207 protein-coding genes, 1 tRNA gene, 6 pseudogenes and 1 riboswitch (2 of these 215 only partly in view) are annotated in these 224,062 nt (G+C 70.4%); of the genes and pseudogenes, 101 read left to right on the forward strand and 113 right to left on the reverse strand.

Translation table 11 applies throughout. From position 1 onward, the window contains the following. Positions 1-71 carry the 3' end of a DUF2690 domain-containing protein gene (locus ACFVKT_RS20890; protein WP_385733564.1) on the forward strand. It extends 787 nt beyond the left edge of the window, so only the last 71 of its 858 coding nucleotides appear in the window; its start codon lies beyond the left edge, outside the window; it ends in the stop codon at positions 69-71. Positions 72-138: 67 nt separating this feature from the next. On the opposite strand, the gene ACFVKT_RS20895 is transcribed toward ACFVKT_RS20890, so the two are convergent. From ACFVKT_RS20895 to ACFVKT_RS20905, 3 genes are all read right to left on the reverse strand, one after another. Beyond that, complete coding sequence (locus ACFVKT_RS20895; protein WP_385733566.1) at positions 139-288, reverse strand: hypothetical protein; 150 nt, start codon at positions 286-288, stop codon at positions 139-141. A 133-nt stretch (positions 289-421) separates the two neighbouring features. Then, on the reverse strand, positions 422-727 hold the full coding sequence (locus ACFVKT_RS20900) for a hypothetical protein (protein WP_385733568.1): 306 nt from the start codon (positions 725-727) through the stop codon (positions 422-424). A 68-nt stretch (positions 728-795) separates the two neighbouring features. Then, positions 796-1,233, reverse strand: coding sequence for an ATP-binding protein (locus tag ACFVKT_RS20905; RefSeq protein WP_385733570.1), 438 nt, complete (start codon positions 1,231-1,233; stop codon positions 796-798). 210 nt (positions 1,234-1,443) lie between these two features. On the opposite strand from ACFVKT_RS20905, the gene ACFVKT_RS20910 reads away from it, so the two are divergent. From ACFVKT_RS20910 to ACFVKT_RS20935, 6 genes are all read left to right on the forward strand, one after another. Next, positions 1,444-2,295, forward strand: a complete 852-nt coding sequence (locus ACFVKT_RS20910; protein ID WP_384381879.1) for a helix-turn-helix transcriptional regulator — start codon at positions 1,444-1,446, stop codon at positions 2,293-2,295. Positions 2,296-2,304: 9 nt separating this feature from the next. Beyond that, positions 2,305-2,484, forward strand: a complete 180-nt coding sequence (locus tag ACFVKT_RS20915) for a DUF397 domain-containing protein (RefSeq protein WP_385733572.1) — start codon at positions 2,305-2,307, stop codon at positions 2,482-2,484. 43 nt (positions 2,485-2,527) lie between these two features. Beyond that, on the forward strand, positions 2,528-2,926 hold the full coding sequence (locus ACFVKT_RS20920; RefSeq protein ID WP_385733574.1) for a nitroreductase/quinone reductase family protein: 399 nt from the start codon (positions 2,528-2,530) through the stop codon (positions 2,924-2,926). A gap of 195 nt (positions 2,927-3,121) precedes the next feature. Beyond that, positions 3,122-4,081 (forward strand): alpha/beta hydrolase family protein, encoded by a 960-nt coding sequence (locus tag ACFVKT_RS20925; protein ID WP_385733576.1) that lies wholly within the window; start codon positions 3,122-3,124, stop codon positions 4,079-4,081. A 416-nt stretch (positions 4,082-4,497) separates the two neighbouring features. Then, the gene (locus ACFVKT_RS20930) at positions 4,498-5,112 is read left to right on the forward strand and encodes a TetR/AcrR family transcriptional regulator (protein WP_385733578.1); all 615 of its coding nucleotides are present in this window, start codon (positions 4,498-4,500) and stop codon (positions 5,110-5,112) included. 486 nt (positions 5,113-5,598) lie between these two features. Further along, positions 5,599-6,168, forward strand: coding sequence for a DUF3291 domain-containing protein (locus ACFVKT_RS20935; RefSeq protein ID WP_385733580.1), 570 nt, complete (start codon positions 5,599-5,601; stop codon positions 6,166-6,168). Between the two features lie 210 nt (positions 6,169-6,378). Here the strand turns inward: ACFVKT_RS20935 and ACFVKT_RS20940 are convergent, their stop codons facing one another. From ACFVKT_RS20940 to ACFVKT_RS20980, 9 genes are all read right to left on the reverse strand, one after another. Further along, positions 6,379-7,122, reverse strand: coding sequence for a TetR/AcrR family transcriptional regulator (locus ACFVKT_RS20940; RefSeq protein WP_385733582.1), 744 nt, complete (start codon positions 7,120-7,122; stop codon positions 6,379-6,381). A gap of 24 nt (positions 7,123-7,146) precedes the next feature. Next, a complete protein-coding gene (locus ACFVKT_RS20945) occupies positions 7,147-8,043 on the reverse strand; it encodes an SDR family NAD(P)-dependent oxidoreductase (protein WP_385733584.1) in 897 nt (298 codons plus the stop codon). Positions 8,044-8,089: 46 nt separating this feature from the next. Beyond that, a complete protein-coding gene (locus ACFVKT_RS20950; RefSeq protein WP_385733586.1) occupies positions 8,090-8,845 on the reverse strand; it encodes an SDR family oxidoreductase in 756 nt (251 codons plus the stop codon). A gap of 137 nt (positions 8,846-8,982) precedes the next feature. Beyond that, on the reverse strand, positions 8,983-10,467 hold the full coding sequence (locus tag ACFVKT_RS20955; RefSeq protein ID WP_385733588.1) for an aldehyde dehydrogenase family protein: 1,485 nt from the start codon (positions 10,465-10,467) through the stop codon (positions 8,983-8,985). Continuing rightward, the gene (locus ACFVKT_RS20960; RefSeq protein ID WP_385733590.1) at positions 10,464-12,197 is read right to left on the reverse strand and encodes an amidohydrolase family protein; all 1,734 of its coding nucleotides are present in this window, start codon (positions 12,195-12,197) and stop codon (positions 10,464-10,466) included. The genes ACFVKT_RS20955 and ACFVKT_RS20960 overlap by 4 nt, the downstream gene beginning before the upstream one ends. A gap of 14 nt (positions 12,198-12,211) precedes the next feature. Continuing rightward, a complete protein-coding gene (locus ACFVKT_RS20965) occupies positions 12,212-13,330 on the reverse strand; it encodes an LLM class flavin-dependent oxidoreductase (RefSeq protein ID WP_385733592.1) in 1,119 nt (372 codons plus the stop codon). 129 nt (positions 13,331-13,459) lie between these two features. Beyond that, complete coding sequence (locus tag ACFVKT_RS20970; protein WP_385733594.1) at positions 13,460-14,245, reverse strand: SDR family NAD(P)-dependent oxidoreductase; 786 nt, start codon at positions 14,243-14,245, stop codon at positions 13,460-13,462. A 112-nt stretch (positions 14,246-14,357) separates the two neighbouring features. Beyond that, on the reverse strand, positions 14,358-15,299 hold the full coding sequence (locus tag ACFVKT_RS20975) for an LLM class F420-dependent oxidoreductase (protein WP_385733596.1): 942 nt from the start codon (positions 15,297-15,299) through the stop codon (positions 14,358-14,360). 81 nt (positions 15,300-15,380) lie between these two features. Then, a complete protein-coding gene (locus ACFVKT_RS20980; RefSeq protein WP_385733597.1) occupies positions 15,381-16,598 on the reverse strand; it encodes an amidohydrolase family protein in 1,218 nt (405 codons plus the stop codon). A 202-nt stretch (positions 16,599-16,800) separates the two neighbouring features. Here ACFVKT_RS20980 and ACFVKT_RS20985 point away from each other — a divergent pair, with 202 nt between their 5' ends. Both ACFVKT_RS20985 and ACFVKT_RS20990 read left to right on the forward strand, forming a co-directional pair. Continuing rightward, positions 16,801-19,758 carry a BTAD domain-containing putative transcriptional regulator gene (locus ACFVKT_RS20985; RefSeq protein WP_385733599.1) on the forward strand — a complete coding sequence of 986 codons (2,958 nt, stop codon included), beginning with the start codon at positions 16,801-16,803 and terminating at the stop codon, positions 19,756-19,758. Positions 19,759-19,966: 208 nt separating this feature from the next. After that, positions 19,967-20,149 carry a sigma-like protein gene (locus ACFVKT_RS20990; RefSeq protein ID WP_385733600.1) on the forward strand — a complete coding sequence of 61 codons (183 nt, stop codon included), beginning with the start codon at positions 19,967-19,969 and terminating at the stop codon, positions 20,147-20,149. A gap of 948 nt (positions 20,150-21,097) precedes the next feature. On the opposite strand, the gene ACFVKT_RS20995 is transcribed toward ACFVKT_RS20990, so the two are convergent. Together ACFVKT_RS20995 and ACFVKT_RS21000 are read right to left on the reverse strand one after the other, a co-directional pair. Next, a complete protein-coding gene (locus ACFVKT_RS20995) occupies positions 21,098-21,367 on the reverse strand; it encodes a hypothetical protein (RefSeq protein ID WP_385733602.1) in 270 nt (89 codons plus the stop codon). A 171-nt stretch (positions 21,368-21,538) separates the two neighbouring features. Then, positions 21,539-23,137, reverse strand: a complete 1,599-nt coding sequence (locus ACFVKT_RS21000) for a FadD3 family acyl-CoA ligase (RefSeq protein WP_385733603.1) — start codon at positions 23,135-23,137, stop codon at positions 21,539-21,541. A 155-nt stretch (positions 23,138-23,292) separates the two neighbouring features. Between ACFVKT_RS21000 and ACFVKT_RS21005 the strand changes: the two genes are divergently transcribed. Genes ACFVKT_RS21005 through ACFVKT_RS21015 form a run of 3 tightly spaced genes read left to right on the forward strand, consistent with a single transcriptional unit; the run spans position 23,293 to position 25,689 of the window. Further along, positions 23,293-24,444 (forward strand): lipid-transfer protein, encoded by a 1,152-nt coding sequence (locus ACFVKT_RS21005; RefSeq protein ID WP_385733605.1) that lies wholly within the window; start codon positions 23,293-23,295, stop codon positions 24,442-24,444. A 7-nt stretch (positions 24,445-24,451) separates the two neighbouring features. Next, positions 24,452-24,913 (forward strand): Zn-ribbon domain-containing OB-fold protein, encoded by a 462-nt coding sequence (locus ACFVKT_RS21010; protein ID WP_385733607.1) that lies wholly within the window; start codon positions 24,452-24,454, stop codon positions 24,911-24,913. Continuing rightward, on the forward strand, positions 24,910-25,689 hold the full coding sequence (locus ACFVKT_RS21015) for an enoyl-CoA hydratase/isomerase family protein (protein ID WP_385733608.1): 780 nt from the start codon (positions 24,910-24,912) through the stop codon (positions 25,687-25,689). The genes ACFVKT_RS21010 and ACFVKT_RS21015 overlap by 4 nt, the downstream gene beginning before the upstream one ends. 283 nt (positions 25,690-25,972) lie before the next feature. On the opposite strand, the gene ACFVKT_RS21020 is transcribed toward ACFVKT_RS21015, so the two are convergent. Together ACFVKT_RS21020 and ACFVKT_RS21025 are read right to left on the reverse strand one after the other, a co-directional pair. Next, complete coding sequence (locus ACFVKT_RS21020; RefSeq protein WP_385733610.1) at positions 25,973-28,288, reverse strand: PQQ-binding-like beta-propeller repeat protein; 2,316 nt, start codon at positions 28,286-28,288, stop codon at positions 25,973-25,975. A 307-nt stretch (positions 28,289-28,595) separates the two neighbouring features. After that, positions 28,596-29,363 (reverse strand): VOC family protein, encoded by a 768-nt coding sequence (locus tag ACFVKT_RS21025; RefSeq protein ID WP_385733612.1) that lies wholly within the window; start codon positions 29,361-29,363, stop codon positions 28,596-28,598. A gap of 204 nt (positions 29,364-29,567) precedes the next feature. Here ACFVKT_RS21025 and ACFVKT_RS21030 point away from each other — a divergent pair, with 204 nt between their 5' ends. Further along, complete coding sequence (locus ACFVKT_RS21030) at positions 29,568-30,203, forward strand: TetR family transcriptional regulator (RefSeq protein WP_384382019.1); 636 nt, start codon at positions 29,568-29,570, stop codon at positions 30,201-30,203. Positions 30,204-30,371: 168 nt separating this feature from the next. Here the strand turns inward: ACFVKT_RS21030 and ACFVKT_RS21035 are convergent, their stop codons facing one another. Together ACFVKT_RS21035 and ACFVKT_RS21040 are read right to left on the reverse strand one after the other, a co-directional pair. Beyond that, the gene (locus tag ACFVKT_RS21035) at positions 30,372-30,896 is read right to left on the reverse strand and encodes a nitroreductase family deazaflavin-dependent oxidoreductase (protein ID WP_385733613.1); all 525 of its coding nucleotides are present in this window, start codon (positions 30,894-30,896) and stop codon (positions 30,372-30,374) included. Further along, positions 30,896-32,140 (reverse strand): acyl-CoA dehydrogenase family protein, encoded by a 1,245-nt coding sequence (locus ACFVKT_RS21040; RefSeq protein WP_385733615.1) that lies wholly within the window; start codon positions 32,138-32,140, stop codon positions 30,896-30,898. Before ACFVKT_RS21040 ends, ACFVKT_RS21035 begins: the two co-directional genes overlap by 1 nt. Positions 32,141-32,249: 109 nt before the next feature. Between ACFVKT_RS21040 and ACFVKT_RS21045 the strand changes: the two genes are divergently transcribed. After that, positions 32,250-33,452: an acetyl-CoA acetyltransferase gene (locus ACFVKT_RS21045; RefSeq protein ID WP_385733617.1), complete on the forward strand. Its 1,203-nt coding sequence runs from the start codon at positions 32,250-32,252 to the stop codon at positions 33,450-33,452. A gap of 25 nt (positions 33,453-33,477) precedes the next feature. Here the strand turns inward: ACFVKT_RS21045 and ACFVKT_RS21050 are convergent, their stop codons facing one another. Then, the gene (locus ACFVKT_RS21050) at positions 33,478-34,131 is read right to left on the reverse strand and encodes a GtrA family protein (protein WP_385734212.1); all 654 of its coding nucleotides are present in this window, start codon (positions 34,129-34,131) and stop codon (positions 33,478-33,480) included. A gap of 370 nt (positions 34,132-34,501) precedes the next feature. Between ACFVKT_RS21050 and ACFVKT_RS21055 the strand changes: the two genes are divergently transcribed. Then, a complete protein-coding gene (locus tag ACFVKT_RS21055; protein ID WP_385733619.1) occupies positions 34,502-34,927 on the forward strand; it encodes a pyridoxamine 5'-phosphate oxidase family protein in 426 nt (141 codons plus the stop codon). 33 nt (positions 34,928-34,960) lie between these two features. Beyond that, a complete protein-coding gene (locus ACFVKT_RS21060) occupies positions 34,961-35,638 on the forward strand; it encodes a pyridoxal 5'-phosphate synthase (RefSeq protein WP_385733622.1) in 678 nt (225 codons plus the stop codon). 12 nt (positions 35,639-35,650) lie between these two features. On the opposite strand, the gene ACFVKT_RS21065 is transcribed toward ACFVKT_RS21060, so the two are convergent. From ACFVKT_RS21065 to ACFVKT_RS21075, 3 genes are all read right to left on the reverse strand, one after another. Continuing rightward, entirely contained in the window at positions 35,651-36,253 is a 603-nt protein-coding gene (locus tag ACFVKT_RS21065) for a GNAT family N-acetyltransferase (RefSeq protein WP_385733624.1), read from the reverse strand. 122 nt (positions 36,254-36,375) lie between these two features. Then, complete coding sequence (locus ACFVKT_RS21070; protein WP_385733626.1) at positions 36,376-36,825, reverse strand: Zn-ribbon domain-containing OB-fold protein; 450 nt, start codon at positions 36,823-36,825, stop codon at positions 36,376-36,378. After that, a complete protein-coding gene (locus tag ACFVKT_RS21075; protein ID WP_385733628.1) occupies positions 36,822-37,274 on the reverse strand; it encodes a DoxX family membrane protein in 453 nt (150 codons plus the stop codon). Before ACFVKT_RS21075 ends, ACFVKT_RS21070 begins: the two co-directional genes overlap by 4 nt. 321 nt (positions 37,275-37,595) lie before the next feature. Here ACFVKT_RS21075 and ACFVKT_RS21080 point away from each other — a divergent pair, with 321 nt between their 5' ends. Next, positions 37,596-38,804: a flavin-containing monooxygenase gene (locus tag ACFVKT_RS21080; RefSeq protein ID WP_385733630.1), complete on the forward strand. Its 1,209-nt coding sequence runs from the start codon at positions 37,596-37,598 to the stop codon at positions 38,802-38,804. Between the two features lie 40 nt (positions 38,805-38,844). Here ACFVKT_RS21080 and ACFVKT_RS21085 read toward each other — a convergent pair whose 3' ends face one another. Together ACFVKT_RS21085 and ACFVKT_RS21090 are read right to left on the reverse strand one after the other, a co-directional pair. Continuing rightward, on the reverse strand, positions 38,845-39,909 hold the full coding sequence (locus ACFVKT_RS21085; RefSeq protein ID WP_385733632.1) for an LLM class flavin-dependent oxidoreductase: 1,065 nt from the start codon (positions 39,907-39,909) through the stop codon (positions 38,845-38,847). 46 nt (positions 39,910-39,955) lie between these two features. Beyond that, entirely contained in the window at positions 39,956-40,381 is a 426-nt protein-coding gene (locus ACFVKT_RS21090) for a MarR family winged helix-turn-helix transcriptional regulator (RefSeq protein WP_385733633.1), read from the reverse strand. Positions 40,382-40,515: 134 nt separating this feature from the next. Between ACFVKT_RS21090 and ACFVKT_RS21095 the strand changes: the two genes are divergently transcribed. Then, complete coding sequence (locus ACFVKT_RS21095) at positions 40,516-41,076, forward strand: NADPH-dependent FMN reductase (RefSeq protein ID WP_385733635.1); 561 nt, start codon at positions 40,516-40,518, stop codon at positions 41,074-41,076. Between the two features lie 66 nt (positions 41,077-41,142). On the opposite strand, the gene ACFVKT_RS21100 is transcribed toward ACFVKT_RS21095, so the two are convergent. Both ACFVKT_RS21100 and ACFVKT_RS21105 read right to left on the reverse strand, forming a co-directional pair. Continuing rightward, complete coding sequence (locus tag ACFVKT_RS21100; protein ID WP_385733637.1) at positions 41,143-41,718, reverse strand: ester cyclase; 576 nt, start codon at positions 41,716-41,718, stop codon at positions 41,143-41,145. A gap of 125 nt (positions 41,719-41,843) precedes the next feature. Further along, positions 41,844-42,362: a cupin domain-containing protein gene (locus ACFVKT_RS21105; RefSeq protein WP_385733639.1), complete on the reverse strand. Its 519-nt coding sequence runs from the start codon at positions 42,360-42,362 to the stop codon at positions 41,844-41,846. A 585-nt stretch (positions 42,363-42,947) separates the two neighbouring features. On the opposite strand from ACFVKT_RS21105, the gene ACFVKT_RS21110 reads away from it, so the two are divergent. The 3 genes from ACFVKT_RS21110 to ACFVKT_RS21120 all read left to right on the forward strand — a co-directional run bounded on the left by ACFVKT_RS21110 (position 42,948) and on the right by ACFVKT_RS21120 (position 47,010). Beyond that, complete coding sequence (locus ACFVKT_RS21110) at positions 42,948-45,173, forward strand: acetate--CoA ligase family protein (RefSeq protein ID WP_385733641.1); 2,226 nt, start codon at positions 42,948-42,950, stop codon at positions 45,171-45,173. A gap of 223 nt (positions 45,174-45,396) precedes the next feature. After that, positions 45,397-46,221 (forward strand): enoyl-CoA hydratase/isomerase family protein, encoded by an 825-nt coding sequence (locus ACFVKT_RS21115; protein WP_385733643.1) that lies wholly within the window; start codon positions 45,397-45,399, stop codon positions 46,219-46,221. A 165-nt stretch (positions 46,222-46,386) separates the two neighbouring features. Beyond that, positions 46,387-47,010, forward strand: a complete 624-nt coding sequence (locus tag ACFVKT_RS21120) for a flavin reductase family protein (RefSeq protein ID WP_385734214.1) — start codon at positions 46,387-46,389, stop codon at positions 47,008-47,010. A gap of 80 nt (positions 47,011-47,090) precedes the next feature. On the opposite strand, the gene ACFVKT_RS21125 is transcribed toward ACFVKT_RS21120, so the two are convergent. Beyond that, positions 47,091-48,338 carry an MFS transporter gene (locus ACFVKT_RS21125; RefSeq protein ID WP_385734216.1) on the reverse strand — a complete coding sequence of 416 codons (1,248 nt, stop codon included), beginning with the start codon at positions 48,336-48,338 and terminating at the stop codon, positions 47,091-47,093. 281 nt (positions 48,339-48,619) lie between these two features. Between ACFVKT_RS21125 and ACFVKT_RS21130 the strand changes: the two genes are divergently transcribed. Then, positions 48,620-49,687, forward strand: a complete 1,068-nt coding sequence (locus ACFVKT_RS21130; RefSeq protein WP_385733645.1) for a GlxA family transcriptional regulator — start codon at positions 48,620-48,622, stop codon at positions 49,685-49,687. Here ACFVKT_RS21130 and ACFVKT_RS21135 read toward each other — a convergent pair. The 4 genes from ACFVKT_RS21135 to ACFVKT_RS21150 form a co-directional block, all read right to left on the reverse strand. Continuing rightward, on the reverse strand, positions 49,577-50,869 hold the full coding sequence (locus tag ACFVKT_RS21135) for an MFS transporter (RefSeq protein WP_385733647.1): 1,293 nt from the start codon (positions 50,867-50,869) through the stop codon (positions 49,577-49,579). The two genes, ACFVKT_RS21130 and ACFVKT_RS21135, sit on opposite strands and share 111 nt — an antisense overlap. 267 nt (positions 50,870-51,136) lie before the next feature. Continuing rightward, positions 51,137-52,186 (reverse strand): Zn-dependent alcohol dehydrogenase, encoded by a 1,050-nt coding sequence (locus tag ACFVKT_RS21140; protein ID WP_385733649.1) that lies wholly within the window; start codon positions 52,184-52,186, stop codon positions 51,137-51,139. Between the two features lie 41 nt (positions 52,187-52,227). Next, positions 52,228-53,454, reverse strand: a complete 1,227-nt coding sequence (locus ACFVKT_RS21145) for an acyl-CoA dehydrogenase family protein (protein WP_385733651.1) — start codon at positions 53,452-53,454, stop codon at positions 52,228-52,230. A gap of 57 nt (positions 53,455-53,511) precedes the next feature. Further along, the gene (locus ACFVKT_RS21150) at positions 53,512-54,423 is read right to left on the reverse strand and encodes an SDR family NAD(P)-dependent oxidoreductase (protein ID WP_385733653.1); all 912 of its coding nucleotides are present in this window, start codon (positions 54,421-54,423) and stop codon (positions 53,512-53,514) included. A 94-nt stretch (positions 54,424-54,517) separates the two neighbouring features. Here ACFVKT_RS21150 and ACFVKT_RS21155 point away from each other — a divergent pair, with 94 nt between their 5' ends. Further along, positions 54,518-55,453, forward strand: coding sequence for a cyclase family protein (locus ACFVKT_RS21155; protein WP_385733655.1), 936 nt, complete (start codon positions 54,518-54,520; stop codon positions 55,451-55,453). A 524-nt stretch (positions 55,454-55,977) separates the two neighbouring features. Here the strand turns inward: ACFVKT_RS21155 and ACFVKT_RS21160 are convergent. The 3 genes from ACFVKT_RS21160 to ACFVKT_RS21170 form a co-directional block, all read right to left on the reverse strand. Beyond that, positions 55,978-56,439 carry an ATP-binding protein gene (locus ACFVKT_RS21160; RefSeq protein ID WP_385733657.1) on the reverse strand — a complete coding sequence of 154 codons (462 nt, stop codon included), beginning with the start codon at positions 56,437-56,439 and terminating at the stop codon, positions 55,978-55,980. A gap of 477 nt (positions 56,440-56,916) precedes the next feature. Next, positions 56,917-57,843, reverse strand: coding sequence for an acyl-CoA dehydrogenase family protein (locus ACFVKT_RS21165; RefSeq protein WP_385733658.1), 927 nt, complete (start codon positions 57,841-57,843; stop codon positions 56,917-56,919). 8 nt (positions 57,844-57,851) lie between these two features. Beyond that, the gene (locus ACFVKT_RS21170; protein ID WP_385733660.1) at positions 57,852-59,006 is read right to left on the reverse strand and encodes an acyl-CoA dehydrogenase family protein; all 1,155 of its coding nucleotides are present in this window, start codon (positions 59,004-59,006) and stop codon (positions 57,852-57,854) included. 153 nt (positions 59,007-59,159) lie between these two features. On the opposite strand from ACFVKT_RS21170, the gene ACFVKT_RS21175 reads away from it, so the two are divergent. After that, entirely contained in the window at positions 59,160-60,692 is a 1,533-nt protein-coding gene (locus ACFVKT_RS21175) for a class I adenylate-forming enzyme family protein (protein WP_385733661.1), read from the forward strand. On the opposite strand, the gene ACFVKT_RS21180 is transcribed toward ACFVKT_RS21175, so the two are convergent. After that, positions 60,676-61,188: an EF-hand domain-containing protein gene (locus tag ACFVKT_RS21180; RefSeq protein WP_385733663.1), complete on the reverse strand. Its 513-nt coding sequence runs from the start codon at positions 61,186-61,188 to the stop codon at positions 60,676-60,678. The two genes, ACFVKT_RS21175 and ACFVKT_RS21180, sit on opposite strands and share 17 nt — an antisense overlap. Before the next feature lie 259 nt (positions 61,189-61,447). Continuing rightward, on the reverse strand, positions 61,448-61,828 hold the full coding sequence (locus ACFVKT_RS21185; protein WP_385733665.1) for an STAS domain-containing protein: 381 nt from the start codon (positions 61,826-61,828) through the stop codon (positions 61,448-61,450). Positions 61,829-62,216: 388 nt separating this feature from the next. Here ACFVKT_RS21185 and ACFVKT_RS21190 point away from each other — a divergent pair, with 388 nt between their 5' ends. Together ACFVKT_RS21190 and ACFVKT_RS21195 are read left to right on the forward strand one after the other, a co-directional pair. Next, a complete protein-coding gene (locus ACFVKT_RS21190) occupies positions 62,217-62,801 on the forward strand; it encodes a sigma-70 family RNA polymerase sigma factor (protein ID WP_385733667.1) in 585 nt (194 codons plus the stop codon). After that, positions 62,798-64,240 (forward strand): MDMPI N domain containing protein, encoded by a 1,443-nt coding sequence (locus ACFVKT_RS21195; protein WP_385733669.1) that lies wholly within the window; start codon positions 62,798-62,800, stop codon positions 64,238-64,240. Before ACFVKT_RS21190 ends, ACFVKT_RS21195 begins: the two co-directional genes overlap by 4 nt. A gap of 157 nt (positions 64,241-64,397) precedes the next feature. On the opposite strand, the gene purU is transcribed toward ACFVKT_RS21195, so the two are convergent. Continuing rightward, complete coding sequence (purU, locus tag ACFVKT_RS21200; RefSeq protein ID WP_385733671.1) at positions 64,398-65,282, reverse strand: formyltetrahydrofolate deformylase; 885 nt, start codon at positions 65,280-65,282, stop codon at positions 64,398-64,400. Positions 65,283-65,362: 80 nt separating this feature from the next. Next, entirely contained in the window at positions 65,363-65,863 is a 501-nt protein-coding gene (locus ACFVKT_RS21205; RefSeq protein ID WP_385733673.1) for a hypothetical protein, read from the reverse strand. Positions 65,864-65,980: 117 nt separating this feature from the next. On the opposite strand from ACFVKT_RS21205, the gene ACFVKT_RS21210 reads away from it, so the two are divergent. Continuing rightward, on the forward strand, positions 65,981-67,279 hold the full coding sequence (locus tag ACFVKT_RS21210; protein WP_385733675.1) for an ABC transporter substrate-binding protein: 1,299 nt from the start codon (positions 65,981-65,983) through the stop codon (positions 67,277-67,279). A gap of 112 nt (positions 67,280-67,391) precedes the next feature. Here ACFVKT_RS21210 and ACFVKT_RS21215 read toward each other — a convergent pair whose 3' ends face one another. Further along, positions 67,392-69,497, reverse strand: coding sequence for a hypothetical protein (locus ACFVKT_RS21215; RefSeq protein WP_385733676.1), 2,106 nt, complete (start codon positions 69,495-69,497; stop codon positions 67,392-67,394). A 223-nt stretch (positions 69,498-69,720) separates the two neighbouring features. Further along, positions 69,721-71,106 carry a transcriptional regulator gene (locus tag ACFVKT_RS21220; RefSeq protein ID WP_385733678.1) on the reverse strand — a complete coding sequence of 462 codons (1,386 nt, stop codon included), beginning with the start codon at positions 71,104-71,106 and terminating at the stop codon, positions 69,721-69,723. A gap of 346 nt (positions 71,107-71,452) precedes the next feature. Between ACFVKT_RS21220 and ACFVKT_RS21225 the strand changes: the two genes are divergently transcribed. From ACFVKT_RS21225 to ACFVKT_RS21235, 3 genes are all read left to right on the forward strand, one after another. Further along, positions 71,453-72,121 (forward strand): bifunctional DNA primase/polymerase, encoded by a 669-nt coding sequence (locus tag ACFVKT_RS21225; RefSeq protein WP_385733680.1) that lies wholly within the window; start codon positions 71,453-71,455, stop codon positions 72,119-72,121. 98 nt (positions 72,122-72,219) lie between these two features. Next, positions 72,220-73,017 (forward strand): ABC transporter ATP-binding protein, encoded by a 798-nt coding sequence (locus ACFVKT_RS21230; protein ID WP_385733682.1) that lies wholly within the window; start codon positions 72,220-72,222, stop codon positions 73,015-73,017. Continuing rightward, on the forward strand, positions 73,014-74,627 hold the full coding sequence (locus tag ACFVKT_RS21235) for a transporter (protein WP_385733683.1): 1,614 nt from the start codon (positions 73,014-73,016) through the stop codon (positions 74,625-74,627). The genes ACFVKT_RS21230 and ACFVKT_RS21235 overlap by 4 nt, the downstream gene beginning before the upstream one ends. A 31-nt stretch (positions 74,628-74,658) precedes the next feature. Here the strand turns inward: ACFVKT_RS21235 and ACFVKT_RS21240 are convergent, their stop codons facing one another. Together ACFVKT_RS21240 and ACFVKT_RS21245 are read right to left on the reverse strand one after the other, a co-directional pair. Further along, positions 74,659-75,630, reverse strand: coding sequence for an alpha/beta fold hydrolase (locus ACFVKT_RS21240; RefSeq protein ID WP_385733685.1), 972 nt, complete (start codon positions 75,628-75,630; stop codon positions 74,659-74,661). Positions 75,631-76,604: 974 nt separating this feature from the next. Beyond that, a complete protein-coding gene (locus ACFVKT_RS21245; protein ID WP_385733687.1) occupies positions 76,605-77,297 on the reverse strand; it encodes a metal-dependent transcriptional regulator in 693 nt (230 codons plus the stop codon). 340 nt (positions 77,298-77,637) lie between these two features. Here ACFVKT_RS21245 and ACFVKT_RS21250 point away from each other — a divergent pair, with 340 nt between their 5' ends. Beyond that, positions 77,638-78,393, forward strand: coding sequence for an SIS domain-containing protein (locus tag ACFVKT_RS21250; RefSeq protein WP_385733689.1), 756 nt, complete (start codon positions 77,638-77,640; stop codon positions 78,391-78,393). Between the two features lie 75 nt (positions 78,394-78,468). Here the strand turns inward: ACFVKT_RS21250 and ACFVKT_RS21255 are convergent, their stop codons facing one another. Then, entirely contained in the window at positions 78,469-79,863 is a 1,395-nt protein-coding gene (locus tag ACFVKT_RS21255; protein ID WP_385733691.1) for a PAS domain-containing protein, read from the reverse strand. A 290-nt stretch (positions 79,864-80,153) separates the two neighbouring features. On the opposite strand from ACFVKT_RS21255, the gene ACFVKT_RS21260 reads away from it, so the two are divergent. From ACFVKT_RS21260 to ACFVKT_RS21270, 3 genes are all read left to right on the forward strand, one after another. Further along, positions 80,154-80,264, forward strand: a complete 111-nt coding sequence (locus ACFVKT_RS21260) for a nucleotidyltransferase family protein (protein WP_385733693.1) — start codon at positions 80,154-80,156, stop codon at positions 80,262-80,264. Positions 80,265-80,802: 538 nt separating this feature from the next. Further along, a complete protein-coding gene (gene iscB, locus ACFVKT_RS21265) occupies positions 80,803-82,155 on the forward strand; it encodes an RNA-guided endonuclease IscB (RefSeq protein WP_385734218.1) in 1,353 nt (450 codons plus the stop codon). Positions 82,156-82,672: 517 nt separating this feature from the next. Then, the gene (locus ACFVKT_RS21270; RefSeq protein ID WP_385733695.1) at positions 82,673-83,707 is read left to right on the forward strand and encodes an isopenicillin N synthase family dioxygenase; all 1,035 of its coding nucleotides are present in this window, start codon (positions 82,673-82,675) and stop codon (positions 83,705-83,707) included. A gap of 25 nt (positions 83,708-83,732) precedes the next feature. On the opposite strand, the gene ACFVKT_RS21275 is transcribed toward ACFVKT_RS21270, so the two are convergent. After that, entirely contained in the window at positions 83,733-84,833 is a 1,101-nt protein-coding gene (locus ACFVKT_RS21275; RefSeq protein ID WP_385733697.1) for a citrate synthase 2, read from the reverse strand. 304 nt (positions 84,834-85,137) lie between these two features. Here ACFVKT_RS21275 and pdxH point away from each other — a divergent pair, with 304 nt between their 5' ends. Next, positions 85,138-85,848, forward strand: a complete 711-nt coding sequence (pdxH, locus tag ACFVKT_RS21280) for a pyridoxamine 5'-phosphate oxidase (protein ID WP_385733699.1) — start codon at positions 85,138-85,140, stop codon at positions 85,846-85,848. A 23-nt stretch (positions 85,849-85,871) separates the two neighbouring features. On the opposite strand, the gene ACFVKT_RS21285 is transcribed toward pdxH, so the two are convergent. The 8 genes from ACFVKT_RS21285 to ACFVKT_RS21320 are packed head-to-tail and all read right to left on the reverse strand — an operon-like array spanning position 85,872 to position 96,305. After that, positions 85,872-86,552, reverse strand: coding sequence for a TetR/AcrR family transcriptional regulator (locus ACFVKT_RS21285; protein ID WP_385733701.1), 681 nt, complete (start codon positions 86,550-86,552; stop codon positions 85,872-85,874). Continuing rightward, positions 86,540-87,274: an enoyl-CoA hydratase family protein gene (locus ACFVKT_RS21290; RefSeq protein WP_385733703.1), complete on the reverse strand. Its 735-nt coding sequence runs from the start codon at positions 87,272-87,274 to the stop codon at positions 86,540-86,542. The genes ACFVKT_RS21285 and ACFVKT_RS21290 overlap by 13 nt, the downstream gene beginning before the upstream one ends. Next, complete coding sequence (locus ACFVKT_RS21295) at positions 87,271-88,836, reverse strand: 4-coumarate--CoA ligase family protein (protein ID WP_385733705.1); 1,566 nt, start codon at positions 88,834-88,836, stop codon at positions 87,271-87,273. Before ACFVKT_RS21295 ends, ACFVKT_RS21290 begins: the two co-directional genes overlap by 4 nt. 51 nt (positions 88,837-88,887) lie before the next feature. Continuing rightward, positions 88,888-90,048 (reverse strand): acyl-CoA dehydrogenase family protein, encoded by a 1,161-nt coding sequence (locus tag ACFVKT_RS21300; RefSeq protein WP_385733707.1) that lies wholly within the window; start codon positions 90,046-90,048, stop codon positions 88,888-88,890. A gap of 56 nt (positions 90,049-90,104) precedes the next feature. Next, positions 90,105-91,949, reverse strand: coding sequence for an acetyl/propionyl/methylcrotonyl-CoA carboxylase subunit alpha (locus ACFVKT_RS21305; RefSeq protein ID WP_385734220.1), 1,845 nt, complete (start codon positions 91,947-91,949; stop codon positions 90,105-90,107). A 44-nt stretch (positions 91,950-91,993) separates the two neighbouring features. Beyond that, complete coding sequence (locus ACFVKT_RS21310) at positions 91,994-93,592, reverse strand: acyl-CoA carboxylase subunit beta (protein ID WP_385733709.1); 1,599 nt, start codon at positions 93,590-93,592, stop codon at positions 91,994-91,996. Further along, positions 93,589-95,346 (reverse strand): acyclic terpene utilization AtuA family protein, encoded by a 1,758-nt coding sequence (locus tag ACFVKT_RS21315; protein ID WP_385733711.1) that lies wholly within the window; start codon positions 95,344-95,346, stop codon positions 93,589-93,591. The genes ACFVKT_RS21310 and ACFVKT_RS21315 overlap by 4 nt, the downstream gene beginning before the upstream one ends. Continuing rightward, positions 95,343-96,305, reverse strand: a complete 963-nt coding sequence (locus ACFVKT_RS21320) for a TIGR03084 family metal-binding protein (protein WP_385734222.1) — start codon at positions 96,303-96,305, stop codon at positions 95,343-95,345. Before ACFVKT_RS21320 ends, ACFVKT_RS21315 begins: the two co-directional genes overlap by 4 nt. A 210-nt stretch (positions 96,306-96,515) precedes the next feature. Between ACFVKT_RS21320 and ACFVKT_RS21325 the strand changes: the two genes are divergently transcribed. Continuing rightward, positions 96,516-96,824 carry a helix-turn-helix domain-containing protein gene (locus ACFVKT_RS21325; protein WP_385733713.1) on the forward strand — a complete coding sequence of 103 codons (309 nt, stop codon included), beginning with the start codon at positions 96,516-96,518 and terminating at the stop codon, positions 96,822-96,824. A gap of 220 nt (positions 96,825-97,044) precedes the next feature. Here the strand turns inward: ACFVKT_RS21325 and ACFVKT_RS21330 are convergent, their stop codons facing one another. Beyond that, positions 97,045-97,713, reverse strand: a complete 669-nt coding sequence (locus tag ACFVKT_RS21330) for an HSP18 transcriptional regulator (RefSeq protein ID WP_385733715.1) — start codon at positions 97,711-97,713, stop codon at positions 97,045-97,047. Positions 97,714-97,842: 129 nt separating this feature from the next. On the opposite strand from ACFVKT_RS21330, the gene ACFVKT_RS21335 reads away from it, so the two are divergent. The 4 genes from ACFVKT_RS21335 (at position 97,843) to ACFVKT_RS21350 (ending at position 100,789) form a co-directional block, all read left to right on the forward strand. After that, positions 97,843-98,277 (forward strand): Hsp20/alpha crystallin family protein, encoded by a 435-nt coding sequence (locus ACFVKT_RS21335; protein WP_385733717.1) that lies wholly within the window; start codon positions 97,843-97,845, stop codon positions 98,275-98,277. A 108-nt stretch (positions 98,278-98,385) separates the two neighbouring features. Then, positions 98,386-98,781 carry a DUF2267 domain-containing protein gene (locus tag ACFVKT_RS21340; protein ID WP_385733718.1) on the forward strand — a complete coding sequence of 132 codons (396 nt, stop codon included), beginning with the start codon at positions 98,386-98,388 and terminating at the stop codon, positions 98,779-98,781. Positions 98,782-98,831: 50 nt separating this feature from the next. Next, positions 98,832-99,278: a DUF2267 domain-containing protein gene (locus ACFVKT_RS21345; RefSeq protein WP_385733720.1), complete on the forward strand. Its 447-nt coding sequence runs from the start codon at positions 98,832-98,834 to the stop codon at positions 99,276-99,278. 1,178 nt (positions 99,279-100,456) lie between these two features. Further along, on the forward strand, positions 100,457-100,789 hold the full coding sequence (locus ACFVKT_RS21350) for a MerR family transcriptional regulator (protein ID WP_385733722.1): 333 nt from the start codon (positions 100,457-100,459) through the stop codon (positions 100,787-100,789). Positions 100,790-101,036: 247 nt separating this feature from the next. Here ACFVKT_RS21350 and ACFVKT_RS21355 read toward each other — a convergent pair whose 3' ends face one another. From ACFVKT_RS21355 to ACFVKT_RS21380, 6 genes are all read right to left on the reverse strand, one after another. Further along, entirely contained in the window at positions 101,037-102,095 is a 1,059-nt protein-coding gene (locus ACFVKT_RS21355) for a DMT family transporter (RefSeq protein WP_385733724.1), read from the reverse strand. Positions 102,096-102,298: 203 nt separating this feature from the next. Further along, complete coding sequence (locus ACFVKT_RS21360; RefSeq protein WP_385733725.1) at positions 102,299-103,447, reverse strand: lipid II:glycine glycyltransferase FemX; 1,149 nt, start codon at positions 103,445-103,447, stop codon at positions 102,299-102,301. Then, positions 103,444-104,004, reverse strand: coding sequence for a GNAT family N-acetyltransferase (locus ACFVKT_RS21365; protein WP_385733727.1), 561 nt, complete (start codon positions 104,002-104,004; stop codon positions 103,444-103,446). The genes ACFVKT_RS21360 and ACFVKT_RS21365 overlap by 4 nt, the downstream gene beginning before the upstream one ends. A 67-nt stretch (positions 104,005-104,071) precedes the next feature. Beyond that, positions 104,072-104,839 carry a metallophosphoesterase family protein gene (locus ACFVKT_RS21370; protein ID WP_385733729.1) on the reverse strand — a complete coding sequence of 256 codons (768 nt, stop codon included), beginning with the start codon at positions 104,837-104,839 and terminating at the stop codon, positions 104,072-104,074. Beyond that, positions 104,814-105,104 carry a hypothetical protein gene (locus ACFVKT_RS21375; RefSeq protein WP_385733731.1) on the reverse strand — a complete coding sequence of 97 codons (291 nt, stop codon included), beginning with the start codon at positions 105,102-105,104 and terminating at the stop codon, positions 104,814-104,816. Before ACFVKT_RS21375 ends, ACFVKT_RS21370 begins: the two co-directional genes overlap by 26 nt. Before the next feature lie 21 nt (positions 105,105-105,125). Beyond that, entirely contained in the window at positions 105,126-105,731 is a 606-nt protein-coding gene (locus ACFVKT_RS21380; protein WP_385733733.1) for a TetR/AcrR family transcriptional regulator, read from the reverse strand. Positions 105,732-105,898: 167 nt separating this feature from the next. On the opposite strand from ACFVKT_RS21380, the gene ACFVKT_RS21385 reads away from it, so the two are divergent. Beyond that, positions 105,899-107,044, forward strand: coding sequence for an FAD-dependent oxidoreductase (locus ACFVKT_RS21385; RefSeq protein WP_385733735.1), 1,146 nt, complete (start codon positions 105,899-105,901; stop codon positions 107,042-107,044). A 16-nt stretch (positions 107,045-107,060) separates the two neighbouring features. On the opposite strand, the gene ACFVKT_RS21390 is transcribed toward ACFVKT_RS21385, so the two are convergent. The 3 genes from ACFVKT_RS21390 to ACFVKT_RS21400 form a co-directional block, all read right to left on the reverse strand. Further along, entirely contained in the window at positions 107,061-108,254 is a 1,194-nt protein-coding gene (locus tag ACFVKT_RS21390) for a GDSL-type esterase/lipase family protein (RefSeq protein WP_385733737.1), read from the reverse strand. 47 nt (positions 108,255-108,301) lie between these two features. Then, a complete protein-coding gene (locus tag ACFVKT_RS21395; protein WP_385734223.1) occupies positions 108,302-108,871 on the reverse strand; it encodes a TetR/AcrR family transcriptional regulator in 570 nt (189 codons plus the stop codon). A gap of 62 nt (positions 108,872-108,933) precedes the next feature. Next, complete coding sequence (locus ACFVKT_RS21400) at positions 108,934-112,032, reverse strand: FAD-linked oxidase C-terminal domain-containing protein (RefSeq protein ID WP_385733738.1); 3,099 nt, start codon at positions 112,030-112,032, stop codon at positions 108,934-108,936. 228 nt (positions 112,033-112,260) lie between these two features. On the opposite strand from ACFVKT_RS21400, the gene ACFVKT_RS21405 reads away from it, so the two are divergent. The 6 genes and pseudogenes from ACFVKT_RS21405 to serC all read left to right on the forward strand — a co-directional run bounded on the left by ACFVKT_RS21405 (position 112,261) and on the right by serC (position 118,243). Continuing rightward, on the forward strand, positions 112,261-114,027 hold the full coding sequence (locus tag ACFVKT_RS21405; RefSeq protein WP_385733740.1) for a sensor histidine kinase: 1,767 nt from the start codon (positions 112,261-112,263) through the stop codon (positions 114,025-114,027). Continuing rightward, positions 114,024-114,431 carry a roadblock/LC7 domain-containing protein gene (locus tag ACFVKT_RS21410; protein ID WP_385733742.1) on the forward strand — a complete coding sequence of 136 codons (408 nt, stop codon included), beginning with the start codon at positions 114,024-114,026 and terminating at the stop codon, positions 114,429-114,431. Before ACFVKT_RS21405 ends, ACFVKT_RS21410 begins: the two co-directional genes overlap by 4 nt. Next, positions 114,428-114,775: a DUF742 domain-containing protein gene (locus ACFVKT_RS21415; RefSeq protein ID WP_385733744.1), complete on the forward strand. Its 348-nt coding sequence runs from the start codon at positions 114,428-114,430 to the stop codon at positions 114,773-114,775. Before ACFVKT_RS21410 ends, ACFVKT_RS21415 begins: the two co-directional genes overlap by 4 nt. Positions 114,776-114,878: 103 nt before the next feature. Then, positions 114,879-115,427 (forward strand): annotated as a pseudogene (locus ACFVKT_RS21420) (ATP/GTP-binding protein); the annotation flags it as partial. Positions 115,428-115,633: 206 nt separating this feature from the next. Beyond that, positions 115,634-116,920: a cytochrome P450 gene (locus ACFVKT_RS21425; protein WP_385733746.1), complete on the forward strand. Its 1,287-nt coding sequence runs from the start codon at positions 115,634-115,636 to the stop codon at positions 116,918-116,920. A 204-nt stretch (positions 116,921-117,124) separates the two neighbouring features. Then, on the forward strand, positions 117,125-118,243 hold the full coding sequence (gene serC, locus ACFVKT_RS21430) for a phosphoserine transaminase (RefSeq protein WP_385733748.1): 1,119 nt from the start codon (positions 117,125-117,127) through the stop codon (positions 118,241-118,243). Positions 118,244-118,316: 73 nt separating this feature from the next. Here the strand turns inward: serC and ACFVKT_RS21435 are convergent, their stop codons facing one another. Further along, a complete protein-coding gene (locus ACFVKT_RS21435) occupies positions 118,317-119,138 on the reverse strand; it encodes an ABC transporter permease (protein ID WP_385733750.1) in 822 nt (273 codons plus the stop codon). Further along, on the reverse strand, positions 119,135-120,112 hold the full coding sequence (locus ACFVKT_RS21440) for an ATP-binding cassette domain-containing protein (protein WP_385733752.1): 978 nt from the start codon (positions 120,110-120,112) through the stop codon (positions 119,135-119,137). Before ACFVKT_RS21440 ends, ACFVKT_RS21435 begins: the two co-directional genes overlap by 4 nt. 86 nt (positions 120,113-120,198) lie before the next feature. Here ACFVKT_RS21440 and ACFVKT_RS21445 point away from each other — a divergent pair, with 86 nt between their 5' ends. Next, on the forward strand, positions 120,199-120,957 hold the full coding sequence (locus ACFVKT_RS21445; RefSeq protein WP_385733754.1) for a TetR/AcrR family transcriptional regulator: 759 nt from the start codon (positions 120,199-120,201) through the stop codon (positions 120,955-120,957). A gap of 51 nt (positions 120,958-121,008) precedes the next feature. Here the strand turns inward: ACFVKT_RS21445 and ACFVKT_RS21450 are convergent, their stop codons facing one another. Next, positions 121,009-121,971 carry a WD40 repeat domain-containing protein gene (locus tag ACFVKT_RS21450; protein ID WP_385733756.1) on the reverse strand — a complete coding sequence of 321 codons (963 nt, stop codon included), beginning with the start codon at positions 121,969-121,971 and terminating at the stop codon, positions 121,009-121,011. Positions 121,972-122,103: 132 nt separating this feature from the next. Here ACFVKT_RS21450 and ACFVKT_RS21455 point away from each other — a divergent pair, with 132 nt between their 5' ends. Continuing rightward, positions 122,104-122,778, forward strand: coding sequence for an SGNH/GDSL hydrolase family protein (locus ACFVKT_RS21455; protein ID WP_385733758.1), 675 nt, complete (start codon positions 122,104-122,106; stop codon positions 122,776-122,778). Positions 122,779-123,231: 453 nt separating this feature from the next. Here ACFVKT_RS21455 and ACFVKT_RS21460 read toward each other — a convergent pair whose 3' ends face one another. Then, positions 123,232-123,651 carry a hypothetical protein gene (locus ACFVKT_RS21460; RefSeq protein WP_385733760.1) on the reverse strand — a complete coding sequence of 140 codons (420 nt, stop codon included), beginning with the start codon at positions 123,649-123,651 and terminating at the stop codon, positions 123,232-123,234. Between the two features lie 119 nt (positions 123,652-123,770). Between ACFVKT_RS21460 and ACFVKT_RS21465 the strand changes: the two genes are divergently transcribed. The 4 genes from ACFVKT_RS21465 (at position 123,771) to ACFVKT_RS21480 (ending at position 126,510) form a co-directional block, all read left to right on the forward strand. Continuing rightward, on the forward strand, positions 123,771-124,547 hold the full coding sequence (locus ACFVKT_RS21465) for a helix-turn-helix domain-containing protein (protein ID WP_385733762.1): 777 nt from the start codon (positions 123,771-123,773) through the stop codon (positions 124,545-124,547). Beyond that, positions 124,544-124,780, forward strand: a complete 237-nt coding sequence (locus ACFVKT_RS21470) for a DUF397 domain-containing protein (protein ID WP_385733764.1) — start codon at positions 124,544-124,546, stop codon at positions 124,778-124,780. Before ACFVKT_RS21465 ends, ACFVKT_RS21470 begins: the two co-directional genes overlap by 4 nt. 83 nt (positions 124,781-124,863) lie before the next feature. Further along, positions 124,864-125,454, forward strand: coding sequence for a Uma2 family endonuclease (locus tag ACFVKT_RS21475; protein ID WP_385733765.1), 591 nt, complete (start codon positions 124,864-124,866; stop codon positions 125,452-125,454). Between the two features lie 63 nt (positions 125,455-125,517). After that, positions 125,518-126,510 carry an aldo/keto reductase gene (locus tag ACFVKT_RS21480; RefSeq protein WP_385733767.1) on the forward strand — a complete coding sequence of 331 codons (993 nt, stop codon included), beginning with the start codon at positions 125,518-125,520 and terminating at the stop codon, positions 126,508-126,510. 165 nt (positions 126,511-126,675) lie between these two features. Here the strand turns inward: ACFVKT_RS21480 and thpR are convergent, their stop codons facing one another. The 3 genes from thpR to ACFVKT_RS21495 all read right to left on the reverse strand — a co-directional run bounded on the left by thpR (position 126,676) and on the right by ACFVKT_RS21495 (position 129,241). Continuing rightward, entirely contained in the window at positions 126,676-127,272 is a 597-nt protein-coding gene (gene thpR / locus ACFVKT_RS21485) for an RNA 2',3'-cyclic phosphodiesterase (RefSeq protein WP_385733768.1), read from the reverse strand. Between the two features lie 61 nt (positions 127,273-127,333). After that, entirely contained in the window at positions 127,334-128,626 is a 1,293-nt protein-coding gene (locus tag ACFVKT_RS21490; protein ID WP_385733770.1) for an MFS transporter, read from the reverse strand. A gap of 177 nt (positions 128,627-128,803) precedes the next feature. After that, positions 128,804-129,241, reverse strand: a complete 438-nt coding sequence (locus tag ACFVKT_RS21495; RefSeq protein ID WP_385733772.1) for a MarR family winged helix-turn-helix transcriptional regulator — start codon at positions 129,239-129,241, stop codon at positions 128,804-128,806. Between the two features lie 144 nt (positions 129,242-129,385). Between ACFVKT_RS21495 and ACFVKT_RS21500 the strand changes: the two genes are divergently transcribed. Further along, entirely contained in the window at positions 129,386-129,571 is a 186-nt protein-coding gene (locus tag ACFVKT_RS21500) for a ribbon-helix-helix protein, CopG family (protein ID WP_385733774.1), read from the forward strand. 17 nt (positions 129,572-129,588) lie between these two features. On the opposite strand, the gene ACFVKT_RS21505 is transcribed toward ACFVKT_RS21500, so the two are convergent. After that, positions 129,589-131,040, reverse strand: coding sequence for an NCS2 family permease (locus ACFVKT_RS21505; RefSeq protein WP_385733776.1), 1,452 nt, complete (start codon positions 131,038-131,040; stop codon positions 129,589-129,591). Positions 131,041-131,330: 290 nt separating this feature from the next. On the opposite strand from ACFVKT_RS21505, the gene ACFVKT_RS21510 reads away from it, so the two are divergent. Further along, entirely contained in the window at positions 131,331-131,606 is a 276-nt protein-coding gene (locus ACFVKT_RS21510; RefSeq protein ID WP_385733778.1) for a DUF2530 domain-containing protein, read from the forward strand. A 113-nt stretch (positions 131,607-131,719) separates the two neighbouring features. Continuing rightward, entirely contained in the window at positions 131,720-134,125 is a 2,406-nt protein-coding gene (locus ACFVKT_RS21515) for an HAD-IC family P-type ATPase (RefSeq protein WP_385733780.1), read from the forward strand. Positions 134,126-134,137: 12 nt separating this feature from the next. Here the strand turns inward: ACFVKT_RS21515 and ACFVKT_RS21520 are convergent, their stop codons facing one another. From ACFVKT_RS21520 to ACFVKT_RS21545, 6 genes and pseudogenes are all read right to left on the reverse strand, one after another. Continuing rightward, positions 134,138-135,079, reverse strand: a complete 942-nt coding sequence (locus ACFVKT_RS21520; protein ID WP_385733782.1) for a hypothetical protein — start codon at positions 135,077-135,079, stop codon at positions 134,138-134,140. 222 nt (positions 135,080-135,301) lie between these two features. Continuing rightward, complete coding sequence (locus ACFVKT_RS21525) at positions 135,302-136,141, reverse strand: DUF5707 domain-containing protein (RefSeq protein ID WP_385733784.1); 840 nt, start codon at positions 136,139-136,141, stop codon at positions 135,302-135,304. 171 nt (positions 136,142-136,312) lie between these two features. After that, entirely contained in the window at positions 136,313-139,483 is a 3,171-nt protein-coding gene (locus ACFVKT_RS21530; RefSeq protein ID WP_385733785.1) for a sacsin N-terminal ATP-binding-like domain-containing protein, read from the reverse strand. A gap of 181 nt (positions 139,484-139,664) precedes the next feature. Beyond that, positions 139,665-140,384 carry a PH domain-containing protein gene (locus ACFVKT_RS21535; RefSeq protein ID WP_385733787.1) on the reverse strand — a complete coding sequence of 240 codons (720 nt, stop codon included), beginning with the start codon at positions 140,382-140,384 and terminating at the stop codon, positions 139,665-139,667. Positions 140,385-140,485: 101 nt separating this feature from the next. After that, on the reverse strand, positions 140,486-140,770 hold the full coding sequence (locus ACFVKT_RS21540) for a DUF397 domain-containing protein (RefSeq protein ID WP_385733789.1): 285 nt from the start codon (positions 140,768-140,770) through the stop codon (positions 140,486-140,488). Further along, positions 140,767-140,904: pseudogene (locus ACFVKT_RS21545) on the reverse strand (transcriptional regulator); the annotation flags it as partial. The gene ACFVKT_RS21540 and the pseudogene ACFVKT_RS21545, both read right to left, overlap by 4 nt. Between ACFVKT_RS21545 and ACFVKT_RS21550 the strand changes: the two are divergent. From ACFVKT_RS21550 to ACFVKT_RS21560, 3 genes and pseudogenes are all read left to right on the forward strand, one after another. Continuing rightward, positions 140,895-141,278 (forward strand): annotated as a pseudogene (locus tag ACFVKT_RS21550) (helix-turn-helix domain-containing protein); the annotation flags it as partial. The pseudogenes ACFVKT_RS21545 and ACFVKT_RS21550 overlap by 10 nt on opposite strands. Positions 141,279-141,369: 91 nt before the next feature. Further along, positions 141,370-141,717: a hypothetical protein gene (locus tag ACFVKT_RS21555; RefSeq protein ID WP_385733791.1), complete on the forward strand. Its 348-nt coding sequence runs from the start codon at positions 141,370-141,372 to the stop codon at positions 141,715-141,717. A gap of 7 nt (positions 141,718-141,724) precedes the next feature. After that, the gene (locus ACFVKT_RS21560; RefSeq protein WP_385733793.1) at positions 141,725-141,970 is read left to right on the forward strand and encodes a hypothetical protein; all 246 of its coding nucleotides are present in this window, start codon (positions 141,725-141,727) and stop codon (positions 141,968-141,970) included. A gap of 21 nt (positions 141,971-141,991) precedes the next feature. Here ACFVKT_RS21560 and ACFVKT_RS21565 read toward each other — a convergent pair whose 3' ends face one another. Further along, entirely contained in the window at positions 141,992-142,918 is a 927-nt protein-coding gene (locus ACFVKT_RS21565; protein WP_385733795.1) for a DUF3027 domain-containing protein, read from the reverse strand. A 456-nt stretch (positions 142,919-143,374) separates the two neighbouring features. Between ACFVKT_RS21565 and ACFVKT_RS21570 the strand changes: the two genes are divergently transcribed. The 4 genes from ACFVKT_RS21570 (at position 143,375) to ACFVKT_RS21585 (ending at position 147,104) form a co-directional block, all read left to right on the forward strand. Continuing rightward, positions 143,375-144,799: an MFS transporter gene (locus ACFVKT_RS21570; protein WP_385733797.1), complete on the forward strand. Its 1,425-nt coding sequence runs from the start codon at positions 143,375-143,377 to the stop codon at positions 144,797-144,799. Between the two features lie 250 nt (positions 144,800-145,049). Next, positions 145,050-145,523, forward strand: a complete 474-nt coding sequence (locus ACFVKT_RS21575) for a DUF2771 domain-containing protein (RefSeq protein ID WP_385733799.1) — start codon at positions 145,050-145,052, stop codon at positions 145,521-145,523. Then, positions 145,493-146,254: a futalosine hydrolase gene (locus ACFVKT_RS21580; protein WP_385733801.1), complete on the forward strand. Its 762-nt coding sequence runs from the start codon at positions 145,493-145,495 to the stop codon at positions 146,252-146,254. Before ACFVKT_RS21575 ends, ACFVKT_RS21580 begins: the two co-directional genes overlap by 31 nt. Further along, positions 146,244-147,104, forward strand: a complete 861-nt coding sequence (locus ACFVKT_RS21585) for a 1,4-dihydroxy-6-naphthoate synthase (protein ID WP_385733803.1) — start codon at positions 146,244-146,246, stop codon at positions 147,102-147,104. Before ACFVKT_RS21580 ends, ACFVKT_RS21585 begins: the two co-directional genes overlap by 11 nt. Positions 147,105-147,138: 34 nt before the next feature. Here ACFVKT_RS21585 and ACFVKT_RS21590 read toward each other — a convergent pair whose 3' ends face one another. Continuing rightward, positions 147,139-147,522, reverse strand: coding sequence for a cold-shock protein (locus ACFVKT_RS21590; protein ID WP_365432565.1), 384 nt, complete (start codon positions 147,520-147,522; stop codon positions 147,139-147,141). A 577-nt stretch (positions 147,523-148,099) separates the two neighbouring features. Here ACFVKT_RS21590 and ACFVKT_RS21595 point away from each other — a divergent pair. Together ACFVKT_RS21595 and ACFVKT_RS21600 are read left to right on the forward strand one after the other, a co-directional pair. Beyond that, positions 148,100-150,070: a zinc ribbon domain-containing protein gene (locus ACFVKT_RS21595; protein ID WP_385733805.1), complete on the forward strand. Its 1,971-nt coding sequence runs from the start codon at positions 148,100-148,102 to the stop codon at positions 150,068-150,070. Positions 150,071-150,149: 79 nt separating this feature from the next. After that, a complete protein-coding gene (locus tag ACFVKT_RS21600; protein WP_385733807.1) occupies positions 150,150-150,404 on the forward strand; it encodes a hypothetical protein in 255 nt (84 codons plus the stop codon). A gap of 37 nt (positions 150,405-150,441) precedes the next feature. Here ACFVKT_RS21600 and ACFVKT_RS21605 read toward each other — a convergent pair whose 3' ends face one another. After that, positions 150,442-151,089 (reverse strand): HAD family hydrolase, encoded by a 648-nt coding sequence (locus tag ACFVKT_RS21605; RefSeq protein ID WP_385733809.1) that lies wholly within the window; start codon positions 151,087-151,089, stop codon positions 150,442-150,444. 171 nt (positions 151,090-151,260) lie between these two features. Further along, positions 151,261-152,256 (reverse strand): hypothetical protein, encoded by a 996-nt coding sequence (locus ACFVKT_RS21610; RefSeq protein WP_385733810.1) that lies wholly within the window; start codon positions 152,254-152,256, stop codon positions 151,261-151,263. A 179-nt stretch (positions 152,257-152,435) separates the two neighbouring features. Between ACFVKT_RS21610 and ACFVKT_RS21615 the strand changes: the two genes are divergently transcribed. Both ACFVKT_RS21615 and ACFVKT_RS21620 read left to right on the forward strand, forming a co-directional pair. Further along, positions 152,436-155,183, forward strand: a complete 2,748-nt coding sequence (locus ACFVKT_RS21615; RefSeq protein WP_385733812.1) for a helicase-associated domain-containing protein — start codon at positions 152,436-152,438, stop codon at positions 155,181-155,183. A gap of 115 nt (positions 155,184-155,298) precedes the next feature. Then, positions 155,299-156,951, forward strand: a complete 1,653-nt coding sequence (locus tag ACFVKT_RS21620; protein ID WP_385733814.1) for a DNA repair helicase XPB — start codon at positions 155,299-155,301, stop codon at positions 156,949-156,951. Here ACFVKT_RS21620 and ACFVKT_RS21625 read toward each other — a convergent pair. Together ACFVKT_RS21625 and ACFVKT_RS21630 are read right to left on the reverse strand one after the other, a co-directional pair. Beyond that, complete coding sequence (locus ACFVKT_RS21625) at positions 156,900-157,970, reverse strand: glycosyltransferase 87 family protein (RefSeq protein ID WP_385734224.1); 1,071 nt, start codon at positions 157,968-157,970, stop codon at positions 156,900-156,902. The genes ACFVKT_RS21620 and ACFVKT_RS21625 overlap by 52 nt on opposite strands. Before the next feature lie 226 nt (positions 157,971-158,196). Next, complete coding sequence (locus ACFVKT_RS21630) at positions 158,197-158,379, reverse strand: hypothetical protein (RefSeq protein ID WP_385733816.1); 183 nt, start codon at positions 158,377-158,379, stop codon at positions 158,197-158,199. Between the two features lie 371 nt (positions 158,380-158,750). Here ACFVKT_RS21630 and ACFVKT_RS21635 point away from each other — a divergent pair, with 371 nt between their 5' ends. Further along, complete coding sequence (locus tag ACFVKT_RS21635) at positions 158,751-160,808, forward strand: HelD family protein (protein ID WP_385733818.1); 2,058 nt, start codon at positions 158,751-158,753, stop codon at positions 160,806-160,808. A gap of 13 nt (positions 160,809-160,821) precedes the next feature. Here the strand turns inward: ACFVKT_RS21635 and ACFVKT_RS21640 are convergent, their stop codons facing one another. Further along, positions 160,822-161,145, reverse strand: a complete 324-nt coding sequence (locus tag ACFVKT_RS21640) for an ArsR/SmtB family transcription factor (protein WP_385733820.1) — start codon at positions 161,143-161,145, stop codon at positions 160,822-160,824. 106 nt (positions 161,146-161,251) lie between these two features. On the opposite strand from ACFVKT_RS21640, the gene ACFVKT_RS21645 reads away from it, so the two are divergent. Continuing rightward, complete coding sequence (locus ACFVKT_RS21645) at positions 161,252-162,448, forward strand: MFS transporter (protein WP_385733822.1); 1,197 nt, start codon at positions 161,252-161,254, stop codon at positions 162,446-162,448. Between the two features lie 36 nt (positions 162,449-162,484). Here the strand turns inward: ACFVKT_RS21645 and ACFVKT_RS21650 are convergent, their stop codons facing one another. Further along, the gene (locus ACFVKT_RS21650; RefSeq protein ID WP_385733824.1) at positions 162,485-163,183 is read right to left on the reverse strand and encodes a copper homeostasis protein CutC; all 699 of its coding nucleotides are present in this window, start codon (positions 163,181-163,183) and stop codon (positions 162,485-162,487) included. Positions 163,184-163,740: 557 nt separating this feature from the next. Here ACFVKT_RS21650 and ACFVKT_RS21655 point away from each other — a divergent pair. Continuing rightward, entirely contained in the window at positions 163,741-164,409 is a 669-nt protein-coding gene (locus tag ACFVKT_RS21655) for a hypothetical protein (protein WP_385733826.1), read from the forward strand. 76 nt (positions 164,410-164,485) lie between these two features. After that, the gene (locus tag ACFVKT_RS21660; RefSeq protein WP_385733827.1) at positions 164,486-165,550 is read left to right on the forward strand and encodes a GNAT family N-acetyltransferase; all 1,065 of its coding nucleotides are present in this window, start codon (positions 164,486-164,488) and stop codon (positions 165,548-165,550) included. Between the two features lie 104 nt (positions 165,551-165,654). Here ACFVKT_RS21660 and ACFVKT_RS21665 read toward each other — a convergent pair whose 3' ends face one another. Then, the gene (locus ACFVKT_RS21665) at positions 165,655-165,933 is read right to left on the reverse strand and encodes a DUF4031 domain-containing protein (RefSeq protein ID WP_385733829.1); all 279 of its coding nucleotides are present in this window, start codon (positions 165,931-165,933) and stop codon (positions 165,655-165,657) included. Continuing rightward, positions 165,930-166,421, reverse strand: a complete 492-nt coding sequence (locus tag ACFVKT_RS21670; protein WP_385733831.1) for a hypothetical protein — start codon at positions 166,419-166,421, stop codon at positions 165,930-165,932. The genes ACFVKT_RS21665 and ACFVKT_RS21670 overlap by 4 nt, the downstream gene beginning before the upstream one ends. A 55-nt stretch (positions 166,422-166,476) precedes the next feature. Here ACFVKT_RS21670 and ACFVKT_RS21675 point away from each other — a divergent pair, with 55 nt between their 5' ends. From ACFVKT_RS21675 to ACFVKT_RS21690, 4 genes are all read left to right on the forward strand, one after another. Beyond that, positions 166,477-167,400: a MurR/RpiR family transcriptional regulator gene (locus ACFVKT_RS21675; protein WP_385733833.1), complete on the forward strand. Its 924-nt coding sequence runs from the start codon at positions 166,477-166,479 to the stop codon at positions 167,398-167,400. 114 nt (positions 167,401-167,514) lie between these two features. Beyond that, positions 167,515-168,468 (forward strand): N-acetylmuramic acid 6-phosphate etherase, encoded by a 954-nt coding sequence (gene murQ / locus ACFVKT_RS21680; protein WP_385733835.1) that lies wholly within the window; start codon positions 167,515-167,517, stop codon positions 168,466-168,468. A 16-nt stretch (positions 168,469-168,484) separates the two neighbouring features. Further along, a complete protein-coding gene (locus ACFVKT_RS21685) occupies positions 168,485-169,969 on the forward strand; it encodes a PTS transporter subunit EIIC (RefSeq protein WP_385733837.1) in 1,485 nt (494 codons plus the stop codon). Next, positions 169,966-170,553, forward strand: a complete 588-nt coding sequence (locus ACFVKT_RS21690) for a hypothetical protein (RefSeq protein WP_385733839.1) — start codon at positions 169,966-169,968, stop codon at positions 170,551-170,553. Before ACFVKT_RS21685 ends, ACFVKT_RS21690 begins: the two co-directional genes overlap by 4 nt. A 23-nt stretch (positions 170,554-170,576) precedes the next feature. Here ACFVKT_RS21690 and ACFVKT_RS21695 read toward each other — a convergent pair whose 3' ends face one another. Then, positions 170,577-171,329: a helix-turn-helix domain-containing protein gene (locus tag ACFVKT_RS21695; RefSeq protein ID WP_385733841.1), complete on the reverse strand. Its 753-nt coding sequence runs from the start codon at positions 171,327-171,329 to the stop codon at positions 170,577-170,579. A 222-nt stretch (positions 171,330-171,551) separates the two neighbouring features. Between ACFVKT_RS21695 and ACFVKT_RS21700 the strand changes: the two genes are divergently transcribed. The 3 genes from ACFVKT_RS21700 to ACFVKT_RS21710 are packed head-to-tail and all read left to right on the forward strand — an operon-like array spanning position 171,552 to position 174,050. Next, entirely contained in the window at positions 171,552-172,217 is a 666-nt protein-coding gene (locus ACFVKT_RS21700) for a DUF4097 family beta strand repeat-containing protein (protein ID WP_385734225.1), read from the forward strand. 43 nt (positions 172,218-172,260) lie between these two features. Then, complete coding sequence (locus tag ACFVKT_RS21705; RefSeq protein WP_385733843.1) at positions 172,261-173,262, forward strand: ATP-binding cassette domain-containing protein; 1,002 nt, start codon at positions 172,261-172,263, stop codon at positions 173,260-173,262. Further along, positions 173,259-174,050 (forward strand): ABC transporter permease, encoded by a 792-nt coding sequence (locus tag ACFVKT_RS21710; RefSeq protein ID WP_385733845.1) that lies wholly within the window; start codon positions 173,259-173,261, stop codon positions 174,048-174,050. The genes ACFVKT_RS21705 and ACFVKT_RS21710 overlap by 4 nt, the downstream gene beginning before the upstream one ends. Here ACFVKT_RS21710 and ACFVKT_RS21715 read toward each other — a convergent pair. Continuing rightward, on the reverse strand, positions 174,008-174,223 hold the full coding sequence (locus tag ACFVKT_RS21715; RefSeq protein ID WP_385733846.1) for a hypothetical protein: 216 nt from the start codon (positions 174,221-174,223) through the stop codon (positions 174,008-174,010). The genes ACFVKT_RS21710 and ACFVKT_RS21715 overlap by 43 nt on opposite strands. A 112-nt stretch (positions 174,224-174,335) precedes the next feature. Between ACFVKT_RS21715 and ACFVKT_RS21720 the strand changes: the two are divergent. Both ACFVKT_RS21720 and ACFVKT_RS21725 read left to right on the forward strand, forming a co-directional pair. Next, positions 174,336-174,833, forward strand: a pseudogene (locus tag ACFVKT_RS21720) (Scr1 family TA system antitoxin-like transcriptional regulator); the annotation flags it as partial. Between the two features lie 145 nt (positions 174,834-174,978). Then, positions 174,979-175,587, forward strand: coding sequence for a TetR/AcrR family transcriptional regulator (locus ACFVKT_RS21725; protein ID WP_385733848.1), 609 nt, complete (start codon positions 174,979-174,981; stop codon positions 175,585-175,587). A gap of 155 nt (positions 175,588-175,742) precedes the next feature. Here ACFVKT_RS21725 and ACFVKT_RS21730 read toward each other — a convergent pair whose 3' ends face one another. After that, positions 175,743-176,507 carry an SDR family NAD(P)-dependent oxidoreductase gene (locus ACFVKT_RS21730; RefSeq protein ID WP_385733850.1) on the reverse strand — a complete coding sequence of 255 codons (765 nt, stop codon included), beginning with the start codon at positions 176,505-176,507 and terminating at the stop codon, positions 175,743-175,745. 393 nt (positions 176,508-176,900) lie between these two features. Between ACFVKT_RS21730 and ACFVKT_RS21735 the strand changes: the two are divergent. Both ACFVKT_RS21735 and ACFVKT_RS21740 read left to right on the forward strand, forming a co-directional pair. Continuing rightward, a pseudogene (locus ACFVKT_RS21735) lies at positions 176,901-177,704 on the forward strand (hypothetical protein); the annotation flags it as partial. A gap of 103 nt (positions 177,705-177,807) precedes the next feature. Beyond that, positions 177,808-178,125 carry a type II toxin-antitoxin system RelE/ParE family toxin gene (locus ACFVKT_RS21740; RefSeq protein ID WP_385733852.1) on the forward strand — a complete coding sequence of 106 codons (318 nt, stop codon included), beginning with the start codon at positions 177,808-177,810 and terminating at the stop codon, positions 178,123-178,125. An 89-nt stretch (positions 178,126-178,214) separates the two neighbouring features. Here the strand turns inward: ACFVKT_RS21740 and ACFVKT_RS21745 are convergent, their stop codons facing one another. The 5 genes from ACFVKT_RS21745 to thrC all read right to left on the reverse strand — a co-directional run bounded on the left by ACFVKT_RS21745 (position 178,215) and on the right by thrC (position 184,041). Beyond that, entirely contained in the window at positions 178,215-179,333 is a 1,119-nt protein-coding gene (locus ACFVKT_RS21745) for an NADH:flavin oxidoreductase (RefSeq protein WP_385733854.1), read from the reverse strand. Between the two features lie 285 nt (positions 179,334-179,618). Continuing rightward, on the reverse strand, positions 179,619-181,244 hold the full coding sequence (gene groL / locus ACFVKT_RS21750; protein ID WP_385733856.1) for a chaperonin GroEL: 1,626 nt from the start codon (positions 181,242-181,244) through the stop codon (positions 179,619-179,621). Between the two features lie 350 nt (positions 181,245-181,594). Continuing rightward, on the reverse strand, positions 181,595-181,801 hold the full coding sequence (locus ACFVKT_RS21755) for a cold-shock protein (protein WP_164304865.1): 207 nt from the start codon (positions 181,799-181,801) through the stop codon (positions 181,595-181,597). 469 nt (positions 181,802-182,270) lie between these two features. Next, positions 182,271-182,546, reverse strand: a complete 276-nt coding sequence (locus ACFVKT_RS21760; protein ID WP_365432654.1) for a MoaD/ThiS family protein — start codon at positions 182,544-182,546, stop codon at positions 182,271-182,273. A gap of 130 nt (positions 182,547-182,676) precedes the next feature. Continuing rightward, positions 182,677-184,041, reverse strand: a complete 1,365-nt coding sequence (gene thrC / locus ACFVKT_RS21765) for a threonine synthase (RefSeq protein ID WP_385733858.1) — start codon at positions 184,039-184,041, stop codon at positions 182,677-182,679. Positions 184,042-184,058: 17 nt separating this feature from the next. Then, a riboswitch (SAM riboswitch) is annotated at positions 184,059-184,206 on the reverse strand. A gap of 179 nt (positions 184,207-184,385) precedes the next feature. Between thrC and ACFVKT_RS21770 the strand changes: the two genes are divergently transcribed. Continuing rightward, positions 184,386-185,360: a glucosyl-3-phosphoglycerate synthase gene (locus ACFVKT_RS21770; RefSeq protein ID WP_385733860.1), complete on the forward strand. Its 975-nt coding sequence runs from the start codon at positions 184,386-184,388 to the stop codon at positions 185,358-185,360. A gap of 106 nt (positions 185,361-185,466) precedes the next feature. After that, the gene (locus ACFVKT_RS21775) at positions 185,467-186,855 is read left to right on the forward strand and encodes a trehalose-6-phosphate synthase (protein ID WP_385734227.1); all 1,389 of its coding nucleotides are present in this window, start codon (positions 185,467-185,469) and stop codon (positions 186,853-186,855) included. Between the two features lie 251 nt (positions 186,856-187,106). On the opposite strand, the gene otsB is transcribed toward ACFVKT_RS21775, so the two are convergent. The 3 genes from otsB to ACFVKT_RS21790 form a co-directional block, all read right to left on the reverse strand. Further along, the gene (gene otsB / locus ACFVKT_RS21780) at positions 187,107-187,955 is read right to left on the reverse strand and encodes a trehalose-phosphatase (RefSeq protein WP_385733862.1); all 849 of its coding nucleotides are present in this window, start codon (positions 187,953-187,955) and stop codon (positions 187,107-187,109) included. A 261-nt stretch (positions 187,956-188,216) separates the two neighbouring features. Beyond that, complete coding sequence (locus tag ACFVKT_RS21785) at positions 188,217-188,462, reverse strand: DUF3263 domain-containing protein (RefSeq protein WP_385733864.1); 246 nt, start codon at positions 188,460-188,462, stop codon at positions 188,217-188,219. 32 nt (positions 188,463-188,494) lie between these two features. Further along, a complete protein-coding gene (locus ACFVKT_RS21790) occupies positions 188,495-189,739 on the reverse strand; it encodes an ABC transporter substrate-binding protein (protein WP_385733866.1) in 1,245 nt (414 codons plus the stop codon). Positions 189,740-189,869: 130 nt separating this feature from the next. On the opposite strand from ACFVKT_RS21790, the gene ACFVKT_RS21795 reads away from it, so the two are divergent. From ACFVKT_RS21795 to ACFVKT_RS21805, 3 genes are all read left to right on the forward strand, one after another. Further along, complete coding sequence (locus ACFVKT_RS21795; protein WP_385733868.1) at positions 189,870-190,850, forward strand: ROK family protein; 981 nt, start codon at positions 189,870-189,872, stop codon at positions 190,848-190,850. After that, the gene (nagA, locus tag ACFVKT_RS21800) at positions 190,850-191,995 is read left to right on the forward strand and encodes an N-acetylglucosamine-6-phosphate deacetylase (RefSeq protein ID WP_385733870.1); all 1,146 of its coding nucleotides are present in this window, start codon (positions 190,850-190,852) and stop codon (positions 191,993-191,995) included. The genes ACFVKT_RS21795 and nagA overlap by 1 nt, the downstream gene beginning before the upstream one ends. A 394-nt stretch (positions 191,996-192,389) precedes the next feature. Beyond that, positions 192,390-192,629, forward strand: coding sequence for a hypothetical protein (locus ACFVKT_RS21805; RefSeq protein WP_385733872.1), 240 nt, complete (start codon positions 192,390-192,392; stop codon positions 192,627-192,629). 115 nt (positions 192,630-192,744) lie between these two features. Here ACFVKT_RS21805 and ACFVKT_RS21810 read toward each other — a convergent pair whose 3' ends face one another. Together ACFVKT_RS21810 and cdgB are read right to left on the reverse strand one after the other, a co-directional pair. Further along, positions 192,745-193,755, reverse strand: a complete 1,011-nt coding sequence (locus ACFVKT_RS21810; protein ID WP_385733874.1) for a CBM35 domain-containing protein — start codon at positions 193,753-193,755, stop codon at positions 192,745-192,747. Positions 193,756-193,886: 131 nt separating this feature from the next. Next, on the reverse strand, positions 193,887-195,632 hold the full coding sequence (gene cdgB, locus ACFVKT_RS21815; RefSeq protein WP_385733876.1) for a diguanylate cyclase CdgB: 1,746 nt from the start codon (positions 195,630-195,632) through the stop codon (positions 193,887-193,889). 610 nt (positions 195,633-196,242) lie between these two features. On the opposite strand from cdgB, the gene ACFVKT_RS21820 reads away from it, so the two are divergent. Continuing rightward, positions 196,243-196,752, forward strand: coding sequence for a flavin reductase family protein (locus ACFVKT_RS21820; RefSeq protein WP_385733878.1), 510 nt, complete (start codon positions 196,243-196,245; stop codon positions 196,750-196,752). A 16-nt stretch (positions 196,753-196,768) separates the two neighbouring features. Here the strand turns inward: ACFVKT_RS21820 and arfB are convergent, their stop codons facing one another. After that, positions 196,769-197,197, reverse strand: coding sequence for an alternative ribosome rescue aminoacyl-tRNA hydrolase ArfB (arfB, locus tag ACFVKT_RS21825; RefSeq protein ID WP_385733880.1), 429 nt, complete (start codon positions 197,195-197,197; stop codon positions 196,769-196,771). A 215-nt stretch (positions 197,198-197,412) separates the two neighbouring features. On the opposite strand from arfB, the gene ACFVKT_RS21830 reads away from it, so the two are divergent. Both ACFVKT_RS21830 and ACFVKT_RS21835 read left to right on the forward strand, forming a co-directional pair. Continuing rightward, positions 197,413-197,988: a TerD family protein gene (locus ACFVKT_RS21830; protein ID WP_385733881.1), complete on the forward strand. Its 576-nt coding sequence runs from the start codon at positions 197,413-197,415 to the stop codon at positions 197,986-197,988. A gap of 195 nt (positions 197,989-198,183) precedes the next feature. Further along, the gene (locus ACFVKT_RS21835) at positions 198,184-199,146 is read left to right on the forward strand and encodes a GNAT family N-acetyltransferase (protein ID WP_385733882.1); all 963 of its coding nucleotides are present in this window, start codon (positions 198,184-198,186) and stop codon (positions 199,144-199,146) included. An 8-nt stretch (positions 199,147-199,154) separates the two neighbouring features. Here ACFVKT_RS21835 and ACFVKT_RS21840 read toward each other — a convergent pair whose 3' ends face one another. Then, positions 199,155-200,648, reverse strand: a complete 1,494-nt coding sequence (locus tag ACFVKT_RS21840) for a M1 family metallopeptidase (RefSeq protein WP_385734229.1) — start codon at positions 200,646-200,648, stop codon at positions 199,155-199,157. Between the two features lie 7 nt (positions 200,649-200,655). On the opposite strand from ACFVKT_RS21840, the gene ACFVKT_RS21845 reads away from it, so the two are divergent. Continuing rightward, complete coding sequence (locus ACFVKT_RS21845; protein WP_385733883.1) at positions 200,656-201,156, forward strand: hypothetical protein; 501 nt, start codon at positions 200,656-200,658, stop codon at positions 201,154-201,156. Between the two features lie 155 nt (positions 201,157-201,311). On the opposite strand, the gene ACFVKT_RS21850 is transcribed toward ACFVKT_RS21845, so the two are convergent. Next, positions 201,312-201,992, reverse strand: coding sequence for a pentapeptide repeat-containing protein (locus ACFVKT_RS21850; RefSeq protein ID WP_385733885.1), 681 nt, complete (start codon positions 201,990-201,992; stop codon positions 201,312-201,314). Positions 201,993-202,124: 132 nt separating this feature from the next. Between ACFVKT_RS21850 and ACFVKT_RS21855 the strand changes: the two genes are divergently transcribed. Together ACFVKT_RS21855 and ACFVKT_RS21860 are read left to right on the forward strand one after the other, a co-directional pair. Continuing rightward, on the forward strand, positions 202,125-203,288 hold the full coding sequence (locus tag ACFVKT_RS21855) for an FAD-dependent oxidoreductase (RefSeq protein WP_385733887.1): 1,164 nt from the start codon (positions 202,125-202,127) through the stop codon (positions 203,286-203,288). 39 nt (positions 203,289-203,327) lie between these two features. After that, a complete protein-coding gene (locus ACFVKT_RS21860) occupies positions 203,328-204,311 on the forward strand; it encodes a zinc-binding dehydrogenase (protein ID WP_385733889.1) in 984 nt (327 codons plus the stop codon). Positions 204,312-204,396: 85 nt separating this feature from the next. On the opposite strand, the gene ACFVKT_RS21865 is transcribed toward ACFVKT_RS21860, so the two are convergent. The 4 genes from ACFVKT_RS21865 to ACFVKT_RS21880 all read right to left on the reverse strand — a co-directional run bounded on the left by ACFVKT_RS21865 (position 204,397) and on the right by ACFVKT_RS21880 (position 210,431). After that, entirely contained in the window at positions 204,397-204,885 is a 489-nt protein-coding gene (locus ACFVKT_RS21865) for a GNAT family N-acetyltransferase (RefSeq protein WP_385733891.1), read from the reverse strand. 71 nt (positions 204,886-204,956) lie between these two features. Next, a complete protein-coding gene (locus ACFVKT_RS21870; protein WP_385733893.1) occupies positions 204,957-208,175 on the reverse strand; it encodes a Tat pathway signal protein in 3,219 nt (1,072 codons plus the stop codon). Between the two features lie 200 nt (positions 208,176-208,375). Next, the gene (locus tag ACFVKT_RS21875; RefSeq protein ID WP_385733895.1) at positions 208,376-209,773 is read right to left on the reverse strand and encodes an NAD(P)/FAD-dependent oxidoreductase; all 1,398 of its coding nucleotides are present in this window, start codon (positions 209,771-209,773) and stop codon (positions 208,376-208,378) included. A 10-nt stretch (positions 209,774-209,783) separates the two neighbouring features. Beyond that, complete coding sequence (locus tag ACFVKT_RS21880) at positions 209,784-210,431, reverse strand: rhomboid-like protein (RefSeq protein ID WP_385733897.1); 648 nt, start codon at positions 210,429-210,431, stop codon at positions 209,784-209,786. A 12-nt stretch (positions 210,432-210,443) separates the two neighbouring features. Between ACFVKT_RS21880 and ACFVKT_RS21885 the strand changes: the two genes are divergently transcribed. Continuing rightward, positions 210,444-211,271, forward strand: coding sequence for an aminoglycoside phosphotransferase family protein (locus ACFVKT_RS21885; protein WP_385733899.1), 828 nt, complete (start codon positions 210,444-210,446; stop codon positions 211,269-211,271). Positions 211,272-211,415: 144 nt separating this feature from the next. On the opposite strand, the gene ACFVKT_RS21890 is transcribed toward ACFVKT_RS21885, so the two are convergent. Then, on the reverse strand, positions 211,416-212,219 hold the full coding sequence (locus tag ACFVKT_RS21890; protein WP_385733901.1) for an SGNH/GDSL hydrolase family protein: 804 nt from the start codon (positions 212,217-212,219) through the stop codon (positions 211,416-211,418). Between the two features lie 275 nt (positions 212,220-212,494). Between ACFVKT_RS21890 and ACFVKT_RS21895 the strand changes: the two genes are divergently transcribed. From ACFVKT_RS21895 to ACFVKT_RS21910, 4 genes are all read left to right on the forward strand, one after another. Then, complete coding sequence (locus tag ACFVKT_RS21895; protein ID WP_385733903.1) at positions 212,495-213,178, forward strand: TetR/AcrR family transcriptional regulator; 684 nt, start codon at positions 212,495-212,497, stop codon at positions 213,176-213,178. Between the two features lie 107 nt (positions 213,179-213,285). Continuing rightward, positions 213,286-214,488 carry a cytochrome P450 gene (locus ACFVKT_RS21900; protein WP_385733905.1) on the forward strand — a complete coding sequence of 401 codons (1,203 nt, stop codon included), beginning with the start codon at positions 213,286-213,288 and terminating at the stop codon, positions 214,486-214,488. Between the two features lie 55 nt (positions 214,489-214,543). Next, entirely contained in the window at positions 214,544-214,741 is a 198-nt protein-coding gene (locus ACFVKT_RS21905; RefSeq protein ID WP_385733907.1) for a ferredoxin, read from the forward strand. A gap of 1 nt (position 214,742) precedes the next feature. Further along, the gene (locus tag ACFVKT_RS21910; RefSeq protein ID WP_385733909.1) at positions 214,743-215,957 is read left to right on the forward strand and encodes an NAD(P)/FAD-dependent oxidoreductase; all 1,215 of its coding nucleotides are present in this window, start codon (positions 214,743-214,745) and stop codon (positions 215,955-215,957) included. Positions 215,958-216,074: 117 nt separating this feature from the next. Here the strand turns inward: ACFVKT_RS21910 and ACFVKT_RS21915 are convergent, their stop codons facing one another. From ACFVKT_RS21915 to ACFVKT_RS21925, 3 genes are all read right to left on the reverse strand, one after another. Then, positions 216,075-216,935, reverse strand: coding sequence for a helix-turn-helix transcriptional regulator (locus ACFVKT_RS21915; protein WP_385733910.1), 861 nt, complete (start codon positions 216,933-216,935; stop codon positions 216,075-216,077). A gap of 114 nt (positions 216,936-217,049) precedes the next feature. Next, positions 217,050-218,492, reverse strand: coding sequence for an MFS transporter (locus ACFVKT_RS21920; RefSeq protein WP_385733912.1), 1,443 nt, complete (start codon positions 218,490-218,492; stop codon positions 217,050-217,052). 163 nt (positions 218,493-218,655) lie between these two features. Then, positions 218,656-218,732, reverse strand: a tRNA-Thr gene (locus tag ACFVKT_RS21925). A 296-nt stretch (positions 218,733-219,028) separates the two neighbouring features. On the opposite strand from ACFVKT_RS21925, the gene ACFVKT_RS21930 reads away from it, so the two are divergent. The 3 genes from ACFVKT_RS21930 (at position 219,029) to ACFVKT_RS21940 (ending at position 221,776) form a co-directional block, all read left to right on the forward strand. Continuing rightward, positions 219,029-220,165 (forward strand): ABC transporter ATP-binding protein, encoded by a 1,137-nt coding sequence (locus ACFVKT_RS21930; protein WP_385733914.1) that lies wholly within the window; start codon positions 219,029-219,031, stop codon positions 220,163-220,165. Between the two features lie 318 nt (positions 220,166-220,483). Beyond that, positions 220,484-220,942, forward strand: coding sequence for a hypothetical protein (locus ACFVKT_RS21935; protein ID WP_385733916.1), 459 nt, complete (start codon positions 220,484-220,486; stop codon positions 220,940-220,942). 102 nt (positions 220,943-221,044) lie between these two features. Beyond that, positions 221,045-221,776 carry an NDP-sugar synthase gene (locus tag ACFVKT_RS21940; protein ID WP_385733918.1) on the forward strand — a complete coding sequence of 244 codons (732 nt, stop codon included), beginning with the start codon at positions 221,045-221,047 and terminating at the stop codon, positions 221,774-221,776. A gap of 85 nt (positions 221,777-221,861) precedes the next feature. Here ACFVKT_RS21940 and ACFVKT_RS21945 read toward each other — a convergent pair whose 3' ends face one another. The 3 genes and pseudogenes from ACFVKT_RS21945 to rlmB form a co-directional block, all read right to left on the reverse strand. Beyond that, positions 221,862-223,559, reverse strand: a complete 1,698-nt coding sequence (locus ACFVKT_RS21945; protein ID WP_385733920.1) for a DoxX family protein — start codon at positions 223,557-223,559, stop codon at positions 221,862-221,864. 117 nt (positions 223,560-223,676) lie between these two features. Beyond that, positions 223,677-223,781 (reverse strand): annotated as a pseudogene (locus ACFVKT_RS21950) (TrmH family RNA methyltransferase); the annotation flags it as partial. 72 nt (positions 223,782-223,853) lie between these two features. Further along, on the reverse strand, positions 223,854-224,062 hold the 3' end of the coding sequence (gene rlmB / locus ACFVKT_RS21955; RefSeq protein ID WP_385733922.1) for a 23S rRNA (guanosine(2251)-2'-O)-methyltransferase RlmB. It continues 736 nt past the right edge of the window; the window shows 209 of its 945 coding nt (coding positions 737-945); the start codon falls outside the window, past its right edge; it ends in the stop codon at positions 223,854-223,856.

Below are 224,062 nucleotides of genomic sequence, written 5' to 3' on the forward strand. Positions count from 1 at the left end.
GCGAACGGGAGTGCGTCGAGGCCCGCGTGGGCGGAGCCGCCCCCACGACCCGGCCGCCCTCACCTCAGTAGCGTCAGGCCCTCGGACGCGTCGACGCCGAAGTCCTCCGCCGGCACGGGTCTCAACGCCTCCGACTCGCTACTCATCCACGACCTGCGGGTCACGGAAGTAGTACACGACAGTCACGCCCATGCCAGGGGTGTGCGTATAGACGACGGTGATCGCTTCGGCAGAGTCGCGTGCAAGCGGCGTGGTGTACGTGTACTCCACGGAGGGCGGGGGCGCCATCCTGGGATCTCGCGCCCCGCCGTCGGGTCCCGTCCGATGACCGTGAGCGCGTCCCGGACCACTTCCCGCTCCCCCTCCGTGAGGTCTCCGAACGCCTTCTTGGCGGGCTCGGCCTCCTCCAGCGGGATACCGGTCATGTGCCGGAGCCTCCGGCGCGTGCCTCTTCGAGGGCCGCCATGATCTCGGGCGAGTTCCTGATGTGGACGCGGTGCCGATAGGCCCGGACCACGGCTGCGGCGCCCTCGAAATCGTTGGTGGGGGCGGCTCCTATGGCCGCCGCCAACTCGTCCTCGAAGCGCTCCCGGTCACCGGGGAAGCCGTAACGGCTGAGCGCGCCGCGCAGGTCATCCACGGTCCGGATCTCGGGGAGGGGCATCGCTCCCCAGCCGTGCTCGGGCTGTGCGCTCGCGTTCATGGTCTGCTCCTGACGAACGGGCATGGCTCCACCTCCCAGTATGGCGCCGCCAAGGCGGGACGGACATCGCTCGGCAGCCCGCACAGCCCCGCTCACCACGTCGACACCCCGCCCCCGCACTCGGCCCACAGCAGCTTGCCGCCCTTCGACGCGCCCAGTTCGCGCAGCACGGACGCGCCCCACGCGTCGGCGCAGGCCCGTACCAGGTGCAGGCCTCGGCCGTGCTCGGCGGTTTCCGCGGCAGGCGGGGGTACGTCGCCGAAGCCGGGCGGGACCCTTGGGTCGGAGTCCCATACGGCTACCCGTAGCCGGTCCGACTCGGTCGAGAGGACCCGGAGGGCGTATGGGCCACTGGTGTGACAGTGCGAGTTCGTGAGCAGCTCCGCCGCCAACAGCTCTGCCGTGGGGGAGAGTTCGGACATTTCATAGGCTGCCAGAATCAGCCTGAGGGTTCCCCGGGCGATGCCCGGAGCCCGCGGATCGTGCGGAAGTTGCAGGGTGTAGGACCAGGGCGGCGATACGGTTGCCATGGAAGTTTCCGATCACGAGAGGGAGTTGGGGTCGTTGGTCTGCGGAGCCCAGTGACGATGCCGCTCCGTCGAGCGGGGTACTCCCGGGCGGGGCGCCTGGGAACGAAGATAGGGCACGCACAAATAACTTTTGGCGAATCCGGGAAAACTTCGAGAGACTTCGCTCGTGTGAGTGACACACCAACTCGGCGCAGAGCCAGAGGAGTTCACATGCCCCCAAAGCCCTCGGCGTCGGCCCGCCGCATCCGGCTTGCCGTCGAGCTGCGCAAGATGCGCGAACGAGCAGGCATGACGGCAACCGAGGCAGCCCGCACGCTCGGGGTCAGCCAGGGGCAACTCAGTAACATCGAGTCGGCACGGTTCGGCGTCAGCCCCGACCGCCTCAGGGCGATGGCCCGCACGTACACATGCTCGGACCAGGCTTTCGTCGAAGCCCTGGTCGACATCGCGACCGACAAAACGCGTGGCTGGTGGGAGGCGTACCGGGAGGTCCTGCCGTCGGGCCTGCTCGACCTCGCTGAACTGGAGCACAACGCCACCGCCGTGCGCACGGCGTACACCACCCACATCTCGGGGCTGCTCCAAACTCACGACCACGCCCGCGAGATCTTCCGCCACGTGATCCCGGCGCCCACGCCACCGGAGGTCGAGCACCGCGTCTCGCACCGCATCAAGCGGCAGGACGTCATCTACCGGGCAGACCCGATCCCGTACCGGACAGTCATCCACGAAGCGGCCCTGCGCATGCGCGTCGGCGGCCGGGACGTTGCCCGTGCCCAGCTCCAGCACCTGCTCGACATGAGCGAGCGTGAACACATCACCGTACGAGTGGTCCCGTTCGACGTCGGTGCGTTTCCCGGGTCGGGCCAGTCCATCAACTACCTTCACGGTCCCGTCCCCCAGCTCGACACCGCACAACTCGACCAGTTCCACGGCCCCGTACTCCTGGACGCCGAAGCACTCTTGGAGAAGTACCGGAACCTGCTCGACATCGTGGAGGCCACCGCCCTGAGCCCCGAGAAGTCCCGGGACCTGATCCACGCCATCGCCCACGACCTGTGAAGGAGCCCCATGTCCACGCATGACTGGCAGAAGTCGTCCTACTGCCAGGAGGGCGACGCCTGCGTCCACGTCGCCGCCACCGCAGAAACGGTCCGCCTGACCGAAAGCAGCGACCCCGCCGGGGTCATACTCTCGGCCCACGCCGACGCCTTCGCCGCCCTCCTCCGAGCGCTCCAGCAGAACTACTGATCCCACCCGGGCCACCCGGGTCCGCCAACGAAAGAGCCCCCACATGCCCCGCCACCACGAACTCAAATTCCGTGTCGTCACGTCGCTCCAGCGGCGGATCGGGAACCCGGTCATGAGGCTGCTGCCGTTTCAGACGCTGTTGGAGACCACGGGGCGCAAGTCGGGGCTGGCGCGCCGGACGCCGGTCGGTGGGCGGCGCGTCGGGCACGAGTTCTGGATCGTGTCCGAGTACGGCGAGAAGTCGCAGTACGTGCGGAACATCAAGGCCGACCCGAGGGTCCGGGTGCGCTTCAAGGGGCGTTGGCACGAGGGGACGGCCCACCTGCTCGCCGGGGACGACGCCCGCGAACGGCTCAGGTCCTTGCCCCGGCTGAACAGCGCCGCGGTCCGCGCGGTCGGTACGAACCTGCTGACGGTGCGGGTGGATCTGACGGACGACTGATCCACCCGCACCGTCGCCCCACGCCCCCTCTCTGCGACCGTTGACAAAGCGGAGCGCTGTTCCGTATCGTAATCGGAACAACGTTCCGCTTCAGCGTACCCACGTTCCTGAAGCCGGACTCTCCTGACCGCCTGCTCCGTCGACGGCGGCAGGCATCTGCCCTCGCACGGCCGGCCTCTGAATGGACCCAGCAACATGAGCGAATCGACCCACCCCGCCGACCTCCTCAGCTCGCCCACCCCCGTCCTCTCCGTCAGTCCGGTGGTGCTGCCGGCTCCCGACCGTGCCGTGGATCTGGAGGTACGGGTCTCCGCTCCCGTGACCGGGATCGACCTGCCGGTCATCCTCCTCTCGCACGGCCAGGGCTACTCGAACCACCTCTCCTCCCTGAACGGCTACGCCCCCCTCGCCAACTTCTGGGCCGCCCACGGCTTCGTCGTGATCCAGCCCACCCACCTGAGCTCCAGGACGCTGAGCCTGGACCCCGAGACCCCGGGGGCGCCGATGTACTGGCGTTCACGGGCCGAGGACATGAAGCGCGTCCTCGACCAGCTCGACGCGATCGAGGCCGCCGTACCGCAGCTCGCCGGGCGCCTGGACCACAGCAAGGTCGCCGTCGCCGGGCACTCGATGGGCGGGCACACCGCGAGCCTGCTGCTTGGCGCCCGCCTCACCGATCCGGACGACGGAGCGGTGGTGGACCTGGCCGACCCGCGGATCAAGGCGGGCGTACTGCTTGCCGCGCCCGGCAGGGGCGGCGACGCCGTCAGCGAGTTCGTGGCCGAGAACTACTCCTTCTTCCTGACCATGGACTTCGCCGAGATGGCGACGCCCACCCTTGTGGTCGCCGGCGACAAGGACACCTCCGCCCACCTGACGATCGCGGGCCCGGACTGGCACGCCGATCCGTACGTCCTCTCCCCCGGCCCCAAGTCCCTGCTCACCCTGTTCGACGCGGAGCACGGGCTCGGCGGGGTCTCCGGATACGACGTCGCCGAGACCACGGACGAGAACCCGGCGCGCGTGGCCGCGGTCCAGCAGCTCACCTGGGCCTACCTCCGCAGCGAGCTCTACCCAGGGGATTCCGCCTGGCAGGCGGCGCGTGAGGCACTGGCGGCCGACTCCGACCCGCTCGGCCGCATCGAATCCAAGTAGGCCGACAGGCGGGCCTGCCCTGCCCGTAGAGCAGGTCGAAGCGGTCCAGGTGCGCCGGGGTAGGTGGATGTGCGGGGCGGCGAGGTCCTCCTCCAGGTGACCGATGCGGGCGGTGCCAGGGATCGCGAGCGCCACCACGGATCCGGTGGCTCGGTTCGACCACGTCGAAGAATCGATGGCCCCGCTCCCGCCCATGAGCCGTCCGCCCGATCACCAGCCGGACGTCACGGCGGTCGATGCGATCGGTAGCGCCCCGCGCCCGGCGTCCAGCACCCCGAACCCGGCGTCCAGCACCCAGCGTCCAGCACCCCGCACCCGGCGTCCCGGCGCCCCGGCGTCCCGCACCCGGCGTCCCGGAGGGCGTCGGCCGACTCCCCCGGCTCCACGCCACCAACGGTGTCGTACCGTGCATAGCGATGAGGACCTACGACGGCAAGACCGCTGAGGAGCGCCGTGCGGACAGACGCGCACGGTTGATCGAGGCGGCCCTCGATCTGTTCGGCACACAGGGTTTCGCCTCGACGTCAACGCGTGCGGTCCTGCGCAGGGCAGGCCTGATCGACCGGTATTTCGCAGAGAGCTTCCCGGGTATGGAGGAGCTTCTCGCGGCCGTCCACGACCAGATCCACGAGGCCACGTTCTCCGCTGCCATGGCGGCGGTGGACAGAACCGCGGAGCCGACGGAGCAGATGCGCCAGATGGTCGACACGATCGCCCGAGCGTTGGAGCGTGATCCCCGTGCCGGGCGGATCAAGCTCATCGAGGCGGTCGGAGCCGGACCCCTCGTCGAGGCCCACCGACAACGGGGATTGCGACAGTACACGGACGTCACAGCGGCGTTGCTGCCGCCACCACCGCCTGGCGCGTCGCTGAGGCGCGAGACGCTTGCCATGGCGGTGGTGGCGGGAATCAACGGATTGCTCGTGGAGTGGCTGACCAAGGCTTTCGATGTCAGCCGCGAGCAACTCGTCGTCCACGCGGTGGTGCTGTTCCGCGGCGTGGAGCGCGAGTTGAGTCAGCACGCGGAGTGAGTGCCGTGCTCTGGTCACCGGAGCGACGGGCCGGCTTTCCCCAGGTCGCGACAGTGGTCGGCGTCGACCCGCGTGAGCACTGGTTGGACTGAGTCACCGGTCGGCGGCGTCAGGCCTGCGGCCGGAGCGGCGGATGACTCGCGCAACGGACGCCTTCGCAGGCTGGGTCTCTTTGGGCCGCAGCGGCCGGCCGGACCACGTTCGCCCCGGCCACCGGGACCGAGCACCTGTCCGGCTTCCGTTCACCCCCGTCCCCGGGACCGAGCGCCTGTCCGGCTTCCATTCACCCCGTCACCGGGACCGAGCGCCTGCCCGGCTTTTATGGGGCCGTTATAGGCATCTGAGGTAGCGTGACATCTGATGACAGGCGACATCAGATCGTCGTGAGCCGTCCATGATGCCCGCGACGAACAGCACTGCACGTGTCCCGCAGGCGGCGCCCATCCGCCGAGGGCTACCACTGCAGACCCACTCATGGAGAGACCCATGCCTCAGCTGGCCCTGTACACCTTCGGCGTTCTCAAAAGAACCACCCGGTCTCCGGGGAGGTTGACGCAGGAGTTCGATGAGTTCGTTGGCGCCATCTACGGAGGGATGGAGCACATCCCCGGATACGTCACCCACGCCATGCCGACAGATTTCGGTGAAGGGGCCTATTTCGACTGGGACTTTCGGGAGTGGGGGGAGTTCGTCGCCCCGAACTGGTACGAGAAAGGGCGTGGCCCTGAAACGACGGCCTTGGCCGCAACCATGTCGGTTTGGGCCGATGTGCAGTCCGCCTACAAGTTCGTCTACACCGAACTGCACCGCACGGCGCTGAACAGGCGTTACGACTGGTTTGAGAAGACCGGGCATCCGAGCCACGCTCTCTGGTGGGTCACCGACGGCACGATCCCGACCTGGGAGGACGCGGTCCCCAGGCTTGAGCACCTGCAGGACCACGAACCCACGCCATACGCTTTCACCCTTCAAAACGCGTTCACCTCGGACGGGGCATCGACCAGATCCCGGGAAAAGCAGCCCATCGGGAAAGCAGCCGAAGCTCGGCACGGATGACCATTCCTGCCCTCGAAGGCCTGCACAATCGCGCACTGCGGCCCAGCACCAACGCCGTCCACGCTCTGATCCGCTCAGCAGTGGCTTCTTCGGCCGCCAGGTCCCGGATCGGTCGGCAGGCGCATGGCTCCGAAGCCGAGCCGCCTCACGGTCAGATCCCCACCGACAAGGAACGTCGCCTGTGTCATCGGCTCCCCTTCGGGCTCACCGTCACTCGTTCGAGAGGCGGTTCAGCCACTCCGTCAGGAGAGTCGACTCGGCCGGGGTGAGGGTCGGGGGCGTGGCCCGGCGGAGGAGGGCGTTGAGGCGGGCGGCCGTGGCGGGGACGCGGGCATCGTCGGCGTCGGGCCCCGATGCCGCGTCGGGCGCCGATGCCGTACTGGACCCCGATGTCGTACGGGAGTCCAGCACGTCCGGCGTGAAGACCGCCGCGTGCACCGCGTCCCGTACCCGCCGCGACACCGTCTGGTCGGTGAAGGTCGCGGGGCGTGAGACCAGCATCAGGGCGACGCCGACGTTCGCCGACATGATCATCTGGGCGGCGAGTTCCGGAGCGAGGCGCAACTTGCCCTGTTCGGCGGCCCGTTGGAGGTCAGAGGTGAGGATCTGGTGGGACTCCAGGGCCGCGGCCGGGGGTGTGCGCATCGCCGGGGAGTTCATGAGGCGGTAGAGGTTCGGGTTCTGCAGGGCGAAGTCGACGTGCGTCTCCCAGCCGTCGCGCAGGTCCTGGACGGGGTCCGTGCCGGGGGTGCGGTGGCGTTTGGTCGCCAGGTACCTGTCCCAGCCGTGGTCGACGACCGCCGACAGCAGGCCCTCCTTGTCCCCGAAGTGACGGTAGAGGGCCGGGACGCCGACCCCGGCGGCCTCGCAGACCGCCCGGGTCGAGACATCCCCGTCCGGGGACTCGGCGACCAGTTCGGCCGCCACTTCGAGAATGCGCGCCTTCGTACTCACGGTAGCGACGCTAACGGATGCCACTCAGACCGCCTGGTGGGGGGCCAGCAGGTCGTCCAGGCCGATCCGCTTCAGGAACTCGGCGCGTATGCGGTCCGCGACCGCGCTGACCTCCTCGGAACCGTCGTTCGCCGGGTCGATGTGGACCCGGAACGGTCGCTCGCCGTGCGGGGTGTCGACGACCTCGACGATCGCGTCGGCCACCTGGGACACGTCCGCATCGGCGGGCGCGAGGGCGGCCAGGCGCTGGGAGACCTGGTCCATCAGACCCGCGTACCGCTCCTCGTACGCGGGGATCACGGTCTGTTCGGCGGGGTGGCCGCCGGTGGCGAAGTGGTTGGTGCCGGAGGTGAAGGAGCCCGGTACGACGATGGTCGTCTCGATGTCGAAGCGGGCGAGCTCGGCGGCGTACGACATGGCGAGCGCGTCCATCGCGGCCTTCGCGGCGAAGTACGGCGCCAGGTACGGCGGGGTGCCGCCCTTCGTCGACGTGGAACCGACCCACAGCACCAGGCCGTGCCCCTGCGCCCGCAGGTGCGGCAGCGCGGCCCGGTTGACCCGCTGGGTGCCGAGCACGTTCGTGTCGTACACCGCCGCCAGTTCCTCGGAGGTGAAGGCCTCCGTCGGGCCGGTCACCATGTGCCCCGCGTTGTGCACGAGCACGTCCAGGCGACCCGCCTCCGCGAGGATCGTGGCGACGGCCGCGTCCGCCGACTCCTGGGAGAGGACGTCCAGTTCGACCGTACGCAGGTCGACCCGGTGCTCGGCGGCGTACGCCGCGGCCTCCTTGACCCGGTCCGCGTTGCGGCCGGCTGTGTCACGCATCGCGGCGTAGACGGTGTGCCCGGCGCGGGCGAGCGCACGGGCGGAGAGGGCGCCGAAGCCGGAACCGGCGCCGGTGATCACGATCACCTTGCTCATGGCTGAACTCCTTGAATCCAAAGGGGGGTTGGGACCACTCGGATGACTACGCGATGCCGCCGTTGGCGCGGATCACCTGGCCGTTGATCCAGCGGCCCGCCGGACCGGCGAGGAAGGAGACGACCCCGGCGATGTCCTCGGGGGTGCCGAGACGCTCCAGCGGCGGCTGGGCGGCCATCCGCGCGATGGTCTCTTCGTCCTTGCCGTCCAGGAACAGGGCGGTGGCGGTCGGGCCGGGTGCCACCGCGTTCACCGTGATGTCCCGGCCGCGCATCTCGCGGGCGAGGATCAGGGTGACGGCCTCGACGGCGCCCTTCGTGGCGGCGTACGCGGTGTATCCGGGGATCGCGAGCGCCGTGACGGAGCTGGAGAAGTTGATGATCGCCCCGCCCGCGCGCAGTCGCCGCGCGGCCTGCTGGTCGACGACGAACGTGCCGCGGATGTTCGTGCGGTGCATCCGGTCGAGGGCGTCGAGGTCGAGGTCCACGAGCGGCGCCAGCGCCATGACACCGGCCGCGTGGACGACGACGTCGACCCCGCCGTACGCCTTCTCCGCCGCGCCGAAGAGAGCCGCGACCTCGGTCTCGTCGGCCACATCGGCCCGTACGGCGATCGCCTGCCCGCCGGCCCCGGTGATCGCGGCAACGGCCTTGTCCGCCTCGGCCTCATTGCCCGCGTAGTTGACGACGACGGCGAACCCGTCGGCGGCCAGCCGCTCCGCGGTCTCCCGTCCGATCCCACGCGAACCACCGGTGACGACGGCCACACGGGGATCCGTACCGGTGCTGGACTGCTCACTCATGACGCTGCTCCTTGTCGTGACTGGGGTAGCGGTCTCCGCTTCCCGACAGGAACAACGCTAACACTGAAACGGTAGCGACGCTACCCATGGCCGTAGCGCCGCTACGGTCCAGTCATCGCCAAAGGCCAGTGGGCAGGTCACCCCTGCCAGACAATCGCCTGCACCTCGCTGTACGCATGCAGCGCGTACGACCCCACGTCTCGCCCCACCCCGCTCTTCTTGAAGCCGCCGAACGGGGCCTCCATGTTGCGGCCGACGGTGTTGACGCCGACGCCGCCCGCGCGGAGGCGGCGGGCCACGCGGAAGGCGCGGGCTATGTCGCCGGACCAGACGTAGTCGATGAGGCCGTAGTCGCTGTCGTTGGCGAGGGTGATGGCCTCCTCCTCGTCCTCGAAGGGGACGACCACGACGACGGGGCCGAAGATCTCCTCGCGGACCACCCGCATGTCCGGGGTGCAGTCGGCGAGGAGGGTGGGGGCGACGTAGAAGCCACGGTCGAGAGGGGGGCGTACGCCGCCCGCGACCACCCGCGCGCCCTCCTTGCGGCCGAGTTCGACGTACGACTCGACCCGGTCGCGATGCGCCGCGGAGATGACCGGGCCGACGACCGTGCCAGGGTCCCGCGGATCGCCGACCTTCAAGTGGGTGGCGTACACGGCCAGTTGCTCGACCAGTCGGTCATGCACGGCGCGCTGCACCAGCACCCGCGTCGGCGCCGTGCAGATCTGGCCGCTGTAGAACGAGAACGTCGTCCCGATCCCCAGCGCCGCCGACTCCAGGTCCGCGTCGTCGAAGACGACCGCCGCGCCCTTGCCGCCCAGCTCCATCAACTGCCGCTTCATGCCCCGCCCGCACACCTCGGCGATGCGCTGCCCGACGGCGGTCGAGCCGGTGAAGCTGACCATGTCGACGTCCGGGGAGTCGACCGCCGCCTCGCCGACCTCAACTCCTGTGCCGCTGACCACGTTCACGACGCCCGGCGGGACGCCCGCCGCCTCCAGGGCCTCCGCAATCCGGTACACGGAGAGGGGGTCCTGCGGGGCGGGCTTCACGAGCACCGTGTTGCCCATGGCGAGGGCGGGGGCGATCTTGCCGGCCGGGTTGGCCCAGGGGTTGTTGTACGAGGTGATGCAGGTGACGACGCCGACGGGCTGGCGCAGGGCCAGGGCGCCCATGACGGCCGCCCCGCCGAACGGCCCCGCCTCGTTGATCTGCGGCGGCAGCGGCTGCTCGACGGGTTCGACCTTCGCGTACCGGCGGAAGCGGGCCATGCCCACGCCCACCTGCATCGCGCGGGCGGTCCCGGTGGTGGCGCCGCTCTCGGCCTGGGCGAGTTCGGCGTACGGGAGGAGGTTGCGGCGGATGATCCCGGCCGCCCTGTCGAGTACGGCGGCGCGCTCCTCGGCGGGCGTCCGCGACCACGGCCCGAAGGCCTCGCGGGCCGCGGCGGCGGCCGCGTACACCTGCTCCCGCGAGGCCTCCGGCGCCCGCCCGACGACTCCCTCGGTCGCCGGGTCGGTCACCTCGTAGAACCCGTTGTCGGGCGCCACCCACGAGCCGCCGATGAACAACCGCTGCCCGTCGGGCACTCCCCCGGCCAAGGCATCGCTCACATCGCTCACTTGGTACTCACCGTCTGCGTGTCCCGCCCGGACCTGAGCACCTTCCCCGGCACCGCACCGGTCACCTCGTCACCCCGGATCGCCTCAACGCCGTTGACCCACACGGCCGTTATCCCGATCGCCTTGGAGTCGAGGCGCGGACTGTCACCCGGCAGGTCGTGCACCAGGGTGGCCTTGCCGGCGTCGATCCGTTCCGGGTCGAAGAGGACGAGGTCCGCATGCCAGCCCACCTCCAGGCGCCCCCGCTCACGCAGCCCGAAGAGCCGCGCCGGGTCGTCCGTCAGCATCTTCACGGCCTGCTCCAGCGTGACGAGCTTCCGTCCGCGCAGGCAGTCGCCGATGAAACGGGTGGTGTACGGGGCTCCGCACATGCGGTCCAGATGGGCGCCCGCGTCGGAGCCGCCGAGCAGGACGTCCTCGTGCCGCCAGGTCTGCTGGCGCAGCGCCCACGAGTCGGGGTCGTTGTCGGTGGGCATCGGCCAGAGCACCGTGCGCAGTTCGTCGGCCGCGCAGATCTCCACGAGGCATTCGAAGGGTTCCTGGCCGCGCTCGGCGGCGATGTCGTTGACGACCCGCCCCGTCAGGCCCTCGTTCGCGGCGCTGTAGGTGTCCCCGATGACGTACCGCCCGAAGTTGGCGAGCCGCCGGAAGACGCCCGCTTCCTTGCCGGCGGCCCGGCGCAGCATCTCGGCCCGTACGTCGCCGTCGCGCAGGCGGGCGATCCGCTCGGGCACGGGAAGGGCCAGTACCTCGCCCCAGCCGGGGATGAGGTTCAGGGCGCAGAAGGTGCCGAGCGACATGTTCATGGGGGTGAGGATCGGCATGGTGAGCGCGACGATGCGGCCACCGGACTTGCGGGCGCGTTCGCTCGCTTCCAGTTGCCGGGGGACGCGCTCGGGGACGGCGGAGTCGATCGTCAGCACGTTCCAGTTCAGGGGGCGGCCCGCCGCCGCGCTCATCTCCACGAACAGATCGATCTCGTCGTCGCTGAACTGGTCGAGGCAGCCCGCCACGATCGCCTCGATCTGCGTGCCCTCGTGCTCGCCCACCGCCCGTGAGAGAGCCAGCAGTTCGGCGGGTTTCGCGTGCCGCGAGGCGACCGGCTTGCCGTCGCCGTCGGAGTGCGTGGAGGACTGGGTGGTGGACAGTCCCCAGGCTCCTGCGGCCATCGCCTGGTGGAAGAGCCGCAGCATCTCGTGGAGTTGCTCCTCGGTCGGCTGCCCGCCCACCGCATCCGCGCCCATCACATACCGTCGCAACGCGCAATGCCCCACCATGAAGCCCGCGTTGACGGCGATCCGTCCCTCCAGGGCGTCCAGGTACTCCCCGAAGCCGTGCCAGTTCCAGGGCGCGCCCTCCTCCAGAGCGATCAGGGACATGCCCTCGACCCTGGACAGCATGCGGCGCGTGTAGTCGGCGTCTTCGGGCCGGTCGGGGTTCAACGGGGCAAGGGTGAAGCCGCAGTTGCCGCCCGCGACGGTCGTCACCCCGTGGTTCAAGGACGGGGTGGCGTACGGGTCCCAGAAAAGCTGGGCGTCGTAGTGCGTGTGCGGGTCGACGAACCCCGGGGCGAGGACGAGCCCGTGGGCGTCCTCGCTGGTCCTCGCGCCCTCCGTCACCGCCGCCCCGATGACCGCGATACGGCCGTTTCGTATCCCCACATCGGCGGTGTACGCGGGGCCACCCGTCCCGTCCACGACGGTCGCGCCCTTGATCAGATGGTCGAGCATCGCGCGGGAACCCCCTAGACGGCGTTGCGGAACCGGGTCGTCCGGTGCACCGGATCCGTGTCGATCTTCGGAATCACATGCTCGCCGATCAGCCTGATCGACTGGAGGGTGTCCTCCCGGGAGATCCCGATCGGCATCCCGAAGCTGAGCTGGTCGGCGCCCGCCTGCTCCCACCGCTTGCACTGGGTGAGCACCTCGGCCGGGTCACCGCAGATCAACAGCTCCTCGGAGATGAGGAGTTCGATGATCTCCTCGTTGAACTCCGGGAGCGTCTCCGGCCAGACGGGGAAGCCCTCGGGCCGCGGGAAGGTGTCGTGGTAGCGGAAGACGAGTGACTGGAGGTAGTGCAGCCCGCCACCGGCGGCGATCCGTACGGCCTCCGCGTGCGTCGGCGCGCAGATCGCCGTCGAGGTCACCATCACGTTGTCGTTGACGAAGTCCCCGACCGGCTGGGCCTCGACGATCGCCGTCTTGTACTGCTCCAGGACCCACTCCATGTCGGAGACCTTCTGCACGCTGAAGCCGAGAACCCCGAGGCCCTTGCGGGCGGCCATGGCGTACGAGGGTGGGGACCCGGCGGCGTACCACATGGCGGGGTGCGACTTCCCGTACGGCTTGGGGAAGATCTTGCGCGGCGGGAGCTGCCAGTGCTTGCCCTGGAACCCGGCGTACTCGTCCTGGAGCCACATCTTGGGGAACTCGGCGATGGTCTCTTCCCAGATCTCCTTGGTGTAGTTCATGTCGGTGACGCCGGGGATGAAGCCGAGGATCTCGTGCGATCCCGCGCCCCGGCCGCTGCCGAACTCGAAGCGCCCTTCGCTGAGATGGTCGAGCATGGCGACCTTCTCGGCGACCTTCACGGGGTGGTTGACCTGGGCGAGCGGGTTGAAGATCCCGGAGCCGAGGTGGATGCGCTCGGTGGCGTGCGCGAGGTAGCCGAGGAAGACGTCGTTGGCCGAGAGGTGTGAGTACTCCTCCAGGAAGTGGTGCTCGGACGCCCAGGCGTACTTGAAACCGGACTCGTCCGCCTGGATGACGTACTCGGTCTCCTCCATCAGCGCCTTGTGCTCCGCGAGCGGATCGGTCTCGGCCCGCTTGCCCACGTATCCCTGTACAAAGAGCCCGAATTCCAAGGAGGTTCACCGTCCCCACGTCTCTGTCCAATCATCTGACGAACCGTCAGATTCATCTGCCGCCGACTGTTCCACCGCGCCCGTGAGGCGTCAATAGCTGACGTCACGTCAGCCGGGCGGGGGCGGAGGTCAGATGACGCTCACCCCCGCCAGCCACCCCCCGTCGATCACGAACGGCTGCCCGGTGATGTACGAGGAGTCCTCGCCGGTGAGGAAGAGGACGAGCCGGGCGACCTCCTCCGGCTTCCCGATACGGCCGAGCGGCACGAGCTTGCGGTAGAGCGCGTCGACCGCCACCGAGGGCGCCGCGCCGCCGGTGGGTTCGCGGTCCGGGTCGAGCAGCGCCGGGTTGCTCATGGCGGTGTCGATGGCCCCCGGGCAGACGGCGTTGACCCGGATCCCCTTGGCGGCGAGCTCCAGCGCGGCCACCCGGGTCAGCCCCACGATGGCGTGCTTGGTCGCGGAGTAGGCCCCCACCCAGGCCATCCCCGTGAGCCCGGCGTACGAGGCGGTGTTCACGATGGTGCCGCCGCCCGCCGCCGCGATCTCGGGCGCGACGGTCTTGATCCCGAGGAAGACGCCGACCTGGTTGACCTGCACGACCTGCTGGAACTCCTCGAGAGGGGTGTTGACCAGCTCGTTGAAGCGCAGGATGCCGGCGTTGTTGACGAGCCCGTCGATCCGCCCGTACGCGTCCTTGGCAGCGGCGACGGCGGCCTGCCAGTCGGCCTCCTGGCTCACGTCGAGGTGCACGTACCGCGCGCCGATCTCCTTGGCCAGGGTCTCCCCCTGGTCGTCGAGCACATCCGCGAGCAGGACCCGCGCCCCCTCCGCGACGAAGATCCGCGCCTCCTGCTCGCCCTGCCCGCGCGCCGCACCCGTGATCAGAACGACGCGTCCGTCCAGCTTGCCCATGGCTCTCCGTAGGTTGTCGGGCGGCCCGGGAGGGGGCCGGGTGTGGCCTGCGGCTCCTTCAGCCGAGGTGCGGCTCATGGCTCCCTCAGCTGAGGTGCGGCCTGTGGCTCGCTCAGCCGAGGTGCGGAGCGACCTCGGCGCCGAACGCCGTGATCTGGTCAGTGAGTTCGGCGCGGCTCCGGCTGCGGAACCGCACCTGTATCTGGTCCACACCCATCGCGGAGTACGCCCGCAGCGACTCGGCGAGCACCTCGGGCGCCCCGTGCAGGGTGCGCCGCCCGACATCCCAGCCGGGCTCACCGACGTACAGCGGCTCGGTGATGGCGCCGACGGTGACGGGGTCCTCAATACCCGCGTCCTTCCTGATCCCGCGCAGCTTGGCGATCTGCTCCGGGAGCCGGTCGCGCGGATCGCCCTGCGGCAGCCACCCGTCACCGCGCAGCGCGGCCCGGCGTACGGCGGCGGGCGAGGATCCGCCGACCCAGACCGGCACGTGTTCCTGCGCGGGCCTTGGCAGCTGGCCGAGCCCCTCGAAGTCGTACAACTTGCCGTGGTGCACGGGGTATTCGTCCGGCCCGAGCGCGGCCCTGAGCGCCTCGATCGACTCGTCGAGGACCGCCCCGCGCCGCGCGAAGTCCACTCCGAGCACCTCGAACTCCTCTTGTACGTGGCCGGCTCCGACGCCGAGAATCAGCCGCCCGCCGCTCAGGTGGTCCAGGGTCGCGTACTGCTTGGCGGTGACCAGCGGGTGCCGCAGCCCGACGATCGCGACATGACTGAGCAGCCGTACGCGCTCGGTCACGCCCGCGAGGAGGGCGAGGGTGGCGACGGGGTCGTACCAGATGGTGCTCATCGCGCTCGCGAGGCGGCGCGGGATGGCGACGTGGTCGCAGCTCGCGAGATACGCGAAGCCGGAGCGGTCGGCGGCGCGGGCGATCTCGACGAGGTCGGCGGGGCTCGCGTCCGCCTCCCACGGCTCGGCGTAGATGGTGCTCTGCGACTGGATCGGGAGCTGCATCCCGTAGGCGAGTCGCCCTTCCGGCGGTGTGTGCATCGGCACCCCTTGACTGACGGACCGTCATATCAGGGCCCATAGTCTTAGCTGACGGACCGTCAGACAAGGGGCGTGCATCCTCTACGGCACCCAGAGGCCGTCTTCCGCCAGCCCCAACAGCTCGATCGCGTTCCGCCGTACGATCCGGTCGACGACGTCCGCGTCGAGGTGGCCCATTTGGGCCTCGCCGACCTCCCTGGACTTGGGCCAGGTGGAGTCGGAGTGTGGGTAGTCGGTCTCGTAGAGGACGTTGCCGACTCCGATGGCGTCGAGGTTCTTGAGACCGAAGGCGTCGTCGAAGAAGCAGCCATAGACGTGCTCGGTGAAGAGTTCGGACGGCGGCCGGTGGACCTTGTCGGCGACGCCGCCCCACCCGCGGTTCTCCTCCCAGACGACGTCGGCACGTTCGAGGATGTACGGGATCCACCCGATCTGACCCTCCGCGTACATGACTTTGAGATTCGGGAAGCGTTCGAACTTGCCGCTCATCAGCCAGTCCACCATCGAGAAGCAGCAGTTGGCGAAGGTGATGGTGGAGCCGACGGCGGGCGGGGCGTCGGCGGAGGTGGACGGCATCTTGCTGCTGGACCCGATGTGCATGGCGATGACCGTGCCGGTCTCGTCGCAGGCGGCGAGGAAGGGGTCCCACTCGTCGGTGTGGATGGAGGGCAGTCCGAGGTGGGGCGGGATCTCGGAGAAGGCGACGGCGCGTGCTCCACGGGCGGCGTTGCGGCGTACTTCCTCCGCCGCGAGCCGGGCGTCCCAGAGCGGAATGAGGGGAAGCGGTATCAGCCGCCCCCGGGCGTCCGGCCCGCACCACTCCTCAACCATCCAGTCGTTGTAGGCCCGCACGCACAGCAGGCCCAGCTCATGGTCCTTGGCCTCGGTGAACGTCTGGCCGCAGAAGCGGGGGAAGGTCGGGAAACACAGGGCGGACTGGACATGGTTGACGTCCATGTCGGCGAGCCGCTGCGGCACGTCGTACGAACCGGGCCGCATCTGCTCGTACGTGATCACTTCGAGCTTGATCTCGTCCCTGTCGTATCCGACCGCGGTGTCGAGGCGGGTGAGGGGCCGGTGCAGATCCTCGTATATCCACCAGTCCCCTATCGGCCCGTCGTCGCCCGGATTGCCCATGACGGGTGCGAACTTGCCGCCGAGGAAGCTCATTTCCTTCAGCGGCGCACGGAGGATGCGTGGGCCTCGGTCCTGGTACTTCGACGGGAGCCGGTCCCGCCAGACGTTGGGGGGCTCCACCGTGTGGTCGTCCACCGAGATGATCTTCGGGAAGGTCTCCATGCTCTTTACGGTAGCGCCGATCTGACGGTCCGTCAGCTCTCTGGTCGGCGCCCGCTCGATTGCGCGGACCTCGTGTGGACCCTGTGAGAGTCCCGGGGGCTTGGCACGGCGGCCTGTGATCGCTGTCTCCCACTGCTGACGCATCCGCCATGAACAAGGCAAACTGGCGTCCTAGTACCAACGGTTCGGCAGGGGGACAGCGATGGACGGTGTGCCGCGAGTACCGAAGCAGCGGGGTCGCGAGGAATCGGCGGCATTGCGCTTCTGTGTGCTCGGCCCGGTGCGCGCCTGGCGCGGGGAGGAGCTCCTGCCCGCGGGGTCTCCGCAGCAACGCGCCCTGCTGGCGGTGCTGCTGCTCCGCGAAGGCCGTACGGCCACGGCCGCCGAGCTGATCGACGCCCTGTGGGGTGACGATCCCCCTGCCCAGGCCCTGGCCACCGTACGTACCTACGCCTCGCGGCTCAGGAAGACGCTGGGCCCCGAGATCCTGGTCAGCGAGTCCGGCGGCTACGCGATCCGGCTCTCCGGCGGCGGCGGAACACTGGACCTCGCCCTCGCCCAGGAACTCGCCGCCGACGCCGAGAAGGCGCGGGGCACCGGGGACCTCTGCCACGCCCGCGACGTACTGAGGCGCGCGCTGAGCCTGTGGGAGGGCGAGCCCCTGGCGAACATGCCGGGCCCCTCCGCGGACACGCAGCGTGCACGACTGGAGGAGTTCCGCCTCCAACTCCTCGAATCCTGCCTGGACATGGACCTGGAACAGGGCTGCCACGCGGAGGCCGTGTCCGAGCTGACCGCACTCACGGCGGCGCATCCGCTCCGCGAGCGGCTGCGCGAACTGCTGATGCTCGCGCTGTACCGGAGCGGGCGGCAGGCGGAAGCCCTCGCCGTCTACGCGGACACCCGGCGCCTGCTGGCCGACGAGCTGGGCGTGGACCCGCGGGCGGGCCTGAAGGAACTCCAGGCCCGGATCCTCCAGGCGGACCCGGCGCTCGCGGAACCATCGGCTCCGGCCGCGGAGCCCGCGACAGCGCCGGTACGCCCGGCCCAACTCCCCGCCACCGTCACGGACTTCACCGGCCGCGTCTCCTTCGTCCAGGAACTGAGCGACGTCCTTGCCGCCGCCTCGTCCGACGCGGGCGAGGGCCGCGTCATGGCCGTCTCCGCCCTGGCGGGCATCGGGGGCGTGGGCAAGACGACGCTCGCCGTGCACGTGGCCCATCAGTCGCGGGGCGCTTTTCCGGACGGGCAGTTGTACGTGGACCTGCAGGGGGCGGGGGCGCGGGCGGCCGAGCCGGAAACGGTGCTGGGAGCTTTCCTGCGAGCGCTGGGGACGGCCGACTCAGCCATCCCGGACTCGCTGGAGGAACGCTCGGCACTGTACCGGTCGGTGCTGGACGGGCGACGGGTGCTGGTGTTGTTGGACAACGCCCGGGATGCCGCACAGGTACGTCCGCTGCTCCCGGGGACGGAGGGGTGCGCGGCCCTGGTCACCTCGCGCGTGCGCATGGTGGACCTGGCCGGGGCGCACCTCGTCGACCTGGACGTGATGTCCCCCGAGGAGGCCCTCCAGCTCTTCACGAAGATCGTGGGGCGGGAGCGGGTGGAGTCCGAGCGCGAGGCGGCGCTGGATGTGGTGGCGGCGTGCGGCTTCCTCCCGCTGGCGATCCGCATCGCGGCCTCCCGACTGGCCGCGCGCCGTACGTGGACGGTGTCCGTACTGGCGGCCAAGCTCGGCGACGAACGCCGCCGCCTGGACGAGTTGCAGGCCGGCGACCTCGCCGTGAAGGCCACCTTCGAGCTGGGCTACGGCCAGTTGGAGCCGGCGCAGGCCCGCGCATTCCGCCTGCTGGGGCTCGCGGACGGCCCCGACATGTCACTGGCCGCGGCAGCCGCCGTACTCGACCTGCCGATCGAGGACACCGAGGACCTGCTGGAGTCCCTGGTGGATACCTCGCTGCTGGAGTCGGCGGCGCCGGGGCGGTATCGGTACCACGATCTGGTGCGGCTCTATGCGCGTTCTTGTGCGGAGCGGGACGAACAGCCGCCCAGCGAGCGGGATGCGGCTATGTCCCGGTTGCTGGACTTCTATTTGGCTACGGCGGCACGGGTGTACGCGATAGAGCGGCCCGGGGACCGGACCGTGGACCACCTTGAGATGACCCGGCGGAAGGGGCAGGAGTTCAGCGACGACGGAAAGGCACTGGACTGGCTGCACTCGGAGGCGGCTTGCATTCTGGCTTGCGTTCAGCAGTCGTTGGAGCCGGGGACGCTGCGACGTGCGGTTGATCTCCTCCTTGCTTCCAAAGACCTGTCGGAGTCTGGGGCGAGTTCACTCCGATACGAGTCAGCCACATGTGCGGCACGTGACGCTGCGGCCACAATTGGCGACACCCATGCCGAGGGGCGCGCGCGCGTAACTCTCGCTCAAGTACTCAACAATTCTGGGCACTTCGAGAGAGCTGCGGCGGAGGCAGACCGGGCTGCGGAGCTCAGCAGTGAGTCCGGAGACCCTTGGACCAGCGGTAACGCACCGAACGAGCAGGGCATTATCGCAAACTGCGTAAATCAGCATGAAGCTGGCGAAGCCTATCTGCTCACCGCGATTGAGGCATTCCGCAACGACGGCAACCGGCCGGGCGAGGCCAGCGCCCTGTGCAATCTCTCCCGGGGGCTGGACTCAATGAATCGCACGTCCGCGGCAATTGATCTCGCCCGTCAAGGTATGGCCATTTACGATGAACTCGGCTTGACCTTCCGCCTCGCCAACGCGAGGTATGCCCTGGGGATCGTCTTCGGCCACGCGGGCCGCCATGCCGAGGCGCTTGATCAACTCACGCAGGCCCTCCAAGTGTTTGTGGAGAGCCGGCAGCGCCTGTGGGAAGGAACCACTCACTTCCGCATTGCGCAGGTCCACCTCTTGGCACACCGTCCGGGTCAAGCAGCTCAGCACGCCGAGCAGGCACTGGCCACCGGCTGCATTGGGGGCGAATGGATGCGCGCCAACGTGCTGACTCTCCTGGGGCAGTCGCTCGACCGTCTCGGGCAACTCGATCGCGCACGGGCCTGCTGGCACGACGCCCTGGTCATCTACGAAGACTCGGGCGCCCGGGAAGCCGATACGGTGCGCGACCTCCTCAACCCGGTCGCAGCGGCCTGACGAGCCGACTGACACGGCGTTCATCGAACGTTTATGGGTCGCTGCCACTCTCTAGGACATCGACCCGTCGCGTCGGGGGGCAGACGGATCGCATGGGCCCCACGGATAAGGTGGTCGGCCCCAGAACGCCCGCTCGGCAACCCTCGGGGGAGCTGCCGAGCGGGCGTTCGCACCCCGCGGACTGCCAATCCCAGAGGAGTACCTGATCATGAGCGACGCCAAGAAGGACCAGAACCTCACCACGCAGGACAGTCACCAGCCGGCCCCGCCCACCGACGGCGAAATCACCACCCTGGACAGCCACCAGCCCGCCCCGCCCACCGACGGCGAAATCACCACCCTGGACAGCCACCAGCCCGCCCCGCCCGTCCTGGGCCTCGACAACAAGTAGACCTCCATCCCGACGGGGATCGGCCGCGGTGGCGCGGAGGGGGAGCCACCGCGGCCGAGGCATGCCTGCTGCTTCCCCCACCTCACATCGTCGCGGCGATTGGCAGATACGTCCCACCTGCCCCCACGAAAACCCCTGGTCGCGCACCCCACCCCTGGGACACATCTGCCAATCCCTCAGCAAGGCCGGGTGGGGTGAGTTATCCACAAGGGGGGACTCCGGGTGGGGGAGGTGCGGGAGTGTGGGGGTGTGGAGCGTTTGGGGGTGGGTGGGGTTGTTGATGGAGGGGTTCTGGTTGTTGCGCGTGCTCTTGCGGGTGGGTGGGCCAGGCAGAGTCTCTTTCGGAAGCTTGGGGTGGAGGGGTGGACCCGGATTCGGGCCGGGGCCTGGGCCGAGCCCGGGCGGCGCGTGGACCTTTCCACCCGGCTCCGCGCCGTGCAGCTGCTCACACCGCAGCTCGTGATCAGCCATCGTTCGGCGGCCGCACTGTGGCAGATCGAGGTACTGAACCTGCCCCAAGGAGCGGGACAGGGGGCATCCACCCCAGGAGCGGCGACACAGGGGACGGCGACACAGCCGACCGCTCAAGAAACCGCCCTGGAGTTCTGTGACCCGCAGCTGTCCCTCCGGCGGGAGGGCACGGGCGTGCGCGTGTACCGGCTCCCCCTCGCGCCAGGCGATGTGGTGGTGCGCGAGGGCCTGCGGATCACGAGTGTCGCCCGTACGCTCGCGGACCTTCTGCGAGCCGCGTCGAGGGACGACGCGCTCGTGGCCACCGAATCGGCGCTCACCTGGCGCAGGGTCGACGGAATCCGCCGCGCACCGCTCGCGACTCGCGAGGTGATCGCAGCCGCGCTGGAAGCTCCTCTGCGCGGGGCGTCCAGGGCCCGCCGCCGGCTGAAGCTCGCCGACCCGTACTCCGGCTCACCCGCGGAGACAATCACACGTCTACGCATGCACGACGCGGGCCTCTGTCCAGAGTCCCAGGCCGAACTCCTCACGCCCGGCGGCCGCCAGTGCCGCCTGGACTTCCTCTTCCGGGCCGAAGGACTGGCCGTCGAGATCGAGGGATACGCCTACCACGGCACCCGCGCCTCCCACCATCGGGACATCGCCCGCTACAACGAGGTCCTCCAGTGCCCGGAGGTCCGCCTCCTCCTCCGGTACACCGCGGCGGACGTCTTCGGACGCCCCGCCCAGATCATCGAGGAGATCCACAACGCCCTCATCAGACTCGGCCCACTCACCGAGCCCCGCTCCTCCCTGGGCCCAGGAAGCACGGAAGCCCAGCCTCCCCGGGCCCAGGAAGCACGGAAGCCCAGCCTCCCCGGGCCCAGGAAGCGCAGAAGCCCAGCCTCCCCGCCCTCGCCCAGCGCGGCCCGGGCCCCCTCACCGCCCCCGCAACTCCCCCTTAACCACCTTCCCACTCGCGTTCCGAGGCAGCTCCCCCACGAACTCCACCCCCCGCGGCACCTTGTAGTTCGCCATCTCGCGGCGGGACCAGGCGATGAGGTCGTCCCCCGTCACCACGGCCCCAGGACGCCGTACGACATACGCCTTGCCGACCTCCCCCAGCCGCCCGTCCGGGACGCCGATCACCGCCACGTCGGCGACATCCGGATGGAGGCCGAGGAGCTGTTCGATCTCGGCGGGGTAGGCGTTGAAGCCGCCGACGATGAACATGTCCTTGAGGCGGTCGGTGATGCGGAGGTTGCCGGAGACATCAAGGACCCCCACATCTCCCGTCCGCAGCCAGCCGTCCGCTCCCAAAACAGCGGCCGTCGCCTCCGCGTCCTCGAAGTAGCCCTGCATGACGTTGAAGCCGCGGACGAGGACCTCGCCGGGGGTGCCGGGCGCGAGGGGCTCCCCCCTCGGCCCCACCACCCGTACCTCCGTGTCCGGGATCGCCCGCCCGGACGTCGAGGCGATCACGGTCGGGGCGTCTCCACGGCGGCACATCGTGACGATCCCGCTCGCTTCCGAAAGCCCGTACGCCGTAAGGACCGTGTCGATCTTCAGCTCCGTCCGAAGTCGTTCCACGAGCCGCAGGGGGACCACCGCCGCGCCCGTCACGACGAGCCGCAGTGCCGACAGGTCGTGCGTGTCGCGGAACGGGTGGTCCAGCAGCGACTGGTGGAGGGTCGGTGGGCCCGGGAGGACCGATATCCGTTCCGAGGCCACGTTGGCGAGGACCGTGTCGACGTTGAACACCGGTTGCGGGATCATCGTCGCGCCCCGCATGAGGCAGGCCACGATGCCGGCCTTGTAGCCGAAGGTGTGGAAGAAGGGGTTCACGATCAGGTAGCGGTCGCCCTCGCGCAGGCCCGCCAGTTCGCTCCAGATCGCGTAACCGCGCAGCGTCTGCGCGTGGGTGATCACCGCGCCCTTGGGGCGGCCCGTCGTACCGGAGGTGAAGACGATGTCGGAGGGTGAGGATCCGGAGAGGACGGCCTCCCGTTCGCGTACTTCCGCCGCGCCCACGCCCTCCCCGGCGGCCAGGAAGTCCTTCCAGGTACGGAAGTCGGCGGGGGCGTCGTCCGAGAGCACGACCACCTGCTGAAGGTGCGGGAGGCCGGGGAGCGGGCCCGTGCCGTCGCCCTCCCCCGCGGCCCTCCGCAGCGACGCCACATACGAGGTGCCCAGGAACGTGCCGGTCACGAAGAGCAGGCGTGCCCGGCTGCGGGCCAGTACGTACGCCGCCTCCGTCCCCTTGAAGCGGGTGTTCAGCGGGACGAGGACCGCCCCCGCCGACACCGCGCCGAGCGCGGAGACGATCCAGTCGAGGGTGTTCGGGGCCCAGATGGCGACCCGGTCGCCGGGCCGGACCCCGCTCGCGAGACAGGCCGCGGTCGCGCGTTCGACGCGGGCGCCCAGCTCCTCGTACGAGACGCGCGTACGGCCGTCCGCCACCGCCTCCCGGTCCGCGAAGCGTGTCGCCGCCGACCGGACCAGTCCCGGGATGCTGCCCCACTCCAGGTCTCCGCGCATCTCACGCCTCCCTGCACCCGAAACGCAACTGCTGACTGACCGTCAGATTAGCTGTAGCCTGACGCCCTGTCAGCAGTCGGGACTCCGTGCGGAGGTGCGCGCACATGGCAAGGACCGCGACAAGAGCAACGAAAAGGGCCACCACTCCCAGGACCATGCCGCAGGGGATCAAGGACGCCACCGCCATCGTCGGCATCGGGCAGACCGCGTTCGCGAAGCAACTCCCCGAGTCCGAGAAGGCCTTGGCCTGTCGTGCGGTCCTCGCCGCCCTCGACGACGCCGGGATCGAGCCCGCCGAGGTCGACGGGCTCGCCTCCTACACCATGGAGGAGACCGACGAGGTGGAGGTGGCGAAGGCCGTCGGCTTCGGCGACCTCAGCTTCTTCAGCAAAGTGGGGTACGGGGGCGGGGGTTCGTGCGCCACCGTCGCGCATCTCGCCGCAGCCGTCGCCACCGGACAGGCCACGGTCGGTGTCGCCTGGCGGTCACGGAAGCGGGGCAGCGGCCCCCGCCCATGGAAGAACACCACCACCCAACTCCCCACCCCCGCCCAGTGGACACGCCCCTTCGGGCTGCTCAGACCCGCCGACGAGATCGGCATGCTGGCACGCCGCTACATGCACGAGTACGGCGCGACCCGCGACCACCTCTTCAACGTCGCCCTCGCCTGCCGCAACCGCGCCAACCAGAACCCGGCCGCGATCATGTACGAGCGCCCCCTCACCCGCGAGATGTACATGACCTCCCGCTGGATCAGCGAACCCCTCTGCCTCTTCGACAACTGCCTTGAAACTGATGGCGCGTTGGCGTGCGTTGTCGTATCGGCCGAGCGGGCGCGCGACTGCCGACGGCGGCCCGTCTACGTCCACTCCGCCGCGCAGGGCCTGCCCGCCCAGCACCACGGCATGGTCAACTACTGGAACGACGACCCGCTCACCGGACCCGCCTGGACCGCCGCCCGACACCTCTGGAAACACGCCGACTTCACGCCGGACGATGTGGATGTCGCCCAGATCTACGACGCGTTCACCCCTCTCATACCGCTCTCCCTGGAGGGGTACGGCTTCTGCGCGAAGGGCGAGGGCGCCGGGTTCACCGAGGGCGGTGCGCTGGAGATCGGCGGACGGCTGCCCATGAACACGGGGGGAGGCGGTCTCTCCGAGGCCTACGTGCACGGCTTCAACCTCATCAACGAAGGGGTGAAGCAGTTGCGGGGCACCAGCACCGCCCAGGTGCCGGGCGCCGCCACCTGCCTGGTCACAGCCGGCGAAGGCGTCCCGACTTCCGCCCTCCTGCTGAGGAGTTGACCAACCCATGAGAGACGACGAGACCGACGGGACCACCCTCCTCTCCCCCGTCCCCGACGACGACGGCGCCCCCTTCTGGCAGTACGCCGCCCGCGGCGAACTCCGCATCCAGGCCTGCGCCGACTGCGGCGAACTCCGCTTCCCGCCCCGCCCCTGCTGCCCGCACTGCCACTCCTTCGCGAGCGAGTGGCGCAGGATGAGCGGGCGGGGGCGCGTCTGGTCGTACGTCGTCCCGCATCCGCCGCTCCTTCCCGCCTACGCCGCGCAGGCCCCGTACAACGCGATCGTCGTCGAGCTCGCGGAGGCGCCGCGGATCCGGCTGGTGGGGAATCTGGTGAGCGGGGCCGACGCGCCGCTCAACTCCGTTGTGGTGGAACGGATTCGGATCGGGGCGCGGGTGCAGGTGGTCTTCACCGAGGCCGATGCCGACGGCGTGTGTATGCCCCGCTGGATCCTGGACCGGCCGTGAGCGGCGGCGGTCTGCGCGTCACCACCGACAAGGACACCGGGGTCGCCGTCCTGACCCTCGACCGGCCGGAGAAGCTCAACGCCATCGACATCGAGACGGCCGCCCAACTCGCCTCGGCATGGCGGGAGTTCCGGTACGACGACTCCGTACGGGCCCTCGTCGTCACCGGGGCGGGCGAGCGGGCCTTCTGTACGGGGATCGACCGGGGCGTCGATGTTCCGCAGCCCAACTCCCCCTACATGGTGGACGATCCGCTCCTCGCCATCGGGCCGAAGGCGAACGACCTGTGGAAGCCGGTCATCGCGGCCGTGAACGGGATGGCGTGCGGGGGCGCCTTCTACCTGCTGGGGGAATCGGAGTTCGTCGTCGCGGACGAGGCGGCGACGTTCTTCGATCCGCACACCACGTACGGGATGGTCAGCGCGTACGAGTCCATCTACATGGCGCAGCGGATGCCGTTCGGAGAGGTGGCTCGGATGGCGTTGATGGGGAACGCTGAGCGGATTTCCGCGCGGCGGGCGTATGAGGTGGGGCTGGTGTCCGAACTCGCGCCTCCCGGAGGGGCGTTGGCGGCGGCCGTGGCCTGCGCCGCGGTCATCGCCTCCTATCCGGCGGAGGCTGTCCAGGGGACCGTCCGTGCCCTGTGGTCCGCCCAGGAGCCGGCCCGCACCCAGGCGCTCGCCCACGCCCCGCACCTCATCTCCCTCGGCAACCTGCCGAGCGAGCGCCAGGCGGCCCTGTTCACCGCCCGAGGCTCGGAGTTCAGGACCCGCTGAGGCGGGTGCGGCGGGTTGGGGGTGGTTTTCTCGCCCCCTCCGCCCCTACCCGTCCCTTGTCCCTGGGGCTCCGCCCCAGACCCCGCCAAGGGGCTCCGCCCCCTGGACCCCCGCTCCTCAAACGCCGGAGGGGCTGAAGATTTCCCCGGCCGGGATAGATCTTTCAGCCCGTCCGGCGTTTGAGGACGAGCGCGTTCAGCGCGACAGCGGGGGTCTGGGGGCGGCAGCCCCCAGGAACAAGGGACGGGCAGGGGCGGAGGGGGCGAAGAAACCGCCCCAACCCTCACACCGTCCGAGCCGTCCCCGTCCCCTTCTCCGCGTCCAGCGCGTACACACACCGGTCCTTGCTGCAGGCGTACACGACGCCGTCCTTGACCACCGGGGCTCCGGTGATCTCACCGCCGGTGGCGAGTTTCCACCGCAGGCGCCCGTCGTCCGCCTTCAGCGTGTAGAGCAGATGATCGGTGGAACCGAAGTGGATGCGGCCCTCGGCGACGGCGGGGGCGCCGACGAGGTCGCCGCCCGCCTGGAAGCGCCACTTGGGCGTGCCGGTGACGGCGTCGAGGGTGTAGAGGCCCTTGCCGCTGCCGACGTGGACGTGACCGGCGGCGACAAGGACCGGCTCGATCGAGGAACGGGACTCCGTCGCGATGCGCCAGCGGTCGCGGCCGTCGGTGGCGTCGAGGGCGTACACGGTGCCGAGGTAGTCGGCGAGGTAGACGCCACCGCCGGTGACGGCGGGACCCGGCACGAAGGTGGGCGGGCAGAGGAAGACCGCCGGGGCCTCGAAGTGCCAGCGGACGTGGCCGTTCGCCACGTCGACGGCGAGGACGCGGGTGCCGGCGGAGATGTACACGTACCCGTCGGGCGCCGAGGTGATCCGCACCGGCACGCCACCGCAGGAGGCCGCGTCACCGATGGGGTAGGACCAGCGCTCCTCGCCGGTACGGGCCTCCAGGGCACGCAGCCGGGCGTCCTGCCAGACGTACACGGTGCCGTCGTGGACGGCGGGCCCGGCCTCCGGGGACTCGAAGTCGGTCTGGGCGCCGCTGATCTCCCACAGCTTGTGGCCGTTGGCGGCCTCCCAGGCCTGTACGCCGCCGCCGCGCGTGCCGGTGACGACGGTGCCCCGGTCGGCCTTGAGCGAGTACACCCAGGCGTCGGTCGAAAGACGCCACAGGTCGCCGCCCTCCCGGGCGTCAAGGGCGAAGAGGGTGGGGCCGTCGGAGGCGTGGATACGGCCGTCCGCCACCGACATGGACCAGGCCACGTCCCGCGTCTTGAAGCGGCGCCGGCCCGTCGCGACGTCCAGGGCGTGCACCTCGAAGGAGGTGACGTAGACGAGGTCGTCGGCAACCGCGGGCGTACCCCATACGTCGTTCGACATGCGGAAGCGCCACGGCCGCCAGCCGGCCGGGGAGTCCGGCGCGGGGGGCGCGGCGACGGGCGCGGGGTCTGCGCCGTTCACGCCGGCGCGCGGCCGGGACCAGGACGCGGCGAGGCCCGCCTCCGGAGGGGGTGCCTTGACGGCGGCGGCGCGAGCGTCGGCAACGCGCGGACCCGGGCCGATGGGCACCTGACCGCCCGCAAGGCGTACTGGGCCGGTGTCGGGCGCCCCGACGGGCAGGGGCGCGTGCGCGGGCGGAGGCGGTACGCGCCCGCCGCCGCTGCGGCCCGCCGACGGCGAGGGCTTCGCGGGCGGCCGGCCCCCTCGGCGCTGCTCGATCAGGGTCACCGCACGCTCGGGCAGCCACGCGGACGCCGTACCGCTGTCGTCGGATCCGGAGCCGAAGAGGTGGGGTGCGAGCTGGGCCTGGAGGTCGGCGGGGTTGGGGCGGCCCGCGGCCTCCATCTGCATACAGGACTCGATGAGGGGGCGCAGTTCGGCGGGCAGGCCTTCGAGGTCCGGGCCCTCCCTGAGCAGCATGAAGACGGTTTCGACGGGGTTCGCACCGTGGAAGGGGGCGTGGCCGGTGGCGGCGAAGACGAGCATCGAGCCGAGCGAGAAGACGTCACTCGCGCCGGTCACGCTGCGCGAGTCCTTGGCCTGCTCGGGCGACATGTAGGCGGGCGTACCGACGGCGACGTTCGTCATGGTCAGCCGGGTGTTCGAGACGCCGGAGGCGATACCGAAGTCGATCACTCGCGGGCCGTCCTCGACGACAAGGACGTTCGAGGGCTTCAGGTCGCGGTGGACGAGGCCCGCGCCGTGGATGGACTGCAGCGCCTCCGCGACACCGGCGGCCAGCCAGCGCACCGCCTGGGCCGGCATCGGCCCGCACTCATTCACTATTTCTTCCAGCGAGGGAGCGGGCACATAGGCGGTGGCCAGCCACGGCACGGCCGCGCGGGCGTCGGCGTCGACCACGGCCGCCGTGTAGAAGCCGGACACGGCCCGGGCCGCCTCGACCTCGCGCGAGAAACGGACCCGGAACAACTGGTCCTCGGCGAGCTCCGTCCTGACCGTCTTGATCGCCACGCGCCGGCCGGAAGCCGAGCGCGCGAGATAGACCAGCCCCATGCCGCCGGCACCCAGCCGCCCCAGCACCTCGAACGGCCCGATCCGACGCGGATCGTGCTGCGTCAGCTGATCCACCACTTGCCTGCCACCTCCCCGTACGGGCCACGCCATCCACGTATGAACGCGGCCCCGTGCAGCGTCTCACCACCGCACCGCCATGGCGGCACGCACCCCGATTCTTCCTGTCCGAGCCGATGGTTGCGAACCCGGGGGCGGAACGGGGTGTCTTGGGACAAAATGGCCGCACTTCCGAGCGCGGCCGGGACACCACCCCCGTATACGGCCCCCACAAGGTTTTTTACGGCCGCTGCGCCATGTCTATTACAACTCTGCCGTTCTATTACAGCTCTGCGGCCTATTACAGCTCTGCGGCGCCGCCTATCGGCTAAGACCGCTGAAGTACGGCGAACGACGCCCCCTGGTTGTCCGTGACCACCGCCACCCGCCCGTACGACGTGTCGAAGGGCGGCGCCTGGACGCGTCCGCCGAGCCGGTTCACCGTCCCGATGACGGCCTCACAGTCCTCGACGCCGAAGTGGACGAGGAAGTGGGGCGGCATCTCGGCGGGGAAGACGTCGGACACGGGGGCCCTGCCGAAGTCCGGGGAGGCGTCGGGGCCGAAGAGGGCCTCCAGGAAGACGGTGCCGTAGAACTGGTCGACGGTCGCCATGTCCCGGGCGTACAGCTCGGCCCAGCAGAAGGTGCCCGGCTCGTAGCGCCTGCCGAAGCCGGGGTGGGTGCCGGCCTGCCAGAGGCCGAAGACCGCGCCCTCCGGGTCGGCCGCGAGGGCCCTCGTGCCGAAGTCGCCCACCGGCCTCGGCGCGTTGATCAGCTGACCGCCCTCCGCCTCGATCCGGCCGGCGAGCGCGGTGACGTCCGGCGTCGCGAAGTACACCGTCCAGACGGTGGGCATCCGGCCGTCCCGCTTGGGCACGAGGGCGGCGACGGGCTCGCCGTGATGGTGCGCCCGCACGGCCCCTCGCGCCGGGGCCCCGGGTTCGTCCGGGTGGTGCCCCTCCTCGAAGGTCCACCCGAAGAGCTCGCCGTAGAAGCGCTTGCCGGCGGCGACATCGGCGAGCTGCGCGTCGACCCAGCAGGGGACGCCTTCGGAGAAAGCGGCGGGGCTCTCGGGCAAAGGGGCGGATTCGGCCATGCGGCCAAGCTAACGGGCCTTCACGCATCCCGCAGAGCGTGCGCATCCCTTTGTGCACGGGCACCCGGACCCCCGCGTGAGCAGGCACCCGCACCCTGTGTGAACAGGCACACCCGCCCCTGTGATGAGCAGCCGCACCCCATTTGCAGTCGGCCGAATCGCGCTCCGATCACCCCTCGGTAAGCTGACGGCATGACAGGACAAGTGCGTACCGTCGACGGCCGCGTGGCCGGGCGGCGTGGGCAGGCGACCCGGCAGAAGCTGCTCGACTGCCTCAGCGAGATGCTCAGCTCCTCGCCCTACCGGGACGTCAAAGTCATTGATGTCGCCCGGAAGGCGGGTACTTCACCCGCGACCTTCTACCAGTACTTCCCGGACGTCGAAGGTGCCGTCCTGGAGATCGCCGAGCAAATGGCCACGGAGGGCGCCGGGTTGACCCAGTTGCTCGACGGCCGTTCCTGGGTCGGCAAGGCAGGCTGGCAGACCTCGCAGGAACTCGTCGACGGTTTCCTGGAGTTCTGGCGGCGCAACGACGCGATCCTCAGGGTCGTCGATCTGGGTGCCGCCGAGGGCGACAAACGGTTCTACAAGATCCGTATGAAGATCCTCAACTCCGTGAACAACTCCCTTACGGACACGGTCACCGAGCTCCAGTCCAAGGGCAAGGTCGACAAGGACGTGAACCCGGCAGCGATGGCCGGTTCCCTCGTCGCCATGCTCGCGGCGGTGGCCTCGCATCAGAGGGGCTTCCAGTCGTGGGGCGTCAAGCAGGCTGAACTCAAGCCGAATCTGGCGCTGTTGGTGCACCTGGGCGTGACGGGCAAGAAGCCCACGAAGTAACCATCCTTCACGCCCTTCCTGCCCCCACCCCTGCCCCTCCCTCTTGCCCCTCCCCGTCCAGTGGTCCAACTCCTGTCATGCGGGCGGCAGTCCATCCATCCCGGTGGACTGCCGCCCGCTGCGCTGTGTGCGCGGTACGGTCCGGACCTGCTCCACCTTCGGACGAGCTCAGCGCCGTACGATCCGGAACAACCGGATCTCCCGGTCGATCCGCTCCTGATAGGTGACGTACGGCGGCCAGAACGCCACCACCGCCTTCCAGGCCGCGGCCCGCTCGTCCCCCTCCAGGAGATGAGCGGTTACGGCGATGCCCTCGCCCTTCCAGTTGATCGCGGCGTCCGGATGCGCGAGGAGATTGGCGGTCCAGGCGGGGTGATCCGGGCGCCCGAAGTTGGAGCCGATGAGGATCCAGCTCCCCGGAGCGGCGGCAGCCGCCGAACCCTCGGGCATACAGGCCAACGGCGTACGCCGATCCAGCCCGCTCCTGGCGCCACGCACGGTGAGGATGACCCCCGGCAGCATCTGCGCACTGAGCAGCACCTTGCCGCGCGTCAGCCGGTGCACCACACGGTCCAGCGCGGGAACGACATGCGGGGCGACCCGTGCGAACGCCCGGGTCGAGGAGACCTTCTGCACCAGCCGGACTCCCGGAAGCCTGCCGCCGGCCTTAGCCCTGACCCTGCCCTGGGGCATCACACGGCCACCTCTCCACGGCTACTGCTACTGCTACCGCTGTCGAACAAGTGCGCCATATCCGCGGCATACCCCCGCAGCCGATGCACCGGCCCGAAGAGCAGCTCGTCGCCGGCCGCCCGCTTGAAGTACAGATGAGCCTCGTGCTCCCAGGTGAACCCGATCCCGCCGTGCAACTGGATCCCCTCGGACGCGGCGACCCGCAGCGCCTCCAGCGCCTGAGCGAGCGCGAGCCCACCCACCCGCTCAGCGCCGCGGCCAGGGTCGGTACCGGCAGCCCAAGCCGCGTAGTACGCCGCCGACCGGGCCGCCTGCACCCCCACATACACATCCGCCAGCCGGTGCTTCACCGCCTGGAACGACCCGATCGCCCGTCCGAACTGCTCCCGCTGCCGCACGTACTCGACCGTCCGTTCCAGCGCCCGGTCGGCGGCTCCCACGGCCTCGGCGGCGAGTACGGCGGCGGCCACGTCCCCGACCGCGGCGAGCGCTCCGGGGACATCGGCGCCCTCGTCCCCGAGCAACTCGGCTGCTACATCACGGAGTTCGATCCGGGCCTGGGGCCGCGTCTCGTCGAGGGACGTCTGCCGGACCCGCACGAGCCCGTCGGCAGCCCTGTCCCCCGCTCGCGCGCCCCCCACCCGTACGAGGAACAGCAGCGTCCGGGCCCGTACGAAGCCCCCTGTGTGCGCAGCCACCACGAGCAGCCCCGCGCTGTGTCCGTCGAGCACCTGTGCCGCCTGCCCATAGAGCCGCCACACACCGTCGACCTGCCGAGCCTGGATGCCACCGGCGCGGCCGCCGCCCGCCCAGTCCCCGCGGTTGTCACCCACCAGCCCGAGCACGGTCGCAAGCCGCGCGCCCGGCACCGCGAGGGCGGCGGTCAGCTCGCCGGAGGCGAGGCGGGGCAGCAGTTCCGCGCGCTGTGCCTCGGTACCCAGGGCCAGGATCAGCGGGGCCGCGAGGACGGCCGTGGACAGGAGTGGCGAGGGGGCGAGTGCGCGCCCCGACTCCTCACAGGCGAGGGCGAGTTCGGTGACCGAGCAGCCGACGCCGCCGTACGTCTCCGGAAGGGCGAGACCGGGCAGCCCGAGCTGCTGCGCGAGCGCGTCCCAGAGCGCGGGATCGTATCCGTCGGGGCTTCGCACGGCGGCCCGCACCTCCTCCGGCCCGCACCGCTTGACCAGCAACTCCCTCAGCGTGCGCCGGATCTCCTCCTGCTCGGCGGTGAAACGGGTGTCCATGCGGCCTCCTCCCCAGATCTGACGGACCGTCATATTAGGCCTGCGCCAGAGGAATGCACAGGCCTGCGACCCCTCCCCACCCACCATCATCTGATGTACCGTCAGATTCATGTCGCCAGGAACTCCCAGCGAAGCCAGGACTTCCGGTAAGCGCAAGGTCGCCGTCGTCGGCGTATCCCTCTCCGACTGCGGCCGCGTCGACGAGGCAACCCCGTACGCACTGCACGCCCAGGCAGCCCGCCGCGCGCTCGCCGACTCGGGGCTCGGCCGTGAGGTGGTCGACGGTTTCGCTTCGGCGGGCCTCGGCACGCTGGCGCCCATCGAGGTGGCCGAGTACCTGGGGCTGCGGCCGGCCTGGGTCGACTCGACCTCCGTCGGCGGCTCCACCTGGGAGGTCATGGCGGCCCACGCGGCCGACGCGATCGCGGCCGGCCACGCGAACGCCGTCCTGCTGGTCTACGGTTCCACCGCCCGCGCCGACATCAAGGCGGGCCGCCGCACCGGCAACCTCTCCTTCGGCGCCCGGGGCCCCCTCCAGTTCGAGGTCCCGTACGGCCACACACTCATCGCCAAGTACGCGATGGCGGCCCGCCGCCACATGCACGAGTACGGCACGACCCTGGAACAGCTCGCCTCGGTCGCCGTCCAGGCCCGCGCGAACGCGGCGGCGAACCCGGAGGCGATGTTCCGCGATCCGATCACCGTCGACGACGTCCTGTCGGGCCCGATGATCGCGGACCCCTTCACCAAGCTGCACTGCTGCATCCGCTCCGACGGCGGCGCGGCGGTCCTGCTGGCGGCCGAGGATTACGTACGGGACTGCCGTACCGCGCCTGTCTGGGTCCTCGGCACCGGCGAGCACGTCTCGCACACCGCCATGTCCGAGTGGGCGGACTTCACCGTCTCCCCGGCGGCGGTGAGCGGCCGCCTCGCCTTCTCCCGCGCGGGGGTCCGCCCGGACGAGATCGACCTGGCCGAGATCTACGACGCCTTCACCTACATGACGCTCGTGACGCTGGAAGACCTCGGCTTCTGCGAGAAGGGCGAGGGGGGCTCGTTCGTGGACGCGGCGAAGGGCCGGCTGCTGGTGGGAGGGGAACTGCCCGTCAACACGGACGGCGGCGGACTGTCGGCCCAACATCCCGGGATGCGGGGGCTGTTCCTGCTGGTGGAAGCCGTACGGCAGTTGCGCGGCGAGGCCGGGGAGCGCCAGGTGAGAAAGCACGGCGGGCACCTGCCGGAGCTGGCGGTCGCCTCCGGGACGGGCGGCTGGTTCTGTTCTTCGGGGACGGTGGTGCTGGGGCGGGGGTGAGTTCGCGACCGGCCCGGCCCGCGCCTCAACTCACCGAGAGGGCCAGCAGGTTCGGTCCTGGCCGTTGGGAAACGGTCGTCCAGCGCGGGGTCTTCGCCGACACCGATATCCGGTTCCGGCCACCGTTACCGCCCACGCCACCGATACCGCCCTCGTTACCGCCCACGCCACCGATACCGCCCTCGTTACCGCCCACGCCACCGCTGCCGCTACCGCTACGGCTGGCGAAGACGAACAGCCGCAGCACCAGGAACCTTCCGACTCCGGCGAGCCCGGAGGCGCTGAGGTAGACGACCTGCTCCGTCAGCATGCCGGGCGAGGACTGCATCAGGTGCAGTACGAGCATCGCGGCGGAGGTCACCGCGTAGGCACCCACGGCCGATCCCGCCGACTGCCAGTGCTGGCGCCATCCGGCACGCCGCCCGGCCCCGAAGGTGAAGCGTGCGTGCAACTCCGTGCAGAGGAGGGTGGAGGCGACGGTGATCAGCGCGTTCGCCAGGGCCCAGGGCAGCGCACCCGCGAGCAGCGCCACGGCGGCACTGGAGAGGAGCCCGACACCGCCGCCGCAGAGCACGAACCGGGCGAAGGAGGCGAGCGGGCCGGGGGCCGCCGGGGTCGCGGGGACGGTCGGAGGTACCGCGGTCACGGGAACCGCCCGGATCCGGCGTACGCCGTCCATACCGATAGCGATACCGATCTCCGTCGGCTCGGAATCGCAACCCCGCGCCACGAACGCCGTCTCCGGCTTCGACAACAGCAGCGAGTTCATGCGAGGGGTTTCCTTCCGGACGGGGCCGTGAACCTCTGGAATCAGGGGCCTTGAGCCTCTGGAGTCAGGGCCATGAACCCCTGGGATCAACTGGGTTCAACGATGTCGTCGCCCGCGCCTCAGCACGAGGAGGTGCGCTACCCAACCGGGGGTACGGCTAGCCCCACCATGGGCCGGGTGCCCACGGGTGTGTCGGTCGCCAGGAATAGGGAGCGGCACCGGGCACGCTGACGCAGACAGCCACCGTTCGCAGCCCGCCCGCAGCATGGAGGAGACCGACATGGCCCTGACCCGCGAAGAACGCGAAGCCTTTCTCGCCGAGCCGCACGTCGCCGCGATCGCGGTCGACGCGGGGGAGGGAAGGGCCCCGCTCACCGTGCCGATCTGGTACCAGTACGAGCCCGGCGGCATCGTGTGGATCATGACGGGGCAGGACTCCCGCAAGACCAGCCTGATCAGCGCGGCGGGCCGGTTCACGCTGCTGGTCGACCGGCTCGAACCCACCATCCGGTACGTGTCGGTCGAGGGTCCTGTACTCGACACCACTCTCGCCACCCGCGAACAGCTTCATGAGATCTCGGCGCGCTACCTCCCGGCCGAAAAGGTCGACGCCTACGTCGACTTCGCCTGGAAGGAACAAGGCACCAATGTGGTCATCCACATGCAGCCCGAACACTGGGTCTCGTCCGACCTCGGCTCGGTGTGAGCGGGTACGTGAATCTCACGTGACAATCGGGGCATGAGCGCCGACCATGCCGACCCGTCCGCCGAGTTCGTCCGTCTCCTGCGGTCCCAACGGGTCTGGGACACCGAGTTGCCCCCCTTCGATCCGGGGGCGGCGCCCGACGAGCCGCTGCCGCTGTTCGAGCGGTGGTTCGCGGAGGCGGTGGCGGCGGGCCAGACCGAGCCGCACACCGTCTCCCTCGCCACCGCGGACGCGGACGGGCTGCCGGACGTCCGTACGGTGATGCTGCACGGGGCGGACGCGGCGGGCTGGTCCTTCGCGTCGCACGCGACGAGCCGCAAGGGCCGGCAACTGGCCGCCCGCCCGTACGCCGCCCTCGGCTTCTACTGGCCCGCACAGGGCCGCCAGATCCGCCTCCGCGGCCCCGTCACCATCGCCCCTCCCGAGGCGGGCCAGGCCGACCTGCACGCCCGCTCCACCGGTGCGCTGGCCGCCGCCCTCGTCGGCCACCAGAGCGAAGTCCTGCCTTCCCAGAAGGACTTGGAGCAGGCGTCCGACGCGGCCTGGTCCCAGGCCGAGCGTGACCCCACCACCCCGGTCCCCACCTGGACCCTCTACCACCTCCGCCCGACCGAGGCGGAGTTCTTCCAGGGCGACCCCCACAGACGCCACGTACGCCTCAACTACCACCGCACAGAATCCGGTTGGCTCAGGGAACTGCTGTGGCCGTGAGGCCGGAGGTCACTACGGCGCCGCTGGCTCAGGATCCGTGGCCACCCGCCCGTGCAGATGCACGTCCCGGAACGCGTCGTGCCGTCCCGCTTCGAACATCGCGCCCCGCAGCGTCCCCTCGTGCGGGAATCCGCAGCGCTCGGCGACGCGGCAGGAGGCGTCGTGGCCGAGGGCGTGGCCCAGTTCCAGGCGGTGCAGGCCGAGGTCGGTGAAGGCGAAGCGGGTGGCGACGAGCAGGGCGCGGGTGGCGACCCGGCGGCCGCGGGCCTCGGGGAGGACCCAGTAGCCGACGCGGGCGCAGCTCATGACGTGGTCGATCTCGTTGACGCCGATGTGGCCGAGCACTTGGCCGGTGTCCGCCTCCGTGACGCAGAAGGAGACTCCGCTCGCGTCCGTCGCGGCCTCGGCACGCGAGCGGAGCGACTCACGCGCGCCGTCGATGTCCCGGACGATCTTCAGCGGCGTGTTCCAGCGCTGGAACTCCGGGTCGGACAGCCCGCGCAGCCACGCCGACACATCGACGTCGGACTCGGCGTTCCACGGGCGCAGCCGCAGACCGTGACCACGCTTCTCGGGGAAGGGATGGAGGGCGTAATGCTCGTGGATGTCGGCCATCCATCCATTGAAACGCCTCAGCGCGTACGGCCCTCACCCGGGGACGCAACACCGAACACCGAGCACCGACCGTATACGGGGGGGAAAAGGTCTCCCCGTACAGTCCGCACGCCGCGTACGACTCACCCCCACGGCCGGAACACGGGCACCCGCACTTCCTCCACGCCCCCCACGCCCCGGAACGTCACCCCCAGCTCCATCCCGACCCGCAGCGCCCCCTCCGCACACTCCACGACCTCGGTCATCATCCGCGGCCCCTCCGCGAGGTCGACGACGGCGGCGACGTACGGGACTCGCTCGCCGAACGGCGGGAGGTCGTTGCGGTGCACGACTGACCAGGTGTAGAGCGTGGCGCGCCCGCTGGCCGGTTCCCACCGCACGTCCTCGCTCCAGCAGTGCGGGCAGAACTCCCGGGGGTAGTGGTGTGCCCGCCCGCATCCCCCGCAGCGGCGCACCAGCAGCCGGCCCTCCGCCGCCGCGTCCCAGTACGGCCGCGTGAAGGCGTCCACCTCGGGGACGTCGAACCCGTCCACCTCGGGGACGTCGAACCCCCAGGTCGCCGACCCACTCACCGGAACAGCCCGATCGCGTCGTCCAGCGACCACGTCTGCCACGACATCCCGAACAGAGCGACGACCGAGATCAGCGCCATCATCGAGTTCTGGCCCTGTTCGGCCCAGTCGTGGATCATGAGGACGAGGTAGAGAAGGTTGAGGAGCAGCCCTCCGACCAGGGCGATCGGCGTCAGGAAGCCGAGGATCAGCCCGAGTCCCAGCGCGAGTTCCGCGTACGCGACCACGTACGCCATGGTCCGCGGGCGCGGCGCGACGACGGTGTCGAAGCCGCTCCGGACCGCGTTCCACCGGTGCTTCGCCGCGATGTCCGCCGCCCACGCGATCCCGCTCCCCCGCTCGAACCACGCCTTCTTGTCCTTGTGCCGCCAGCTCTCCAGCCACCACAGCCCGAGCCCGATACGGAGCACGGCCAGCCACTCCGCCCCGCTGAGCCAGATCGTGTCCATGGGCGACCCCACTCCCTCGGTTTCTGACGGTACGTCAGTTTCACCGCACGGGACCGCACACGCAAGAGGCGTACGCCCCGGCGCGCACTCCCGACGCTCAAGCCTTCTCTCCCGCCCCCGGTTGACGGCCCCCGAGCCACCCGACGCGAGCCCTCCACCCACCACCGGCACACCCACCCCCTCCCCCCTCCACGCACCCGGCACAACCAAGTGACCTACGCCACGAGCCCCACCCACCCCTCCTACAGCCGTGATCAGTTCGCAACCGATTCCGGGCTTGACCGAGACCTATCAAGTAACTGCGTGATTACGCTCACGAACATGGCCGACTCCTCTGCTTCCTCGACGCCGCATCCGGTGCCGTCCCACGAAGACCGCCCCGTGTACGTGATCGGCGGCGGCCCCGGCGGACTCGCCGCGGCTTACGCGCTGCGCGCGCAGGGTGTACGCGCCGTCGTGCTGGAGAAGTCCGAGCACGTCGGGGCATCCTGGCGGCGCCACTACGACCGGCTGCATCTGCACACCACGCGGCGGCTGTCGTCGCTTCCCGGTCTGTCCATGCCGCGCACGTTCGGACGGTGGGTGTCACGAGACAACGTGGTGCGCTACCTGGAGAAGTACGCCGAACACCACCAGCTGGAGATCGTGACGGGCGTCGAGGTCTCGCGCGTCGAGCCCGCCCCGGGCGGCGACGGCTGGCTGCTGCACGCCACCGGCGGACGGGAGTTGACCGGCAGCGCGGTGGTCATCGCCACCGGCTACAACCACACCCCCCACATCCCCGACTGGCCCGGCCGCGACAGCTACACAGGCGAACTCCTGCACGCCGGCGACTACCGCAACCCCGCCCCCTACACCGGCCGCGACGTCCTCGTCGTCGGCGTCGGCAACACGGGCGCCGAGATCGCCGTGGACCTGATCGAGGGCGGCGCCTCGCGCGTCCGGCTCTCCGTCCGGACCGCCCCGCACATCGTGCGCCGTTCGACGGCCGGGTGGGCCGCCCAGTTCACAGGCATCGTCGTACGACGGCTGCCGGTCGGCCTCGTCGACCGCCTCGCCGGGCCGATGGCCAGGCTGAGCGTCCCCGACCTCTCCGCCCAGGGGCTGCCCCGCCCCGACACCGGCCTCTACTCACGCGTCAACGAAGGCTCCATCCCCGTCCAGGACGTGGGTCTCATCGACGCCGTCCGCAAGGGCCGGGTCGAGATCGTGGCCGCGGTGGACGGTTTCGAGGACGGCAAGGTCGCCCTCGCCGACGGGAACCGGATCGGCCCGGACGTGGTGATCGCCGCGACCGGTTACGTCCGCGCCCTGGAGGGGCTCGTCGGCCACCTCGACGTACTGGACGCGCGCGGCAAGCCGGTCGTGCACGGCGCCCGGACCCCGAGGAACGCCCCCGGCCTCTACTTCAGCGGCTTCACCAACCCCATCTCCGGCATGTTCCGCGAACTCGCCCTCGACGCCGAGAAGATCGCGAAGGCGGTCGCCCGCCACTCGGTGATGCGGAAACCGTCGTCAGCCACACCCTGATCCCGCCGCCCCGCCCCGCAGGACCAACGAACGCCGGGCCTCAGGAGCCCATCATCTCGCGTACCAGGGGTGCCACCTTGGTGCCGTAGAGCTCGATGTTGGTGAGGAGCGCGCTGTGCGGCATGCCGGCCATCGCGTACTTGAGGTCGAAGCGGGTCGCGTCGAGTTCCTTGAGTGTCGCGGTGATCTTGCGGGCCACGGTTTCCGGTGATCCCACGTGCAGCGCGCCGCCGGGGCCAACATCGCGCATGAGGCTCTCGCGGGTGGGGGTGCGGAAACCTCGCTGCTTGGCCACGCCGCGAATCACGGTCTCGAAAGCGGGCAGGAACTCCTCCACCGCCTGCTCATCGGTGGCCGCGACATGGCCGGGAGCATGAACTCCGACAGGCCGCCGGGGCTGTCCGAACTTCTCCAGTGCCTGCTGGAACAGCTGGGAGAACGGTGCGAAGCGGGCCGTGTCGCCGCCGATGATCGCGAGCATCAGCGAGAAGCCGTACTTGGCGGTCCGGACGACCGACTGGGGGCTGCCGCCGACGCCGACCCAGGTCGGGATCGCTCCCGACTCGCTGTGCGGGTAGATGGAGAGGCCGTCGAGCGACGGACGGGTGTTGCCCGACCAGGTGACAGGCTTCTCCCGCAGCAACTCGGCGAAGAGGTCGAGCTTCTCCTCGAACAGTTCCTCGTAGTCGTTCAGGTCATAGCCGAAGATCGGGAAGGACTCGGTGCTCGATCCCCTGCCGAGGATCACCTCGGCGCGACCGCCGGAGACGCCGTCGAGGGTGGCGTAGCGCTGGAAGACCCGGACGGGGTCGTCGGAGCTGATCACCGTGACCGCGGAACCGAGGCGGATGTGCGAGGTGCGCGAGGCGACGGCCGCGAGCACGATGTCGGCGGCGGAGAGCGGCATCGTCTCGGTGTGGTGCTCGCCGATCGCGAAGTGGTCCAGGCCGACGTGGTCGGCGAGGACGCCTTCCTCGACCAGTCCGCGGATGGTCTCGCCGTGCGTCAGCGGTCTGCCCTCGGCGTCATTCGTCACGTCGCCGAAGGTGTCGAGCCCGAGCGTGATGTCACCGGCACCGGTTGGATCGATCGAGTGGTCGGTCATGGTCGTACTCCTCGGGTTCTCGTTCCGGCGCGCGTCACAAGGTGGGTCATGTCGCGAAGTGCCGCAGTGCGTTGATGAGTTGGGCCAGGTCGGTGCCCTCGACGTGATTGAGGATGTGGCGCCGGACGCTGGCCAGGTGGGCGGGCCACGCCTCTTCCAGCCGGGCGAGGCCCGCATCCGTGAGGACGGCGTTCCACCCTCGGGCGTCCTCGGTGCACCTGACCCGTTCGACCAGTCCCTGCTTCTCCAGGCGGGTGACGATGCGGGTCATCCCGCTCAGGGAGAGGGTGCCGGTGGCGGCGAGCTCGCTCATGCGCATCAGCCGGTTCGGGGCCTCGGACAGAAACATCAGCGTCGTGTACTCGGAGAGTTGGATGTGCTGCTCTCGCATCATGTCGGCGTCGACCACGCGAGGCAGGGCGATCATCACCCGGCTGAGCTCGCGCACGAGGGCTTCCTCGTCTGTACTCATGGGTCGCAGTGGCTGCTCAGAGGTCGACATGTCTCTCATCTTACTTGTTTGACGAATCAAGGGCTATGTGATTACTTGACGGAACAAGGATATTCGCGGATGGATCAAATGGATCAATGGGAAGGCGTAGCGCTATGACCAAGATCGGGATCATCCTCGGCAGTACCCGCCCCGGGCGCAACGGGGCGGCCGTCGCCCAGTGGGTACTCGAGGTCGCCGCACAGCGGACCGACGCGGAGTTCGAGCTTGTCGACCTGCTCGACTTCAAGCTCCCGCACCTCGACGAGGCGTACCCGCCGTCGATGGGCCAGTACACGCAGCCGCACACCCTGAGCTGGGCCAGCAAGATCGCCTCGTTCGACGGCTACGTCATGGTGACGCCGGAGTACAACCACTCCACCTCCGGTGCACTGAAGAACGCCATCGACTTCCTCTACGCCGAGTGGAACAACAAGGCCGTCGGATTCGTCAGCTACGGCTCGGCCGGCGGCACTCGCGCCGTTGAACACCTGCGCCTGATAGCCGGCGAACTCCAGATGGCCGACGTACGCGCCCAGGTCGCGCTGTCCCTGTTCACCGACTTCGAGAACTTCAGCGTGTTCAAGCCCACCGACTTCCAGCGCAACGCACTTACCACCACGCTCGACCAGGTCGTGGCCTGGAGCCAGGCATTGGCCCCGCTCCGCGCCGGCTGAGATCACGTCTGGGACCCGGTGACCTTCGGGCTGGGGGGGGATCGACGGTTCAACGGGATCAGCCAGTCAGATCCAGCTCTGGTCTCCCCCCAGCAGCGCGGCCGCTTCGGCCGACTGTGCCGTGACATGAGCGGCCGCGCGAGCGGCTCGTCCGGACACCCGCCAGGCGAGCATGCTCAGCGCGGTGGCCGGTGCCGGAGGAAATACGCCGAGCTGGCCCAGCATGGTGATGTCGTCGCGCACCGCTTCATGGCCGGCCACCCTGCCGTCTCGGATGTCGAGCACGTGAATCTGCTCGAAGTCGATTTCGCGCCGTGTGGGGGGTATGGCCTGGTCGAGGGCGCCAGCGCGGAAGCGGACGAAGGGGCCGGTGTGGCGGCCCTGCATACGCAGCCGCATCCAGACCTGGTCGTCGTTGCCGGTGATACCGAGGACGGGGAAGCGCAGGTCGCTGAAGGCCGACCGCATCCATGCACCCGAGGCGAGAACCCCCGCAGGCCCGGGAAGCGAGCAGGCCGGGGGCGACACGGCCGCTTCGCGGTTGTGGAAGTCGTCGCCCACCACGTCGGCGGCCAGCGCCGGATCACCCGTCACGAGGACCTGGAAAAGTCCCTCTGCGAGACCCTTGGTATCTGTTCTCATTGCGTTCACTTCCTCTCGCGACTGAAGAATCTATTCAGCTCGACAATCACGCGCGGCAAAGCTGCGGACCGAGCGCCGGGACACATCCGTGATCGTCATCATTTTTGAATCGCCCTCGCCGGAGTTCAGTCGGCCTCAGGGAGAATGACAACACCGGATTCCTCGTTGAATTTCAGAATCTCCGGAGTGGCGAAACGCTCCAGCGTCCAGCGGGTCGGTGACTGACCGGGCTGCGCTTCGTCGCCGTACATGAATACGCGCTCCTCGCCGGGCGGAGTGAACATGAACAAAATCCTGGCAGCATGCACGCCGGTATTCTTGAACCGATGCCTCGTTCCTCGCGGGACGAAAACGAAGTCACCTGCGCCGGCCGTAAACGTTCGCTCACCATCCAGGATCTCCACTTCTCCATTGAGGACATAGAACGCCTCATCAGTCCTGGTATGAACGTGAGCGACCGGCCCGTTGCCCGGGGGAACCGTGGCTTCCACCAGTCCGAGTGAGCCATTCGTGGTCTCACTTGAGGCCTTGATCGTGTATGTATCCCCGGAGAACCACTTACTCAGCCCCTCTCCCGCGGGAACGTACAAAGCTCCACTCTTCAGATAATTCGGATCCTGGTCGTCATGAAACGGCAAGCTCATCTCAATAGCCTTTCAATCGTGGAGCGGGTGAGAGCGGATGCCCCGACTCGGACTCGCACCAACAGCAAAAGCCGCGCCGGTCGCCGGGAACGGCGCCGAGAGTGGCGTAACGCTGGAAGACGCGGACGAGAGCGCCGGAGTTCGTCATCGTCACAGCCGAATCGAGGCGAATGCGCGACCTGCGCGATGCGACGGCCGCGAGGTAACGGTGCGGGCATAACCGGTGCGGGGCCCTAACCGGTGCGGGCATAGCTTGCAGCGAGTTGCTCGGCGCTGGACACAAGCATGACCATACTTACTTGACGCGTCAAGCGCTATGTTTGACGCGACAACCATCTCCCCTTGCGCCACCGGAGGGTTCGACGCGCGACGGAGAGGCGGGTCAGGTCATGGCTCGCGCGGGTACACCTGAGACTACGAGTGGGCGCTGGATGCCTCCGCCGAGACCTGGGCGACAGCATTGAGAACCCGCAACCAAGCGTCCTCCACGCGTATTTGCGTGCACAACGGTTCCTGACACGGCGTCAGTTAAGTAATCTGACTGAGCGTCAGTTAATTGGCTGTCACACAGGAGCGGGCGGACCGATGCTTGGATCAACCCACGGCACCCTCACCACCGACTCCCGCCGGGCCAGGGTCATCGCCTGCGGCGAGCAACCCTCACCCGTCGTGCACGGCCGGCCGGCCGAGGTCCACGACCTGGACGTCAGCGGCCGCCCTCTGTACGCGGGCGTACCCGATCTCGACCGCTTCTTCCGTCCCGAGTCCGTGGCCGTGATCGGCGCCTCGGACGCCGAGGGACGGCCGAACACCGGCATCACGCGACAGCTGATCGCCTGGGCCGAGCGGGTCGGCGCGCGGCTGCACCCGGTGCACCCCACCCGTCAGTCCGTCTTCGGCATACCGTGCTTCCCTTCCGTCCCGGACCTGCCCGAACAGGTCGACCTGGCCGTCCTTCTGGTCGGCGACCCCCTTCCCGTGATCGAGAAACTGGCCGAGGCCAAGGTGAAGTTCGCGGTCGCCTTCGCCTCCGGGTTCGCCGAGACCGGAGCCGAGGGAGCCCTCGCACAGGCCCGGCTCGCCACCGCCGTCGCCGGCTCGGGGCTGCGGCTGCTCGGGCCCAACACCAACCTCAACGCCTTCGAGAAGTTCCGCGACGACCTCGGCGGTCCCGCGATCGCGCTGATCACGCAGTCCGGTCACCAGGGACGGCCGGTGTTCGCGATGCAGGAGCTGGGTGTGCGCCTCTCCCACTGGGCACCCACCGGCAACGAAGCCGACCTGGAGACCGCCGACTTCATCTCCTACTTCTCCGAACGTCCCGAGGTCGGTGCCATCGCCTGCTACGTCGAGGGGCTGAAGGACGGCCGCTCCTTTCTGCTCGCCGCCGACCGCGCCGCCCGGCGCGGAGTACCCGTCGTCGCGGTCAAGGTCGGCCGCACCGAGACCGGCGCCCGCACCGCCGCCTCACACACCGGCAAGCTGACCGGCGCCGACACGGTGGTGGACGCGGCGATGCGGCAGTACGGCGTGATCCGCGTCGACGGACTCGACGAACTCCAGGACACCGCAGCCCTGTTGGCCCGCGCCCGCGCCCCGCAGGCCGACGGGGTCGTCGTCTATTCGATCTCGGGCGGCACGGGCGCGCACTTCGCGGACCTGGCGAGCGAGGCGGGCCTGTCCCTGCCTACGCTGCCGCCCGACAAGCAGGCCGAGCTGCACGAGTGGATACCCGACTACCTGAATGTCGCCAACCCCGTCGACAACGGCGGCCACCCGGTGGGCGACTGGCGCGGCCGCAAGATCATCGACGCGATCCTCGCCGACCCCTCCTTCGGCGTGCTGATCTGCCCCATCACCGGCCCCTTCCCGCCGATGAGCGACAAGCTGGCACAGGATCTGGTGGACGCGGCGGAGCAGACGGACAAGCTGGTGTGCGTGGTGTGGGGGTCGCCGGTCGGCACCGAGGCCGCCTACCGCGAGACGCTGCTCGGGTCCTCCCGGGTCGCCACCTTCCGGACCTTCGCCAACTGCATCACCGCCGTACGCGCCTATCTGGACCACCACCGCTTCGCCGCCGCCTACCGCTCTCCCTTCGACGAGGCACCCCGCACCCCCTCGCCCTCCTTCCGCAAGGCGCAGGCCCTGATGCGGCCCGGGCAGCAACTGAGCGAGCACGCGGCGAAGAGTCTGCTGCGCACATACGGAATCCGCGTGCCACGCGAGCAGTTGGTGACCAGCGCGGCTGCGGCCGTCCGCGCGGCCAGCCTGATCGGCTACCCCCTCGTCATGAAGGCCTCCGGCGCGCAGATCGCCCACAAGACCGAACTCGGCCTGGTGAAACTCCCGCTGACCTCCGCCAGCCAGGTCCGCGACGCCTATCGCGAGCTGACCGACATCGCGCGCTACGAGGGGATCTCGCTCGACGGGGTGCTCGTGTGCCAGATGGTCGAACGGGGCGTCGAGATGGTCGTCGGTGTCACACACGACGAGCTCTTCGGGCCGACGGTGACCGTCGGACTCGGCGGCGTCCTCGTGGAAGTACTCCGCGACACGGCCGTCCGCGTGCCGCCCTTCGGCGAGGACCAGGCCCGCACCATGCTCGCCGAACTGCGCGGGCGGGCGCTTCTCGACGGGGTCCGCGGGGCTCCGCCCGTCGACATCGACGCGCTGGTGGAGGTCGTCATCCGAGTCCAGCGCATGGCGCTCGAACTCGGCGACGACATCGCGGAGCTGGACATCAACCCGCTGATGGTGCTGCCCAGGGGACAGGGGGCGGTGGCATTGGACGCGCTGGTGGTGTGCCGCTGATCGGCCGGGCCTCGCGTGGGTCTCGCGCCCCGCGCGCGTGTCGCACTTCGCGTGCGTCTCGCGCCCCGCGCACCTCCCGCGCGTCTCGCGCCCCGCGCGCCTCCCGCGCGTCTTGCGCCGGAGGCCCACTGCCCCCCGTACAGGACCCGCTGCCCCTTTCCACAACCCCACCGCTCCTCGTACGAAAAAGCCCACCACTCCCCGTACGAAACGGAGTACCCCCATGTCCGACTCCCCCCATGAATCTCCCGAAAAGTCCCTCGACTCATTGATACTTCACGCCACTGACAATGCCGTCGCGTGGATCACCCTCAACCGGCCCGAGGCGATGAACGCTCTCACCTGGGACCAGCGGGAACGGGTGATCGGACTGCTCGCCGGAGCCTCCGCCGACCCGGACGTGCGGGCCGTCGTCATCATGGGGACGGGCCGCGGATTCTGCGCGGGCGCGGACCTGCGCGGGGGCGCGCCGACCGGGGAACGGGTGCCCGGCGACGTCGCCCGTACGATCCGCCTCGGCGCCCAACGCCTCATCGCCGCCGTCCTCGACTGCGAGAAGCCGGTGATCGCGGCGGTGAACGGTACGGCGGCCGGGATCGGCGCGCACCTCGCGTTCGCGTGTGATCTCGTACTCGCCGCGGATTCCGCCCGGTTCATCGAGGTGTTCGTACGCCGCGGCCTCGTCCCGGACGGCGGCGGCGCGTATCTGCTGCCCCGGCTGATCGGTCCGCAGCGCGCCAAGGAGTTGATGTTCTTCGGGGACGCGCTGACGGCCGCGGACGCGGAACGGCTCGGACTGGTCAACAAGGTCGTACCGGCGCAGGAGTTGGAGAAGACCGCTCGCGAATGGGCCGAGCGTCTCGCCACCGGCCCGACCCGCGCGCTCGCCCTCACCAAACAGCTGGTCAACGCCTCCCTGGACAGTGATCGCGGGACGGCATTCGCCGCCGAGGCCGCCGCGCAGGAGATCAACATGACGACTGCGGACGCGAACGAGGGGGTCGCGAGTTTCGTGGAGCGGCGGGAACCCCGGTATCGGGGGCGTTGACCGAAACCGCGCGCGACAGTACGCACGAGAGTACGCACGACATTGCTCGCAGCATCGCTGGCGGCATCGCTGGCGGCATTGCTCGCGGCATTGCTCGCGGCATTGCTCGCGATATTGCTCGCGGCATTCACTTCTGACGATCCGTCAGCTTCAATGGGTGTCGTGATGGGACACGCAGGGATGGCGGCCACCGCTGTCCGATACCTCAGATCGGTCGGGGCGCCCACGGTCGCGGAGCCCGTCGAAGCGCTGCCGCGACCGGAGCTACGGGCGGTCGCGGACGACGAGCGGGCCCCGGTCGACCAGGCCGAATTCCGCCGCGTGCTAGGGAACTTCGCGACCGGGGTGACCGTTGTCACGGCCCCTGCGACCGGAGACTCAGACGGCCGTGGTTCAGGAACGGACCCGGCCGGCTTCGCCTGCCAGTCGTTCTCCTCCCTCTCGCTCGACCCGCCGCTGGTCTGTTTCATGGTCGGCCGTACGTCGACGACCTGGCCGCGGATCGCCCGTGCCGGTGTCTTCTGCGTCAACGTACTGGGGGCGCACCAGGGCGAGTTGTGCCGCGGGTTCGCGGTGCGCGGCGGGGACAAGTTCGCCGGGGTCGCGTTCGACGCGGCGCCTGCCACCGGCTCCCCCCGTCTCGCGGACGCCATCGCGTGGATCGACTGCACGATCCACGCGGTGCACACCGGTGGTGACCATCTGATCGTGGTGGGGCGGGTGGAGGCGCTGGGCACGGGCAACGACGAGACGGCACCGCTGTTGTTCCACAAGGGGCGGTTCGCCTGAGGACACCGGGCGACCGGCACCCTCAGCCGCCAAGCGGCCAAGCCGCCAGACCGTCAAACCGCCAGACGGCCGCCAAGCACTCAGGCCGCCAGCAGGGAGACCGTCCTTGTGGGCCGGCGCCGGATCACCAGCGCCATCAGCGCCGCCGCCGCGCACAGCGCTCCGGACGCGTACCAGACCACGTCGTACGAGCCGAACACGTCCCGCGCGACGCCGCCGAGGAAGGCGACAAGGGCGGCGCCGATCTGGTGTGAGGCGAGGACCCAGCCGAAGACGATGGCGCTGTCCTCGCCGTACTGCTCCCGGCACAGGGCCAGGGTGGGCGGAACCGTGGCGACCCAGTCGAGGCCGTAGAAGACGATGAAGAAGATCATCGGCGGGTGCACGGTCGAGGCGAGCAGCATCGGCAGGAAGAGCAGCGAGATACCGCGCAGCGCGTAGTAGACCGCCAGCAGGCGGCGCGGTTCGAAGCGGTCGGTGAACCAGCCGGAGGCGACCGTTCCGACGACGTCGAAGACGCCGATGACGGCGAGGAGCGAGGCCGCCGCGGTGATCGGCATGCCGTGGTCGTGGGCGGCGGGCACGAAGTGTGTCTGGACGAGGCCGTTCGTCGAGGCACCGCAGATCGCGAAGGTGCCGGCGAGCAGCCAGAAGGGGCCGGTGCGGACGGCGGAGAGGAGGACCGTCACCGCACGGCGGGCGGCGCCCGGCACGGGGGCGGGCTTCTCCACGAACTCCGTTGCCCCGTACGGCTTCTGGCCCACGTCCGCCGGGTGGTCCCGCAGAAGCAGCCATACGAAGGGGACCACCGCGAGAGCCGCGAGGGACACCGTCACGGCAGCGGGCCGCCAGCTGTGCTCCGTCACGATCCATGACAGCAGCGGCAGGAAGATCAACTGGCCGGAGGCGGAGGCCGCCGTGAGGATGCCCGTCACCAGGCCGCGCTTCTCTGTGAACCAGCGGTTCGTGACGGTCGCCGCGAAGGCGAGCGCCATCGAGCCGGAACCGAGCCCCACCAGCAGTCCCCAGCACAGCAGCAACTGCCAGACCGCCGTCATCCACACCGTAAGGCCCGAGCCGAGCGCGATGACGATCAGGGCGACCGCGACCACCCGCCGTATTCCGAAGCGGTCCATCAGCGCGGCGGCGAACGGCGCCGTCAGCCCGTAGAGCGCGAGGTTGATCGACACCGCCGCGCCGATCGTCCCGCGCGACCAGTCGAACTCCTGGTGCAGCGGATCGATCAGCAGCCCCGGCAGCGAGCGGAAGGCCGCCGCGCCGATGATCGTCACGAAGGTGACGGCGGCGACGAACCACGCGCGGTGGATGCGGTGCTGTTTGGTGGTACGGGCCTGCCCGGCGGTACGACCTTGCTTGGCGGTACGAGCCTGGTCACCGGCCTCGATGGCGGCAGCTGAGCCGCTCGATGCAGTGGAGTCCGTCGGGTCGGCGGCGTCCGTCGCGTCGGCGGCGTCCGTCGCGTCGGCGGCGGCAGCGTCCGTCGGGTCCGCGTCGGTGGAGTCGGTCGTCTGGGTCACGTCATAGAGCTTCGGGCCTGCGATCTCCGCGAACGAGCGGCCCGAAGGACAGCATTCGCTAGGATCGAGCCATGGCAGACCGACAGGCACCCCCGTACGAGACGTCCCAGCAGCAGGCATCCGCCCGGCACCGCGTCGTCGTCCTCGCGCTCGACGGCCTGCTGCCCTTCGAACTCGGCATCCCGCAACGCATCTTCGGCAAGGCGCGCGACGCGGACGGCCGCGACCTGTACGAGATCGTCACCTGCTCGATCCGCCCGCCGGGCCCCGTCGAGACCGACGCCGACTTCGCGGTCCTCGTCGGCAAGGGCCCCGAGGCGCTCGCCACCGCCGACACGGTCGTCATCCCCGCCTCGTACGAGCTGGGCCCCGTCCACGACGAGGGCGTACTCACCCCCGAACTGGCCGCCGCCCTCGCCCACATCCGCCCCGGCACCCGTCTCGTCTCCATCTGTACCGGCGGATACGTCCTCGCCGCGGCCGGTTATCTCGACGGCCGCCCGGCCACCACGCACTGGATGCACGCGGAGCACTTCCAGGAGCTCTTCCCGAAGGTCAGGGTCGACGCCGACGTGCTCTTCGTCGACGACGGGGACGTCCTCACCTCCGCCGGTGTCGCGGCCGGTATCGACCTCTGCCTCCATCTCGTACGCCGTGACCACGGCACCGCCGTCGCCAACGACGTGGCCCGCCGCACCGTCGTACCGCCGCACCGCGACGGCGGCCAGGCGCAGTACATCCAGCGCCCGGTACCGGAGGCGCAGGCGGCCACCACGACGGCGGCCCGCGCCTGGGCACTCGGCCGCCTCGACGAGCCGATCCAGCTGCGCGACATGGCCGAGCAGGAGTCCATGTCCGTACGCACCTTCACCCGCCGCTTCCGCGAGGAGGTCGGCGTCAGCCCCGGCCAGTGGCTCACCCAGCAACGCGTCGAACGGGCCCGCCACCTGCTCGAATCCAGTGCCCTGTCCGTCGACCAGGTGGCCCGCGAAGCCGGCTTCGGCACGGCCCAGTCGATGCGCCAGCACCTACAGGCGGCGCTCGGCGTCACCCCCACCGCATACCGGCGCACCTTCCAGTCCGGAAACACCCCCGGCATCCCGGTCATCGACAACGACCTTCTGCACAGCCGGGGTTGAGCCCCCAGGGACGACGCCCGCCGCCCGTACCCGCCGGCCCTCGCCCAGCGCGCCCACGAAGGTGAGCAACAGGGTGAGTCCGACGCCGGCCAGGATCGCGGTCGAGGGCGCGGCGACGTTGAGGAGGGCCCCCGCGAGGGAGCCCGTCGCGGCGTAACCCGCGCCCACGGCCGCATACATCACCGAGTAGCCCGCGGCCAGCGCGCTCGGCGGGAGCATCTCGCGCAGCGACAGGTTCCGGGTGAGCATCGCGCCCGCCTGGAGCACGCCCGCGAGGACGAGCGCGGTCGCCATCCAGGCGAGGACCGGTATCAGTGCGACCAGCGCCACGCAGGCGGACATGGCGCACAGCAGCACCACGCTCCGGGTGCGCAGTTGTCCCGGCCAGCCGCGCAGCCCGTACAGGAACGCACCCGCCGCCGAACCGAGTGCCAGCCCGGTGAGCAGCGGGCCCGCCCAGCCGACGCCCATGCCGCGCTGTTCGAGGAGGGCGGGCAGCACGAGTTCGGACAGGGCCAGCAGCGAGAGGCTTGCCGCGCCTGTGACATACGCCGGCCAGGCCCTGGCCAGGATCCGGGGCATCGACTCGCCGTCGCGGTCCGTCTCGTCCGCCGCCCAGCCCTCGGGCAGCAGCCACAGGCCCGCGACGGACGACGCCATCAGGGCGGCGGCGAGCAGCAGCGGCACCCTGGGGGCGACGCCGAGCGCGAGACCGGTGACCGCCGCCGGCGTCAGGGACCATATGCCGAAGGTCAGCATCGACTCGGTGGACAGCGCCTGGGGCACCGCCCGCTTGGGGACGAGGCTGGTGAGCAGGGCGCGCAGGCCGCCGGGGGCCGCGGCGGGTGCGGCGCCGGCCAGGGCGGCGGACGCTGCGAGTATCGCCGGGTGCGCGTCCGGGAACGCGCCGAGGGCCGCGAAGCCGAGCGCGCCGGTGGCCAGGCCGATGGCCAGGTGGGGGCGGGCGCGCTGCGGGCGCAGGCGCATGCCCAGGAGGGGGGCGCCCGCGATCTCGCCGAGTACGTATGCGGCGGCCAGGGCCGCGCCCAGCGTGTAGCCGCCGGGGCGTTCGCGGGTCAGGAAGACCAGGGCCAGGGGGGTCATGGCGACCGGGGCGCGGGCGCCGATGGCCACGACGGCCCAGGCCAGGACCTGTTTGGAGGCGACGTCTCGGTAGCTCATGCGACGACGTTAGGGGACGCCGCTGACAGTGGCCCAGGGGATTTTCCGGGCCTGTGGATAACTCCGGTGGGGGTGGGTGGGCGTTGAGTTTTTCGCCCCCTCCGCCCCTGCCCGTCCCTTGTTCCTGGGGGCTGCCGCCCCCAGACCCCCGCTTCGGCCTGAACGGCCTCGTCCTCAAACGCCGGACGGGCTGAAGATACCTACCCGAGGCTGAAAACGGGCCGAAAGACCTCCAGCGCCGAACAGTCGTTGGCCGGGGCCGAGTATCTAGAACGTCAGCACCGCCCGCGCCACCCTCCCCCCGCGCGCATCGTCCACCGCCTTCTCGAAGTCCTCCACCGGATAGGTCGCCGTGACCAGTTCGTCCAGCAGGAGTCGGCCCTCGCGATACAGGTTCGCGTACAGGGCGATGTCGCGTTGAGGGCGGGAAGAGCCGTAGCGGCAGCCGAGGATGGACTTGTCGAGGTACATGGAGGAGACGAGGAAGGAGGCCTCGGCGGTGGAAGGGGGGACGCCCAGGAGGACTGCCTGGCCGTGGCGGTCCAGTAGGTCGATGGCCTGGCGGATGAGTTCGACGCGGCCGACGCACTCGAAGGCGTGGTTCGCGCCGGTGGGGAGGATGTCCTTGACGGCGTCTGTCGAGGTCAGGAAGTGGGTCGCGCCGAACTGCCGGGCCACGGGCTCCTTCGCCGGGTTGGAATCGACCGCGACGATCTTCAGGGCGCCCGCGATCCGCGCGCCCTGGATGACGTTGAGGCCGATGCCGCCCGTGCCGATCACCAGGACGGTGTCACCCCGGTCGACCCGCGCGCGGTTGAGTACGGCCCCCACGCCGGTGAGGACCCCGCACCCGATGAGGGCGGCGGACGGCAGGGGGATCCCGTCCGGGATGCGGACCGCCTGGACCGCCTTCACCAACGTCCGTTCCGCGAAAGCCGAGTTGGCCGCGAACTGATAGAGGGGCCGGCCGCGCCGGGTGAACGGCTGCTGCGGCATCCCGATCGCCTTGCGGCACATCGTCGGCCGCCCCCGGTCGCACTCGGCGCAGGTCCCGCAGTTGGCGAGCGTGGACAGCGACACATGGTCACCGGGCTGGACATGGGCGACGCCCACACCCACCGCTTCCACAATCCCCGCGCCCTCATGTCCCAGCACCACAGGAACGGGGAAAGGTATGGTCCCGTCCACCACGGACAGGTCGCTGTGACACAGCCCGGCCGCGGAGATCGCGACGAGCACCTCACCGGGTCCTGGATCCCGTATCTCCAGATCGTCCACGACCTCGGTCTGCTTGCCGTCGAAAGTCACGCCTCGCATAGCGCCCCCCTCATCGCACCCCGCGTATCGCCCCGCATCGCTCAGCCTCCCTGTCCCCTGGGTTCCTTCGGCAGGCCGAGCACCCGCTCGGCGATGATCGTGCGCTGGATCTCGTCGGAGCCGCCGTAGATGGTGTCGGCCCGGCTGAACAGGAACAGGTGCTGGAACGCGTCCAGTTGGTACGGCGTCGCCGTCGACCAGTCCGCGGGACCCACCGCGGCTCCGGCGCCCCGCACCCGTACCGCCAGCTCACCGAGCCGCTGATGCCAGCGCCCCCACAGCAGCTTGGCCACGCTGGGGGCACCCGCCGCGCCCTGGCCGCCGTCCCCCGAACTCCCCAGCGTCCGCAGCGCGTTCCACCGCATCGTCCGCAGCTCCGCCCACTGCCGTACGAGGAGATCGCGGACGACCGGATCGGCGGCCGTGCCGTTCGCCACCGCCGCCTCCACCACCCGCCCCAACTCCTCGGCGAAGCCGATCTGTTGGGCCAGCATCGAGACGCCCCGCTCGTAGCCGAGCAGGCTCATCGCCACGCGCCAGCCGTTGCCCTCCCCGCCCACGACATGCTCGGCACGCGCCACGGCTCCGTCGAAGAAGACCTCGTTGAACTCGCTCGTACCGGTCAGCTGCCGGATCGGGCGGACCTCGATCCGGCCCGGCTGGTCCATCGGCACGAGGAGGAAGGTCAGCCCGTGGTGACGCGTCGACTCCGGCCGCGTACGGGCCAGTACGAAGCACCAGTCCGCCTCGTGGGCGAGGGAGGTCCAGATCTTCTGACCCGTGATGCGGTACGACTCACCGGGGCCATCCCCGTTATCCCGTACGGCAGTTGTCCGTATCCCCGCCAGGTCCGAACCCGCGCCGGGTTCGCTGTACCCCTGGCACCAGAGTTCCTCGCCGCGGGCGACGGGCGGCAGGAAGCGGGCCTTCTGCTCCTCCGTCCCGTGCGCGATGAGGGTCGGCGCCAGCAGGTTCTCGCCGATGTGGCCCGACCGGGGCGGCGCCTTGGCGCGGGCGTACTCCTCGGCCCAGACGACCTGTTGGGTCAGGCTCGCCCGCCGGTTGCCGTACCCGTCCTCGCTCCAGCCAAGCCCGATCCAGCCACCCCGGCCGAGTTCCCGCTCCCAGTCGGAGCGAACCGGGCGGGAGCCGACCGGGCCGGAGCCGCCAAGGTCGGAGCCTGCCGGGTCACCGCCAACGTGCCCCTCCAGCCACCCCCGTGCCTCCTCCCGAAACACCTCATCCTCAGCCCCGAACCCGAACTCCACGCGCGCCCCTCCCGCCCAGCCCGAAAGACACCCAGCCCGCCGGCCCGAAAGACACCGTCACCGGTTCGGCCGCCCCTTCTCCGCCGCCGCCCGGGCCATCTCCTCCACCCGTTCCAGCAGCGGCATCGGATCCACTCCCACCGTCCCCGGCAGCAGGTCGGCGATCCGCTCCGGCGTCCAGGAGCCCTCCGCGTACGCCGCCCGCAGCTCCCGGGGCTGCGCCCACACCGCGATCTTGGGCCCGGCGACCGTGTAGACCTGCCCGGTGATGCGCGCCTGGTGCGCCCGCTCGGACAGCAGGTAGACCACCAGCGCGGCGACGTCCTCCGGCTCGCCGATCTCGGTCAGCTCCATGGGGACGCCCGCCGACATGCGGGTGCGGGCGACGGGCGCGACCGCGTTCGCCGTCACCCCGTACTTGTGCAGGCCCAGCGCCGCGCTGCGGACCAGCGAGATGATCCCGCCCTTGGCGGCGCTGTAGTTGGCCTGGGAGACGGAGCCCTGGTGGTTGCCGCTGGTGAAGCCGATCAGCGTGCCCGAACCCTGTTTCCGCATCACCGCCGACGCGGCCCGGAAGACGGTGAACGTGCCCTTCAGATGGGTGGCGATGACCGGGTCCCACTCCTCCTCGGACATGTTGAAGAGCATCCGCTCGCGGAGGATCCCGGCGACGCACACGACACCGTCGATCCGCCCGTACGACGTCAGCGCGGTGTCGACGACCCGCTGCCCGGCCGCCATCGTCGAGATGTCGTCGGCCACCGCGACCGCGTCCCCGCCCGCCGCCTCGATCTCCTTGACCACGGTTTCGGCGATCGAACTCGTCGGCTGTGCACCCTCGACGGACACCCCGTAGTCGTTGACGACGACTCGCGCGCCCTCGGCCGCCGCGGCCAGCGCGACCGCGCGTCCGATGCCCCGCCCGGCCCCCGTGACGGCGATGACCTTGCCTGCCAGGAAGTTCCCCACGCCCGGCCCCTTCCCGCGGTTTCTGACGGTCCGTTAGATTCAACTGGATTCTACGACCCGTCAGATACCTGGAGACAAGCCCCCGGGAGGACTCATGTCACTGCCGACGCTTCACCCGGAGTTCCATGACATCGCCAAACGCGTGAACAACTGGGGGCGTTGGGGGACCGACGACGAGATCGGGACCCTCAATCTCATCACCGACGAGGTCGTACGCGAGGCCGCCGCCACCGTCCGTACCGGCAGGCGCGTCTCGCTCGCCCTCCCCCTCAAGCAGGACGGCGTACAGACCGGCTTGATCCCCGGACGGGTCAATCCCCTGCACCTCATGGTGCAGATCAACCAGGAGCTCTTCGGCCCCGGCACCGTCGCGTGCAGCGACGACGTCGTGACGATGAGCCTCCAGGCGGCGACCCACTGGGACGCCCTCGCCCACGTCTCGCACTCCGGGAAGCTCTACAACGGCCGCCCGGCCGGCACCATCACCCCGCACGGCGGCGCCGAGTTCAGCGGTATCGACAAGCCGCGGCACATCGTCTCCCGGGGCGTGTTGCTCGACGTCGCGCGCGCACGGGGGCGGGGCCGGCTCGACGGCGGGCACGCCGTGACACCCGAAGACCTGGAGGCTGCGGAGGAGTTGGCGGGTACCCGGGTCCGGGCGGGCGACATCGTCCTCGTACGGACGGGCCAGGTGCAGGTGTATCTCGCGGGCGACAAACAGGGTTACGGGTATCCCTCACCCGGCCTCTCCGTCCGTACCCCCGAGTGGTTCCACGCGCGCGATGTCGCCGCCGTCGCCAACGACACCCTCACCTTCGAGATCTTTCCGCCCGAGATCGAGGACCTCTGGCTGCCCGTGCACGCACTCGACCTGGTCGAGATGGGGATGCTGCAGGGCCAGAACTGGAATCTCGAAGAGTTGTCCACAGCCTGTGGAGAAGAAGGGCGGTACGCCTTCCTGCTGTCCGCGATGCCCGAACCGTTCGCCGGCGGCACGGGGACGCCGGTGGCACCGGTGGCGGTGCTGTAGCCGGCACTCAGGAGAGTGCCGCAATCGGCAGCACCTCACCCGAGCGCCGGATGGCGGCGCGCTCCTGCTCGCCCCGAGCGCGGCACCGCGCGCCGCCATCCGGCTCCGGCGCACCCGCCCTGCCCCCGCTGCCCCGCAGGAGCTGACGCCGAGTCACGACCCGCACTCGGCAAGGGCTCCCGTCACCGGAACCCTTGCCGTCCCCTCGCGGCGAATCGCTGACAACAAGCGTGATCAAACGGACACGTCACGTCAACACCCGTTCGGGGATTTATCACTTATGCCCTGTTCATGATGGCGCGCACGGAAGCACGGCCCGGCGCACTCGGCCACCCCCGAAGCCAGGGCAGCAGCGCTCATGCAGATATGCCACGGAAAAAGCGCCCCTGCATACCCACGCGAATCCGCGCAAACCCGCGCCGAGCGCCCCAGGACCAAGGACCCAGGACCAGAACCAGGACGGACCCCCGGACCCTAGACCGCCTCGGACCTCCGGACCCTAGACCGCCTCCGGCCTCCGGACCCTAGACCGCCTCGTACGCGAAGTCCTCGTAGCCCGGATACGTGGCCCCCGCCGGCTCAGCCGGCGAGCAGCGGTCCACCTCGACCCAGATGCGCTTGCCGGCACCCTCGGGACACCAGCCCCAGCGATCCGCGAGGCCGTCGACGAGCTCCAGGCCGCGGCCGTTGGTCTCCTCGCCGGCGGCATGCCGGGGAATCGGCGGCCGGGTGCTGGCGTCGGCCACCTCCAGACGGACGGTGGCGGCCTCCACCCCCTCGGGCAGGGACAGCCGCAGCACGGCGGGACAGCCCGTGTGCACCACTGCGTTGGTCACGAGTTCGGAGACGAGCAGGATCAGCGTCTCGGCGAGCGGCTCATCAGCCTCTATCCCGGACCCTGCGAGCCGCGAACGCGCCCACCTCCGGGCGCGCCCCACCTCTGCGGGGTCGGGCCGAATCTCCAGCTGCACTTGAAGCACCTGCACCGCTCACACCATCCGAACCGGCGGACACATCGCCTCGCGCCTCACAAGGGCCACGATCGTAGCCATTTTCTGCATGGCCAGAACAAGGATCACGGAACGTGATTCCCTTGCGAGACAGCATGGTTGACGTACAGTCACCCCAACAAGCGCTTCGGGCATATTCCAGCGCGAAGGAGTACGCGTGCGGGATACTGTGCGACGCTCGCCACGGGGAGTCGAACAGGCAGGCGCGAGGATTCGCCCTGCCCTGCGAGCGGTGTGCATCGCCGGGTCCGGAGCCGCCTCTTGGGCAACACCGGCATGGCTCAAGCTCAGAACCACTCGCATCCCACACAAGGTACCGGAGCGTGGCGCCGACTCCAGGCCGTGACAAGTCACGCCTAGGACACAACCCGATATCAACGCTCCGTGATTCCGAAATGCCACGATCCTTGACACCGGTTTCCGGCGGTTCCCGAACCGTTCCTGCACAGAGCCCTACTGGGCCGTTCCGGCCAACAGATCGTCCGCCAAGGCGTCCTCACTCTGGGTACCGCCCCCCGCACGCTGTGTCCGCACCCACGCCCTCTTCAGATACAGATGGATGTCTGCCTCCCAGGTGAAGCCCATGCCGCCGTGCACCTGGAGGCAGTCCCTGGCGCCGCGCACGGCGGCCTCGTCGGCGAGCAGCCGGGCCGCCGCGACATCCAGTGGGTCGGCGGTCACGGCGGCCGCGTAGACGGCGACGCGTGCCACTTCCACCCGCACCAGCATCCACGCGCACAGATGCTTCACCGCCTGGAAGGCCCCGATCGGCTGCCCGAACTGCTCACGCGTCCGGGCGTGTTGCACCGCCAGTTCACAGACACGGGCGGCGGTACCGAGCTGCTCGGCGGCGGTGAGGAGGGAGGTGAGCAGGGAAGTGAGGAGTACGTCGGACGGGCCGGCCCCCTCGTACGGGGCCGGGTCCGCCTCCTCGGACGCGGGCACCCGGTGCAGCGGTGTCAGCGGGTCCACCGACCTCAGCGGCTCCGCGCCGGCCGCGTCCCCTCGTACGACGTCCGCCTCCGTCAGCCACTCCACGAGCCGCCCGTCGACGGCGGCCACCACGGTTTCCCCCGCGGCCGCCCCGTCCACCGTGCCCGCCGCGAGGTGGGTGGCCACCAGCGGTCCGGGGAGCAGCGCCCGCCCGGCCTCCTCGAAGGCCAACACGGCTTCCGGGAGGCCCAGTCCGACGCCGCCGTGCGCCTCCGGCAGCCGCAGCGCGAAGAAGCCCGCCTCGCCCAGCTCGCGCCACAGGGCCCGGTCGAGCGCCGGCCCGTTGTCGACGGCGGCCCGCAGGCCCTCGCGGCCGAAGCGCGCGGCCAGCAGTTCGCGCACGCCTGCCTTCAACGCCACTTGATCTTCGTTGAGTTGAAAGTCCACGGTCGACCTCACCGTCCCTTCGGGAGGCCCAGGATGCGCTCGGCCACGATGTTCGACTGGATCTGCGAGGTGCCGGCCGCGATGGTGTACGAGAGGGAGGAGAGCCGGTCCAGGGTCCACTCGTGGCGGAGATCGAGCGCCTCGGGGCCGAGCACCTCGGCGGCGGCGTCGTACAACTCCTGGCGCGCGTGTGAGTACCGCAGCTTGAAGACGGACCCTCCGACGCCTGGCACTCCCCCGCTCCGCTGCGACTCACTCACGTTCCACTGCGTGAGCCGCCACAGTGCGCGGAACTCGGCGTTCAGCCGTCCGAGGCGGCGGCGCAGCACGTCGTCGTCCCAGCGGCCGTTCCGCCGTGCCTCGCGGGCGAGTTCGCCGAGCACCCGGCGGCAGGCGACGACCTCGCCGACGAAGGCGGTGCCGCGCTCGTACGACAGCGTCACCATGGTCACGCGCCAGCCGTCGTTCTCCGCGCCGACCCGGTTCGCCACCGGCACCCGCACATCGTCGAGGAAGACCTCGGCGAACTCGGTCGAGCCCGCGAGCGTACGCAGCGGCCGCACCGTGATCCCCGGCGCGTCCATGGGCATCGCGAGCCACGAGATCCCCTGGTGCTTCGGTGCCGACGGGTCGGTCCTGACCAGCAGTTCACACCAGTCGGCTACCTCCGCGTGGGAGGTCCAGATCTTGGACCCGCGCACCACGTAGTCGTCGCCGTCCCGCCACGCGCGCGTGCGCAGCGCCGCGAGGTCCGAACCGGCGCCCGGTTCGCTGAACCCCTGGCACCAGACCTCCTCGCCGCGCAGCACGGGCGGCAGCCAGCGCGCCCGCTGTCCGGGGGTTCCCTCCGCCGCGATCGTGGGTCCGGCGTGCAGGAGACCGACGAAATTGGCCCCCACGTAGGGTGCGCCCGCCTTTTCGGTCTCCTCCAGGTAGATGAGGTGCTGCGTCGGGGTGGCTCCGCGCCCGCCCGCGTCGGCGGGCCAGTGCAGCCCCGCGTACCCGGCGTCGTACAGCGTCCGCTGCCAGCCGAGGTCGTACGCGCGCCGTCCCGGCCAGTCGTCGGGGGACGGCTTCGGGGGCAGCGAGGGAAGCACCTTGGCGAGCCACTCACGCAGCCGCGCGCGGAAGTCCACTTCCTCGTCCGTGTACGTGAGATCCATTACCCGCCCAACTCCGGTATCCGCCCAACTCCGATGGTTATCTGATGCACCGTCAGAAGGCAGGCTAGCTCCGCACCTATGGACCGACAAGGCGGCAGGTCATACGCTCTGGACGCAATCTGACTGACCGTCAGCTGCCGACAGGGGGCCGAAGTGAACGACACCGCACACGCCCTGGGTTCCTCCCGCACCCTCTGGGAACTGGTCGCCCGCCGCGCCGACCTCACTCCGCACCGGCCCGTCCTCCTTCAGGGCGACCGGTCCCTGAGCTTCGGCGAGTTGCGCGACCGCGCCGAGCGGGTGGCGGCAGGCCTGTACGACATGGGTGTACGCCCCGACACGGTGGTCGCCTGGCAGCTGCCCACGAGGATCGAGACGGCCCTGCTGTCCTTCGCGCTGGCCCGGCTCGGCGCCGTACAGTCCCCGGTGATCCCGTTCTACCGGGACCGCGAAGTCGGCTTCGCACTGCGGGAGTCCAAGGCCGAGTTCTTCGCCGTACCGGGTGAGTGGCGCGGCTTCGACCACACGGCGATGGCGCGGCGGCTCGGCGCGAAGGGCGTCTTCGAGGCGTACGACCGGCTGCCGGACGGCGATCCCTCCGTACTCCCCGCCCCGCCCTCCGAAGGCACCTCGGTCCGCTGGATCTACTGGACCTCGGGCACGACCTCCGACCCCAAGGGCGTGCTGCACAGCGACCGTTCGCTGATCGCGGGCGGCTCCTGCCTGGCGCACGCGCTGCACCTGTCCGCCGACGACGTCGGTTCCATGGCCTTCCCCTACGCGCACATCGCCGGGCCCGACTACACGGTGATGCTGCTGCTGTACGGCTTCCCGGCCGTGCTGTTCGAGCAGTTCGCGCTGCCCGCCGCCCTGGAGGACTACCGCAGGCACGGCGTGACGGTGGCCGGCGGTTCGACCGCCTTCTACTCGATGTTCCTCGCCGAACAGCGCAAGCAGCCGGGAGAGCCACTGATACCAACTCTGCGGCTGCTGGCGGGCGGTGGGGCGCCGAAGCCGCCCGAGGTCTACCACACCGTCGTACGCGAGATGAAGGTCCAGCTCACCCACGGGTACGGGATGACCGAGGTCCCGATGATCACCATGGGGTCGCCGGACGACTCGGTGGAGAACCTGGCGACGACGGAGGGGCGGCCGCCCGACGGCATGGAGATACGGATCGTGGACGGCGAGGTGCGGCTGCGCGGGGAGGCCGTCTGCCAGGGGTACTTGGACCCGGCGCAGACGGCCGAGGCCTTCGACGCGGACGGGTTCCTGATCACCGGGGACGTCGGGCATCTGACCGGAAGCGGGCACCTCGTGCTCACCGGGCGCCTGAAGGACGTCATCATCCGCAAGGGCGAGAACATCTCCGCGAAGGAGATCGAGGATCTGCTGCACCGGCATCCCGCCGTCGGGGACGCCGCGGTGATCGGACTGCCCGACGCCGAACGCGGGGAACGGGTCTGTGCCGTCATCGAAGCGGCCGAACAGCCACCGGGGGCTGCCGAGTTGACCCTCGCCGGGATCACCTCCTACCTGCGCACGGAAGGGCTGTCCGTGCACAAGCTGCCGGAGCAACTGGAGGTGGTGGACGCCCTTCCGCGCAACGAGGCCTTGCGGAAGGTGCTCAAGTACAAGCTGCGCGAGCGCTTTTCGCAGCCGTCGGGTTCTACTCCGGCACCGTGAAGTAGCGGGCGAAGGCGGTCACGATCTCGACCTCGCCGATCCGGCCGTCTGCGTCCGTGTCGAGGGTGCCGGCCGCGGCGGCGGCGATGTCCTCGGGGACGCCCAGCGCCTTGAGTACGCGCGCGGTGTCGTCGACCGTGGCCGCGCCGTCATCGTCGGTGTCCGCGACGGCGAGGGCCGCGTGCAGGAAGGGGCGGGCGATCTCGGCGAAGCGATCGGGGTTGTCGCGCAGCCGCTTGACCGCGCCGGTCACGAACTCCTGGCGGGTGATCCGCTGGTCGCCGTCGCGGTCCGCTATCCCTGCCATGCCCTGCCAGAAGGCCTCGGCGCCCACGTACAGGGCCTGGCCCTTGTCCGACCGGGCCGCCGTACCGAATTCGGCGAGGACCGCCTTGGTCGCGACGTTGAAATCCTCCCTGTCGATGTAGCCGTTGCCGTCCTGGTCGAAGCCGGAGAACCGGGCAGCGATCCTGCGTTCGTACTCGCTGTTGGCCATGTCGTTCGGGCCGCCTTACGTCACGTGAGGGTGCATCTGGAACGGAGCGTACGACGTCAGAGGCACCCCGGGAGCGGGAAAACGACGCTTGTACCAAGACTGCGAGAATTCCGGGACAACGATGTGGCGGAGCGCTCCCGCCGAGTGAAAGCCGCCTCACACCACGTGATCACTTCACGGCAGGTCACGGTCGGATCACGACACGTCACGCCGTCAGGGGCTTCACGACACGCCACACCGGCAGTCGCTTCACGGCACGTCACGCCGACAGCGGGGTCGACTCCTCGCCGACGGCCGCGGCGACGTCCGGGTACACGTCGAAGAGGCGGCGGACACCGAGGGCCGCGAGGACCCGGTTGACATGGGAACCGGCAACCGCCCCCTGCGCGGGCAGAATCAGCCGCAGGCGGCCCCGGCAGGACCGGATGAGGCGGCGGACGGCGATGAGGACGCCGACGCCGCTGGAGTCGCAGAAGAGGACCTCGGAAAGGTCGAGGACGACACTACGGCGGCCGTCGGCCACCGCGTCGTGCACCCGCTGGCGCAGTACCGGTGACGTCACGAGGTCCATCTCGCCGGACACCCGGAGCACGGCCCACTCGCCCTCTTCGTCGTCAGTCACCTTGAGCGTCACCGTCACCGCCACGCCTCTCGCTCGCCTCGAACACCCCGCACGCCTCACGCACCGGAAACGGAAGTGATGGCTTCATTTCCTTTCCGCGCGCCTGCCCGGCCGTCGTTCCATGAAACACGGGTCCGGGCTCGAAGAAACGTCGATCCACGGTCGAAAGCACTCGATGAGCGAGCTATTTCGGTCACGTACGTTCCAATGTGTGCACTCCCGGGCAGGCGCCTACCATTCATGGACCGCCCAGGGGCGCACATTGACGCAAAGGGGCGTGCGCTGTCCGACGTGCCGACTACATTCGAGACAGTGAGTGTGCGCAGGCTGGACCCAGCACGGGCACACGAACAGACAGGCTGGACACAGGGACAGGCGCCGGGCACGACCAGAGTGAGGGGGCCGTATGACGACGAAGGACACACCGCCCCGCTGGGACCGCAAGATGCAACAGCGGCTCGCACGCGGCGAGGCGGCCGCGCTCGGTGAGCTCTACGACCGGTTCGCGTCCCTGGTGCACGGCCTCGCCCACCGCGTGCTCGGGGACGAGCGCGCCGCCGACGGCATCACGCGCGAGGTGTTCTCGCACGTCTGGGAGAACCCCGACGCGTACGACCCCAAGCAGGGCCCCCTGCGTTCCTGGGTGGCCACCCTGACCCACCGCCTCGCCGTCCAGCGACTGCGCGCCACGGAGACCGCCGCGCTCGCCCGGGGCGGCCGGGGCACCACCGAGGAGCTGGAGCGCAAGGTGCGCAGCGCCTCCGTGGCCGCCCGCGCCGACTACATCGTGACGTCCATGCCCGCCCCGCTGCGGGCCGCTCTGGAGCTCGCCTACTTCCAGCGCCGTGACTACCGCCAGGCCGCCGCCGACCTCGGCGTCACCGAGGACGAGGCCCGCCGCCGGCTCCGCCTCGGCCTCCAGCTCCTGTCCACCGCCCACGACACCGGCGGCCCCTCCGGGGCACCCCCCGAGTACGGGGGTGTCAGGTGAGCGCAGGGGCGGACCGGTTCGAGGCGTTCGACGAGCGGGACGAGGACGGGGACGGGGACGAGAAGCGGGAGGAGGACGCGGCGCGCTTCGAGGAGGACGCGGCGGGTTACGAGGATGGCTCCGTCGGTCCCTTCGGTCCCGGGGAGCCGGGTCGGCCGGGAGATCTCCGGGGCCCGGTGGGTCCCGGCGGCCCGCAAGGTCCCGACCGGCCGGAGAGCGCTCAGGACGAGGTGCCCGAAGGGCCACCGCGCATACCGCTGCCCCGTACCTCCGTCGAGGACACCGGACTGCCGCTGCCCACACCGGTACCGGCCCCCGCGCCCGCGCCCCTCGTCCTCGACCACCGGGTCCTGAAGTCGCTGCTCGGCGCCTGGGCGCTCGCCGCCTGCTCGGCGCAGGAGACGGTGGCCGTCGAGGAGCACCTCGGGGACTGCGGCTCCTGCGCGGACGAGGCGCTGCGACTGCGCGAGGCGGTCGGCCTGTTGCACCCGCCCGAGACCCTCGATCTCGACCCGGCGCTGCGCACCCGCGTCCTGGAGGGCTGCCTCGGCCGGCGCCCGCCGCGGATCCCGGTGCCCGACTGGGCCGCTCCGTACGACGCGGAGACCGCGCGGCTCGACGCCCTGCTCCAGGACATAGGCGACGCCGAGTGGCACGCGCCCGTGCGGCTGCGCTGGTTCGAGGGCGACGTGCCCGCCAGCCGCCGTACGACCGTCGCCGGGGTCATCGCCCACCTGATCACCGTCGACGGCCTTGTCGCCGTCGCGCTGGGCCTGGAGGACCCGCTCGGCGCCGCGCCCCCGCGGGAGGCGACTCCGGCGGCCCGCACCGAGGCGTACTGGGGTGCCTCGCACTTCCCGCACACCCGTTCCGTGCGCGGGCCCTGGCGGGAGCAGAGCCACAACCTCGTCCGTACGGTGTCGTTCGCGGGCGGCGGCTCCGGACGGCTGCCCGTGCCGTACGGCGCCTTCGAGCTGCCGTTGAGCGACTCGATGCTGGACCGGGCCTTCGAGTGCTGGGTGCACGCGGGGGACATCGCGGACGCGGTGGACTATCCGTACGACCCGCCGGCCCCGCGTCATCTGCACGGCATGATCGATCTGGCGGCCCGCATGCTGCCTGCCTCGCTGGCCGAGCGGCGCCGGGCGGGGCTCTCCGCGGCGGCGCCCCGCCATCTCGTGTCGGCGGGTGCGCCCGGGCGCAGCCTGCGGCTGGAGATCGAGGGCTCCGGCGGCGGCGAGTGGCTGATCCCGCTCGATGCTCCCGGGGCGGTCGCCTCCGCCGACCGTGAGGTCGCCCATGTCGCGCTGGACGGTGTGGAGTTCTGCCGACTGGCGGCGGGGCATGTGTCGCCGGAGGAGGCTGCGGCGGGGCAGGACGGGGACCGGGAGGCTATCCGGGATGTGCTGTTCGCGGCGGCGTCGTTGAGCCGGATGTAGGTGGGTGGGCGTTGGGGGTTTCCCCCCTCCGCCCCCACCCTTCCCGTCACCGGGGGCTGCGCCCCCAGACCCCCGCTTCGGCCTGGACGGCCTCGTCCTCAAGCGCCGGACGGGCTGAAAGAAGAACTACCCCGGCCGGAGCTGAAGAGCGCCGCCCCTATCCGAACACCACCGTGCGGCGGCCGTTCAACAGGATGCGGCGCTCCGCGTGCCACTTCACCGCCCGGGCCAGGGCCTGGCATTCGACATCGCGTCCGATGGCGACGAGTTGGTCCGGCGTCACGCCGTGGCCGACGCGCTCGACCTCCTGCTCGATGATCGGACCTTCGTCGAGGTCTGCCGTCACATAGTGCGCGGTGGCGCCGATGAGCTTCACGCCCCGGGCGTGCGCCTGGTGGTACGGCTTCGCGCCCTTGAAGCTCGGCAGGAAGGAGTGGTGGATGTTGATGATCCGGCCGCTGAGCTGCTTGCACAGGTCGTCCGAGAGCACCTGCATGTAGCGGGCGAGGACGACAAGTTCGACGTTCTCGGCCCGGACCAGCTCCAGGAGCTGCGCCTCGGCCTCCGCCTTGGTGTCCTTCGTCACCGCGATGTGGTGGAAGGGAATGTCGTACGACCCCACGAGTTCGGCGAAGTCCGTGTGGTTGGAGACCACGGCCGCGATCTCGACCGGCAGCGCGCCGGTCTGCGCCCGGAAGAGCAGGTCGTTCAGGCAGTGCCCGAACTTGCTGACCATCAGCACGACCCGCATCTTGTCCTCGGCCCGGTGGATCTGCCAGTCCATGTGGAAGGCGTCACCGATGGCCGCGAAACTCGCGCGCAGCTTGTCCAGGGTGACCGGCGACTCCGCCGAGAAATGGACGCGCATGAAGAACAGTCCCGTGTCGTGATCGCCGAACTGCTGGCTGTCCTCGATGTTGCAGCCGGTCATGAAGAGGTAGCTCGACACGGCGTGCACGATTCCCTGTTTGTCAGGGCAGGAAAGGGTCAGGACGTACTGCTCGGCGGCGGGTGCTGCCCCGCGGACGGACTGCTCATTCATGCAGGACAGCGTCGCATACCGCCCGCCCCGGACGGCCGGTCGTCCCGCCAGGCGGACCCGGCGTACCGGCCCAGGGCGGCCTACGCCGACCGCGTCAGGATCTTCAGCACCTCGAGCGTGCGCGGTGGAATGTCGGGGTCCTCCCCGTCGCTCACCGCGAGGCGCACATGCGCGTCGCGCGCGGCGCGCACCGCGTCCGGCCAGCCCGGGTGGTCGAGGTACGCGGAGACGAGGGCGTCGGGTCCCACCTGGTGCATGATCCGCAGGACGCGGAGCACGGCGGTGTCGACGAGCGCGGCCTCCTGGGAGTCCCGGAAGATCGTGCCGACGTATTTCTCGGCGGACCAGTTGTCCAGCCAGGTGTCCTCGACCAGGCGGTACACGGCGTCGGTGACGTCGCCGTACCCTTCTACGCCCGCGAGCCAGACGCCCCGCTGGAAGTCGGTGTCGGAAAGCATGTGCAGCGCGGAGCGCACATTGCTGCGCCAGCGCCACCACGGCATGTCGTTCAGTGGCATGCCGCCCATGGTGGATGAGCGACTGCCGCGACGGGAAGAGTTCTCCGAACCTTGCACGGTCACCGATCGTACGTTCCCTGCGAAAAGCAGATCACCCACCCCCGTAATTCACCTCTGAGTCACCTCATGTTGACCGCCGGTCACTCCCAGGTTATTGGTGTGACGGAATCGTGCATGTCCATGACCGGCAGGCGACGCACGCGCACCTCCTCCTCCGTCCTCCCCCGGCCCCTCAAGGCCACGTTGCTGTCCGCGGGCGCGCTGGTGGCGTGTGCGTCGGTCGCCGTCGGGTGTGGGGTCATCCCTGGTGCCATGGGGGGCTCCGGGGATGGCTCCATCACGGTCATGACATGGGCGCCCCAGGACACCGCCGCGACCAACAAGCCCGGCATGCCCGCCATGGCGCAGGCCTACGCCCGCTGGGTCAACAGCCAGGGCGGTATCAACGGCCACAAGCTCAACATCCTGACCTGCAACGACCACAACGACAGCGTGGACGCCGCCGACTGCGCCCGACGCGCCGTCAAGGAGAACGTTGTCGCGGTCGTCGGCTCCTACAGCCAGCACGGCCGTTCCTTCCTCGCCCCGCTGGAGGGCGCGGGCATCCCGTACATCGGCGGCTACGGCGTCACCGACGACGAGTTCACCAGTCCGCTGTCCTACCCCGTGAACGGCGGGGAGCCCGCGCTGCTGGCAGGCCTCGGCGAGCAGCTCGGCAAGGACTGCGGGCCGGTCTCGCTGATACGTCCGGACACCATCGCCGGTGACGAGCTCCCGGTGCTGCTCGACTCCGGCCTGAAGGCATCGGACCACAGGCCCGCCGTCGACCAGCGGGCGGCCGACGACGCGACCGAGTATTCGAAGCAGACGCAGGCGGCTCTGGAGACCGCGACCTCCGACCCGCTCGAGAACGGGTGCGTGGTGCCCGCGCTCGGCGACCGTACGGACACCTTCATGGACTCCTTCCGGCGCGACCGCGAGGACTACGCGAAGGTGAGCGTGGGCACGGTCCTCGGCAGCGTCGACCAGTCGGTCATCAACTCCACCGGCGGCGCGTCGAGCCCGTACGAAGGCGCGTCCGTCACCGGCTGGTACCCGCCCGCGAGCGACCCGAGCTGGGACGCGATGCGCAAGGTGATCACCAAGTACGCCTTCGAGGACAACCGGGTCGACCCCGCGGACACCGGAGTGCAGACCACCTGGATCGCGTACACGGTGCTGAAGAAGGCCGTCGAGTCGCTCGGCGACGGCGAGGTGTCCTCGCTCACGGTCCGGCGGGCCTTCGACGACGGCCTCAAGGTGACCACCGGTGGGCTCACCCCGACCCTCAGCTGGCGTTTCGAGGACTTGATCGCGGCCGTCGACTTCCCCCGCCTCGTCAACGCCGACGTGACCTTCCAGGTCGTACGCAAGGGCCAACTGACGTCGGCGCGCAAGGGGTTCGTCAACATGTCGAAGACGCTGGAGAGCGCGGACTAGGACCGGTCCCGCGCCGGCCCCGCACCGACCGCGGGGCCAACGCCCGCGCGGCGCCTTTCGGGACCGGTCCCGAAAGGCGCCGCGCGGATCAACGCGAACCAAGACTCACGACTCACAGCTGGGTGCGCGAGCGCTCCGTCAGTCCGTACGTCGACGCGATGGAGTTCCACAGCTTCGCGGCCTTCTCCTTCGCCGTGCTCGCCGTGCCGCTGTCCTGGTTGCCCGCCTGGCTCTCGCCCGTGCCGACGGCCCGGCCGTCCTTGCAGCCCTTCTTGCCTGCCGCCTGGTCGGCCCAGGCGGCGTAGTGGTTGTCGGCCGACTCGGAGGCCTTCCAGCCATTGGTGAGCTGGGTCGTCAGCTCGGCGTGGTTGGGAAGCTGGTCCAGCGCGAGGGCGTCGAGCCGGGTGACCAGCTCGCCCCGCTGACCGGCCGCGTCGCGCAGATCACTGGCCGCCTGACCCAGGTCCTTGCACGCCGTCACGTTCGCCACGGCGTTGATCACCGAGTCGCGGCTGGCATTGGCGTCCGCGAGAAGCTTGTCCAGCTCAACGGCCTGCGCCTTGGCGGAGTCGGCGGACGCCGACGCCGAGTCCTCCGTCGCGGGAGCCGTCGCCGACACGGTCGCGCTGTTGTCGCCGCTGTCGTCGCCTCCACCCTGGCTGAGCATGGCGCCTGCACCGATACCGAGCACGGCGATGCCGATACCGACCGCGGCGATCAAGGGAACACGCGAACCACTGCGCCCCCCGCCGCCACCACCACCGTCACTCGCGCTCGCGCCCGCGCGCCGTGCGGCGGCCCGCCCGCCCGGCGCTCCGGGTCCACCCGGGGCTTGCGCGGCGTATCCACCCGGGTCCTGCGCGCCGTACGCGCCGGGAGCCTGCGCCCCGTACGGCGCGTGTGCCCCCTGAGGGGCCTGTGCGCCGTGCGGCGCCGCGGGGTCGAACCGCGGCAACTGCTGCGTCCCCGGCGGGCCCTGCGGCTCGCTGCGGAACAGGTTGTCGAACTCCGCCGGCGGCTGCCGGTCCTCCGGCTCTCCCGGACGCATCCCGTAGGACGGCCCGCCCGGCTGCGCGGGAACCGGGGCGATGAACTGTGTGGCCTGAGCGTCCGGGTGCTCGGCGGGAGGCAACGGTCCCGCACCGCCCTGCGACTGCCGCCCCATGAACTGGTCGGCGCCGGCGTGCACTTCGGGAGGCAGTGCCCCCGGGCCCACCGGGGGGATGAGCTGAGTGGCACCCTCAGCCGGTACGGAGGGAGCGGGCGGGATGTGCGGTATGAACTGCGTCGCACCCTCGTCGGCGCCCGGAGCGGGCGGGATGTGCGGTATGAACTGCGTCGCACCTTCGTCGGCGCCCGGAGCAGGTGGAATGTGCGGTATGAACTGCGTCGCGCCCTCGTCGGCGCCCGGAGCGGGTGGAATGTGCGGTATGAACTGCGTCGCACCCTCGTCGGCGACAGGCGGAAGCGGCACACCCGCCCCCATTCCCATCCCCGCACCCTCCGGCGGCAACGGCTGCGCGGCGGACGGCAAGGGCGACGAGTGCGAGGCGTGCGAGGCGTGCGAGGCGTGCGAGGCGTGCGAGGCGGCACCATATGCCCCTACGCCGTCATGACCCTCGTACGACGGAGTGGACGCGCCCCCGTACGACGGAGCCTGGGCGCCCCCGTACGACGCACCCTCCGGCGGCAGCGGCCCCGCCCCGGGCGCCTGCTGCGGCGCGTAGCCCTGCGGCTGGTGAGCCCCCTGCGAACCCGGCAGCTCCTGATCCCCGTACGAAGGATCCCGGTACGAGGAATCCCCGTACGAAGGATCCCGATACGAAGGATCCCCGTACGAAGCAGGACCAGGCTGTCCGCCCGGCAGTGGCTGCTGCCGGTCCGGGCCGTCGCCCCATCCCGGTCTCGGTTCCGGGGGAGTCCAGCCCTGGGGCGCCTCAGGAGTGCCCCATCCCGGGGCGGGCGGCTGAGGGTCTCCCCAGGTCTGGGTACCGTTCACCGGCGATCCCCAGCCCTGGTCCTGCTGCTGTTCCGGCTGCGGGGCGGGCGCGGACTGCTGCTCGGGACCCCACGGACGGTCCCAGGCCTGGCCGCCCGCCGGGGTCGTACGGTCGCCCGTCATACCTGGCAGCAGGGGCGCACCGCCGTCGGAGGGCAGCACGATGCCTTCGCGCGCGGGTCGCGGCGAGGGCTCTTCGCCCTGTCCACTCTGCGTCACCGGGACTCCTACGAATGGGGGACCTTCGGAATCATCGGCCCACGCTACCGGGTCCCCACAACCCGGTGCCACGCAGCACAGACTGAGACCTCTACCCCTGTGACCGCGGCAGCAAAACCGCTCCCCTTGTGTTGTATCTTCCCCTTCCCGCAACCCCCTTGATCATTTGCCCTGCGTTCACGCCCCGGGCCGGCGAGCGTTCACACCCAGGACCGCCGAGCGTTCACGCAGCCGCCTGCAACTCCATCCGCGCCCCGAACTCCCTTACCACCGGCTCGTCCTGATACGGCTCCAGGCGCTGCTGGAAGTCCTCCAGGTACTCGGCACCCCGGTTGGAGCGCAGCGTGCCGAGCAACTCGACGGCGCGCAGCCCGGTGTGGCACGCCTGCTCGATCTCGCGCTGCTGGACCTGCGCGGTGGCCAGCAGTACGTAGCCGATCGCACGCCGCCGGGCCTTCGACTCGGGAAGCCCCGCCAGTGACTCCTCCGCGCGGCGCGCGGCGGCCTCCGCCTGTCCGAGGTCCCGGTGGCAGTGCGCCAACTCGTCGGCCAGATAGGCCTCGTCGAAGTGCGCGATCCACGTCGGGTCGTCCCCGGAGGCCGAGTCGGCCGCCTCCAGGGCGCTGAGGGCCCGCCCCGACGCCGCCTGGGCGGCGCGCGCGTCACCCAGCAGCGCGTGCCCGCGGGCCTCGGCGGCGTGGAACATCGACTCTGCGCGCGGAGTGACCCGCCCGCGCGCCCCTTCCTGCGCCGCGCGCGCCAACTGGGCGATCTCACGCGGGTTTCCGAGCTGTGCCGCCAGGTGGCTCATGGACGCGGCCAGTACGTAACCGCCGTATGCCCGGTCCCCGGACGCCTGGGCGAGCCGCAGCGCCTGGATGTAGTAGCGCTGGGCGAGGCCCGGCTGGCCGGTGTCGATGGCCATATAGCCCGCGAGTTCCGTCAACCGGGACACCGCGGCGAACAGTTCGCGCCCGACCGCCTCCCGGTAGGAGCCCGCGAGCAGTCCGGAGACCACGCTGTTCAGGTAGTGGACGACGACCGGGCGGACATGCCCGCTGCCGTACTGGTGGTCCAGGTCCACCAGCGCCTGGGTCATCGCGCGGACCGCCTCGACGTCCGAGACCCCGACCCGGGGGCCTGCCGAACGCGCCACCTGGGAGTCCGGCGAGGAGATCAGCCAGTCGCGGCTGGGCTCGACGAGCGCGGAGGCGGCGACGGACGAGCCGGAGAGGAAGTCCCTGCGGCCGACATCGCTGCGCCACAGCTCGCAGACCTGCTCGATGGCTCCCAGTACGGTCGGCGAGAACTGGAGGCCGACGCCGGACGCGAGGTTCTTGCCGTTCGCCATGCCGATCTCGTCGATCGTGACCGTACGGCCCAGCTTGCGGCCGAGCGCCTCGGCGATGATCGCCGGCGCCCGGCCACGCGGCTGCTGTCCGCGCAGCCAGCGCGCCACGGACGTCTTGTCGTACCGCAGATCGAGACCGTGCTCCGCGCCGCACATGTTGACCCTGCGGGCCAGCCCGGCGTTCGAGCAGCCGGCTTCCTGGATGAGCGCCTGCAGTCGTTCGTTCGGCTGCCGCGCGACGAGCGGCCTTGCGGCCATGGCGTACCCCCTGTGACTGTGCTGCGGTGCCTGCCCACGCACCGAGTTGACGTGTCCTCAGCGGCCGAACTCAGTAAAGGAACAACGGAAGAAGCAGGACAGCGAAGGAACAGGAACAACGAAAGAACTCGGCCATGAAGATCAATGCCCCGCAGACACAGTGAAGATGCGAGACATGTGAGGATTGCCGGGGTAAAGGCGGTGCCCAGCCCCTCCCGTGGTTACCCAGCCCCCGCCGCCATTCCCCATGCGCGCCCCCATCCATGCATCCATGCGCCCCACATGCGGAATCGATGCCCCTCCCCCGCGCGCGCGTCCCCCGTAACCCGAGGTGGACGCGGGAGTTGTGTTCCACGTGGACGAGACCATCGCAGGCACCGAGACCGCCCAGATCCCCCAGCAGCGCGGCGAATCGCTGCAGGACACCGCCGTGCGCTATGCCGAGGAGCGCCACTGGGACGTGTTCCCCGGCAGCTGGCTGGAAGCCGTCGACGGGGTGCATCGCTGCTCCTGCGGCGAGGCGGCGTGCCCCATGCCGGGCGCGCATCCGACGCGTGAGGACTGGGCGACGCAGGCCACGGGCAGTGCGACCGTCGCGCGCCGGCTGTGGGCGAAGCACCCCACGGCGTCGATCCTGCTGCCCACCGGGCGTACGTTCGACGCGATCGACGTGCCCGAGACCGCCGGGTTCCTCGCCCTCGCCCGCATGGAGCGCATGGAACTGACCCTCGGGCCGGTCACCTGCACCCCGGACCGGCGCATGCATTTCTTCGTACTTCCGGGCGCCGCCGCGAAGGTCCCCGACCTGGTGCGCAAGGTGGGCTGGCCGCCCGCGTCCCTCGATCTGGTCACCCTGGGCGAGGGAGCGTATGTTGCGGCGCCGCCTACGCGGTTCGGGTCGCGGGGGGCCGTGCAGTGGGCCTGTCGGCCCACGCCCGCGAATCGGTGGCTGCCGGATGCGGAGGAGTTGATCTCGCCGCTCGCTTACGCCTGCGGGCGCGAGGGACGGCGCTAGCTCCCGCGGCGCCGTTTGTACGCTGCGGGTCCGCTGTGGCTGGTCGCGCAGTTCCCCGCGCCCCTTAAAAGCGGGGCGTTGGCCCTTAGGGTGCTCCCATGACCCAGGGAACAGAGGCCGCCGTCGTGCCCGCCGTGCGTGTGCGGGGGCTCTGGAAGCGGTTCGGGGAGCAGATCGCTGTCGCCGGGATCGATCTGGAGCTGCCGGCGGGGCAGTTCATCGGGCTCGTCGGGCCGAACGGAGCCGGGAAGACCACCACCCTCTCGATGGTGACCGGCCTGCTCAGGCCCGACCAGGGCACCGTCGAGGTCGTCGGGCGTGACGTGTGGAGCGACCCGGTCGAGGTGAAGGCGCGGATCGGTGTCCTGCCCGAGGGGCTCCGGCTCTTCGAGCGGCTCTCCGGGCGCGAACTCCTCGGCTACACCGGCCGCTTGCGGGGCCTGCCGGGCGCCGAGGTCGACAAACGCGCCACCCAGCTCCTCGACGTACTCGACCTCGCGGGCGCCCAGCACAAACTCGTCGTCGACTACTCCACGGGCATGCGCAAGAAGATCGGCCTGGCCTGCGCCCTCCTCCACAACCCCGAAGTCCTCTTCCTCGACGAACCGTTCGAGGGCGTCGACCCGGTCTCCGCGCAGATCATCCGCGGCGTCCTGGAGCGGTACACCGGATCGGGCGCCACCGTCGTCTTCTCCTCCCACGTCATGGAACTGGTCGAGTCGCTGTGCGACTGGGTCGCCGTCATGGCCGCGGGACGGATCCGCGCACACGGCCCGCTCGCGGACGTACGCGGCAGCGCCCCCTCCCTCCAGCAGGCCTTCCTGGAACTCGTCGGCGCCAACGGCCGCGCCGCCGGCGCCGACCTGGACTGGCTGGGCGGCGGGGCCCCCCGATGAGTGCCACCACCGGTGCATCCGCGACGTCGGTCACCCCCGTCCTCGTACGCCTGAAGCTGTCGCTCCTGCGCAACGGGCTGCGGCAGTCGTCCGGACGGCGGGCCGCGTACGTCGCCTCCGCCATCCTGGTCCTCCTCTTCGCCGCCCTCCAACTGCTCGGCCTGATCGCCCTGCGCGGCAACGCGCACGCCACCGCCCTCGCCGTACTCCTCGTGGCACTCCTGACGCTCGGCTGGGCCGTGATGCCGCTGTTCTTCGCCAGCGGTGACGAGACGCTCGACCCGACCCGTCTGGTGATGCTGCCGCTGCGGCCACGCCCGCTCGTCCGGGCGCTCCTCGTGGCCTCACTCGTCGGCATCGGGCCGCTGTTCACGCTGTGCCTGCTCGTCGGATCCGTGATCGCCGTGGCGCACGGTACGGCGGCGTACGTCACCGGCGTCGTCGCGGTGGTCCTCGGGCTCCTCGTCTGCGCGGCCCTCGCGCGCGCCGTCGCCGCCGCCAACATCCGTCTGCTGACCAGCCGCAGGGGCCGTGACCTCGCGGTGCTGAGCGGCCTGGTCATCGCGATCGGCGCGCAGGTGGTCAACTTCGGTGCGCAGCGGCTCAATTCGTCCGGCGGTCTCTCGGAGCTCGACGCGCTGGGTGATGTGCTGAGCTGGCTGCCGCCCGCCTCCGCGATCGGCGCGGTGCACTCGGTGAGTGAGGGGTCGTACGGGGCCGGTGCCGTCCAACTCGCCTTGAGCGCGGCCGCGTTGGCGGGACTGCTGGCACTCTGGTCCCACCACCTGACCCGGCTGATGACCTCCCCTGACGGGTCGACCCTCCAGGCGGCGGAGCCTGCGGCGCGGGAGCGGGGATCCTCGGGTCTGAGCCGGCTGCTGCCGGCCGGCCGCACCGCGACGGTCATGGAACGCAGCCTGCGGTATGTGTGGCGCGACCCGAAGACCAAGGCGGCGTGGGTGACCTCACTCGCCATCGGGCTGATCGTGCCCGTGTTCAACGCCCTCCAGGGCACCGGCTCGATCTACTTCGCCTGCTTCGCCGCCGGGATGCTCGGGATCCAGATGTACAACCAGTTCGGGCAGGACACGTCCGCCTTCTGGATGGTCGCCATGACGATCTCGTCCACGCGTGACGCGTACGTCGAACTGCGCGGGCGCGCGCTGGCACTGCTGCTGATCACCCTCCCTTACGCGGCCCTCGTGACCGTCCTGACCACCGCGCTGCTCGGCGACTGGCCCAAACTGCCCGAGGCGCTGGGCCTCTCCTTCGCGCTGCTCGGCGCGATGCTGGCGACCGGTGCGTGGTCGTCGGCCCGCTTCCCGTACTCGATACCTCAGGAGGGCTACAAGAACGTGGCCCCGGGGCAGGCCGGGCTCGCCTGGATCGCGATCTTCGGCGGCATGGTCGCGGCGGCCCTGCTGTGCGCCCCCGTCATCGCCCTGACGATCTGGCTGAACGTGTCAGCGGACGGGAACGAGTGGACCTGGCTGCTGCTGCCGATCGGCGCCGTGTACGGGGCCCTGATCACGATGGCGGGACTGCGGATGGCGGCGCCGCGGACGGCGGGGCGGCTGCCGGAGATCCTGGCGGCGGTCAGCAAGGGCTGACCGCCGCAGGTCGAGCAGAGGCAGCCGCCGGCTAGCCGGTGAGGACCCCGTCAAGGAAGGGTTCGATCGCCCCGCGCCAGGCGTCCGGCTGGTCGTAGTGCACGAGGTGGCCCGCGTCGGCGACCTCCGCGTACTGGCCGTTCGGCAGGACGCGGACCATCTCCTGGGACTCGGCCCGGCCGAGCTCGCCGTCGAGACCCCGTACGACCAGGGCGGGGCACCGGACCTGCGCGAGCTCCTCCCAGTGGGCGTCGTACACCCAGGTCTGGCGGGACTTGAGCATCTGCGCGGGCTCGAAGACCGGGCGCCAGCCGTCGGCGGACTCGTGCATCACCTCGGCGTAGAACTCGCCGCGGGACGGGTTGGGGCGCTCCACCCAGGGGTCGTCCTCGCCGAACCACTTGCGTACGTCGGCGAGCGTGGCGAAGGGGACGGGCCAGGCCTTGAACCAGTCCTCCCACTCGCGCTGCGAGGCGGCGCCCAGCGCCGACGCCCGCATGTCGCAGATGATCAGGCCGCAGACGAGATCGGGGCGCTTGGCGGCGAGCTGCCAGGCGGTCAGCGCGCCCATGGCATGGCCGATGAGGACGGCGGGGCCGAGGCCGAGCTGTTCGAGGGCTGCCTCGGCGTCCTCGACGTATGCCTCGCGGGTGTAGGCGGCCTCGGGCGGCTTGTCGCTCTGGCCGTGGCCTCGCTGGTCGAGCGCGACGGCGCGGTGCCGTTCGGAGAGCCAGCGGGCGGTCGAGGCCCAGTGGGAAGCGCGGCCCATGAGGCCGTGCAGTAAGAGCACGCCGGGCGCGCGGGGGGCCTCCTCGGGCCCCGCTCCGGTCTCAGTCCCGGTCCCGGTCCCGGTATCGGACCTGGTTTCAGGCCCGGACCTGGGAGGGGCGATCCTGGGATGGTCGGTCCTGGCGGGATCCGCCTTGGGCTTGGGAGGATCGGCGAACTCCCAGGCGGCCAGGCGTACGCCCCCCGCTCCCGTCACGTCGATGCGCCGCACCACAGGTAATGGCACCCCCCTAGCTCGCTCGGACCGCCTCGCTCCCGCTCGAGCCGACCGGTCCACTCGTACCGATTCCTACCGCTGTCGTACCGCTGCTCCTGCTGCTTCTACTGCCCGCCGGCAATGAATTGCCGCCGGCCGGTGCTGATCGTTGCCGGTTGCCGCTGACTGCTGATGGACGTGTACCCCTGGTAGCGCGACTACGCCGTCACGTTATCGAATGAGGATTCGAGAACGCCCTTCTCGGGCGCAACACCCCTCATTCGAGTGACCGGCCTCAAGGATTGACCGCCGACGCCATGGGGAGATCTTCAGCGGGGGGCGGGCCGCTCGGGGAAGCCGGTCCGAAGGGAATGACCCTGGGAGCTCGGGGCTCCGGGTCAGCACAGGGGAGGACAGGCCCCGGCGCCATTCGGTGCCGGGGCCCTCTCCACATCTGCGGCACATCCTTCCGCCCCCTCCCCGACCGCGCGCCCTCGCTCCCGGACACGGTCAAGAGCTCTCAGGTCATATGCCTCACGCGACAGCCTCGCACGCAAATGGTCCCAGCGCTGCGATTCCGCGCACTGAATCTTGGTTTCGGTGAGGTCACGCGGGCGTCACAACTGCCTCTGTGGACGCGGTAGTTGACACACCGATGACGGACGGCGAACGCCGGGTGCCGGGGCACGCGCCCGGCTACAAGCACGCCGACACACGCCTACGAGCACGTCAGCACACGACTTCGCACCCGCCGACGCCCGGCTACGGGCACGTCAGCGCACAGCTACGAGCGGCCCGCCGACAGACGGCTACCGGTACGTCAGCGCACAGCTACCAGCGGCCCGCCGGCACACGGTTGCCGGCACCTCGGCGCACAACCACGAGCAGCACGCCGGCACACGACTACCGGCACCTCGGCGCACAGCCACGAGCAGCACGCCGGCACACGGCTACCGGTACGTCAGCAGCTGACGAGCACCTCGACGAGCACCTCAGCGCTTGGCGACGAACACGTGGGAGGCGACGTCCGCCTCCAGCTCCGCGGCCTCGCCGCCGCTGCCCACCAGGACCCCGCCCGCGGACTCCGTCACGCTCACGACAGAACCGGGCTGCACGCCCGCCCGCCGCAGCGTGTACATGAGCTGCGCGTCCGTCTGGATCGGCTCGCCGATACGCCGTACGACCACGGTCTTGCCGTCGATCCCCGGGTCCAGCTCCGCCAGCGACACCATGCCCTCGTCCAGGAACGGATCGGCGCTGTCCTTCTCGCCCAGCTCCTCCAGGCCCGGAATCGGGTTTCCGTACGGCGACTCCGTCGGGTGGCGCAGCAGCTCCAGCACCCGACGCTCCACCGCCTCGCTCATCACGTGTTCCCAGCGACACGCCTCGGCGTGCACCTGCTCCCACTCCAGACCGATCACGTCGACGAGGAGGCACTCCGCGAGCCGGTGCTTGCGCATCACCCGCGTGGCCAGCCGCCGTCCCTCGTCGGTGAACTCCAGATGCCGGTCGCTGGCCACCGCCACCAGACCGTCGCGCTCCATCCGCGCCACCGTCTGGCTGACCGTCGGCCCGCTCTGGTCCAGCCGCTCCGCGATCCGGGCGCGCATCGGGACGACGCCTTCCTCCTCCAGCTCGAGGATGGTGCGGAGATACATCTCCGTGGTGTCGATCAGTCCGGACATGTGTGCCCCTCGATTAGCTCTGCCGGAGGCTCGGTGGCTCACCGGCTTGTGCGCTGGCCCTGGACTCAATTCTGACGCATACCACTGACAACCGTGCCTCGCCGTTGGAACCACCTGGTTTCAAGTGCCTACCAGCACCTCCGCGCGAGGCACGGGCCCGGAGACGAGAACCCCGTACGCCGGGGTCGAAAACCTCGTATAAAAGCCCCTCGCCGTACTGCCGACCGTATTGCCCGCCGTGTCCCACGTCGTATTGACAGCGCGCTGGTCCAGACCGCACCGTGATCCGCGACGCGTCGACGCCGACGCGGCTTGGTGAGACTTCGAAGGGGCTCAGCCGATGAGCGAAGGCAAGCTGGCCGGGCAGTTCTTCGACGCCGCGATCGGTCTTCTGCAGCAGGTGCGGGACGAGGACGCCGGCGAGATCGAGGCGGCCGGAACACTGATCGCCGACACCGTCGCCGCCGGCGGACGCCTCTTCGCGTTCGGCGCCGGACACTCCTCACTCGCCGCCCAGGACATCGTCTACCGCGCGGGCGGCCTCGCCCTGATGAACCTGCTCGTCGTACCCGGCGTCGTGGGCGTCGACGTCATGCCGGCGACCCTGGGATCGGCCCTGGAACGGGTCGACGGCCTGGCGACCGTCGTCCTGGAATCCAGCCCGGCCCGCTCCGGCGACCTCCTCGTGATCATCTCCCTCTCGGGCCGCAACGCGCTCCCCGTCGAGATGGCCATGAGCGCCCGCGCCCTCGGCCTCAAGGTCATCGGCGTGACCTCCGTCGCGTATACGACGGAGACGAAGTCGCGGCACACCTCGGGGACCTACCTCAAGGACCACTGCGACATCGTCCTCGACTCCAGGATCCCGGTCGGCGACGCCGAACTCACCCTGGACACCATCGAGGCCCCCTTCGCCCCCGCCTCCACGGTCGTCACCTCGGCCCTCCTCCAGGCCGTCATGGCCACCGCGGCGGGCGCCCTGGCCGACCGGGGCATCGAGCCCCCGCTGCTGCGCTCGGGCAACGTCGACGGCGGCCCCGAGTGGAACAACCGGGTGCTGACGGAGTACGGGGACCGGATCTTCTACCAGCAGTAAGCCGACGTTCTACTCGTACTGAGCCGGCGGGGGCATCCCGGGGACCGCGGAGGCGGCAGGGGGAGCTCCCACCCTTCAGCCGCGCCCCGCCTGGTCCCGCAGATCCTCCAGATCCAGCGCCATCGCGATCCGTACGGCCACGTCCTCCGCGTACGTCGCGTCCGTACGCTCGAACTGGCTGCGCCCCGCGCCCCGCAGAAACGTCACGACACCCAGCGTCCGCCCCCGGCTGCGCAGCACCGCGCACAGCGCGTGCACCGAATCCGGCGGCCACTGCCGCGTCACGGCCCACTCCCGGGCCCGCGCGGGCTCCGTCTCCCGCGCACTCGCGCGCACCGATCCGGCCCGCTCCACACACTGCAAGGCCGGATGCCCGTCCGCGTACCGCACCGGCAGCCCCGCCTTACCGCCCGGCATGCTCGGCCCGGGCGCCCCGGAGGGCGTGGCGGCGGCCCGTACGAGCCGCACAGGCCCCTCGCCGTCCCCCACCGACCCCCCGGACACCCGGTCGACCAGCGCATGATCGGCGAACCCGGCGAGCGAGAAGTCCAGATGTACGGTGGCCGCCTCGGCCGGGTCCTCGCACTCGGCAGCCGCCCGCGCCGCCCGGTGCAACTGGTTGGCCCGGAACCGCAGCAGCGCCGCCTCCTGCTCGGTCTGCTTGGCCTCGGTCACGTCCAGGAAGAGCCACCCCACACCCAGCGGGACGGGTTCCTCGGTGAGCGGCGAGGCGAGCCGCAGGAAGCCGCTCCGCCAGCAGCGCCGCGACTCACCGCCCTCCTGCGTCCGCACGCTCACCCACATCTCGGCCGGAGCGGGCGGCGCGCCCTCGGCGAGCACATGCGTGAGCGCGCTCTCCAGCTCTTCGACACCCTGGGAGAGCAGCTCCCCCAGGGGCCGCCCGAGAACCGCCGTACGCCCGATGCCGAGCGCACGGGCCGCGTGCGCGTTCACGACGGCGGGGCGCAGATCCGCGTCCACGAGGACCACACCCCAGCTCGCGTCCTCGAACAACGCCTCGCTCAGGGCGATGGACCGCTCCAGATCGATCTGCGCGTGCACCTCACTGAAGGCGCAGTACACCCCGGCGGGCTTCCCGTCGGGCCCGCGCACCGCGGCCGACTGGGTCCGTACGAGCACCCGGCCGCCGTCCTTGGTCAGCAGCGCGAACTCGTTCACCTGCCGCCCGGGCGCCTCCATGGCGGAGAGCAGCCGCCCCTCGACCTCCGCCGCGTCGGCGGTCCGCACGGCCCACCCGGCGAACCCCTGCCGCCCGACGGCCTCGGCGGCCGTCCAGCCGAGAATCCGCTCGGCCTCACGATTCCAGTGCGTCACGACCCCGTCGACGTCAAAGGCGCACAGCGCCGCGTCCATCCCGTCGAGCAGCGCGGCAAGAAGATCCGAACCATCCCGCTCGGGCTCATCGGGCCCCAGCTCATCGGTGGTCCCACTACGCCGGGAAGCACTCACCTGGACCCCCTGCAGGCTGCGTCCGCACGTACGACGCGACAGTTCGCTCACTCACCACCATTCAACTCGAACGTGACCCAGCCCACACCTGGTTCCCCAAAGATTGGACGAAATCGTTGTACACCGAATTCCCGCCCCCGCCGGCCCAGTGACCAGCCGCAAGGGACATCTCCGACGATCGCCCGCCTGCCCCTCGACCCCCAGCTCGGCGCCCTGCAATCGATCCTCTCGCGGAACACCACTCCAACGAAGCCCGCGTCCACCTCTCTGCCCCGCAGGGGCTGGCTGACATGTTCAACCTTCTGGTGCGACCGAATCCGGTTCTCACACCCCGAGCGATGTACGAGACCAAGGCGGAGCGGTGGCGGCGGAAGTGGCCTGAGGTGCGGGTACTGGGGTGACCTGGATAGCACCAAGATCGGCTGCGCGTTCGGGGAATTGGGATTGTTCGCACAGATGGGCGCTTTCGAGGGCGTTCGGCTCCCCAAGGGCGTTTGATCGCTAGCGTCGTCTGCACACACGAGAAGGGAGGTCACTCGCTCCTCGGTCGCAAGCCGAAGCCTGTGCCGTGACGTACAGGCCGAGTGACCAGCCCAAGTCATCACGATCCGCAAGATCAGGGAGGTGCCCCTGATGACTACGTTTCCTGTAGGACAGAAGACCCACCCTGGCGTGCTTCCTCAGCGCCAGGCTCTGGAATCCGTGGGAGCAGACACCCCTGGGAGCAGGGACGAAACGGCTCACGGACACCCCGCCGCTGCGCGGGGCACCGGCAGGGAACATGGGCGAGGGGAGACCGACGGGCACGGCGCCAGAACCCGTCGGCGTCACGCCGAAACCGCTCCTTCGGGAGCGGAGACGGCAGAGAACGGGAACGGTGACGTTCCCCCGGACGAGCACACCTACGCGGGTGGCATCGGCGCAAGCAGGGTCTTCGTCCTGTCCAAGGAAGGACAGCCTCTGATGCCCTGCCACCCCGCCCGCGCACGCGAACTCCTCGGCAAGGGGCGGGCCGTGGTCGCACGGCAGGTCCCCTTCACCATCCGGCTGAGAGACCGAACGCTCGCCGAATCGGAAGTCGACGGCGTGCAGTTACGCATCGACCCCGGTTCCAAAGGCACAGGTCTCGCCCTCACCGACGAGAAGAAGGAGACCAGCGCGCGCGGTGCCACTGTCACCGTAAGGCGCGGACTGGTCTCCATCGAGCTCCAGCACCGGGGCGACCAGATCCACATGTGCATGCAGCAGCGCGCCGGATACCGAAACAGGCGACGGTCGGCCAACTGCCGCTACCGACAACCCCGTTCAGACAACCGCACCCACCCAGAAGGCTGGCTGCCTCCCTCGCTGCGCCATCGCGTCGACACGACTCTGTCCCTGGCGAAGCGCATGTGTCGATACGCACCCATCACCGAGAGCCACGTAGAGCGCGCCGCCTTCGACACGCACTCCATGAGCGCGGGAAAGCCCCTCACCGGAGCGGAGTACCAACAGGGCACGCTCGCCGGAACCGAAGCCCGTGCCTACCTCCACGCCAAGTGGAACCGAGCCTGCGCCTACTGCGACGCAACCGGCGTACCGCTGAATGTCGACCACCTCCGGCCCCGGAGCCGTGGCGGCTCCGGCCGCATCTCGAACCTCGTCCTCGCCTGCGTTCCCTGTAACCAGGCCAAAGGCAGCACGCCCGTCGCCGTCTTCCTGGCCGACCGGCCCGATCGCCTCGCGAAGATCCTTCAGCAGGTCAAGACGCCACTCCATGACGCCGCAGTCATGAACACGACCCGCTGGCGGCTCACAGCGGCACTGGAACACCTGGACAGACCAGTCCACCCATGGTCGGGCGGCCGCACCAAGTGGAACCGCGTGGCTATGGGGCTCAACAAGACTCACACCCTGGACGCCCTGTCCGTCGGATGCCTGAATCACGAGGACGGCGACGCCATCGTCCGGTTGCCGGAAGAGGTCCTCGTCGCCAAAGCCACCGGGCGCGGCTCATACGCCCGCACTACTCCAGACCGGTTCGGGTTCCCCCGCCTCAGCCGGGCCCGGGTGAAGCAGCACTTCGGGTATGTCACTGGAGATCTCGTACGTGCCAACGTGCCCTCCGGCAAGTGGACAGGCACATGGACGGGGCGTATCTCCGTACGAGCCAGGGGGCAGCACAGTCTCACAACACCGGCGGGCCGCTTCAACGTCTCCCACTGGAACCTACGACTCATGCAGCGGGGCGACGGATACGGATACTCCACCCGGCGAGAACTCCTGCCACAACCTTTTCGAAAAACCGGTTGAGCCGTGTTCGACCCGTTCCTAAAGTGGGCGGCACGCTAGAGATAGAAAAGGAGGTGATCCGGCAGATGTATGGCAACCGGACGAGCGAGGTGGCTGCGGGCTAGTAGCCCGTCACCACACCCAGTGCGGTGCCGGACCAGCGCGTGTTCTGTGCGTGCAGCCGGCCCAATCTCCAGCAGTCACCCGACCCGCGGGCTCGCCGGTACGTCCGGCCGGCTCCTTCGCCGAGAGGCGGAGGGACCAGAGCCCGCGGGTCGCCTGCGTTCGGTGGGTGTCTGAGATTCTGTGGGTGTCTGAGATAGGGCGCCTGCGAATCGGGGGGTTCGCAGTACTCTGGGGCCATGCTTCCGATGCTCGTACGACGCCGACACGTGGACTTCCTCCGCGTCACGAGCATGGGGTGTCCGGGGTCCGGCTGACCTCGACCCCTCCTCCTTTCTCTCTCGCTTGGCAACCGTGGCCCGCCTCTTTCCTGCTGGCGGCGCCCTGGCCGCCGTACACCCCGCGGACGCACACCATGACGACGACGAACACGTCCTCCCCCTTCCCGTACCACCAGCTTCCGATCATCGATCTCTCGGCCGCCGACCGCGGGCCGCAGGCGCGTGCGCTGTTGCACGCGCAGTTGCACAGCGCCGCTCATGACGTGGGGTTCTTCCAGCTCGTCGGGCACGGAGTGAGCGCGGGTGAGACCAACGCCCTGCTGCGCGCCATGCGGCGTTTCTTCGCGCTTCCGGAGGCCGATCGGCTCGCGATCGAGAACGTCAACTCGCCGCATTTCCGCGGGTACACGCGCACCGGGGACGAGCTCACGGGAGGCAGCCGGGACTGGCGGGACCAGCTCGACATCGGGGCGGAGCGGCCCGCCAGGACACCGGGGGCGGGCGAGCCGGCGTACTGGTGGCTGGAGGGGCCCAATCAGTGGCCGGACGCGCTGCCGGAGCTGCGGGTGGCCGCGCTGACCTGGATCGAGCGGCTGAGCGTCGTCGCGGCGCGGCTGTTGCGGGAGCTGCTGACCGCGATCGGGGCGCCCGCCGACTTCTACGAGCCCGTCCTCGGGGCGCACGCCCATCCGCACCTGAAGCTGGTGCGGTATCCGGGGAGCGCCGTCGACGGCGGTGACCAGGGGGTCGGCGCGCACAAGGACTACGGGTTCCTGACGCTGCTGCTCCAGGACCGGGTCGGGGGGCTTCAGGTGCAGCGGGACGACCGGCTCTTCCACGATGTGCCGCCGGTTCCTGGGGCGTTCGTGGTGAATCTGGGTGAGCTGCTTGAGGTGGCCACCGACGGGTATCTGCTGGCCACGAACCACCGGGTGGTGAGTCCGGCCGGTGCCACCGAGCGGTTCTCGGTGCCGTTCTTCTACAACCCGCGCCTGGACGCCCGTGTCGAGCCGCTGCCCTTCCCGCACGCGTCCGTCGCGCCCGGGGCGACGGCGGATCCGGCGAATCCGCTCTTCGCGGAGTACGGCTTCAACGAGCTGAAGGGGAAGCTGCGGGCGCATCCGCTGGTCGCCGCCCGTCATCACGCGGGGCTGCTGGCTCCCGCGTGACGACCGGCGGCTTACGGCACTGGACTCAGTGCGAGATGTCCTCGTAGCCGGGGATCTCCTGGGGGCCGCGGGTGCCGGGGCCGATGTAGCGGGCGGAGGGGCGGACGAGCCGGCCCGTGCGCTTCTGCTCCAGGATGTGCGCGGACCAGCCGGCGGTGCGGGCGCAGGTGAACATCGAGGTGAACATGTGTGCCGGGACCTCGGCGAAGTCGAGGACGATGGCGGCCCAGAACTCGACGTTCGTCGCCAGGACGCGGTCCGGGCGGCGGGAGTGGAGTTCGGCGAGGGCGGCCTTCTCCAGGGCTTCGGCGATCTCGAAGCGGGGTGCGCCGAGGTCGCGGGCGGTACGGCGGAGCACGCGCGCGCGTGGGTCCTCGGCGCGGTAGACGCGGTGGCCGAAGCCCATGAGGCGTTCGCCCTTGTCGAGGGCCTGCCTGACGTACGCGTCGGCGTCGCCGGTGCGCTCGATCTCCTCGATCATGCCGAGGACGCGCGAGGGTGCGCCGCCGTGCAGCGGGCCCGACATGGCGCCGACGGCTCCGGAGAGGGCAGCCGCCACGTCGGCGCCGGTGGAGGCGATGACGCGGGCGGTGAAGGTGGAGGCGTTCATGCCGTGTTCGGCGGCGGACGTCCAGTAGGCGTCGACGGCTGCCACGTGCTTGGGGTCCGGTTCGCCGCGCCAGCGGATCATGAAGCGCTCCACGACGGACTGCGCCTTGTCGATCTCGCGCTGCGGGACCATGGCGTTGCCCTGGCCGCGGGCGGACTGGGCGACGTAGGACAGCGCCATGACGGCGGCGCGGGCGAGGTCGTCGCGGGCCTGCTGCTCGTCGATGTCGAGGAGGGGACGCAGGCCCCACACGGGGGCGAGCATCGCCAGCGCGGACTGTACGTCGACGCGGATGTCGCCGGAGTGGACGGGAATCGGGAACGGCTCGGCGGGCGGCAGTCCGGGGTTGAAGGCTCCGTCGACGAGGAGTCCCCAGACGTTTCCGAAGGAGACATGGCCGACCAGATCCTCGATGTCGACGCCTCGGTACCGGAGAGCGCCGCCCTCCTTGTCCGGTTCGGCGATCTCCGTCTCGAAAGCGACGACTCCCTCGAGTCCGGGTACGAAGTCGGACATCAGGCGGCTCCTCATGATGTGTGCGACGGATGTTTTATGGGGGGCTTCAGTGGCTCTTGGGACCATATGTCTGTGGTGAGGGGTGTACGTCCGGTTTCGCGGTCTCCTCATGGACTCGCGATCCGGTACGTCACTCCGGTGATGCCCCGTGCGGTGGGCGGTCACCCAACCGTCTCGGAAGCAGCACGATATCTCCGAGTGCCACCTTTGGGGAGAGTGCGCGGCACTCAGTGCCATGCAGATGCCCGTTCAGCGATGCGTCACACCCCGCCGGGCAAGCGCGCACATAGGGCAAGATGACCATGTGACCGACCGTGACCCCGACCTCGATCGTCGCTTCGATCCTGCTCTCGGCCCCGCTCTCGACCCCGCCGCGATGCGCGAGCACTACCGGGCCGAGGGGCTCGCCGAGGGCGAGCTGGCCGCCCGCCCCATGGAACAGTTCGCGCGCTGGTTCGGCCAGGCCGTGCGGGCCGCGGAGCAGGGGGCGGTGTACGAACCGAACGCCATGGTCGTGTCCACCGCGGACGCGGAGGGCCGGCCCAGCTCACGCACGGTGCTGCTGAAGCAGTACGACGAGCAGGGCTTCGTCTTCTACACCAACTACGAGTCCCGCAAGGCCCGCGACCTGGCCGCCAATCCGTACGTCTCGCTGCTCTTCCCGTGGCACCCGATGGCCCGTCAGGTCATCGTCACGGGCACGGCGCGGCGTACGGGACGCGACGAGACGGCCGCGTACTTCCGGACCCGGCCGCACGGCTCCCAGCTCGGCGCGTGGGCCAGTGTCCAGTCCTCGGTGATCGGCTCCCGTGCTCAACTGGACGCCTCATACGCGGAGTTGAGTGCCCGCTATCCGGAGGGCGAGCAGGTTCCGGTGCCTCCGCACTGGGGCGGCTTCCGGATCGCCCCGCAGACGGTCGAGTTCTGGCAGGGCCGCGAGAACCGGCTGCACGACCGGCTGCGGTACGTGGTGGAGGCGGACGGCGGCTGGAGGGTGGAGCGGCTCAGTCCCTGAAGCCGGCCGGTTCCTGAATCTTCTCAGGCGAGGGTCCCGTCCAGGATGCTGCTCCACTGCGCGACCACTCTCTCCCGCCGCACCCCGTCGTCGGTGAGCAGGTTGGCGAGGCCGAGGCCCCGGGCCATGTCGAGGAGCCCCTGGACGGTCTCCCGTGCCCCCGGGCGGGACTCGTCGGCGGCCAGCAGTTCCACGGCTATCCGGTGGGTCTCGCGGCCGACGCGGGCTTCCAGTTCCGTGACCCTGGGGCGGAGCTGTTCCTCGTTGGAGGCGGCGACCCAGAGGTGGAGGGCGGCGCGGAAGAGGGGGCCGGTGTAGAGGTCGACCAGGGCGGTGACCACCTCGCGGCGGTCGGCGGCGCCCTCGGGGAAGAGGGCGCGCAGGGCGGTGGAGCGTTCCTCGGCGACGTACTCGACGGCCGCCGTGAAGAGGTCCTCGCGGGTCGGGAAGTGGTGCTGGGCGGCGCCCCGGGAGACGCCGGCGCGTTCGGCGACGACGGAGACGGTGGAGCCCGCCCAGCCGTGTTCGGCGAGGCAGGCCACGGCCGCCGCCAGGAGCCGCTGCCGGGTGGCCCGGCTCCGGTCCTGCTTGGGCACGTGCGGCGCACGCACGGCGGCTTCCCTCGCTCCCTCGAGTGCGCTGTCGTCCGCCGAGCTGCCGGTCCTGCCATCGGCCGTGCCGTCGGTCGTGGTCACACCACCCATGCGGGATCCCGTCTTTCGAGGAAGGCCGTCATTCCCTCGCGGGCCTGCGCGGAGGAGAACAGCCGGGCCGAGAGCGCGGTCAGGTCGGCCGCGTCCCGGTCGAAGGCCTCCAGCACCTTAGCCGTGAGCAGCGACTTCGTCTCGGCGAGAGCTTGCGGCGAGGACCGGCGGAGTCCGTCGAGGACGGGCGCCAGGGTTACGTCGACGTCCTCGCCCGCCGCCGTCAGGAGCCCGGTGCGGACGGCCTCGGTGGCGTCGAAGCGTTCGCCGGTGAGGTAGTAGCGGGCGAGGGCGCGGGGGTCGGCGCGCGGCACGATCGGGAGGGAGATGACGGCCGGGGCGACGCCGACGCGTACTTCCGTGAAGGCGAAGGTGGCCTCCAGGGAGGCGGCGGCGATGTCGCAGGCGCCGAGCAGGCCGAGGCCGCCCGCGCGTACGTGTCCGGTCACCCGGGCCACCACCGGCTTGGGCAGTTCGACGATGTGCCGCAGCAGTGCGACGAGGGCGTCCGGGTGCGGGGGGTCGCGCAGGTCGGCGCCCGCGCTGAAGGTGTTCCCGGTGTGGGTGAGGACGACCGCGCGTACGTCGCTGTCCTTGCCGCAATGGGTGAGGGCGTCCGCGAGTTCGCCCACGAGCGCTGCCGACAGGGCGTTGCGGCTGGCGGGTGAGTCGAGGGTGAGGGTGGTGACGGCGCGGTCGTGCGCCGTGTGCACAAGGGTCACTGGTGCTCCCGGAGTTGGCGGCGCAGGATCTTGCCCGAAGCCGCGCGCGGCACGCTGTCGATGAAGGTGACCTCGCGGACCCTCTTGTACGGGGCGACGCGTTCGGCGACGTACATCATGACCTCTCCTTCGGAGAGGTCGGTGGCGGACGGCTGGCGCACCACGTACGCGCGCGGAACCTCGTTCTTGTCGTCGTTGTAGACGCCGATGACGGCGGCGTCGGCTATGCCGGGGTGGGTGAGCAGCAGGGCTTCGAGTTCGGCGGGGGCGACCTGGAAGCCCTTGTACTTGATGAGTTCCTTGACACGGTCGATGACGAAGACCCAGCCGTCGGCGTCGACGTAGCCGACGTCCCCGGTGTGCAGCCATCCGTCCGGGTCGATCATCGCGGCGGTGGCGTCGGGCTGCCCGAGGTAGCCCTTCATGACCTGGGGTCCGCGGAGGGCGATCTCGCCCGCCTCGCCGACTTCCAGGTCCTCGGCGGGGTCGTCCAGGGAGACGATGCGCATCTCCGTGCCGGCGATGAGTTTGCCGACGGTCCCGGAGGGCGGGTTTTCGGCGTCCAGGGGGACGACGAGGGCGCCGGGCGAGAGTTCTGTCATGCCGTACGCCTGGCCGATGGGCGGCAGGCCGAGCCGGCGTGAACAGGCGTCCGCCAGAGCGGCGTCCAGGGGGGCCGCCGAGCTGATGATGTACTTCAGGGACGACAGGTCGTACTGCGCGACGGCCGGGTGCTTCGCGAGGGCGAGGACGATCGGCGGGGCCACGTACAGGGCGTTGATGTGGTGCTTCTGGATGGCCGCGAGGAAGGTTTCGAGGTCGAAGCGGGGGAGGACGACGACCGTGGCGCCGTGCTTGAGGGGCGCGTTCATGAGGGCCGTCAGCCCGTAGACGTGGAAGAAGGGCAGCACCGCGAGGATGCGGTCGCCGGGGCCCATCGGCACGGACTGCCAGAGCTGCGCGAGGTTGGTGGCGATGGACCGGTGGGTGAGCATCACGCCTTTGGGGATGCCGGTGGTGCCCGAGGAGTACGGGAGGGCCGCGATGTCCTCCACGGGGTCGATGTCGATATGCGGTTCGGGCGCCTCGGATTCCAGCAGGTCCATCAGCGAGCGCACGCCGGGCGCCTGGTCGCAGACGAAGATCTCCCGTACGCCGCCCGCGAGTTCGGCGGCCTGGCGTGCCGTCTCCAGGAGGGGCGAGACGGTCACGATCCAGCTCGCGGCGCAGTCGCGGAGCTGCTTGGCGAACTCCTCGGGCGTGGCGAGCGGGTGCACGGTCGTGACCGACGCCCCCGCGCGCGTGGCCGCGTAGAACGCCGTCGGGAAGGCGATGGTGTTCGGGCTGTGCAGGGCCAGTACGTCGCCCTTGCCGACGCCCGCCTCGGCGAACCCGGCGGCCAGCCGGCGGTGGAACACGTCGAGTTGGGCGTAGGTGAGGGTGGTGCCGTCGACCCCGTCGATGAGCGCGGGTGTGTCACCGCGCTCGGCGGCGCGGCCGAGGACCGCGTCGTGGATGGGTTCCTCGACGGCCGTGACGTCTTCGTACTGGCTCCGGAACACGGTTCCTCCTGGCGACGGCTGGGCGACTGGCATCCCACTGCCTAGCACGGCTCAGTAAGACTTGGGCAGGCCCAGGGTCTGGTGGGAGATGTAGTTGAGAACCATCTCCCTGCTGACCGGTGCGATACGGGCCACGCGCGACGCCGTGATCAGCGAGGCGAGGCCGAACTCGCGGGTCAGGCCGTTGCCGCCGAGGGTGTGCACGGCCTGGTCGACGGCCTTCACACAGGCTTCTCCGGCCGCGTACTTGGCCATGTTGGCGGCCTCCCCGGCACCGAGGTCGTCGCCCGCGTCGTACAGGTGGGCCGCCTTCTGCATCATCAGGCGGGCGAGTTCGAGCTCGATGTGGGCCTGCGCGAGGGGGTGCGCGATGGCCTGGTGGGCGCCGATGGGGTCCTTCCAGACGGTGCGTTCCTTGGCGTAGGCGATCGCCACGGAGAGCGCGTAGCGGCCCATGCCGATCGCGAAGGCGGCCGTCATGACGCGCTCGGGGTTCAGTCCGGCGAAGAGCTGGAGCAGGCCCGCGTCCTCGTCGCCGACGAGCGCGCCGGCGGGCAGCCGCACGTCGTCCAGGGTCAGCTCGAACTGCTTCTCCGCGCCGTGGAGTTCCATGTCGATCTGCCGCCGCCCGAAGCCGTCGGCGTCGCGCGGGACGATGAACAGACAGGGCTTGAGACGGCCGGTGCGCGCGTCCTCCGTACGGCCCACGATGAGGGTCGCGTCGGCGACATCGACGCCGGAGATGAACACCTTGCGGCCGTTGAGCACCCACTCCTCGCCATCACGGCGGGCGGTGGTGGTGATGCGGTGGGAGTTGGAGCCCGCGTCGGGTTCGGTGATGCCGAAGGCCATGGTGCGGGTGCCGTCCGCCAGGGCGGGGAGCCACTCCTGTTTCTGCTCGTCGGTGCCGAAGCGGCTGATCACCGTGCCGCAGATCGCCGGCGACACGACCATCATCAGCAGGGGGCAGCCGGCGGCACCCAACTCCTCCAGGACGATGGAGAGTTCGGCTATGCCGCCGCCTCCGCCGCCGTATTCCTCCGGCAGGTTGACACCTAGGTAGCCGAGCTTGGCTGCCTCTGACCAGAGTTCGTCGGGGTGGGCGCCGTCGGCGATGACCCTGTTGATGTAGTCGCGGCCGTAGCGTTTGCCGAGCGCGGCTACGGCCGCTCGGAGGTCTTTGTGTTCTTCGGTCTCTGTTGCCGGGCTCATGGGGTCTCCTGGAAGGTGCGGCTGAGTCGTGGCTGGTCGCGCGATTCCTCGCGCCCCTAAAGGGGCGCGACCACGGCCAGAAGGGTGCCGACCTCGACCTGCTGGCCAGGAGCGGCATGAAGGGCGCTGAGCGTGCCTGTGGCGGGCGCGGAGATCTTGTGCTCCATCTTCATCGCCTCCAGCCAGACGAGGGGCTGTCCGGCCGTCACAGCGGCTCCGGCGGCCAGGCCTTCGGCGACGCGGACGACGGTCCCCGGCATCGGCGCCAGGAGCGAGCCCGGCGCCTGCTGGGTGGTCGGGTCGGGGAAGCGCGGCAGCGCGGTGAGGGTCGTGGCGCCGACGTGGATCCGGTCGCCGTAGCGGCTGATCTCGAACTTGCGCCGTACGCCGTCGATTTCGAGTACGACGAGACGGTCGTCGGCGTGCACGACGCGTACCCCTTCGGCGGTGAGGCCGTCGCGGGTGTGCCGGTAGTGGACCTCGTGCTCGGTGCCGTCGACGAGGTAGCGCTTGGTCTGCGGCTGCGAGGGCAGGTTGCGCCAGCCGCCGCCGAACCGGGAGCGGCCGTGCGCGTCGGAGAGCGCGGCGGCGAGCGGAGCGTACGGGTCCGGGGCCGCCCCGGTGAGCTCCTCCAGGTGGCGCTCGTAGAAGCCGGTGTCCATCCGCCCCGACACGAACTCCTCGTGCCGCAGCGACCGCACGAGGAGGTCCCTGTTGGTGACCGGGCCGTGGATGCTCGCCCGCTCCAGGGCGCCGGACAGCTTGCGCAGGGCCTCCGCGCGCGTGGGGGCGTACGCGACGGCTTTCGCGAGCATCGGGTCGTAGTGGATGCCGATGGGGTCGCCGTCGGTGTAGCCGGTGTCCAGGCGGATGCCCGCCGGGACGGCGAGGCGGTGCAGGGTGCCGGTCTGCGGGGCCCAGGCGTGGGCCGGGTCCTCGGCGTACAGGCGGGCCTCGATGGCGTGGCCACGCGCGCGTGGGGGCTCGTTTCCCAGTACGGCGCCCTCGGCGACCTGGAGCTGGAGCGCCACGAGGTCGATGCCGAAGACGGCTTCGGTGACGGGGTGTTCGACCTGGAGGCGGGTGTTCATCTCCAGGAAGTGGGCCCTGCCGTCGGCGATCAGGAACTCGACGGTGCCGGCGCCCACGTAGTCGACGGCGCGTGCGGCTCGTACGGCCAGCTCGTGGAGCTCCGCCACCAGCGCGGGTGCGAGGCCGGGCGCCGGGGCCTCCTCGATCACCTTCTGGTGGCGCCGCTGGAGCGAGCAGTCGCGCGTGCCGAGCGCCCACACGGTGCCGTGCGTGTCGGCCAGGATCTGCACCTCGACATGCCGGCCGCCCTCCACATAGGGCTCGACGAAGACCTCCCCGTCGCCGAAGGCACTGAGGGCCTCGGCGCGGGCGGCGGTCAACTCGGCGTCGAGGTCGGCGAGTTCCCATACGACACGCATACCGCGTCCGCCGCCGCCCGCGGCCGCCTTCACCAGCACGGGGAGGTCGCCCTCCGTCACCGTGGCCAGGGGTTCGAGGCCCATCAGCTTCTTGGCGCGCGTCTTCGACGCCATCGCCTCGATCGCCTCGGGCGGCGGACCGATCCACACGAGCCCGGCGTCGAGCACGGCCCGCGCGAAGTCGGCGTTCTCGGAAAGGAATCCGTACCCGGGGTGCACGGCGTCCGCGCCGGCACTCAGGGCCGCCTTCACGATCAGGTCGCCGCGCAGATACGTCTCCGAGGGCGCCGCCCCCGGCAGCCGTACCGCCGCGTCGGCCACGCGCGCGTGGAGGGCGTTCTCGTCGGCGTCCGAGTGCACGGCGACGGTCCGGATCCCCAACTCGGCGCAGGTGCGGAAGACGCGGCAGGCGATCTCGCCACGGTTGGCGACAAGGAGTGTCGAAATCACTGGGTCCACCGGATTCATTGGGTCCACTGGGTTCATTGGGTCCGTCACATCCGGAACACGCCGAAGCCACCGCGCGCGCCCTCATAGGGCGCCGTGTGGATCGCGGACAGGCACATGCCGAGGACGGTGCGGGTGTCACGCGGGTCGATGACCCCGTCGTCGTACAGCCGCCCCGACAGGAACATCGGCAGGGACTCCGACTCGATCTGCTGCTCCACCATGGCGCGCAGCGCGGCGTCGGCGTCGTCGTCGTACGGCTGCCCCTTGGCGGCGGCGGACTGCCGGGCGACGATCGACAGGACGCCGGCGAGCTGCTGGGGGCCCATGACGGCGGACTTGGCGCTGGGCCAGGCGAAGAGGAAGCGCGGGTCGTACGCCCGCCCGCACATGCCGTAGTGACCGGCTCCGTAGGAAGCCCCCATGAGCACGGAGAGGTGAGGGACCTTCGAATTGGAGACGGCATTGATCATCATCGCGCCGTGCTTGATGATGCCGCCCTGCTCGTACTCCTTGCCGACCATGTAGCCGGTGGTGTTGTGCAGGAAGAGGAGCGGGATGTCGCGCTGGTTGGCGAGCTGGATGAACTGGGCCGCCTTCTGAGACTCGGCACTGAAGAGCACCCCTTGGGCATTGGCGAGGATGCCGACGGGATAGCCGTGGAGCGTCGCCCAGCCGGTGGTGAGGCTCGTCCCGTAGAGGGGCTTGAACTCGTCGAAGTCGGAGCCGTCGACGAGGCGGGCGATGACCTCGCGCGGGTCGAAGGGGTGCCTGAGGTCTCCGGGGACGATCCCCAGGAGCTCGTCCTCGTCGTACTTCGGCGGTACGGCCGGGCCCGGATCGGCGTGCGCCTTGCGGTGGTTGAGGCGGGCGACCACACGCCGGGTCTGCCGGATCGCGTCCTGCTCGTCGACGGCGAAGTAGTCCGCGAGGCCCGACACGCGCGCGTGCATCTCGGCGCCGCCCAGCGACTCGTCGTCGCTCTCCTCGCCGGTGGCCATCTTCACCAGCGGCGGCCCGCCGAGGAAGACCTTGGCCCGCTCCTTGACCATGATCACATGGTCGGACATACCGGGGATGTACGCGCCTCCGGCGGTGGAGTTCCCGAACACGACGGCCACGGTCGGGATTCCGGCCGCCGACAGCCGCGTGAGGTCGCGGAAGATCGCGCCCCCGGGGATGAAGATCTCCTTCTGGGACGGCAGATCGGCACCCCCCGACTCGACGAGGCTGATGCAGGGCAGCCGGTTGGCGAGGGCGATGTCATTGGCCCGCAGGGCCTTCTTCAGGCTCCACGGGTTGCTGGCGCCGCCGCGCACGGTCGGGTCGTTCGCCGTGATCAGGCACTCCACGCCCTCGACGACACCGATCCCGGTGACCAGCGAGGCACCGACCGCGTAATCGCTCCCCCAGGCCGCGAGCGGCGACAGCTCAAGGAAGGAGGTGTCGGGGTCCAGGAGCAGTTCGATGCGTTCCCGGGCGAGCAGCTTGCCGCGTTTGCGGTGCCGGGCGACGTACTTCTCGCCGCCGCCCGCGAGCGCCTTGGCGTGCTCGGCTTCCAGCTCGGTGAGCTTGGTGAGCATGACTTCGCGGTTGGCGGCGTAGTCGGGGCTCCGCGTGTCGAGCGCCGAGGAGATGACGGTCACAGGAGCGTCTCCGGGATGTCGAGGTGGCGGGAGCGGAGCCATTCGCCCAGCGCCTTGGCCTGGGGATCGAAACGGGCCTGCGAGGCGACGCCTTCGCCGAGGATCCCCTCGACGACGAAGTTGAGGGCGCGCAGGTTCGGCAGCACATGGCGTACGACGGTCAAGTCGGCGCTCTCCGGGAGGAGTTCGCGGAACCGGTCGACGGTGAGGGTGTGAGCGAGCCATCGCCAGGCCGCGTCCGTACGGACCCATACGCCGACGTTCGCGTTCCCGCCCTTGTCGCCGCTGCGGGCGCCGGCGACGAGGCCGAGGGGGGCGCGGCGGGTGGGCATACCGGATGGCGGGGGCTTGGGCAGACGCGGTTCCGGCGCGTCTTCGAGTGCCTCGAGTGCTTCGAGTCCTTCGAGTCCTTCGAGTCCTTCGAGTCCTTCGAGTACGAGGGTGTCGTGGGCCGGGTCCACAGCGATACGGCGTCCGTCGTGGAGGACGGCCACATGGTCGACGTCGCCATGGGGGACGTACACATCCTCGAAGACCCCATAAGGGGCGCCCGTTCCAGGTGGCGCCATCACATGGAACCCGGGGTATCCGGAGAGGGCGAGTTCGATGGCGGCACCGCTGAAGGTCCGGCCCACCGCATGCTGGTCGGGGTCCCGTACGACGAGCCGGAGCAGCGCGCTCGCGGTCTCCTCGGTGGGGGCATCGGGGTGGTCGGTGCGGGCGAGCTCCCAACGCACGTCGGCGGGGCGGGACTTGGCCGAAGCCAGCGCGGTGTCCATCTGGTCCCGGACGAGGGCGGCCTTCGCCTCGATGTCGAGCCCCGTCAGCACGAACACGACCTCGTTGCGGAAGCCGCCGAGCCGGTTGAGGCCGACTTTGAGGGTGGGGGGCGGTGCCTCGCCGCGCACGCCGTCGATGCGAACGCGGTCGGGGCCCTGCTGTGTCAGCCTGACGGTGTCGAGCCGGGCGGTGACGTCGGGCCCCGCGTACCGGGCGCCCGCCGTCTCGTACAGGAGCTGCGCGGTGACCGTACCGATGTCGACGAGCCCGCCGGTGCCGTCGTGTTTGGTGATGACGCTCGTGCCGTCCTCGTGGAGTTCGGCGAGCGGGAAGCCGGGGTGCCGGAGAACGGCAGGGTCGTGCTCGGCGAAGAAGGCGTAGTTGCCGCCGGTGGCCTGGGCGCCGCACTCCAGGACGTGCCCGGCGACCACGGCGCCCGCGAGCCGGTCGTACTCCCCCGGCCCCCAGCCGAAGTGGGCGACGGCGGGGCCGGTGACCAGCGCCGCGTCCGTCACCCGCCCGGTGACGACGATGTCCGCGCCCTCGCGCAGACAGGCGGCGATTCCGGCGCCACCGAGGTAGGCGTGCGCGGCGAGGCTCTCCGGGTACCTGGAGCCGAGTTCGTCGCCCTCGACATGCGCGACCCGGACCGGGATGCCGAGCCGGTCCGCCAACTCCCGTACGGCGTCGGCGAGTCCAGCCGGGTTGAGACCGCCGGCGTTCGCGACGACACGTACCCCACGCTCGTGCGCGAGACCGAGGCACTCCTCAAGCTGGCCCAGGAAGGTCTTGGCGTATCCGCGCCGGGGGTCCTTCAGACGGTCCCGCCCCAGGATGAGCATGGTCAGCTCGGCGAGGTAGTCACCGGTGAGGACGTCCAGCGGACCGCCGGTGAGCATCTCGCGCATGGCGTCGAAGCGGTCGCCGTAGAAGCCGGAGGCGTTGCCGATGCGGAGGGGGGCGACGCCGGTCATCGCGCCATCCCCTTCGGTGCGCTCCCGGTGCCGGACTTCGGTGCATGCCCGGTGCCGGACTTCGGTGCGCTCCCGGTGCCGGACTTCGGTGCATGCCCGGTGCCGGACTTCGGTGCGCTCCCGGTGCCGGGCTTTGGTGCATGCCCGGTGCCGGACTTCGGCGCGTGCTCTGTGCCGGACTTCGGTGCGCGGCCGGCGCCGGAGGGCCCCGCGAACGCCTGCGCGATGTCCAGCCACTTGTCGGCGTCGGGTCCCTGCGCCCGTACGGCGAGATCTGCACGGTTCGCGCGCTGGGTGACCAGCAGGCAGAAGTCGAGCGCGGGGCCGGTGACACGCTGGGCGGCGTCCTCTGGCCCGTGCGTCCACAACTCCCCCGCCGGGCCGACGAGTTCCACCCGGAACTCCTCATTCGGCGCGAAGAGCCCTCGTACCCCGAAGGCGAAGTTCCGTGTCCGCACACCGATGCGCACCACATGCTGGAGCCGGTCCGTAGGTGCGCGCACCACGCCCAAGGCGTCGGCCACATCCTGCCCGTGGGCCCAGGTCTCCATGACGCGGGCGGTGGCCATGGACGCGACGGACATGGGCGGGCCGTACCAGGGGAAGCGCACGCCCAGGGGCGCGGCGCGCAGTGCGCGCTCCAGTTCCCCGCGCCCCGCACGCCAGGTGGCGAGCAGCTCCTCGGGCGCCGTGCGCGCCCCCTCCTCGGCGCCTTCGTCCACGAAGGAACCGGCCGCCGCGAACGCCTTCTCGGTCTCCCGTCCGAACGCCTCCGCGTCCGTGATCGCGATCAGTGCGGCCCGGTCGGTCCACGCGAGATGCGCGATCTGATGGGCGACGCTCCACCCCTCGGCGGGCGTCGGAAGGGCCCAGTCGCCCTCCTCCAACTTGCCCACCAGCCGGTCGAGTTCCTCGCTCTCCCGGTACAGATCGTCGATCACGGACGACGGGTCGAACACGATGGCGCTCCCCTCGGGGCCGTCGATGTGCATGCGGTGCGCGATGCGTGCGGCGCGATGCGTGCTGCATTTCGGAGCATGGCAGCGACCGCAGAAACAAGCAAGCGTGCTTGCATTGTTGATTCACGCAACGGCGTGCGCGCGAGTGACTCCCCTCGGCTAAAGATCGAAGTCGACGCCGTGCCGCGTTCGACCTGGAGAGGCCGACACGTGGTGAATCTCCGCGAACTCGCTCCCAGCGCTTCCCCGCTGGACATCTTCGGGAGCGAGTTGCGCCGCGTCCGGGAGTCGGCGGAGCTCAAGCAGGCCAGTTGGGCAGCTGCATCTTCTGTCTGTACGGGGTCCCTGATCGGGCAGATCGAGACCACCAAGAAGGCCCCCACCCGCGACTTCGCCGAGCGAACGAACGCGGCGCTGGGAACGGACGGGGTGTTTTCGCGGCGCGAGAACGTCGTACGTGTGCGGGGCGCGGAGTGGATCGAGCATGCCGCGAGACCGGCGACGTCGACGTGGACGTGAACGTGGACGAGCTACTGGCCGGCCGCCGGCACCCTCGGGATGGACAGCTCACCTCTGTGCGGTCTCCCCGAGTTGTCGTTTGCGGGAGCGCCATCGGACCCGAAGCCCCCGGCATCCGGACTTGCCCGCCGAGGCCCGGCCCCGAGGTCGGGCGCCGGCCGGCTTTCCGGGGTAGAGCGCACCCCAGGCCGTTGGTGCCGATTCCCGGGGCGGGTGCTGCTCAGGTGCCGCGCTGGCCCTGAGTGGTCTGGCGGAGTTGCTCGGTGTGCAGGGTCAGGGCGTCGATGCGTGCGGCGAGCTCGGTGTCCTCGGGCCGCAGATGGGCCCGGGTGTCGGTCAGGGGGCGCACGAGACGAGCGGCGTCGTCGTGACCAAGGGCCAGGTTCAGGGCGCCGACCGCGTCGGCTGCGTCGGCGGGCAGGCCGGTGAGGGCGGTGATCTGTGCGGCCAGGCGTCGGAGGTCGGCTGCGTTGTCGCGGGCCCAAGCGGTGACGGTGCGGTCGGCGGCGCGGGTGTCGCGGGTGGCCTGGATGCGTTCTTCGCCGGTGGAGCCGGGGGTGCCGGGGCGCAGGCGGAGGTAGCGGCGTTCGGCGGCCTGGCGGCTGGCGACCCCGAGGGGTCCGGCGAGCTCGGCCCAGCTCGCACCCTCGCTGCGGGCGGTTTCAATCAGCCCGCTCTCCCAGCCGGCGAGCTGTTCGCGGACCTCGCGCAGCGTCAGCAGTGCCGCCAGGGCCGAATGCGGGCCGGAGCCGGCCGCGGGTGACGCTGAGGGCGCAGGCGTTTGCCTGGAGGACTGCTGCGCCTCCCTCACGGACTGGTTGATGGCGTCCAGAGCCGCCGCGGCCGCAAGGAAGGGAACGGGCGTGGTCGGCGGGGCGGGTTCGGTCATGGGACTCTCCGTCGTCTCGTCATCTTCCCGATGACGCTGAACTTGTCATCGTTTCGATGACATGCTACAACGGGAGCACGTTGAAGCGCATTGGCAGTTTCTGCCTGAACCGACTGGAGGTGTTTCGCGATGTTGATGCGCACTGACCCGTTCCGCGAGATGGACCGGATCGTCCAGCAGCTGTCGGGTACGTCCGGGACCTGGTCGAAGCCGTCCGTGATGCCGATGGACGCCTACCGTGAGGGCGAGGAGTACGTGATCGCCTTCGACCTGCCGGGTGTGAGCACCGAGGCGATCGACATCGACGTCGAGCGGAACATGCTGACTGTGAAGGCGGAGCGCCGCCCGGTCGCGAAGGCCGACTCCGTGAAGGTGGAGCTCTCCGAGCGTCCCCTGGGTGTCTTCTCCCGCCAGGTCGTCCTGGCCGACACCCTGGACACCGAGCACATCCAGGCCGATTACGACGCGGGGGTCCTGACCCTGCGGATCCCGATCGCCGAGCGCGCGAAGCCCCGCAAGATCAGCATCGGCGGCGAGCGCGGCCGCAGGCAGATCTCCGGCTGAACCCTCCAGTACCAGCCGGCAGCGGAGGGCGGTGAGAGCCGATCCCCCTCCGGCACCCCGCCCTCCGCACCCCCTGTGAACCCTTCACCCCTTTCCGGAGGTGATGTGATGTCGATGCGCAGGGAGGCGTTCCTGGCCCACGTCCAGGAGCGCGGCGAGTACGAGACCCCGGAAGACGCCGACCGCGTTGCCCGCGTCGTCCTGGCCCTGCTGGGCGCACACCTGGTGGGCAGCGTTCGGGCCGAACTCGCCGCCCGGCTGCCCGAGGCGTACGCCCTGATCCTCCTGAACCCGTTGCAGGCCGCGGAGCCGCTCTCGCCGGAGCGGTTCGTCCGTGCGACCGCGGCCTGGATCGAGGGCGCCACCGAGACGACGGCCCTGTGGGACATCGGCGCGGTTCTGTCCACCGCGGCCGCCGCCGCGGGTGACGTCCTGATCCGCGACATCCTGTTCCAGCTCCCGCACGGCTACGACCTCCTCTTCGGGCACCCCCAGCCCACCTGACCGCCACCGGCCGGAGGCCGGATCCTTCGCAGAGAAAGGCAACCGCAGCCATGTACGCCCAGCCTCGACCGAACCCGGCCCATCACGCCATGACGTTCGACCAGATGCTGGAACACGTGCGCTACGAAGGCGCCTACCCCACCCGCGAACGCGCCGCAGAAGCCGTTCACCACGTCCTGGCCGCCCTCGGACGCCAGCTCACCGGCGACGAACGCGTCGACCTCGCCCGGCGCCTGCCCGTGGAGGCCGCCCTCACCCTGACCGCCCAGATCCCCGACACCGAACACCTCACCGGCTGGGGCTTCGTCAAGGACCTGGCCGCACGCACCGGCGCCACCCCGGCCACCGCTCGCTGGGACACCGGCGCCGTCCTCGCCGCCGTCACCCGCCTCGCCGGACCCGACCTCCTCGCCCGGATCCTGCGCCGGCTCCCCGGCGGCTACGCCCTCCTCTTCGGCCAGGCCGAACTGCGCCGGCCCGAGCACGCCGCCGCCTGACTCGGCCTTCCGAATCCCCCTGTCCCGTCGACGAGGTCGGGCGTCCGCATCCGCGGCATCCGCGGGCCGGCAGCCTCGACGGCGACCTCGATCGCGCCGGGGCGGAAGGTGAAACAGCGGGCATAGGCGCCACCACCGTGGCACGGGGCGTTGGTGACGAGGGAGACGAGGGAGACGAGCAGGACGACCGTGTCGGCCTGCTCCCGGCCGCCCGAGGGCCTCGAGAAGGCCCGGGCGGCCCGGCGCGCCTCGGCGACGGCGGAGAGGGGGAACGAGGGGCTGTGCGCTCGGCGCTCACCGCGGTCATCGCGCGCTCCGGCATCCGTGGTCGGTGTCCGGCCCCACCTGGCCGGTCCTCGTGCCCCCGCCCGCAGCCGTTCAACCCAGCAGCCCGATTACCTCAGAGACACGCACGCGAAAATCTATGTCGGCCGAAGTAGACATTGGGTGGTGGTGTGGTTATGGTTTCTCTCGTAGCCGAGATCGAGCAGGGCCCGGCAGACACGAACTGCCGGGCAGCGGTATGCAGTTGCAGTGCGCAGGACGGTGCGGTGGTGGAGTTCCGAAGCCAGGGTTGGTGCAGGACGGCGACGGGGCTGACGACCGGACCGGGTGGCCCGCAGTGATCAGGGGCCGCCGTGAGCAGGACCGCAGTTGACGCAAGTGCAGTACCCGCAAGTGCAAATCGCAGTACCAGCAGTGCGTAGTCAGTGGTTCCTCGGTAAAGGCGTCGGCTGCGGGCGCGCGTGCCGGGAGGTTCGGCAGTGGGGTTCCAAGCCAGAGCAGACGCAGGACGGGCGACGGGGCTGGCTGCCGAAGAGTGGCGCTTACTCAGGTCACCAGCAGTTCGCATCACCAGCAGTACAGAGCAGTAGGCAGGACCAGCAGTACGCAGTTCCCATCGCAAACAGTCGATCAAGAGGGAAAGAACGGAGGAGCCGAGCGCCATCAGGATCGCCCGGGCCGAAACTTTGAACCCGGGTACCGCAGGACATCGATAGTGAGGTGGTCTCCGGTCAAGCAACCGCGATCCCAGCACCCCCGACAGCAGCTCGGTCGGGGTTGCGGAAACAGAAGGCCGGCGCAGTACCAGGGCCGGCAGATGGTGTAGCAGTTCCTTCGGGGCCCTGGTGCCAATGGCACCAGGGCCCCTCCAGCGCGTTCCACAGAGAGGTGCGATGACAGCAGACGACTCGTACGGCCGACTCGATGACGACGACTACCCCGCCTACACCATGGGCCGGGCCGCCGAGATGCTCGGCACCACCCAGGGCTTCCTGCGCGCCATCGGCGAAGCCCGCCTGATCACCCCGCTCCGCTCCGCGGGCGGACACCGCCGCTACTCCCGCTACCAGCTGCGCATCGCCGCCCGCGCCCGGGAACTCGTCGACCACGGCACCCCGATCGAGGCCGCCTGCCGCATCGTCATCCTCGAAGACCAGCTCGAAGAAGCCCAGCGCATCAACGCCGAACACCGCCGCGCCGCCGATCGGCTAACCCACCGGCCGTGACCTGAAGAGGCCGGGCGCCATCGGCCGGGCGCCATCGGCCCTCCCGGCAGTCCTTCGCTGATCACGCAGGAGATGCTTGCCCCCTTCGGGGAGGGATCGGTCAGTGAAGCGAGGCTGCTGAACCATGGATCGCCCAGGCTGGCGATAGACCTTCCTGAGCCCTTCCTGACTCACCACGCGCGGGTGCTGGTATCCGTCGCACATGACCCGAGCACGCGGATGCGGGATACGGCCGCCTCTCGCGAGATCACCGAGCGCGCCGTCCAGGCTGTCGTGGCCGACCTTGAGCAGGCGGGCTGCTTTGCGCCGGAGACGGGTCAGGCTCCAGCCCCCGCGCCTTCCCCCGCCCCACCTGAGTCCGCACCGCGCCCATACTCGCCGCGATGACGAGCGCGATCGCGAGGGCCTGCATGGCGGAGAGGGACTGGTTGAGGACGAGGAAGCCGGCGGTGGCGGCGAGGGCCGGTTCGAGGCTCATGAGGATGGCGAAGGTGGAGGAGGGGAGGCGGCGCAGGGCGAGGAGTTCGAAGGTGTAGGGGAGGACGGAGGAGAGGACGGCCACCGAGGCGCCCAGGGCGATCGTCGAGGGGACCAGCAGCTTCGAGCCCGACTCCACGATCCCCAGCGGCAGGAACAGCACCGCCGCGACCACCATGGCGAGCGCGAGCCCGTCCGCCTGCGGGAAGCGTCGCCCCGTACGGGCACTGAAGATGATGTACGTCGCCCACATGGCGCCTGCCGACAGGGCGAAGGCGACGCCGAGGGGGTCGAGGCTGCTGAACCCTCCGCCGCCGAGGAGGAAGACGCCCGCGAGGGCGAGGCCCGCCCAGACGAGGTTCAGGGCGCGGCGGGAGGCGAGGACGGAGAGAGCGAGCGGGCCGAGCACTTCGAGGGTGACGGCGGCGCCCAGCGGGATGCGGTCGACCGACTGGTAGAACAGGCCGTTCATCGCGGCCATCGTGACGCCGAAGACGACGATGGTGCCCCAGTCGGCGCGCGAGTACCCGCGGACCTTGGGCCGGCAGACCACCAGCAGCACGATCGCGGCCACCGCGAGCCGCAGGGTGACGACGCCGAGCGCCCCGGCACGCGGCATCAGCGTGACAGCCAGCGCGCCGCCGAACTGCACCGAGATGCCGCCGGCGAGGACCAGGCCCAGCGGGCCCAGGGCGGCCCGTCGCCCGGAGCCCTTCGCGGAACCTTCCGCACCTCCCGCACCTCCCGCACCTTCCGCGGAAGCGGCTGCCGCTGCGGCGACAGCGGGCTCTGTGGTCGTCGTGGCCACTTCAGAGCTGGGGAGGTTCACGGGAGCCGTCCAGGAAGTTCGGGTCGAGGTAGCGATGTTCGTCTATCCTGCTGCACTTTCCAGTCCAGGGTAATGGACTAAGTCAGGACTGTGAACCTCTTTTACCACTGACCGCAAGGTGCGATGGGTCACCCGCATCGGACCATGCATGGCTCACCCGCGTCGGACCATGCATGGCTCACCCGCGTCGCGCCATGCATGGCTCACCCGCGTCGCGCCATGTAGAGGTCCAGCGCCTTGTGGAGGACCCGGTTCAGGGGGAAGTCCCACTCGCCGAGGTACTCGGCGGCCTCGCCGCCCGCGCCGACCTTGAAGCGGAGCAGGCCGAGGAGGTGGTTGGTCTCGTCCAGGGTGTCGGTGATGCCGCGGAAGTCGTAGACGGAGGCGCCGAGTTCGTGGGCGTCGGACATCATCCGCCACTGGATGGCGTTGTTCGGCTGGACCTCGCGCTTGCGGCTGGTGGAGGCGCCGTAGGAGTACCAGACGTGTCCGCCGACGGTCAGCATCGTGGCGGCGGCGAGGATGTCGCCGTCGTGGTGGGCGAGGTAGAGGCGCATGCGGTCGGGGTCCTCGGCCGTGAGCGCGGTCCACATGCGCTGGAAGTAGGGCAGCGGGCGCGGGATGAAACGGTCACGCCCGGCCGTCTCGGCGTACAGCTCGTAGAAGGCGGGCAGGTCGTCGTAACCGCCCCGGACCACCTTCACGCCGGCCTTCTCGGCCTTCTTGATGTTGCGCCGCCACTGCTGGTTGAGGCCCTGGTGGATCTCCTCCAGCGACCGCCCGGCGAACGGTACCTGGAACACGTACCGCGGCTGCCCGGCCGCGAATCCGTCCTCGCTGTCGGCGTCGGTCTGCTGCCAGCCCATCCGCCGGAGCCGGTCCGCGACCTCGAAGGCCGCCGGCTCGTACGTCGTCGCCGCCGCGTCTCCCAGCCGCCGCGCCGCCGGATCGGCGATCGCCGCCTTGACCGCGTCCGCACTCCACCGTCGTACGACCACGGGCGGGCCCATCTTCACAGAGAACGCGCCCCGCGACTTGAGGTACGTCAGCATCGGATCGAGCCAGCGTTCGAGATCCGCCGCGCGCCAGTCGATGACCGGCCCCTCGGGGAGGTACGCGAGATACCGCTTGACCTTCGGCAACGGCCGCAGCAGCACCAGCCCGACCCCGACGAGCCGCGCCTCCCCTCCGTCCCCGTCGAACCAGCCGAGGCTCTCCGCCCGCCAGTCCGGCTTCACATCACCCCACGACGGCACCTGCATATGGCTGACGGACGGGCGGGTGCCGACGAAGGGCAGGTGCTCTTCGCGGGTGATCGGCCGGAGGCTCAGGCTCGGGGGACTGGGGTTCATTCGTGGGGCTCCTCGGGGTCGGTGGGCGGGCGGACCATGAAGACATCGACCGGATCCTGCGTCTCCACGGTGAAACCATGGCGTTGGTAGAGACGCTGGGCGGCGCTGCCCCGCAGTACGTTCAGGCGTACGGTCGCGCCCTCGGCGTCCGTGCGGTCCAGCAGCGTGCGCAGGACGGCCGAACCGAGACCGCGGCCCTGGAACGGGGACGCGAGATAGAAGTGCTCAAGCCACCGGCCCCCCTCGTCCTCGTGCTCGTCCTCATCCTCGCCCGGTCGCAGTGTCACGCAGCCCGCGAAGGTGTTGCCGACCACGACGACCGACGTGTACCGCGCGGAGAAGGAGTCCCGCAGCCGCTGCCGGACCCGGCGCTCGTCGAACCGGCCCAGCCTCTCCAGGTCCGGCCGCATCACCGTCGCCCGCAGCTCCGCGATCCGCTCCACATCCGCGGACTCCGCGGGCCGCAACGCCCACGTACCCGCGCGGACCGGCGCCGGGCAACCCGACTCCCGCCGTCTTCCACCCGCCGTCACGCCGGCGCTCGTGCTCACGTCCATGATCGGAGTATGCCAACGCCCGATCACACCGCAGAAACCGGCGCCCACCCCACCCACGGGCCACACATCAACGCCCGTCGCGTGCCCCGAACGCCTCCAGCGCCTCCGCGTCGCTCGCGCGCGCGTTCAGGTAGTAGTCCGCCCACTCGGCGATCTCCGGGTACGCCGACTCCCGGGCGAGGCGGGCGGTCGCAGCCGGGATGTCGAAGAGCGTGGTGCGCAGAGTGACGCCGGGGCCGAGGAGGCACCAGTGGGCGCCGGGGCGGCCGTACGGCATGCCAACGCTGCCCGGATTGACGACCTGCCGGCCGTGGGCGAGGCGGACGTACGGCATGTGGGTGTGGCCGCAGACCACCGTGCGGACGGTGTCGTCGAGGTCCGCGAAGATCTCCGCCCAGCGCGCGAGGCGGGAGTCGACAAGCACGACCTCCTCGTCGTCGCGCGGGGTCGCGTGGCAGAACAGCACCTCGCCGAGCCCGACGATGGGGAGAGCGCGTGTCTTCGGAAGTCCGGCCATGAAGTCGACCTGGTCGTCGCGGAGTTGGTCGGCCGCCCAGGGAGCGATCGGGTCCGGGATCGATCTGCGCAGGCCTCGACGGTACTCGACCAGCTCGCGGTCGGCGTTGCCGCTGATCCAGACGGCCCGGTCGCCGTGTTCCGCCAGCAGGTCCAGCACCTCGACGGGCTGCGGGCCTGCTGCGATGTCACCGGTGAGGACGATGCGGTCCGCGGTGGCCACGTCCGGTTCGGCGAGGACCGCTTCCAGCGCCGGCAGCACTCCGTGGATGTCGGAGAGAACGGCGACCCGGTCAACCGGGGCCGGAGTGGCAGGCATGGCAGGCATGGCAGGCATGGCAGGCGTGGCAGGCGTCAGCATGGCCACCACCCTCAGTCGCGCACACCGCACCCGTCCCGATTTTCGCCTCTCGCGTAGTCCCTCCGTCCAGCACCTCCGCCAGCACCTCCGCCAGCACCTCCGCCGAGTGCCGCTTCCTCCGCCCCACCGGCTGCGTACGGCAGGAGAGGCCGTCCGCCTGGATCACCGTGTCGTCCGTGACGGCCCGTGAGGCCAGGAGGAGCTGTTCCAAGGCGTGTGGCACCCACCGAACGGACAGCCGGGGTCAGGAGCGGCCGCCCCCGGAGCGTGAGCTCGGGCCGCTCCAGCCCCTTTCGAGGAGGTCGAAGGCGATGTCGACGGCCTGTTCGGGGTCCGCGGCGCGGTGGGCGAGGGCGGAGGTCTCCAGGGCGAAGTGGGCCAGGGCCGCGCTGCGCGGGTCGTCGGGCGGGGCGCCTGTGTCGGCGGCGATGGCGTGGGCGAGGGCGTCCCGGTGGCGCGTCCACATGCGGTGGGCGTAGGCGCTCAGGGCCGGGGTCTCCCGCACCAGGCCGAGGAACTGGGTGTAGCGCACGTCGGAGTCGGCAGCGCGGAGACGGACGCGTTTGACGTGTGCGCACAGGGCCTGGGGGATGGTCGTGCCGGCGGTGCGGTCGCGGACGGCGGCGACCAGCCCAGCCTCCTGATCGGCCTCTTCGTCGAAGACGAGGGCCTCTTTGCCGGGGAAGTGCTTGAGCAGCGTGGTGGTGGACACGTCGGCCGCCTCGGAGACGTCGTGCAGGGTCACCGCGTCGTAGCCGCGCTCGATGAAGAGGTTCAGGGCGGCATCGGCGAGCGCCTGGCGCGTGGCAGCCTTCTTGCGCTCGCGCCGGCCCACTGGAGTCGTCGTCATAGCCTCACCATACCCACTGTTGCCTGACACAAAAGGTTGTGTCGTTTAACTTTCTTGGTTATTAAACTTTCTTCATCGTTGAACTTTATTGATCGTTGTGCTTTTGTGGAATCGGCGGGGCCCGCCTGAATCGCACGGTCCCCGATTCCCTGCCAAGGAGAACGACCATGAGCCTCACCCCTGCGCGCATCGCCGTCATCGGCGCCGGCCCCGGCGGCCTGACCTGCGCCCGCATACTCCAGCGCCACGGCATCGACGTCACCGTCCACGACCTCGACGCCTCCGCGACCTCCCGCAACCAGGGCGGCACCCTCGACATGCAGCCGGGCACAGGCCAGGACGCCCTGCACGCCGCCGGCCTGTGGGATGCCTTCAGCGCCCTGGCCCGCCCGGAAGGCCAACAGATGCGCCTGGTGGGCCGCGACGGCCGGATCCTGTTCGACGCCGCCCCGACGGAGAGAGACGGCCAGGGGAACCCCGAGATCGACCGCGGTCAGCTACGCGGCCTGCTCCTGGACTCCCTCGCGCCGGGCACCGTCCGGTGGGGCCACAGGCTGGAGCGTGCCGAACCGCTCGGCGACGGCCGTCACCGCCTGCACTTCGCCCATGGCGACAGCGCCGATGCCGACCTGGTCGTCGGCGCGGACGGCGCCTGGTCCCGGGTGCGCCGGCTCGTGTCCGACACCGTTCCCGTCTACACCGGGGTCACGTTCGTCGAGACCGGCCTGAACGACGCCGACGCCCGCCATCCGGAACTCGCCGCCCTCACCGGCAGCGGCACGATGATGGCCCTCGACGACGGCCTCGGCTTCGTCGCCCAGCGCAACAGCGGCGGCCACATCCGCGTCTACGTCGGCATGCGCGCCCCAGAGGACTGGCACCGGCAGGCGGCCGTCGACCTCACCGACCCCGCCGCCGTCCGCCACTGTCTGCTGGAGCGGTTCGCCGGCTGGAGCCCGGTCCTGCACGGCTGCATCACCCGCACCGACACCGGCTACGTCAACCGTCCCCTGTTCGCCCTGCCCGTCCCGCACACCTGGGAGCACACCCCCGGGGTGACCCTGCTGGGCGACGCCGCCCACCTGATGTCCCCGTTCTCGGGCATGGGCGCCAACCTCGCCATGCTCGACGGCGCCGACCTCGCCCAGGCCCTCATCGACCACATCGACATCGACGACGCCGTCACCGCGTACGAGAAGGTCCTCATTCCCCGGTCCATCGAAGCCGCCGAGGGAGCCGCCGAAGGCATCGACGGCGCCTTCGCCCCCGACAGCGCCGAGCAGACCCTCGCCCACATGACCACCCGCCGCTGACCGCGAGGCAATTCCGTCAGCCGGTCCCGGTGGCGAAGGGGCCGCCGTCTCCGAACGCGAGCCGCGCGAAGTTCTCGCCGATGCGGCGGTGTGCCGCGGGGTCGGGGTGGACCTCGTCGGGCAGGGGCAGTTCGGCGTAGTCCTTCTCGCCGTAGAGGTCGCGGCCGTCCAGGTAGTACAGGTTCGGGTCGTCGGCCGCCCGCTGTTCGACGGTCCGGGCGAGTTCGTCGCGGATGACGTTGAGCGTCAGCCGCCCGGCGGCCCGTTCGGCAGGATCGCCCGTGGCCCTGAACCGCAGGGTCCCGCCTGCGAAGTCGGGCGCGAGAGGGCCGGGGGTGTCCTCCTGGACCGGGCACAGGATGGGGGACACGACCAGCAACGGTGTCGTCGGATGCCCCTCGCGGATGGTGTCGAGGAAGCCGTGCACCGCCGGGGTGAAGGCGCGCAGGCGCATCACGTCGGCGTTGACGACATTGATGCCGATCTTGAGGCTGATCAGGTCCGCGGGCGTGTCCCGCATCGCACGGGCGGTGAACGGATCGAGCAGCGCGCTGCCACTGAACCCCAGGTTGACCAGCTCCACTTCGCCCTGTGCGGCGGCCAGGGCCGGCCAAGTGGCGGTCGGGTGGGCGGCGTTCGAGCCGTGGCTGATGGAACTGCCGTGGTGGAGCCACACCCTGCGCCCGCGATCCGGCGCCGGCTCGACCGGGGCGTCGGTGCGCAGAGCGATCAGCTCGGTGATCTCCGTGTGCGGAAGCCAGATCTCGACGTCCTTGTCACGCGCGGGCAGACCGGTGAACCGGGCGGTGCCGGGAGGCCCTTCACTCAGTTCGGCGGACTGGGTGACCAAGTCGACGATCGTGCGGACGTTCCCGCCGGGCACCGTGGCCTGGGCAGCGAGCCGGCCGTCGACCAGCAGGTCGTACACACCGTCCGCCGGGGCCGGGAAACTTCGGTAGACCCGCTTGGTGGGCAGCGTGTCCAGCTCGATGACGGTGGCCCGGGTACGGAAGACCAGGCGCACGCCGGAGGGCTGGGCCTCGGCCACGGCCAGCTGGTCGTCGGGGATCTGCCGGCGGGCCCGAGCGGGCAGACGATGCGGCAGCAGGCCGTACGTCGTCCGCTCCACGTCGAGGAAGCCGCGCAGCATGTCGGCGGTGACGGGTGTACTGACGGATGTGGTCATCCGGTCGGACTCAGCGTTCTTCATGCTCATGGTCCTGTTGCTGTTGTCGTCGTCGCTGATGCGGACGCTGATCAGGGCGTTGTCCAGTTGCGCAGCAGGGCGTCCAGCCGGTCCACGGTCCAGGTCCAGGACTCCCGGGAGTCGACGGCGGTGTGGCTGAAGCTTCCGGCCATCTCCAGGCTGACGTAGCCGTGGAAGACGCTGCCCAGCATCCGGACCGCGTGCGTCTGGTCCGGCTCCGTCAGGTCGTAGCCGCGCAGGATCGCCCGCGTCATCTGTGCGTGCCGAGGGCCGGCGCTGGCGGCCGCCGTCTCGGGGTCGAGCCGGAGCCGCATGGCGTCGTACCGGCCGGGGTGCTCCCGGGCGTAGTCGCGGTAGGCGTCCGCGAAGGCGGCCAGGGCGTCCTTGCCGGCGCGCCCGGCCAGCGCGGCGGCGACCCGGTCGGCGAGCTCCTCCAGCGCGAACAGCGCGATCCTCGTCTTCAGGTCCTGGGAGTTCTTCACGTGCGAGTACAGACTCGCGACCTTGACGTCGAACCGCCGGGCGAGCTCAGAGACGGTCACCCGGTCGAAGCCGACCTCATCGGCCAGCTCCGCGCCCGCCCGGGTCAGACGCTCCGCGGTCAGCCCCACTCGAACCATAACCATCCCCCCAATCACCTAAAGTCATTATGCATTTGCCTAATACCTTTAGGCAAACGGGACTACGGCTCCTCCCCCAGCCCTTTCCCCAGCCCTTCCTCCAACCCCTCCGCCAGCACCTCCGCGAGGTGCCGCCCCCTCCGCCCCGCGAGCTGCTCCAGTTGCGTGCGGCAGGAGAAGCCGTCCGCCAGGATCACCGTGTCGTCCGTGGCGGCTCGTACGGCCGGGAGGAGTTGCTCCTCGGCGCAGGCCGTCGACACGTCGTAGTGGCCCTTCTCGAAGCCGAAGTTGCCGGCGAGGCCGCAACAGCCGCCGGCAAGGGGGCCGGTGAGGCCCGCAGTCTCGCGCAGGCGGCGGTCGGCGGCGTCGCCGAGGACCGCATGCTGGTGGCAGTGGGTCTGGCCCGCGGCCGGGCGGTCCAGGCGCGGTGGGGTCCAGTGCGGGGCATGCCGTTCCAGGGCCTCCGCGAACGTCGTCACCGCCGCCGCCAGACGCGCCGCACGCGGGTCGTCGTGCAGCAGCTCCGGCAGGTCGGTGCGGAGGGCGGCGGCGCAGCTCGGCTCCAGGACGACGACCGGGGTGCCCATCTCCAGGTACGACTCCATCAGGTCCAGCGTGCGGCGCATCACCGTGCGGGCACGATCGAGTTGGCCGGTGGAGACGTAGGTCAGGCCGCAGCAGACGCGGTGCCGGCGACGCGGCAGGACCGCGCCGAATCCGAGCGGCCCCTTCGTCACGCCGTCCCCGACCGGGCCCCGCGACGGCCTCTCCGGCATCCCCGCCCCTGCCCCCACCCCCGCCGGCGTGAACCTCATCGCCTTCGTCGGCGGCAGCAGCACCGTCAGCCCCGCCGCCTCCAGGACGCGTACGGCGGCCTTGCCCACGGACGGCGAGAGGTACTCCGTAAAGGTGTCGGGCCACACCACGACAACCTCCCCACCGGAGCCGAAGCCCGAGCCGGATCCGAAACCGAAACCGGAGCCGGAGCCGGAGCCGAAACCGGAGCCGGACCTGGCGCCTGAGTCGGCCCCGAACCCCGGAAACGGCCCCCGATCCCCCCGCTTCACGCCCCGCACAAACCCCCGCACCCGCTCCCGGAACCTCCTCGACCACCACCGGCTGAAGGTCTCCCGCGCCACCGTCGGAATCCCCCGCTCGGGCGCGATCCCGCCCAGCCGCTTGGCCACCGCCGCCAGGAACCCCACGCCGGCAAGGGAGTTGACGATCCGCGCCGTGCGGGTCCTGGCGACGAACCCGAGCCATACCGGCAGCCATCCCATGGCGTAGTGGGCGGCCGGGCGGCGGCGTCCCTCGTAGTGGTGGTGGAGGAACTCCGCCTTGTACGTGGCCATGTCGACGCCGACCGGGCAGTCGGACCGGCATCCCTTGCAGGACAGGCAGAGGTCCAGCGCGTCGCGGACCTCCGTCGAACGCCACCCGTCCGTCACGACCTCGCCCGCGAGCATCTCGTGGAGCAGCCGCGCCCGTCCCCGCGTGGAGTGCTCCTCCTCACCGGTCGCCCGGAAGGAGGGGCACATCACGTCCGCGCCGGCCGCAGAAGTCGTACGGCACTTCGCCACCCCCACGCACCGCCGCACCGCCGCCGAGAAGTCCCCGCCGTCCGCCGGATACCCGAAGGCCACGTCCACCAGTTCCTTCGGCAGCACCGCGAACCGCAGGTTCTCGTCCAGGCGGTGCGGCCGCACCAGCATTCCGGGGTTGAGCAGGTCGTCCGGGTCCCAGATGCCCTTGACCCGCTCGAAGAGGCCGACCATCTCCGCGCCGTACATCCTCGGCAGCAGCTCGGCCCGCGCCTGTCCGTCGCCGTGCTCGCCCGACAGCGAGCCCCCGTGGGACACCACGACGTCCGCGAGCTCCTCGGAGAACAGCCGGAAGCGGCCGACCCCGGCGGGTGTCATCAGGTCGAAGTCGATGCGTACGTGGATGCAGCCGTCGCCGAAGTGCCCGTACGGCGTGCCGCGCAGCCCGTGGGCCGTCAGCAGGGCCCGGAAGTCGCGGAGGTAGGGCCCGAGCCGGGCGGGCGGCACCGCGCAGTCCTCCCAGCCGGGCCAGGCCTCGCTGCCGTCGGGCATCCGGGTCGCCGTGCCGCTGGCGTCCTCGCGCAGCCGCCACAGGGCGCGCTGCCCGGCCGGGTCGGTGACGACGAGGGAGTCGATGACGTCGGCGGCCCGCACGATCGCGTCCGCACGTGCGCGTGCCTCCCCCGCGTCCGCCCCGCCCGTCTCCACGAAGAGCCAGGCCCCGCCGCACGGCAGCCCCGCGTCGGCCGGTACGAGGTCGGCGGCCATCCCCTCCACCGTCAGCGGGCCGTACGGCAGCAGTCCGGCCGCCGCCTCCGCCGCGGCGCTCTCGTCCGCGTACGCCAGCACGGCCAGCGCCCGCGCGCGCGGGGCCTCGACCAGTCGTACGACCGCCTCGGTCAGCAGCCCCAAGGTGCCCTCGGAGCCACAGAACGACCGGGCGACATCCGCGCCCCGCTCGGGGAGGAGGGCGTCCAGCGCATACCCGGAGATTCGGCGCGGGAGGTCAGGGAAGCCGGTGCGCAGGCGCGCCAACTCGCCCTCCACCAGGGGACGGAGGCCGTCGGGGGCGCCCGCCCAGTCCTGCCCCAGCCGCACCGCGGCCCCCTGCCCCGTGACCACCGACAGCTCCCGCACGCTGTCCGCCGTCGTGCCCCAGGCGACCGAGTGCGTCCCGCACGAGTTGTTGCCGATCATGCCGCCGAGCGTGCAGCGGCCGTGGGTCGAGGGGTCGGGGCCGAAACGCAGGCCGTGCGGGGCGGCGGCGTCCTGGAGGCGGTCCAGTACGACACCGGGCTGGACCACCGCCGTACGGGCATCGGGGTCCACGGAGACGATCCGGTTCATATGGCGGGTGAAGTCCAGGACGACCCCCGTGCCCGTCGCCTGCCCGGCGATCGACGTGCCGCCACCGCGCGCGACGACCGGCACTCCGTGCTCACGGCACACGGCGAGGGCCGCCGCGACGTCGTCCGCGTCGCGCGGGGACACGACACCGAGCGGGACACGCCGGTAGTTGGACGCGTCCATGGTGGTCAGCGCCCGCGCGGTCACGTCGAAGGCGACCTCGCCGCGCACCGCCTTCCGCAGCCCTGACCGCAGTGCCCCTAGATCCGTCATGCCTCCAGGATGCCCCCGAACACTGACAGTGACCGCGGAGCCGCCACGCGAAGATCGCGTTCGACGGTTCGAATGTGGTCGGGATTACTCAGACCGGGAAGCCGGAAGCTGCCCAATGCGATCACTAACTCTCATATAGTGACGGGCAGTTGAGCATCAGGTGTCGCTTCTCGCCCAGGAACCTCGCCCTCAGGAACCTCGCCCAGGACACGACCGAGGACACGATTCATGACCGCGCCCGCAGCGCCCGCACCCTCCGGCGAACGACCCCCTCTCCGCGCAACCGCACTCGCTCTCCTGATCACCGCCGTACCGGCCGCGCTCGCGGTCGTCGGCGCGGTCTACCTGGCACCCGACTCGGTGCGCGTCCCCCTCGCCTGGGCCGCGGGCGGCGGCGCCCTGATGCTGTGCGTGGCCGTCTCCGTGGCCACCCGCGCCGTACAGAGGTCGAGACTGCTGCGCCGTCGGCTCGGCACCGTGAGCCAGGACGCCGGCCGGCTCCTCCAGGAACGGGCCCGGCTGACCGAGGAGTTCAACCGGGAACGGGTCCGGCTGACCGGTGACGTGGCCCGTGAGCGGGCCCGCCTGGCCGAGGCAGTGGCCCAGGAACGCGTCCAGCTGACCGAGACCGCCACGCGGGAACGCGCCCGCCTCACCTCGGAGTTCACGGCCGAACGGCAGCGGCTCACCGACGAACTGAACCGCCTCACCGCGGAGAACGCCCGGCTCACCGAGAGCGCCCGGCGCGCCGCCGGTGACCGCGCCGCCGCGCTCGCCTCGACCGCCAACGCGGCCGGCCGGATGCAGGCACTGTCCACGGGCATGCTCGCCGACCTGCGCGCCATGGAGGAGCGGCACTCCGACGAAGCGGTGCTCGCCGATCTGCTGCACCTCGACCACCGCACCGCGCAGGCGGGCCGCCTCGCCGACTCGGTCGCCGTCCTCTCGGGCGCACGCTCCGGACGCCGCTGGGCACGGCCCATCGTCATGGAGTCGATCCTGCGCGGCGCGATGGGCCGCATCGGCGGCTACCAGCGCGTCCGCGTCCACTCCACCAGCGAGGCCGCCATCGCCGGGCACGCCGCCGAGGGCGTGATGCACGCCCTCGCCGAACTCCTCGACAACGCCGCGAACTTCTCCCCGCCGACCGCCGAAGTGCATGTGTACGTCGAAGAGGTCCCGGCCGGCGTCATCGTCTCCGTCGAGGACAGCGGCCTGGTCATGGGCAAGGTCCAGCTGCGCCGCGCCGAGCGGGCCGTGTCCGGCGACAGTGTCGGACTGGACGGGCTCACCGGCACCCGGCTCGGCCTCGCGGTGGTCGGCCGGCTCGCCCGCAAGCACGGCCTGAAGGTGTCCTTCCGGCCCTCCGCACGCGGCGGCACGGGCGTCCTGATGCTCATCCCCCAGGACCTCCTCACCCTCCTCCCCCTCCCGGCCCTCACGCTGCCCCTCGACGACGAACCCGCCGAGACCGAGAAGGCGCCGGCCGCCGCCCGGCCGCTCCCCGAGCCGTCGTACGCCGCCGCCCACGCCACCGCCGACCTGGACCCGGACCCCGTCCCCAGCCACGGATCGCCCCGGCACGAACCGGGCACCGAGTCGCCCGGCGACCTCCCCAAGCGCCGTCGCGGCCGCACCCTCGCGCACGCCGAGCGCAGCCGCGCCCGCGCCACGCCGCCGGCCGACCCGGATCCTCGTACCGCCGAGAGGGCCAAGTCCCGCGGCGACCGCTTCAGCAGCTTCCGGCAGGCGGTACGCGGTACGGCGCAGGGCGCCGAGGACGCCGTACAACAACACATCGCCGTACAACAACACATCCAGGAAGAACTCGAAGAAGACCTCGGACCGGAACAGGCACAGGAACAGCAACAGACACAGGCACAGGCACAGGCACAGGCACAGGCACAGGAGGGCGTATGGGACGCGGATCCCGTGTCCGCCCACCACTCACAGTCGCCCGACCACTCGCACCCGAAAGGCCACACCACTCCATGACCGGCTCCACCACCGCCGACGAGAAGCTCTCCTGGCTCATCGAGGGTCTGCTCGCGCGCACGCCGGGCACACGGCACGCGCTCGTGCTCTCGCGTGACGGCCTGAAGCTGTGCCGCACCCCGGAGCTCTCCGTCGACCAGGCCGACCAGCTCGCGGCAATCGCCGCCGGCATCCAGTCGCTGTCCCACGGGGCGTCGGTGGAGTTCGGCGACGGCAGCGGGGGCGTACGGTCCGCGATGGCCGAGTTCTACGGCGGGGTGCTGTTCATCGTCGAGGCGGGCGACGGCGCGCACCTGGCGGTGGTCACCGCCGAGGACGCGGACGCGGGCCTGGTCGGGCACAACATGAACGAACTCGTCGAACAGCTCGGCGAACACCTGAGCGCGCCACCGCGTACCTCATGAGCCGTCCGGGCAGGGACGACGCCCCCGACCGGCTGTACACCCTCACGGGAGGGCGCAGCAGGTCCGGGCCCGACACCCCCCTCGACCTGGTGACGCTGGTGGTCGCCGAGTGCGATCCGGTGGCGGGCATGCAGTCGGAGCACGCCGCGATCCTGCGGTTCGCCAAGCGGCCCACGGCGGTCGTCGAGATCGCGGCCGAACTGCGGCTGCCGGTGAGCATCACGAAGGTGCTGCTCTCCGATCTCCTCGGCACCGGCCGGGTCAGCGCCCGTCATCCGCATATCGCCGCCCTTCCCGATTCCGACATCCTGGAACAGGTGCTCGTTGGACTCCGTAACATCTGACGCCGGTACGTCTGCCGGAGTCGCCGAGCCCGCTGACGCCGGTACGCCCCTGTCGGCAGGGTCCGATGCCCGTACGCCTCCCGCGGCCGACGCCCGTACGCCGCTGTCCGCGTCGGCCGACAACGATCTGAAGATCGTGATCGTCGGTGGTTTCGGCGTCGGGAAGTCCACGCTGGTCCGCTCCGTGAGCGAGATCCGTCCCCTCAACACCGAGGAGACGATGACCCGGGCGGGCGAGGCGATCGACGACATCAGCGAGGTGCGCGACAAGTCCGCGACCACCGTCGCCTTCGACTTCGGGCGCATCACGCTCGACGACCGCAACGTGCTGTATCTGTTCGGCGCGCCGGGTCAGGAGCGGTTCTGGTTCCTATGGGACGGGCTGTTCTCCGGGACGCTCGGCGCGGTCGTCCTCGTCGACACCCGGCGCATCGACGACTCCTGGTACGCCATCGACCGCCTGGAGCACCACGGCACGCCGTTCATCGTGGCCTGCAACGACTTCGGCGGCCACCCGCACACCCCCGCCCAGGTCCGCGAGGCCCTCGACCTCGACCCGCACATCCCGCTGGTCGACTGCGACGCCCGCTCCCGGGAGTCCGGCAAGCGGGTCCTCATCACGCTGGTCGAGCACATCCAGAGCCTGTACGCCGCCGGAAGCGTGCCCGGAGCCTTCGGGAGCACGTCCGGAGCCTTCGCAGGCGTGCCCGGAGCCTACGCAAACGTGCCCGAAGCCTACGCAAGCGCGCCCGGAGCCTTCGCAAGCGCGCCGGGAGCTTTCGCAAGCGCGCCGGGAGCTTTCGCAAGCGCGCCGGGAGCTTTCGGCGAAACCTCCCTCAAATCACCGGAGTTGGCCCTGTGACCTCCGCCTCCGTGCCCCTCAGCGGGGCCCGGTTCCAGACCGAACCCGCCGAGCTGTACCGGGAGTTGCGGCGCGAGCACGGCGCCGTGGTGCCCGTCTCGCTCGACGGCGGCATACCGGCCTGGCTGGTGCTCGGCTACCGCGAACTGCACCAGGTCACCGGCGATCCCGTGCTGTTCAGCCGGGACTCCGGCCTGTGGAGCCAGTGGCCGGGCATACCGGACGACTGGCCGATGCTGCCGGTGATCGGCCGCAAGCAGCCCTCCATCCTGTACACGGTCGGCGAACGCCACCGTGTGCGCGCCGCGTTGATCAGCGACGCCCTGGAAGCCGTCGACCCCTTCGAACTGCGCAGCCACGCCGAGAAGGTCGCCGACGAACTCATCGACGCGGTGAGCGCCAAGGGCGAGACGGACCTCATCGGGAGCTACGCGGCCCTGCTGCCCGTCCGCGTCCTCGCCACGCTCTACGGCTTCACGGACGATCAGGGACCGCGCCTGGTCACCGCCCTCAACGCCATGATGAACGGCTCGGAGGACGCACTGTCGGGGCAGCAGCATCTGGCCTCGGCCATGGGGCAGTTGCTCGCCGACCGGAAGTCGGCGCCCGCCGACGACGTGGTCAGCCGCATGCTGGCGACGACGCTCGCCCAGGAGGCCGCGGCCGAAGGCTCGGGCTCCGGCTCCGGCTCCGGATCGGGATCGGGATCGGGCTTCACGGACGAGGAGATCGTCCAGGACCTGATGGTCATGATGGCCGCGGGCCACCAGCCGACCGCCGACTGGATCGGCAACTCGCTGCGCCTGATGCTCACGGACGACCGGTTCGCGGCCTCGCTGTTCGGCGGCCGGCACAGCGTCGCCGAGGCCATGAACGAGGTCCTGTGGGAGGACACCCCCTCGCAGAACATCGCCGGCCGCTGGGCCTCCCGCGACACCCAGCTCGGCGGCCGCCGTATCCGCTCCGGCGACCTGCTCATCCTCGGTCTCCAGGGCGCGAACTCCGACCCGCAGGTCCGCACCGACGGCTCCGCTCTCACCGGCGGCAACAGCGCCCACTTCTCCTTCGGTCACGGCGAGCACCGCTGTCCGTTCCCGGCGCAGGAGATCGCGGAGGTCATCGCGCGGACCGGGATCGAGGTCGTACTGGACCGGCTGCCGGACATCGATCTGGCCGTGCCCGCCGAGTCACTGACCCGGCGGCCCTCCCCGTGGCTCCGGGGCCTGACCGAACTACCCGTGCGCTTCACTCCCACCCGGCCCCTTGGCGGGACCTCCGCCTGACCACCGCCCTTGATTTCGCCCCCTCCGCCCCTGCCCGTCCCTTGCTTCCTGGGGGCTGCCGCCCCCAGACCCCCGCCATCGCGCTGAACGCGCTCGTCCTCAAACGCCGGACGGGCCGAAACCAGTGCAGCGCGGGCGGAGGGGGCGTCTCACCCGACGGACGAGGTTTCGCCCGCGTTTCCGGAAGCCGCTAGGCTCGCGGGCGTGGCTGATATCGAGATCCCCGCTGACATCAAGCCCGCCGACGGTCGATTCGGCGCGGGCCCCTCCAAGGTACGTACGGAGGCGCTGGACGCCCTCGCGGCGACCGGCAGTTCTCTGCTCGGTACGTCCCACCGCCAGGCCCCGGTCAAGAACCTGGTCGGCAAGGTGCGCGAGGGCGTGAGCGAGCTGTTCTCGCTCCCCGAGGGCTACGAGGTCGTCCTCGGCAACGGCGGCTCCACCGCGTTCTGGGACATCGCGACCCACGGCCTCATCGAGAACAAGTCGCAGCACCTCACCTTCGGTGAGTTCAGCTCCAAGTTCGCGAAGGCGGCCAAGCTCGCCCCGTGGCTGGCCGAGCCGACCGTGATCTCCAGCGACCCGGGCACGCACCCCGAGGCGGCGGCCGAGGCGGGCGTGGACGTATACGCCTTCACCCACAACGAGACCTCCACCGGTGTCGCGGCCCCCGTCAAGCGCGTGGCCGGCGCCGACGACGGCTCACTCGTCCTGGTGGACGCCACCTCCGGCGCCGGCGGCCTCCCCGTAGACATCGCCGAGACCGACGTCTACTACTTCGCCCCGCAGAAGTCCTTCGCCTCCGACGGCGGCCTGTGGATCGGCGTCTTCTCCCCGGCCGCGGTCGAGCGCGCCGAGCGGATCCACGCGAGCGGACGCCACGTCCCGGAGTTCTTCTCGCTCCCCACGGCGATCGACAACTCCCGCAAGAACCAGACGTACAACACCCCGGCCCTCGCCACCCTCTTCCTGCTCAACGAGCAGCTCGAGTGGATCAACGGCCAGGGCGGACTGGCGTGGTCCACGGCCCGCACCAAGGACTCCTCGACCCGCCTCTACACCTGGGCGGAGAACAGCAAGTACGCCACCCCGTTCGTCACCGACGCGGCCAAGCGTTCCCAGGTCATCGGCACGATCGACTTCGCGGACGAGATCGACGCCGCCGCCGTCGCCAAGGTGCTGCGCGCCAACGGCATCGTCGACACCGAGCCCTACCGCAAGCTCGGCCGCAACCAGCTCCGCGTCGCGATGTTCCCGGCCATCGACCCGGCGGACGTCGAGGCCCTGACGAAGTGCATCGACTACGTGATCGAGAAGCTGTAGCCGTTTCTACGATGACAGGGGCGCCCGGCACGTGAATCGTGCCGGGCGCCCCTCTCCACGTATGAAGGCCTCGTCAGTGGCTGAGCTTCCTGAACCTGCGCACCGCGAGCGGCAGGAAGACCAGCGTCAGGATCACCGGCCACACCCCCGCCATCAGCAGGGCGTGCTGTTCGACCCACGAGTCCCCGCTGCCCACCGGCGTGCCGAACAGCTCGCGCGTGGCAGCCGCCGTGGACGAGATCGGGTTCCAGGCCGCCACGAAACCGAGCCAGTCCGGCATGAGCTGCGGCGCGACGAAGATGCTGGAGATCATCGTCAGCGGGAAGGCGACCGCGAACAACCCGCCCGCCGCCTCCGGGTTGGGCACCATCAGCCCGAGCCACACGCCGAGCCAGATCAGCGCGAAGCGCAGCCAGAGCAGCAGCGCGAAGGCCGCCAGGAAGGCGAGTCCGCCGTCGGGACGCCAGCCCATCGCGAACGCGGTGAGCATCAGGATCGTCAACTCCGCGCAGGCGACGACCAGATCGGTGACCCCGCGCCCGGCGACCACGGCGGACGGCGCCATCGGCATCGAACGGAACCGGTCGATGACGCCCTTGGTGGAGTCGTAGACCACGACGGTCGCGGTGTTGATGAAGCCGAAGGCCATCGTCATCACGAACATGCCCGGCATCAGGAAGTCCTTGTAGTCCCCGCCCCCGGGCACCTTCATCGCGCTGCCGAAGACATAGCCGTACAGCAGCACGGAGAGAATCGGGAAGCCCAACTGCCAGACGATGTTGACGGGTTGGCGCTGGTAGTGGGTCAGCCCGCGCCGGACGACGTTCCAGCAGTCGACCAGCGCCCAGTACGTACGACCACGACCGCTCGGTCCACTCATGTCCAGCGCGCTCATACCGCCGCCTCCTTCGTGCTCGCGTCCGTCTCCGTGCGGTGTCCGGTCAGGCGCAGGAAGACGTCGTCGAGGCTCGGCCTGCGCAGCCCGATGTCCTCGACCGCGACGCCCTCGTCCTGGAGGGTCCGCGCCACGTCGGTGAGCGCGGCCACCCGGTCGGTCACCGGCGCGTGGACGCGGAGTTCGGTGTCGTGCGACTCCGGTTCGCCGTCCGCGACCCGGGCCACGACCTTCACCACCCTTGGGATGTCGGCGCGTTCGCTCACCACGACCTCGATACGGTCACCGCCGACCGTGTCCTTCAGCCCGTCCGGTGTGTCGTCCGCGATGGCCCGGCCCTGGTCGATCACCGTGATGCGCGAGGCGAGCTTGTCGGCCTCCTCCAGGTACTGCGTGGTCAGCAGCACGGTCGTGCCGCCGGTCACCAACGCCCGTACGGAATCCCAGACTTCACCCCGGCCGCGCGGGTCCAGCCCGGTTGTCGGCTCGTCCAGGAACAGCACGCTCGGGGTGAGGATCATCGACGCGGCGAGGTCGAGCCTGCGCCGCATGCCGCCGCTGTACTTCCCGACTCCCCGGTCGGCGGCCTCGACAAGGTCGAACTGCTCAAGCAGCTCCGCCGCCCGCAGCCGCGCCCCGCGTCCGCCCAGATGGAACAGCCTGCCGAACATCTCCAGGTTCTGCCGCCCGGTGAGCACCTCGTCCACGGCGGCGTACTGCCCCGTCAGCCCGATCCGCGCCCGCACCTCCCGCGGCTGCCGGGCCACGTCCAGGCCGGCCACCGTCGCGCTCCCGCCGTCGAGGCGCAGGAGCGTGGAGAGGATACGGACGGCGGTGGTCTTGCCCGCGCCGTTCGGCCCGAGCAGGCCGTGCACCGTCCCTTCCCGCACCGCCAGATCGAAGCCGTCGAGCGCTCGCTTGTCTCCGTACCGCTTCTCCAGTCCCTCGGCCCGTACCGCGTAACCGTCGCTCATGGGTCCCCTTCCCCTTAACTGAGTACACCGTACCCGATTGCGCGTACATCGTACCCAGTTTTTTCCCGCGGAACTAAGCTGCACCCATGACGAGCAGCACGGAGACCAGCGGCAGCGGTGACATCAGGCGCACCCTCGAACTGCTGTGGGACACCGGCAAGCGCCCCAGCCGCGGCCCCAAGCCGGGCCTGACGCTGGAGGGGATCGTGGAGGCGGCGATCCAGGTCGCGGACGCCGACGGTCTTGAGGCGGTCTCGATGCGCCGGGTCGCCACCGAGCTCGGCACCGGCGCGATGTCCCTCTACCGCTACGTCCCCGGCAAGGGAGAGCTGCTCGACCTGATGCTGGACCGCGTCCAGCGCCCCTCCGAAAACCCTGCCGACCTCGGCGACGGCAGCTGGCGCTCGGCTCTGGAAGCCCTGGGCCGCGCGACCCTCGCCCTCTACCGGCGCCACCCCTGGCTGCTCCAGGTCAACCAGTCACGCCCGATCCTCGGCCCGAGCGCCCTCGACGGCATGGAGAAGATGCTCTCCCGCATCAAACCGATGGGCCTGTCCGATCCCGAGCTGGTCTCGGCGATCATCATGATCGACGGGTACGTCGTCGGGGCCGCCCGCACGCAGGTGTACCAGGAGGAGGCGGAGCGCAGAACCGGCCTGACGGACGCCGAGTTCTGGCAGGCCCACATGCCCGTCTTCGAGAAGGTCATGGCCGACGGCAACCACCCCTTCCTCGCCGCGCTCAGCGAGGACGCCTTCGGCCCCGACTTCGACCACTTCGAGTTCGGCCTCCAGCGCATCCTCGACGGACTCGAGACGTTCGTCGCCCGGCGGGGCGAAGGCTGACGGACCGAGCCTGCCGATGGGGGAGCCGGCCGGCAGGTGACCGCTCTCCGGCTACGACCGCCGCAGCAACCGCTTGAACCCAAGGACTACAACCAGCCCGATGGCAAGGGCAAGAGCGCCGACCTTGAACCCATTGCTGTCGCCGCCCTGAGCCGCTGAACTCCCGCTCCCGGAAGGCGACTTGGTTGCCTCCCCCGCGCCCCCGGGGGCATCCTCCGCCACGACCGAACTCCCGGCACCTTCGCTGCCGAGCATGATCTTGGTCCCGTCGGTCGTGTAGCTCACGGACTCCCCCTGCCCGAGGGGCACACTGATCCGCTCCAGCTTCTTGATCTTCCCGTCGTTCCAGTCGTACGCGATCCCGCCGAAGTAGCCGCGTACGGCGAGCCGCGTGCCGTCCGGGGAGAAGGCGGCGTCGGTGGCCCACAGATCGACGGCGACGACGGGCTTGAAGACGTTCGTCCCGGAGGCGGAGAGCTTGGCGGGGCCCTCGTACAGGTGCCCGCCGTCCTCCTGCTTGTCGATGATGTAGACCCGCCCGGTCTTGGGGTGCACGAGGAGCGACTCGGCGTCGCGGGGACCGTCGGAGTACTTCACGACGTACTGCGTGGCGCGGATCGTCTGGTCCTTGAGCTCCTTGGGCTCGGGGAGCTGATAGACCCACACGTAGTCCCAGACGACACCGTCGTTGTCGCCGATGTCACCGACGTAGATCTGGTTGTCCGGGCCGATCTGAATGGCCTCGACGTCGCGCGGGGTGCCCACGCCGGTCATGGTGATCGTCGCGACGGTCTCGCCGGTGCGGCTGTCGACGGCGTAGAGGTAGGCGCCGGTGTCCTGGTCGTTGTGGGTCCAGTAGATCCCGGGATGCTGCCGGGAGGCGGCAAGCCCGCTGGACTCGGTAATACGAGGATCCTTGATCGTGAACCCCTCGTCACCGTCGGCGGCGATGGCGGGCGCGGCGAGCGCACCCATGAGAAGAACCCCGGCAAGAAAGGCGAGCGGTCGGCGCATGCCCCAAGCCTGCCATCCCGGACAGGCGTTCACATCGGCCTTCATGACCGGCAGGCCGGCCCGTCACGGGGCGTGTCCAGCCTCACACCCCCACCACCCATGCCACCCGTACCGATCGTTCATGATGAGCGAATGCTCAGGTTCATGCCCGTCGGCGACTCGATGACGATCGGAAGCGCCGGCGAACACACATGGCGTTACCGGATGTGGCAGCACCTGCGCGAGGCGTACGCGGGCCCGTTCCGGATCGTCGGCCCGCGCGAGACGCTCTACGACAAGGCGACGGAGTCCCCCGACTCGTACGAGTACGCGGATCCGGACTTCCCGCGCGCCCACCTCGCGGGCTGGGGCGAGGGCTGGCTGCACATGACCCCGCTGATCCGCGAGGCGGTCCGCTCACAGCGCGCCGACATCCTGCTGGTCTCCCTGGGCCTGATCGACCTGGGCTTCTACACGAACGCGGCGCAGACGGCGGACAACGCCCGCGCCTTCATCGCGGAGGCCCGCGCCGCGAACCCGCGCATCCGCATGGTCGTACTCCCGGTGACCCCGAACGTCCGAGCCGAGTCCGACGCGACCTTCGCCGCCGAGGTAGCCGCCTTCAACGAACTCCTCGCCAAGACCGTCGCCGACCTCGACGAACCCCGCTCCCCCCTCCTCCTGACGTCGCCCCCCTCCCCGTACGACGTCAACCTCGACACCTACGACGGCACGCACCCCAACGAGAGCGGCGAACACCGCATCGCGGAGGTCTTCGCGGAGGCGATGTACCAGGCCTGGGACCTGGGCGAGCCCTACTTGGCCTGACCGGTCACCCCAGACCCCGGCCGACCCGGCGCACCCCCACGGCGCCGCAACGATTGGCAGATCCGTCCCACCGCACATCCCCCCATCCCCCGCCCCACACGGGCTCCAGCGCCCCACCCCTGGTACAAATCTGCCAATCCCCGCACCACCCACCGCCAGCCACCCCCCACCCACCGCTCGCCGCTCGCCGCTCGCCGCTGAGCCGGCCCGGCGTGCCGGCGAGGCGCGGCCGCGCTCCACGCACCCCGGGCAACTCCCCACCCACAGCACCTCAAGCCCACCTCGGGGACCCCTCACCCCCAGGCCGCCCGCTCGCTTCTCTCCCGTGCTGGAGCGGGCCGAGTCAAGGGTGGAGCGCAGCGCAATCGGCGCAGCCGACGCGCAGCGCAGCGGAGCGCCCTTTACTCGGACCGCGCAAGCACGACACTGACCAAGAAGCGGGCGGCCCCACGGTCACCTGACGACGCCGGCCACCCGTCCCACCACCTCCCGCATCAACTCCAGCCCCACAAAGGGAACTTCAGCCGTGGGCGTCGACCGCCAGTCCAGCGGCCAGGTCATACCGGTGAGCGCCGGTACGCCGACGTACGCGAGCCCTCTGTCACCGCGGGTCAGCGCGCGTACGCCGGGTGGCCATGCGTACGGGGACACGGTTTGCGGGGGCAACAGGAAGTAGTGGTTCCGCTCACCGGTGAGTTCGCGGACGATCGGGCCCGCGTCGAAGTCCGTACGGAGCATCAACTCCGAGGCGACGCGCTCGGCGAGAGGTGCGGCGATGCGTACGGCGTCGAAATGGATGCCCGCGTGGCGCAGGGCGTGGCCGGTGGCGGGGATCCAGGAGTGGACGTCCGGAGGGAAGGGTTTCGCATTCATGCCGCAAATGCTTCCGTGCGGTCACATACTGTGACCAGGGGTTCGCAAGGGTGGTGCGGGGTTGTGTACTTGGGGAGGTCGCTGTGCACGCGGGTGATCAACGGTCGGGGAACCTGGAGATGTTCGGCTCGTTGCTGCGGTTCTTCCGCGAGCGGGCGGGGGTGACTCAGGAGGCGCTGGCCAAGTACGTGGGGTACTCCAAGTCCCAAGTGGCCATGGTGGAGCGGGGAGAACGGGCACCGAAGGGGCAGCTCGTCCAGATCGCGGACGAGAAGCTGGGTGCACAAGGTGCACTTCTCACCGCGGCGCGGAAGTTGAAGGCCAGCCGATTTCCATCGTGGTTCGAGGACTACGCGGAGTTGGAGGCGAAGGCAACGGCGATCTACATGTACGCCAACCACCTGATCCCCGGTCTCCTCCAGACCGAGGTGTACGGCCGCGCGACCTTCGAGGTGCACTGTCCGCCATTGGAGGACGACGAGATCGAGGCCCGGCTTGCCGCGCGCCTCGACCGGCAACAGGTACTCACGCGCAAACCTGCGCCGATCGTGGGCTTCGTGCTGGAGGAGCACGTCCTCAGGCGCCCTCTCGGAGGCTCGCAGGCCCTCAGGGAGCAGTTGGGACACATCCTGGAGATCGGGCAACGACGCAACATTGCGATCCAGGTGATCCCAACTGCCCGACAAATCCACGCCGGGCTGGACGGTCCGATGATTCTGTTGGAGGCGGAGGAACCCGAACGGATCGCCTACGTCGAAGGACCAAGCAATGGCTACTTCGTCAGCGAACAGCCAGACCTGGGCAACATGTTCGCGCGATATGGCATTCTGCGGGCGCAGGCCCTCAACCCCGAGGAGTCTGCGGAGTTGATCAGCGAGGTGGCAGGCAGACTATGAGCGCGGACCTCAACTGGTTCAAGAGCAGCTACAGCAGCGGCCAGGGCGGCGAGTGCGTAGAAGTAGCCCTCCAGTGGACCAAGTCCACCTACAGCGGCAGCCAGGGCGGCGAATGCCTGGAGATAGCCACCACCCCCACCACCATCCACATCCGCGACTCCAAAACCCCCGTCTCCCCCACCCTCACCGTCACCCCCACCACCTGGACCACCTTCCTCGCCACCCTCGACTGAAAAGCGCCGTAGCCAGTCACCGTGCGTATCGTTGTACCGCGCGGCTGCGCTCGATCGAGTTGCGGCCGGGGAGGAGCGCCACGATGACCGTCCTTGAAGACAGGATCGAGATGGCCGAGAGCAGCGGCGAACTCACACTCGACATGATGTTCGAGTGGCTGGAGAGGATGCCCGTCCCCGAGGGATACAGGGTCGAGATCGTCGGGGGGAACATCTTCATGTCGCCGCAGCGGGACGTCCACTGGGAGATCATCCGCTGGATCGTACGGGCGCTGGAAGACACCTTCGGCATGAGCCTGAAGGTCTTCTCGGACGTGCGCATTGATTTTCCCGGCCATCTGAACGGCTTCGCCCCGGACGTTGCAAAGCTGCGTGACGGCTCGGAGAAGAATTCCGAAGGACGTTGGCGCTACGAGGACGTCGAGTTCGTCGCCGAGGTCATCTCCAAGAAGACGGCCACCAACGACTACGGCCCGAAGAAGAGCGCGTACGCACTGGCCGAGGTCCCCGTCTACCTCATCGCCGACCCCTACCAGGGCAGGTGCTACGTCTACACCCTGCCCAAGGACGGCGACTACGCGACCGAGACGAAGGTCTACTTCGGAGACGACGTGAACCTCACCGTCGACGACCGCGACCTCACCCTCAAAACCGAAGACTTCCCCCGCGACTGACTTCACCCCACCCCGCCAGCCACCCTTGCCTAGAGCGCACTCCACGTCGTTGGCTTAGCAGCCATGAAGTACACGCAGCTCGGACGCACAGGACTCAAGGTCAGCCGGCTCGTCCTCGGCACCATGAACTTCGGCCCGCTGACCGGCGAGGCCGACAGCCACGCGATCATGGACGCGGCGCTGGACGCGGGAATCAACTACTTCGACACCGCGAACGTGTACGGCTGGGGCGACAACAAGGGCCGTACGGAAGAGATCATCGGGAGCTGGTTCGCCCAGGGCGGCGAGCGGCGCGACAAGACCGTGCTCGCCACCAAGGTGTACGGGAACATGGCCGCCGACGGCGACGCCTGGCCCAACCACGACAAGCTCTCCGCCCTGAACATCCGGCGGGCGGTGGACGCCAGCCTGAAGCGGCTCCAGACCGACTACATCGACATCTACCAGTTCCACCACATCGACCGCGACACTCCCTTCGAGGAGATCTGGCAGGCGATCGACACCCTCATCCAGCAGGGCAAGATCCTCTACGTCGGGTCCAGCAACTTCCCCGGCTACAAGATCGCCCAGGCCAACGAGATCGCGGCGCGGCGCGGCGGCACCATCGGGCTCGTCAGCGAGCAGTGCCTCTACAACCTCGCCGAGCGACGCGCCGAGATGGAGGTCATCCCGGCCGCGCAGGAGTACGGGCTCGGGGTCATCCCCTGGTCGCCGCTGCAGGGCGGACTGCTCGGCGGGGTCATCAAGAAGGAGATCCAGGGCGGACGCCGGGCGAGCGGACGCGCCGCCGACACCCTCGCCAACCCGACCTCACGCGCGCAGATCCAGTCGTACGAGGACCTGTTGGAGAAGCACGGCCTGGAGCCCGGCGAGGCCGCCCTGGCCTGGCTGCTGACCCGTCCGGGCGTCACGGGCCCCATCGTCGGCCCGCGCACCGCCGAACAGCTCGAGTCCGCGCTGCGCGCCGTCGAGCTGGAGCTGAGCGAGGAACTGCTGACCTCGCTCGACGAGATCTTCCCAGGCCCGGGTCCGTCCCCGGAGGCCTTCGCCTGGTAGCCCGTGAGGGCAACCGCGCCACGCAGGGGGCGGCGGATCGGTTACTGCCCGACCGCCGCCGCCAGCGCCACCACGACGAACATCAGCACGAGCACTCCGGCCATGATCCGGTTACGAGTCTTTGGGTCCACGGGTTCGAGGTTATCGGGCCGCGGCAGGACAGCCTCAGGCGCCTGCCCCGAGCGGCCACCGCGCGACCGTCTCGTAGCGGGGCTGCTCCCCCGGCACCCCCGACTTCGGCAGCTCGCTGCGTACGAGGCACAGCTCCCGCACCGTCCACTCCCGCCCGGCGAAGGCGTCCAGGGCGGTGACGTACGCCTCGAAGTCGGTGTCGGAGCGGCTGCGGGCCAGCGTGAGGTGGGGCCGGTAGCGGCGGTGGTCCTCCATCGGTATGCCCGCCTTCCTGGCCGCCGCCTCCGCACGGTCGGCGAGGAGGCGCAGCGTGCGGACGTCACCCGACGCCCCCGCCCACAGCACCCGCCCGCCGAAGTGGCCGCCGCCGCGCAGGGCGAGAGGGAACGGCGCGGTGCGGTGGGCCGCGCGCGCCAGCCGCTCCGAGAGATCCGGTACGACGGCCTCGGCCACCTCACCGTAGAACGCGACCGTGAAGTGCCAACCCGGCCGGCCCGTCCAGCGCAGCCCGTCCGAACCCGGCAACCGCCGCACCCCATCCGCACCCGGCAGCCGCCGCAACTCGTCCACCACCGAGCCGAGTTCACTCGCCCCGCCCTCGGGTGGCAGCACGGCCGCGAAGAGTCTCATGACGTCACTCTTCCAGCTTCGAGGGAATGGATCATCCGGCGGCCCTCCCCTACGGGGCCCGTCACACCGCCGCGGTCAGCGGCTCCGGCTGGTCCTGCTGCTCGCGCTGCTCCTTCGGTACGAAGCGGACGTGGGGATGGCCGCGGTTCCAGCCGAGGGAGAGGCGGAGGCCGCCGAGGCGGGCCAGGACCAGGCCGATGGTGACGGCGGAGAGCGTCGAGATGAGGCCGCCGAGGGCGAAGCCGATGCGCGGACCGTAGGCGTCGGTGACCCAGCCGACGAGGGGCGCCCCAAGGGGCGTACCGCCCATGAAGACCATCATGAACAGGGCCATGACGCGGCCGCGCATGGCGGGGTCGGTGGCCATCTGGACCGAGGTGTTCGCGGTGACGTTGACCGTCAGGCCGAAGACGCCGATCGGGACCATGAGGAGGGCGAAGAGCCAGAGTGAGGGGGCCGCGGACGCCACGACCTCCAGGACACCGAAGGCCGCCGCCGCGGCGATCAGGACGCGCAGCCGGGCCGTGCCGCGGCGGGCCGCGAGCAGGGCACCGGCCAGGGAGCCGGCCGCCATCAGGATGTTGAACAGGCTGTACGCACCGGCGCCCGCGTGGAAGATGTCGTCCGCGTACGCCGAGAGCCAGACCGGGAAGTTGAAGCCGAAGGTGCCGATGAAGCCGACGAGGACGATCGGCCAGAGCAGCTCGGGGCGGCCGGCGACGTAATGGAGTCCCTCGCGGAGCTGGCCCTTGGCACGCGGGGCGCGCTTGACGGCGTGCAGTTCGCGGTTGCGCATCAGCAGCAGGCCCGCGACGGGCGCCACGAAGGACAGGCCGTTGAAGAGGAACGCCCAGCCGGTGCCCACGCCCGTGATCAGCACACCCGCGACGGCGGGGCCGACCAGGCGGGCGGACTGGAAGTTGGCGGAGTTCAGGCTGACCGCGTTCTGCAGCTGGTCGGGGCCGACCATCTCGGTGACGAAGGACTGGCGGGCCGGGTTGTCGACGACCGTGACGAGGCCGGCGACGAAGGCGGCGAGGTAGACCTGCCACACCTGGACGTTGCCGGAGAGCGTGAGGAAGGCGAGCACAAGGCCGGTGACGCCCATGGCCGCCTGGGTGGCGAGCAGGGTGGGGCGCTTGCGCAGGCGGTCGACGAGGACGCCTCCGTACAGCCCGAAGAGCAGCATCGGCAGGAACTGCAGTGCGGTGGTGATACCGACCGCGGCGGACGAGCCGGTCAGGCTCAGCACCAGCCAGTCCTGGGCGATGCGCTGCATCCAGGTGCCGGTGTTGGAGACGACCTGGCCCATGAAGAACAGGCGGTAGTTACGGACCTTCAGCGAGCTGAACATCGACGAGCGGGTGTGGGGGGCGGGCGGGGAGTCGTGGGTGGCTGGTGCGGGTGCGGAGTCTGCTCCGGGTCCCGAACTCAAAAGGGCTCGCCTCCTAGGCGTGGGGATACACGGACGGCTGGCGTCGTCCTGGGACGGTGCGGACATCGTCGTGCCGTCACCGCTGCGTTGCTTGCATCAGATCTGCGCGAGCTTCTCCAGTACAGGAGCGGCCGCACGGAGCTTGGCCCACTCGTCCTCGTCGAGGCCTGCGGCGAGGCCGGCCAGCCACGCGTTCCGCTTGCGGCGGGCCTCTTCGAGCATGGCCTCGGCCTTGTCGGTCTGCGTGACGACCTTCTGTCGCCGGTCATCGGGGTGCGGCTCCAGCCTGACCAGTCCCTTGGCTTCGAGCAGCGCGACGATGCGGGTCATCGACGGGGGCTGCACATGCTCTTTGCGGGCGAGTTCACCCGGTGTGGCGTTGCCACAGCGGGCGAGGGTGCCGAGCACCGAGATCTCGGTGGGGCTCAGCGACTCGTCGACCCGTTGGTGCTTGAGTCGGCGCGACAACCGCATGACTGCGGAGCGGAGGGAGTTCACGGCGGCAGCATCGTCGCCATGGGCAAGGTCAGACATGTTCCTTAGCATAACTCATTACTCTCTCTAAAGACCACCGCGGTGCCCGCGAAACCGGAAACTGAATCTTTACGTCACTCATATGAGTGAGCCAGATCCGGAAAGTGACCCCTCACCCCACCGGGGAACGCGACCCTCGACTCCATGGGGACCAGCGTGCTCAGCCTGCGGATAGACGGGGAGCTGCTCAACCGGCTCCGACACCACGCCGCCAAACGCGGAATGAGCGTCCAGGACTATGTGGTCCGGACGCTCATTCGCGACGACTTCGACGAGCGGTTCCAGACCGCGGTCGAGGAGACGGAGAAGTTCTACGACGGGGTCACGTGAGCCCCGACGCCAAAGGCTCAGGTCAGACCGAGCGCCGGCATCAGGTAGTAGAACCCGAACACCGCCGCCACCACGTACATCGCGACCGGGATGTCACGGCCCCGTCCCGCCACCAGGCGCAGCACCACGAAGGTGATGAAGCCCATGCCGATGCCGTTCGTGATCGAGTAGGTGAACGGCATCATCACCATCGTGATGAAGGCCGGGATGGCGATCGTGTAGTCCGCCCAGTCGATCTCCCTGATCGACCCCGCCAGGATCATGAAGCCGACCGCGAGCAGCGCGGGGGTGGCCGCCTGGGACGGGACCATGGTGGCGACGGGGGTCAGGAAGAGCGCGACGGCGAAGAGCGCACCGGTGACGACGTTGGCGAAGCCGGTGCGGGCGCCCTCGCCGACGCCGGCCGTCGACTCCACGAAGCAGGTGGTGGCCGAGGAGGAGGTGGCGCCGCCCGCGGCGACCGCGATGCCGTCGACGAAGAGGACCTTGTTGATGCCGGGCATGTTGCCCTGGGCGTCGGTCAGTCTGGCCTCGTCGCTGACGCCCATGATCGTGCCCATCGCGTCGAAGAAGCACGACAGCAGCACGGTGAAGACGAAGAGGACGCCGGTCAGCACGCCGACCTTGCCGAAGCCGCCGAAGAGGCTGACCTTGCCGACGAGCCCGAAGTCGGGGGTCGCGACCGGGTTGCCGGGCCACTGCGGGGTGGTCAGACCCCAGGACGGCACAGTGGCGACGGCGTTGATGATCACCGCGAGGACGGTCATCGTGACGATCGAGATGAGGATCGCGCCGGACACCTTGCGCACCATCAGCGCGAGCGTGAGCAGCACACCGAGTACGAAGATCAGGACGGGCCAGCCGTTGAGGTGGCCGTCGCCGCCGAGCTGGAGTGGGACGGTGGTCTGCGCGATGTCCGGGATGCGTGAGACGAAGCCGGAGTCGACCAGGCCGATCAGCATGATGAACAGGCCGATACCGATCGAGATGGCCTTGCGCAGGCCCAGCGGCACGGCGTTCATCACGCGCTCACGCAGACCGGTGGCGACCAGGAGCATCACGACGAGGCCCGCGAGGACCACCATGCCCATGGCGTCCGGCCAGGACATCCGCGGGGCGAGCTGGAGCGCGACGACCGTGTTCACGCCCAGACCGGCGGCGAGCGCGATCGGCACGTTTCCGATGACGCCCATGAGGAGCGTGGTGAACGCCGCGGTCAGCGCGGTCGCGGTGACGAGCTGGCCGTTGTCGAGCTGGTGCCCGTACATGTCCTTCGCGCTGCCCAGGATGATCGGGTTCAGCACGATGATGTAGGCCATCGCGAAGAAGGTGGCGAAACCGCCGCGGATCTCGCGCGGCAGCGTGCTGCCCCGCTCGGAGATCTTGAAGTAGCGGTCCAGTGCGCCTTGCCCTGGCGAGGGCTCCGGCTGCTCCGGGGTGGGGGCCTTGGAGAGGGCCGAGGTGGACATGCGTGACCTCATACGTGAGGGGGCCTTACGGGGGCCGGTGGGCGCCGGGCGGGACGGCGCCGGGCTGGGAACTTGATCGAGTCCGGCCACCACTGTGGCCACCACGTGATCACCAGCAGGTTTCCTGGGCATTTCCATTGGTGTTTCGTACGAACAGAAAGAGCCAGACTCAGGCGGTTTCAGTATGAACATATGAGTCATAAATCGCCATCTCCGCGCGTAGACCCTTGGTATACAAGGACTTCCCACGCACCCACGAGGACCTGGACACGCTCTCGTAAGCTGTGCCCATGGCGAAGTGGACACCCAAGCACGAGGCGCCGGAGCCCCTGGAGGGGCCCGTCGTCGCCACCATCACCGGCCTCACGATTCTCTGGTTCGTCCTCTTCCTGGTGCAGCTGCCGTTCTACGGCTGGTTCGACGACCACGGGCACACCTGGTGGGTGTGGACCTGCCTGGCGGGCGCGGGTCTCGGACTGATCGGCATCTGGTACGTCCGCGGGCGCGAGGCGGCCATCAAGCGGGACGCGGCACTCCAGGGCGCCCCTGACTCCCCCGCGGAGTAACCAGCCCTCGCCTACAACCACGGCATCACTCACCGCCGCCCCCGTCCTCCCCTGGTCGGATCTTTCGGGCACTCGGCGGGTGAAGCCGTATATCCGCACGTACCGTCGAACGCATGACGCACATCGACGCGGGCGCCGAACTCGATCCCGTTCACCCTGTGCCCATGCCTGCCTCCCCCTCCGGGCGGGCGCAGGGGCTGTCCGCCGCCGAGGTGGCCCAGCGGGTGTCGCGCGGCGAGGTGAACGACGTACCCGTGCGGAGCAGCCGCTCCGTGCGGGAGATCGTCCGCGCGAACGTCTTCACCCGGTTCAACGCGATCATCGGTGTGCTCTGGCTGGTCATGCTGTTCGTGGCGCCGTTCCAGGACAGCCTGTTCGGGTACGTCATCCTCGCCAACACCGGGATCGGCATCATCCAGGAGTGGCGGGCCAAGAAGACCCTGGACTCGCTCGCGGTGATCGGCGAGGCGAAACCGACCGTCCGCAGGGACGGGGTCGCCGCCGAGGTCAGCACCTCACAGATCGTGCTCGGGGACCTGATCGAGATCGGGCCGGGCGACAAGATCGTCGTCGATGGCGCGTGTGTCGAGGCCGACGGCCTGGAGATCGACGAGTCCCTCCTCACCGGCGAGGCCGACCCGGTGGTCAAGCAGCCCGGCGACGAGGTGATGTCGGGCAGCTTCGTGGTCGCGGGCGGCGGCGCGTTCACGGCGACGAAGGTGGGCCGGGCGGCGTACGCGGCGCAGCTCGCCGAGGAGGCGTCCCGCTTCACACTCGTCCAGTCCGAACTGCGGACGGGCATCTCCACGATCCTCAAATACGTGACGTGGATGATGATCCCGAGCGCGATCGGCCTGGTCATCACCCAACTGGTTGTCAAGCAGAACGACTTCAAGGGCTCCGTGGCCCGGACGGTCGGCGGGATCGTCCCGATGGTCCCGGAGGGCCTTGTCCTCCTCACCTCCGTCGCCTTCGCGATCGGCGTCATCCGGCTCGGCCGGCAGCAGTGCCTGGTGCAGGAGCTGCCCGCCATCGAGGGGCTCGCCCGCGTCGACACCGTCTGCCTCGACAAGACGGGCACGCTCACCGAGGGCGGCATGGACGTCACCGAGGTGCGCGCGCTGGGCGGCAGCGACGAGAGCTACGTACGGAAGGTCCTCGGCGCGCTCGGTGAGTCGGACCCGCGGCCGAACGCGTCGCTCCAGGCGATCATCGACGCCTACCCGGACAGCGAGGACTGGCGCTGCACGGAGTCGCTGCCCTTCTCCTCGGCCCGCAAGTACAGCGGAGCGACGTTCAGCGAGGGAAACGGCGAGGCGAGTACGTGGCTGCTCGGCGCCCCGGACGTACTGCTGTCCGACGGGGATCCGGCGCTTGCCGAAACCGAGCGGCTGAACGAGGCCGGGATGCGCGTGCTGCTGCTCACCCGGGCCACGAAGGACCTCGACGATCCCGCGGTCGCGGAGGGCGCGAAGCCCACCGCCCTGGTCGTCCTGGAGCAGCGGCTGCGCCCTGACGCGGCGGACACCCTGCGGTACTTCGCCGAGCAGAACGTCCAGGCCAAGGTCATCTCCGGCGACAACGCGGTGTCGGTGGGCGCGGTGGCCGGGAAGCTCGGGCTCAGCGGCGCGGTCGTGGACGCGCGCCAACTGCCCACCGAGCAGACGGAGATGGCGAGGTCGCTGGACGAGGGCACGGTGTTCGGGCGGGTCACCCCGCAGCAGAAGCGGGACATGGTGGGCGCGCTGCAGTCGAACGGCCACACCGTGGCGATGACCGGCGACGGCGTGAACGACGTACTGGCCCTCAAGGACGCCGACATCGGGGTCAGCATGGGTTCGGGCTCGGAGGCGACCCGCGCGGTGGCGCAGATCGTGCTGCTCAACAACAGCTTCGCGACGCTGCCTTCGGTGGTCGCGGAGGGCCGCAGGGTCATCGGGAACATCACCCGGGTCGCGACCCTCTTCCTGGTGAAGACGGTCTACTCGGTGCTGCTGGCCATCCTGGTGGTCTGCTGGCAGGTCGAATACCCCTTCCTGCCACGCCACTTGACCCTGCTGTCCACCCTGACGATCGGCGTCCCGGCGTTCTTCCTCGCCCTCGCCCCCAACAAGGAACGGGCGAGGCCCAATTTCGTCCGACGGGTCATGCGGTACTCGATCCCCGGCGGCGTGATCGCGGCGGTGGCCACCTTCGTCAGCTATCTGATCGCCCGTCACCACTACACCGGGACAGACGCGTTGAGCGCGGAGACGAGCGCCGCGACGCTGACGCTCTTCCTGATCTCGATGTGGGTGCTGGCGATCGTCGCCCGGCCCTACACCTGGTGGCGGATCGCCCTGGTCGCGACCATGGGCGGGGCATTCCTGCTGGTCCTCGTCGTGCCGTGGCTGCAGAACTTCTTCGCGCTGAAGCTGGTCGGGGTGACGATGCCGTGGATCGCGGTGGGCATCGCGGCGGTGGCGGCGGTCGCCCTGGAACTCACCTGGAGGTGGGTCGACCGCCGCTTTCCCGCGTAGCCGCGGGGCTGCCTACTTCACGTCGACGTAGTCACCCGTGGCGGTGGAGGCCCCGACGGTCGAGACGCCCGCATAGGTGTAGCGGTAGTAGCCGTCGACCGACGCCTTGACCGTGGTCTTCAGCGCGCCGCCCGAGGTCGACTTGATGGTCTTGACGTTCGAGTAGGTGGAGCTGCTCGCCTTACGGAACTGCAGCACCACCGACTGACCACTGAGACCCGCGTACTTGTTCGTCTCCCAGTCAGCACGCGTCAGCTTCCCGGCGACCGTGATGGTCTTGCCCTTCGTGACCGGCTCGGGGGTCGCGTTGACCGTCAGCTTCGACATCCGCTGGACGTTGGGAGAGGTGAAACCGCCCTGGTCGGCGACGCCGACCTTGGTGATGTCGAAGTCGGCGCTCGTCGGGTCCTGGCCGTTGTACGCGATGGCGAGGCCGGCGGCCTTCCAGGTGCCGGCGTCCGAGTTGGCCAGGTAGCCCTCGTTGGCGTAGATGTCGATGTTGCCCTTGCAGGAGGCGGTCGTCGACGAGGTGGGCGTGCAGGTGCCCGGCTCGTCACCGAACTGCTCGTTGTCCGCGTTGCCGAAGGTGCCCCGGTAGATGTACGGGCCGCTGAAGAAGTCGGCGGCGGCGATGTCGACGTCCGCGGGGTGGGTCAGGGTGTAGGTGACCGGGACGACGGTGTGAGTGGTGGCGCCGACGACGATCGACTTGCCCTTGTTCACCTTGATGTTGGAGAAGGTGACGTCCAGGTCGTACGGCGCGTCCACGGCGGCGGCGGAGGCGCGGAACGCGCTCTTGCCGGAGTCGACGGCGCGGGCGGCTTCCCGCACCTTGGCGACGTCCGCGCGGTAGGTGGAGGCGGAGCCGGCGTCGGCGGCGTGCGCGCCGGGTACGGCGAGGGCGGAGAGTGCCAGGGCGCCGGAGACGGCGGCCACGGTGGCTCTGATGCGCATGCGATCCCCAAGTGGAGAAAGGGGCCCCGCCGGTGCTCGTCCTTACGGCTCGTTTCACACCTGGGGCCCAAGTGATGTCGGAGTCTGTTGACTCGCATGATGAGATGCCCGACGGGGTGCAATGGGTTGTACGGGTCAGATCGATTTTGCCCATGAATGACGAACGGCCCCCGGGGGAAACCCGGGGGCCGTTCGCAAGACACTGGAGTTTCAGCCGGTCGACTACTTCACGTCGATGTAGTCAGCCGCGGAGGTGGAGGTCCCGACGGTCGAGACGCCCGCGTAGGTGTAGCGGTAGTAGCCGTCGACCGACGCCTTGACCGTGGTCTTCAGCGCGCCGCCCGAGGTCGACTTGATGGTCTTGACGTTCGAGTAGGTGGAGCTGCTCGCCTTACGGAACTGCAGCACCACCGACTGACCACTCAGACCCGCGTACTTGTTCGTCTCCCAGTCAGCACGCGTCAGCTTCCCGGCGACCGTGATGGTCTTGCCCTTCGTGACCGGCTCGGGGGTCGCGTTGACCGTCAGCTGGGAGGCGCGCTGGATGCTGAAGCCCTTGACGTTGTCCGTCTGGACGTAGTCGGCGTCGTTGCCCTGGGCGAGGGCCCAGACCTTCCAGCCGCCGGCGAACTTGTTCAGCAGGTCGTAGCGCGCGTCGACGGTGAAGGTGTGCTTGCAGGTGGAGGTCGTCGCGTTGACCGTCGTGCAGACGGCCTCCTCCTCGTTGGGCACCACGCCACCGTCGGAGCTGGCGAAGGTCGAACCGTGCCACAGGATCGCGGTTCCCCAGTCGATGCCCGAGTCGTCCTTGGCGGTGAAGCTGACCGTGAAGGTCTTCTTCGTGGTCGCGCCGAGGACGAGGGACTTGCCGCCGTTCACGACCACGTTCGAGATCGTGGTGTCCCCTTCAATGATGTCGGCCGGACCGGCCGCCGCCTTGGGCTCGACGCTCTGTGCGAAAGCCGAGACGGAGTTGCTGTCGTCCGCCTGCGCCGCCGGAACGGCGAAGGCGGAGAGGGCCAGAGCGCCGGTCACGACGGCGACAGAGGCACGAATGCGCATGTGTGTTCCCCACGTTGAAGAAGGGGCGCGCGCTGTCCTGCGGCTTCCGCGGCGCCCGTTCGAGTCTGTGGAGTCTGGTGACTCCACAGAACAGACCTGGGGCAGAAGTGAAAGGTTGTACGACTCTGTGAAGTTTCTTCGAGTGAATGTTTCACGCGCTCGAAGGGGCTCTCAGTCGAACCAGCGGTCCCGTTCCAGTTCCTCCGTGCGGGACGGGTCCTCCAGGAGGGCCGCGACCTCGAAGCGGCGGGGCCACTGGCCGGCCGCCCAGGCGAGGGCGGCGGCGACGCCCTCCAGGGTGGCGGCGTGCAGCACGCCGTCGCGGGTGCGGAGCCAGTCCAGCTCGACGCCGTCGACGACGAGTTCCTCGTGCTCGGTGTACGACGCCGGGGTGGCGGGCCCGAGCAGCACCCGCACCGACTCCGGTACGTCGTGCTCGGCGCCCTCGGAGTCGACCACGCCGGTAACCGACTCGCTCAGCCGCCGCACCTGGAACAGCTCGGCGAGTTCGGCGGCCCGCGCCGGCCGTACCGGGAGCAGCGGCACACCGCCCGTGAAGGGCAGCAGGTCGGGTGAGTCCACGACCATGGCGTCGGCCGCGTCCACGACGGTCACCTGTCCGTCGACAACGGCTCGCAGCTCGTCCGGCAGGGTGACCTGCTCGGGGTCGAGGTCGGCCAAGGCGCCGTAGAGGGCGTGCAGTTGGGCGCCGGAGACCTCACGGTCCGGGTCGGCGAGGCGGTCCAGGAGTTCGGCCGCACCGCCGGGCTCGTCGAGGAGGGCGGCCACCGAGGTCCGTACGCCCAGCGCCCGCAGCACCTGCTCGTCCTCGAAACCGCTCGCGTCGGCGGCGTCGTAGAGACCGTGCAGCAGCGGGTCGCCGCCGGCGGACCGCAGCCCGGCCGGGCGACGCCCGTCGAGGACGGGGTGACCGCGCAGCCACCAGGCCGTGTACGACCGTACGATCTCGTGCGTCCCGTCCGGCAGCAGCAGCCGCACCGGCTGGGTGATCGCGTCCCGCAGGGGCGGCTGCGACAGCAGGGCGAGGGCCTGCGGCCAGCGGTCGTCGTCGACGAGATCCAGGTCCCGTACGGCGACGATCTCGGTGGCGACGGGCGGCACAGGCGTGTCGGGCAGCCGGTCGAGGACGTCCTCGCACCACACGTCGACGGCATCGAGCAGACCCGCGTCGTCGGGCTCCGCGAAGTCGGAGTCGCGCGGCTCCAGTTCGTCCGGGTCCAGGACCACATCGGTGGCGCGTACGAGGGTGAAGTTGGCGAGGACGCCACAGGCGGCCAGCGGCTGCTCGCCCCAGCGGTCGGCCAACTCGGCGTCGACGAAGGCGAGTTCGTCCTCGCGCATGACCTGGGCGAACGGGCTGCCCGGCAGCACCAGTTCACCCGCGGGCGCGGGCTCGCCCTCCTCGTCGGGCAGGGCGAGGGCACCTAGCCAGGGCTCGTCACCGGGTTCGAGACCGGCGGCGCGGACGAGCGCGAGGACGGTGTCGGCCAGCTCCTCGGCGTCCGGGGTGTCCTCCTCCCAGTTGCCGCCCTCGTCGTCGAGGGAGGCCGCCACAGCCGCGCGCACCTGCGGGGTGGTGAGGACGGCGCGGGGGGTGGCCGGAAGGGCGCCCAGCTTCTCCAGGAGCGGGTGGGCGGCGTCCGGGTGGGCGACCTTGAGGCCGAGCCGGGCGAGGGTGTCGGGGGCGGCGGCCTGCGCGTCGTCGGGGAGGGGCAGCAGGACCTGCCGGGGGCCGATGGTCGTACGGCCGTCGGCCAGCGGCACGGGCAGCCCCGAGAGCCGGTCGGGGTCGACGCCGGCGAGGCTGTCGTACAGCCGCCGCCACCAGCCCGGGTCCTTCTCCAGGCCCGCCAGCCGGTCCACGGCCTCGGTGAGCGGGACCCGGGCGACACCCAACGTCCGCAGTTCCGCCCGGCGTTCGAGCCCGGCGGGCAGCAGGCTGGGCAGTACCTCGGCCAGTACCTGGACGGTCTCGGCACCCGCGCCCTCGACGACCTCGGCGTCACGGGGGCGCAGGGCGAGAGGGTTCTCCGCGTTGCTGACGTCGGCGTCGGGCCAGTCGGGAGGAGTCTCCGGGACGACGGCGGTGTCCGGCGGGGCAGCGGGCGGCAGGAACGCGGTGCGCGGCAGCCGCTCCAGGATCGCCTGCCGCAGGGAGCCGTCCAGTTCGCCCTTGCCGAGCGGGCCGGGCACGAGGTCGATGATCCCCGTGGCCACCGGGCTCCAGTCGGCGAGCAGTTCGGCGTACGCGTCCGCCGCGCGCTCCACGATGAAGCCGGTGAGAGGGCCGGGGGCCGCGTGACGGCGGGTGGTGTCGAGCGGGAGGGAGGCGATCAACAGCGCGGGTACGCCCAGGGGTTCGTCGCTCGGCGTGGGCGCGTGCACGACGGGGCTGGTGCGGGGCTTGGCCGGAGCGCCGTCGGCGTCCACGGGGACGGCCCAGGTCACCGACCAGTGCGGGCGCAGCCGTTCCTCCACCGGGCGGTCGGCGAGCAGCGCGGGTTCGAGGGCGCCGTGGTGGAAGACGGTGCGCCAGCGGGTGGTGCCGTCGCGGGAGTCCTCGATGACGACGCCGTGCTCGTCGGCGCGACGGCGCAGGGTGCGCGCCTCGCCGTCGCCGATCTCCACGGCGACCTCTTCGAGGCCGGGCAGCGCGAGGAGCAGCGCGTCGTCGACGTTCTGGAGAAGCCGCTCGGCGAGATCCTGGGCGGCGGGGTCCCGCAGCGGGAGGATCACGGCGGTGTCGTACGGGTCCGGGGCCGTGCCCTCGGCGGCGAACGGCAGCCGGAGCAGGGGCACATGGCCGTCCCGGCGGCGGATCTCGTCACCCAGGCCAGGACTGTGCCGGGCGGTCTCCGAGGCCAGGTCGCGGGCCTCGGCGAGGGCCCAGCGGACGCCGCCGTGCCGGCCCACCACCGCGGGCTCGTCGGTCACCGCGAGAACCGCGGCGAAGCCGACGCCGAAGCGGCCGACCGCCGTGTCGTCGGCGTCCCGCTTCGCGGAGGCGCGGAGCGTGGAGAGCGACTCGACGCCCGTCGCGTCGAGCGGGGCACCCGTGTTGGCCGCGACGAGCACGCCGTCGCGGAGGGTGAGCCGGAGACGTCCGGGAACCTGCGCCCGCGCCGCGGCGTCGGCCGCGTTCTGGGCGAGCTCCACGACCAGGCGGTCACGGTACCCGCCGAGTACGAGGTCCTCCTCGGCGTTGGCGTCCTCGCGGAACCGGGCCGGGCTTGTCGCCCAGGCGTCCAGTACCCCGCGTCGTAGGCGCGCCGTCCCGAACGGGTCCGCGCCCTCGGCTGCCGGCCGCACGAACTTGCTCACGGTGGTCACTCTCCTCTTGCGGTACCGCGACTGCTCGGTGGGGTCGACCGTCGCCGCATGAAGGTACCGCGCGGTGGATGCCGGCTGACTCGCCGCCCACTCCGATGCGGTCTGTCACGAGGCCGGACCCGGAAAACCCTCCCGCCGATCTTGCGAACGCCCAGGTCAGGCCAGTACGTCCTCAGGCCTCGCCCGGGGAGCGCCGGGCGGCGAGGACCTCGCCGAGGCGGTCCAGGACGAGGAAGAAGACGGGGATGCAGAGGAGGGGGATGCCCAGGAGGAGCAGGAACGAGAGCGTGGGCCGGTCGGTGAAGATCATCCAGAAGTCACGGACGAACAGGGCGACCACGACGACCAGGCCGGCGCCCAACGCCCGCTGCCACGCCGTGCGCCGTCGCGCCTCTCGCCGGATGCGCTCCTCCACCTCGGGCCGCGTCTCAAAGGACGTGAGCCCGAGCCGTACGGCGGTGGCGCCCAGGTCGGTGGCCTCGGCTATCGGATCGTCCAGCTGAAGCTCGTCGAAGTGGGGGAGGCGAACCCGGCGCCCGTCGGTGCGGTAGAGATACGCCGGCCAGTGGGGGCTGCCCCAGCTGCCCCACCCTCTGTTCTCGACCTGGACGCCGTAGATCTCGGTCCAGGCCCAGGTGCGGGTACGCAACGGCCCTCGTACGGTGATCCCGTCGGCGGTGACGAACGCCCGCTCCCACCACTGCTCCAGGACCACCCGGATACCGAGGAACAGCCAGAGCGCCGGGACCATCACGTCCGAGGCCTTCTGCCCGGACAACGTCGTCGCGTTCAGTACTCCGATGGCGACTATCACCGCCACGCCCACCAAGCTGACGTACACCGCCGGCACAACCCGCCGCCCGCGGTACTCCCGCTCGACCCCGTCGCTCATCGCAACTCCCCCCGCTTTCAAGGCCCTGCATGGCAGACGTATGAGGGCGGGGGGATGCTATATCCGGTCACTGTGAACGCGTCCGGGCCGGAGTGCGCAGGTCAGATCCGGGAACCCCGGGTCGCGTACGGCACGAAGTCGGCCCAGGCCTGGGGGGTGAGGGCGAGTTGGGGGCCGGTGTCGAGGCATTTGGAGTCGCGGACGTGGATGGTTCGGGGGGTTGCCGCGATCTCGACGCAGGAGTCGCCATCGGTGCCGCTGCTGTAGCTGCTCTTGAACCAGTCCAGCGCGACCTCCACACAGGAGTTTCCATCGTTGCCGCTGCTGTAACTGCTCTTGAACCACGCCAGTTCGGAGGCGTCCCCGGCAACGGTCTTGCGGATCATGTTTCTCCCAGCAGTTGCTCAATGAGGGTCAGCGACTCCCGCGGAGAGAGAGCCTGCGCCCGGATGGTGCCATATCGCAGTTCGAGGATGCGCAGCTGTTTCGGATCCGAGGTCGGGCGGCCGCTACCCGGCCCCCACCCTCCTCCAGCAGGCCACCGACCTCCTCGCCGGTCTCCGCCGCGAGGACCCCCGCCTCCTCCTCTCCGCCACCGACGCCGAACATCTCGCCCTCGGCGTCGCCGCCTGGCTGGAGCGCGACCTCACCCCCACCGCCGTACGCCACGCCCTGACAGCGGACCTGCCACCCGAGGACCTACGCCGCCCGGCAGCCTTCCTGGCCCACCGACTGAAAGCCCAACTGCCACCGCTGCCGCCGTTCCGGGTCCCGGCCACGCCCCCGGACGTACGGCACCCGCTCCAGAACTGCGACGGCTGCGACCGCGCGTTCCGCTCCCTCACACCAGGTCGCTGCCGCCACTGCCGAACCGACCCTTCGGAGGGCGCCTAGCATGGTGATCCTTGCCGTTCCCGCCACCGAGGAGCCCTCTTCGCCGCCGCCCCGGCCGGATAGCCTGGGCAGGGCACTCCTGGAGGACACCATGAGCACACTGGCCGACCACGGACGCGAGCTGATTCCCCGCCCCGCGCAGACCCCTGACGCCCTGCGCGCGGCCTTGGCCGTCGTTGCCCCGGGCCGCTTGGAGGAGAAGCAGGCCACGAAGGACGAAGCCTTTGCGCAGGCTGTCGAGTGGCAGTCCCTGAGCCCGGTGCAGAGCTGGGTCCTGATGTGGGCCAGGGACATCGAAATCGCCCGTCGCCCCGGTCTTTCCTCTCGTCTCGCCCACGCGCAGAGCACGCTGGAACACGAGGACCCTGCCACTGCTGGGGAAGCCCTGCGGGAGCTGAGCGCCGTCCTGGACGAAGCTATGAAGGCAGTACGCGGTTGAGTTGGAAATGGGAGTACGCCTTCGGCGCGGAGGAAGCCGCCGCACCGCTCCGGCCGACTTCCTCACCAGAGTGGAAGGAAAGGCGGAAGAGCTGGTCAGAGCCGCTGAAGCCGTCCATATCCACGGCCGGGCCCACCAAGGCATCGACCCGAAGGGCGGCAACATCATCGTGCCGGGCGGCATGTTCACGTATCAGGTCATCGTGCGTAGCGAACGCGTCTACGTCGTTCAGATCACGTACCTGGGATTCTGAACCACTGACGCGCCCACCGACCTAGGAGTGCCCCAACTCCGCCGCAGCCTCGTCCGAGACCTCCGGCACCGAACCGGAATCCGGAGCCGGGCGGAGGGGAAAGGGGTCCACCCGGGTCTCGTCGATCACGTGCGGCGCCGGACGCGGCGGTGCGGGCATGACCGCGGCCTCCGAGTGGCCGCCGCAGCCGTAGGCGAGGGAGACCACGTGGCCGTCGGCCGGTGAGAACTCGTTCGCACATACACCGAACGCCTGCCCGAGCGACCCGCCGATCCGGTTGAGGAAGCCGCAGCTGACGCACGACGCCGGCGCAGCCTGCGCCATGGGCGTCTTCGGCCCGTACGACTCCTCCCATCGGTCGGCCGCGACATGCAGCCCGTACCGGGAGAGGACACGCGTCCGCCGCAGCCCCAGCTCCTCGGCGACGGACGCGATCGAACCACGCCGGGGCGCGAGCAGCAGGTCCGCGGGCGTCACACCCGAGACCTCGGCGTCCTCCGCCTCCACCAGCTCGGCCATCTCCTCGGAGAGGGGCGAGTTCGGCGGGGGCTCGTCCTCACCGGTGTAACCCGGCTCCAGACGCAGATCCTCGGCGTCCGTGGGCAGCAGGTCACCGGGACCGAGGTCACCGGGGCGCAGCCGCTCGCTCCACGGCACCCACTCGGGGGCCAGGAGGGAGTCGGGGCCGGGCAGCAGCACGGTCTCGTCGAGGGTGACGAGCTTCGCGCGGGAGGCTCGGGCGACGGTCACGGCCCATCGCCAGCCGCGGTAGCCCATCTCCTTGCACTCGAAGAAGTGCGTGACGACCCGGTCGCCTTCCGAGACGAGTTCCACATGCTCGCCGACGACGCCGGGTGCGGCGGCCTCCTCGGCGGCGGCACGGGCGAGGTCGACCGCCTCGGCGCACAGGCGGTCGGGGGTGCGGCTTCGCGTGGTCGCTGCGCTCACAGGTATCGCTTCTCTCCTACGCCGTCTCACGGGTGCGCCATTCCACGGCGGGGGTGCGGACGGAGCGGACCGGAGGACCGCGTCGACGTCCGCGCCCGATCGCACTCGGGCGCACCTACGTCATCCATTCTGCGGGATGACCGAGAGGCGCGCGGCCGAGAACAATCGCCACTGGCGCGCTACGCACGCTACCTTCTCCTGGCCCCTGGGCCCACACCGGCGGGCCTCTTCGGCGCTCCGCGCCGGGTTTTTAGCCGCTCCGCGACCCGACCCCCCGCCGCTCCGCGGCCGTCTCCCCGCCGCCCCGCGGCGATGTTTACCACCCACCCGCCCGACTCAGTCGGCTGGAAAGCACCGAAAAACAAACCCTCCCCGCGCGCCCCCACCCCACCCCACTCGGCCCCCATACGCGCGGTAACCGCACTACGCACCCCCATCTCGGGGCACTATGACGGGGTGGCAGGCGCAAGGTCGCCCCACGGAGCCACCGGGATCGGTGGCTCCAAGGGGAGTAGCCGAGGTGGCGGATCGACCCGGGTGAGCGGGTCCGTCCGTGCGGTCGGCCGCGCCCTGCACTTCCCGGTCACGGGAACCGCACGCGGCATCCGCAAGGCGACGCACGCGCACGGCGCGGGCGAGTCGGGGCTCGGGAAACTGATCGAGCTGCACGGGGTGAACGGCGCGGGCGACGTCATGATCACCGTCGCCCTGGCCTCCACCGTCTTCTTCTCGGTGCCCACGGACGAGGCCCGCGGCCGCGTCGCGCTCTACCTCGCCATCACCATGGCGCCCTTCACGCTCCTCGCCCCCGTGATCGGCCCGCTCCTGGACCGCGTACCGCACGGCCGGCGCGCCGCGATGGCGGGCGCGATGCTCGCCCGGGCCTTCCTCGCGCTGCTGCTGTCGGGCGCGGTGGTGACCGGTGGCATCGAGCTGTATCCCGCCGCACTGGGCGTGCTGGTGTCGTCCAAGGCGTACGGGGTGGTGCGCAGCGCCGTCGTGCCACGACTGCTGCCACCGGGGTTCTCCCTGGTGAAGGCGAACTCCCGGGTCACCCTCGGGGGGCTGCTCGCCACCGGTGTGGCGGCGCCGATCGGGGCGGGGCTCCAGGCACTCGGCCCGCGCTATCCGCTCTACGGCGCCTTCGTGATCTTCATCGCGGGGATGTTCCTGTCGTTCTCGCTGCCGCCGAAGGTCGACTCGGCCAAGGGCGAGGACAAGGCGCTGCTCGCGGCGGACCCGGAGCATCTGCACGGGCCGCACCTGAAGAAGGTCCCGCGCCCCGGGCTGCGTACGGTCGGCACGGCCGTCACACATGCCCTCGCGGCGAACGCCGCCCTGCGCTGTCTCTCCGGCTTCCTGATCTTCTTCCTGGCCTTCCTGATGCGCGAGCATCCGCTGGCCGGGGCGAGCGCGGCGGCCTCGCTGGCGATAGTGGGCGTCTCGGCGGGTGCGGGCAACGCGCTCGGCACGGCGGTCGGAGCTTGGCTGAAATCGCGCGCTCCCGAGATCATCATCGTGACGGTCGTCGCGTTCGTGCTGGCGGCGGCGATCATCGCCGCGGTGTTCTTCGGCGCGGTCCTGGTGGCCTGTCTGGCCGCGGTCGCCGGTTTCGCGCAGGCACTCGCCAAGCTGTCCCTGGACGCGCTGATCCAGCGGGACGTACCCGAACTCGTCCGTACGTCCGCCTTCGCGCGCTCCGAGACGATCCTGCAGATGGCCTGGGTCATCGGCGGCGGCATCGGCATGGCGCTGCCTCTGAACGGCACGCTCGGGCTCTCCGTGGGCGCCGCGATCGTCGCCACCGGCTGGCTCACCACCGTGCGGGGGCTGATCGGGGTGGCCCGGCACGGGGGCATCGCACGGCGACGCGTGGAATAGCCGCGCCGGCCGGGACCCGCCGCCCGCGGCACGCCGGACCCCGGTCCGCCTTGCAGTACCGCGGTCACGACACCCGGTACCCCGGTCCGCCTTGCCGTACCGCGGTCACGACACCCCCTACCCCGGTCCGCCGGTCGCGGCACCCCGTACCCCGGTCCGCCGGTCCGCCGGTCGCCCCCCGTACGCACCGGTCGCGGCACGCCGTACCCCACGTGGGGGGACCGGTGGACGTGCCCGATAACCTTCGCCTATGACCTCTGGATTCAGCGCCGCGCGCCGCCGTCGCGCCGTCGCCGCCGTCGGAGCCGTATCCGCCGGACTTCTCGCCCTGTCCGCCTGTGACAAGCCGACGCCGCTGGCCACCATCACGGTCGGCGACAACTCGGTGAGCTCCGAGACCGACTGCTACAACGACGGCAAGGAGGTGAAGACCGATGAGCTGGCCAAGTGCCTCAAGGCCAAGGACATCAAGTCCATCACGGTCGACCCCGACGAGACCGTGCGGTTCGGTGTGGACCCCGACATCGCCGACAAGGGCTGGACGATCCTGATGAACGGTCAGCCGCTGACCGACTCCAGCAAGAAGACGTACCGCACGATCCCCGGCAGCGTGTTCTTCAACGCGCAGTACGGCGCGAGCGGCAACTCCACGCTCGTCTCCATCAAGGAGGGCGACACGACGGTCAGCGGTCTGTGGTCCTTCACGCTCAAGAAGGACTCCTGACCACGTCCTCCGTAGCCGCGGCACGTGTCCTCGTGGCCACCGCCGTCCCGGTCGAACGGGACGCGGTGGCACAGGCGTTCGCGCCCCGGACCTTCCTTGAGGTCCAGTTCCCCGGGGCAACCCTTCACCGGGCCCCCGGCTCCCACGACCTGCTCGCCGCCGGCGTCGGTCCCGCCCTCGCCGCCGCGTCCACCGCCGCCGCCCTCACCGCGGCCGCCCTGGCGGGCACCCCGTACGACCTCGTCATCTCCACGGGCATCGCCGGCGGTTTCCAGCCCGACGCTCCCGTCGGCTCCCTCGTCGTCGCCGACGAGATCACGGTGGCGGACCTGGGCGCCGAGACAGCCGACGGATTCGTGCCGGTGACCGAACTCGGCTTCGGGGCCGTCAGTCACCGTCCGCCCCCTTCACTCGTACGAGACCTCGTGGCCGCCACGGGAGGCCGCGCCGGAACGATCCTGACCGTCTCGACGGTCACCGGCAGCGCCGCCCGCGCCGCCGAACTGCGCGCCCGCCACCCCCGCGCCCTCGCCGAGGCGATGGAGGGCTTCGGGGTCGCCGAGGCCGCCGCCGCACACGGCGTGCCCGTACTGGAGCTGCGCGCCGTCTCCAACCCCGTCGGCCCGCGCGACCGCGCCGCCTGGCGCATCGGCGAGGCGCTCACGGCCCTCACCGAGACCTTCGGGAAGCTCGCGCCCGTACTGGAGAGTTGGAACCCACATGAGCCCTGAGAAGCTGCCTGAGCCGCTGAAGATCGCGTACTCGCCCTGCCCGAACGACACCTTCGTCTTCGACGCCTGGGCCCACGACCGCGTGCCGGGCGCGCCCGCGCTCGACGTCACCTTCGCGGACATCGACATCACCAACGGCATGGCCGAGCGCGGCGAGTTCGATGTGCTGAAGGTGTCGTACGCCGTGCTGCCGTACGTCCTCGACGAGTACGCGCTGCTGCCGTGCGGGGGCGCGCTGGGCCGGGGCTGCGGCCCTCTTGTCCTCACCCGGGAAGCCGGCACGGACCTCACGGGCCGTACGGTCGCCGTGCCGAGCGAGCGGTCGACGGCGTATCTGCTCTTCCGCCTGTGGGCCGCGGACACGCTCCCCGGCGGGGTCGGCGAGGTCGTGGTGATGCCGTTCCACGAGATCATGCCCGCCGTACGGGACGGGAAGGTCGACGCGGGACTCGTCATCCACGAGGCGCGTTTCACGTACCAGAACTACGGGCTGCACAAGCTCGCCGACATGGGCGAACACTGGGAGCGGACAACCGGCCTGCCCATCCCGCTGGGCGCGATCATCGCCAAGCGCTCGCTGGGCGAGGAGCGGCTCACCGCGCTCGCCGCGGCGGCCCGTACGTCGGTCCGGATGGCCTGGGACGACCCGGAGATCTCCCGCCCCTACGTCCTGGAACACTCCCAGGAGATGGACCCGGCCGTCGCCGACCAGCACATCGGCCTGTACGTGAACGAGTTCACGGCCGATCTCGGCGACGACGGCTACGCGGCGATCAGGGGGCTGCTGACGCGAGCGGCGGCCGAGGGGCTGGTGCCGCCCCTCGGCCCGCATGCGCTGAACTTCCCGTAGACACCGTTGATACGGACGATATGAGCGATACCGGTTATACGTCGAGCTGATCGGCGACCGCTCGCAACAGACCCGCGATCTTGCTGCCGGAGGCCTTGTCGGGGTAACGGCCTCTCTCCAGCATTGGCGTGATGTTTTCGAGAAGGGTCGTCAGATCCTGGACGATGGACGCCAGTTCGTCCGGCTTGCGGCGCTGCGCGACCGCCACGGAGGGCGTCGGGTCCAGGAGGACCACCGAAAGCGCCTGGTCGCCGCGCTGGCCGGCGACGACACCGAACTCCACGCGCTGGCCGGGCTTGAGGACTTCGACTCCGGCGGGCAGGACCGAGGAATGAACGAAGACGTCGCCGCCGTCGTCGCGGGAGAGAAAGCCGAAGCCCTTCTCACTGTTGAACCACTTGACCTTGCCAGTCGGCAAAGCACACGCTCCCTCTATCGGTCCCGGACGCTCCCGGACGCCGGTTGAACCACTGTCGACCTGCCGTCGAACAACTCTACCGGGGGTCTCTCCAACCCAACACGCGTTAAAACGAGGCCGGGCACCTGCCTGTGTCGGCAGAGGCTCAAAGTGGTGGGGGCAGTGCGAGGGGCTACCCAATGTGCTGGTAAGCGGCCACGGGAGACTCCAAGAGCCTTGGCAATGCGCTGGGAGTTGTCCTCTCTCATGCAGTTGAGAACGGCTTTATGCTCCGGCGGTCCGTGCTCTTGCCGGACGCACTGTCAATGACGATCCGGGAGCAGCCGGCTTCCTTGAGAGCGTCGATCTGAAGCTGTGTCTTCGTCATCCGTCGAGGCTCGGGCGTATCCGATGTGCGCCGTTGCCGTTCCCCTCCCGGGCGCCCCTTAGGTATCCGTCGTGACTCGTCATCTGCAGGCGTCATGGCATGGGTCCGGTACGAGTCCTGGGGTCGCATGTGAGTGCGTGGATCGAATGCGTGACCTTTCGTAGGGTTGTCGTTGATCGGATGACAGCATCACGGGCGGGAGGGGCGTCGATGAGCCGGAAGCTGCCGCTCGGCGAGGGCGAGACGGCCCGCACCGCCTGTGCCCGTGGTCTGCTGCGTGGGGGCGTCGAGGAGAGGACGGGCCAATTCCTGCCCACTGGCCTGCTGGTGGAGCGGGTGGGCTGGGCGGCTGATCTGGTGTCCGGCATGGCCGCTGCCCTGCTGGCCGAGCACTGGAACACTTTCGATGTGGACGTACTGGCCGCCGGTGAGGACGCCGGAGGCCGCAGGCTGCCGTCGAAGGCCTGGATGGCCCTGCGCCGCCTGGGCTGGACGGTCGGCCCGTGCGAGGACATCCGGGTCAATGACCGCATCGTCCGGATGGCCCAGGAGTCGGCCGGACGGACACTGCGCTCCGTGAAGTGGCGTGCCGACGTGACCGACGGGGTGCTCGCCACCTGGCCCTCTGACCCTGCCAAGCGCACACCGCAGGAATGGGAAGCGGTGCGTGAGGCGGTGCCCGGCGGGCGGTCACTGCCGTCCGGCGTCATCAAGTCCCGTACCCGGCAGATCAGCGCGTTCGCCAGACGGAGCAGCCGGATGCCGGTCGACGGGTTCGAGGTGGAGGCCGCGCCCCGCACGGCGCGGATGCTGTTGCTGTCGGCGTGCGACGGGCAGCAGGCCACCATCGAACGCGCCGACGATCCGCGCCGGGCACTGCTGCGCCTGCAACTGCCGACCCGCCCTGATCCACGGTCCTACGCGGACTGGACCTGGGTAGCCTGCCCGCTCAAGCTGCCGCCGACGATTCCGGCCGACGCGCTGCTGCACCTACCGACCCTGCGCCTCCGCCAGGGCCGGGTGCGAGCCGACCTCACCTACACCCACGCCGTCCCGAAGCTGCGGCGGAGCGGACACGTGATCGCCTTGGGCGTGGACTGGGGCCTGAACACGCTGCTGTCCGCCGGCACTGCCCAGCTGCACGCCGACGGCACCATCACCACCCTCGGGGCCGGCGGCATGTTCCGCGCCGCCGGGGTTCTGGCCAAGCAGCACCGGCTGCGTCGCCAAGGCGAGCACCTGCAGGCCAAGGCCGACCAGTACCAGCGGCTGACCAGCGGAGCCGACCGGCCCGGCCTGGCGGTGAAGTACGCGGTGCTGGCCGACGAGATCCGGCATGTGTCCGACCGCCGGTCGAACCTCAACGAGGCCCTCGCTTGGGCTGCCGCGCGATGGGCCGTGGACCAGGCCATCGCCGCCGGAGCGAGTGTGATCTACGTAGAAGACCTCCGCTCGATGGAGGCCAAAGGCATGGGCCGCGCGATGAACGCCCGTCTGTCCCAGACTGTGCGCGGCCAGATCATGGACCGGATACGGCACACAGCGGCCGAGGCGGGTATCGCCGTCGTCACTGTCCCGGCCCGAGGCACCTCCAGACACTGTCCGCGGTGCCTGGTGCCACTGCGGCACCGCAAGGCCCCCGACCGGCCCACCACTCCCGGCTGGAAATGGGCGCTGTGCGGCTCTTGCGGCTGGCAGGGCGACCGCGACACGGGCGCCTGGCAACGCATCGCCGCGCGTGGCCTCACCCACCAGGCAAGGACTGCGACCGACCGCACCACAGGTTCCCTGCTGGTCCGCACAGTGATCGACACACTCGAAGCGGGCGCGGTAATCACACCCGCGCCGAAGAGCAACCGGACGGACCGGTCCAAGACCGGACCCACCCGGCACCACGCAGCACGTCCGACGCCCAGGCGACGCCGGACACCCTCCCCCACCAGACCAACAGGTCCGGCGGGCAAGCGTCCGGAGGGACACGCTCACCCGGACCGGCCCCGGCTGCCCCGCGCAGCCCACCGGCACCAGCGCGTGACGACGATCAGCACACCCAGCGCAGCCGGTCACCGGCCACGAGGAACAGCACTGGGCGCGGGCTTCCACCTACACGCCCACGCCACCCCTCCACGATGGGCAGATCCCGTACCAGACACCACGTCTGATACGGGATCACCAAGCTGATCAGCGACGCTAATGCTCCGGCGGCTGCTGACAAGACGTCGCCGGATTGTTCCTTCGCGCTGGGAACTACCCTGGTCGGGTGCGTGACAAAACCCAAGCGAATTCCGCCGAACCCGGTGACCGGCTGATCCGTGCCGGTGCCGTCGTGTTCTTCCTCGGTGCCGTGGCCACTCTGGTCACCGTGGCCCCGCTGTTGCTCGATACGGCGCCTTTCCCTACGTACATGTTCGGATTGAGCATGCTCATGGGCGTCGGCTTCCTGATGGCCGGAGCGGGGGTGTTCCAGTCGCTCGCCGCGGGACGCCGTCAGGCGCGCGAGGGCGCCGCGCGGTAGCCAGGGCAGGCCCGCAGTGGCTCCTTGTGGCAGTCCGTCAGGCCTGCGGCCGCGAGTCGAGGTAGTCCGTCAGCCACGTCGGGAACTCCGTCAGGTCGGTGAGGACCACGTCCGCGCCCGCGGCGCGCAGTTCCATGGCGTCGCACGGGCCGGTGGGGACGGCGACGGAGTACGCGTCGGCCGTGTGCGCGCCGCGTACGTCGCCGGTGTGGTCGCCGACGTACACGCTCGCGCCGTATTCGCGCAGCGCCTGTGCCTTCTGCTCGGCCCACAGGTTGCCGACGACCGCGTCCGCGTCGATCCGCAGGTGCTTCAGGTGCAGCTTCGCGTTGGGCTCCCACTTCGCGGTGACGACGACCGCCCGGCCGTCGGCCGCCTGTACCGCCGCGACGGCCTCGCGGGCGCCGGGCATCGCGGGGGTGGCCGCGATCGCGTACGTCGGGTACATCTCGCGGTAGACGTCCGCCACGGTGGCGACCTCGTCCGCGGGGAACCAGTTGACGAGCTCGTCCTCCAGGGGTGGCCCGAGCCTCGTGATGACCAGGTCGCAGTCGATGTACGTGCCCGTCCGCGCCGAGAGCGCCTCGTAGCAGGCGTGGATCCCGGGCCGGGAGTCGATCAGCGTCATGTCGAGGTCGAAGCCGACGGTGAGGGGGGTGCGGGGGCGCGATGTCATATGGGTCATTGTGCCCAGGGGGTGGGGTGGAGGGTTTTCGCCCCCTCCGCCCCTGCCCGTCCCTTGCTTCCTGGGGGCTGCCGCCCCCAGACCCCCGCTTCGGCCTGAACGGCCTCGTCCTCAAACGCCGGACGGGCTGAAACCAGTGCGCGGGGGTGGAGGGGGCGAAAAACCCACCCGTCACCGCCTCCGCTGCGACCGCCACACCAAATACAACGCCGACCCCACCGCCGCCCCCCGCACAACCCACGGCCAGGTCTGCGTGATCGCCTCGTTCAGGTGGCCCTCGAGGATCGGCTCGCCCCAGCGGCCGTTCATGCGCCCCCAGAGCCAGACGACGCCGGCCGTGGCCGCCAGGCCGGGCAGGACGAGGACGGCGCCCTTCACCTCGGCGGGCGTCAGCCGGCGGGAGGCGTAGGCGATGACCCAGCCGAGGACGAGGGCGAACCAGTTGCCGAGGACAGCGCCGGCGACGAGGAGCGCGGCGGCCAGGAGCAGGAGCGGGTTGCTCCAGCCCCCGAGGCGGGGGAGGCGGAGGAGACGGCGCCGTGGAGCCTCGGCCACGGGGACATCCACGTCGTCCGGGACAGCGGCCTTGCCCTCCGCCTCAGGTACCGCTCCCCCGACCTTCTCCTCGCCCTTCTCCGGCGGCGGCTTCAGTATCTCGGGGATCTCCACACCACCCACGAACCCGGGCACGCTCTCCCCGGGCCCGAACACGCTGCTGTCCACCCGCCACCAGTCCGGCTGCGTGGCGCTGTCGCCCAGCTCCTCCGCGCTCGCGAGATGGGGCGGGGACGGCGCGTCCTCGAGTGGGTCCGGTTCCGCGGCGCGCGGCTTCGGGACAACGCGGCGCAGGCCCTTGGGGCGGGGCTGCGGGGCGTCGGCCTGACGCTGGGTGGGGACGGCGGCCCAGGTTCCCGTCCCGCCGGCCGCCTCCCCGGGGGTGCCGGCGCCCGCGGCGTCGACGATCTCGTCCGGGGTGCCCAGGCGGTCGAGGATCCGGCGGACGGCGGCGGGGCTGTCGCCGGTCGCCTTCGCCCTGCGCCGGTCGATCTCGTTGCGCAGTTCCGACACGAGCCGCATGCGCGTCGCGGACGGCACCTGGCGCTGCTGGGCCAGGTCTCCGACCCGGCTCAGGTAGTCGTAGACCAGCTGGTCGCTCTCAATCCCCACGAAGTCCCCTCCGGGGCGCACGCGTTGCATACTCCGTGGTCACGACGGTACCGGGTTTTCCGCACCAGCCGCTGCCGGGGCGGCCGGCCCTTCCCGTGCCCACGGGGTCAGGGCCTGGACATCGCCCCGGCCCAGGGAGGTCAGGGGCACAGGAGCCGAAACCCGCTACCGTTGGCCGGATGAGCACCGAGGAGCACCCCACGCGCCCAGGCGGCACGGACCCCGCCCCCGCGGGGAACGCCCCCGCGGGGAACGCTCCGCGTTCGCTGGCGGAAGCCCTCCGTACACGCGACGACGCCTCGCTGGCCGCGCTCCTCCGTGCCCGCCCGGACCTGATCACCCCCGTCCCCACGGACCTGACGCAGCTCGCCACCCGGGCGGGCACGCGCGCGTCGGTGGTGCGTGCGCTGGAGCGCCTGGACCGGTTCGCCCTGCAGACGGCGGAGGCCCTGGCCGTGGCCTCGGAACCGGCGGCGTACGACGAGCTGCTCGCCCTGCTGGCGGGCGACGACCGCGACCCGGCGGTCATCGCGGCCTTCCCGCGCGCCCTGGGCACGCTCCGCGAGCAGGCTCTCGTCTGGGGGCCCGACGACCGGCTGCGTCTCGTGCGCACGGCCCGTGAGCTGCTCGCGCCGGTCCCGCAGCATCCGTCCCCGACGGGCCTGGGGCCGACGGTCGCGGAGGCCACGGCGGGCATGTCGCCGGGCCGGATCCAGGAGATCGTGACGGCGGCCGGGCTGCCGAGCACCCATGACTCCGTGTCGGCCAGGGCGGCGCTGGCCGGCCTGTTCACGGACCGCACCAGGATGTCGGCGCTCCTGGACAGCGCCCCGGCCGAGTCCGTGGACGTGCTGTCCCGGCTGGTGTGGGGGCCGCCGTACGGGCAGGTGACCGCCGATCCGGCACGCCATCTGCGCTGGCTGATCGACCGGGGGCTGCTGCTGCCGACGGCGCCCGGCACGGTCGTACTGCCCCGTGAGGTGGCCCTGCACCTGCGGGCGGGCCGCGCGCACCGGGAGACGGCGCCGGTGGCGCCGACGGTCGAGGCCGCGGCGACGCACCGTCCACAGGTTGTGGACAGCACCGCGGCCGGCCAGGCGTACACCGCCCTTGCCACCGTCGAGGAGCTGCTGAAGGACTGGCACGAGGGCGGGCCTGCCGTGCTGCGCGCGGGCGGGCTGAGTGTGCGGGATCTGAAGCGGACGGCGGTGGCGCTGGACGTGTCGGAGCCGGTGGCCGCGTTCTGGGTCGAACTCGCCTATGCGGCGGGCCTGTTGGCGTCGGACGGCGCGACGGAGGAGCGGTACGCGGCGACACCCGCGTACGACGAGTGGCTGGAGCTGCCTTCCGCCGAGCGCTGGGTGCGGCTCGCCTCGGCGTGGCTGGCTTCGACCCGTGCGCCGGGTCTGGTCGGCGGGCGGGACGCGAAGGACCGTACGTTGTCGGCGCTCGGCCCCGGCCTTGACCGCTCCGCGGCCTCCGAGGTCCGCCACCGCGTCCTCGCCCTGCTGGCCACTCTCCCCGAGGGCGCCTCCCCCGCCGCGGCCTCCGTCCTCGCGCGCCTCCAGTGGGAACGCCCGCTGCGGAGCCCGCAGTCGACGGACGACCTGCGCACCCGGCTCGCCCGCTGGACCCTGTCCGAGGCGGAGTCGCTGGGCGTGACGGGCCGGGGGGCGCTGTCGGCTCAGGGGCGGGCGCTGCTCGGTCTGCCGCCGGCGGTCGACGGCCCAGGACGCGTCGGCCACGACGCCGGTACCAAAACCGGCCACAACGCCGGACCCGCGGGCGGCCACCACGCCGGTACCGCAACCGACCACAACGCCGGTTCCGCGCACGGCTACAACGCCGGTACCGCAACCAACCAGAACGCCGTCGCCGCGCCCGGTCCCGGCCCCGGCCCCGGCCCCGGTGACAAGCTCCCCGTCCACAAGCGCCCCCACCCCGCCCCCGAGTCCCCCCGCACCCCCGCCGAGCAGGCCGCTGCCGCCGCCCAGGCGGCCCGGCTCCTCGCCCCGCTCCTGCCGGAGCCGCTGGACCACGTCCTCCTCCAGGCGGACCTGACGGCGGTCGCGCCGGGCCCGCTGCAACGGCCGCTCGCCGACACGCTCGGCGTTCTCGCGGACGTCGAGTCGAAGGGCGGGGCGACGGTCTACCGCTTCACGCCGGGGTCGGTGCGGCGGGCGCTGGACGCGGGCCGGTCGGCGTCGGACCTGCACGCGTTCCTCGCGGCGCATTCGCGGACGCCCGTCCCGCAGCCGCTCACGTATCTGATCGACGATGTGGCGCGCAGGCACGGCCATCTGCGGATCGGCTCGGCGTCGGCGTATGTGCGGTGCGACGACGACTCGATGCTGAACGAGATCCTCGCCGACAAGCGGTCGCAGGTGCTGCGCCTGAGACGCCTCGCGCCGACCGTGCTCGCCGCGCAGGCCGATCCGGGGGCGCTCCTCGAAGGGCTGCGGGCGATGGGCTTCGCGCCCGCCGCCGAGTCCGCGGAGGGCGACGTCCTGATCACGCGCGCGCACGCCCACCGCACCCCGCCGCGCTCCGCCCCCGCGCCGGTCCCGGACGGCCCGCCGGTTCCCGACGCCACCCTGCTCGGCGCCGCCGTCCGAGCCATCCGGGCCGGCGACCTGGCGTCCACGGCGCCCCGCAAGCCCACCTCGGACGGCGGGCCCGGCAGCGGTGACCTCCCCCGCACCAGCCCCGCCGAGACCCTCGCCACCGTGCAGGCCGCGGTGATGACCGGCGAGGCCCTCTGGATCGGCTACGTCAACGCGGAGGGCACCGCCACCCAGCGGGTCATCGCCCCGATCCGTGTCGAGGGCGGTTTCGTGACGGCGTACGACCACACGGCGGACGAGGTACGGACGTATCCGCTGCACCGCGTCACCGGGGTCGCGGAACTGGCCGACGGGCAGGCCTGAGCCGCCGGACAAGTGTGAGCGACCGGCCACCACGCATGATCGTCCGCCGGTGATGCACACTGGACGTTTGGCCAAGCACCCGCGCATGGGTGCCGCCGCGCAGAAAGGTACGGGCGTGAACGGACCTCTCATCGTCCAGAGCGACAAAACACTCCTGCTCGAAGTCGACCACGAGAACGCCGACGCGTGCCGTCGGGCCATCGCGCCGTTCGCCGAGCTGGAGCGGGCGCCCGAGCACATCCACACCTACCGGGTGACGCCGCTCGGGCTGTGGAACGCGCGGGCGGCCGGGCACGACGCCGAGCAGGTCGTGGACGCGCTCGTCGAGTTCAGCCGCTATCCCGTGCCGCACGCGCTGCTGGTGGACATCGCGGAGACGATGGACCGCTACGGACGGCTCACCCTCAGCAAACACCCCGCCCACGGCCTGGTCCTCACCACCACCGACCGGCCGATCCTGGAGGAGATCCTGCGGTCCAAGCGGGTCGCGCCACTGGTCGGCAACAGGATCGACCCGGACACGGTCGCCGTGCACCCCTCCGAGCGCGGGCAGATCAAGCAGACGCTGCTGAAGCTGGGCTGGCCGGCCGAGGACCTCGCCGGGTACGTCGACGGCGAGGCGCACGCGATCGAGCTGGACGAGACGGGGTGGGCGCTGCGGCCCTACCAGCGGCAGGCCGTGGAGAACTTCTGGCACGGCGGCAGCGGAGTCGTCGTCCTCCCCTGCGGCGCCGGCAAGACCCTCGTCGGCGCCGGGGCGATGGCCGAGGCCAAGGCCACCACGCTCATCCTCGTCACGAACACCGTCTCGGCCCGGCAGTGGAAGCACGAGCTGGTGAAGCGGACGTCGCTGACCGAGGAGGAGATCGGCGAGTACAGCGGTACGCGCAAGGAGATCCGGCCCGTCACGATCGCGACCTACCAGGTGCTGACGACGAAGCGGAAGGGTGTCTATCCGCACCTGGAGCTCTTCGACTCGCGCGACTGGGGGCTCATCCTCTACGACGAGGTGCATCTGCTGCCCGCGCCCGTCTTCAAGTTCACGGCGGACCTGCAAGCGCGCCGCCGTCTCGGTCTCACCGCGACCCTCGTGCGCGAGGACGGCCGTGAGTCGGACGTGTTCTCGCTCATCGGGCCGAAGCGGTTCGACGCTCCGTGGAAGGAGATCGAGGCGCAGGGGTACATCGCGCCCGCCGACTGCGTCGAGGTCCGCGTCAATCTCACGGAGACCGAGCGGCTCGCGTACGCGACCGCCGAGTCCGAGGAGAAGTACCGCTTCTGTGCGACGACCGCGACGAAGCGGAAGGTGACGGAGGCGCTGGTACGGCGGTTCGCTGGGCAGCAGATCCTGGTGATCGGCCAGTACATCGACCAACTCGACGAGCTGGGCGAGCACTTGAACGCGCCGGTCATCAAGGGCGAGACGAGCAACGCGCAGCGCGAGAAGCTGTTCGGCGCCTTCCGTGAGGGCGAGATCTCCGTCCTCGTGGTGTCCAAGGTCGCGAACTTCTCCATCGACCTGCCCGAGGCGACCGTCGCCATCCAGGTGTCGGGGACCTTCGGTTCCCGGCAGGAGGAGGCACAGCGGCTGGGGCGCGTACTGCGGCCGAAGGCCGACGGTCACCAGGCGCACTTCTACTCCGTCGTCGCCCGCGACACCATCGACCAGGATTTCGCCGCCCACCGGCAGCGGTTCCTGGCGGAGCAGGGGTACGCCTACCGGATCATGGACGCCGACGAGTTGCTGGCGGCGGACAAGGACAACTGAGATAGCCGAGACAACCGAGACAACTGAGAGCCCAGTACCGCGAGTCCCAGGAGCGCGTAGGGCGAGGCCATCACCTGCTGCCACCAAGGGAGTTGCAGGTCCAGGTCGCCCTGGTGCGGGACCAGCCATAGGGTGCGGGCCGTGAAGACGACCGTCACGGCGGCGGCCAGGTGGCGGCGGTTCTCGGCATAGAGCACGACGATCAGCGGTACGCACCACACCCAGTGGTGCGACCAGCTGATCGGGCAGACGAGGAGGGCCGTGGTGGCGGTGAGCAGGATGCCCCAGCGGTCCTCGGGGGTGCGGCGGGCGAGCCAGAGGCCCGCGCAGCCGACGGCCGTGGCGGGCAGCACCCAGGCGAGGCCGGGCGAGGGCTCCCCCAGGGCGCGGGCGACCAGCCCCTGGAGCGACTGGTTGTCGACGATCCACACCTTGCCGACGCGGCCCGTCTCGTACAGCCGCCGGGTCCAGAAGTCGACGCTGGCGGCGGGGAGTACGAGCGCGCCGAGCAGTACGGTCCCGGCGAAGGCCGACCCGGCGGTGGCCGCTTCCCGTCGGCGGCCTCTGAGCAGCAGATACGCGATGAAGAGGGCCGGGGTCAGTTTCACTCCGGCGGCGATGCCGAGCGCGATTCCCTTGCCCCGGGCGCCTGTTGGCCGGGTGAGGTCCCAGAGGATCAGCACGGCGAGGGCGAGGTTGATCTGGCCGAACAGGACGGTCTGGAAGACGGGTTCGAGCCAGAGGGCGAGGGCGGTGGCGGCGCAGACGGCGGAGGTCTTCGCGGGCAGGTCCGCGAGACGGCAGGAGAGCCGGACCAGCGCGGCCAGCAGGACCACGTTCCCGGCGACGAAGGCCAGTTTGAGGGCGGCGAGCGGGAGCCAGGTCGTCGGTACGAAGAGGAGCGCCGCGAAGGGCGGGTAGGTCGCGGGCAGCCGCCACCGGGTGACGGTGAACCCGTAGAGATCCGTGCCGTTCGCCACGGCAGCGCCTTCGGCCCGGTAGACGAGTACGTCGGCCATGGGGGCGTGGGTGAGGACACACAGCGCGGAGAAGGCGGCGAGGGAGACGAGCGAGGTGAGCGAGACGGTCAGCAGGGCGCGCGCGGAGGCGACTTCGGTGGGTGAGTGGTCGATCACATTCCGTTGGAGCACGGAGTGACCCTAGTGTCCGGGCAGTTCGGCCCGGCGTACGGCTCACCGCTGCGGGTTGGCCATACGGCTCACCGCTGCGGGTTGGTCATACGGCTCACCGTCGCCGTACGCCCGCCTCCTCTCCGTACTCGCCGAGGAGGACCACGCTGAGGGCGGCGCCCGCGAAGACCTTGACGGCGCGCAGGGCGTCGCCGACGCGGTGGCGGCGGTGGGTGCCGGAGGCGGCTGTGGCGCCGGCGCGGGCAGAGGGGCCTGGGGTGAAGGTAGCTGCGCTCATGTATCCATGGTGGAACTCGCGGCCCCGGATGGCGTCGGCCTCCCGACCGAACCTCGGCGGTCCCGTCGTACGCCTGTGGGCCGCCCCTCGTACGTCTCACGACGGACGCCGACCCCTAGGGTCCTCGGCCGCACCACCCTGAGGCCGCGAAACAGGCGTACGCCTGAAGCAGGGAAACCTGCGTAGGTCTAGCTCCGCGGCCGAGAAACAGGCGCACCCACGAGGCCGGGAAAAAGGGTTGGCCCCGACCTCCCCCACTCGCCTAGAATCTCCGCTCTTGCCCGCCTCCCAGCTCGGAGCGCCGCCGTCCGGACGGAAACCGGACGGCATCCAGGAATCACCCACACCGCAGGTCTCCCGGAGGCACCGCCTTGTCCAGCCCGTCCGACGACCCTTACGACCCTCAGGACCCCCTCTCCCGCGAGCGCACCCACCTCGGCGACTCCCGTGCCGCCCTGCGGGCGATGCGCGAGGACGCCGAGAACCTCGACATCAGGGACGTCACCGCGAACTGGGTGAACGCGGCCGTCCTGCAACGCCAGATCGACGAGCGCATCAAGTCCCTCGCCGACCTCAGCCACACCCCGCTGTTCTTCGGCCGGCTCGACTACCTGCACGCACCCGGCGCCGACCAGGCCGAGGGCGCGGAAGGTGAGCGTTTCTACATCGGGCGGCGGCACGTCCACGACGCGGACGGTGACCCGATGGTCATCGACTGGCGCGCACCGGTGTCGCAGCCGTTCTACCGGGCCTCGAAGAAGCAGCCGATGGATGTCGGACTGCGCCGCCGGTTCGGTTACACGGGCGGCGACCTCACCGCGTACGAGGACGAGCACCTCTCGGATCCGTCCGAGGCGGCGGCCACCAGCAAGCTGCTCCAGCAGGAGATCGAACGCCCGCGCGTGGGCCCGATGCGCGACATCGTGGCGACCATCCAGCCCGAGCAGGACGAGATCGTACGATCGGGGCTCTCCGGTTCCGTCTGCGTGCAGGGCGGTCCCGGCACCGGCAAGACGGCCGTCGGCCTGCACCGGGTGGCGTATCTGCTGTACGCCCATCGCGAGCGGCTCGCCCGCACCGGCACCCTCGTCATCGGGCCGAACAGCTCCTTCCTGCACTACATCGAGCAAGTGCTGCCCGCGCTCGGCGAGTTGGAGGTCAAGCAGGCGACGGTCGACGACCTCGTCGCGCATGTGGAGATCCGGGGCACGGACGGCGCCACCGCCGCGGTCATCAAGGGCGACGCCCGGATGGCCGAGGTGCTGCGCAGGGCGGTCCGTTCGCACGTCACGCTGCCGGCCGAGCCGGTGATGGTCGTCCGCGGCTCACGGCGCTGGCGCGTCCCCGCGTACGAACTGGAGGAGATCGTCCGGGAGTTGCTGGACCGCGACATCCGGTACGGCGCCGCCCACGCCGCACTTCCGCAGCGGATCGCGCATGCCGTCCTAGTCCAGATGGAGCGCTCGGGCGAGGCGCCGGACGACCGGGTGCAGGACGCCGTCGCCCGCAACCCCGCCGTGAAGGCGGCGGTCAAGGCGATCTGGCCGCCCGTCGACCCGGCCAAGCTCGTCCTGCGCCTCCTCTCCGACGCCGACTTCCTCGCCGTACACGCGGCGGGAATCCTCGACGAGGACGAGCAGAAGGAGATCCTCTGGCAGAAGCCGGCGCGGTCCGTGAAGGCGGCCAAGTGGGCTTTGGCCGACGCCGTGTTGATCGACGAGGCGACCGACCTCGTCCAGCGGACTCACTCGCTCGGGCATGTCGTGCTCGACGAGGCGCAGGACCTGTCGCCGATGCAGTACCGGGCGGTGGGGCGGCGCTGCACCACCGGTTCGGCGACCGTGCTGGGCGACCTCGCGCAGGGTACGACCCCCTGGGCGACGCGGAGTTGGGCCGAGGCGCTCGGCCATCTCGGCAAGGGGGATGCCGTGGTGGAGGAGCTGACGGCGGGTTTCCGTGTCCCCACGGACGTCATCACCTACGCGTCCCGGCTGCTGCCGCACATCGCGCCGGGGCTGACGCCGGTCGCGTCGGTGCGGGAGAACCCGGGCTTCTTCGATGTGCGTACGACGTCCGGTGACTCCGAAGTCGTCGCGGCCTGCGAGGAGTTGCTCCGGCAGGAGGGCTCGACCGGCCTGATCGCCGCCGACGCCCGTATCCCCGTACTCGCCGAGGAGCTGACGGCGGCCGGGATCACCTACCTCGGTCCGGGCGAGGAGACGACCCCCGACACCCGCCTCACCCTCGTACCCGCCTCGCTCGCCAAGGGCCTGGAGTACGACTACGTGGTCCTGGACGAGCCGCAGGCGGTGGTCGACGGCGAACCCGACGAGCGCACCGGGCTGCGCCGCCTGTACGTGGCTCTGACCCGAGCGGTGTCGGGCCTGATCGTGACGCACGCGGCGCCGCTGCCGGCCCAGCTCACGTAAGGGACTTCCCAGCTCACGTAAGGGACTTGAGGAGCGAGTCCAGGAGGCCGGGGAACCTGGCGTCGAGCTCGTCGCGCCGCAGCTGTACGTAACGGTTGCGGCCGACGGCCCGCGTCGAGGTGATCCCGGCCTCACGCATGATCCGCATGTGGTGCGAGACGGTCGACTTGTGCAGATGCCCGATGCCGAGCGCGTCGGGCGCACAACTGAACTGCTCGCCGGCCGAGTACACCTTCAGCAACGACAGCCGCACCGGGTCGCCGAGCGCGTGCAGCACCTTGACCAGCTCGATGTCGTCCTCGTCGGGCTGCGGCAGCCACTCGCCTTCCTCGCCCATGCCAGGGCCTCCCTCCTCGCACCGTTTGACAATCATCCAACAGTCTCTATTGTTTGACCAACGTCAAACCGTCACTGAACCATCTCATGGACCACTGGGGGACCCCGTGCGCCTACGCCTGCTCCTGCTCGCCCTCGGCACCTTCGCCGTCGGAACGGACGGCATGGTGATGGCAGGCATCCTGCCGCTCATCGCCCGCGATCTGGACGTCTCCATCTCGGTCGCCGGACAGGCGGTCACCGTCTTCGCCCTGGCGTACGCGGTCCTCGCACCCGTCCTCGCCACCGCGACCGCCCGCTGGCCGCGCCGCCGCACCCTGCTCATCGCGCTCACCGTCTTCACGCTCGCCAACTGCCTGACAGCACTGGCCCCTTCGTACGGCGCCCTGCTCGCCACCCGGATACTCGCCGCCGCCGGAGCCGCCCTCTACACCCCCACCGCGAACGCCGTCGCGACCGGGCTCGTACCGCCGGAGCGGCGGGGCCGGGCCATCGCCGTGGTGATGGGCGGGCTGACCGTCGCCACCGCGCTCGGGGTGCCGCTGGGTACCTGGATCGGCCGCAGCGACTGGCGGCTGACGATGTGGCTGGTGACCGGCCTCGGGGTGGCCGCGTTCGCGGGACTCGCCCTGCTGCTGCGCGAACTCCCGCAGCCGGCCGCCGCGTTGACCCTCCGCGACCGGCTGGCACCGCTCGCCAACCCTCGCGTACTGGGCGCGGCGCTGACCACTTTCCTGGTCTTCCTCGCCTTCCAGACGTCGTTCATCTACTACACCGTGGCCACACACCGGGCGACCGGCGGAGACCAGGGCCGGCTGACGCTCCTGCTGCTGGTCTCCGGGATCGCCTCGGTCGGCGGCTCCTCGATCGGCGGACGGCTGGTGGACAAGTGGGGACCGCGCGTGGTGATCCTCACCAGCAGCACGGCGTACGTCGTCCTCGCCGCCGCCGCGCCCTGGACCCTGCGCACCATGCCGACCGCGCTCGCCGCCTCCGCGCTGACCCCGCTGGTCGGCTGGGGAATCGCGGTCGCCCTGATCACCCGGGTGGCCTCCCTCGACCCGCCCAACGCACCTGTCCTTGTCTCCCTGAACAGCAGCGCACTCTACCTGGGCATGGCGGCGGCGGGCGGCACCGGCAGCCTGGCGATCGCGCTGTTCGGCGACCGCTGGTTCCTGCTGGTGGGAGCGGGCCTGATGGCGCTGGCGACGGCGGTGGCCGCGGTCACGACGCGGGAGCGGGTGCGTGACCTCCGGCGCCCGACACCGGAGGCCGCCACCAGCCCGGCGGGCTCGACCACTTGACCACTTGACCACTTGGCTACTCGGCCGTGGGCAGCCCTACGGGGTGTCCAGGACCTGCCGCCACTCCCGTACCGACTCCGCCGAGACCGGCCCGGTCCAGCCGCCGGGCCGGGCGGCGCCGCCGATGTGGAAGGCGTCGACGCCCGCGGCGCGCAGCCGCGGCACGTGGTCGAGGCGCAGGCCGCCGCCCACCATGATCTGCGGTTCGTAGCCGGGCTCACCGCTGCGGGCGGCCTCGGCGAGGAGGGTGGGCATGCCGTCGCCGACCCCGAGGGGGGATCCGGCGGTGAGGTAGGCGTCGAGGCCCGGCAGCTCCGCGAGCGGCTTGCGCAGGGCGTCGCGGTCGGCGGCGCGGTCGATCGCGCGGTGGAAGGTCCAGCGGCAGCCGTCCAGCTCGGCGACGATCCGCTCCACGGCGGGCAGATCGAGGCCGCCGTGCTCGTCGAGGAACCCGAGCACGAACTCGTCGGCCCCCGCGCCGCGCAGCTCGCCCGCGGCGCGTACGAGCGCGTCGACATCGCCCGCCGCGAACCCGTCCGAGAGCCTGAGCATCACGCGCAGCGAGACGTCGACCGCGGCCCTGATCCCGGCGAAGGTCTCCACTGACGGGGTGAGCCCGTCCGCGGCCATGTCGGTGACCAGCTCAAGGCGGTCCGCGCCTCCGGCCTCAGCGGCGACCGCGTCCTCCACACCGAGCGCGATCACCTCCAGGAGTGCACGCTTGCGCTTGCTCATCGGACCTCTTCCCTTGGGGGCGGCTACAGGTCTAGTCCAATCCAAGCGTACGCGAGATCCTCCGACCCCGGCCGGAGATCTTCCAGCCATGCCGGGACTGAAGATTTTCAGCCGGGCCGGGGGGAGATTTTTCACCCGCCCGGCGTTCGAGGACGAGACCGCGCCGCCCACATCCCCCACCCACCCACCGGAGCCGCCCCTTCAGCCCGCCCGGCCTTCGAGGACAAGACCGCGCCGCCCACATCCCCCACCCACCCACGGGGGCGAGGTTTCAGCCCGCCCGGCGTTCGAGGACGAGACGGTCCCGTCCCGACCCCCCACCCACCCACGGGGGCGAGGTTTCAGCCCGCCCGGCGTTCGAGGACGAGACGGTCCCGTCCTGACCCCCGCCCACCCACGGGGGCGAGGTTTCAGCCCGCCCGGCGTTCGAGGACGAGGCCGTTCAGGCCGAAGCGGGGGTCTGGGGGCGGCAGCCCCCAGGAAGCAAGGGACGGGCAGGGGCGGAGGGGGCGAACAAACCCCACCCCAGCCCACCCGGCACCCCGCACAATGACCCCATGCCCGACGCCCTCGACACCCTCGACGCCCTCCGCACCCGCTGGACCCGCGCCCTGGAGGGCTCCCGCGCCCCCGGCGCCCCGGACCGGACCCCGGACCCAACCCCGTACGCGAACAACCTCCTCACCCGCTGGCAGGAGGAACAACGCCGCTACCACACCCTCACCCACCTCACCACGGTCCTCGACCACATCGACGTACTGGAGGAGTACGCGGACACCCCGGACCTGGTGCGCCTCGCCGCCTGGTTCCACGACGCGGTCTACCTCCCGGACCGCTCGGAGAACGAGGAACGCTCGGCCCGCCTCGCCGAACGCGCCCTCCCCGAGGCCGGGGTGTCCGACCCCGACACCGCGGAGGTGGCCCGCCTGGTCCGCCTCACCACCAGCCACGCCCCCACGGACGACGACCGCAACGGCCAGGTCCTCTGCGACGCCGACCTGGCGATCCTGGCGTCGCCCCCGCCGGCGTACGCGGAGTACACGACGGCCGTCCGCGAGGAGTACGCCTTCGTCCCGGACGAGGCGTTCCGCAAGGGCAGGGCGGCAATCCTGCGCCAGCTCCTGGACCTGCCGAGGCTGTTCAGGACGCCGTACGGGGAACGGGAGTGGGAGGAGCGGGCCCGGGAGAACCTCCGGGCGGAGCTCACGCGACTGGGCGCCGGGTGACCGGACCCTCGCCCCGGACCCCCGCCCCGAACAATCCGTTACGTGCCAGAGCCCGAGCCCGCCTATCCTCACCCGCATGCGAGCGATGGGCGGGGACCAGGTGTCGGAGGCCGTGGCGGGCAGCGCGGCGCTACTGCGGACGGTGACCGGGCGGGACTGGGAAGGCGTCAACGCGGGCCGCCTGGACTGGAGTTGCCGCAGGACGGCCGAGCACATCTGCCTCGATCTCATCGTGTACGCGGGCCGGCTGGCCGTACGCGCCCCCGGACGCGTCCCCTTCGGGATCACCATGACCCACGGCACCGACAATGCGGGCGTCGTCGACGTGATCGAAACGACCGGCGCCCTGCTGACCGCCGCGATCCGCACGGCACCCCGCGAGGTGCGGGCCTTCCACCCGTCCCCGTTCCGCAGCGCGAACCGTGAGGGCTTCGCCGCGATGGGCGTCGCCGAGGTCCTGCTGCACACGCACGACATCGCCGAGGGCCTCGGCATCCCGTACGAGCCCCCGGCCGAGCTCTGCGAGGGCGTACTCACCCGGATCTTCCCGCACGTCAGGCCGGGCCACGACCACTGGCGCACCCTGCTCTGGGCGACCGGCCGCGGCGAACTGCCCGGCCGCGCCCCGGTCACCGAGTGGACCTGGAGCAACAACCTCGTGATCGCCACCGAGCGGCTCACCCTGCAAGGCGTCACGCCCGCGGCCGCCGCCGATCTGCGCGCGGGCGGCACGGGCGGCTTCGAGTGGATCGAGGGCGGCCCCTTCGAGGGCACACGGGACGCCGCCGGAATGGTCATGAAGGCGTACGAGGAGGGGGTGCTCCGTCCCGAGTGGGGCCTGTTCGTCCTGGTGCGGACGGAGGACGGCCGCGCGGTCGGCGGCATGGGCTTCCACGGCGTCCCCGACGAGGAGGGCCGCGCGGAGATCGGCTACGACCTGGTGGAAGGCGCCCGAGGGCAGGGTTACGCGACCGAGGCGCTGCGCGCCCTGACCGGGTGGGCCCTCGCGCGTGACGACGTACAGGCACTGTTCGCGATCGTCGACCGGGTCAACGTGCCGTCCCAGGGCGTGATTTCACGGGCCGGGTTCACGCGGGTGAGCGAGGACGGCGAGCAGTTCGCGTACGAGCTGCTGGGCTGAGCACGCCGGTCCCGTACAGCAACCGGGGCCACGAACTCCCCGTAACAGCGGCTGGTGTCACGAACTCCCCGCAACCCCAACCGCAACCCCAACCCCAGCTCACGTCACGAACTACTCGGCCCCGCCCACCTCTTGGCCCTGCGCAGCCCCGCCCCGTACAGCAGTCGCACCACCTCGCGGCTGCTGACCTCGACCGCGCCGGCGCGCACGGCGTCCTCGTAACGGTGTGAGGGGATGTCGTAGTGGTCGCGCTCGAAGGCGCGCCGGGGAGCGCCCAGGTCCGCGGCGAAGGTGTGAAGTTCGTCGTACGAGACGTCGCTGATCAGGTGGGACCACACGCGGCCGTGGCCCGGCCAGGTGGGCGGATCGATGTAGACGGTCACGAGGGCGGGGTCCCGCCGCCGGCCGCGCCGAGCAACCCGACCGAGGCCACCTTCACGCCGGCCTGGTGGCAGACCCAGTGCGGGTCGGGGCCCAGCTCGGGTTCGACCTCCAGGGCGTGCGGGTCGCCGGAGCCGCAGACGGGGCAGAGCGGCCAGCGCCCGTACCGTTCGAGGAGGCCGTCCTGTACGTCCTGGGCGACCAGCCCGGCCACGTACTCCGCGCCGTCCGGCCACTGCTGGACCCACCAGCGGCGCTGCACCACCGACTCCTCGACGAGCGAGACGACATCGGCGTCGGCGACCTCACGCGCGGCCAGATCGGCGAGGACGCGGGCGCGGGCGGCGTGCAAGGCCTGCTCCAGAGGGCTGACAGGGCCGCTGCCGGGGGCGTCGATGGGATCACCGATGGAGCCGTCGGTGGGATCACCGAAGGGGCCGTCGGTGGGATCACCGATCGGGTCGTCGGTGGGGTCGCCGATGGGGTTCATGCACCTATTGTGCGCACCCTTGACCGTATGCCCCAGCGGAAAATATCTTTCAGGCGTGACCAATGAAGTGAAGGAAATTTTCGCCGGTGAGGCACCGCCCGCCCCGGCCGCCCTCGCGGCGAAGGTCAGGACGCTCGCCCCTTCGATGACGCGCTCCATGCAACGGGTCGCGGAGGCCGTCGCCGCCGACCCGGCGGGCTGCGCGGCCCTCACGGTCACCGGCCTGGCGGAGCTCACCGGCACCAGCGAGGCGACCGTCGTCCGCACCGCCCGCCTCCTCGGCTACCCGGGCTACCGCGACCTGCGCCTCGCCCTCGCCGGGCTCGCCGCCCAGCAGCAGTCGGGCCGCGCGCCCGCCGTCACCGCGGACATCGCGGTCGACGACCCCATCGCCGACGTGGTCGCCAAGCTCGCTTACGACGAGCAGCAGACCCTCGCCGACACCGCGGCCGGGCTCGACATGGCCCAGCTCAGCGCGGCGGTCAGCGCGCTCGCCACGGCCCGCCGTATCGACATCTACGGACAGGGCGCGTCCGGCCTCGTCGCGCAGGATCTCGCCCAGAAGCTGCTGCGCATAGGGCTCATAGTCCACGCGCACAGCGACCCGCACCTCGCGGTCACCAACGCGGTGCAGCTGCGCGCCAAGGACGTGGCGATATCCATCACCCACTCCGGCTCGACCGGCGACGTCATCGAACCCCTCCGCGTCGCCTTCGAACACGGCGCGACGACGGTCGCGATCACCGGCCGCCCGGACGGGCCCGTGACGCAGTACGCGGACCACATCCTGACCACCTCGACGGCCCGCGAGAGCGAGCTGCGGCCGGCGGCGATGTCGTCCCGCACGAGTCAGCTGCTGGTGGTGGACTGCCTGTTCGTGGGGGTCGCCCAGCGGACGTACGAGACGGCGGCGCCGGCGCTGTCGGCCTCGTACGAGGCGCTGGCGCACCGGCACAGTCCCCGGGGGCGTACGCGCTAGCGAGACACTCGATGTCGTAGGAAGACTGCGGGCCGTCAGTGGCTGGTCGCGCCGTTCCCCGCGCCCCTGAGGGGGCGCTTCCTCACCGACCCGCACCAGAGAGAGCCGCTCCTCATGACCTCCAACGCCAACGACCATGACCTCCATGAACTCCGTGACCTCCGTGCCGAGTTGGAGACCCTCACCACCGAGGCGTTCCGGCCCGAGCTCGCCGAGATCGACCAGTTGCCCACGGTCGAGATCGCCCGGCTGATGAACGGCGAGGACGCGACCGTCCCGGCGGCGGTCGCCGCGCGGCTCCCCCTCATCTCCGCCGCGATCGACGATGTCGCGGAGCGGATGGCGCGGGGCGGACGTCTGATCTACGCGGGGGCGGGCACGGCGGGCCGGCTCGGTGTCCTGGACGCGTCCGAGTGCCCGCCCACGTTCAACACCGACCCGTCCGAGGTGGTGGGCCTGATCGCGGGCGGCCCCGGCGCGATGGTCACGTCGGTCGAGGGCGCGGAGGACTCCAGGGAACTGGCGGCGCAGGACCTCGCGGATCTCGCCCTGACCCCCGAGGACACGGTGGTCGGGATCTCCGCCTCCGGCCGTACCCCGTACGCCGTCGGCGCCGTCGAACACGCCCGTAAGCAGGGCGCGTTGACGATCGGCCTGTCCTGCAACGCGGACAGCGCGCTGGCGGCCGCCGCCGAGCACGGCATCGAGGTCGTCGTCGGACCTGAGCTGCTGACGGGCTCGACCCGCCTCAAGGCGGGCACGGCCCAGAAGCTGGTCCTGAACATGCTCTCGACGATCACGATGATCCGGCTCGGCAAGACGTACGGGAACCTGATGGTCGACGTACGCGCCTCGAACGAGAAGCTCCGCGCCCGCTCGCGCCGCATCGTCGCTCTCGCGACGGGCGCCACGGACGACGAGATCGAGCGGGCGCTGGCCGCCACGGACGGCGAGGTGAAGAGCGCGATCCTCACCATCCTGGGCGGCGTCGACGGCCCGACGGCCGCCCGCCTTCTGGAGGAGAGCCACGGCCACTTGCGCGCGGCGCTCGCGGCGGCGCCCCGCTGACCAGCACGCTCAGGGAGTGCGCACACCGAACGACCCCACGGCCACCGCGGCAGCCCTGCTCCCCCTCCTCGGCGGCCCCGCGAACATCACTTCCGTCGCCCACTGCATGACCCGCCTCCGGGTGGGCCTGCGGGACCGGACGCTGGTCCAGGAGGAGGCCCTGAGAGCCCTCCCCGCCGTACTCGGCGTGGTCACGGACGACGACACCTACCAGGTCGTACTGGGCCCCGGCACGGTCGCCCGGGTGACCCCGGAGTTCGAGGCGCTGCTCACGACGGCGGGTGAACTAGCCGCGAAAGGCGCCGAGTTGAAGGAGGCGAGGCGACAACGCAACGCCACCCCCACCAAACTCATCCTCCGCCGCGTCGCGAACATCTTCGTCCCGCTGATCCCCGCCCTGATCGGCTGCGGAGTCATCGCGGGCCTCAACGGCCTGCTGGTCAACCTGGGTTGGCTCCCGTCCATCACCCCCGCCCTCGCCGCCATCGCCTCCGGCTTCATGGCACTGATCGCGGTCTTCGTCGGCTACAACACGGCGAAGGAGTTCGGCGGCACCCCGATCCTGGGCGGCGCGGTGGCGGCGGTCATCGTGTACGCGGGGGTCGCGAAGGTGACGGCGTTCGGGATGACGCTGGCACCGGGCCAGGGCGGCGTCCTCGGCGCACTCGCCGCCGCACTGCTCGGCACGTACGTCGAGAAATGGTGCCGCCGCTGGGTCCCCGAGGCCCTGGACGTCCTGGTCACCCCCACCCTCACGGTCCTGCTCACCGGCCTGGTGACCCTGTACGCCCTCATGTACGCGGCCGGCGAACTCTCCACCGCCATCGGCACGGCCGCCAACTGGCTCCTCGCCACCACCGGCGCCTTCGCAGGCCTGATCCTCGGCGGCCTCTTCCTCCCCCTCGTCATGCTCGGCCTGCACCAGGCCCTCATCCCCATCCACACCACCCTCATCGAACAGCAGGGCTACACGGTCCTGCTCCCCATCCTCGCCATGGCAGGCGCGGGCCAGGTCGGCGCGGCCCTGGCGGTCTACGTCCGCCTCCGCCACGACCACTCCATGCGTACGACGATCAAGTCGGCGCTCCCGGCGGGTCTGCTGGGCGTCGGCGAACCCCTCATCTACGGCGTCTCGCTCCCCCTGGGCCGCCCCTTCCTGACCGCCTGCGCGGGCGGCGCGGCGGGCGGCGCCTTCATCGGCTTCTTCGCGATGCTCGGCGACCAGGTGGGGTCGACGGCGATCGGACCGTCGGGCTGGGCGCTGTTCCCGCTCCTGGCAGGCAGTGGAGGGCTGGCGATGACGGCCGCGATCTACGCCGGCGGGCTGGTCACGGGGTATGTGGTGGGCTTCGGGGCGACGTATGTCTTCGGTCTCGGGCCGGCCGTCAGAGACGCGCTCGGTGGCGCCGGCAGCGGAGTTGTCATTGACGCTGCTGTCAGTGGCGTGTGCGACCCTTCGGAAAGTCAGGAAAACGCCCGGGGAGGGAACCGAACACCGTGAACCACGCACAGCTCACCGCACTCGGCCGCGCCCTGCGCGTCCTTGGCGAGCACGGCGACGCACTGAGCGCCGACACCCCCGACGCGAAGCTGCACGAGGTGAAGGCGGACCTGAAGAGAGCCCTCGACCTGCTCGACGAGACGGTCACGACGGCCGCACCCACCACCCGCTGCTCCGAGCATCCCAACGGCCCGGTCGACAAGGCCGCCGCCGACCTCTGCCTGCTCTGCGAGACCCGCCGCCGCACCGCCCGCCGCTCCCAGGTGAACGACGTCTACTCGCACGGCCGTCCCCTCGGCCCGGAAGAGGCCCCCGAGCGTACGAAGTCCCGCTACGGCCTGCGCGAAGACCGCCCCCAGCCCCAGCAGCGCTGGCTCCCGGAAGTCTGGAACGGCCAGGCCTGGCAACTCTGCGGCACCCCCCGCCGCGACCGCATCGAAGCCGAGCGCTACCTCGCCGCCGAGCGCAAAACCCCCCGCCCGGGCATGGCCTACCGCCTGATCCACGAGTTCACGGACTACGAGGTGCTGCGGATCTGGGGCACTCCGGTGAAGGTCGACATAGAACCGATGGGCAACCTGTAGGTGATTGGCGCCGACCGGGCGGCCTAGTCCGGACTTGCCTCGGCAGCGCCGGCCGAGGCCGTCGTTTCGGGTTTCGTGGAGAGGATCTCGCGGGCCTGTTCGGCGGCGCGGGTGATGGCTTCGCCGACGAAGTCGAGGAAGCGGGCGATGTTCTCCAGGCGGGTGGCGGCCGGGGTGCCCGGGCCGAGGACGCCGACGCCCTGCCGTGCGGTCTCGACGATCTGGGCGGTGGACCGGGCGCTGGCCACCGTCGACTCGTACCAGATGTCGTCGTCGACGAGGTAGCGCTCGCGGCGGCGTTCGTCGCGCTCCCGGCGGACGAAGCCCTGGCTCTCCAGGAACGCGATCGCCTTGGAGATAGACGCCGGGCTGACCTGGAGACGCTGGACGAGTTCGGCCGCGGTGAGGCTGCCCGAGTCGGTGAGGGTGAGGCAGGCCATCACCCGGGCCGTCATCGTGGTCATGCCCGAAGCCATCATGACGGTGGTGAGCGTCTCCTCGTACGCGCGCACGGCCTCGGCGTCACGCCCGTAGGCCTGCGGGGGCGCCTCGGCACCTCGGGGCGCTGCCGGCGTGCGCCGGTGGGCGCGGTGTTCGGTGGCGCGGTGGGCCAGGTCGGCGCGGTAGGACGTGGGGCCGCCGTTGCGCATCACCTCGCGCGTGATCGTCGAGGTCGGGCGGTCGAGGCCTCTTGCGATCTCCGCATAGGCGAGGCCGTCGGCCAGCCCCGACGCGATCTGCCGGCGTTCCTGCTGGGTGAGCCTGCCTCCGGGCATTGCGGTCTCCTTCGCGCTCCTTGAGGCCTCCAGCATAGCGTTCACCTTCACTCCATTGCAACGCTCACGCGATGACCGTTGCATTATCCTTGAGGACCGTTGCAACGATTACTCGGCTCTGACCTGCATAAATATGAGCAGTGTGCAACAGATGCATTGAAGGATCCATGAATGCAACGTAGCTTTTCCTTCATCGGAAACAACGAACCGAAGGAAGACATCATGCAGAAGTTCGACACCCCCACCCCCGTCGCCGCCGTCCTGGACATCCCCGCGGGACGCGTCCAGTTCATCGCCGCCGACCGGTCCGACACCACGGTCGAGGTCCTGCCCGCGGATGCCTCCAAGGGCCGCGATGTGAAGGCGGCAGAGCAGATCACGGTCGCCTACGACGACGGTGTCCTGCGGATCGGGACCACTCCGGCGAAGAACCGGATCCTTGGCAACTCCGGATCGGTCGAGGTGACCGTCCAGCTGCCCGCCGGCTCCCGCATCGAGGCGAAGGCCGCCGCCACCGAGCTCCGGGGCGTCGGACGACTCGGCGACATCGTCTTCGAAGGCGCTTACGGCCAGATCAAGATCGATGAGGCCGCCGGCGTCCGTCTCACCGCGATCGACGGCGACGTGGAGGTCGGCCGGCTCACCGGCCCCGCGGAGATCAGCACCGCAAGGGGCGGCATCCGGATCACCGAGGCCGTGCGCGGCACGGTCGAGCTGCGCACCCAGTCCGGCGACATCTCGGTGGCCGCCGCCGCCGGGGTCTCCGCCTCGCTGGACGCCGGCACCGGCTACGGCCGCGTCAGCAACGCCCTCAAGAACGACGGCACCGCCGAACTCGCCTTCCGCGCCACCACCGCCCACGGCGACATCAGCGCCCGCAGCCTCTGACCCCCACCCGCAGCCTCTAAGCCTCTAGAAGGAGTTACTCATCATGACCAACCCGGCCATCGCGGCGAACGGGCTGCGCAAGTCGTACGGCGACAAGGTGGTGCTCGACGGCATCGACCTGTCCGTCCCCGAAGGAACGGTGTTCGCGCTGCTCGGCCCGAATGGTGCCGGGAAGACCACCGCCGTGAAGATCCTGTCCACGCTCATCACCGCCGATGGCGGCCAGGCCCAGGTCGCGGGCCACGACCTGGCCGCCGACCCGCAGGCCGTGCGCGCCGCGATCGGTGTCACCGGCCAGTTCTCCGCCGTCGACGGCCTGATCACCGGCGAGGAGAACATGCTCCTCATGGCCGACCTGCACCACCTGCCCAAGCAGGAAGGACGGCAGGTCACCGCCGAACTCCTGGAGCGCTTCGACCTGGTGGACGCGGCGAAGAAGCCCGCCTCCACCTACTCCGGCGGCATGAAACGCCGCCTCGACATCGCCATGACCCTGGTCGGCAGCCCCCGGATCATCTTCCTCGACGAACCCACCACCGGCCTCGACCCCCGCTCCCGCCACACCATGTGGCAGATCATCCGCGAACTCGTCACCGGCGGCGTCACCGTCTTCCTCACCACCCAATACCTGGAGGAAGCCGACGAACTCGCCGACCGCATCGCCGTACTGAACAACGGCAAGATCGCCGCCGAAGGCACCGCCGAGGAGTTGAAGCGGCTCATCCCCGGCGGACACGTCCGCCTCCGCTTCACCGACCCCACCGCCTACCAGTCCGCCGCCACCGCCCTGCACGAAGCGGCCCTCCCCCACTCTCGGCTTCGCCCGATCGGGGGGACCACCATCGACGAAGCACTCTCCCTGAGCATCCCCAGCGACGGCAGCCAGCGCGAACTGCGCTCCATCCTCGACTGGCTCGACGCCAGCAACATCGAGGCCGACGAACTCACCGTCCACACCCCCGACCTCGACGACGTGTTCTTCGCCCTCACCGGCCCCGCCACCCCCACCGCCATCCCCAACCAGCCCAAGGAGAACGCCCGATGAGCACCCTCTCCCTCGCCGTCCGCGACTCCCACACCATGCTCCGCCGCAACCTCCTGCACGCCCGCCGCTACCCCTCCCTCACCCTCAACCTCCTCCTCACCCCGGTCATGCTGCTCCTGCTCTTCGTCTACATCTTCGGCGACGTGATGAGCGCCGGCATCGGAGGCGGCGGGGCGGACCGGTCCCAGTACATCGCGTATCTCGTCCCCGGCATCCTGATGATGACCATCGGCGGCACCACGATCGGCACCGCGGTATCCGTGTCCATGGACATGTCCGAGGGCATCATCGCCCGCTTCCGCACACTGGCGATCCACCGCGGCTCCGTGCTCATCGGACACGTCGTCGGCAGCGTGCTGCAGAGCATCGCCAGCGTGGTCCTCGTCGGCGCCGTCGGCGTGGCCATCGGCTTCCGGTCCACGAACGCCACCGTCCTGGAGTGGCTCGCCGCCTTCGGACTGCTCACGCTGTTCGCCCTCGCACTCACGTGGATCGCGGTCGGAATGGGCCTGATCAGCCCGAACGCCGAGGCTGCCAGCAACAACGCGCTGCCACTGATCTTCCTGCCGCTCATCTCCAGCACCTTCGTCCCCCTCCACGCGATGCCGGGCTGGTTCCAGCCGATCGCCGAATACCAGCCCTTCACCCCCGCCATCGAAACCCTCCGCGGCCTCCTCCTCGGCACCGAGATCGGCCACAACGGCTGGCTCGCGGTTGCCTGGTGCCTCGCACTGACCGTGCTGGGCTACTTCTGGTCGAAGGCGTCGTTCAACCGCGACCCGAAGTAGACGACATGAGCGCGAGAGCTGCTGCCCCCGCAGCTCATCCCGCCCCAGGGCGGCGTACCCGACACCACGTCGGCGTACGCCGCCCTGTCGGCGTCCCCGGACGGCAGGACGACACCCACGCCCGTGAGCGCGTCCCGAAGCGAGGCGACGACCTCTTCCGTCGACCGCAGCATTCCTTCCACCTCCACGCAGAGTTCAAAGTTCGCAACACAGCGTGGCGAGCACCCCTCTAACCTGGCCAGACCGGGCGCCCCAACGACATCGACTGTCGGACAGGGAGTTGCCGTGGCAGGGCCGAAGGACCTCGACCCGTCGTCATCACCACGCGCCTTGCTGGGTGCCGAGTTGCGGCATGCGCGGGAGAGGTCCGGCCTTAGCCAGGCCAAGCTGGGCGAACCGCTCTTCGTCAGCGGCTCGTTCATCGGCCAACTGGAGGCCGGGACGCGGCGCATGCGCCTCGAATACGCCGTCCAGATTGACGAGATCCTGGGCACGAACGGCTTCTTCACCCGCAACTGCGCGGCTTCCGCCAAGTCCAGGTACCCGAACCACTTCACTGAAGCAGCGGAAGCGGAGTCGCTCGCCACATCGATCCGGCAGTACACCCCGACGCTGATCCCCGGTCTACTTCAAACACCGGGCTACGCAAAGGAGTTGTTCCGCACCTACTGGCCGGCCCTTCCAGACGCCGAGGTCGATGAGCTGGTGACGAACCGGATGGAGCGCACCCGCCTCCTGGACGATCCAACAACCCCGTTGCTGTGGGTGGTCCTCGACGAGGCCGGAGGCATGGTCGGCGTTCGTCGCAGACGTAAAGGCGACGTGATTGGCAGATTCGTCCCGCCAGCCGACCGCAAACCCGCAGGTGAAGCACACTCGGCGTGGGACACATCTGCCAATCCCGTCCCAGGTGATGAGGAGGCGAGTCATGCGCGGGGAGTTCACGGCCAAAGGCAAGGCAACGCGTCGCCGGATTGTCGAAGGCGCTGCCGCCGTGCTGCGGGAGAAAGGGGTCATCTCGGCGACGTTGGACGACATCATGGCGCGGACCCGTACCAGCAAGAGCCAGCTCTTCCACTACTTCCCGGACGGCAAGGACGAACTGCTCGTCGCGGTGGCCCAGTTCGAGGCGGATCAGGTCCTGGAGGACCAGCAGCCGTACTTGGGCCGTCTGGACTCGTGGGAGGCCTGGGAGCAGTGGCGCGACGTGGTGATCAAGCGCTATGAGGTCCACGGCGACGAGTGCCCACTCGGGTCGCTGTCCCTGCAGATCGGACGCTCGAGCCCCGGGGCGCGGGCGATCGTGATCGAGCTGTTGCGCCAATGGCAGGAGAGCCTGGCCGTCGGGATCCGGGCGCTGCAGGCCAACGGCCGGCTGCCCGCCGATTTCGATGCCGACACGAGGGCCGCTGCGCTGCTGGCAGGGCTCCAAGGGGGCGTGGCGATCCTGCTGTCGACGGGTCGGTCCACTCACCTGCGCGCCGCACTCGACGAGGGGATCGCGGACCTGCGCCGCGCGGGCTCCGCGATGGTCTGACCCGGCGCCGCGCGGGCTCCGCGATGGTCTGACCCGGCGCCGCGCGGGCTCCACCGCGGCCTTACCGGCGCCGCCCGGGCTCCACCGCGCCCTGACCCGGCGCCGGGTGTGCGAGCCCTCCGGCGCCAGGGCTCGGCTCAGGTAAGCACCAGGTGTCAGCCGGCGAGGACGGCGACGTTGGTGCGGCCTCCGTCGACGTCGAGGACGATGCCGTGCACGAAGGCCGACTCGTCGCCGGCCAGATAGACGGCGGCGTTCGCGACGGCGTCAGGGGTTCCCGTCCGGCCCGCGGGGGTGCCCTTCATCATGACCTCGGCGGGGTGGATCTCTCCGGGGACGGGCGTGTGCACAACACCCGGGGAGATCGCGTTCACCCGGACACCCTGCGGCCCGAACTCCGCCGCCCAGGCCCGGGTCAGGGTCTCCACCGCTCCCTTGGTGGAGCTGTAGAGGGCGCCGATCGGGATGCCCAGGCGTGTGACCCAGGAGCCGAGATTGATGATCGCTCCGCCGCCGGCCTCCACCATGGCGGGGGCGACGGTCGCGGTCAGGAAGAAGGGGGCCTTCACATTGACCGCGTAGACCCGGTCGAAGGTCTTCTCGTCGGTCGCAGCGGTCGGGTCGCCGGGGAAGATACCGGCGTTGTTGACCAGTACGTCGATACGGCCGCCGAGGACCAGCGTCGCCTCCTGGGCCAGCGCCTGCGAGGCGGCGGCGCTGCCGTCCAGCTCGGCCCGCACGAAGTCGGCGCGGCCGCCGCGTGCGCGGATCCCGTCGACGACTTCCTTGCCGCGCTCGGCGCTACGGCCCGAGACGACGACGTACGCCCCCTCGGCGGAGAACGCCTCCGCGATCGCCCGCCCGATATTGCTGGTTGCCCCGGTCACCAGGGCGGTCCTGCCCTCAAGCCGCATCGTCATGATCCACTCCATTGCTCGGCCATCCACCATGAACCCTGGACGGCTGGACGACTGCACGGCCCAGGGCGGAGTGCCACTGTGCGACGACAAAATTGGACTTACAAGTCCAGAAAATGAAGCCCTCCCGAAGCTCAAGTCCCCAGATCCGAGCCCTCTTTGTATGGAATGGGAGGCGGGCCCCAACCCGCCCTCCCACCCCGCGAGTTGACTTGGCGCGACCGGTTTGCCACGGACAGTCACAAGGGCTTAGCGTGCCCAAATACGCAAACAGCCCCCGCCAGGTGCTAGCAACACCTGCGGGGGCTTGACCAACAAGATCGAATGAGAGTCGATCCCATGGCTGCCGCCAAGCTTAGTCCTGCCTTCCTGCCCGCGCACGCACTCCCGCACCCCATGGCCAACCCGGGTTACGGAAAACGCGACGCCCCGGGCCAACTCCCCCGCACCGCGCACGACTTCGCGCACCTGCCGCCCCGCGAGGCAGCGGTCGCCGCGTACATCGACCGCCTCCCCGGCGGCGCCGACATCTCCGTAAAGACGCTGGCCAAGACACTCCCGTACGGCCAATGCGCCCTGCGCACGGCCCTCAACAACCTTCAACGGGCAGGGCACTTGCGCCGGGGCCGCGAACACCTGGCCGACTCGGGCAGCCCGCGCTGGATCACCCGAACGTGGTTCTCGCGGACGGCGCGGGACGACGACTGGTGGGCGGCGTTCACGCGGGGCGACGCACCTCAGGAGTCGCCGGGCAAACCGGGCCCCACCCGTTCACGCGCGTACATCCTGCTGGCGGCGCTGGGCCGCACGACCCCGGCCCTGTCCCTGTCGGCCGCGTCCTGCGCGGATCTCGCGCCCCTGCTGACGGAGTGGTTCGCGAGGGGAGCCACCGACGAACACGTGCTCCAGGCCCTGACCGCAGGGCTCCCGACCCCGGTCCACAGCCCGGCGGCCCTCATCCGCACCCGCCTGACGTCCAAGCTCCCGCCCGAACCCGCCCCGGCCCCACGGCCACCCCTCCGGGTACTGGAGTGCGCGAAGTGCGGTGCCCCGGGCCGCCCGGAGGCCCTGCCGGGCGGCGTCTGCGGCGCGTGCCGGGGCGAGGCCGCCCCGCCCCGGCACAGCGCCCCTCTGCCGACCTCCGCAGTCCACGCCCACGCGGCCGCGGCCCGTGCGGCGATGGTCGACCGACGAGAAAGGCCGCGCGTAGCCACTGACCACCGCCCGCAGATGCTGCGCGACAAGGCGGACATCGCTGAAGCACAGGCTCGTAAGGCGGCTCCATCCGGCCCATCCATGTCTCATGACGAGTTCATGGCGCAGCTGGAGGAAGAGGACCGCCGGGAGGCTGCTTCGTGACTTACGCAGTGGTGTGGGAGCGGCACGCCATGGACGAGTTCCGACGGCTCCGCATCGTCGACCCCATCGTCGACCCCGTGGGTGCCAAGGCGGCTACTGCGGCAGTACGCGCACTTGCCGACGACCCGCGTCCGGAAGGAGCTCGCGCGCCCTGGGCGCTTCGGGCTACTACCGGCTGCACATCGGCACCTGGCGGGTGCTGTACCGGCCGGACGGCACCACCGTCACCATCCACGTGCTGAAAGTCGGTCGCAGCACCTGACCCGCCCCCCTGTACGCCGAGGGCGGCACCCCTCGGAAGAAGGGTGCCGCCCTCGGCGTACAGGAACTACGAGCGGAGCCGGGGGGGGCTTAGCTCAAGGACTTCAGTGACGCCGGGTTGTACGCCGCCAGCTCGTCGTGGCGGCCGTCCAGCACCTTCGCCGCCCACTCCGGGTCCTGGAGGAGGGCGCGGCCGACCGCTACGAGGTCGAACTCGTCGCGGTCCAGGCGGTCAAGAAGGTTGTCGAGGTCCGTTGTCTGGGCGCCCTCGCCCGCGAAGGAGCTGATGACGTCGCCGTCGAGGCCGACCGAGCCGACGGTGATGGTGGGCTTCCCGGTCAGCTTCTTCGTCCAGCCCGCCAGGTTGAGGTCGGAGCCCTCGAACTCCGGGAGCCAGTAGCGGCGCGTGGAGGCGTGGAAGACGTCGACTCCGGCCTCGGCGAGCGGGGTCAGCAGGGCGCCGAGCTCCTCGGGCGTCTCCGCGAGGCGGGCGTCGTAGGCCTCCTGCTTCCACTGCGAGTAGCGGAAGACGATGGGGAAGGAGGGGGAGACCGCGGCGCGGACCGCGGCGACGATCTCGGTCGCGAACTTCGTACGGGCGACCAGGTCACCGCCGTACGCGTCGGTGCGGCGGTTGGTGCCCTCCCACAGGAACTGGTCGATCAGGTAGCCGTGCGCGCCGTGCAGTTCGACCCCGTCGAAGCCGATCCGCTCGGCGGCGGCCGCGGCCTCGGCGAACGCGGCGACGACCTCGTCCAGGTCGGCCTGGGTCATCTCCTTTCCCGCACCCGCCGTGCCGTCGAGCCGCAGGCCGGACGGGCCGACCGCGGGGGCGTCCGCGAACGGCGGGTCGCCGGCGCTGCGGACCATGCCGATGTGCCAGAGCTGCGGCACGATCTTCCCGCCCGCCGCGTGCACGGCCTCGGCGACCTTCGCCCAGCCTGCCAGCTGCTCCTCGCCGTGGAAACGGGGGATGCTGTCGCTCTGCCCGGCCGAGTCGTGGCCGACGTAGGTGCCCTCGGTGACGATGAGGCCCACGCCCGCGGCGGCGCGGCGGGCGTAGTACGACGCCACGTCCGCGCCGGGGATGCCGCCCGGGGAGAACTGGCGGGTCATCGGCGCCATGACGATCCGGTTCGGGACGGTCAGGCCGTTGAGGGAGACGGGGCGGGAGAGGATCTGGGCCGCGCGGGAGGGGGCGGTGGTCACGTGAGGGCTCCTGTGGGGAGAGGTCGGTCGGACGACTGACAGGCGGCCGGATGCTCATGCATAGGTACATGTGATGGATATGTGCACGCGCATTAGTTCCTGTCAGGAACTCCAACGGCCTCACCCGTCAGGGCATTCCGGCCTCCGCACACCCGCCGCGTGATCCAGGACACCTGACGGGGCGACCCCGACCCCGAAAACGCCCGAGGGCGGCACCCCCTGGGAGAAGGGGTGCCGCCCTCGGTACGAAGGACGGTGATCAACCGTGGCCGGAGCCGAGGTCGATCAGAAGTCCATGTCACCGCCCGGCATGCCGCCCGGAGCGCCGCCGGCAGCGGCCTTCTCCGGCTTGTCGGCGATGACGGCCTCGGTGGTGAGGAACAGCGCGGCGATGGACGCGGCATTCTGCAGGGCAGAGCGCGTGACCTTCGCCGGGTCGATGATGCCTTCGGCGATCATGTCGACGTACTCACCGGTCGCGGCGTTCAGGCCGTGACCGACGGGCAGGTTGCGCACCTTCTCGACGATGACGCCACCCTCGAGACCGCCGTTGACGGCGATCTGCTTGAGCGGGGCCTCCAGGGCGAGCCGCACGGCGTTGGCGCCGGTCGCCTCGTCACCCGTGAGCTCCAGCTTCTCGAAGACCGAGGAAGCCTGGATGAGGGCCACGCCACCACCGGCGACGATGCCCTCCTCGACGGCCGCCTTCGCGTTGCGAACGGCGTCCTCGATGCGGTGCTTGCGCTCCTTGAGCTCGACCTCGGTGGCGGCACCGGCCTTGATGACGGCCACGCCGCCCGCGAGCTTCGCCAGGCGCTCCTGGAGCTTCTCGCGGTCGTAGTCCGAGTCGGAGTTCTCGATCTCGGCACGGATCTGGTTGACCCGGCCGGCGACCTGGTCGGCAGAGCCGGAGCCGTCGACGATCGTCGTCTCGTCCTTGGTGATGACGACCTTGCGGGCGCGGCCGAGCAGGTCGACGGTCGCGTTCTCCAGCTTGAGGCCGACCTCCTCGGAGATGACCTCGCCACCCGTGAGGACGGCGATGTCGGTGAGCATCGCCTTGCGGCGGTCACCGAAGCCCGGAGCCTTGACGGCGACGGACTTGAAGGTGCCACGGATCTTGTTGACGACCAGCGTCGACAGAGCCTCGCCCTCGACGTCCTCGGCGATGATCAGCAGCGGCTTGCCCGACTGCATGACCTTCTCCAGGAGCGGGAGCAGGTCCTTGACGTTGGCGATCTTCGAGTTGGCGATCAGGATGTAGGGGTCGTCGAGGACGGCCTCCATACGCTCCATGTCGGTGGCGAAGTACGCCGAGATGTAGCCCTTGTCGAAGCGCATACCCTCGGTGAGCTCCAGCTCCAGACCGAAGGTCTGGGACTCCTCGACGGTGATGACGCCTTCCTTGCCGACCTTGTCCATCGCCTCGGCGATGAGCTCGCCGATCTGGGTGTCGGCGGCGGAGATGGAGGCCGTGGAGGCGATCTGCTCCTTGGTCTCGACATCCTTGGCCTGCTCGAGCAGGGCACCGGAGACGGCCTCGACGGCCTTCTCGATACCACGCTTGAGGGCCATCGGGTTGGCACCCGCGGCTACGTTGCGAAGGCCCTCGCGGACCAGCGCCTGCGCCAGAACGGTCGCGGTGGTCGTACCGTCGCCGGCGACGTCGTCCGTCTTCTTGGCGACTTCCTTGACCAGCTCAGCGCCGATCTTCTCGTACGGGTCCTCGAGCTCGATCTCCTTGGCGATGGAAACACCATCGTTGGTGATCGTGGGGGCGCCCCACTTCTTCTCGAGGACGACGTTGCGGCCCTTGGGGCCAAGGGTGACCTTGACGGCGTCGGCGAGCTGGTTCATCCCGCGCTCGAGACCGCGCCGTGCCTCCTCGTCGAACGCGATGATCTTGGCCATGTGAAGTGGTCCTCCCGGACTGGGGTGGATTGCTCCGGACCGCGCCCGCGCCCGCGACGGACGGCCTGCCTGCCTTGTGGTTCCTTGCCCCACCTGGCCTGCGGGCCTCACTGACCCGGTCCATAGTTGTCACTCTCACCTTCAGAGTGCTAACGCCAATGATTAGCACTCGCCCCTACCGAGTGCAAGCGGCTCCGGAAGATCCCCAGGTGAAGCAGGGGGCGCGCACGGCGCGAAGACAGCCTGAGGGGCACGCGGGCAGACGGTCGGGCAGACCGAAGGGCCCGCACCCCCTGCTGGGGATACGAGCCCTTCGTCACGTCGAACAGAACTATCAGTCGGCGCGTGCTTCAGCTGGTCGCCAGCCGGACCATGTCCGCCTGCGGCCCCTTCTGGCCCTGCGAGATCTCGAACTCGACCCGCTGGCCCTCTTCAAGGGTGCGGTAGCCGTCCATCTGAATCGCGCTGTAGTGGACGAATACATCCGCACCACCGTCGACCGCGATGAAGCCGTACCCCTTCTCCGCGTTGAACCACTTGACGGTGCCCTGAGCCATGCCTAACTCCCCTATTACTGGCCCTTGCACAGGACCGCACTTCGCGGGCCCGGGTCAGACCTCACCCCCCAAGGATTGGGGGTGTGCGCCGGAACGCGTCGACCGCGGCTGAATGTATCTGTCCAACTGCCCTCTGCAACAGGTCAATCGGACGAGAATTCTGAGCACGACCGATCGGGAATATGCGGAGAATTCACAAAGATTCAGGGCAAGTCGGGCCCCGTAAATGCCATAAACGGCTCAAAAAGACGGGGCACTTTGGCTACTTCTTGTCGCGCAGCGGGCAAGGACTCATATGCGCCCGGCATGAAACCAACTCGAAAGCGAAGCAGCTTCCCCAACTGTACCGCGCTCAACCATACAGAATTGCCCCCTCCGCTTCTCTCACGGAGGGGGCAATTCAATGAACTCTCGGTGACCGCCATTACCCAAGGTAATCGCAATCACCGTAAGTGACAGCGGATGACGGTCAGCCGCCGGCGACGGCCGGGATGATCGAGACGCCCGCGCCGTCCGGCGTCGCCGTCTCCAGGCCCTGCTCGAAGCGGACGTCGTCGTCGTTGACGTACACGTTGACGAAGCGGCGCAGCTTGCCCTGGTCGTCCAGGACGCGCGCGGCGATGCCGGTGTGGTTCTGCTCCAGGTCGGCGATCACCTCGCCGAGGGTGCCGCCCTCGGCGCTCACCTCGGCCTTGCCGCCGGTGTAGGTGCGCAGGATGGTGGGGATGCGGACGTTGACGCTCACGATTGACCTCCGGTCGGGGTTACGGGCTTGGGGGCGCGGGGCAGCGTTGAATTTGCGGCTACCGCCGGGTGGGCGCGACCAGCCCCCACCGGCCCGCGGCTGATACGGCCTCCCAGCGGAGCGCAACCGCTCATGACGCGAGGCCAGCCTCTCGGAAGGAGTCCAGGTTCGGGCGGATGGTCGCGGTGAGCCCGGTGTCCGAGGCCACCGCGTCCAGGGTCTTGAGGCCGTCGCCGGTGTTGAGGACGACGGTGGTGAGGGTCGGATCCAGCAGACCGTTCTCGATCAGCTTCTTCGCCACACCCACCGTCACGCCACCCGCGGTCTCGGCGAAGATGCCCTCCGTCTGCGCGAGGAGCTTGATCGCGTCGACGATCTGCTCGTCGTTGACGTCCTCCACCGCGCCGCCGGTGCGCCGCGCGATGTCGAGCACGTACGGCCCGTCGGCCGGGTTGCCGATGGCGAGCGACTTGGCGATGGTGTTCGGCTTCTGGGGCCGTACGACGTCGTGGCCGGCCTTGTAGGCCACCGACACCGGCGAGCAGCCCTCGGCCTGGGCACCGAAGATCTTGTACGGCTTGTCCTCGACGAGCCCGAGCTTGATCAGCTCCTGCAGCCCCTTGTCGATCTTCGTGAGCTGGGAGCCGGAGGCGATCGGCACGACCAGCTGGTCGGGAAGCTGCCAGCCGAGCTGCTCGCAGATCTCGTACGCGAGGGTCTTCGAGCCCTCCGCGTAGTACGGCCGCAGATTGACGTTGACGAAGCCCCAGCCCTCGCCGGCCGGGTCGCCGATCAGCTCGGAGCAGAAACGGTTCACGTCGTCGTAGTTGCCCTCGATACCGACGAGCTCGCCGCCGTACACCGCGGCCATGACGATCTTGCCCTGCTCCAGGTCGTGCGGGATGAAGACGCAGGAGCGGAAGCCGGCGCGGGCCGCGGCGGCGCCCACGGCGCCGGCGAGGTTGCCGGTGGAGGAGCAGGAGAGGGTGGTGAAGCCGAAGGCGCGGGCGGCCTCGATGGCCTGGGCGACGACGCGGTCCTTGAAGGAGTGCGTCGGGTTGCCGGAGTCGTCCTTGACGAAGAGCTTGCCGGGGGTGACGCCCAGCGCGCGGGCCAGGTTGTCGGCCTTGACGAGCTTGGTCCAGCCGGGGTTGATGTTCGGCTTCTCGGCGACGTCCGCCGGTACCGGCAGGAGCGGCGCGTAACGCCAGATGTTCGCGGGGCCCGCTTCGATGCGCTTGCGGAGGTCCTCGGTCTCGTAGGCCGAGAAGTCGTACGCGATCTCCAGCGGCCCGAAACACTCCTCGCAGGCGAAGACCGGGCCGAGGGGCACCCGGTGTCCGCACTCGCGGCAGGAAAGCGCGGCGGCGGGGCCCAGATCGACGGTGTTCGCGGCTTCGGCGGACTGCCCGGAGTCCGTGGACTTTCCGGCGTCGGTGGAGGTCACGGTGTTCGTGGTGTTTGCAGTGGTGCTTGCAACTGTCTGCGCAGCCATGGAGGCGAGGCCCTTTCTCCTCATCTTCCTCACGACGCACTTCGCCGTGAGACGGATTTGGCACCTTCCCGAGCCGGGAGCCTCGCCACGTCGATGTGACAGGAACCAGCTGGAGGGTTGCCGGGGCTTCATCGGGCCGTATCCCTCTGCCCCTCTGGATGAGCGGTATTCAGTTGTGCGCCGAGCGACCCCCGACATGCGATGGTCATCAGCGTTGTTCAAGACTGTAACCGAAGGCCTGGATGGTGGAGAGAGCCGTCCGAACCGCGAGATGCCAGCGACACACCAACCGCTGCCGCGGCGACGGGCACACGCATCCCAATGAACGCAAGGGAGAGCCGCACGTGCTTGAAGACGTCGAGCGCTGGCTGAGCACGCGCTCCTGGTCCGTTACCGACCGGCCGCTCAAGAAGCTCATAGCCGCCAAGCGATCCACCAACGCCACGGTGAGCGTGGTCCTGCCCGCGCTCAACGAGGAAGCCACGGTCGGTGAGATCGTCTCCATCATCCGCCGCGACCTCATGACCCGCAAAGCGCCTCTCGTCGACGAGATCGTCGTCATCGACTCGGGCTCGACGGACCGCACCTCCGAGGTCGCCGCCGCCGCCGGCGCCCGAGTAGTTCACCGGGACGACATACTTCCCCGCATCCCGGCCGTGCCCGGCAAGGGCGAGGTCCTGTGGCGGTCACTCCTCGTGACGAGCGGTGACATCGTCTGTTTCATCGACGCGGACCTCAAGGAGTTCTCGTCGGACTTCGTCCTGGGGATCGTGGGACCGCTGCTTACCGATCCGGGCGTGGACCTGGTCAAGGCGATGTACGACCGCCCGCTGAACCTGCCGGGTGAGCCCACCTCCGGCAGAACCGCGGCCGGGCAGGGTGGCCGTGTCACCGAACTGATGGCCCGCCCGCTGCTGAACATGCACTGGCCGCAGCTGGCCGGCTTCGTCCAGCCGCTCGGCGGTGAGTACGCGGCCCGCCGCACCCTCCTCGAACAGCTCCCGTTCCCCGTCGGATACGGCGTGGAGCTCGGCATGCTCGTCGACGCACTGCACCTGGTGGGCCTGGACGCGCTCGCCCAGGTCGACGTCGGGGTCCGCAAGCACCGGCACCAGGACGGCCAGGCGCTGGGCCGGATGTCCGCCGCGATCTACCGCACCGCACAGCTCCGGCTCGCCCGCGGCCACCTCATCCGGCCGGCCATCACCCAGTTCGAACGGGGCGAGTCCGGTTTCGAGCCGCGTACGTACTCCGTCGATACGGAGGAGCGCCCTCCGATGGCGGAAATCTCGGAGTATCAGCAGCGCAAAGCGGCGTAATCCGGCGGCTGTATACGTCTGCGCAGTACCCCGTCCGTACGTTTGAGCGTTTCCGGGCCGGGCTAGATTGACGCGTATGGCTTCCACGGCTTCGACTGCTGCTTCCATGGCATCCCCGCAGGGCTCCCACCGGATCCTCGTCGCGTCCAACCGCGGCCCGGTCTCCTACGACGTGCGCGAGGACGGCGAGCTCCGGGCCAGGCGCGGCGGCGGCGGCCTGGTCTCGGGCCTGTCGGCGATCGGCCCGGACGCGGGCGCCCTGTGGGTGTGCTCGGCGCTCGGCGACGGGGACCGCGAGGCGGTACGGCGCGGGGTCGGCGAGGACGGCGTACGGATGCTGGACATCGACGCCGAGGTGCACGCGGACGCCTACAACGGCATCGCGAACTCCGTGCTGTGGTTCGTCCACCACATGCTGTACCAGACGCCGCTGGAGCCGGTCTTCGACAGCGAATTCCGGCGCCAGTGGGCGTCGTACGAGGCCTACAACAGGGCGTTCGCGCAGGCGCTGGCGGACGAGGCGGCCGAGGGCGCCGTGGTGGTCGTACAGGACTACCACCTGACCCTGGTCCCCGGCATGCTGCGGGAGCTCCGCCCCGACCTGCGGATCGGGCACTTCTCGCACACGCCGTGGGCGCCGGTCGACTACTTCCGCATGCTCCCCGACGACATCGCCGAGCAGGTGCTGCGCGGCATGCTCGGCGCGGACCGGCTCGGCTTCCTCACCCACCGCTGGGCGTCCGCGTTCACCGCGTGCGCCGAGGAGCTGGTCGGCGGCCTCGGTGACACCCGTGTCGGTGTGCACGGGCTCGGCGCGGACGCGGACTTCCTGCGCAAGCGCTCGCACGAGGCGGATGTCGCCGACCGTATGGCCACCCTGCGTGAGCAGATCGGCGCGGGCCGGAAGGCGATCGTGCGGGTCGACCGCACCGAGCTGTCGAAGAACATCGTGCGCGGACTGCTGGCCTACCGGCAGCTCCTGGAGGACCAGCCGTCCTGGCGCGAGCGGGTCGTGCACGTCGCCTTCGCCTACCCCTCCCGCCAGGACCTCGCGGTGTACCGCGACTACACGGCCGAGGTGCAGCGGGTCGCCGACGACATCAACTCCACGTACGGCACGCCTACTTGGACCCCGGTCGTGCTCCACGTCAAGGACGACTTCGCCCGCTCCCTCGCCGCGTACCGCCTCGCCGACGTGGCCCTCGTCAACCCGATCCGGGACGGCATGAACCTCGTCGCCAAGGAGGTGCCGGTCGTCTCCGACGAGGGGTGCGCGCTGGTGCTGTCCCGGGAGGCGGGGGCGTACGAGGAGCTGGGCGAGGACGCGATCGTGGTGAACCCGTACGACGTGGTCGGCACGGCGCGGGCGCTGCACGAGGCCTTGTCGATGGGCGCCGGTGAACGGGCCGAGCGCACCAAGCGACTCGCCGCGGCGGCCACGGCGCTGCCTCCGGCGCAGTGGTTCCTTGAGCAGCTGCGGGAGTTGGAGGGCTGAGGGGTTGTCGTTTGGCTGAAGGGTTGTCCCTTGGCTGAGGGGTTGTCCCTTGGCTGCGGGGCCGCTGTGGCTGAGGGCCGCTGGGGCTGAGGGCCGCTGGGGCTGAGGGCCGCTGGGGCTGAGGGGCCGCTGTAGCTGCGGGGCCGCTGTAGCTGCGGGGCCGCTGTAGCTGCGGGGCCGCTGTGGCTGCGGGCCGCTGTGGCTGGTCGCGCAGTTCCCCGCGCCCCTGACGGCGCCGCAGCCAGGCGGAGCTACTCCGTGAGCCTCTGCGCCAGTGACCTCAGCAGCTGTACGACGCCTGCCGGGCCGTCCACCACCAGGTCGGCCCGCTCCGCCAGTTCCGCGACCTCCGCGCTGCCGCTGCACACCAGGAGGCCCGGGATGCCGTCGGCGCGGAGTTTGTCGACGGCGGCGAAGGCCGGGAGGTCACCGAGGTCGTCACCGGCGTAGAGGACGGCCTCCGCGCCGGTCTCCCGCACATGTGCGAGCAGGGCGACGCCCTTGTCCATCCCCGGCGGGCGCAGCTCCAGGACCATGCGCCCCGGCTCGACGATCAGGCCGTGCCGGCCCGCCAGCTCGGTGAGGGGCTCGCGCAGGGCCTCGAACGCCGCCTGCGGGTCCGCCGCGCGCCGGGTGTGTACGGCGACCGCCCGGCCCTTCTCCTCGGTCCAGGTGCCCTTCCAGGCGCCGGCCGTGTCGAGGAAGCCGGGCAGCTCGGCGCGGACGGCGGCGACGCCGGGGTGCGGGGGCGGTGCGCTGACCGTGCCGGTCCGGGCGTCCCAGCGCTCCGCGCCGTAGTGCCCGAGCACGACCAGGTGCTCCAGTCCCGGCACGCCCGCGAAGCCGCCGTGCTCTACCGCGACGGCGGCCGGGCGGCCGGTCACGACCGCCACCGAGGCGACCTTCGGGGCGAGGGTCGCCAGTGCGGGGACCGCGTCCGGGTGGGCGCGGGCCTGCTCCGGGTCCGCGACGATCGGCGCGAGCGTCCCGTCGAAGTCGAGCCCGATCACCGCGTGGCCCGGCCGGGCGAGAATCGCGTCGAGACCGGCGCGGCCGGCGGGGGTGGTGGGCGTCGGCAGGGGGTCCGCGTGGCTGGCCATACGGGGACCCTATCCGCGCGGGGGGTGGGGGGTGTTTTTTTCGCCCCCTCCGCCCTTGCCCGTCCCCTGCCCCTGGGGCTCCGCCCCAGACCCCGCTCCTCAAACGCCGGAGGGGCTACCCCTAGCCCGTCCGGCGTCTGAGGACGAGCGCGTTCAGCGCGACAGCGGGGGTCTGGGGGCGGCAGCCCCCAGGAAGCAAGGGACGGGCAGGGGCGGAGGGGGCGAAAACCCATCCCCCAGCCCCCGTCACCGCTCCCCCAGTCACCGCTCCCCCCGGCGGGCGTCCCGTACCCTCCGTAGCCGGTTCACCGTCACCGGGTCGTGGGCAAGGGCCCGCGGATCGTCGATCAGGGCGTTGAGGAGTTGGTAGTAGCGGACGGGCGCCAGCCCGAGCTGCTCACGTATCGCCCGCTCCTTCGCCCCGGGTCCCTCGAATCCGCGGCGCTCCATGGCGAGGATCCCCCGCTCCCGCGGACCGAGCTCCCCCCGGGAGTCCATGGATTCCATGGACAGAACCGTAGCCCGGGCCACTGACAGCGCTACGACTCGTTGTCCGCCGCGTCGGCCTCCGCCTGCAGCGACCCCAACACCCCGGCCGGACTCCCGCCCGCCTCCACGGCCTTCCCGATCTTCGCCTTGAGGTCGGCGCTGACACCGGCCCAGGAGGTCTTGCCGACGGGATACAGCTCGGCGGTGGGGAGTTCGTCGAGGAAGGGGGCGAGATCCCGGTCGCCGCTGTCGGCGGCCATGACCTCGGACGCGGAGGTGGTGACCGGCAGCAGGTCGTACTCGCGGGAGAAGTCGAGCACGTTCTTGTCGCTGTAGACGAAGTCGAGGAAGTCACCGACCTGCTCGGCGTGCCCGTTCTGCTTGAAGGCCATCATCCAGTCGGCGACACCCAGCGTGGACTTGCTCTGGCCGTCGGCCCCGGGCATCGGCACCATGCCGAACTCCACGCCCTTGTCGGCGGCCATCTTCATCAGCGTGGGATGCCCGCTGAGCATCCCGACCTCGCCCCGCGTGAACGCGGCGAACGCGTCCGCCCGGTTGAGCTTCGCGGGATCGGTGGGCCCGGTGAGCCCCTTGCCGACGAGTTCGTCCTTGAGCCAGGTGAAGGTCCTGACGTTCTCCTCGGAGTCGATGGAGTACGTACCGACGTTGTTGGTGTAGCCCCCGTCGCCGCTCAGCATCCACTGCAGCGTCTCGGCCTGCGCCTCTTCCGGCCCCAGCGGCAGCGCGTACGGGAACTTCACGTCCGCGGCCTTGAGCACCTCGGCGTCGGAGGCCAGCTCGTCCCAGGTCTTCGGCGGGGTGAGCCCGGACTGGGTGAAGAGGGTCTTGTTGTAGAAGAGCAGCCGGGTGGAGGAGGCGAACGGCAGGCCGTACTGCGCGCGTTCCTGCTCGCCCGCGTCGGTGAGTTGGAGGGCGAAGTTGGCCTGGACGGGTATGGAGAGCAGTTCGTCGGCCGTGTAGAGCTGGTCCTTGGCCGCGTAGTCGGCGTACGCGCCGATCTGCGCCATGTCGGGCGCCTCCCCGGCCGCGACCATCTCCTGGACCTTGCGGTCGACGTCGGTCCAGGAGTAGACGCTGACCTCGACCTTCACCCCCGGGTGGGCGCCTTCGTACTCCTTGACCAGTGCGTCCCAGTACTTCTGCGAGCTGTTGGCGTCGGAGTCGCCGTAGTCGGCGGCCACCAGCCTCAAGGTCACGTCTTCGGAGTTTCCGGAGCTTCCGCAGCCTCCGAGAGTGGCTGTCATGCCCAGTGCGGACACCGCCGCGATCATTCCTGTCCTACGCCGCCGCACCGCTTTTTCCCCAACCCTGTGTCGATTCGCCGTTCGATATTCCGGCATAAGGTCTACACCACGTAAGTGGACTAGACCTCTTCCGGGTTGACGGGCCACACTGTCCCTCGTGAGACATGTCATCGCCCTCGATGTGGGCGGCACCGGGATGAAGGCCGCCCTCGTCGGCGCCGACGGCGAGCTCCTCCACCAGGCGCGCCGGGCGACCGGCCGCGAACGCGGGCCCGACGCCGTCGTCGAGGGCATCCTCGGCTTCGCGGCCGAGCTGCACGCGTACGGCGAGCAGCACCTCGGCGTGGGAGCCGCGGCGGCCGGTGTCGCCGTCCCCGGCATCGTCGACGCCGAGCGCGGACTGGCGGTGTACTCGGCCAACCTCGGCTGGCGCGACGTACCCATGCGCGAACTGCTCGGCACCCGGCTCGGCGGCGTACCGGTGGCGCTCGGGCACGACGTGCGCACCGGCGGGCTCGCGGAGGGCCGGATCGGCGCGGGGCGGGGAGCGGACCGCTTCCTCTTCGTGCCGCTCGGCACCGGCATCGCGGGCGCGATCGGCATCGGCGGCAGCGTGGAGGCGGGCGCGCACGGCTTCGCGGGCGAGATCGGCCACATCGTCGTACGGCCCGGGGGCACCCCGTGTCCGTGCGGCCAGCGCGGCTGTCTGGAGCGGTACGCGTCCGCCGCGGCCGTCAGCCAGGCCTGGGCGGCGGCCTCCGGGGACCCGGACGCGGAGGCGGCGGACTGCGCGAAGGCCGTCGAGTCCGGTGACGAGCGGGCCGTACGGGTCTGGCTCGACGCCGTCGACGCGCTCGCCGACGGGCTCGTCACCGCGCTCACCCTGCTGGACCCCCGCACGCTGATCATCGGTGGCGGTCTCGCCGAGGCCGGGGAAACCTTGTTCACACCGCTGCGGGCCGCGGTCGAGCGGCGCGTGACCTTCCAGAAGCTCCCGTCCATCGTCCCCGCGGCCCTCGGGGACACGGCCGGGTGCCTCGGCGCCGGACTGCTGGCCTGGGACCTCCTGACCACCACTGCCCCTGTTGAACCCGCTGACCCCATTGACCCCACTGACCTCTCGGAGGTAACTACCTGATGGCCACTAGCAAGGTTTTCGCCGGTGCACAGGTGGTACTGCCCACCGGGATCGTGGACGGCGGCCGCGTGATCGTCGACGGCGCGCGGATCGTCGGGAGCGCTCCCGCGGATGCCGAGACGGTCGATCTGTCCGGCCACTGGCTCGTTCCCGGGTTCGTCGACCTCCACAACCACGGCGGGGGCGGCGCGTCCTTCACCTCCGGCACGGTCGAGGAGGTCCTCAAGGGCATCCACACCCACCGCCTGCACGGCACCACCACGACCGTCGCCTCCACGGTCACCGGCGACATGGACGGCCTCGCCCAGCGCGCCGGGCTGCTCTCGGAGCTGGCGGAGCAGGGCGACCTCGCGGGCATCCACTTCGAGGGCCCGTTCATCTCGCCGTGCCGCAAGGGCGCACACTCCGAGAAGCTGCTGCGCGACCCGGACCCGGCGGAGGTCCGCAAGCTGATCGACGCGGCGCGCGGCCACGCCCAGATGGTCACCCTCGCCACCGAACTGCCGGGCGGCATCGACTCCGTACGCCTGCTGGCCGAGCACGGGGTGATCGCGGCGATCGGCCACACGGACGCGACGTACGAGCAGACGGTCGAGGCCATCGAGGCGGGCGCGACCGTGGCGACGCACCTGTTCAACGCGATGCCTGCGCTCGGTCACCGCACGCCGGGCCCGATCGCGGCCCTGCTCGAGGACGACCGCGTGACCGTCGAGCTGATCAACGACGGCACGCACCTCCACCCCGCCTCCCTGGAGCTGGCGTTCCATCACGCGGGCCCCAACCGGGTCGCGTTCATCACGGACGCCATGGACGCGGCCGGCTTCGGCGACGGCCGCTACATGCTCGGCCCGCTGGAGGTCGAGGTCGCGGAAGGCGTCGCGCGCCTGGTGGAGGGCGGCTCGATCGCGGGCTCCACACTCACGCTGGACCGCGCCTTCAAGCGAGCGGTCACCGTCGACAGGCTGCCGGTCGAGGACGTCGTGGCGGCCCTCTCCGCCAACCCCGCCCGCCTCCTGGGCCTCTACGACAAGGTGGGCTCCCTGGAGCCCGGCAAGGACGCCGACCTTGTCATCCTCGACTCCGCCTTCGAGCTCAAGGGCGTGATGCGCAGGGGCGAATGGGTGGTGGATCCCCGACTGGGCTGATTCGCCGCCCAGGTTGCCGGGTTCGATGGTCGAGGGTGGCCGGCGTGATCCTCACTGTCACGCTGAACACCGCTCTCGACGTCACCTATCGCACCGGTCCCCGCACCCCCATGCATGGCAACGGGTCACCGAGGTGTCCGAACTCCCGCTGCCGGAAGGAAAAACCCTCCAAAACTCAACATGAACTAGTAATGTCATGCACATGAAGCCCACTAGGTCACAACTCCGAAGAACTGCTCAGCTGACAGGCACTGCCCTGGGTGCTCTGATTCTGACGGTAACTACCTCAAGCTCCGCCCAGGCCAACCCTACGCAAGCAGAATGCGCGACTACTGGTGCGTGGGGATACGTCTATTCGGACTGGTACGGAGCTGACACCCGGATCGACTTCAACATGACCTACATGGACAACCTGGCCGATGGGCACCACGCCAGGGCTCGGCTGGTCACCACCGACGTCAATGGCGTAAGAAAGAACTGGCCGTGGCGTTACGACTACACCGGCTCCGGCGATGACGCCATCAGCGTGACCTCCTATGCCACGAACAGCTCAGGCATCTTCGGCTGGGGCATACAAGTTGCCAGGTACGAGGGGGATACCTACCTGAACTCGTGCACGGATTGGGCAGTCTGATCTGACAGAGCGAGGGTCACGGCAACGTCGTTGCCGTGACCCTCGCTCTGTCAGATCCTTGCCAGAAGTCGCGGACATCGTGTCCGACGCTCCCTCACGCCAAGGTGCGGACGGGCTACTTCCACCCTGCTTCAAGCCACACCCGGTCAAGGTTGGCGTCGCACTGATTGCCCTGCTCGCACGAGATCTTGATGACGTTGGTGCCCTTGTTGAGGGTGATGTTCCCCCAGGTGTTGGTCCAGCCCTTCTCGTAGTCACCCTCTGCGGCGTTCGCGAAGTTCTTCATGTTGAGCGGGCGGGTCTGGGCCGTGCCGTTGACCGTGAGTGTGGCGTTGGCGTCCTTGCCGGGCACTCCGTAGTCGAGGTACAGCGTGTACTTGCCTTCCTCGGGGATACCACTCACGTTCCAAGTCACGGATGCTCCGACCTGGTTGAAGTTCGTCACGTAGACGCCACCGTCGGCCTTGGCGCCCTTGATGGCAGAGGCCGTGGTGGCACCTACCAGGTTCAGGACCTTCGCGTCGGCCTTCGGCAGCTCGGCCGCGGGCTGCTCGCCGGCGGACTCGCTCGGCGACGCGCTCTGCGAGGCCGACTGCGTCGGACCGGCCTCGTTGGTGGCGCCCTTGTCGTCGTCGCCGGAGTCGCTGCTGAGCATGGCGACGCTGATGCCGATGACGACGGCGGCGACCACCGCGATCGCGCCGATGAGGAGGCCCCTGGTGTTCGGCCCGTTCGATCCGCGGCCACGCCCGCCACCGTCGCCGACCGGCGCGTGCCGGGTGGTGGGCGCGCCGCCGGGGACGGTCTCGGGCGCCGCGTAGTTCGCGTTCTGCTGGCCGTAGCCCTGCTGCTGCGGGATCTGCTGGCCGTATGCCGGGGGCTGACCGTACGCCGCCGGCTGGCCGTACTGCGCGGTCGGGGCCTGCTGACCGTACGCGGCCTGGCCGCCCTGCTGAGGTCCGTTACGACGCTCGCCGACCGCACGCACCCGGTTCACCGAGCCGGGGTAGCCGTAGCCTCCGCCTCCACCGGGCGGGGTGGCTCCGTTGGCCTGGCCGTCCTCGTACAGATAGCCGAACGGGTCATCGTCCTCGGGCGTGCTCGCGCCGTTGTTGCCGGGCGTCATCCCTTGGTCTCCTAGCGGGGTGCGGTACAGATGCGGACGGTGCAGATTCACTGCACGGATGAATGGCGAGCCTACCCGGTCTCGCTGGGCCAAACGGGTGCCCTCACCGCGTCACCCCACTGACCTGCAACTTATCCGGCTCGGCGATGCGCTTTGGGACGAGACCGTTTCTCGATGTACATCCGCTCGTCCGCGGACTTCAGCACCTCGTCCGCCGTCATCCCGCAGTGCGCCCACCCGATGCCGAAGCTGGCGCCCACCCGGACGGCACGGCCGTCGACCCTGATGGGCGGAATGATCGCGTTCCGCAGCCGTACGGCGAGGTCCTGCGCGTCGGCCCGGCCGAGCCCGTCGGCGAGCACCACGAACTCGTCGCCGCCGAGCCGGGCGACCGTGTCGCCGTCCCGGACGACATGGGTGAGCCGGCGCGCGACCTCGATGAGAACCGCGTCACCCGCGTTGTGCCCGAACCGGTCGTTGATCGACTTGAAGCCGTCGAGGTCGCAGAAGAGGACCGCGAGCCCCTTGGCGCCGTCGTCCGTCTCGCCCTCGGGCGCGATGGTGTGCACGTGGTGGTCGAAGGCGTCGTACGCCTCGGAGCTGGGCCACGGGTCGAAGGCGTGCCCGTTCCCATTACCGTTCCCGCTGTAGGCGAGCTCCCCGTTGCCGTTCCCCTCGTACGGGCCGTGCTCGCCGCTCGGGAGCGCCCCCGTGGCGGACTGCTGCTGCCCGTGCGTGTAAGCCGCGTCGAGGGACTCGATCGCGCCGGGGGGCAGCGCCGCAGGGCGCTGACAGAGGCGGGAGCTGAGCCGGGAGCGCAGTTCGGCGGAGTTCGGCAGGCCGGTGAGGGAGTCGTGGGAGGCGCGGTGGGCGAGCTGGAGCTCTCGGCGCTTGCGGTCCTCGATGTCCTCGACGTGGGTGAGCAGGAACCGGGGGCCGTCGGCGGCGTCCGCGACGACCGAGTTGCGCAGTGACACCCAGACGTACGTGTTGTCGCGGCGGCAGAGCCTCAGCTCGGCGCGGCCGCCCTCCGCCGAGGTCCGCAGCAGTGTGCCGATGTCCTCGGGGTGGACGAGGTCGGAGAAGGAGTAGCGGCGCATCGCGGAGGCGGGGCGGCCGAGCAGGCGACAGAGCGCGTCGTTGGTCCGCAGGATCCGGCCGTGCTGGTCGCCGCCCATCTCCGCGATCGCCATGCCGCTCGGCGCGTACTCGAAGGCCTGCCGGAAGCTCTCCTCGCTGGCCCGCAGCGCCTGCTGCTCCCGCTCCAGGCGGACAAGTGCGCGCTGCATATTCGCTCGTAGACGCGCGTTGCTGATGGCGATGGCGCCCTGGAACGCGTACATCTGGAGCGCCTCGCGCCCCCACGCGCCGGGATGCCGCCCGTTGCGCGGCCGGTCCACGGACAGGACACCGATCAGCTCGCCGCAGCCGCTGCCGGAGACACCGGGGCTGTACATCGGCGCGAAGAGGCGGTCGGCGGGGTGCCACTCGTCCTCGAAGCGGGGCGCGGGACCGTCGGTGTACCACTGCGGTACGTCGTCCTCGTCGAGGATCCAGCCCTCGGAGTGGGGTATGAACCGCAGATCGCCCCAGGCCTCACCCATGGTCAGCCGGCGGTCCCAGGAGGCGCGGGAGCCGACACGGCCGGTGATGAGTGCCTCGGCGGCGGAGTTGCCGGCGAACGCGGCGACGACGAGGTCACCGTCCGGGCGTACGAGGTTGACACACGCCAGCTCGTACCCGAGGCCGGTCACCACTCCGTCGGCGACGGTCTGCAGCGTGTCCGCCAGGCTGCGGGCGGTGTTCATGTCCGCCATCACCGTGTGCAGTTGCCGCAGGGTCGCAAGACGGACGTAGGGCTCCGACTCGGTCTCCATTCGCCCTCCCCTCGAGACCTCGCAGCAACTCCAGGGTTCCCTTGGCGTACCTGGTTTTCTTCGACCTACCGCTTGGTAGCTTCTCGCGTAGCGTCCCAGTCACTGAATCACAGCGCGCTGCTCACTCGGTACACAGGGTCAACAAAATATGGCTCCTGTGACTCAAGTCACAGCAGAACGTGAACAATTGAGTGGGGTTTCTGCATTTTCTCCATGCACCTATTGAGCGCATATTGGAGAGCTGTGCACACGCTGTGCGCGATTGTGTCTGTTGCGTGCCGCGGGGGTGTGGCGGCGGGTGTCCGGGGCCGGTTCTCGGTCGGCGGATCACGGGTGGTCCACCGGTGATCAACCGGTGGTCCGTCGGTGGTCCGTCGGTGGTCCGTCGGTGGTCCTAGGACCTGGCTCGGGCCGGGGACCGATGTGCGGCCCCGAGGTCGGAGACTAGCGTTTCGGCGTGCCGAACACTCCCCCCGCGGCTCCTCCCGCGGCTCCCCCAGTCGCTTCCCCGGTCGCTTCCCCGGTCGCTCCCCCGGTTGCTTCCCTTGTCGCTCCCGCCGCCGCGTCCCCCACTGCTCCCGCGCGTGCCGCTCCCGTGCATGCTGAGGGGGTGAGCAACGACGAGTTCCGCGCCGCCATGTCCCGGCTGTCCGCCGGCGTGGTCCTGGTGACCGCGCACGAGCCCGCGCTGGACCCGGAAGGGCCGGGCGGCGAGGACGTCGGCATGACGGCGACGGCCTTCATGTCCGTCTCCCTGGACCCGCCCCTGGTCATGGTCAGCCTGCGCGACGGCTCCCGTATGGACGACCTGCTCGCCGAACAGCCCCTGTGGGCCGTCTCCGTGCTCTCCGAGAGCCAGCGCCACATCGCGGGCCGCTTCGCCATGAAGGGCCGCATCAGCGACCGTCTCCTCTTCGAGGACATCCCGTACGTCCGCGGAAAGGCGTCCGGCGCGCTCCTGGTGGGCGGCTCCCTGGCCACCCTGGAGGTCCGGACCGAGCAGCGGGTGGCCGCGGGTGACCACACCCTCGTCATCGGCCGCGTACTGACGGCGGCGGTGCCGAGCGCGGACGGCGGCCCGCTGACGTACTTCAAGGGCAGGTACCGGCAGTTGGGCTGAGCCCGGGTCGGTGGCCTTACCCCCAGTCGCGTCCGTTGCGGCCGCGCTTGGTGTCGGAGCGCTGCTTCTTCTCGCGCAGCCGCCGTTCGTTGATCCCTCGTGGGATACGGGTCGCCCGGCGCGGCTTGGGCGGGGGCGCGGAGGCCTCGGCGAGGAGGGAGGCCAGCCGTACGGCGGCGGTCTCCCGGTTGCGCCACTGCGAGCGGTGCTCGGAGGCGCGGACGGTGATGACCCCGTCGACGAGCCGCCCGGCGAGCCTGTCGAGGGCGCGCTCCTTCCAGACGGGCGGCAGCGCGTTGGTCTTCGCGAGATCGAACCCGAGTTCCACCTGGGTGTCGCTCGTGTTGACGTGCTGTCCGCCGGGCCCGCCGGAGCGCGAGAAACGCCACAGGAGCTCGGCCTCGGGGAGGGCGACGGAGCCGCGAATGACGTAAGGACCGGACATGAGGTACATGGTCGCCCGGATGTCCGGTCCACGTCACCAGGTTTTCAACGGCACGCGCTCCCCCAGGTAGAGAAAGCAGGTAAAGAAAGTAAAGCGGGCAGGAACCTTCGGTACCCCTCGTGGCGTTCTTACGGGTAGCTGTAGCTTCGTGCCCGTACGAAGCCCAAACGTACGAGCACGGTGCGCGTACGCAACGAGGGAAGGGACTCCCAACAATGGCTGTAAGCCTGTCCAAGGGTGGCAACGTCTCGCTCACCAAGGAGGCTCCGGGCCTGACCGCCGTCACCGTGGGCCTCGGCTGGGACGTCCGCTCCACCACGGGTACCGACTTCGACCTCGACGCCTCCGCGATCGCGGTCAACCCCGAGGGCAAGGTCTACTCGGACAACCACTTCATCTTCTTCAACAACAAGCAGACCCCGGACCAGACGATCGTCCACACCGGCGACAACCGCACGGGCGAGGGCGCCGGCGACGACGAGGCGATCAACGTCAACCTGGCGGGCCTCCCCGCCGACGTCGACAAGATCGTCTTCCCGGTCTCCATCTACGACGCGGAGACCCGCTCGCAGAACTTCGGCCAGGTCCGCAACGCCTACATCCGCATCGTCAACCAGGCCGGCGGCACCGAGATCGCCCGCTACGACCTCTCGGAAGACGCTGCCACCGAGACCGCCATGGTCTTCGGCGAGCTCTACCGCAACGGCGCCGAGTGGAAGTTCCGCGCGGTCGGCCAGGGCTACGCGTCGGGCCTGACGGGCATCGCCCAGGACTTCGGCGTGAACGTCTGACGTCCGCCTGCGGCACACCAGCATCACCAACGGCCGCCCGCCCGGGGAGGATTCCCCGGCCGGGCGGCCGTGCCGCTTGCACACGGTTTCAGCCACCTCGACGCGCCGGCAGCGCGGCCCGGTCAGCAGCGGGCAGCAGCGCTGCCAGAACCGCTGTCAGAACCGCTGTCAGACCCTCGCCATAATCTGCCCCGCATGATCCTCGAAGGTCTCCCTGCCACCCCCGACATCCCGTCCCCCCTCCTCACCGAACTCACCGCCCTCTACGCCTCCAACCGCGACTTCCACGCCCTCAGCGGTGACTTTCCCGACCCGGACGACATCCGCCCGGAGCAGGTCGCGGCGGCGCTGGCCGAGGAGTTGGCGAACCCGGACGGGGAGGTGCTCCTCGCCCGCGATAGTGCCGGAGGGCGGCTCCTCGGGGTGGTGATCACCCTTGCGCGGCATCCCGATCCGGCCGATCCCGACCCTTGGATCGGGCTGCTCCTCGTGGATGGGGGCGAGCAACGCCGGGGGTACGGGCGGGAGTTGGCGGGGCTCGTCGAGGAGCGGTTCCGGGATGCGGGACGGGTCGCTGTGCGGCTGGCCGTTCTTGACAGCAATCCCGGTGGCCTCGCCTTCTGGACCGCCCTCGGGTACGAGGTCATCGGGCGGCGCGTGGACCGGCAACTCCGGCGTCCCTGCACGGTGTTGCGCAAGACGCTGCGCACCCGGCGCCCGGCGGCGCGCATCGCCGTTCTCGATCCCGACGGCTCGGTCTTCCTCTTCCGGCACGACAACGAAGAGGTGGGCGTCCACTGGGCGCTGCCCGGCGGCGGGCTCGAACCGGGCGAGAGCCCGCGCGAAGGGGCCCTGCGGGAGCTGCGCGAGGAGACCGGGTGGACCGATCTCACCCCCGGGCCACTGTTGTGCACGTGGGAACACGACTTCACCCGGGCCGGGGTTCCCGTGCGCCAGCACGAGCACATCTACGTGACACACGGACCGCGTCGCGAGCCCTGCTTCGGCGCCGATGCCAGCGCCATGCGCGCCGAGGAGGGAATCCTGGACTGGCGCTGGTGGACCCGGCGAGAGCTGGCCGACGCGACGGAGATCGTGTGGCTGCCCCGACTGGCTTACCTGCTGGACGAGTTGGACCATGCCACCACGTCCGGCTGAGAGGGCGGTCACGGCTTCGCCGGCTTCCCCTCCCCGTACAGCCAGTCCTCCCAGACCGGGCCGAAGTCGGCGTCCGGCGCGGACTTCTCCACGTATGCCGTGAAGTCGGAGGTGTCCGCGTTGCCGTGGCGGTGGGCGGCGGCCCAGCCCTGGATGATGTCGTAGAAGGTGTCGTCGCCGACGGTCTGCCGGATCTTGTGGAGGACCATCGCGCCGCGTTCGTAGACCGGGCTGTCGGAGAGGTGTGCGGCGCTGGAGGGCTTGGCGGGCGGGAAGGCCCAGACGGCCTCGTCGAGCTCCGGGTCGTCGAAGTAGTCACCCTTGTAGAGGGAGTTGAAGGTCTCCTCGGCGGTGTCGCCGTCGTGGTCCTCCTCCCACAGCCACTCCGCGTAGGTGGCGAAGCCCTCGTTGAGCCACATGTCCCGCCAGGTCTTCGGCGTGACGGAGTCGCCGTACCACTGATGGGCCAGTTCGTGGACGAGGAACCCGGTGTCCGGGGCGCCGGGGAAGACCGGGCGGTTCTGGGTCTCCAGGGCATAGCCCGCGTCGTCCTCGCGGTCGACGATCGCACCCGTCGAGGAGAAGGGGTACGGGCCGAAGTTGGCCTCCTCCCACTCCATGACCTCGGGGATGCTCGCGAGCACCTCCTTGCTCGCCTCGGCCTGCGTCGGGTCGACGGCGACGATCACCGGCAGGCCCTTCTTCGTCGTGGAGCGGGTGATGCCGTACCGGCCGATCGCGACCGTCGCCAGATAGCTCGCCATCGGTTCGGCGGTGTGCCAGGTGGCGGTCGTACGGCCGTTCAGGGTCGTCTCGTCCTTCAACTCGCCGTTGGAGACGGCCCGCAGGCCTTCGGGGACGGTGACCGTGATGTCGTACGAGGCCTTGTCGGAGGGGTGGTGGTTGCCGGGGAACCATGTCATCGAGCCGGTGGGTTCGCCGAGCGCGAGGGCGCCGTCCGCCGTGCGCAGCCAGCCCTCCTCCGAGCCGTCGGGGTCGGTGAGTGTCTCGGGGGTGCCGGAGTAGCGGACCGTCGTGCGGAAGGTGTCGCCCTTGTCGAGGTCGTCGTGCGGGCGCACGGTGAGCTCGTGGCCTGCGCGGTTCCAGCGGGCGTTCGCGGCGCCGGCCTTGCCCCCGCCCTCGCCCTCGCCCTCACCGTCGCCCTCGCTGGTGACGGTGACCTCGTCGACGTCCAGCCCTTTCAGGTCGAGGTTGAACGCGCTGAGGTCCTGGGTGGCCTTCGCCGTGATCTCCGCCGTCCCGGTCAGGTGCTCGGTCCCCGGGTCGTAGGCGAGGGTCAGGCCGTAGTGCGTGACGTCGTAGCCGCCGTTGCCCAGCTTCGGGAAGTACGGGTCGCGTACGCCGGAGGCGCCGGGCTTGCCCTGCACACCGCCGCTGCATGCGGTGAGCAGCAGGGCGATGGCCAGGGCAAAGGGCACCGCGGAGGGCCGGGTGGCGGAGGGTCTGGGCACGTCCGTGATCCTACGAGGGCGTGACACCATCATCTACGTGCTCGACATCGGCTACGCCCTCTCCAACCGCTTCCCCGACCCCCCGCAGACCGACTACCGCCGCGCGGACGTCCACGCGCTGCGTCACGACCTGTTCTGCGGGGACGTCTACCTCGCCGACACCAAGGCGGACCGGGAGCTGTCCACAGCCTGGGGATGGGTGCCGGTGCTCGACTTCGCGTGGGCGCTGTGCGACATCGTGGAGCAGGTCGACCGGGATCCGCGCGGGAGTCGGGCCTCGCGGCCGCAGCGGGCGGAGCTCGACTTCACCGAGTCGACGGACCGGATGCTCTTCGAGCGGCGGTTCGGGTGGGTGGATGTCGAGGCCGACTGGATGCGGGTCGAGGAGCCGCCGCTCACCTTCTCCCACGCCGAGCTTCGGCGCGAGGCGCGCGACTTTCTGCACGACCTGATCGCCGACCTCGTCGACCTCCATGAGGGGCTCCGCGACAATCCGGCGGTGTGGACGCTGGAGGCTCGCTTCCCTCGGGTGGTGTGAGGGGGCAGGGTCTGAGTTTTTTCGCCCCCTCCGCCCCTGCCCGTCCCGTACCTGGGGGCTGCCGCCCCCAGACCCCCGCTGTCGCGCTGAACGCGCTCGTCCTCAAACGCCGGACTGGCTGAAACGGGCGTAACCCCGGAAGTACGGGACGCCCTCTACTCCACCCGCACCCCCATCTCCGCCGCCAACACCGCCGCCAGATCCACCAGTTGAGCCGGACTGATCACCGCCCCCGCCAGCCGGTCCACCCCCCGCGCGATGGTGAACTCGGCGGCCCCCCGCAGGTCCACGTCCGTCAGCGTCACCCCCGTGAGATCCACTTCCTTCACCACACAGTCCACGAACTCCACCCGCTCGAGCCGCGCACCCCCGAAGTCCGGCTCCACCAGGACACACCCCTGGAAGACGACTTCCTTGAGGCGGGCCTTGCGCAGGTTCAGATAGTCGATCTTGCCGCCGCGCACCAGGACGCGCTCCAGTACGGAACCGTGCAACTGCACCCCGCCCAGCCGGGCGTCGACCAGCTCGACATCGCGCAAGGTCGACTCGGCGAGGTCGGTGCCCACGCCCCGTATGCCCGTCAGGACGGAGTCCAGCACGCGCGCGTGATGCAGCCGCGTCTCGTCCAGCGCACACCCGGTCAGCGCGCAGTCCATGAACCGAGCACCCCCGCCGTCCTGCCCGACGAAGTCGACGTCCCGGAAGTCGAGGCCGTCATAGTCCCCGTCGGGCTCCAGCCCCGCGCCGCCGTACGGCTCCAGGGGCGGCAACCGCACCTCCGGCCGCCGTGCTCCCTTGACCAGCTTCTTCGCCTCGCCCGCCGCTTTCCGCACCATGCCCCCATCGTGCACCCCGCCACTGACAACCGCCCCGACCTGCGTTTCCCCCTCTCCATGTCACATTCCGGCCGCTCGATCAGTCGTAACGGCAGAAGGGCAACGCCCCCGGAGCAGAGGGAGACCCCAGCCATGCCCCACATCACCGTCATCGGCGGCGGCTTCGCCGGACTCACCGCCGCTGTCAGCGCCGCCGAGACCGGTGCCAAGGTCACCGTGTACGAGGCCCACCACACGCTCGGCGGCCGGGCCCGCACCGCCGAGGGCCCCTACAAGACCAACGAAGGGCCGCACGCCCTCTACAGCGGCGGCCCGCACTGGACCTGGCTCAGGCAGCGCGACCTGATCGGTCCGCTCGCCCCGATCCCGGCTCTGGAAGCGGCCCGCCTCAGGCTCCACCACAGGGGCGCCCTCCGCCGTACCCCGCCCTTCGCGATGCTCAAGCTGCTGCGCCGTACGTCCCGACAGGCGCCCGTGGACGTCGACTTCATGACCTGGGCCACGGAACAGGCCGGCGAGGAGGGCGCCCGGGCGGCGGCGCACTACTCCGCCGTCGCCCTCTTCCACCACGACCCCGGCTCTCTCTCGGCCGCCTTTGTGCAGGAACGCCTGCGCCACGCCACGAAGTTGCCTCCGGAGGCGCACTATCCGAAGGGCGGCTGGGCGTCCGTCATCGACCGGATGGCCGCCCGCGCCTGGAATCTCGGCGTCCGGATGGAGACCCTGGCCAGGGTCGACGCGCTTCCCGAGGACGGCCCCGTCATCGTCGCCACCTCCCTCGACTCCGCCCGCCGCCTCCTCAAGGACGACTCGCTGACCTGGGCGAGCGGCCGTACCGCCCTCATCGACCTGGCCGTACGCACCCGGCGCGGCGACGCGTTCGCCGTCTCCGACCTGGACTCCCCCGGCTGGATCGAGAGGTTCACCGCGCAGGACCGGGGCCTCGCCCCGGCCGGCGAGCAGCTGATCCAGGGGCAGATCCCGATCGCCCCGCACGAGTCGCGGGCCGACGGCATCGCCCGCGCCGAGCACCTGCTCGACCTCGCCTTCGACGGCTGGCGGGAGCGCGTGACCTGGCGGCGCGAGGCCACCGCGAACGGCCGTACCGGCGCGGTCGACCTGCCCGGCACGAGCTGGCGCGACCGCCCCGCCATCGACCGCGGCGACGGCGTCTACCTCGCGGGCGACCAGGTCGCCGCCCCCGGCGTGCTCTCGGAGGTCTCCTTCAACAGCGCCCTCGAAGCCGTGACCCTGGCACTCAAGATCCGGCAACGACTTGACCTCAAGCGAGCTTGAGGTCAAAGACTGGGTACACAACGACCCGGAGGAGTTCCCATGCACGCCATCCGCCAGCACGCCTTCGGCCCGGCCGACAACCTCTCGTACGAGCGGACCGAGGACCCCGAGCCGGGGCCGGGCCAGGTCCGAATCGCCGTCGCCGCGGCGGGTGTTCACCTTCTCGACACCGCGATCCGGGAGGGCATCCGCGGCCCGCTCCCGCAGTTGCCCACCCTGCCCACGATCCCCGGCCGCGAGATCGCCGGCACCGTCGAGTCCCTCGGCGAGGGTGTCGCCGACCTCTGGCTCGGCAAGCGCGTCGTCGCCCACCTGGGTTTCGCCCCCGGCGGGTACGCCGAGCTGGCGGTCGTCGATGTCGACCGCCTCCACGAGATCCCCGGGAACCTGGACTTCGCGCAGGCCGTCGCGATGATCGGCACGGGGCGTACGGCGATGGGGATCCTGCAGTTCGCCGAGCTCGGCCCCGGCTCCGTGGCCGTGATCCCGGCGGCGGCGGGCGGTATCGGCACGCTCCTCGTGCAGTACGCCAAGCACGCGGGCGCCACCGTCATCGGGCTGGCGGGCGGCCCGGAGAAGGTGGCCCTGGTCCAGCGGAACGGCGCCGACCTGGCCGTCGACTACAAGGACCCGGACTGGCCGGAGAAGGTCCGCGCCTTCCTCGGTGGTACGAAGGCGACCGTCGTCTTCGACGGGGTGGGCGGTGCCGTGGCCCGCGAGTCCGTCGCCCTGCTGGGCCCCGGCGGCACCCACCTCGTCTTCGGCTGGTCCGGCGGGGGCCTGCACGAGGGCGGCGCCCCGCTGCTCGTCGAGGGCGTCTCCCAGGAGGTCCTGGGGGTCGCAATGATGCGGAAGGCGGGCGGCCCCAACCCCGTCCACACCCTGGAGCTCCGCTCCCTCGCCGAAGCCGCCGCAGGCCGCCTGACCCCGGCCGTCACCCGCTTCCCACTCGCCGAGGCTGCGGCAGCCCACCGCGCCCTGGAGAACCGGGGCACGATCGGCAAGGTGGTACTGGAGCCCTGAGCGCCGGCGAGAGTCAGTTCCCCGAGCCCGGAACCGTGAGCCACGGTAGGTCCCCCGAGCCCGAGCTTGGAACCGTGAGCGGAAGTCAGTCCCCCGCCCCTGATCCCGAACCCAGCTTCGCGAGCGCACCGTCCGTCAGCCGGTACACCGTCCACTCGTCCTGCGGCCGCGCGCCCAGCGCCTCGTAGAACTCGATCGACGGCTGGTTCCAGTCCAGCACCGACCACTCCAGCCGCTCGTACCCGCGCTCCACGCAGATCCGCGCCAGCTCGGTCAGCAACGCCTTCCCGTGCCCGCCGCCCCGCACCTGCGGCCGTACGTACAGGTCCTCCAGGTAGATCCCGTGCACCCCGCGCCACGTCGAGAAGTTCAGGAACCACAGCGCGAACCCGACCACCTCCCCCGCCGCGTCCTCGGCGACATGCGCGAACGCGGCCGGCCGCTCCCCGAACAGCGCCTCCCGCAACTGCTCCTCGGAGGCCCGCGCCTCCTCCAGCGCCTTCTCGTACTCGGCGAGTTCGCGCACCAGGGCGTGGATGACGGGGACATCGGCGGGGGTGGCTGGACGAATCATGGCGGCAGTGTCACATACGGGTGCGGGGCGGGACCCAGGAAGGCCCCGCCCCGCACCCGCCGGTGACCGCGTCAGCGGGCGACCGCCTTCGTCGCCTTGCTCAGGGCCGAGCCGTCCTTGTGACCGGTGCGGTGCGCGATCACCTTGACAGTGATCTTCTTGCCGGCCTGGGCCGACTTCAGGACCAGCGTGGACTTGGTCGCACCGGCGATCGTCTTCCCGTTCGCGTACCACTGGTACGAGTACGAGGTCGCCGCCGGGCTCCATGTGCCCTTGCCCGCCGTCAGCTTCTTGCCGACCTTCGCCGTGCCGCTGATCACCGGCGTCTTCGTCGCCTTCGGAGCGGCACCCTTGGCGACGGTCACCGCCGCCGAGGTCGCCGAGCCGCTCTTCCAGCCGCTCTTGACGGCCGTGACGGTCACGGTCAGCTTCTTGCCGAGGAGTGACGCCGGGATCGTGTACGAGGAGGCCGTTGCCCCGGCTATCGCGGTGCCGTTCGCCTTCCACTGATAGGTGTACGACGAGGGGGCGGCCGACCAACTCCCCGTCGTCGCCGTGACCTTGACGCCGACCGCCGACGTGCCGGTCACCTTGGGCAGGGCGGTGTTCTTCAGCTCGGGCTGGGTCACGGTGAAGGTGCCGTGCTGATACTCCCAGCCGCGGGTGAGCACGCTGACCGACCAGACGCCGGTGGCCGCGCCGGTCAGGTCGAGGGTCGCCGTGGCCGTGCGGTTGTCGGCGGACACCGACTCCGTCTTCGCGGTCACCGTCCTGCCGCTCTGGCTGAGCCGGACCGTGGTGTCCGCGCCGAGCGCGGTGCCGGTCACGCTGAGCGTGACCTTGCCGCCGCCGGCACCCGTGCCGGGGCTCACCGCGGTGACGGTCACGTCCTCGGTGCCGCACTGGACGAACGAGCAGCTCAGCTTGGCGCTGTAGGAGGTGCTGGACGCCTTCTCCGGCAGGCCCAGGAGGAACACGGTCGGGGCGCTCTCGGAGGCCCCGCCGGATACACCGCACTCGTAGCCGGACGAGCTGTTGAAGCAGCCGTTGGTCCAGGAGGACGCGGTATAGAGGGCGGGCACCGCCGTGGTGGTGGCGCCGGTGGTGTCCTTGATGTCGGCGGTGAAGTGGTCGGAGCTCGCCGTGGGCAGCGCCGCGCACACGGCGGTGTGCGACTCGTCGAGGGTGCCGGTGACAGGACCGTACCCGTACGCGACGGAAGGGACCTCGGTGCACTCGGGCGCCGGTCCGTCGGCGGTGGCGATGCGCAGGGCGTCCAGGTGGTAGGCGGGCGCGGCCTTCAGGGTGGCCGGGGTCTGCACGAGCACCTGGTGGGTGGTGGATCCGGTGACCGCGCAGGAGCGGTTGCGGAACGAGCACTCGGTGACGCCGTCGCCGCCCAGGACCGCGATGTTGGCGGTGCCCAGCGCGTCCCGCACGTCCACGTGCACGACGTCGGTCGCGGCGTCGGTGGTGACCTGGTGGCAGCGCAGGGTGCCCGGAACGTCGTACGAACCGGCCACGGAGGGACCGCCGACCTTCGCGGCAGCCGTCTTCAGACAGCCCGAGGAGGAGGCGCTCGCGGTCACGTCACGCCGGGTCAGCGTGTATGTGGCGGCCTTGTCCCGGCCGGTGACGAGCACCGTGTGAGCCTTGCCCGGGGTGAGGCCGCAGATCGTCCAGCCATTGGTGGTGGCGGCGCGGTCGCAGACGCGCTTGCCGGTGGAGTCGACCACGGAGAACCCCGCGGTGGTCGTGCCGGACGTGGCCACGAGCTGGAACACCTCCGAGCCGGTGTGGGCGTCGGCGGGAATGCTCAGGCACTGCGAGAAGACCCCGCCGCCCGTGGTCAGCGTGGCCTTGGCACCGCCGTCGGCATAACTTCCGGCAGGCAGTACGGGGCAGTCGCTCTCGACGTCCGTGCGGTGCAGGGCCACGGAGTAGGGACCGGTGGGGGTGACGCCGTCGTCGGAGTGCACGAGGGCGCGGTAGGGGGCGGTGCCCGTGAGGGCGCAGTCGCCGTACGCGAGCTCTCCCGCGTCGCACTGCGCGGTGCCGTCGCTGTCGAGCACCTCCACCGTCGCGTCGACCGGGGTGGAGCCGAGCGGGGTGAGTGCCGCGATCACGGCGCCCTGCGGAGCGGCCAGCTCCAGGCAGTCGTACTGCCCTGCCGTGCTCAACTCTCCCTGGTGAACGCCCATCCCGGTCTCCACGCAGCCCTCACCGGAGGCACGGTCGAGGACGATCAGCCCGGCGCGGGAGTCACTGAAGGGGTACGAGCCGTCCAGGACGGCGGTGTAGGTACCGGCGGCCGGCAGCCGGCACGGGTCCGTCTCCCGGCACACGGTCATGCCGTCGGCGTCGTACACCTGGACCGAGCTCGTCTCCCCGCTCTCGTCGACGTCGTGGACGACATACGAACCGGCCTTGTCGGCGGTGAACGTGAAGCAGGGGTTGGTGCCGAAGTCCTGCGGTTCCAGGGGGCCATAGGGCCGCACGGGCGCGGTACGGCAACCCTGCGGGTCGTCCAGCCGGCGGACCTTCACGGCGAACTCGGCGGGAAAGCCCCGCTCCCCGTACGAGACCTGGGACAGCACCCGGTAGGGGCCGTCGCCGGACAGCACACAACTGTCCTCGCCGTCCTCGGGGAAGTGCGGGCAGATCCGGGCGCCGGTCTCGTCGGTGATCCACGCGATGTCGTCGCCGTACACCTTGGTTCCGTGGGTGAGCCGGACGCGCTCACCCGCCTCGCCCTCGAACGGCTGGCAGTCGATCTCGACCGGGCTCACCGACGTACGGCTCACGGTCGGCAGGTCCCAGCTCGTGCCTGTCGTGTCGGCACAGCCCTGCGTGGAGCCGAGCGGGACGACGGTGACGGCCGTCTGCGCGTCTCCCCAGCCGTTGTTGATCACCTTCACGGTGTAAGTGCCGGCCGTGGGCAGGTCGCACCAGCCCTTGGCGTAGAACTCCTCGTCGTAGCAGTCCACTTCAGCGCCGTCGGCGGAGAGGACCTGCGTGTACGCCTCGTTGGAGCTGTCGTCGAGTGAGACCAGGTGCAGGCCCGCAGCGGTGGCCGTGACGGTGAAGCAGGCGCTGCCGTCGACCGCGACGGTGGCCTTGCCGATCGCCTCGCCCGGGTCACCGAACGGCGCGGTGGCGAGCGGCGCGCACTCGGCGTCCGCCGCCGGTTCCACCGCTCGGGCCGAGCCCGTGCCGGTCGACGTCAGCAGCGCGACGAGGACGGTCAGCGCGAGCAGCAGCACCGAAGCGGGCGTGCGTCTCGCGGACATGCGGGCACGCGGACAGGGTTCGGGCATCTGATTCCCCCGGATAGGTCGAGCCCCCCGGCTCGATGGTCAATGAAGCGATGCTCGCACACAGGTGCGACAGAGCACTCATGAGTATCGGGGGACAGCAGATGCCCTACGAGCCGTGCGGCTGTGCCTTGCAAGCCGTGCGGTGTGCTCTACGAGCCGAGCGGCCCGAGTCGTCAGTGCCGCCCCGCCACCCGGTCCGCCGCCCGGGCCAGTCGCGACGACTCCGCGCTGTGCGTGGTCAGTTCGCGTCGGTCGGCCGTGCGGTAGGTGGCGTACATGCCGTGGACGCCGATCCAGCGGAAGGGCTCCGGCTCCCACTTGCGGACCTTGTGGTCGACCCAGGGCAGGCCGGTCAGTTCCGTCTCGCCGGACTGTCCGGAGTCGCGCTGGACGAGGTCGCGCAGGGTGCGGGCGGCGAGGTTGGTGGTGGCGACGCCGGAGCCGACGTAGCCGCCGGCCCAGCCGAGGCCCGTCGAACGGTCCAGGGTCACCGTGGCGCACCAGTCGCGGGGCACGCCCAGGACGCCGGACCAGGCGTACTCCACGCCCACGCCGGCCAGCGAGGGGAAGAAGCGGACGAGGATCTCGCGCAGTGCCTCGACGGTCGCGGGCTGCGTACGGCCGTCGTTGTCGGTGCGCGATCCGAAGCGGTACGGGACTCCGCGGCCGCCGAGCGCGATCCGGCCGTCGGCGGTGCGCTGGGCGTACATGTAGGCGTGCGCCATGTCGCCGAGGGTCTCGCGCCCCTCCCAGCCGATGGTCTCCCACTGCTCGGCGGTCAGCGGCTCGGTCGCGATCATCGACGAGTTCATGGGCAGCCAGGTCCGCTTCTGCCCCTTGAGCGAGGCCGTGAAGCCCTCCGTGCAGCGCAGGACGTAGGGTGCGCGGACCGTGCCGTACGGAGTCACCGCGTGCTTGGGCCGGATCTCGGTGACCGGCGTCTGCTCGTGGATGGTGACGCCGAGCGCCTCGACGGCGGCGGCCAGCCCCTTGACCAGCTTCACGGGGTGCAGGCGCGCCCCGTGCGGCGTCCAGGTGGACCCCACCGCGTCCGCGACCCGGATGTGCTCGGCGGTCGCCACCGCGCCGTACAGCTCGCGGTCCTTCTCCCCGTACGACAGCTCGTGCTCGTGGAAGGCCTTCAGACGGGCCAACTGGGCGGGCGTGTAGGCCACTTCGAGGACGCCGCCCTGATGGATGTCGGCGTCGATCCCCTCGGCCGCGGCGACCCGCACCACCTCGCCGACGGTCTCGTTCATGGCCTGCTGAAGGCGTACGGCCGCCTCCTTGCCGTGCAGTTCCGCATACCGGTCGCGCCCCGCGATGCCGTTGTAGAGCCAGCCGCCGTTGCGCCCGGAGGCGCCGTATCCGCAGAACTTCTGCTCCAGGACGGTGATCCGGAGGAAGGGCGCCGCCTTCTTCAGGTAGTACGCGGTCCACAGTCCCGTGTAGCCGCCGCCGACGATGACGACGTCCGCGGAGGCGTCACCGGGCAGGGGCTCACGCGGCGCGGGGAAGCCGTCGTCGGCATACCAGAAGGAGATGCCGCCATTGACCGTGCTGCTGCTCATGGCGGGGACGTTAACGCCTGAGGGCGGCCAGTGTCTCCTTCGGATTCCATGCTTTTCCGCGCCCTCTGACCAGCGGATAGCAGGCCAGACCGATCAGCACCGAGGTGAAATGTCCGAGATCGGTGAAGGTGCGGCCGGTCGCCAGCGGCACCCCGTACACCAGGAGCACGACCGCCAGGTACGGATACCGCCAGGGCGCCGCGATCCGGTACGTCAGCACCGCGATCACCCCCGCCAGCGCGTAACTCACCCCGATGTCCAGAGTGTTGACCGCCGACTGCGGCGCCATCCCGTGCCGGATCGCCAGCAGCAGCGCCCCCTCACTGATCAGCGTCGCCAGGACGTGCGCGGCCACACAGACCGCCAGCCACCGAGCGGTACCGAGCCAATGCTCCGCCTGCGCGTGAAAAACGGTGTACAGAAAGGCGTACGGCAGCCAGTACCCGCCGTCGATCCACATCGCACTGGAGAAGAGCACCCGGATCGGGTTGCTCGACAGTTCGTGGATGTTGGTGGACCGCTGTCGCAGGAATTCCTGCTCGAACGCCGGCGACATCTGGTGCACGGCCACGGTCGTGACGAAGAGGATCAGCAGCCAGATGTACGTTCCCGGGGCACGGCTGATGTACGACCAGGCGGCGCGCGGAACTCGACTCATGGGGTGATTGTGATGGTGCGGGACGTCCGGCTGCTGGAACGGGGGGCGGAGTTTCTGGAGCGGTGGGGGCTGCGGCAGGAGGGGCGGCCGATGAGCGGGCGGGTCTCGGTCGTGCTGCCGGTGGTGTGCGGCGACGGGACACGGGCCGCCCTGAAACTCCAGGACCTCGACGACGAGACGGCGGGCGAGCCGCTCGCGCTGCGGACCTGGGACGGCGACGGTGTCGTACGACTGCTGGACGACGACCCGGACACCGGCACGATGCTCCTGGAACGGCTCGACGAGGACCGCCCGTTGGCCGCCGTACCGGACGTGATGGAGGCGACCGCGATCCTCGCGGACCTGCTCGCCCGGCTGACATCCCTGCCGGCGCCGGCGGAGCTGCGGCGGCTCGGAGACCTGACGGCGGACATGTTCGACCGCCTGCCGGCGGTACTGGCGGCGCTGACCGACGAGGACGACCGCCGACTGCTGCGGAACTGCGCCGCCGCACTGCGCGAGGTCGCCGACGAACCGGGCGGCCGCCTCCTGCACTGGGACCTGCACTTCGAGAACATCCTCGCCGCCGACCGCGAGCCCTGGCTGGTCATCGACCCGAAACCCCTCGCCGGAGACCCCGCCTTCGACCTGCTCCCCGCCCTCTGGAACCGCTTCGGAGAGGGCCGCCTTCTCCGCCGCTTCGACCTGCTGACGGAAACCCTTGGCACGGACCGCGAGCGCGCCCGTGCCTGGACCCTGGGCCGAGTCCTCCAGAACTCCCTGTGGCGGGTGGAGGCGGGGCAGGGCCCGGACATCCAACAGACGGCGATCGCGAGGACGCTGCTGGCTCGGCGGCACTGAGGCGGCGTCGCGCCGGCCGGACACCGGCAGAGCAGTGGGGGGGGGGGGGGGCCCCCCGCCCCCCCCCCCCCCCCCCCCGGGGGGGGGGCGGCCCCCCCCGGGGGCCCCCCCCCCCCACCCGGTATCTCTATGCGGGCTGCCGGGTCATCCGGTCAGGGAGTTCAACGCCGCGAGATAGCCGTCGCGGTGACCCGCGACATTCGGGTGGTAGGACTCATTGATTTTGTCCCATTCCAGGCTGGTCAGCCAGACGGTGCCGGTTGAGCAGATGGTGTGCGGGTCGAATACCGGCCGGGCGTCCAGAAAGGTGAAACCGGCCTCCGCCGCACGGGCGGACATGACACCTGCCAGAGTGTCGGCCGCCGAGTTCACAGCCGTGCGTTCGGTGTCACTCAGTCCGAATATGCCGCAGGTCCCGCTGATGGTGTAGAAGCGCGGATAACCGACGACGATGACTCGCGCATTGGGTGCCTTGGCCCGCACCGCCGCGTACGTCTGCGCCAGCGAGGCCGACAGAGTGGTCTGGGTGGCCTGCTTCGCCGTCTCGACGGCGTTGACGCAGTCCCGGTCGTCGATGGTGAGGACGCAGGTCGCCAGCACATCGACGAAACCGACATCGTTGCCACCGACCTGAAGCGTCACCAGCGTGGTGTCCGCGGTCAGTTGGGGAACCTGTGTGCTGATCACGTCGGCCGTGGTCGCACCGGAGCACGACGCCTCCACGAAGGCGACCGAGGGGTGCTGGGCCGCCCACAGCCGGGAGTAGGTCAGCGGGCCCCGTCTGCACACGTCGTTGACGGCGTCGTCGTACGTCCGAGTCCCGGGGGCGACGGCGTACGAGTCACCCAGAGCCACGTACTTGCCGTCGGCCGCCTGGGCGGAACTCGATATCGTGACCGCCCCGACGAATGCCAGCAGGACGGTGAAAAGTACCCTTAATGAACGCACGGAAATACCTCTCCATGGCAGATGAATTAACCCCCATGAATAGCAGTTCAGGACGTCCTCGCGCTGCCGCGTCCATGAAGATGTGATGACTCGAGAATTCACCGTGACGTTGGTTTGGCAGCACCGGGCCCGGAATCCCCACCCTTGCCTGAAAGGTCCGTTCGAACGGGTTGATGCCAATTTCCGCCGCACGGAAATCAAGGTCCTCAGCCGGATCCGGTCCCGGTTGGAGCCCCGACGGGTCATGGATGATGTGCGGGTCGGAAGGAGAAGTCATGGCGGGGGAGCCGAAGGCCCGTACGCCCAATCGCTGGGGCGAGGGGGGCAAGCTGCGGGAGGAGATCCTGCTCGCGGCGGAGCGACTGCTCGGGGAGGCCGGGCGCGAGGAGGCCCTGTCGCTGCGGGCCGTGGCCCGGGAGGTCGGGATCGCGCCACCCAGCATCTACCTGCACTACAAGGACCGCGCCGAACTGGTCGCGACACTGATGGAGAAGGCGTACGGGGAGTTCACCGCGGAACTGCGCGCGGTGGGCGAGCGGCACCCGGCGGATGACCCGGAGGGCGCGCTGCGGGCGATGGTCCAGTGGTACGGACGGTTCGCACTGGAGAACCCGGCGCGCTACCGGCTGATGTTCGGGGTCGAGCAGTCCGCGCTGCCGGTGGAGCGGCTGGCCGGGCACCCCGTGATGAAGCTGGTCAACGTGTGGGCCCGGGCCTTCGCGGCCTGCGGGTTCGAGCTGGAGCCCGACCCGTGGGGCGACGCCCGCGCATCCCGCGCCAGGTCCGCGGGCGGCACGGAGGGAACCCCCGCCCCGATGTCCGCCGACCGCCGCGGAGCCCTGCTGTGGACCGCGCTGCACGGAATCACCACGCTGCGGGTCGCACTGCCCGTCCATCGGACCGCGGATGACGTGCCGGCCCTCGCGGACGATCTGGTGACCGCACTCTTGGCCGGATAGCGACCTTGCCTTGGCAAACGAGGGAGTAGTCTGACGACAGGTGCCTAACACTGTTAGCCAACTGGTCCGAGGAACCACACGCTCACCAGAGCCTGGAGGTACTTGCCTTGCCCGACACCGGTCTCGCACCCCCCACACTGCCCACCGACCGGGGCACTTCCCCCCTTGATCCGCCGGGCGAATACGCCCACTGGCGCACCGAGGGACCGATCCGCAAGATCGCCCTCCCCCACGGACCCGTCCACTGGCTGGTGACCCGCTACGACGACATCCGGTCCGTACTCGCCCACCCCGCGGCAAGCTCCGACATCACCCGCGAGGGCTTTCCCACCCCACGCCCGGGCAACGTGACCCGGGCCCCCGGCTTCTTCATCTCCATGGACGACCCGGACCACGCCCTGTTCCGGCGCATGCTGACCCGCACGTTCATGCTCAAGAACGTCGAGTCGATGCGTCCCCGGCTGCAGCAGCTCACCGACCAGCTCCTCGACGAACTGGCCGGGCAGCCCCAGCCCGCCGACCTCATCGAGAACTTCGCGCTGCCCTTCCCCTCGCTCGTGATCTGCGAACTGTTCGGTGTGCCCTACTCCGAGCGGGAGGTGTTCCAGCAGAACTCCAAGGTGCTGGTCGACCTCACCTCCACCCTGGAGGCGGCCACCGCGGCCCGCGACGCGATCATGGACTATCTGCTCGGGCTGTTGAAGGAGAAGAACCGCAACCCCGGAGACGACCTGTTCAGCGAACTCGTCGTGCGGCGGATCCGGACCGGCGAACTCACCCCCGAACAGGCCGCGGGCATGGGCACCCTGCTGCTGGTCGCCGGGCACGAGACCACGGCCAACATGATCGGCCTGTCCACCGTCGCGCTGCTGCGCAACCCCGACCAGCTGCACCACCTGCTCGCCGAGCCCGAGTCGGTGCCCACCGCGGTGGACGAACTGCTGCGCTATCTGACGATCGTGCACAACGGCCTGCGCCGGATCGCCCTCGAGGACTTCGAGGTCGCCGGAGTCACCGTCAAGGCCGGCGACGGCCTGGTGATCCCGCTGCAGTCGGCCAACCGCGACCCCGCCGTCTTCGACCTGCCCGACGAACTCGACCTCAGCCGCGCCGCCCGCAACCACCTCGCCTTCGGCTACGGCATCCACCAGTGCCTGGGCCAGCCCCTCGCCCGCGCCGAACTGCAGATCGCACTGCCCACGCTCTTCCGGCGCTTCCCCGACCTGAAGGTGGCAGTCCCCCACGACGAGATCGCCTTCCGCCGGCAGACCGGCGTCTACGGCATCTCCGAACTGCCCGTCACCTGGTGAAGAACCCCACCGCGACTCGGTGAAGAACCCCACCCCGAAAGGACCCACCCCCCACATGAAGATCGAGATCGACGAGGACAAGTGCGTGGCCGCCGGACAGTGCGTGCTCGCAGCCGACGACGTCTTCGACCAGCGCGACGAGGACGGCATCGTCGTAGTGCTGGACGGAACACCTCCCGAGGACCGGTACGAAGCCGTACGGGAAGCGGCGCAGCTCTGCCCCGCCCTCGCCATCACCCTCCGCGAGGAGTGAGATGACGACGTCCGGACGAGTGGTCGTCGTCGGGGCCTCGGCCGCCGGACTGACGACCGCCCAGAGCGCCCGCACCCAGGGCCACACCGGCGAGATCGTGCTCATCGGGGAGGAACCCGAGGAGCCGTACGACCGGCCCCCACTGTCCAAACAACTCCTCAGCGGCGACTGGGAGCCCGACAGACTGACCCTGCGGCCCCGCGCCGACCTCGACGAACTCGCCCTCGACCTGCGGCTCGGTGTGCGGGCGAGCGCCGTGGACACCGCGGCACGGACCGTGGCCCTGGCCGACGGCTCCTCCCTCACCTACGACGCCCTGGTCATCGCCACCGGAGTGACACCCACACGCCTGCCCTTCGGACACGACCTGGACGGCGTCCACGTCCTGCGCGGCCTCGGTGACGCTCTGCGCCTCCGCACAGAACTACGCACCGCCCGCCGGCTCGTCGTCATCGGCGCCGGCTTCCTGGGCGCCGAGGTCGCCGCCGTCGCCCGCGGCCTGGGTGTCGACGTCACCCTCGCCGACCCGCAGCCGCTGCCGCTGCTCCGGTCGCTGGGCACCGAGATCGGCGGCATGCTGGCCGACGTACACCGCGCCAACGGCGTCGACGTGCGCTGCGGTACGGGCGTACGGGCGCTGCACGGGCAGGCGGGACGGGTCCACGAGGTCGAACTCGACGACGGCACCACCGTGCCCGCCGACATCGTCCTCGTCGCCATCGGCTCGAAACCCGAGGTCGGCTGGCTGGCCGGCTCCGGCATCCCGCTCGGCAACGGCGTGCTGTGCGACGAACACGGCCGGGCCCTGCCCGGAGTCTTCGCCGCCGGCGACGTGGCCGCCTGGCGCGACCCCCGCACCGGCCGCCACCACCGGGTCGAGCACCGGATGACGGCCACGGACCACGGCCGGATCGTCGGCCGGGCACTCACGGGATCCCCACCCACACATTCCCCCCTGATCCCGTACTTCTGGTCCGACCAGTACGACCTCAAACTCCAGTCGTACGGCCTCCCGAGCGCGGACCGCGAGTTCACCGTGGTCGAGGGCTCCCTCGCGGAACGCCGCTTCGTGGCCGTCTACGGCGGCACCGAGGGCGAGGACAACACCGTCCGCGCGGTGGTGGGCACCGGCATGCCACGCCAACTCCGCACCTGGCGCCAGGCGGTGGCGGACGCGGCGCCCTGGCCTCAGCCGGCGAGCACGGGCCCGTACTGATCGGAAAGAGAGACAGTCCGTCTCCGTTTCCTGCGCGCCCGCGTGCTGTTCGGTGGACGGGCCGTGGGCACTTTCGGTACGCACCCCGGCCCGTCGAGCCGCGCGTGACGGCTCTACTCAGCAGGAGCGGGCCGAATCCAGGTCCACCGTGAGGAGTTGCAGTGCCGCCTCGTGCGGGGAGTCGGGCTCCGCGTGGTAGATCTTCAGAATATTCCCGTCGTGCAGATCCGCGGAGTGGTACATCAACTCGAGTTCCCCCACAACCGGGTGGTCGAAGAGCTTCGTTCCCTCGATGCAGTTCGCCACCCGCTGGCGGCACCAGAGTTCCGCGAACTCCTCACTCTGAATGGTGAGTTCGCCGATCAATCCGGCCAACTGCGAATCGTGCCGGTGATTGCCGGAGATGAACCGCAGATAGGTGACATTGGACTGCGATTCCAGGGCCCAATCACCGTACAGCGCCTGGATGTTCTCATCGAGGAAGTTCAGCTTGATGAGATTGGGACGCTCCTCGGCGATCTCCGGCAGGTCGAAGTCCAGATGAGGTGCGAACAACCGGTGGTAAAGGGAGTTCCACGCGAGAATGTCGCACCGGTAGTTCAGCACGGCCACAGCCGCGTTACCGAGCGACCCCACCAGCATCCTGGTGTACGGGCTCAACTGGTCGGCCCGCGGCGCCTGCTGTTGCGGAGCCTGAACCGAGGTGCCGATCTTGAGCAGATACGCCTGCTCGTCGGGGCCCAGCTCCAGGGCACGGGCAATGGCCAGCAGGATCTGCGGCGAAGCGTGCGCGGTCTGTGACTGCTCGAGCCGGGTGTAGTACGTCTGACTCACACCGGCCATCGCGGCCACCTCCTCGCGCCGCAGCCCGGGAACCCGCCGCGATCTGCGGTTCTCGAGCCCGACCTGCTCAGGCCGGATGCGCTCGCGCATCTGCCGCAGATAACTGCCCAGGTCCGTGTTCACGATGTGCTCCACCCATCAATTCTCGAAGTGCCGGACCACTCCGGCAAGTTCGCCTCGGATCTCACCTGCCGATGCCGCGGGCCGGGGAGGCGGACCATCTCTCCGGCCCGCGGTGGGATCCGGTCGTCACACCTGCTGCTTCCGGGGCTGCCTGCCCAGGGCAGGCCAGAGGAGGACCCCTACGGCGATCTGCGCGAACGCCGCCACACCGATGGCCAGGTGAATACCGGACAGTTCCTCGGCCACGCCCACCGAGCCGTGTCCAATGCGCACGGTGAACACCGCGCTCACCAGCGGAATCCCGATGGCCATGCCGACCTGCTGGCTCTGCGTGGCCATACCGGTGGCCATTCCCTGCATGTCCGTGTCGACGGACGAGGTCGAGATGACCATGAAGGACAACATCGCCAGCATGGAGAAGATCGCATTCACGAACTGGGTGGCGATGAGCGGCACCAGCCAGCCGGTGTGTGCCGTCATCCAGATGCCGGGCAGCATGAACAGCCCCTGTCCCAGCAGGGCGAGGCCGAGCATCGTGCGCGGCGGAACCCGCTCGAGGACACGCGGACCGATCATGCCGCCGAGGATCTGGCCCACCCCGATGCCGACCAGCACCAGGCCTGCCACCAGCGGCGAAAGTCCGAGCACGTTCTGGACGTACAGGCCGGTGAAGAAGATCAGCACGGTCTCGCCACCGAAGATGAACAGTGCCGCCAGATTCCCGAGAGCGACCTCCGGCTTCCGCAGCACCTGTACGGGCACCAGGGCATGGGCGCTGCGGCTCTCCACGCTCCAGAAGGCACCCAGCAGGACCAGGGCGGCGACCATGGTGCCGACCGAGACACCGTCCAGCCCGTCCTCACCGGCGCGCGTGATGCCGTAGATCCCGGCGAAGAGCCCCACGGTGATCAGGAGCGCACCGGGCAGATCGATGCGGCCGCGGCTCTCGCCCTTGCTCTCCTGGACGACGAGCGGCACGACGACGATCGCCGCGATGGCTACGGGAATGTTGATGAAGAATGCCCAGCGCCAGGACAGCAGATCCGTCAGCACCCCGCCGAGGACCGCCCCGACCGTGAATCCGGAACTCATCATCACGCCGTTGAGTCCGAGCGCCTTGTTGCGCAGGGAGGGTTCGGTGAAGGTGGCGGTGAGCAGGGCCAGCGCCGCCGGTGTGACGGCCGCGGTGGCCAGCCCCTGGAGGGTGCGCGCCACCAGCAGCAGCTCGGGAGAGGTGGCGATGCCGCCGATGAGGGAGGCAACAGCCAGCACCGCCATGCCGGAGATGAAGATCCGCCGACGCCCCAGGTAGTCACCGACACGGCCGAAGACCAGCGTGCATCCCGCAGCACAGAGCGCGAACGTGGTCGTGATCCACTGCAGGTTTCCCGCGGTGAACCCGAGGTCCCCTCCCACGCGGGGCAGTGCGACATTCAGCACCGAGAAGTCGGCGGCCATCATGAACTGGGACGCGAGAAGCACCAGGAGAGCGGAGACCTGGCGTCCGGTCATTCGGGTGGCGGATGGTTGCCCGGTGGCAGCGGTCGTGGCAGTCGTGGCGGTTGTCATGAACCCAGCCTGTGGCGCGCGGCTCCGACCAGCCAGATCCCCCTTGACGCCACCCCCACGCAGACTGTCACCGGCAGTGCCACCTTCACGACAAACACCGGCCGGTCGCGGTCCAGGCACACGACAGAAGACCAGGCCAGAAAAGATCTGACCTGGTCTCGGCTGGAGCCCCCTGTCGGATTCGAACCGACGACCTACGCATTACAAGTGCGTTGCTCTGGCCAGCTGAGCTAAGGAGGCTGGGCGCACGTGTGCCCGGCGGACGGGCAGGTGCGCCCGAGCAGTGTACCCACGTCACAGGCGGGGCCTGCCGGAAATTTCCTTGAACTTCATCGGCACCCGAGTACTGACAGATCCGGTGAACGCGGGGTAGCGTCCTGAACCAGTTCACTCATGTGGACTACACCACTATGGAACGTTCGACTCGCTCGGCACATTCGATGCGCTCGACACCGTCGAAGCGGCCCGTAGTGGCCCACCACCTTCCTACAACGGATCGTCCGGCACGTTCCTGCCGGTAGAAGGGGGCCCTCACCATGGCCACTGTCTCGTTCAACAAGGCGACCCGGATTTACCCGGGTGGCGACAAGCCCGCCGTCGACCAGCTCGAACTGGACGTCGCGGACGGCGAGTTCCTCGTCCTCGTCGGTCCCTCGGGCTGCGGAAAGTCCACCTCCCTGCGCATGCTCGCGGGTCTCGAGGACGTCAACGCCGGCTCGATCCACATCGGTGACCGCGATGTCACGCACCTGCCGCCCAAGGACCGGGACATCGCCATGGTGTTCCAGAACTACGCGCTGTACCCGCACATGACGGTCGCCGACAACATGGGCTTCGCGCTCAAGATCGCCGGCGTCAACAAGGCCGAGATCCGCCAGAAGGTCGAGGACGCGGCGAAGATCCTCGACCTCACGGACTACCTCGCGCGCAAGCCGAAGGCCCTCTCCGGCGGTCAGCGCCAGCGTGTGGCCATGGGTCGCGCCATCGTGCGTGAGCCCCAGGTCTTCCTCATGGACGAGCCGCTGTCGAACCTCGACGCCAAGCTCCGCGTCTCCACCCGTACGCAGATCGCCTCGCTGCAGCGCCGCCTCGGCATCACCACGGTGTACGTCACCCACGACCAGGTCGAGGCCATGACCATGGGCGACCGGGTGGCCGTACTGAAGGACGGTCTGCTCCAGCAGGTCGACTCGCCGCGCAACATGTACGACCGCCCGAAGAACCTCTTCGTCGCCGGGTTCATCGGCTCCCCCGCCATGAACCTCGTCGAGGTCCCGATCACCGACGGCGGTGTGAAGTTCGGCAACAGCGTGGTGCCGGTCAGCCGCGAGGCGCTGTCCGCCGCGGCCGACAAGGGCGACCGCACGGTCACCGTCGGCGTCCGCCCCGAGCACTTCGACATCGCCGAGCACAACGGCGAGGCCGCCAAGTCCCTGTCGAAGGACACCGAGGACGCCCCGCCCGGACTCGCCGTCTCCGTGAACGTCGTCGAGGAGCTCGGCGCCGACGGCTACGTCTACGGCAGCGCGAAGGTCGACGACAACCTCACGGACCTGGTCGTCCGCGTCAGCGGCCGCGCGGTCCCGGAGAAGGGCTCCACGCTGCACGTCGTGCCGCGTCCGGGCGAGCTCCACGTGTTCTCGACCTCCACGGGCGAGCGCCTCTCCGACTGAGGCCTCTCCACTGAGCGCCTCTCCGACTGAGGGCTCTCCGACTGAGGGCTCTCCACTGAGGGCCTCTCCGACCGAGGGCTCTCCGGCCGAGGCAAGCCGCAGCCGTTCAACACCCCCGTACGGGGTGAATTCACCCAAGTTGACGAAGAGGGCCCCGCAGCAGGCTGCGGGGCCCTCTCTCATGTCGACAAATAACCCTGCAGACCGGTCATTTCGATACGTGTACGTCAACGCGCCACCGCGAATTCGCCGTTTCCCCGTCCCCCGAACCGGTGACTAAATGTCGCCAAATCATCACCCCGCGCTACCCTCACTCGCGTGAAGCACTCCACCACTAACCAACGGACCCGGCGTGGCCGTGGCCCCGCCCGTCGGGTCGGCCGCACCCTCGCCCTCGTTCTGCCTGTCGTCCTGGTGCTCTCCGGGACCCTCGCGGTCACCCGAGTCAACTGGTCGGGGACCACCTCGAACTCGGTGCTCGCCGCGGCCGAGGCGTCCTCCGCGGATGTCTCCACCCGCGCCGGGGCCCGCACCCCCCAGGACATCCTGCGCGACAAGCTCCTGCTGGAGCTGCAGGAGGAGAACCCCGGCGTCGCCCTCACCCACCTCCAGGAGGCGGTGAACGAACGCCCGTCGCTCGCCGAGCACTGTGTCTCCATCGCCCGCGCACTGGGCCGCGCCGCGGTCCGTGCGTACGGCCCCACGCGTGCCCAGTCGTTCGCCCGGCCGGTCTGCGACACGTCCTTCGCCTCGGGGGTCGCGGCCACGCACTTCTGAGCCGCAGCGGAACGCTGAGCCGAGAGAGATCGTCCAAGTACGGCTGGTTACGGAACGGTTGCTGACCAAAGCCGCGAGCGGGGCGCCACGTACAGTTCGGGCATGACCGATCCGAACGCCGCGTCGCGCCCCGTTCAAGCTGTTGTCCTGGCCGGCGGCCAGGGCTCCCGGCTGCGTCCCTACACCGACGACCGGCCCAAGCCGATGGTCGAGATCCCCGGCACCGGGACTCCGATCATCGGCCATCAGCTGACCTGGCTCGCCGAAGAGGGCGTGACCGACGTGGTCGTGAGCTGCGGCCACCTCGCGGATGTCCTGCAGAAGTGGCTGGACTCGGCCGACCTCCCGGTCAACGTGACGACGGTCGTCGAGTCGGAGCCCCTCGGCCGAGGCGGGGGCCTCAAGTACGCCGCCGCGCGCCTCCCCCACCCGGACCGGCCCTGGTTCGCGACGAACGGTGACATCTGGACCCGTTTCTCGCTGCGCGACATGGCGGACTTCCACACCGAGCGCGACGCGGTCGCGACCCTCGCGCTGGCCCGTCCGCGCATCCCGTGGGGCGCCGTCAAGACGGACGGCTTCGGGCGCATCACGGACTTCATCGAGTCCCCGCCGACCCAGTACGAGATCAACGCGGGTGTGTACGTCTTCTCCGCCGAGTTCGCCGATCTGCTCCCGGAGCGCGGCGACCACGAGCGCACCACGTTCCCGCACCTGGCCCGCGAACGCCGCCTGGCCGGCTTCTCCCTCCCCCAGGGCGCCTACTGGCGCGCCATCGACACCGCGAAGGACCTCACGGAGGCGGCGAAGGAGCTCGCGGCGCTGGGGCGTTGAGCAGCCCCCATAGCGAATTGGGTACGTCGATGGGGCCCCGCACATGACACGTGCGGGGCCCCGTCCTCGTACCGTCCAAAGGGTGCTACCCCAGGAGGCCGCCCACCAGGCCCGGCTGGCCGGTGGAGCCTCCGCTGTCGGAGCCGCCCGTCGAGCCGGAGCCGCCTGTGGAGCCGCCGCCCGACGTGCCACCGCTGGACGTCGGGCCCGCGCTGGTGGTCGGGGCCTGGTCGACAGGTGAGGACTGCTGGGGCGGGGCCTGGCCGCCGCCGCTGCCCTGGGTCTGGCTGGGGCCGCTGCTGACGGTGCCCGTGCCGGTGTCGCGGGCGGCGCCCGGGGTGGTGGCCGCTGCCTCCGGCGGGGCCGAGGAAGCGCCCTGGGTGGGTGCCTCGGAGGCCGACGGGCTGGGCTTGTCGCTGCGCTTGCCGGGCGTCTCGGGGAGCGGGGAGCCGGGCAGTTCGTTGCGCGGAGCCTCGCCGGGGCCCGGGACGACGATGCGGTCGGCGTCGCGGACGGCGCCGCCGAGGAGCGAGCCGACGAGCAGGGTGACGCCGACGGCGATGGCCGCGATGAGCGCGCCCCTGCGCAGCACGCGTCGGCGCAGCTCCCAGAGCTCGGCGCGCGGCCCGAGGGTGCGCCAGGCCTCACCGGCGAGGCGTCCGTCGACGGAGTAGACGGGGGCGCCCGCGATGATCAGCGGGGACCAGGCGGCGAGGTAGATGATGTCGGGCGCGTCGTAGGCGGGCACCGTCTTCCAGCTGACGGTGAGCAGGAGCGCGGCCGACAGCAGCGCGCCGACGACGGCGGCGACCCGCTGCCACAGGCCGAGCACCGTGAGGACGCCCACGATGACCTGGAGGAAGGCGATGACGAGCCCGGCGCCGACGGGGTGCTGGAGCGCGAACTGGCGCAGTGGCTCGGCGACTTCCCAGGGGTGCAGGGTGTTGAGCCACTTGACCATGGAGCCGCGCTCGCCGCCGTCGAAGTAGACGGGGTCGCAGAGCTTGCCCATGCCGGCGTAGATGGAGATGAAGCCGAGGAAGACGCGCAGCGGGAGGAGGACGACGCCGAGGTTCATCCGGCGGCCGGGGTAGTACGCGTGCCGCACCGGGTCGGCGCCGTGCCGCCTGGTGGGGGCGTCGCCGTCGTCGTAGCGGGCGTCGTCCCGGAAGCGGGAGTCGTCCTCGAACTCGTCGTCCGCGTAGCCGGGTTCGTCGTACGCGCTGCCGACGGTGCGCATGTTCGGCAGCAGGCGGGTGCCGCCGGTGTCGTGACTGCGCTGGCTGCCGACGATGGGCGTCTCGACGGTCTCGACGGTCATGTCCGCGTCGTAATCCGGGTGTTCGTCGATGCGGGGGATGACCTGGGTCGCTCCGGCGTCGGCCGCCGGGTCGGGGCCGCCGCCGTGGCCCACGCTCGTACTCCGTACGGCCTGAAGCAGGCGGTGGGCGCCGGTGTCGTCCGGCGCGGACTTCCCGCTCCAGACGACGGGGGCACGGCGCCGGGCACCGGCGGTGGTGCCCGCGCCACCGGCCGCGCCCGCTCTGCCGGCCGCACCGACGACGGGGATGCGCGCGGTGTCGTCGGTGGAACTCAAGTGCCGCGCGATGCGCGGGGATTGGGTCCGCGGCGGGGCGCCTAGCTGCACGCGGAAGCTCGCATGATTGACGATGACCTGCGCCGGATCGCTCGGCACCTTCACCATGCTCAGCGCGGGAGCGTCGTCGAATCCCGACGAGAGGTCCCCCGTGGGTGTGCGGGGTGTTCTGGTGTCCACACTCATCTAACCGAGTGACGTGTGTTTAGGACACTGCTTTGACCGCGCCGATGTGTCCGGACCCCGTCAAGGGCATCCGGACCATCGCGATTACCCCACGGGGGTGACTACCCGGACAGGCGTTCAGGCGCGTCGCCGCGCCGCCTCGTAAAGCACAACACCCGCCGCCACACCGGCGTTCAGCGACTCCGCGCCACCGGGCATCGGAATCCGCACCCGGTAGTCGCAGGACCTATCCCGACCGCCGCCCTCGCACGCTTCGCGGCTTCGAGCGCCTGCGCCGGACTCCGTCCGTCGGCGTCACGCCCGACGCCGAGCCGCCTCATACAGAACAACACCCGCCGCCACACCGGCGTTCAGCGACTCCGCGCCACCGGGCATCGGAATCCGCACCCGGTAGTCGCAGGTTTCGCCGACGAGGCGGGACAGGCCCTTGCCCTCGCTGCCGACGACGATGACGACGGGACCGCCGAGCGCCTCCAGTTCGCCGACCTCGGCCTCACCGTCGG

Origin of the sequence: Streptomyces sp. NPDC127595 (assembly GCF_042671685.1) — a bacterium.
GTDB lineage: Bacteria > Actinomycetota > Actinomycetes > Streptomycetales > Streptomycetaceae > Streptomyces.

Excerpts from the sequence above, each read along its gene's own strand:
- ACFVKT_RS20895 (WP_385733566.1), bottom strand. The coding sequence starts at position 288 with ATGGCGCCCCCGCCCTCCGTGGAGTACACGTACACCACGCCGCTTGCA.
- ACFVKT_RS20900 (WP_385733568.1), bottom strand. The coding sequence starts at position 727 with ATGCCCGTTCGTCAGGAGCAGACCATGAACGCGAGCGCACAGCCCGAG.
- ACFVKT_RS20905 (WP_385733570.1), bottom strand. The coding sequence starts at position 1,233 with ATGGCAACCGTATCGCCGCCCTGGTCCTACACCCTGCAACTTCCGCAC.
- ACFVKT_RS20910 (WP_384381879.1), top strand. The coding sequence starts at position 1,444 with ATGCCCCCAAAGCCCTCGGCGTCGGCCCGCCGCATCCGGCTTGCCGTC.
- ACFVKT_RS20915 (WP_385733572.1), top strand. The coding sequence starts at position 2,305 with ATGTCCACGCATGACTGGCAGAAGTCGTCCTACTGCCAGGAGGGCGAC.
- ACFVKT_RS20920 (WP_385733574.1), top strand. The coding sequence starts at position 2,528 with ATGCCCCGCCACCACGAACTCAAATTCCGTGTCGTCACGTCGCTCCAG.
- ACFVKT_RS20925 (WP_385733576.1), top strand. The coding sequence starts at position 3,122 with ATGAGCGAATCGACCCACCCCGCCGACCTCCTCAGCTCGCCCACCCCC.
- ACFVKT_RS20930 (WP_385733578.1), top strand. The coding sequence starts at position 4,498 with ATGAGGACCTACGACGGCAAGACCGCTGAGGAGCGCCGTGCGGACAGA.
- ACFVKT_RS20935 (WP_385733580.1), top strand. The coding sequence starts at position 5,599 with ATGCCTCAGCTGGCCCTGTACACCTTCGGCGTTCTCAAAAGAACCACC.
- ACFVKT_RS20945 (WP_385733584.1), bottom strand. The coding sequence starts at position 8,043 with ATGAGCAAGGTGATCGTGATCACCGGCGCCGGTTCCGGCTTCGGCGCC.
- ACFVKT_RS20950 (WP_385733586.1), bottom strand. The coding sequence starts at position 8,845 with ATGAGTGAGCAGTCCAGCACCGGTACGGATCCCCGTGTGGCCGTCGTC.
- ACFVKT_RS20960 (WP_385733590.1), bottom strand. The coding sequence starts at position 12,197 with ATGCTCGACCATCTGATCAAGGGCGCGACCGTCGTGGACGGGACGGGT.
- ACFVKT_RS20970 (WP_385733594.1), bottom strand. The coding sequence starts at position 14,245 with ATGGGCAAGCTGGACGGACGCGTCGTTCTGATCACGGGTGCGGCGCGC.
- ACFVKT_RS20975 (WP_385733596.1), bottom strand. The coding sequence starts at position 15,299 with ATGCACACACCGCCGGAAGGGCGACTCGCCTACGGGATGCAGCTCCCG.
- ACFVKT_RS20980 (WP_385733597.1), bottom strand. The coding sequence starts at position 16,598 with ATGGAGACCTTCCCGAAGATCATCTCGGTGGACGACCACACGGTGGAG.
- ACFVKT_RS20985 (WP_385733599.1), top strand. The coding sequence starts at position 16,801 with ATGGACGGTGTGCCGCGAGTACCGAAGCAGCGGGGTCGCGAGGAATCG.
- ACFVKT_RS20990 (WP_385733600.1), top strand. The coding sequence starts at position 19,967 with ATGAGCGACGCCAAGAAGGACCAGAACCTCACCACGCAGGACAGTCAC.
- ACFVKT_RS21000 (WP_385733603.1), bottom strand. The coding sequence starts at position 23,137 with ATGCGCGGAGACCTGGAGTGGGGCAGCATCCCGGGACTGGTCCGGTCG.
- ACFVKT_RS21005 (WP_385733605.1), top strand. The coding sequence starts at position 23,293 with ATGCCGCAGGGGATCAAGGACGCCACCGCCATCGTCGGCATCGGGCAG.
- ACFVKT_RS21010 (WP_385733607.1), top strand. The coding sequence starts at position 24,452 with ATGAGAGACGACGAGACCGACGGGACCACCCTCCTCTCCCCCGTCCCC.
- ACFVKT_RS21025 (WP_385733612.1), bottom strand. The coding sequence starts at position 29,363 with ATGGCCGAATCCGCCCCTTTGCCCGAGAGCCCCGCCGCTTTCTCCGAA.
- ACFVKT_RS21035 (WP_385733613.1), bottom strand. The coding sequence starts at position 30,896 with ATGCCCCAGGGCAGGGTCAGGGCTAAGGCCGGCGGCAGGCTTCCGGGA.
- ACFVKT_RS21040 (WP_385733615.1), bottom strand. The coding sequence starts at position 32,140 with ATGGACACCCGTTTCACCGCCGAGCAGGAGGAGATCCGGCGCACGCTG.
- ACFVKT_RS21045 (WP_385733617.1), top strand. The coding sequence starts at position 32,250 with ATGTCGCCAGGAACTCCCAGCGAAGCCAGGACTTCCGGTAAGCGCAAG.
- ACFVKT_RS21050 (WP_385734212.1), bottom strand. The coding sequence starts at position 34,131 with ATGGACGGCGTACGCCGGATCCGGGCGGTTCCCGTGACCGCGGTACCT.
- ACFVKT_RS21055 (WP_385733619.1), top strand. The coding sequence starts at position 34,502 with ATGGCCCTGACCCGCGAAGAACGCGAAGCCTTTCTCGCCGAGCCGCAC.
- ACFVKT_RS21060 (WP_385733622.1), top strand. The coding sequence starts at position 34,961 with ATGAGCGCCGACCATGCCGACCCGTCCGCCGAGTTCGTCCGTCTCCTG.
- ACFVKT_RS21065 (WP_385733624.1), bottom strand. The coding sequence starts at position 36,253 with ATGGCCGACATCCACGAGCATTACGCCCTCCATCCCTTCCCCGAGAAG.
- ACFVKT_RS21075 (WP_385733628.1), bottom strand. The coding sequence starts at position 37,274 with ATGGACACGATCTGGCTCAGCGGGGCGGAGTGGCTGGCCGTGCTCCGT.
- ACFVKT_RS21080 (WP_385733630.1), top strand. The coding sequence starts at position 37,596 with ATGGCCGACTCCTCTGCTTCCTCGACGCCGCATCCGGTGCCGTCCCAC.
- ACFVKT_RS21085 (WP_385733632.1), bottom strand. The coding sequence starts at position 39,909 with ATGACCGACCACTCGATCGATCCAACCGGTGCCGGTGACATCACGCTC.
- ACFVKT_RS21090 (WP_385733633.1), bottom strand. The coding sequence starts at position 40,381 with ATGAGTACAGACGAGGAAGCCCTCGTGCGCGAGCTCAGCCGGGTGATG.
- ACFVKT_RS21095 (WP_385733635.1), top strand. The coding sequence starts at position 40,516 with ATGACCAAGATCGGGATCATCCTCGGCAGTACCCGCCCCGGGCGCAAC.
- ACFVKT_RS21100 (WP_385733637.1), bottom strand. The coding sequence starts at position 41,718 with ATGAGAACAGATACCAAGGGTCTCGCAGAGGGACTTTTCCAGGTCCTC.
- ACFVKT_RS21105 (WP_385733639.1), bottom strand. The coding sequence starts at position 42,362 with ATGAGCTTGCCGTTTCATGACGACCAGGATCCGAATTATCTGAAGAGT.
- ACFVKT_RS21110 (WP_385733641.1), top strand. The coding sequence starts at position 42,948 with ATGCTTGGATCAACCCACGGCACCCTCACCACCGACTCCCGCCGGGCC.
- ACFVKT_RS21115 (WP_385733643.1), top strand. The coding sequence starts at position 45,397 with ATGTCCGACTCCCCCCATGAATCTCCCGAAAAGTCCCTCGACTCATTG.
- ACFVKT_RS21120 (WP_385734214.1), top strand. The coding sequence starts at position 46,387 with ATGGGACACGCAGGGATGGCGGCCACCGCTGTCCGATACCTCAGATCG.
- ACFVKT_RS21130 (WP_385733645.1), top strand. The coding sequence starts at position 48,620 with ATGGCAGACCGACAGGCACCCCCGTACGAGACGTCCCAGCAGCAGGCA.
- ACFVKT_RS21135 (WP_385733647.1), bottom strand. The coding sequence starts at position 50,869 with ATGAGCTACCGAGACGTCGCCTCCAAACAGGTCCTGGCCTGGGCCGTC.
- ACFVKT_RS21140 (WP_385733649.1), bottom strand. The coding sequence starts at position 52,186 with ATGCGAGGCGTGACTTTCGACGGCAAGCAGACCGAGGTCGTGGACGAT.
- ACFVKT_RS21155 (WP_385733655.1), top strand. The coding sequence starts at position 54,518 with ATGTCACTGCCGACGCTTCACCCGGAGTTCCATGACATCGCCAAACGC.
- ACFVKT_RS21170 (WP_385733660.1), bottom strand. The coding sequence starts at position 59,006 with ATGGATCTCACGTACACGGACGAGGAAGTGGACTTCCGCGCGCGGCTG.
- ACFVKT_RS21180 (WP_385733663.1), bottom strand. The coding sequence starts at position 61,188 with ATGGCCAACAGCGAGTACGAACGCAGGATCGCTGCCCGGTTCTCCGGC.
- ACFVKT_RS21190 (WP_385733667.1), top strand. The coding sequence starts at position 62,217 with ATGACGACGAAGGACACACCGCCCCGCTGGGACCGCAAGATGCAACAG.
- purU (WP_385733671.1), bottom strand. The coding sequence starts at position 65,282 with ATGAATGAGCAGTCCGTCCGCGGGGCAGCACCCGCCGCCGAGCAGTAC.
- ACFVKT_RS21210 (WP_385733675.1), top strand. The coding sequence starts at position 65,981 with ATGACCGGCAGGCGACGCACGCGCACCTCCTCCTCCGTCCTCCCCCGG.
- ACFVKT_RS21220 (WP_385733678.1), bottom strand. The coding sequence starts at position 71,106 with ATGGCCGCAAGGCCGCTCGTCGCGCGGCAGCCGAACGAACGACTGCAG.
- ACFVKT_RS21230 (WP_385733682.1), top strand. The coding sequence starts at position 72,220 with ATGACCCAGGGAACAGAGGCCGCCGTCGTGCCCGCCGTGCGTGTGCGG.
- ACFVKT_RS21235 (WP_385733683.1), top strand. The coding sequence starts at position 73,014 with ATGAGTGCCACCACCGGTGCATCCGCGACGTCGGTCACCCCCGTCCTC.
- ACFVKT_RS21245 (WP_385733687.1), bottom strand. The coding sequence starts at position 77,297 with ATGTCCGGACTGATCGACACCACGGAGATGTATCTCCGCACCATCCTC.
- ACFVKT_RS21250 (WP_385733689.1), top strand. The coding sequence starts at position 77,638 with ATGAGCGAAGGCAAGCTGGCCGGGCAGTTCTTCGACGCCGCGATCGGT.
- ACFVKT_RS21260 (WP_385733693.1), top strand. The coding sequence starts at position 80,154 with ATGTTCAACCTTCTGGTGCGACCGAATCCGGTTCTCACACCCCGAGCG.
- ACFVKT_RS21270 (WP_385733695.1), top strand. The coding sequence starts at position 82,673 with ATGACGACGACGAACACGTCCTCCCCCTTCCCGTACCACCAGCTTCCG.
- ACFVKT_RS21275 (WP_385733697.1), bottom strand. The coding sequence starts at position 84,833 with ATGTCCGACTTCGTACCCGGACTCGAGGGAGTCGTCGCTTTCGAGACG.
- ACFVKT_RS21285 (WP_385733701.1), bottom strand. The coding sequence starts at position 86,552 with ATGGGTGGTGTGACCACGACCGACGGCACGGCCGATGGCAGGACCGGC.
- ACFVKT_RS21300 (WP_385733707.1), bottom strand. The coding sequence starts at position 90,048 with ATGAGCCCGGCAACAGAGACCGAAGAACACAAAGACCTCCGAGCGGCC.
- ACFVKT_RS21315 (WP_385733711.1), bottom strand. The coding sequence starts at position 95,346 with ATGACCGGCGTCGCCCCCCTCCGCATCGGCAACGCCTCCGGCTTCTAC.
- ACFVKT_RS21330 (WP_385733715.1), bottom strand. The coding sequence starts at position 97,713 with ATGACCGAACCCGCCCCGCCGACCACGCCCGTTCCCTTCCTTGCGGCC.
- ACFVKT_RS21335 (WP_385733717.1), top strand. The coding sequence starts at position 97,843 with ATGTTGATGCGCACTGACCCGTTCCGCGAGATGGACCGGATCGTCCAG.
- ACFVKT_RS21340 (WP_385733718.1), top strand. The coding sequence starts at position 98,386 with ATGTCGATGCGCAGGGAGGCGTTCCTGGCCCACGTCCAGGAGCGCGGC.
- ACFVKT_RS21345 (WP_385733720.1), top strand. The coding sequence starts at position 98,832 with ATGTACGCCCAGCCTCGACCGAACCCGGCCCATCACGCCATGACGTTC.
- ACFVKT_RS21350 (WP_385733722.1), top strand. The coding sequence starts at position 100,457 with ATGACAGCAGACGACTCGTACGGCCGACTCGATGACGACGACTACCCC.
- ACFVKT_RS21360 (WP_385733725.1), bottom strand. The coding sequence starts at position 103,447 with ATGAACCCCAGTCCCCCGAGCCTGAGCCTCCGGCCGATCACCCGCGAA.
- ACFVKT_RS21365 (WP_385733727.1), bottom strand. The coding sequence starts at position 104,004 with ATGGACGTGAGCACGAGCGCCGGCGTGACGGCGGGTGGAAGACGGCGG.
- ACFVKT_RS21370 (WP_385733729.1), bottom strand. The coding sequence starts at position 104,839 with ATGCCTGCCACTCCGGCCCCGGTTGACCGGGTCGCCGTTCTCTCCGAC.
- ACFVKT_RS21380 (WP_385733733.1), bottom strand. The coding sequence starts at position 105,731 with ATGACGACGACTCCAGTGGGCCGGCGCGAGCGCAAGAAGGCTGCCACG.
- ACFVKT_RS21385 (WP_385733735.1), top strand. The coding sequence starts at position 105,899 with ATGAGCCTCACCCCTGCGCGCATCGCCGTCATCGGCGCCGGCCCCGGC.
- ACFVKT_RS21390 (WP_385733737.1), bottom strand. The coding sequence starts at position 108,254 with ATGAAGAACGCTGAGTCCGACCGGATGACCACATCCGTCAGTACACCC.
- ACFVKT_RS21395 (WP_385734223.1), bottom strand. The coding sequence starts at position 108,871 with ATGGTTCGAGTGGGGCTGACCGCGGAGCGTCTGACCCGGGCGGGCGCG.
- ACFVKT_RS21400 (WP_385733738.1), bottom strand. The coding sequence starts at position 112,032 with ATGACGGATCTAGGGGCACTGCGGTCAGGGCTGCGGAAGGCGGTGCGC.
- ACFVKT_RS21405 (WP_385733740.1), top strand. The coding sequence starts at position 112,261 with ATGACCGCGCCCGCAGCGCCCGCACCCTCCGGCGAACGACCCCCTCTC.
- ACFVKT_RS21410 (WP_385733742.1), top strand. The coding sequence starts at position 114,024 with ATGACCGGCTCCACCACCGCCGACGAGAAGCTCTCCTGGCTCATCGAG.
- ACFVKT_RS21415 (WP_385733744.1), top strand. The coding sequence starts at position 114,428 with ATGAGCCGTCCGGGCAGGGACGACGCCCCCGACCGGCTGTACACCCTC.
- ACFVKT_RS21435 (WP_385733750.1), bottom strand. The coding sequence starts at position 119,138 with ATGAGCGCGCTGGACATGAGTGGACCGAGCGGTCGTGGTCGTACGTAC.
- ACFVKT_RS21440 (WP_385733752.1), bottom strand. The coding sequence starts at position 120,112 with ATGAGCGACGGTTACGCGGTACGGGCCGAGGGACTGGAGAAGCGGTAC.
- ACFVKT_RS21445 (WP_385733754.1), top strand. The coding sequence starts at position 120,199 with ATGACGAGCAGCACGGAGACCAGCGGCAGCGGTGACATCAGGCGCACC.
- ACFVKT_RS21450 (WP_385733756.1), bottom strand. The coding sequence starts at position 121,971 with ATGCGCCGACCGCTCGCCTTTCTTGCCGGGGTTCTTCTCATGGGTGCG.
- ACFVKT_RS21455 (WP_385733758.1), top strand. The coding sequence starts at position 122,104 with ATGCTCAGGTTCATGCCCGTCGGCGACTCGATGACGATCGGAAGCGCC.
- ACFVKT_RS21460 (WP_385733760.1), bottom strand. The coding sequence starts at position 123,651 with ATGAATGCGAAACCCTTCCCTCCGGACGTCCACTCCTGGATCCCCGCC.
- ACFVKT_RS21465 (WP_385733762.1), top strand. The coding sequence starts at position 123,771 with ATGTTCGGCTCGTTGCTGCGGTTCTTCCGCGAGCGGGCGGGGGTGACT.
- ACFVKT_RS21470 (WP_385733764.1), top strand. The coding sequence starts at position 124,544 with ATGAGCGCGGACCTCAACTGGTTCAAGAGCAGCTACAGCAGCGGCCAG.
- ACFVKT_RS21475 (WP_385733765.1), top strand. The coding sequence starts at position 124,864 with ATGACCGTCCTTGAAGACAGGATCGAGATGGCCGAGAGCAGCGGCGAA.
- ACFVKT_RS21480 (WP_385733767.1), top strand. The coding sequence starts at position 125,518 with ATGAAGTACACGCAGCTCGGACGCACAGGACTCAAGGTCAGCCGGCTC.
- thpR (WP_385733768.1), bottom strand. The coding sequence starts at position 127,272 with ATGAGACTCTTCGCGGCCGTGCTGCCACCCGAGGGCGGGGCGAGTGAA.
- ACFVKT_RS21490 (WP_385733770.1), bottom strand. The coding sequence starts at position 128,626 with ATGTTCAGCTCGCTGAAGGTCCGTAACTACCGCCTGTTCTTCATGGGC.
- ACFVKT_RS21495 (WP_385733772.1), bottom strand. The coding sequence starts at position 129,241 with ATGTCTGACCTTGCCCATGGCGACGATGCTGCCGCCGTGAACTCCCTC.
- ACFVKT_RS21500 (WP_385733774.1), top strand. The coding sequence starts at position 129,386 with ATGGGGACCAGCGTGCTCAGCCTGCGGATAGACGGGGAGCTGCTCAAC.
- ACFVKT_RS21505 (WP_385733776.1), bottom strand. The coding sequence starts at position 131,040 with ATGTCCACCTCGGCCCTCTCCAAGGCCCCCACCCCGGAGCAGCCGGAG.
- ACFVKT_RS21510 (WP_385733778.1), top strand. The coding sequence starts at position 131,331 with ATGGCGAAGTGGACACCCAAGCACGAGGCGCCGGAGCCCCTGGAGGGG.
- ACFVKT_RS21515 (WP_385733780.1), top strand. The coding sequence starts at position 131,720 with ATGACGCACATCGACGCGGGCGCCGAACTCGATCCCGTTCACCCTGTG.
- ACFVKT_RS21520 (WP_385733782.1), bottom strand. The coding sequence starts at position 135,079 with ATGCGCATCAGAGCCACCGTGGCCGCCGTCTCCGGCGCCCTGGCACTC.
- ACFVKT_RS21525 (WP_385733784.1), bottom strand. The coding sequence starts at position 136,141 with ATGCGCATTCGTGCCTCTGTCGCCGTCGTGACCGGCGCTCTGGCCCTC.
- ACFVKT_RS21535 (WP_385733787.1), bottom strand. The coding sequence starts at position 140,384 with ATGAGCGACGGGGTCGAGCGGGAGTACCGCGGGCGGCGGGTTGTGCCG.
- ACFVKT_RS21540 (WP_385733789.1), bottom strand. The coding sequence starts at position 140,770 with ATGATCCGCAAGACCGTTGCCGGGGACGCCTCCGAACTGGCGTGGTTC.
- ACFVKT_RS21555 (WP_385733791.1), top strand. The coding sequence starts at position 141,370 with ATGAGCACACTGGCCGACCACGGACGCGAGCTGATTCCCCGCCCCGCG.
- ACFVKT_RS21560 (WP_385733793.1), top strand. The coding sequence starts at position 141,725 with ATGGGAGTACGCCTTCGGCGCGGAGGAAGCCGCCGCACCGCTCCGGCC.
- ACFVKT_RS21575 (WP_385733799.1), top strand. The coding sequence starts at position 145,050 with ATGACCTCTGGATTCAGCGCCGCGCGCCGCCGTCGCGCCGTCGCCGCC.
- ACFVKT_RS21585 (WP_385733803.1), top strand. The coding sequence starts at position 146,244 with ATGAGCCCTGAGAAGCTGCCTGAGCCGCTGAAGATCGCGTACTCGCCC.
- ACFVKT_RS21595 (WP_385733805.1), top strand. The coding sequence starts at position 148,100 with ATGAGCCGGAAGCTGCCGCTCGGCGAGGGCGAGACGGCCCGCACCGCC.
- ACFVKT_RS21605 (WP_385733809.1), bottom strand. The coding sequence starts at position 151,089 with ATGACCCATATGACATCGCGCCCCCGCACCCCCCTCACCGTCGGCTTC.
- ACFVKT_RS21615 (WP_385733812.1), top strand. The coding sequence starts at position 152,436 with ATGAGCACCGAGGAGCACCCCACGCGCCCAGGCGGCACGGACCCCGCC.
- ACFVKT_RS21625 (WP_385734224.1), bottom strand. The coding sequence starts at position 157,970 with ATGGCCGACGTACTCGTCTACCGGGCCGAAGGCGCTGCCGTGGCGAAC.
- ACFVKT_RS21630 (WP_385733816.1), bottom strand. The coding sequence starts at position 158,379 with ATGAGCGCAGCTACCTTCACCCCAGGCCCCTCTGCCCGCGCCGGCGCC.
- ACFVKT_RS21640 (WP_385733820.1), bottom strand. The coding sequence starts at position 161,145 with ATGGGCGAGGAAGGCGAGTGGCTGCCGCAGCCCGACGAGGACGACATC.
- ACFVKT_RS21650 (WP_385733824.1), bottom strand. The coding sequence starts at position 163,183 with ATGAGCAAGCGCAAGCGTGCACTCCTGGAGGTGATCGCGCTCGGTGTG.
- ACFVKT_RS21655 (WP_385733826.1), top strand. The coding sequence starts at position 163,741 with ATGCCCGACGCCCTCGACACCCTCGACGCCCTCCGCACCCGCTGGACC.
- ACFVKT_RS21660 (WP_385733827.1), top strand. The coding sequence starts at position 164,486 with ATGCGAGCGATGGGCGGGGACCAGGTGTCGGAGGCCGTGGCGGGCAGC.
- ACFVKT_RS21670 (WP_385733831.1), bottom strand. The coding sequence starts at position 166,421 with ATGAACCCCATCGGCGACCCCACCGACGACCCGATCGGTGATCCCACC.
- murQ (WP_385733835.1), top strand. The coding sequence starts at position 167,515 with ATGACCTCCAACGCCAACGACCATGACCTCCATGAACTCCGTGACCTC.
- ACFVKT_RS21695 (WP_385733841.1), bottom strand. The coding sequence starts at position 171,329 with ATGCCCGGAGGCAGGCTCACCCAGCAGGAACGCCGGCAGATCGCGTCG.
- ACFVKT_RS21700 (WP_385734225.1), top strand. The coding sequence starts at position 171,552 with ATGCAGAAGTTCGACACCCCCACCCCCGTCGCCGCCGTCCTGGACATC.
- ACFVKT_RS21705 (WP_385733843.1), top strand. The coding sequence starts at position 172,261 with ATGACCAACCCGGCCATCGCGGCGAACGGGCTGCGCAAGTCGTACGGC.
- ACFVKT_RS21710 (WP_385733845.1), top strand. The coding sequence starts at position 173,259 with ATGAGCACCCTCTCCCTCGCCGTCCGCGACTCCCACACCATGCTCCGC.
- ACFVKT_RS21715 (WP_385733846.1), bottom strand. The coding sequence starts at position 174,223 with ATGCTGCGGTCGACGGAAGAGGTCGTCGCCTCGCTTCGGGACGCGCTC.
- ACFVKT_RS21725 (WP_385733848.1), top strand. The coding sequence starts at position 174,979 with ATGCGCGGGGAGTTCACGGCCAAAGGCAAGGCAACGCGTCGCCGGATT.
- ACFVKT_RS21730 (WP_385733850.1), bottom strand. The coding sequence starts at position 176,507 with ATGACGATGCGGCTTGAGGGCAGGACCGCCCTGGTGACCGGGGCAACC.
- ACFVKT_RS21740 (WP_385733852.1), top strand. The coding sequence starts at position 177,808 with ATGACGAGTTCATGGCGCAGCTGGAGGAAGAGGACCGCCGGGAGGCTG.
- groL (WP_385733856.1), bottom strand. The coding sequence starts at position 181,244 with ATGGCCAAGATCATCGCGTTCGACGAGGAGGCACGGCGCGGTCTCGAG.
- ACFVKT_RS21755 (WP_164304865.1), bottom strand. The coding sequence starts at position 181,801 with ATGGCTCAGGGCACCGTCAAGTGGTTCAACGCGGAGAAGGGGTACGGC.
- thrC (WP_385733858.1), bottom strand. The coding sequence starts at position 184,041 with ATGGCTGCGCAGACAGTTGCAAGCACCACTGCAAACACCACGAACACC.
- ACFVKT_RS21775 (WP_385734227.1), top strand. The coding sequence starts at position 185,467 with ATGGCATCCCCGCAGGGCTCCCACCGGATCCTCGTCGCGTCCAACCGC.
- otsB (WP_385733862.1), bottom strand. The coding sequence starts at position 187,955 with ATGGCCAGCCACGCGGACCCCCTGCCGACGCCCACCACCCCCGCCGGC.
- ACFVKT_RS21785 (WP_385733864.1), bottom strand. The coding sequence starts at position 188,462 with ATGGAATCCATGGACTCCCGGGGGGAGCTCGGTCCGCGGGAGCGGGGG.
- ACFVKT_RS21790 (WP_385733866.1), bottom strand. The coding sequence starts at position 189,739 with ATGATCGCGGCGGTGTCCGCACTGGGCATGACAGCCACTCTCGGAGGC.
- nagA (WP_385733870.1), top strand. The coding sequence starts at position 190,850 with ATGGCCACTAGCAAGGTTTTCGCCGGTGCACAGGTGGTACTGCCCACC.
- ACFVKT_RS21805 (WP_385733872.1), top strand. The coding sequence starts at position 192,390 with ATGACCTACATGGACAACCTGGCCGATGGGCACCACGCCAGGGCTCGG.
- ACFVKT_RS21810 (WP_385733874.1), bottom strand. The coding sequence starts at position 193,755 with ATGACGCCCGGCAACAACGGCGCGAGCACGCCCGAGGACGATGACCCG.
- cdgB (WP_385733876.1), bottom strand. The coding sequence starts at position 195,632 with ATGGAGACCGAGTCGGAGCCCTACGTCCGTCTTGCGACCCTGCGGCAA.
- arfB (WP_385733880.1), bottom strand. The coding sequence starts at position 197,197 with ATGTCCGGTCCTTACGTCATTCGCGGCTCCGTCGCCCTCCCCGAGGCC.
- ACFVKT_RS21830 (WP_385733881.1), top strand. The coding sequence starts at position 197,413 with ATGGCTGTAAGCCTGTCCAAGGGTGGCAACGTCTCGCTCACCAAGGAG.
- ACFVKT_RS21835 (WP_385733882.1), top strand. The coding sequence starts at position 198,184 with ATGATCCTCGAAGGTCTCCCTGCCACCCCCGACATCCCGTCCCCCCTC.
- ACFVKT_RS21840 (WP_385734229.1), bottom strand. The coding sequence starts at position 200,648 with ATGGTGTCACGCCCTCGTAGGATCACGGACGTGCCCAGACCCTCCGCC.
- ACFVKT_RS21850 (WP_385733885.1), bottom strand. The coding sequence starts at position 201,992 with ATGGTGCGGAAAGCGGCGGGCGAGGCGAAGAAGCTGGTCAAGGGAGCA.
- ACFVKT_RS21855 (WP_385733887.1), top strand. The coding sequence starts at position 202,125 with ATGCCCCACATCACCGTCATCGGCGGCGGCTTCGCCGGACTCACCGCC.
- ACFVKT_RS21860 (WP_385733889.1), top strand. The coding sequence starts at position 203,328 with ATGCACGCCATCCGCCAGCACGCCTTCGGCCCGGCCGACAACCTCTCG.
- ACFVKT_RS21865 (WP_385733891.1), bottom strand. The coding sequence starts at position 204,885 with ATGATTCGTCCAGCCACCCCCGCCGATGTCCCCGTCATCCACGCCCTG.
- ACFVKT_RS21870 (WP_385733893.1), bottom strand. The coding sequence starts at position 208,175 with ATGTCCGCGAGACGCACGCCCGCTTCGGTGCTGCTGCTCGCGCTGACC.
- ACFVKT_RS21875 (WP_385733895.1), bottom strand. The coding sequence starts at position 209,773 with ATGAGCAGCAGCACGGTCAATGGCGGCATCTCCTTCTGGTATGCCGAC.
- ACFVKT_RS21880 (WP_385733897.1), bottom strand. The coding sequence starts at position 210,431 with ATGAGTCGAGTTCCGCGCGCCGCCTGGTCGTACATCAGCCGTGCCCCG.
- ACFVKT_RS21885 (WP_385733899.1), top strand. The coding sequence starts at position 210,444 with ATGGTGCGGGACGTCCGGCTGCTGGAACGGGGGGCGGAGTTTCTGGAG.
- ACFVKT_RS21895 (WP_385733903.1), top strand. The coding sequence starts at position 212,495 with ATGGCGGGGGAGCCGAAGGCCCGTACGCCCAATCGCTGGGGCGAGGGG.
- ACFVKT_RS21905 (WP_385733907.1), top strand. The coding sequence starts at position 214,544 with ATGAAGATCGAGATCGACGAGGACAAGTGCGTGGCCGCCGGACAGTGC.
- ACFVKT_RS21910 (WP_385733909.1), top strand. The coding sequence starts at position 214,743 with ATGACGACGTCCGGACGAGTGGTCGTCGTCGGGGCCTCGGCCGCCGGA.
- ACFVKT_RS21920 (WP_385733912.1), bottom strand. The coding sequence starts at position 218,492 with ATGACAACCGCCACGACTGCCACGACCGCTGCCACCGGGCAACCATCC.
- ACFVKT_RS21930 (WP_385733914.1), top strand. The coding sequence starts at position 219,029 with ATGGCCACTGTCTCGTTCAACAAGGCGACCCGGATTTACCCGGGTGGC.
- ACFVKT_RS21940 (WP_385733918.1), top strand. The coding sequence starts at position 221,045 with ATGACCGATCCGAACGCCGCGTCGCGCCCCGTTCAAGCTGTTGTCCTG.
- ACFVKT_RS21945 (WP_385733920.1), bottom strand. The coding sequence starts at position 223,559 with ATGAGTGTGGACACCAGAACACCCCGCACACCCACGGGGGACCTCTCG.